Source organism: Acidovorax sp. Root402 (genome assembly GCF_001425125.1).
GTDB classification, from domain to species: Bacteria; Pseudomonadota; Gammaproteobacteria; order Burkholderiales; family Burkholderiaceae_C; genus Acidovorax; species Acidovorax delafieldii.
The window spans coordinates 223,670-450,114 of the sequence record NZ_LMDQ01000001.1 but is presented as its reverse complement, the minus strand read 5'-3'; the positions used below and the strand labels follow the sequence as shown (position 1 = coordinate 450,114).

At 66.6% G+C, this 226,445-nt stretch carries 214 protein-coding genes and 1 riboswitch (1 of these 215 cut by a window edge); of the genes, 101 read left to right on the top strand and 113 right to left on the bottom strand.

What is annotated here, in order from left to right; genetic code table 11:
• Positions 1–61: 61 nt before the first annotated feature.
• The gene (locus tag ASC83_RS02070; protein ID WP_056057218.1) at positions 62–559 is read left to right on the top strand and encodes a MarR family winged helix-turn-helix transcriptional regulator; all 498 of its coding nucleotides are present in this window, start codon (positions 62–64) and stop codon (positions 557–559) included.
• 42 nt (positions 560–601) lie between these two features.
• Here ASC83_RS02070 and ASC83_RS02065 read toward each other — a convergent pair whose 3' ends face one another.
• A complete protein-coding gene (locus ASC83_RS02065; protein WP_056057215.1) occupies positions 602–1,489 on the bottom strand; it encodes an amidohydrolase family protein in 888 nt (295 codons plus the stop codon).
• A 160-nt stretch (positions 1,490–1,649) separates the two neighbouring features.
• Between ASC83_RS02065 and ASC83_RS02060 the strand changes: the two genes are divergently transcribed.
• The 6 genes from ASC83_RS02060 to ASC83_RS02035 all read left to right on the top strand — a co-directional run bounded on the left by ASC83_RS02060 (position 1,650) and on the right by ASC83_RS02035 (position 9,949).
• Positions 1,650–2,432, top strand: a complete 783-nt coding sequence (locus ASC83_RS02060; RefSeq protein ID WP_056057212.1) for a crotonase/enoyl-CoA hydratase family protein — start codon at positions 1,650–1,652, stop codon at positions 2,430–2,432.
• Positions 2,433–2,472: 40 nt separating this feature from the next.
• Positions 2,473–4,350, top strand: a complete 1,878-nt coding sequence (locus ASC83_RS02055) for a feruloyl-CoA synthase (RefSeq protein ID WP_056057211.1) — start codon at positions 2,473–2,475, stop codon at positions 4,348–4,350.
• A 28-nt stretch (positions 4,351–4,378) separates the two neighbouring features.
• Complete coding sequence (locus tag ASC83_RS02050) at positions 4,379–5,143, top strand: SDR family NAD(P)-dependent oxidoreductase (RefSeq protein WP_056057210.1); 765 nt, start codon at positions 4,379–4,381, stop codon at positions 5,141–5,143.
• Positions 5,144–5,241: 98 nt separating this feature from the next.
• Complete coding sequence (locus ASC83_RS02045; protein WP_056057208.1) at positions 5,242–6,231, top strand: Bug family tripartite tricarboxylate transporter substrate binding protein; 990 nt, start codon at positions 5,242–5,244, stop codon at positions 6,229–6,231.
• A gap of 123 nt (positions 6,232–6,354) precedes the next feature.
• Positions 6,355–8,082 carry an acyl-CoA dehydrogenase family protein gene (locus ASC83_RS02040; protein ID WP_056057206.1) on the top strand — a complete coding sequence of 576 codons (1,728 nt, stop codon included), beginning with the start codon at positions 6,355–6,357 and terminating at the stop codon, positions 8,080–8,082.
• A 151-nt stretch (positions 8,083–8,233) separates the two neighbouring features.
• Positions 8,234–9,949: a tannase/feruloyl esterase family alpha/beta hydrolase gene (locus ASC83_RS02035; RefSeq protein WP_082522294.1), complete on the top strand. Its 1,716-nt coding sequence runs from the start codon at positions 8,234–8,236 to the stop codon at positions 9,947–9,949.
• A gap of 58 nt (positions 9,950–10,007) precedes the next feature.
• Here the strand turns inward: ASC83_RS02035 and ASC83_RS02030 are convergent, their stop codons facing one another.
• The 3 genes from ASC83_RS02030 to ASC83_RS02020 all read right to left on the bottom strand — a co-directional run bounded on the left by ASC83_RS02030 (position 10,008) and on the right by ASC83_RS02020 (position 12,863).
• Entirely contained in the window at positions 10,008–10,457 is a 450-nt protein-coding gene (locus ASC83_RS02030; RefSeq protein WP_056057204.1) for a carboxymuconolactone decarboxylase family protein, read from the bottom strand.
• Between the two features lie 208 nt (positions 10,458–10,665).
• Positions 10,666–11,868: a M20 aminoacylase family protein gene (locus ASC83_RS02025; RefSeq protein ID WP_056057202.1), complete on the bottom strand. Its 1,203-nt coding sequence runs from the start codon at positions 11,866–11,868 to the stop codon at positions 10,666–10,668.
• Between the two features lie 17 nt (positions 11,869–11,885).
• The gene (locus tag ASC83_RS02020; RefSeq protein ID WP_056057200.1) at positions 11,886–12,863 is read right to left on the bottom strand and encodes a tripartite tricarboxylate transporter substrate binding protein; all 978 of its coding nucleotides are present in this window, start codon (positions 12,861–12,863) and stop codon (positions 11,886–11,888) included.
• Between the two features lie 113 nt (positions 12,864–12,976).
• On the opposite strand from ASC83_RS02020, the gene ASC83_RS02015 reads away from it, so the two are divergent.
• Positions 12,977–13,909: a LysR family transcriptional regulator gene (locus ASC83_RS02015; RefSeq protein WP_056057197.1), complete on the top strand. Its 933-nt coding sequence runs from the start codon at positions 12,977–12,979 to the stop codon at positions 13,907–13,909.
• 6 nt (positions 13,910–13,915) lie between these two features.
• On the opposite strand, the gene ASC83_RS23760 is transcribed toward ASC83_RS02015, so the two are convergent.
• Both ASC83_RS23760 and pobA read right to left on the bottom strand, forming a co-directional pair.
• On the bottom strand, positions 13,916–14,158 hold the full coding sequence (locus tag ASC83_RS23760) for a hypothetical protein (RefSeq protein ID WP_156379393.1): 243 nt from the start codon (positions 14,156–14,158) through the stop codon (positions 13,916–13,918).
• A gap of 333 nt (positions 14,159–14,491) precedes the next feature.
• Positions 14,492–15,664: a 4-hydroxybenzoate 3-monooxygenase gene (gene pobA / locus ASC83_RS02010; protein ID WP_056057195.1), complete on the bottom strand. Its 1,173-nt coding sequence runs from the start codon at positions 15,662–15,664 to the stop codon at positions 14,492–14,494.
• A gap of 103 nt (positions 15,665–15,767) precedes the next feature.
• Here pobA and ASC83_RS02005 point away from each other — a divergent pair, with 103 nt between their 5' ends.
• The 3 genes from ASC83_RS02005 (at position 15,768) to ASC83_RS01995 (ending at position 17,588) form a co-directional block, all read left to right on the top strand.
• Positions 15,768–16,649 carry a helix-turn-helix domain-containing protein gene (locus tag ASC83_RS02005; protein ID WP_082522293.1) on the top strand — a complete coding sequence of 294 codons (882 nt, stop codon included), beginning with the start codon at positions 15,768–15,770 and terminating at the stop codon, positions 16,647–16,649.
• Positions 16,650–16,743: 94 nt separating this feature from the next.
• Positions 16,744–17,121, top strand: a complete 378-nt coding sequence (locus ASC83_RS02000) for a VOC family protein (protein WP_056057191.1) — start codon at positions 16,744–16,746, stop codon at positions 17,119–17,121.
• A 38-nt stretch (positions 17,122–17,159) separates the two neighbouring features.
• Positions 17,160–17,588 (top strand): VOC family protein, encoded by a 429-nt coding sequence (locus ASC83_RS01995; protein ID WP_056057189.1) that lies wholly within the window; start codon positions 17,160–17,162, stop codon positions 17,586–17,588.
• Positions 17,589–17,597: 9 nt separating this feature from the next.
• Here the strand turns inward: ASC83_RS01995 and ASC83_RS01990 are convergent, their stop codons facing one another.
• Positions 17,598–18,047 carry an Lrp/AsnC family transcriptional regulator gene (locus tag ASC83_RS01990; protein ID WP_056057187.1) on the bottom strand — a complete coding sequence of 150 codons (450 nt, stop codon included), beginning with the start codon at positions 18,045–18,047 and terminating at the stop codon, positions 17,598–17,600.
• A gap of 101 nt (positions 18,048–18,148) precedes the next feature.
• Here ASC83_RS01990 and ASC83_RS01985 point away from each other — a divergent pair, with 101 nt between their 5' ends.
• Together ASC83_RS01985 and ASC83_RS01980 are read left to right on the top strand one after the other, a co-directional pair.
• Positions 18,149–18,769 carry a LysE family translocator gene (locus tag ASC83_RS01985; protein WP_056057185.1) on the top strand — a complete coding sequence of 207 codons (621 nt, stop codon included), beginning with the start codon at positions 18,149–18,151 and terminating at the stop codon, positions 18,767–18,769.
• 101 nt (positions 18,770–18,870) lie between these two features.
• Positions 18,871–19,410 carry an EVE domain-containing protein gene (locus ASC83_RS01980; protein ID WP_235509288.1) on the top strand — a complete coding sequence of 180 codons (540 nt, stop codon included), beginning with the start codon at positions 18,871–18,873 and terminating at the stop codon, positions 19,408–19,410.
• 436 nt (positions 19,411–19,846) lie between these two features.
• Here ASC83_RS01980 and ASC83_RS01975 read toward each other — a convergent pair whose 3' ends face one another.
• The 13 genes from ASC83_RS01975 to ASC83_RS01915 all read right to left on the bottom strand — a co-directional run bounded on the left by ASC83_RS01975 (position 19,847) and on the right by ASC83_RS01915 (position 35,969).
• Positions 19,847–20,557: a hypothetical protein gene (locus tag ASC83_RS01975; RefSeq protein WP_235509287.1), complete on the bottom strand. Its 711-nt coding sequence runs from the start codon at positions 20,555–20,557 to the stop codon at positions 19,847–19,849.
• A 161-nt stretch (positions 20,558–20,718) separates the two neighbouring features.
• A complete protein-coding gene (locus ASC83_RS01970; protein ID WP_056057182.1) occupies positions 20,719–24,462 on the bottom strand; it encodes a molybdopterin cofactor-binding domain-containing protein in 3,744 nt (1,247 codons plus the stop codon).
• Positions 24,459–24,965: a (2Fe-2S)-binding protein gene (locus tag ASC83_RS01965; RefSeq protein ID WP_056057179.1), complete on the bottom strand. Its 507-nt coding sequence runs from the start codon at positions 24,963–24,965 to the stop codon at positions 24,459–24,461. Before ASC83_RS01965 ends, ASC83_RS01970 begins: the two co-directional genes overlap by 4 nt.
• A gap of 21 nt (positions 24,966–24,986) precedes the next feature.
• Entirely contained in the window at positions 24,987–26,159 is a 1,173-nt protein-coding gene (locus ASC83_RS01960) for an ABC transporter substrate-binding protein (protein WP_082522292.1), read from the bottom strand.
• A 120-nt stretch (positions 26,160–26,279) separates the two neighbouring features.
• A complete protein-coding gene (gene pncA, locus ASC83_RS01955; protein ID WP_056057733.1) occupies positions 26,280–27,005 on the bottom strand; it encodes a bifunctional nicotinamidase/pyrazinamidase in 726 nt (241 codons plus the stop codon).
• A gap of 75 nt (positions 27,006–27,080) precedes the next feature.
• On the bottom strand, positions 27,081–27,824 hold the full coding sequence (locus tag ASC83_RS01950) for an ABC transporter ATP-binding protein (protein ID WP_056057728.1): 744 nt from the start codon (positions 27,822–27,824) through the stop codon (positions 27,081–27,083).
• Positions 27,825–27,826: 2 nt separating this feature from the next.
• Positions 27,827–28,609 (bottom strand): ABC transporter ATP-binding protein, encoded by a 783-nt coding sequence (locus ASC83_RS01945; protein WP_056057175.1) that lies wholly within the window; start codon positions 28,607–28,609, stop codon positions 27,827–27,829.
• Positions 28,606–30,513: an ABC transporter permease gene (locus tag ASC83_RS01940; RefSeq protein ID WP_056057173.1), complete on the bottom strand. Its 1,908-nt coding sequence runs from the start codon at positions 30,511–30,513 to the stop codon at positions 28,606–28,608. The genes ASC83_RS01945 and ASC83_RS01940 overlap by 4 nt, the downstream gene beginning before the upstream one ends.
• Before the next feature lie 167 nt (positions 30,514–30,680).
• Positions 30,681–31,892: an ABC transporter substrate-binding protein gene (locus ASC83_RS01935; protein ID WP_056057171.1), complete on the bottom strand. Its 1,212-nt coding sequence runs from the start codon at positions 31,890–31,892 to the stop codon at positions 30,681–30,683.
• Between the two features lie 80 nt (positions 31,893–31,972).
• Positions 31,973–32,557 carry an amino acid synthesis family protein gene (locus ASC83_RS01930; protein ID WP_056057169.1) on the bottom strand — a complete coding sequence of 195 codons (585 nt, stop codon included), beginning with the start codon at positions 32,555–32,557 and terminating at the stop codon, positions 31,973–31,975.
• A 56-nt stretch (positions 32,558–32,613) separates the two neighbouring features.
• The gene (locus ASC83_RS01925; protein ID WP_056057167.1) at positions 32,614–33,255 is read right to left on the bottom strand and encodes an amino acid synthesis family protein; all 642 of its coding nucleotides are present in this window, start codon (positions 33,253–33,255) and stop codon (positions 32,614–32,616) included.
• Between the two features lie 21 nt (positions 33,256–33,276).
• A complete protein-coding gene (locus tag ASC83_RS01920; protein ID WP_056057165.1) occupies positions 33,277–34,197 on the bottom strand; it encodes a UPF0280 family protein in 921 nt (306 codons plus the stop codon).
• A 152-nt stretch (positions 34,198–34,349) separates the two neighbouring features.
• The gene (locus tag ASC83_RS01915; RefSeq protein WP_056057163.1) at positions 34,350–35,969 is read right to left on the bottom strand and encodes a hypothetical protein; all 1,620 of its coding nucleotides are present in this window, start codon (positions 35,967–35,969) and stop codon (positions 34,350–34,352) included.
• Between the two features lie 175 nt (positions 35,970–36,144).
• On the opposite strand from ASC83_RS01915, the gene fdxA reads away from it, so the two are divergent.
• The 4 genes from fdxA to ASC83_RS01895 all read left to right on the top strand — a co-directional run bounded on the left by fdxA (position 36,145) and on the right by ASC83_RS01895 (position 39,340).
• Positions 36,145–36,474, top strand: a complete 330-nt coding sequence (gene fdxA, locus ASC83_RS01910) for a ferredoxin FdxA (protein ID WP_056057161.1) — start codon at positions 36,145–36,147, stop codon at positions 36,472–36,474.
• Positions 36,475–36,540: 66 nt separating this feature from the next.
• Complete coding sequence (locus ASC83_RS01905) at positions 36,541–37,317, top strand: ferredoxin--NADP reductase (RefSeq protein WP_056057159.1); 777 nt, start codon at positions 36,541–36,543, stop codon at positions 37,315–37,317.
• 50 nt (positions 37,318–37,367) lie between these two features.
• Positions 37,368–38,084 carry a TetR/AcrR family transcriptional regulator gene (locus ASC83_RS01900; RefSeq protein WP_056057157.1) on the top strand — a complete coding sequence of 239 codons (717 nt, stop codon included), beginning with the start codon at positions 37,368–37,370 and terminating at the stop codon, positions 38,082–38,084.
• 68 nt (positions 38,085–38,152) lie between these two features.
• Complete coding sequence (locus ASC83_RS01895) at positions 38,153–39,340, top strand: amidohydrolase family protein (RefSeq protein WP_056057155.1); 1,188 nt, start codon at positions 38,153–38,155, stop codon at positions 39,338–39,340.
• A gap of 88 nt (positions 39,341–39,428) precedes the next feature.
• Here ASC83_RS01895 and ASC83_RS01890 read toward each other — a convergent pair whose 3' ends face one another.
• Together ASC83_RS01890 and ASC83_RS01885 are read right to left on the bottom strand one after the other, a co-directional pair.
• On the bottom strand, positions 39,429–40,220 hold the full coding sequence (locus tag ASC83_RS01890; protein WP_056057725.1) for a glycine zipper 2TM domain-containing protein: 792 nt from the start codon (positions 40,218–40,220) through the stop codon (positions 39,429–39,431).
• Between the two features lie 315 nt (positions 40,221–40,535).
• The gene (locus tag ASC83_RS01885; protein ID WP_109790948.1) at positions 40,536–41,510 is read right to left on the bottom strand and encodes a YihY/virulence factor BrkB family protein; all 975 of its coding nucleotides are present in this window, start codon (positions 41,508–41,510) and stop codon (positions 40,536–40,538) included.
• A gap of 328 nt (positions 41,511–41,838) precedes the next feature.
• Between ASC83_RS01885 and ASC83_RS01880 the strand changes: the two genes are divergently transcribed.
• The 4 genes from ASC83_RS01880 to ASC83_RS01865 all read left to right on the top strand — a co-directional run bounded on the left by ASC83_RS01880 (position 41,839) and on the right by ASC83_RS01865 (position 46,504).
• Positions 41,839–42,612 (top strand): SDR family oxidoreductase, encoded by a 774-nt coding sequence (locus ASC83_RS01880; protein ID WP_056057149.1) that lies wholly within the window; start codon positions 41,839–41,841, stop codon positions 42,610–42,612.
• A 145-nt stretch (positions 42,613–42,757) separates the two neighbouring features.
• Positions 42,758–44,449, top strand: coding sequence for a long-chain fatty acid--CoA ligase (locus ASC83_RS01875; RefSeq protein WP_056057147.1), 1,692 nt, complete (start codon positions 42,758–42,760; stop codon positions 44,447–44,449).
• Between the two features lie 107 nt (positions 44,450–44,556).
• Positions 44,557–45,717 carry a serine hydrolase gene (locus tag ASC83_RS01870; RefSeq protein WP_056057145.1) on the top strand — a complete coding sequence of 387 codons (1,161 nt, stop codon included), beginning with the start codon at positions 44,557–44,559 and terminating at the stop codon, positions 45,715–45,717.
• 244 nt (positions 45,718–45,961) lie between these two features.
• Entirely contained in the window at positions 45,962–46,504 is a 543-nt protein-coding gene (locus ASC83_RS01865) for a shikimate kinase (RefSeq protein ID WP_056057143.1), read from the top strand.
• Between the two features lie 624 nt (positions 46,505–47,128).
• Here the strand turns inward: ASC83_RS01865 and ASC83_RS23295 are convergent.
• Both ASC83_RS23295 and ASC83_RS01855 read right to left on the bottom strand, forming a co-directional pair.
• Positions 47,129–47,599, bottom strand: a complete 471-nt coding sequence (locus ASC83_RS23295) for a penicillin-insensitive murein endopeptidase (protein ID WP_082522291.1) — start codon at positions 47,597–47,599, stop codon at positions 47,129–47,131.
• Between the two features lie 157 nt (positions 47,600–47,756).
• Entirely contained in the window at positions 47,757–48,686 is a 930-nt protein-coding gene (locus tag ASC83_RS01855; RefSeq protein ID WP_056057137.1) for a LysR family transcriptional regulator, read from the bottom strand.
• Positions 48,687–48,844: 158 nt separating this feature from the next.
• Between ASC83_RS01855 and ASC83_RS01850 the strand changes: the two genes are divergently transcribed.
• Positions 48,845–49,246, top strand: coding sequence for a RidA family protein (locus ASC83_RS01850; RefSeq protein ID WP_056057135.1), 402 nt, complete (start codon positions 48,845–48,847; stop codon positions 49,244–49,246).
• Between the two features lie 75 nt (positions 49,247–49,321).
• Here ASC83_RS01850 and metH read toward each other — a convergent pair whose 3' ends face one another.
• The 3 genes from metH to ASC83_RS01835 form a co-directional block, all read right to left on the bottom strand.
• On the bottom strand, positions 49,322–52,075 hold the full coding sequence (gene metH / locus ASC83_RS01845; RefSeq protein ID WP_255356896.1) for a methionine synthase: 2,754 nt from the start codon (positions 52,073–52,075) through the stop codon (positions 49,322–49,324).
• A gap of 20 nt (positions 52,076–52,095) precedes the next feature.
• Positions 52,096–52,195, bottom strand: a riboswitch (S-adenosyl-L-homocysteine riboswitch).
• Positions 52,196–52,236: 41 nt separating this feature from the next.
• A complete protein-coding gene (locus tag ASC83_RS01840) occupies positions 52,237–52,992 on the bottom strand; it encodes a hypothetical protein (RefSeq protein WP_056057133.1) in 756 nt (251 codons plus the stop codon).
• 88 nt (positions 52,993–53,080) lie between these two features.
• Positions 53,081–53,536 (bottom strand): PACE efflux transporter, encoded by a 456-nt coding sequence (locus ASC83_RS01835; protein WP_056057131.1) that lies wholly within the window; start codon positions 53,534–53,536, stop codon positions 53,081–53,083.
• A 73-nt stretch (positions 53,537–53,609) separates the two neighbouring features.
• On the opposite strand from ASC83_RS01835, the gene ASC83_RS01830 reads away from it, so the two are divergent.
• Positions 53,610–54,551 carry a LysR family transcriptional regulator gene (locus tag ASC83_RS01830; protein WP_056057129.1) on the top strand — a complete coding sequence of 314 codons (942 nt, stop codon included), beginning with the start codon at positions 53,610–53,612 and terminating at the stop codon, positions 54,549–54,551.
• Positions 54,552–54,607: 56 nt separating this feature from the next.
• On the opposite strand, the gene ASC83_RS01825 is transcribed toward ASC83_RS01830, so the two are convergent.
• Positions 54,608–55,420, bottom strand: a complete 813-nt coding sequence (locus ASC83_RS01825) for an MBL fold metallo-hydrolase (protein ID WP_056057127.1) — start codon at positions 55,418–55,420, stop codon at positions 54,608–54,610.
• Positions 55,421–55,518: 98 nt separating this feature from the next.
• Here ASC83_RS01825 and ASC83_RS01820 point away from each other — a divergent pair, with 98 nt between their 5' ends.
• Positions 55,519–56,508, top strand: coding sequence for a GlxA family transcriptional regulator (locus ASC83_RS01820; protein ID WP_056057125.1), 990 nt, complete (start codon positions 55,519–55,521; stop codon positions 56,506–56,508).
• Between the two features lie 315 nt (positions 56,509–56,823).
• Positions 56,824–57,735, top strand: a complete 912-nt coding sequence (locus tag ASC83_RS01815) for a PPK2 family polyphosphate kinase (protein ID WP_056057123.1) — start codon at positions 56,824–56,826, stop codon at positions 57,733–57,735.
• A 57-nt stretch (positions 57,736–57,792) separates the two neighbouring features.
• Here ASC83_RS01815 and ASC83_RS01810 read toward each other — a convergent pair whose 3' ends face one another.
• The gene (locus ASC83_RS01810; RefSeq protein WP_056057122.1) at positions 57,793–58,557 is read right to left on the bottom strand and encodes a zinc ribbon domain-containing protein; all 765 of its coding nucleotides are present in this window, start codon (positions 58,555–58,557) and stop codon (positions 57,793–57,795) included.
• Between the two features lie 283 nt (positions 58,558–58,840).
• Here ASC83_RS01810 and ASC83_RS01805 point away from each other — a divergent pair, with 283 nt between their 5' ends.
• The 3 genes from ASC83_RS01805 (at position 58,841) to ASC83_RS01795 (ending at position 63,658) form a co-directional block, all read left to right on the top strand.
• Entirely contained in the window at positions 58,841–60,148 is a 1,308-nt protein-coding gene (locus tag ASC83_RS01805) for a Glu/Leu/Phe/Val dehydrogenase (RefSeq protein ID WP_056057120.1), read from the top strand.
• A 295-nt stretch (positions 60,149–60,443) separates the two neighbouring features.
• Entirely contained in the window at positions 60,444–62,132 is a 1,689-nt protein-coding gene (locus tag ASC83_RS01800; protein ID WP_056057118.1) for a class I adenylate-forming enzyme family protein, read from the top strand.
• Complete coding sequence (locus ASC83_RS01795; protein WP_235509286.1) at positions 62,129–63,658, top strand: MFS transporter; 1,530 nt, start codon at positions 62,129–62,131, stop codon at positions 63,656–63,658. Before ASC83_RS01800 ends, ASC83_RS01795 begins: the two co-directional genes overlap by 4 nt.
• 19 nt (positions 63,659–63,677) lie before the next feature.
• Here the strand turns inward: ASC83_RS01795 and ASC83_RS01790 are convergent, their stop codons facing one another.
• Positions 63,678–64,844, bottom strand: coding sequence for a hypothetical protein (locus ASC83_RS01790; RefSeq protein ID WP_056057114.1), 1,167 nt, complete (start codon positions 64,842–64,844; stop codon positions 63,678–63,680).
• Positions 64,845–65,051: 207 nt separating this feature from the next.
• On the opposite strand from ASC83_RS01790, the gene ASC83_RS01785 reads away from it, so the two are divergent.
• Positions 65,052–65,696, top strand: coding sequence for a hypothetical protein (locus ASC83_RS01785; protein ID WP_056057112.1), 645 nt, complete (start codon positions 65,052–65,054; stop codon positions 65,694–65,696).
• A gap of 64 nt (positions 65,697–65,760) precedes the next feature.
• Here the strand turns inward: ASC83_RS01785 and ASC83_RS01780 are convergent, their stop codons facing one another.
• The 5 genes from ASC83_RS01780 to ASC83_RS01760 form a co-directional block, all read right to left on the bottom strand.
• Positions 65,761–66,471, bottom strand: coding sequence for a hypothetical protein (locus tag ASC83_RS01780; RefSeq protein WP_056057110.1), 711 nt, complete (start codon positions 66,469–66,471; stop codon positions 65,761–65,763).
• 67 nt (positions 66,472–66,538) lie between these two features.
• The gene (locus tag ASC83_RS01775; protein WP_235509285.1) at positions 66,539–67,912 is read right to left on the bottom strand and encodes an SH3 domain-containing protein; all 1,374 of its coding nucleotides are present in this window, start codon (positions 67,910–67,912) and stop codon (positions 66,539–66,541) included.
• 21 nt (positions 67,913–67,933) lie between these two features.
• Complete coding sequence (yegQ, locus tag ASC83_RS01770; protein WP_056057108.1) at positions 67,934–69,370, bottom strand: tRNA 5-hydroxyuridine modification protein YegQ; 1,437 nt, start codon at positions 69,368–69,370, stop codon at positions 67,934–67,936.
• 36 nt (positions 69,371–69,406) lie between these two features.
• A complete protein-coding gene (gene ttcA / locus ASC83_RS01765) occupies positions 69,407–70,354 on the bottom strand; it encodes a tRNA 2-thiocytidine(32) synthetase TtcA (protein WP_056057106.1) in 948 nt (315 codons plus the stop codon).
• A 177-nt stretch (positions 70,355–70,531) separates the two neighbouring features.
• Positions 70,532–71,596: a homocysteine S-methyltransferase family protein gene (locus tag ASC83_RS01760; RefSeq protein WP_056057104.1), complete on the bottom strand. Its 1,065-nt coding sequence runs from the start codon at positions 71,594–71,596 to the stop codon at positions 70,532–70,534.
• A 185-nt stretch (positions 71,597–71,781) separates the two neighbouring features.
• Here ASC83_RS01760 and recQ point away from each other — a divergent pair, with 185 nt between their 5' ends.
• On the top strand, positions 71,782–73,641 hold the full coding sequence (gene recQ, locus ASC83_RS01755; protein WP_056057719.1) for a DNA helicase RecQ: 1,860 nt from the start codon (positions 71,782–71,784) through the stop codon (positions 73,639–73,641).
• A gap of 132 nt (positions 73,642–73,773) precedes the next feature.
• Entirely contained in the window at positions 73,774–74,625 is an 852-nt protein-coding gene (locus ASC83_RS01750) for a hypothetical protein (protein WP_056057101.1), read from the top strand.
• Positions 74,626–75,065: 440 nt separating this feature from the next.
• On the opposite strand, the gene ASC83_RS01745 is transcribed toward ASC83_RS01750, so the two are convergent.
• The gene (locus tag ASC83_RS01745; protein ID WP_056057099.1) at positions 75,066–75,494 is read right to left on the bottom strand and encodes a hemerythrin domain-containing protein; all 429 of its coding nucleotides are present in this window, start codon (positions 75,492–75,494) and stop codon (positions 75,066–75,068) included.
• Between the two features lie 77 nt (positions 75,495–75,571).
• The gene (locus tag ASC83_RS01740) at positions 75,572–77,857 is read right to left on the bottom strand and encodes a nitric-oxide reductase large subunit (protein ID WP_056057097.1); all 2,286 of its coding nucleotides are present in this window, start codon (positions 77,855–77,857) and stop codon (positions 75,572–75,574) included.
• A 239-nt stretch (positions 77,858–78,096) separates the two neighbouring features.
• Here ASC83_RS01740 and norR point away from each other — a divergent pair, with 239 nt between their 5' ends.
• The 5 genes from norR (at position 78,097) to ASC83_RS01720 (ending at position 84,193) form a co-directional block, all read left to right on the top strand.
• On the top strand, positions 78,097–79,674 hold the full coding sequence (gene norR, locus ASC83_RS01735) for a nitric oxide reductase transcriptional regulator NorR (protein WP_056057717.1): 1,578 nt from the start codon (positions 78,097–78,099) through the stop codon (positions 79,672–79,674).
• A 121-nt stretch (positions 79,675–79,795) separates the two neighbouring features.
• Positions 79,796–80,995, top strand: a complete 1,200-nt coding sequence (locus ASC83_RS01730) for a threonine ammonia-lyase (RefSeq protein WP_056057095.1) — start codon at positions 79,796–79,798, stop codon at positions 80,993–80,995.
• A gap of 74 nt (positions 80,996–81,069) precedes the next feature.
• Positions 81,070–81,216 (top strand): hypothetical protein, encoded by a 147-nt coding sequence (locus ASC83_RS24120; protein ID WP_199737436.1) that lies wholly within the window; start codon positions 81,070–81,072, stop codon positions 81,214–81,216.
• Positions 81,217–81,308: 92 nt separating this feature from the next.
• A complete protein-coding gene (gene queC, locus ASC83_RS01725) occupies positions 81,309–82,016 on the top strand; it encodes a 7-cyano-7-deazaguanine synthase QueC (protein WP_056057093.1) in 708 nt (235 codons plus the stop codon).
• 305 nt (positions 82,017–82,321) lie between these two features.
• Entirely contained in the window at positions 82,322–84,193 is a 1,872-nt protein-coding gene (locus tag ASC83_RS01720; protein ID WP_056057091.1) for a phosphoenolpyruvate carboxykinase (GTP), read from the top strand.
• A 186-nt stretch (positions 84,194–84,379) separates the two neighbouring features.
• Here ASC83_RS01720 and ASC83_RS01715 read toward each other — a convergent pair whose 3' ends face one another.
• Entirely contained in the window at positions 84,380–84,820 is a 441-nt protein-coding gene (locus tag ASC83_RS01715; protein ID WP_056057089.1) for a hypothetical protein, read from the bottom strand.
• Between the two features lie 137 nt (positions 84,821–84,957).
• On the opposite strand from ASC83_RS01715, the gene ASC83_RS01710 reads away from it, so the two are divergent.
• The 5 genes from ASC83_RS01710 (at position 84,958) to ASC83_RS01690 (ending at position 88,970) form a co-directional block, all read left to right on the top strand.
• Positions 84,958–85,935 (top strand): LysR family transcriptional regulator, encoded by a 978-nt coding sequence (locus tag ASC83_RS01710; RefSeq protein WP_015012001.1) that lies wholly within the window; start codon positions 84,958–84,960, stop codon positions 85,933–85,935.
• Between the two features lie 12 nt (positions 85,936–85,947).
• Complete coding sequence (locus ASC83_RS01705) at positions 85,948–86,793, top strand: metallophosphoesterase (protein ID WP_056057087.1); 846 nt, start codon at positions 85,948–85,950, stop codon at positions 86,791–86,793.
• A 113-nt stretch (positions 86,794–86,906) separates the two neighbouring features.
• Positions 86,907–87,329, top strand: a complete 423-nt coding sequence (locus tag ASC83_RS01700) for a universal stress protein (RefSeq protein ID WP_015011999.1) — start codon at positions 86,907–86,909, stop codon at positions 87,327–87,329.
• 191 nt (positions 87,330–87,520) lie between these two features.
• Positions 87,521–87,976, top strand: coding sequence for a fasciclin domain-containing protein (locus ASC83_RS01695; protein ID WP_056057084.1), 456 nt, complete (start codon positions 87,521–87,523; stop codon positions 87,974–87,976).
• A 55-nt stretch (positions 87,977–88,031) separates the two neighbouring features.
• A complete protein-coding gene (locus tag ASC83_RS01690; protein ID WP_056057081.1) occupies positions 88,032–88,970 on the top strand; it encodes a fasciclin domain-containing protein in 939 nt (312 codons plus the stop codon).
• Between the two features lie 101 nt (positions 88,971–89,071).
• Here the strand turns inward: ASC83_RS01690 and ASC83_RS01685 are convergent, their stop codons facing one another.
• Both ASC83_RS01685 and ASC83_RS01680 read right to left on the bottom strand, forming a co-directional pair.
• Complete coding sequence (locus ASC83_RS01685) at positions 89,072–89,695, bottom strand: TetR/AcrR family transcriptional regulator (protein WP_082522288.1); 624 nt, start codon at positions 89,693–89,695, stop codon at positions 89,072–89,074.
• Positions 89,696–89,811: 116 nt separating this feature from the next.
• Positions 89,812–90,723, bottom strand: coding sequence for a LysR family transcriptional regulator ArgP (locus tag ASC83_RS01680; RefSeq protein ID WP_056057711.1), 912 nt, complete (start codon positions 90,721–90,723; stop codon positions 89,812–89,814).
• A gap of 176 nt (positions 90,724–90,899) precedes the next feature.
• Here ASC83_RS01680 and ASC83_RS01675 point away from each other — a divergent pair, with 176 nt between their 5' ends.
• Together ASC83_RS01675 and ASC83_RS01670 are read left to right on the top strand one after the other, a co-directional pair.
• Positions 90,900–92,237, top strand: a complete 1,338-nt coding sequence (locus ASC83_RS01675; RefSeq protein ID WP_056057079.1) for a D-amino acid dehydrogenase — start codon at positions 90,900–90,902, stop codon at positions 92,235–92,237.
• A gap of 38 nt (positions 92,238–92,275) precedes the next feature.
• Positions 92,276–92,851, top strand: a complete 576-nt coding sequence (locus ASC83_RS01670) for a flavodoxin family protein (RefSeq protein ID WP_056057077.1) — start codon at positions 92,276–92,278, stop codon at positions 92,849–92,851.
• A gap of 45 nt (positions 92,852–92,896) precedes the next feature.
• Here the strand turns inward: ASC83_RS01670 and ASC83_RS01665 are convergent, their stop codons facing one another.
• Positions 92,897–93,655 carry a YdcF family protein gene (locus ASC83_RS01665; protein WP_056057075.1) on the bottom strand — a complete coding sequence of 253 codons (759 nt, stop codon included), beginning with the start codon at positions 93,653–93,655 and terminating at the stop codon, positions 92,897–92,899.
• A 61-nt stretch (positions 93,656–93,716) separates the two neighbouring features.
• Positions 93,717–94,508 carry an alpha/beta fold hydrolase gene (locus ASC83_RS01660; protein ID WP_056057073.1) on the bottom strand — a complete coding sequence of 264 codons (792 nt, stop codon included), beginning with the start codon at positions 94,506–94,508 and terminating at the stop codon, positions 93,717–93,719.
• Between the two features lie 104 nt (positions 94,509–94,612).
• Here ASC83_RS01660 and ASC83_RS01655 point away from each other — a divergent pair, with 104 nt between their 5' ends.
• Positions 94,613–95,134: a flavin reductase family protein gene (locus ASC83_RS01655; protein WP_015011990.1), complete on the top strand. Its 522-nt coding sequence runs from the start codon at positions 94,613–94,615 to the stop codon at positions 95,132–95,134.
• Positions 95,131–95,721, top strand: coding sequence for an MOSC domain-containing protein (locus ASC83_RS01650; RefSeq protein ID WP_056057072.1), 591 nt, complete (start codon positions 95,131–95,133; stop codon positions 95,719–95,721). Before ASC83_RS01655 ends, ASC83_RS01650 begins: the two co-directional genes overlap by 4 nt.
• Before the next feature lie 40 nt (positions 95,722–95,761).
• On the opposite strand, the gene yccS is transcribed toward ASC83_RS01650, so the two are convergent.
• From yccS to minC, 4 genes are all read right to left on the bottom strand, one after another.
• Positions 95,762–97,960 (bottom strand): YccS family putative transporter, encoded by a 2,199-nt coding sequence (gene yccS / locus ASC83_RS01645; protein ID WP_056057070.1) that lies wholly within the window; start codon positions 97,958–97,960, stop codon positions 95,762–95,764.
• Between the two features lie 169 nt (positions 97,961–98,129).
• Complete coding sequence (gene minE / locus ASC83_RS01640; RefSeq protein WP_015011987.1) at positions 98,130–98,396, bottom strand: cell division topological specificity factor MinE; 267 nt, start codon at positions 98,394–98,396, stop codon at positions 98,130–98,132.
• Positions 98,397–98,398: 2 nt separating this feature from the next.
• The gene (gene minD, locus ASC83_RS01635; RefSeq protein WP_056057067.1) at positions 98,399–99,214 is read right to left on the bottom strand and encodes a septum site-determining protein MinD; all 816 of its coding nucleotides are present in this window, start codon (positions 99,212–99,214) and stop codon (positions 98,399–98,401) included.
• Positions 99,215–99,261: 47 nt separating this feature from the next.
• A complete protein-coding gene (gene minC / locus ASC83_RS01630) occupies positions 99,262–100,026 on the bottom strand; it encodes a septum site-determining protein MinC (protein WP_056057065.1) in 765 nt (254 codons plus the stop codon).
• Between the two features lie 172 nt (positions 100,027–100,198).
• On the opposite strand from minC, the gene ASC83_RS01625 reads away from it, so the two are divergent.
• Positions 100,199–101,122, top strand: coding sequence for a DMT family transporter (locus ASC83_RS01625; protein ID WP_056057064.1), 924 nt, complete (start codon positions 100,199–100,201; stop codon positions 101,120–101,122).
• A gap of 101 nt (positions 101,123–101,223) precedes the next feature.
• Here ASC83_RS01625 and ASC83_RS01620 read toward each other — a convergent pair whose 3' ends face one another.
• Together ASC83_RS01620 and ASC83_RS01615 are read right to left on the bottom strand one after the other, a co-directional pair.
• Positions 101,224–101,736, bottom strand: coding sequence for a hypothetical protein (locus ASC83_RS01620; RefSeq protein WP_056057062.1), 513 nt, complete (start codon positions 101,734–101,736; stop codon positions 101,224–101,226).
• A 54-nt stretch (positions 101,737–101,790) separates the two neighbouring features.
• Positions 101,791–102,936: an MFS transporter gene (locus tag ASC83_RS01615; protein ID WP_056057708.1), complete on the bottom strand. Its 1,146-nt coding sequence runs from the start codon at positions 102,934–102,936 to the stop codon at positions 101,791–101,793.
• Positions 102,937–103,002: 66 nt separating this feature from the next.
• Between ASC83_RS01615 and ASC83_RS01610 the strand changes: the two genes are divergently transcribed.
• The gene (locus tag ASC83_RS01610; protein ID WP_056057705.1) at positions 103,003–103,884 is read left to right on the top strand and encodes a LysR substrate-binding domain-containing protein; all 882 of its coding nucleotides are present in this window, start codon (positions 103,003–103,005) and stop codon (positions 103,882–103,884) included.
• Positions 103,885–103,997: 113 nt separating this feature from the next.
• On the opposite strand, the gene ASC83_RS01605 is transcribed toward ASC83_RS01610, so the two are convergent.
• Both ASC83_RS01605 and pssA read right to left on the bottom strand, forming a co-directional pair.
• Positions 103,998–104,840: a PhzF family phenazine biosynthesis protein gene (locus tag ASC83_RS01605; RefSeq protein ID WP_056057702.1), complete on the bottom strand. Its 843-nt coding sequence runs from the start codon at positions 104,838–104,840 to the stop codon at positions 103,998–104,000.
• Positions 104,841–104,882: 42 nt separating this feature from the next.
• Entirely contained in the window at positions 104,883–105,509 is a 627-nt protein-coding gene (gene pssA, locus ASC83_RS01600; RefSeq protein WP_056057700.1) for a CDP-diacylglycerol--serine O-phosphatidyltransferase, read from the bottom strand.
• A gap of 272 nt (positions 105,510–105,781) precedes the next feature.
• Between pssA and ASC83_RS01595 the strand changes: the two genes are divergently transcribed.
• Both ASC83_RS01595 and ASC83_RS01590 read left to right on the top strand, forming a co-directional pair.
• The gene (locus ASC83_RS01595; RefSeq protein WP_056057697.1) at positions 105,782–107,734 is read left to right on the top strand and encodes an AMP-binding protein; all 1,953 of its coding nucleotides are present in this window, start codon (positions 105,782–105,784) and stop codon (positions 107,732–107,734) included.
• Between the two features lie 94 nt (positions 107,735–107,828).
• Positions 107,829–108,827: a tripartite tricarboxylate transporter substrate binding protein gene (locus ASC83_RS01590; protein WP_056057061.1), complete on the top strand. Its 999-nt coding sequence runs from the start codon at positions 107,829–107,831 to the stop codon at positions 108,825–108,827.
• An 88-nt stretch (positions 108,828–108,915) separates the two neighbouring features.
• Here ASC83_RS01590 and ASC83_RS01585 read toward each other — a convergent pair whose 3' ends face one another.
• Positions 108,916–110,988: an acetoacetate--CoA ligase gene (locus ASC83_RS01585; RefSeq protein WP_056057059.1), complete on the bottom strand. Its 2,073-nt coding sequence runs from the start codon at positions 110,986–110,988 to the stop codon at positions 108,916–108,918.
• Positions 110,989–111,094: 106 nt separating this feature from the next.
• On the opposite strand from ASC83_RS01585, the gene ASC83_RS01580 reads away from it, so the two are divergent.
• From ASC83_RS01580 to ubiM, 4 genes are all read left to right on the top strand, one after another.
• Entirely contained in the window at positions 111,095–111,706 is a 612-nt protein-coding gene (locus ASC83_RS01580; RefSeq protein WP_056057057.1) for a TetR/AcrR family transcriptional regulator, read from the top strand.
• A 248-nt stretch (positions 111,707–111,954) separates the two neighbouring features.
• The gene (locus ASC83_RS01575; protein WP_056057056.1) at positions 111,955–112,851 is read left to right on the top strand and encodes an alpha/beta fold hydrolase; all 897 of its coding nucleotides are present in this window, start codon (positions 111,955–111,957) and stop codon (positions 112,849–112,851) included.
• 167 nt (positions 112,852–113,018) lie between these two features.
• Entirely contained in the window at positions 113,019–113,450 is a 432-nt protein-coding gene (locus ASC83_RS01570) for a hypothetical protein (RefSeq protein ID WP_056057054.1), read from the top strand.
• A gap of 179 nt (positions 113,451–113,629) precedes the next feature.
• A complete protein-coding gene (gene ubiM, locus ASC83_RS01565; protein ID WP_056057052.1) occupies positions 113,630–114,916 on the top strand; it encodes a 5-demethoxyubiquinol-8 5-hydroxylase UbiM in 1,287 nt (428 codons plus the stop codon).
• Positions 114,917–115,016: 100 nt separating this feature from the next.
• Here ubiM and ASC83_RS01560 read toward each other — a convergent pair whose 3' ends face one another.
• Both ASC83_RS01560 and ASC83_RS01555 read right to left on the bottom strand, forming a co-directional pair.
• Complete coding sequence (locus ASC83_RS01560; RefSeq protein WP_235509284.1) at positions 115,017–115,931, bottom strand: class I SAM-dependent methyltransferase; 915 nt, start codon at positions 115,929–115,931, stop codon at positions 115,017–115,019.
• A 197-nt stretch (positions 115,932–116,128) separates the two neighbouring features.
• Entirely contained in the window at positions 116,129–116,875 is a 747-nt protein-coding gene (locus tag ASC83_RS01555) for a zf-TFIIB domain-containing protein (RefSeq protein WP_056057049.1), read from the bottom strand.
• 131 nt (positions 116,876–117,006) lie between these two features.
• Here ASC83_RS01555 and ASC83_RS01550 point away from each other — a divergent pair, with 131 nt between their 5' ends.
• The 4 genes from ASC83_RS01550 (at position 117,007) to ASC83_RS01535 (ending at position 121,996) form a co-directional block, all read left to right on the top strand.
• Positions 117,007–118,296, top strand: coding sequence for a solute carrier family 23 protein (locus ASC83_RS01550; RefSeq protein ID WP_056057047.1), 1,290 nt, complete (start codon positions 117,007–117,009; stop codon positions 118,294–118,296).
• Positions 118,297–118,438: 142 nt separating this feature from the next.
• Positions 118,439–119,980 (top strand): acetyl-CoA hydrolase/transferase family protein, encoded by a 1,542-nt coding sequence (locus ASC83_RS01545; protein WP_056057044.1) that lies wholly within the window; start codon positions 118,439–118,441, stop codon positions 119,978–119,980.
• A 190-nt stretch (positions 119,981–120,170) separates the two neighbouring features.
• A complete protein-coding gene (locus tag ASC83_RS01540) occupies positions 120,171–121,322 on the top strand; it encodes an ABC transporter substrate-binding protein (RefSeq protein WP_056057691.1) in 1,152 nt (383 codons plus the stop codon).
• Between the two features lie 251 nt (positions 121,323–121,573).
• Positions 121,574–121,996 (top strand): hotdog fold thioesterase, encoded by a 423-nt coding sequence (locus ASC83_RS01535; protein WP_056057688.1) that lies wholly within the window; start codon positions 121,574–121,576, stop codon positions 121,994–121,996.
• A gap of 198 nt (positions 121,997–122,194) precedes the next feature.
• Here the strand turns inward: ASC83_RS01535 and ASC83_RS01530 are convergent, their stop codons facing one another.
• Positions 122,195–122,764 carry a cob(I)yrinic acid a,c-diamide adenosyltransferase gene (locus ASC83_RS01530; protein WP_056057043.1) on the bottom strand — a complete coding sequence of 190 codons (570 nt, stop codon included), beginning with the start codon at positions 122,762–122,764 and terminating at the stop codon, positions 122,195–122,197.
• 260 nt (positions 122,765–123,024) lie between these two features.
• Positions 123,025–123,465 carry a hypothetical protein gene (locus ASC83_RS01525; protein WP_056057040.1) on the bottom strand — a complete coding sequence of 147 codons (441 nt, stop codon included), beginning with the start codon at positions 123,463–123,465 and terminating at the stop codon, positions 123,025–123,027.
• 316 nt (positions 123,466–123,781) lie between these two features.
• On the opposite strand from ASC83_RS01525, the gene ASC83_RS01520 reads away from it, so the two are divergent.
• Positions 123,782–124,150 carry an EF-hand domain-containing protein gene (locus tag ASC83_RS01520; protein WP_056057038.1) on the top strand — a complete coding sequence of 123 codons (369 nt, stop codon included), beginning with the start codon at positions 123,782–123,784 and terminating at the stop codon, positions 124,148–124,150.
• A 131-nt stretch (positions 124,151–124,281) separates the two neighbouring features.
• Here the strand turns inward: ASC83_RS01520 and ASC83_RS01515 are convergent, their stop codons facing one another.
• The 10 genes from ASC83_RS01515 to ASC83_RS01470 form a co-directional block, all read right to left on the bottom strand.
• On the bottom strand, positions 124,282–125,085 hold the full coding sequence (locus tag ASC83_RS01515) for an amino acid ABC transporter ATP-binding protein (RefSeq protein ID WP_056057037.1): 804 nt from the start codon (positions 125,083–125,085) through the stop codon (positions 124,282–124,284).
• Complete coding sequence (locus ASC83_RS01510; RefSeq protein WP_056057035.1) at positions 125,069–125,722, bottom strand: amino acid ABC transporter permease; 654 nt, start codon at positions 125,720–125,722, stop codon at positions 125,069–125,071. The genes ASC83_RS01515 and ASC83_RS01510 overlap by 17 nt, the downstream gene beginning before the upstream one ends.
• Before the next feature lie 6 nt (positions 125,723–125,728).
• Positions 125,729–126,403: an amino acid ABC transporter permease gene (locus tag ASC83_RS01505; protein ID WP_056057034.1), complete on the bottom strand. Its 675-nt coding sequence runs from the start codon at positions 126,401–126,403 to the stop codon at positions 125,729–125,731.
• Positions 126,404–126,471: 68 nt separating this feature from the next.
• Positions 126,472–127,293, bottom strand: coding sequence for a transporter substrate-binding domain-containing protein (locus tag ASC83_RS01500; RefSeq protein WP_056057032.1), 822 nt, complete (start codon positions 127,291–127,293; stop codon positions 126,472–126,474).
• Positions 127,290–128,084, bottom strand: coding sequence for a GntR family transcriptional regulator (locus ASC83_RS01495; protein WP_056057029.1), 795 nt, complete (start codon positions 128,082–128,084; stop codon positions 127,290–127,292). Before ASC83_RS01495 ends, ASC83_RS01500 begins: the two co-directional genes overlap by 4 nt.
• Positions 128,085–128,348: 264 nt before the next feature.
• Positions 128,349–128,813, bottom strand: a complete 465-nt coding sequence (locus tag ASC83_RS01490) for a DUF2752 domain-containing protein (protein ID WP_056057027.1) — start codon at positions 128,811–128,813, stop codon at positions 128,349–128,351.
• Positions 128,785–129,357, bottom strand: coding sequence for a hypothetical protein (locus ASC83_RS01485; protein ID WP_056057025.1), 573 nt, complete (start codon positions 129,355–129,357; stop codon positions 128,785–128,787). The genes ASC83_RS01490 and ASC83_RS01485 overlap by 29 nt, the downstream gene beginning before the upstream one ends.
• 108 nt (positions 129,358–129,465) lie before the next feature.
• A complete protein-coding gene (locus ASC83_RS01480) occupies positions 129,466–130,974 on the bottom strand; it encodes a carboxylesterase/lipase family protein (protein WP_056057023.1) in 1,509 nt (502 codons plus the stop codon).
• Positions 130,971–131,969, bottom strand: a complete 999-nt coding sequence (locus tag ASC83_RS01475) for a tripartite tricarboxylate transporter substrate binding protein (protein ID WP_056057021.1) — start codon at positions 131,967–131,969, stop codon at positions 130,971–130,973. Before ASC83_RS01475 ends, ASC83_RS01480 begins: the two co-directional genes overlap by 4 nt.
• 95 nt (positions 131,970–132,064) lie before the next feature.
• Positions 132,065–132,757 carry a TetR/AcrR family transcriptional regulator gene (locus tag ASC83_RS01470; protein WP_056057019.1) on the bottom strand — a complete coding sequence of 231 codons (693 nt, stop codon included), beginning with the start codon at positions 132,755–132,757 and terminating at the stop codon, positions 132,065–132,067.
• A 170-nt stretch (positions 132,758–132,927) separates the two neighbouring features.
• On the opposite strand from ASC83_RS01470, the gene ASC83_RS01465 reads away from it, so the two are divergent.
• Entirely contained in the window at positions 132,928–134,352 is a 1,425-nt protein-coding gene (locus ASC83_RS01465) for an FAD-binding oxidoreductase (protein WP_056057017.1), read from the top strand.
• A gap of 131 nt (positions 134,353–134,483) precedes the next feature.
• Positions 134,484–135,104, top strand: coding sequence for an IPTL-CTERM sorting domain-containing protein (locus ASC83_RS23285; protein ID WP_162245474.1), 621 nt, complete (start codon positions 134,484–134,486; stop codon positions 135,102–135,104).
• A 425-nt stretch (positions 135,105–135,529) separates the two neighbouring features.
• Here the strand turns inward: ASC83_RS23285 and ASC83_RS01460 are convergent, their stop codons facing one another.
• A complete protein-coding gene (locus ASC83_RS01460) occupies positions 135,530–135,868 on the bottom strand; it encodes an NIPSNAP family protein (protein ID WP_056057015.1) in 339 nt (112 codons plus the stop codon).
• Between the two features lie 79 nt (positions 135,869–135,947).
• Here ASC83_RS01460 and ASC83_RS01455 point away from each other — a divergent pair, with 79 nt between their 5' ends.
• Together ASC83_RS01455 and ASC83_RS01450 are read left to right on the top strand one after the other, a co-directional pair.
• A complete protein-coding gene (locus tag ASC83_RS01455; RefSeq protein WP_056057012.1) occupies positions 135,948–136,676 on the top strand; it encodes a helix-turn-helix transcriptional regulator in 729 nt (242 codons plus the stop codon).
• On the top strand, positions 136,670–136,996 hold the full coding sequence (locus tag ASC83_RS01450; RefSeq protein ID WP_200938872.1) for a YnfA family protein: 327 nt from the start codon (positions 136,670–136,672) through the stop codon (positions 136,994–136,996). Before ASC83_RS01455 ends, ASC83_RS01450 begins: the two co-directional genes overlap by 7 nt.
• Before the next feature lie 114 nt (positions 136,997–137,110).
• Here ASC83_RS01450 and ASC83_RS01445 read toward each other — a convergent pair whose 3' ends face one another.
• Entirely contained in the window at positions 137,111–138,586 is a 1,476-nt protein-coding gene (locus ASC83_RS01445; protein ID WP_156379406.1) for an ABC transporter substrate-binding protein, read from the bottom strand.
• Between the two features lie 261 nt (positions 138,587–138,847).
• Between ASC83_RS01445 and ASC83_RS01440 the strand changes: the two genes are divergently transcribed.
• Positions 138,848–139,156 carry a hypothetical protein gene (locus ASC83_RS01440; RefSeq protein ID WP_156379390.1) on the top strand — a complete coding sequence of 103 codons (309 nt, stop codon included), beginning with the start codon at positions 138,848–138,850 and terminating at the stop codon, positions 139,154–139,156.
• 242 nt (positions 139,157–139,398) lie between these two features.
• On the opposite strand, the gene ASC83_RS01435 is transcribed toward ASC83_RS01440, so the two are convergent.
• Positions 139,399–139,929 (bottom strand): BON domain-containing protein, encoded by a 531-nt coding sequence (locus ASC83_RS01435; protein WP_056057007.1) that lies wholly within the window; start codon positions 139,927–139,929, stop codon positions 139,399–139,401.
• Positions 139,930–140,246: 317 nt separating this feature from the next.
• On the opposite strand from ASC83_RS01435, the gene ASC83_RS01430 reads away from it, so the two are divergent.
• The 5 genes from ASC83_RS01430 (at position 140,247) to ASC83_RS01410 (ending at position 148,953) form a co-directional block, all read left to right on the top strand.
• Positions 140,247–141,314, top strand: a complete 1,068-nt coding sequence (locus ASC83_RS01430) for a ligase-associated DNA damage response exonuclease (RefSeq protein WP_056057005.1) — start codon at positions 140,247–140,249, stop codon at positions 141,312–141,314.
• A complete protein-coding gene (locus ASC83_RS01425; RefSeq protein WP_056057003.1) occupies positions 141,311–143,008 on the top strand; it encodes an ATP-dependent DNA ligase in 1,698 nt (565 codons plus the stop codon). Before ASC83_RS01430 ends, ASC83_RS01425 begins: the two co-directional genes overlap by 4 nt.
• Positions 143,005–145,734, top strand: a complete 2,730-nt coding sequence (locus ASC83_RS01420; protein WP_082522285.1) for a ligase-associated DNA damage response DEXH box helicase — start codon at positions 143,005–143,007, stop codon at positions 145,732–145,734. Before ASC83_RS01425 ends, ASC83_RS01420 begins: the two co-directional genes overlap by 4 nt.
• 5 nt (positions 145,735–145,739) lie before the next feature.
• Positions 145,740–146,477: a ligase-associated DNA damage response endonuclease PdeM gene (pdeM, locus tag ASC83_RS01415; RefSeq protein ID WP_082522311.1), complete on the top strand. Its 738-nt coding sequence runs from the start codon at positions 145,740–145,742 to the stop codon at positions 146,475–146,477.
• 241 nt (positions 146,478–146,718) lie between these two features.
• Entirely contained in the window at positions 146,719–148,953 is a 2,235-nt protein-coding gene (locus tag ASC83_RS01410) for an NADP-dependent isocitrate dehydrogenase (protein WP_056057001.1), read from the top strand.
• Between the two features lie 191 nt (positions 148,954–149,144).
• Here the strand turns inward: ASC83_RS01410 and ASC83_RS01405 are convergent, their stop codons facing one another.
• From ASC83_RS01405 to ASC83_RS01395, 3 genes are all read right to left on the bottom strand, one after another.
• A complete protein-coding gene (locus tag ASC83_RS01405) occupies positions 149,145–150,536 on the bottom strand; it encodes a hypothetical protein (RefSeq protein ID WP_056057000.1) in 1,392 nt (463 codons plus the stop codon).
• Between the two features lie 177 nt (positions 150,537–150,713).
• Complete coding sequence (locus tag ASC83_RS01400) at positions 150,714–151,226, bottom strand: DUF1993 family protein (protein WP_056056998.1); 513 nt, start codon at positions 151,224–151,226, stop codon at positions 150,714–150,716.
• Positions 151,227–151,370: 144 nt separating this feature from the next.
• Entirely contained in the window at positions 151,371–152,645 is a 1,275-nt protein-coding gene (locus tag ASC83_RS01395; protein ID WP_056057678.1) for an MFS transporter, read from the bottom strand.
• Between the two features lie 65 nt (positions 152,646–152,710).
• On the opposite strand from ASC83_RS01395, the gene ASC83_RS01390 reads away from it, so the two are divergent.
• Both ASC83_RS01390 and ASC83_RS01385 read left to right on the top strand, forming a co-directional pair.
• Positions 152,711–153,658, top strand: coding sequence for a helix-turn-helix domain-containing protein (locus ASC83_RS01390; RefSeq protein WP_200938871.1), 948 nt, complete (start codon positions 152,711–152,713; stop codon positions 153,656–153,658).
• Between the two features lie 253 nt (positions 153,659–153,911).
• A complete protein-coding gene (locus ASC83_RS01385) occupies positions 153,912–154,547 on the top strand; it encodes a flavin reductase family protein (protein ID WP_056056996.1) in 636 nt (211 codons plus the stop codon).
• Between the two features lie 11 nt (positions 154,548–154,558).
• Here ASC83_RS01385 and ASC83_RS01380 read toward each other — a convergent pair whose 3' ends face one another.
• The 15 genes from ASC83_RS01380 to mnmG all read right to left on the bottom strand — a co-directional run bounded on the left by ASC83_RS01380 (position 154,559) and on the right by mnmG (position 168,386).
• Entirely contained in the window at positions 154,559–155,644 is a 1,086-nt protein-coding gene (locus tag ASC83_RS01380; protein WP_056056994.1) for an alpha/beta fold hydrolase, read from the bottom strand.
• A 6-nt stretch (positions 155,645–155,650) separates the two neighbouring features.
• Positions 155,651–156,613 (bottom strand): hypothetical protein, encoded by a 963-nt coding sequence (locus ASC83_RS01375; protein WP_056056992.1) that lies wholly within the window; start codon positions 156,611–156,613, stop codon positions 155,651–155,653.
• A gap of 20 nt (positions 156,614–156,633) precedes the next feature.
• Positions 156,634–157,251 carry a penicillin-binding protein activator LpoB gene (lpoB, locus tag ASC83_RS01370; RefSeq protein WP_056056990.1) on the bottom strand — a complete coding sequence of 206 codons (618 nt, stop codon included), beginning with the start codon at positions 157,249–157,251 and terminating at the stop codon, positions 156,634–156,636.
• Positions 157,252–157,293: 42 nt separating this feature from the next.
• Positions 157,294–157,701 (bottom strand): YcfL family protein, encoded by a 408-nt coding sequence (locus ASC83_RS01365; protein ID WP_056056988.1) that lies wholly within the window; start codon positions 157,699–157,701, stop codon positions 157,294–157,296.
• Between the two features lie 35 nt (positions 157,702–157,736).
• A complete protein-coding gene (locus tag ASC83_RS01360; protein ID WP_056056986.1) occupies positions 157,737–159,275 on the bottom strand; it encodes a COG3014 family protein in 1,539 nt (512 codons plus the stop codon).
• A 333-nt stretch (positions 159,276–159,608) separates the two neighbouring features.
• A complete protein-coding gene (locus tag ASC83_RS01355; RefSeq protein ID WP_056056984.1) occupies positions 159,609–160,352 on the bottom strand; it encodes a class I SAM-dependent methyltransferase in 744 nt (247 codons plus the stop codon).
• A 12-nt stretch (positions 160,353–160,364) separates the two neighbouring features.
• Positions 160,365–161,717: a hypothetical protein gene (locus tag ASC83_RS01350; protein ID WP_056056982.1), complete on the bottom strand. Its 1,353-nt coding sequence runs from the start codon at positions 161,715–161,717 to the stop codon at positions 160,365–160,367.
• A 237-nt stretch (positions 161,718–161,954) separates the two neighbouring features.
• The gene (locus ASC83_RS01345; RefSeq protein WP_056056980.1) at positions 161,955–162,938 is read right to left on the bottom strand and encodes a ParB/RepB/Spo0J family partition protein; all 984 of its coding nucleotides are present in this window, start codon (positions 162,936–162,938) and stop codon (positions 161,955–161,957) included.
• A gap of 42 nt (positions 162,939–162,980) precedes the next feature.
• Positions 162,981–163,277: a cupin domain-containing protein gene (locus ASC83_RS01340; RefSeq protein WP_056056978.1), complete on the bottom strand. Its 297-nt coding sequence runs from the start codon at positions 163,275–163,277 to the stop codon at positions 162,981–162,983.
• 25 nt (positions 163,278–163,302) lie between these two features.
• The gene (locus tag ASC83_RS01335; protein WP_235509282.1) at positions 163,303–163,509 is read right to left on the bottom strand and encodes a hypothetical protein; all 207 of its coding nucleotides are present in this window, start codon (positions 163,507–163,509) and stop codon (positions 163,303–163,305) included.
• A gap of 65 nt (positions 163,510–163,574) precedes the next feature.
• Entirely contained in the window at positions 163,575–164,117 is a 543-nt protein-coding gene (locus tag ASC83_RS01330) for an alpha/beta hydrolase (RefSeq protein ID WP_056056975.1), read from the bottom strand.
• A gap of 34 nt (positions 164,118–164,151) precedes the next feature.
• Positions 164,152–164,964 (bottom strand): ParA family protein, encoded by an 813-nt coding sequence (locus tag ASC83_RS01325; RefSeq protein WP_056056973.1) that lies wholly within the window; start codon positions 164,962–164,964, stop codon positions 164,152–164,154.
• A gap of 24 nt (positions 164,965–164,988) precedes the next feature.
• Positions 164,989–165,603: a LysE family transporter gene (locus tag ASC83_RS01320; RefSeq protein ID WP_056056971.1), complete on the bottom strand. Its 615-nt coding sequence runs from the start codon at positions 165,601–165,603 to the stop codon at positions 164,989–164,991.
• Positions 165,604–165,720: 117 nt separating this feature from the next.
• Positions 165,721–166,398, bottom strand: a complete 678-nt coding sequence (rsmG, locus tag ASC83_RS01315; RefSeq protein ID WP_056056970.1) for a 16S rRNA (guanine(527)-N(7))-methyltransferase RsmG — start codon at positions 166,396–166,398, stop codon at positions 165,721–165,723.
• 2 nt (positions 166,399–166,400) lie between these two features.
• Complete coding sequence (gene mnmG, locus ASC83_RS01310; protein ID WP_056056968.1) at positions 166,401–168,386, bottom strand: tRNA uridine-5-carboxymethylaminomethyl(34) synthesis enzyme MnmG; 1,986 nt, start codon at positions 168,384–168,386, stop codon at positions 166,401–166,403.
• 150 nt (positions 168,387–168,536) lie between these two features.
• On the opposite strand from mnmG, the gene ASC83_RS01305 reads away from it, so the two are divergent.
• The 4 genes from ASC83_RS01305 to ASC83_RS01290 all read left to right on the top strand — a co-directional run bounded on the left by ASC83_RS01305 (position 168,537) and on the right by ASC83_RS01290 (position 170,806).
• The gene (locus ASC83_RS01305; protein ID WP_233250812.1) at positions 168,537–169,130 is read left to right on the top strand and encodes a Crp/Fnr family transcriptional regulator; all 594 of its coding nucleotides are present in this window, start codon (positions 168,537–168,539) and stop codon (positions 169,128–169,130) included.
• Positions 169,131–169,186: 56 nt separating this feature from the next.
• Complete coding sequence (locus tag ASC83_RS01300) at positions 169,187–169,720, top strand: DUF1772 domain-containing protein (RefSeq protein WP_056056964.1); 534 nt, start codon at positions 169,187–169,189, stop codon at positions 169,718–169,720.
• 114 nt (positions 169,721–169,834) lie between these two features.
• A complete protein-coding gene (locus tag ASC83_RS01295) occupies positions 169,835–170,446 on the top strand; it encodes an NADPH-dependent FMN reductase (protein WP_056056962.1) in 612 nt (203 codons plus the stop codon).
• 81 nt (positions 170,447–170,527) lie between these two features.
• A complete protein-coding gene (locus tag ASC83_RS01290) occupies positions 170,528–170,806 on the top strand; it encodes a YkgJ family cysteine cluster protein (RefSeq protein ID WP_056056959.1) in 279 nt (92 codons plus the stop codon).
• A gap of 37 nt (positions 170,807–170,843) precedes the next feature.
• Here ASC83_RS01290 and ASC83_RS01285 read toward each other — a convergent pair whose 3' ends face one another.
• The 4 genes from ASC83_RS01285 to ASC83_RS01275 form a co-directional block, all read right to left on the bottom strand.
• Complete coding sequence (locus tag ASC83_RS01285) at positions 170,844–171,212, bottom strand: VOC family protein (protein ID WP_056056957.1); 369 nt, start codon at positions 171,210–171,212, stop codon at positions 170,844–170,846.
• Positions 171,197–171,655 (bottom strand): hypothetical protein, encoded by a 459-nt coding sequence (locus ASC83_RS23755; RefSeq protein WP_156379389.1) that lies wholly within the window; start codon positions 171,653–171,655, stop codon positions 171,197–171,199. Before ASC83_RS23755 ends, ASC83_RS01285 begins: the two co-directional genes overlap by 16 nt.
• Positions 171,639–172,046: a VOC family protein gene (locus tag ASC83_RS01280; RefSeq protein ID WP_056056955.1), complete on the bottom strand. Its 408-nt coding sequence runs from the start codon at positions 172,044–172,046 to the stop codon at positions 171,639–171,641. The genes ASC83_RS23755 and ASC83_RS01280 overlap by 17 nt, the downstream gene beginning before the upstream one ends.
• A 119-nt stretch (positions 172,047–172,165) precedes the next feature.
• Entirely contained in the window at positions 172,166–172,582 is a 417-nt protein-coding gene (locus ASC83_RS01275) for a DUF4087 domain-containing protein (protein WP_082522284.1), read from the bottom strand.
• 184 nt (positions 172,583–172,766) lie between these two features.
• Here ASC83_RS01275 and ASC83_RS01270 point away from each other — a divergent pair, with 184 nt between their 5' ends.
• From ASC83_RS01270 to gstA, 4 genes are all read left to right on the top strand, one after another.
• Positions 172,767–173,657, top strand: coding sequence for an RNA polymerase sigma-70 factor (locus ASC83_RS01270; protein ID WP_056056954.1), 891 nt, complete (start codon positions 172,767–172,769; stop codon positions 173,655–173,657).
• 230 nt (positions 173,658–173,887) lie between these two features.
• A complete protein-coding gene (locus ASC83_RS01265; protein WP_056057668.1) occupies positions 173,888–174,343 on the top strand; it encodes a carboxymuconolactone decarboxylase family protein in 456 nt (151 codons plus the stop codon).
• Between the two features lie 248 nt (positions 174,344–174,591).
• Complete coding sequence (locus tag ASC83_RS01260) at positions 174,592–175,365, top strand: class II aldolase/adducin family protein (protein ID WP_056056952.1); 774 nt, start codon at positions 174,592–174,594, stop codon at positions 175,363–175,365.
• 116 nt (positions 175,366–175,481) lie between these two features.
• Complete coding sequence (gene gstA / locus ASC83_RS01255; protein WP_056056950.1) at positions 175,482–176,090, top strand: glutathione transferase GstA; 609 nt, start codon at positions 175,482–175,484, stop codon at positions 176,088–176,090.
• 8 nt (positions 176,091–176,098) lie between these two features.
• Here the strand turns inward: gstA and ASC83_RS01250 are convergent, their stop codons facing one another.
• Positions 176,099–177,325, bottom strand: a complete 1,227-nt coding sequence (locus ASC83_RS01250; protein WP_056056948.1) for a YbfB/YjiJ family MFS transporter — start codon at positions 177,323–177,325, stop codon at positions 176,099–176,101.
• 172 nt (positions 177,326–177,497) lie between these two features.
• Between ASC83_RS01250 and ASC83_RS01245 the strand changes: the two genes are divergently transcribed.
• Positions 177,498–178,601, top strand: coding sequence for an alkene reductase (locus tag ASC83_RS01245; protein WP_056056946.1), 1,104 nt, complete (start codon positions 177,498–177,500; stop codon positions 178,599–178,601).
• Positions 178,602–178,705: 104 nt separating this feature from the next.
• Here the strand turns inward: ASC83_RS01245 and ASC83_RS01240 are convergent, their stop codons facing one another.
• The 3 genes from ASC83_RS01240 to ASC83_RS01230 all read right to left on the bottom strand — a co-directional run bounded on the left by ASC83_RS01240 (position 178,706) and on the right by ASC83_RS01230 (position 183,495).
• A complete protein-coding gene (locus ASC83_RS01240; protein WP_056056944.1) occupies positions 178,706–179,293 on the bottom strand; it encodes a hemerythrin domain-containing protein in 588 nt (195 codons plus the stop codon).
• A gap of 154 nt (positions 179,294–179,447) precedes the next feature.
• Positions 179,448–181,115, bottom strand: a complete 1,668-nt coding sequence (locus ASC83_RS01235; protein ID WP_056056943.1) for a methyl-accepting chemotaxis protein — start codon at positions 181,113–181,115, stop codon at positions 179,448–179,450.
• 118 nt (positions 181,116–181,233) lie between these two features.
• Positions 181,234–183,495, bottom strand: coding sequence for a cation-translocating P-type ATPase (locus ASC83_RS01230; RefSeq protein WP_056056941.1), 2,262 nt, complete (start codon positions 183,493–183,495; stop codon positions 181,234–181,236).
• A gap of 167 nt (positions 183,496–183,662) precedes the next feature.
• Here ASC83_RS01230 and ASC83_RS01225 point away from each other — a divergent pair, with 167 nt between their 5' ends.
• A complete protein-coding gene (locus tag ASC83_RS01225) occupies positions 183,663–183,869 on the top strand; it encodes a heavy-metal-associated domain-containing protein (RefSeq protein WP_056056939.1) in 207 nt (68 codons plus the stop codon).
• A gap of 36 nt (positions 183,870–183,905) precedes the next feature.
• The gene (cueR, locus tag ASC83_RS01220; protein WP_056056937.1) at positions 183,906–184,424 is read left to right on the top strand and encodes a Cu(I)-responsive transcriptional regulator; all 519 of its coding nucleotides are present in this window, start codon (positions 183,906–183,908) and stop codon (positions 184,422–184,424) included.
• 65 nt (positions 184,425–184,489) lie between these two features.
• On the opposite strand, the gene ASC83_RS01215 is transcribed toward cueR, so the two are convergent.
• On the bottom strand, positions 184,490–185,347 hold the full coding sequence (locus ASC83_RS01215; RefSeq protein ID WP_056056936.1) for a TetR/AcrR family transcriptional regulator: 858 nt from the start codon (positions 185,345–185,347) through the stop codon (positions 184,490–184,492).
• Between the two features lie 155 nt (positions 185,348–185,502).
• Here ASC83_RS01215 and ASC83_RS01210 point away from each other — a divergent pair, with 155 nt between their 5' ends.
• The 10 genes from ASC83_RS01210 (at position 185,503) to ASC83_RS01165 (ending at position 195,409) form a co-directional block, all read left to right on the top strand.
• Positions 185,503–186,345: an ABC transporter ATP-binding protein gene (locus ASC83_RS01210; protein ID WP_056056934.1), complete on the top strand. Its 843-nt coding sequence runs from the start codon at positions 185,503–185,505 to the stop codon at positions 186,343–186,345.
• Positions 186,342–187,232, top strand: a complete 891-nt coding sequence (locus tag ASC83_RS01205) for a branched-chain amino acid ABC transporter permease (protein ID WP_056056932.1) — start codon at positions 186,342–186,344, stop codon at positions 187,230–187,232. The genes ASC83_RS01210 and ASC83_RS01205 overlap by 4 nt, the downstream gene beginning before the upstream one ends.
• Before the next feature lie 94 nt (positions 187,233–187,326).
• Positions 187,327–188,364, top strand: a complete 1,038-nt coding sequence (locus ASC83_RS01200) for a branched-chain amino acid ABC transporter permease (RefSeq protein WP_056056930.1) — start codon at positions 187,327–187,329, stop codon at positions 188,362–188,364.
• A gap of 17 nt (positions 188,365–188,381) precedes the next feature.
• Positions 188,382–189,563 carry an ABC transporter substrate-binding protein gene (locus tag ASC83_RS01195; protein WP_056056928.1) on the top strand — a complete coding sequence of 394 codons (1,182 nt, stop codon included), beginning with the start codon at positions 188,382–188,384 and terminating at the stop codon, positions 189,561–189,563.
• Positions 189,564–189,576: 13 nt separating this feature from the next.
• The gene (locus tag ASC83_RS01190) at positions 189,577–190,395 is read left to right on the top strand and encodes an ABC transporter ATP-binding protein (protein ID WP_056056926.1); all 819 of its coding nucleotides are present in this window, start codon (positions 189,577–189,579) and stop codon (positions 190,393–190,395) included.
• Positions 190,392–192,191, top strand: coding sequence for a long-chain fatty acid--CoA ligase (locus ASC83_RS01185; RefSeq protein WP_200938869.1), 1,800 nt, complete (start codon positions 190,392–190,394; stop codon positions 192,189–192,191). The genes ASC83_RS01190 and ASC83_RS01185 overlap by 4 nt, the downstream gene beginning before the upstream one ends.
• Before the next feature lie 86 nt (positions 192,192–192,277).
• Positions 192,278–193,111 (top strand): enoyl-CoA hydratase/isomerase family protein, encoded by an 834-nt coding sequence (locus tag ASC83_RS01180; RefSeq protein WP_235509281.1) that lies wholly within the window; start codon positions 192,278–192,280, stop codon positions 193,109–193,111.
• A gap of 86 nt (positions 193,112–193,197) precedes the next feature.
• Positions 193,198–193,605, top strand: a complete 408-nt coding sequence (locus tag ASC83_RS01175) for a hypothetical protein (protein ID WP_056056921.1) — start codon at positions 193,198–193,200, stop codon at positions 193,603–193,605.
• A gap of 232 nt (positions 193,606–193,837) precedes the next feature.
• Positions 193,838–194,611: a pirin family protein gene (locus tag ASC83_RS01170; protein ID WP_056056920.1), complete on the top strand. Its 774-nt coding sequence runs from the start codon at positions 193,838–193,840 to the stop codon at positions 194,609–194,611.
• Positions 194,612–194,650: 39 nt separating this feature from the next.
• Entirely contained in the window at positions 194,651–195,409 is a 759-nt protein-coding gene (locus tag ASC83_RS01165; protein WP_056056919.1) for a gamma-glutamylcyclotransferase, read from the top strand.
• Positions 195,410–195,439: 30 nt separating this feature from the next.
• Here the strand turns inward: ASC83_RS01165 and ASC83_RS01160 are convergent, their stop codons facing one another.
• Complete coding sequence (locus ASC83_RS01160) at positions 195,440–196,510, bottom strand: recombination-associated protein RdgC (protein WP_056057663.1); 1,071 nt, start codon at positions 196,508–196,510, stop codon at positions 195,440–195,442.
• 334 nt (positions 196,511–196,844) lie between these two features.
• Between ASC83_RS01160 and ASC83_RS01155 the strand changes: the two genes are divergently transcribed.
• The gene (locus ASC83_RS01155) at positions 196,845–197,417 is read left to right on the top strand and encodes a Spy/CpxP family protein refolding chaperone (RefSeq protein ID WP_056056917.1); all 573 of its coding nucleotides are present in this window, start codon (positions 196,845–196,847) and stop codon (positions 197,415–197,417) included.
• Between the two features lie 1,237 nt (positions 197,418–198,654).
• On the opposite strand, the gene ASC83_RS01150 is transcribed toward ASC83_RS01155, so the two are convergent.
• A complete protein-coding gene (locus ASC83_RS01150; protein ID WP_056056915.1) occupies positions 198,655–203,547 on the bottom strand; it encodes an EAL domain-containing protein in 4,893 nt (1,630 codons plus the stop codon).
• 309 nt (positions 203,548–203,856) lie between these two features.
• Here ASC83_RS01150 and ASC83_RS01145 point away from each other — a divergent pair, with 309 nt between their 5' ends.
• Both ASC83_RS01145 and ASC83_RS01140 read left to right on the top strand, forming a co-directional pair.
• Entirely contained in the window at positions 203,857–204,312 is a 456-nt protein-coding gene (locus ASC83_RS01145) for a MerR family DNA-binding transcriptional regulator (RefSeq protein WP_056056913.1), read from the top strand.
• 136 nt (positions 204,313–204,448) lie between these two features.
• Positions 204,449–204,850 carry a PaaI family thioesterase gene (locus ASC83_RS01140; protein WP_200938879.1) on the top strand — a complete coding sequence of 134 codons (402 nt, stop codon included), beginning with the start codon at positions 204,449–204,451 and terminating at the stop codon, positions 204,848–204,850.
• A gap of 53 nt (positions 204,851–204,903) precedes the next feature.
• Here the strand turns inward: ASC83_RS01140 and ASC83_RS01135 are convergent, their stop codons facing one another.
• From ASC83_RS01135 to leuA, 4 genes are all read right to left on the bottom strand, one after another.
• Positions 204,904–206,004 carry a 3-deoxy-7-phosphoheptulonate synthase gene (locus ASC83_RS01135; RefSeq protein WP_156379388.1) on the bottom strand — a complete coding sequence of 367 codons (1,101 nt, stop codon included), beginning with the start codon at positions 206,002–206,004 and terminating at the stop codon, positions 204,904–204,906.
• Positions 206,005–206,173: 169 nt separating this feature from the next.
• Complete coding sequence (locus ASC83_RS01130) at positions 206,174–206,680, bottom strand: C40 family peptidase (protein WP_056056907.1); 507 nt, start codon at positions 206,678–206,680, stop codon at positions 206,174–206,176.
• A gap of 122 nt (positions 206,681–206,802) precedes the next feature.
• Positions 206,803–207,321 carry a GNAT family N-acetyltransferase gene (locus ASC83_RS01125; protein ID WP_156379387.1) on the bottom strand — a complete coding sequence of 173 codons (519 nt, stop codon included), beginning with the start codon at positions 207,319–207,321 and terminating at the stop codon, positions 206,803–206,805.
• On the bottom strand, positions 207,318–209,018 hold the full coding sequence (leuA, locus tag ASC83_RS01120; RefSeq protein ID WP_056056903.1) for a 2-isopropylmalate synthase: 1,701 nt from the start codon (positions 209,016–209,018) through the stop codon (positions 207,318–207,320). The genes ASC83_RS01125 and leuA overlap by 4 nt, the downstream gene beginning before the upstream one ends.
• Before the next feature lie 441 nt (positions 209,019–209,459).
• Between leuA and ASC83_RS01115 the strand changes: the two genes are divergently transcribed.
• Entirely contained in the window at positions 209,460–209,825 is a 366-nt protein-coding gene (locus tag ASC83_RS01115) for a YciI family protein (RefSeq protein WP_056056900.1), read from the top strand.
• Between the two features lies 1 nt (position 209,826).
• Here ASC83_RS01115 and ASC83_RS01110 read toward each other — a convergent pair whose 3' ends face one another.
• Genes ASC83_RS01110 through ASC83_RS01100 form a run of 3 tightly spaced genes read right to left on the bottom strand, consistent with a single transcriptional unit; the run spans position 209,827 to position 214,241 of the window.
• Positions 209,827–211,740, bottom strand: coding sequence for a bifunctional diguanylate cyclase/phosphodiesterase (locus ASC83_RS01110; protein WP_056056898.1), 1,914 nt, complete (start codon positions 211,738–211,740; stop codon positions 209,827–209,829).
• The gene (locus ASC83_RS01105) at positions 211,737–212,285 is read right to left on the bottom strand and encodes a YfiR family protein (protein ID WP_056056895.1); all 549 of its coding nucleotides are present in this window, start codon (positions 212,283–212,285) and stop codon (positions 211,737–211,739) included. The genes ASC83_RS01110 and ASC83_RS01105 overlap by 4 nt, the downstream gene beginning before the upstream one ends.
• A 3-nt stretch (positions 212,286–212,288) precedes the next feature.
• On the bottom strand, positions 212,289–214,241 hold the full coding sequence (locus tag ASC83_RS01100; RefSeq protein ID WP_056056893.1) for a TonB-dependent siderophore receptor: 1,953 nt from the start codon (positions 214,239–214,241) through the stop codon (positions 212,289–212,291).
• A 409-nt stretch (positions 214,242–214,650) separates the two neighbouring features.
• On the opposite strand from ASC83_RS01100, the gene ASC83_RS01095 reads away from it, so the two are divergent.
• The 5 genes from ASC83_RS01095 (at position 214,651) to ASC83_RS01075 (ending at position 218,028) form a co-directional block, all read left to right on the top strand.
• The gene (locus ASC83_RS01095) at positions 214,651–215,067 is read left to right on the top strand and encodes a YciI family protein (RefSeq protein ID WP_056056891.1); all 417 of its coding nucleotides are present in this window, start codon (positions 214,651–214,653) and stop codon (positions 215,065–215,067) included.
• A 26-nt stretch (positions 215,068–215,093) separates the two neighbouring features.
• On the top strand, positions 215,094–215,630 hold the full coding sequence (locus ASC83_RS01090) for an SRPBCC family protein (RefSeq protein ID WP_056057659.1): 537 nt from the start codon (positions 215,094–215,096) through the stop codon (positions 215,628–215,630).
• A 75-nt stretch (positions 215,631–215,705) separates the two neighbouring features.
• Entirely contained in the window at positions 215,706–216,113 is a 408-nt protein-coding gene (locus ASC83_RS01085) for a VOC family protein (RefSeq protein ID WP_056056889.1), read from the top strand.
• Positions 216,114–216,159: 46 nt separating this feature from the next.
• A complete protein-coding gene (locus ASC83_RS01080) occupies positions 216,160–217,452 on the top strand; it encodes an RNA polymerase sigma factor (RefSeq protein WP_162245473.1) in 1,293 nt (430 codons plus the stop codon).
• Positions 217,453–217,500: 48 nt separating this feature from the next.
• Positions 217,501–218,028: a GFA family protein gene (locus ASC83_RS01075; RefSeq protein WP_056056887.1), complete on the top strand. Its 528-nt coding sequence runs from the start codon at positions 217,501–217,503 to the stop codon at positions 218,026–218,028.
• Positions 218,029–218,050: 22 nt separating this feature from the next.
• On the opposite strand, the gene ASC83_RS01070 is transcribed toward ASC83_RS01075, so the two are convergent.
• The 4 genes from ASC83_RS01070 to ASC83_RS01055 form a co-directional block, all read right to left on the bottom strand.
• The gene (locus ASC83_RS01070; protein ID WP_082522283.1) at positions 218,051–218,548 is read right to left on the bottom strand and encodes a ribonuclease HI family protein; all 498 of its coding nucleotides are present in this window, start codon (positions 218,546–218,548) and stop codon (positions 218,051–218,053) included.
• Positions 218,545–218,808 carry a DUF3297 family protein gene (locus ASC83_RS01065; protein ID WP_015011863.1) on the bottom strand — a complete coding sequence of 88 codons (264 nt, stop codon included), beginning with the start codon at positions 218,806–218,808 and terminating at the stop codon, positions 218,545–218,547. Before ASC83_RS01065 ends, ASC83_RS01070 begins: the two co-directional genes overlap by 4 nt.
• A gap of 78 nt (positions 218,809–218,886) precedes the next feature.
• Positions 218,887–219,468, bottom strand: a complete 582-nt coding sequence (locus ASC83_RS01060; protein ID WP_056056885.1) for an NnrU family protein — start codon at positions 219,466–219,468, stop codon at positions 218,887–218,889.
• Positions 219,469–219,749: 281 nt separating this feature from the next.
• Complete coding sequence (locus ASC83_RS01055) at positions 219,750–220,361, bottom strand: PolC-type DNA polymerase III (RefSeq protein ID WP_056056883.1); 612 nt, start codon at positions 220,359–220,361, stop codon at positions 219,750–219,752.
• A 146-nt stretch (positions 220,362–220,507) separates the two neighbouring features.
• Here ASC83_RS01055 and ASC83_RS01050 point away from each other — a divergent pair, with 146 nt between their 5' ends.
• Entirely contained in the window at positions 220,508–221,917 is a 1,410-nt protein-coding gene (locus tag ASC83_RS01050; RefSeq protein WP_056056881.1) for a serine hydrolase, read from the top strand.
• A gap of 17 nt (positions 221,918–221,934) precedes the next feature.
• Here the strand turns inward: ASC83_RS01050 and ASC83_RS01045 are convergent, their stop codons facing one another.
• The 5 genes from ASC83_RS01045 to dinG form a co-directional block, all read right to left on the bottom strand.
• Positions 221,935–223,203: a PHB depolymerase family esterase gene (locus tag ASC83_RS01045; RefSeq protein WP_056056880.1), complete on the bottom strand. Its 1,269-nt coding sequence runs from the start codon at positions 223,201–223,203 to the stop codon at positions 221,935–221,937.
• Positions 223,204–223,261: 58 nt separating this feature from the next.
• Positions 223,262–223,687 (bottom strand): hypothetical protein, encoded by a 426-nt coding sequence (locus ASC83_RS01040; protein ID WP_056057652.1) that lies wholly within the window; start codon positions 223,685–223,687, stop codon positions 223,262–223,264.
• Positions 223,688–223,984: 297 nt separating this feature from the next.
• Positions 223,985–224,488, bottom strand: coding sequence for a pyridoxamine 5'-phosphate oxidase family protein (locus ASC83_RS01035; protein ID WP_056056878.1), 504 nt, complete (start codon positions 224,486–224,488; stop codon positions 223,985–223,987).
• 148 nt (positions 224,489–224,636) lie between these two features.
• On the bottom strand, positions 224,637–224,993 hold the full coding sequence (locus ASC83_RS01030) for a zinc ribbon domain-containing protein YjdM (RefSeq protein WP_056057649.1): 357 nt from the start codon (positions 224,991–224,993) through the stop codon (positions 224,637–224,639).
• 62 nt (positions 224,994–225,055) lie between these two features.
• Positions 225,056–226,445, bottom strand: the 3' portion of a protein-coding gene (gene dinG / locus ASC83_RS01025; protein ID WP_056056876.1) for an ATP-dependent DNA helicase DinG. It continues 773 nt past the right edge of the window; only the last 1,390 of its 2,163 coding nucleotides appear in the window; its start codon lies off the right edge, out of view — the gene reads right to left on this strand; it ends in the stop codon at positions 225,056–225,058.

Here is a 226,445-nt window from a genome sequence, read left to right as displayed (position 1 = left end):
GCACCCAGCGGGCGCTGCGCACCGGCCGCAGGGGCCCGGGCGCCCGGCACAATCTCCCCCCATGTCCAGCGTCCGCTCCCCCAAGAAATCCCCGTCGGTCCCCGCCCCCACAGACACCGCAGCCCCCGCCAACGAGCCCGTGGACACCGGCTTTTTGCGCACGCTGGTGGGCTACAACACGCGGCGCGCGGCGCTGTCCATCATTGCCGTGTTCATGGAACGCATGGCCGTGTACGACCTGAAGGTGGTGGATTTCTCGGTGCTGTCACTGGTGGCGCACAACCCGGGCATCACCTCGCGCCAGCTGTGCGCCACGCTCAGCGTGCTGCCGCCCAACATGGTGGGCTTGATTGCGGCGCTGGAACGGCGCGGCCTGATCGAGCGGCGCCCGCACCCGAGCGATGGGCGCGCCATGGGCGTGCACCTGACGCCCGCCGGGGTGGAACTGACGGCGCAGGCCGAGCAGACGGCCGCGCAACTGGAAGAAGACGCCACCAACCGCCTGACGGCGGCCGAGCGCAAGACACTGATCCGGCTGCTGCAAAAAGTCTACGACTGATCCAGCGGCTGCTCAGCAGGCCGCAAGAGGCCTGGATGGGTATCAGGCGGCCGGCGCTGCCGGGGCCTTGTCCAGACCCAGTAAGCGCACCGCGTTGCCCTTCAGGATGCCGGGCATCACCTCGGGCTTGAAGCCCGCTTCCTGGAAGTCCTTCATCCAGCGCTCGGGCGTGATCAGCGGGTAGTCGCTGCCGAACAGCACGCGGTCTTTCAGCAGCGTGTTGGCGTACTGCACCAGCTGCTTCGGAAAATACTTGGGACTCCAGCCCGACAGGTCGATCCAGACATTGGGCTTGTGCGTGGCGACCGACAGCGCCTCGTCCTGCCACGGAAAGCTGGGGTGGGCCATGACAATCTGCATGTCGGGGAAGTCGATGGCCACATCGTCCAGGTGCATGGGGTTGCTGTACTCCAGCCGCAGGCCGCCGCCGCAGCGCATGCCGCTGCCGATGCCGCTGTGACCGGTGTGAAAGATGGCGGGCATGCCGTATTCGGCGATCACCTCATAGATAGGCCAGGCCATCTTGTCGTAGGGGTGGTAGGCCTGCACCGTGGGATGGAACTTGAAGCCCTTGATGCCGAACTCCTCGATCAGGCGGCGGGCTTCGCGCGCGCCCATCTTGCCCTTGTGGGGGTCGATGCTGGCGAAGGCCGTCATCATGTCGCTGTTGGCCTTGGCGGCCTCGGCGATCTCTTCGTTGGGGATGCGACGGCGGCCCATCTTGGACTCGGCGTCCACCGTGAACATCACCAGGCCAATCTTCTGCTCGCGGTAGTAGGCCACCGTCTCGGCAATGGTGGGGCGGCGGCCGTTCTTGAAGTACTTGTCGGCGGCGCGGTCGTACTCCTCGCCGTAGTTGTCAAACGGGTTCCAGCAGCTCACCTCGGCGTGGGTGTGGATGTCGATGGCGATCAGATTGGCGTGGTCCATGCGTGTCTCCTGGGTTGGCGCCCGCCGGTGCAGCGTCAAACCCCCAGCATGCGCCACGGCGCGTGACGCAGATCAAGGGTAAACACCAATAAAAAACGGGCTTGGCTTGCTTGAATTGGTTATGAACTATAACCACAATTCAACCAACACGAAAGCCTCTATGACCCATCCAGACATCCATTTCGAGCTGCGCGGCGACCACCAGGAAGTGGCCGTGATCCGCCTGACCCGCGCGGCCAAGCGCAATGCGCTGAACGACGGCCTGATCCTCGCGCTGCGCGACCTGTTCGAGAAAATGCCCAGCACCGTGCGCGCGGCCGTCATCGATGGCGACGGCCCCCATTTCTGCGCCGGGCTGGACCTGTCGGAGCTCAAAGAGCGCGACGCCGGCCAGGGCCTGCACCACTCGCGCATGTGGCACGCCGCGCTGGAGCGTGTGCAGTACGGCCCCGTGCCGGTCATTGCTGCGCTGCATGGCGCCGTGGTGGGCGGCGGGCTGGAGCTGGCCAGCGCCTGCCATATCCGCGTGGCCGACGAGTCCACCTTCTACGCGCTGCCCGAAGGCTCGCGCGGCATCTTCGTGGGCGGCGGCGGCGCTGTGCGCATCCCCAAGCTCATCGGCGCTGCGCGCATGACGGACATGATGCTCACCGGCCGCGTCTACAACGCGCAGGACGGCGAGAAGGTCGGCTTTGCCCAGTACCTCGTGCCCGAAGGCCAGGCCTTTGACAAGGCCTTCGAACTGGCCGTGCGCGTGGCGCAGAACGCGCCGCTGACCAACTACGCGCTGATGCACGCCCTGCCCCGCATTGCCGAGCAGCCCGCCGACCAGGGCTTCTTCACCGAAGCCATGATGGCCGCCATCGCCCAGAGCGCCCCTGAAGCCAAGTCCCGCCTCGCCGACTTCCTGGAAGGCCGCGCCGCCAAGGTCCGCAAGGACTGAGCCCGCCCCCAGTCACCCCTTGCCCCTGCTGGAACCCCCTATGAGCGACCTCTCCACCCCCCTCGCCCCGGCCCGCTACCGCCCCGTGACCTTCGGCGTGACCCGCGTCAGCCTGCGTGACGGTGCACCGGGCGTGCGTTACCTGCAGGCGGACCTGCCCCTGGGCGCCTTTGCCCGCCGCGTGACGGACTACCTGGTGCACTGGGCGGAGACCACGCCCGACCACAGCTTTCTGGCACGCCGCGAGCAGCTGCCCGGTGGCAAGACGGGTGACTGGCAGCATGTGAGCTACGCCCAGGCGCTGGATGCCGCGCGCAGCATCGGCCAGGCCCTACTGGATCGGGGCCTGAACGCAGAGCGCCCGGTGGTGGTGCTGAGCGAGAACACTGTCGAGCACGCCCTGCTGGCACTGGGCTGCATCTACGCCGGTGTGCCCTACTGCCCCGTGTCGCCCGCCTACGCCACCGTGAGCCAGGACTACGACAAGCTGCGCCACGTCATCGACACCCTCACCCCCGGCTTGGTGTTTGCCGCCGACGGCGCACGCTACGGCAAGGCCATCGCAGCCACCGTGGCGGCCGATGTCGAAGTGATCCTGGCCCAGGGCGCGCTGGAGGGCCGCAAGGCGGGCACCTTCCAGAGCCTGCGCCACACCACCGCCACCCCGGCGGTGGACGCGGCCATGCACGCCACCGGCCCCGGCACCATCGTGAAGTTCCTGTTCACCAGCGGCTCCACCAAGATGCCCAAACCGGTCATCAACACCCAGCGCATGTGGTGCGCCAACCTGCAGCAGATCTCGCTGTCGCTGCCGGTGCTGGCCGAGGCATCGCCCGTGCTGGTGGACTGGCTGCCGTGGAACCACACCTTCGGCAGCAACCACAACTTCGGCCTCACGATGATGCATGGCGGCACGCTGTACATCGACGACGGCAAACCGACGGCCGCACTGATTGGCGAGACCCTGCGCAACCTGCGCGAGATCGCACCCACGGTGTACTTCAACGTGCCCACCGGCTTTGAAATGATTGCCGAGGCCATGAAGACCGACGCCCAGCTGCGCGCCAACCTGCTGTCGCGCGTGCGCCTGTTCTTCTACTCGGGCGCCGGCCTGGCCCAGCCCGTGTGGGACAGCCTGCACGCCACGCAAGAGGCCGCCATTGGCGAGCGCATCGTGATGTGCACGGGCCTGGGGATGACGGAATCCGCCCCCTCGGCCATGTTCTGCAATAGCCCCGACGTGCGCTCCGGCCACATCGGCGCGCCCGTGCCCGGCATGGTGCTCAAGCTGGTGGAGGTGGACGGCAAGACCGAGGTGCGCTACCGCGGCCCCAACGTCACGCCCGGCTACTGGCGCTCCGACGCCGCCACGCGCGACGCGTTTGACGACGAAGGCTACCTGTGCACCGGCGACGCCGTGAAGTGGATCGACGAGAACAACATCCACCGTGGCCTGGCGTTTGACGGCCGCATTGCCGAGGACTTCAAGCTCTCCACCGGCACCTTCGTGAGCGTGGGCCCCATGCGCGCCAAGATCATCGTGGCGGGCGCACCCTACATCCAGGACGTGGTGCTCACCGGCCTGAACATGAAGGAAGTGGGCGCCCTGCTGTTCCCTTCCCCCGCCTGCCGCGAAGTGGCGGGCCTGGGCCCGGACGCTCCCTGGGCCGACGTGGTGGCGCACCCCGCCGTGCGCCAGCGCATCGAGGCGGTGCTGGACGGGCTGGCCCGGGAAGCCACCGGCAGCGCCAGCCGCGTGGCCCGTGCGCTGCTGATGGCAGAGCCGCCCTCTATCGACAAGGGCGAGATCACCGACAAGGGCTCCGTCAACCAGCGTGCCGTGCTCAAGCACCGCGATGCGCTCGTCACGGCCTTGCACGACGACATAGCACCGGGCATCCTCAAGCCCGGCGCCTGAACCCCACCCCGAACAGGACAGACCCACCATGCAGATTCAAGGACAAGCCGCCCTCGTGACCGGCGGCGCATCGGGCCTCGGCGAGGCCACCGCACGCGAACTGGCCCGCCTGGGCGCCAAGGTGGCCGTGCTCGACCGCAATGCCGAGCTGGCCGAAAAAGTTGCTGCTGAAATTGGCGGCGTAGCCTGCCCCTGCGACATCACCGACGCCGCCAGCGTGACCGCCGCGCTGGAGAAGGCCGCTGCCGCCCACGGCCCCGCCCGCATCCTCATGAACGTGGCCGGCATTGGCAGCGCCAAGCGCGTGGTGCAACGCGACGGCAGCGCCGCGCCGCTGGAAGACTTCGTGCGCGTGATCAACATCAACCTCATCGGCAGCTACAACGTGAGCCGCCTGTTTGCCGCCGCCTGCAGCAAGCTGCCCGTGCTGGACAACGGCGAGCGCGGTGTGATGATGTTCACCGCATCCGTCGCCGCCTTTGATGGCCAGGTGGGCCAGCAGGCCTACAGCGCCTCCAAGGCAGGTCTGGCCGGCATGACACTGCCCATGGCGCGCGACCTGGCGCAGCACGCCATCCGCGTGTGCACCGTGGCGCCCGGCCTGTTTGCCACGCCGCTGATGAAAGAGCTGCCCGAGGCAGTGCAACAGTCGCTGGCGGCCAGCATCCCCTTCCCGCCACGCCTGGGCAAACCCGAAGAGTTTGCCGAGCTGGCTTGCCATATCGTGACCAACGGCCACCTGAACGGCGAAGTCATTCGCCTGGATGGCGCCCTGCGCATGGCGCCCCGGTAAACGATCAGCGCCACACATCAGTAAATAACAAGAGGGCGCGAAAGCGCTCCAGCTTGACCCCCGAGATTTCCGTCAGACACACACCAGGAGACATCAGCATGACCACCACCCGCCGTCAATTTGTTCAGGCCCTTGGCGCCAGCGCCGCGCTGGGCGCCTTCCACCCCTTTGCCGCCCATGCCCAGGTGGACCAGGTGAAGGTGTACTTCGGCTTCCCCGCCGGCAGCTCGGGCGACACCGTGGCCCGCCGCGTGGCCGAGAAGTGGGCTGGCAGCGCGTTCAGCAAGAACCCTGGCGTGGTGGAAAACAAGCCCGGCGCGGGCGGCCGCATTGCGCTGGAGACGCTCAAAGCTGCGCCCGCAGACGGCTCGGTGCTGGCCGTGGCGCAGGTATCGGCCCTGGCCAACTACCCGCACATTTACAGCAAGATGAACTACACCGACAAGGACTTCGCGCCCGTGTCGATCGCAGCCATCATGCACCACGGCCTGGCTGTGGGCCCCATGGTGCCCGCCAGCGTGAAGAACGTGAAGGACTTCCTGGCCTGGGCCAAGGCCAACCCCAAGGACGCCAGCTACGGCTCGCCCGGTGCAGGCTCCACGCCCCACTTCCTGGGCGCGCTGCTGGGCATCAACAGCGGTGTGGACCTGCGCCACGTGCCCTACCGTGGCTCCATCCCTGGTGTGACGGACGTGGTGGGCGGCCAGGTGGCTGCCATGGTCACGCCGCACGGTGACTTCATCGCCAACTACAAGGCCGGCAAGCTGCGCATCCTGGCCACCTCGGGCCCCAAGCGCTCCATCTACGTGCCGGATGTGCCCACGTTTGCCGAACAGGGCTTCCCTGAGCTGACCACCGAAGAATGGTTTGGCTTCTACGCCCCGGCCGCCACGCCCAAGCCGGTGATTGCCGCTGCCAACGCCGCCATCAACGCTGCGCTGAAGGAAAAGTCGGTCATCGACAGCCTGGCCATCGTGGGCCTGATGCCCCATGGCTCCACCCCTGAAGAACAGGCCCGCTGGCAAAAGGCCGAGTACGACAGCTGGGGCCCGCTGATCAAGAAGATCGGCTTTACCGCAGAGTCCTGATCCCCCCTGCGCCGCAGGTCCGGACTGACCCCAGTCCGGGCTGCCGCATGGCAAAAAATAGAAGAAAACAGCCGCTAGCGCACATCCAACAAGCGCAGACAGCTACCAATAAGAGATCAAACCATGCAAGCCCGCCAAACCCTTGCCGACATCCAGCACCTGCTGACCACCGTGCTGAAGGCGCCCACGCGCTGGCAAGGCCTGGTGCCGTTTGCGGATACCGACGGCGACCTGGCGGCCCAGGTGCTCGACGAGGCGGCCAAGTTTGTGGACAGCGCCATCGCCCCGCTGCAGCGCAGCGGCGACGAAGAAGGCTGCCGCTTTGACGGTGGACGCGTGCACACCCCCGCAGGTTTTCGCGATGCGTACCAGGCCTTCTGGCAGGCGGGCTGGCCGTCGCTGTCTTGCGCGCCCGACGATGGCGGCCAGGGCCTGCCTGCGGTGCTGGAGTGTGTGCTGTTTGAATGGCTGGCCGGCGCCAACCACGGCTGGACCATGGCGCCCGGCCTGCTGCACGGCGCGTACGAATGCATCAAGCACCATGCCAGCGATGAACTCAAGGCGCAGTACCTGGAGAAGGTCGCCACCGGCGAATGGCTGGCCACCATGTGCCTGACCGAAGCCCACGCAGGCAGCGACCTGGGCATGGTGCGCACACGCGGCGTGCCCCAGCCCGACGGCAGCGCCCGGGTGAACGGCAGCAAGATTTTTATCTCTGGCGGCGAGCACGACTTGACGGACAACATCGTGCACCTGGTGCTGGCGCGCCTGCCCGATGCGCCTGCGGGGCCCAAGGGCCTGTCGCTGTTCCTGGTGTCCAAGATTCTTCAGGATGGAAGCCACAACGCCGTGGTCTGCGAGCGCATCGAAGAAAAAATGGGCCTGCACGGCAGCCCCACCTGCGTGATGCGCTTTGACGACGCCACCGGCTGGCTGGTGGGCGAGCCGAACAAGGGCCTGAACGCCATGTTCGTGATGATGAACGCCGCCCGCCTGCACGTGGGCCTGCAAGGCATCGGCCTGCTGGAGGCCGCCTGGCAAAAGGCCAGCGCCTACGCCGCAGAGCGCCGCCAGATGCGCGCGCCCGGCGCCAAGGACACCAGCCTCATTCAAGACCACCCCGCCATCCGCCGCATCCTGCACACGCAACGCGCCTGGATCGACGGCGGCCGCGTGCTGGCCTACCACACGGCCCTGCAACTCGATGTGGCCAAACACAGCACCGACGCCGGCGAACGCGCCGCCGCGCAGCGCTGGTGCGCGCTGGTCACGCCCGTGCTCAAGGCCGCGCTCACCGACCAGGCCTTTCACGGCGCCAGCGCCTGCCTGCAGGTGTTTGGCGGCCACGGCTATGTACGTGAATGGGGCATCGAGCAGATCGTGCGCGACGCGCGCGTGGCCATGATCTACGAGGGCACCAACGAGATCCAGGCCATCGACCTGCTGGTGCGCAAGGTGCTGGCCGATGGCGGCCAGGGCCTGGCAACGCTGCTGACCACACTGCCCGGCGCAGCCCCCAGCGCCGCTGCCAGCGCACGCCGCCATGCGCTGGTGGAGATCACGCAGACCCTGGCGATTGCCGCCCAGTCCGACCCCGAACTGCCCTACTGGGTGGCCGACGACTACCTGCGCGCCGTGGCGCTGGTGCTGCTGGAATGGGCCTGGGCCCAGATCGGCGCCGCCCGCCCCCACCGCGCGGAACAATCCACGGCCGCCACAGACCGCTGGACCACACCCGCCCAGGCCTTCGCCCAGTGGGTGCTGCCCGAGTTCGATCTGCGCACCACCATCCTGCGCCAGCGCATTGCCCAGGCGTTTGAATTCAGGCCGCAGGAGGCCGCAAGCGCATGATTCATATGCGCCAGCAGCTCCTGATTCAGTAGCGAAACACCTTCCATCGATCTCCCACCCACAGCGTGTTGAGGCCACGTTGCGGGGTTCCTTGCGCCTCAAAAAAACCACTGGAGACAACACCATGCGCTTGAAGATGAGAAGAAACCGGATGCGTGCCCACCACCCCCTGGCACTCTCGGCTGCGGCTGCTGCCTTGCTCATGGGCTGTGGCGGCTCGTCCGATGCCGCCCTGCCCCAGCTCTCCGCCGCCACACCGGCCACCCTGCAGTCGTGCGCCACGCTCGCCAGCAGCCTGGCGTTGCCCGACACGCGCATCACCTCGGCCGAGCAAGTGCCCGCAGGCCCCATCACCGTGCAGGGCGTGACCACCCAGGCGCCTGCGCACTGCCTCGTCAAAGGCAAGATGAAAGAGCGCACCGGCCCCGTGGACGGCGCCAGCTACGCCATCGGTTTTGAAATGCGCCTGCCCGTGGAGTGGAACGGCCGCTTTCTGCACCAGGCCAACGGCGGCCTGGACGGCAGCGTGGTCACCGCGCTGGGCTCGGTGAGCGGCGGCGCCCCCGTGGCGCCCGCCCTGGTGCAGGGCTTTGCGGTGCTCAGCTCTGACGCAGGCCACAGCGCACCCACGCCCTTCTTTGGCGTGGACCCGCAGGCCCGGCTGGACTACGGCTACCAGGCCGTGGGCACCCTCACCCCCATGGCCAAGAACCTCATCAAGAGCGCCTACGGCAAGGCGCCCGACCGCTCGTACCTGGCCGGCTGCTCCAACGGCGGCCGCCACGCCATGGTGGGCGCGTCGCGCTATGCCGAGCAGTACGACGGCATCCTGGCGGGCAACCCCGGCTTTCACCTGCCCAAGGCCGCCACCACGCAGCTGTGGAAGGCCCAGCAATACGCCAAGGTGTCCACCAAAGACGCCACCACCGGCCTGCCCGACCTGACCACCGCCGTGAGCCCGACCGAGTTCAAGCTCATCAGCAGCAAGATCGTCGCCAAGTGCGACGCACTGGACGGCGTGGCCGACGGCCAGGTCAACGACGTAGCCGCCTGCCAGGCCGCCTTCAACCTGCAGACCGACGTGCCCACCTGCACCGGCGCACGCGACGGCAGCTGCATCACCAGCGAGCAAAAGGGCGTGCTGGCCAGCATCTTTGCAGGCCCCAAGAACAGCAAGGGCGAGGCGCTGTACACCGGCACCTGGTTCGACCCCGGCGTTGCGGGCGCCAACTTTGCATCGTGGCACTTTGGCGCGCCCGCCACGCGTGACGCCGGTGCGGTGGCCTTCATCTTCACCTCACCCCCATCCACCGTGGCAGCGTTCACCGCCATCCCCGGCATGCAGTACGCGCTGAACTTCAGCATGGAGACGGACTACCCCAAGATGTTCGCCACCAACGCGCAATACGCCGAGTCACCCTGGTCGTACATGACCCCGCCCAACGAAGCTGACCTGAGCGCCCTGAAGAACCGGGGCGCCAAGATGATCGTCTTCCACGGCGTGGCCGACGGCGTGTTCTCGCCCATGGACACCGCCAACTGGATGGACCGCCTGCAAGCCAACCACAGCGGCAAGGCCGACGCCTTTGCCCGCCTGTTCCTGGTGCCCGGCATGAACCACTGCTCCGGCGGCCCCGCCACCGACCAGTTCGACATGCTGGCCCCGCTGGTCGCCTGGGTGGAACAAGGCAAGGCCCCCGACAGCGTGACCGCCAAGGCACGCGGCGCAGGCGCCAACGTGGTCAACGCCGAGCTGCCCGCCAGCTGGTCCGCCAACCGCACCCGGCCGCTGTGCGTTTACCCCAAGGTGGCGCGTTACAACGGCACGGGGGATGTGGAGAGCGCAAGCAGTTTCAGCTGCAAGTGATCAGCGCTTGAAAAGCGGGAAGTCCGGCGCAAGCCGGGCTTCCCTTTTTCTTTACCTTTTACGCCTTGGCGCGAGGCTTCATGCGAAAGCTGACGCCCATGCGGTTGATGGCGTTCATGGTGGCAATCGTGAGCGTCAGGTCCACCAGGTCCTTCTCGCCAAACACGGCCAGCGCGGCCGCATAGGCTTCATCAGAGGCATGGGTCTCACTCACGCGGGTCACCTCCTCGGCCCAGGCCAGCGCAGCGCGCTCCTGCTCGGAGAACAGATACGCCGCCTCATGCCACACAGGAACCAGCACCACCTTCTCCACCGACATGCCTTCGGCCAGCAGGTCACGCGTGTGGATGTCGATGCAGTGCGCGCACCCGTTGATCTGCGACACGCGCAGAAAAACCAGGTGCGTCAGCAAGCTGGGCAGGCCTGTGCCCTGGGTGACGAAGTGGTGCAGCGTCCCGATGGCCTTGGCCCCCTCGGGCGATACGTTGAACCAAATAGCGCGGTTCATACAGCAGTTCCTTCACATTGAATGTTGGGCGGAGGCCGGTATCGACCTCCTGCTCACCAGACGTTTGACGTGAGGGTGCTGTGACAGATGCGAGAGAAATGGGTGCGAAGCCGACCATGCCCACACCCACGCCGCTACGCGCCGGAACCGGCGACAGCGGGAAGCTTGGAGCCGCTGCGCCTGCGTCCCAAGGTGGCGCGCTTCAGCATCACGGCTGCAGGAAACGCTGGACCAACAAAGACCAGTAGGCGGAACCGACTGCCACGTTCTCGTCGTTGAAGTCATAGCCTGGGTTGTGCACCATGCAGGCGCCGTGACTGCCCTCGCCTTCTCCATTGCCGATGAACAAGTAGCAGCCCGGCACTTCTTCGAGGAAGAATGCGAAGTCTTCGCTGCCAGTCAGCGCCTTTCCCTGTCGGGTCACGCGATGAGCGCCTGCGAGCTCTTCAGCCACCTCCCGCGCAAAGTCGGTTTCGCGCGCGTGGTTGACCAGCACCGGATACCCGCGCTTGTATTCGACCTGTGCCTGCACACCATAGCTCTGGGCCTGGGCCTGGGCGAGTTCGGTGATGCGCTTTTCGAGCAGTTCGCGCACTTGCGGATTCAGTGAGCGCACGCTCAGGCTGAGCGTGGCTTTTTGGGGGATGACGTTGTTGGCCACGCCCGCGTTGAATGCCCCCACCGTGATGACTGCCGTCTCTTGCGGGTCCACATTGCGCGCCACGATAGCTTGCAGACCCAGCACGATGGCCGAGCCGGCCACCACAGGGTCGGCCGCCAGATGCGGCATGGCACCGTGGCCGCCCTTGCCGTCCAGCGTGATGGTGACGTAGTCGGACGACGCCATGGTGGGGCCGTCGCGCAGCACCAGATGGCCCTGCGGGTGGCCCGGCATGTTGTGGATGGCAAACACCGCATCGCACGGAAACCGGGTGAAAAGGCCGTCCTCCATCATCTTCCTGGCACCGCCCAGACTCTCTTCGGCAGGCTGGAAGATCAGGTTGAGCGTGCCCGAAAACTCTACGTTCTGTGCAATGTGCTTCGCTGCGGCCAGCAGCATGGCGGTGTGACCGTCATGCCCGCAGGCGTGCATGATGCCCACGTTGCAGCTGGCGTACGGCAGGCCCGTGTTTTCCTCGATGGGCAACGCGTCCATGTCGGCGCGCAAGCCCAGGGTTTTGCTGCCATTGCCTCGCCGCAGCTGCCCGACCACGCCGGTGCCACCCAGGCCCCGGGTGACCTGGTAGCCCCATTTTTCGAGCTGCTCGCCCACGAGGTCGCTCGTGCGGTACTCCTGGTAGCCCATCTCGGGATGCTTGTGAATATCGCGGCGCACCGCAATGAACTCGGCGGCCTGCGCCTGTAGGGCCTCGATGATGTGGTGCGCAAAAGCTTCGCGTGGGGCGTTCATGAAGGGCCTTTCTGCAATCACTGCGGCTGCAGGTTGATGCTGCGTGCGATGCCGCGATAGAGTTCAATCTCGGCCTGGTAGATTTTTGCCAGCTCTGCGGGGCTGCGCGCACTGATCACGACATTGCCACTGGCTTCGAAAGCCTTGCGGGTTTCCGGAATTTCCGCCGCCGCATAGAAGGCCTTGTTCAGCGTGTTGATCACATTCTCAGGGGTGCTCTTGTGTACCTGCACACCGCTCCAGATGTTGAATTCCATGGATTCCAGCCCTTTCATGGTCGCCATGGCCGGGAACTGTTTGAACAACGGGTGCGGCGCTTTGGCAGTCACGGCCAGGCCCTGGATTTTCCCGTCCATGATGGTTTGCGGAATCGAGCCCGCCATGGGCAGGAAAGCCATGTCGATCTGGCCACCCATCAGGTCCGTGAGCAGGGGCGCAATGCCCTTGTAGGGCACATGCAGCATCTCGACTTTGGTCAGCTGCGAAAACCTCTCGCCGATGAGGTGGTACAGCGAACCCGGGCCCACGCTGCCGTAGCTCAACGGGTTGCCGCTTTTCTTGCGCGCCAGGGCCAGCAGCTCGTCCAGGTTCTTCACGTTGAGTGAATTGCGCACCGCCAGTATGGTGGTCGTGTTGGCGAACTGGGCCACCAGCGTGAAGTCCTCGGCCTTGTATTTCACGCCCTGAATGGCCATGGGCGCCAGGACCAGTTCCATCGGACTGCCCAGGGCCAGCATGTAGCCGTCGGCGGGCGCGTTGACCACCCGGGCCAGGCCAATGGAGCCGCCAGCGCCACCGACGTTTTCGATGACCATGGTCTGCCCCAGCCGGGCGGATGCCTCGGGCTGCAACTTGCGGGCAAAAAAGTCAGAGGGCCCGCCGGCCGGGTAAGGCACGATGAGACTGATGGGTTTGCTGGGCCAGCTCTGCGCCCAGGCTGTGCCCATGGCGCTGGCAGCCATGATCAGTGCGCCCACAAAGGTTTTGAAGTTCATCCGAATCTCCATGAAATTGGTGTTGTGGATTCAAGTGCCAGCTGCATCGTAGAAAACGATTTTTGTTGCGTCCAATGACTTCTTTTCTCCATTTGCATTCGTAAAATGAATAGGTGAACCTCAGGCATCTGGAACACTTTCTGGCGCTGTCCGATATGGGCTCGTTCAGCCGTGCGGCCGAGAAACTGCACATCACCCAATCCGCTCTCAGCCGCAGCATCCAGTCCCTCGAAGAAGAACTGGGCGGGCCGCTGCTGGATCGCATCGGAAAACGCAATGAACTGACCCCGCTGGGCCAGTCAGTGCTGGAGCGGGCGCGGGGCATCGTCAAAGAGGCCGCCGAATTGAAACGGGGCGCCGCCCTGCTTCAACAAGGCGGACTGGGGAGCCTGCGGCTCGGATTGGGGTCCGGCCCGGGTGCCTTGCTGATGACGCCGTGGCTCGTGTACATGGCGACGCATCACCCCGGAGTGAAAGTGTCGGTGACGCGCGGCCCGACAGAGGTGCAATTGCGGCAGCTGCGCGATCGCTCGCTGGATGCCCTCGTCGTGGATATACGCCGCATCGTGCCTGCTGCGGACCTGAGCATTGGGCCGACCTTTGACATGCCTGCTGGCATGGTTTGCCGTGCCGGACATCCCTTGCTGGCGCAGTACCCCAACGGCGTGCCCTTCGAAGCCCTGCTGTCTTACCCCGTGGCCTCGATCCCCTTGTCAGAGGAGATAGCGCGGATCCTTGTAGCCCGCTATGGCCCCAGAGCCGACCCCGCCGAGATGACCACGTTGCAGTGTGAAGAGATTTCCAGCCTGCTGCAAACCGTGCAGCAATCGGACGCGATTTACCTGGGCATTCTGGCAGCGGCGCGCCAGGAGATGTCGAGGGGTGACCTGGTGCAACTGTCGGTAGTCCCCCACCTGGATCAGGGCGCCGTGCTCGGTGTGGTTACGCTGGCCGGACGCACCGAGCAGCCTGTGATGCGGGTGTTCCGCGATTTTGTAGTCCGCATGCTGAACCCCAGTGATGACACCCACCGCGATGTTTCCTGAGGGAAGCTACTCCGCCACGCCCGGCTTGCGTTCATCCGGCGCCTGCGATCGGTTGGCCTCTTCTTTCGCCTTCTTCCCTTGGTCGTGGTGCCACTTGATGGCGTAGAACATGCAGGTGCCAAACACGAGCACCTTGAAGGTGATAAAGACTATGGGGACCCAATCCATTGTTGATGGCTTTCCTGGTTGTTGATGGGCACCCACTAACGTCAAGTGCACTGCCTCAAAACGCTGCGTCAGCAGCTTCATCGTGTTCAAGCCATCGTCGAATCACACATCGACAGCACGGGGCACATGATCTGAAAACTTGGTGTGATGCTATCGGGCCTGGTATGCGGGCGTAAGCATCAGTTCTGCCTAAATTTTGCGTAGCAGATGAATATTGCCGTGCGGGGCGGCTGCATGAAAAGCGGCGTTGGATTGAGGTTCGCATGGAGCCGCAGCGCGCAGGCCATAGAGCGCGCCGCGTGAGCAGACGGAGCGCCGCTTGCACACAACGCCGACCGGGCACATACAAAAAAGGCCTGCATGAGAGAACCCCATGCAGGCCTTTGATTGGGTGTCAGTGCTATTGCTGGGTGACTAGAACGGCAACCCCACATAGTTCTCCGCCAACGACCCCAGCGCCTTCTCGGACGAGAACAGGTACGCCAGGTCCGTGTCCTGCAGCTTCTGGTCGTACGCGATGGAATCCGGGAAGGTGTGCAGCATGGTCGTCATCCACCACGAGAAGCGCTGAGCCTTCCACACGCGGGCCAGGGCCTTTTCGGAGTACTTGTCGAGGCCGGTGCTGTCGCCATCCTTGTAGTGCGCGACCATGGCGTGGTACAGGTAATAGATGTCCGACGCCGCGCTGTTCAGGCCCCGAGCGCCGGTGGGCGGCACGATGTGGGCGGCGTCGCCCGCCAGGAACAGGTTGCCGTAGCGCATGGGCTCAGCCACGAAGGAGCGCAGGGGGGCGATGGACTTTTCGATGGATGCGCCGGTGATGAGCTGCTCGGCCACTTCGGCGGGCAGGCGGCGCTTCAGCTCGGCCCAGAAGGCTTCGTCAGACCAGTCTTCCACGTTGTCGGTCAGCGGCACCTGGATGTAGTAGCGGCTCAGCACCTGGGAGCGCAGCGAGCACAGCGCAAAGCCGCGTTCGTGCTTGGCGTAGATCAGCTCGGGCGAGACGGGCTTGGTGCGCGAGAGCACGCCCAGCCAGCCGAAGGGGTAGACCTTTTCGTATTCCTTGAGCACGTCGCGCGGGATGGACTTGCGGCTCACGCCGTGAAAGCCGTCGGCGCCGATGACGAAGTCGCAGTCGATGCGCACCACTTCGTCGCCACTGCGGTAGGTCACATACGGGTTGGCACTTTTCAGGTCGTGCGGCTGCACGTCTTCGGCGTTGTGGATGACGACACCCTTCATACGGTCGCGCGCTTCGTACAGGTCGCGCGTCAGCTCGGTCTGGCCGTAGACCACCACCGAGCTGCCGCCGCTGTACTTGTGCAAATCGACCCGGTCCATCTTGCCGTCGTGGGCAATGATGAAGCCGTCGTGGATCTCGCCTTCCTTGTCCATGCGCTCGCCGCACTGGGCCTCGCGCATGAGTGCGGCAAAGCCGTGCTCCAGCACGCCGGCGCGAATGCGGCCCAGCACGTACTCGCGGCTTTGGCGCTCCAGCACGATGGTGTCGATGCCCTTGAGGTGCAAGAGCTGCGAGAGCATGAGGCCCGAGGGGCCTCCACCAATGATGCAAACCTGGGTTTTCATAGCGTCTCCAGTAGTGGTTGGTGTGTTCATGACATGGGTCAAACGGACCACCCAAAGATACGTGGCACAGTCGCCGCGTTGAATGGACGGATGGAGCCAGAACATGCACTTTTCGAACATCGATGGCATCCGCTCTTACAGCCTGTTCGGCGAGTCGCAGCACCTGCCCGATGTGCTGCACTGCGAAACGATTGCCGAGCGGTCGGCGCTGCACGACTGGGAGCTGGCGCCGCACCGGCACACGCGGCTGCACCAGGTGCTGCTGATCACCTCGGGCGGGGGCGTGGCGCACCTGGATGGCGAGCGGGTGCCTCTGTTTGCCGGCGCGCTCATCAACGTGCCGCAGGGGCATGTGCACGCATTCCGCTTTACGCAGCACACGCAGGGCTGGGTGGCCACGCTGGCGGACGAATTGATGGACGAGATTTTTGTGCGCGTGGGCGATGTGCGCCGCGACCTGGCGCGGCCCGCCGTGGCGCCTGCGCCGCCTGAACTGCATCAGGCCATGGGCCAGGTCTGGCAGGAGTTCTCAGGCCGGGCCAAGGCGCGTGCGCTGGTGCTGCGGGGCCTGAGCGCCACGCTGCTGGGCTGGGTGGCCCGCGCGATGGAAGACCACGGCCCGGACGACACCCACGCGCCAGAGTCCAGCCTGGTGCAGCGGCTGGAGGCGCTGATCGAGGCGCATTTTCTGGAGCACTGGCAGGTGGCCGACTACGCGCGGGCGCTGGCTGTGTCGCCCACGCACCTGAGCCGCGTGGCGCGGGCCGCCACCGGCGTGTCGGCCCAGCGACTGATTGAGGCGCGGCTGATGCGCGAGGCGCGGCGCAACCTGGCCTACACCCACCTGGGCGTGGCCACGATTGCCTACACGCTGGGCTATACCGACCCGGCGTACTTCACCCGCGCCTTCACGCGCGATGCGGGGCTGTCGCCGCGTGCGTTTCGGGCGCAGGTGGCGGCGTCGGCGCCCGCTCCGGCAATGTGATGCGGGGTGACAGGCTGCTGACACTCCGCTGTCAGCAGCCCCAGCTCACCATCGGGGCTTCTTACTTTCGTTCTTTCACACACAAGGAGCCCCCATGAAAAACGCCATCGCCTGGTTTGAAATCCCCACCACCCAGCTGGACCGCGCACAGGCCTTTTACGAAGCCGTGCTGAGCCAGCCCATGCGCCGCGAGAACATGGGCCCGAGCGAAGGCGCCGTGTTTGCCTACGACCCCGAAGCCGATGGCGCAGGCGGCGCGCTGATGATGGGCCCCACGGCGCCCCAGGTGTCGGGCAGCGGCACGCTGGTGTACCTGGATGCATCGCCCTCGCTTGACGCCGCGCTGGACCGCGCGGTGGCCCAGGGCGGCCGCGTGGCCCTGCCGCGCCAGGCGCTGCCGCCGGGCATGGGCTTCTTTGCGCACATCCACGACCTGGATGGCAACCGCGTGGGTCTGCACGCGCTGAATTGAAGCCAGAACGCACCGACGGCGTACTAAAGGAGCACAGCATGGAAGCGCAAGAAATCCACCGGGGCAGGTTGTTTGACCATGTGCAGCTGGTCGTGCGCGACCTGGCGGCCAGCCAGGCCTTCTACACGGCGGTGCTGGAGGCCCTGCAGGTGCCCATGGGCGGGGCGGACGAAGGCTACTTCTGGGCGGACGAACTGTTTGTGTCGTCAGCCGACAGCCCTGCCGCACAGGGCCATCTCACCGGCCGCCACCACCTGGCGTTTCAGGCCCGGGACCGGGCGATGGTGCATGCCTTCTACCAAGCCGCACTGGCCCACGGCGGCACCGACAACGGCGCGCCGGGCGAGCGGGCTTACCACCCCGGCTACTACGCCGCCTTTGTGCTGGACCCGGATGGCAACAACATCGAGGCGGTGTTCCATGGCGACGCGCAGCGCAGTGCGGCGTCGGTGAAGATCACGTTCTGAGCGTGTGAGTCAGCCCACCTCCGGGCGGGCCAGGCCGCGCAGCGGGATGGGCGTGGAGAACACGATGGACGTGCGCGTTTCGCCATAGCCGTTGATGTCGCCCAGAAAGCGCTCCAGATCGGGCAGATCGCGCGCCACGACCTGCATCACATACGAGTCGTTGCCGCTGACGTGGTGGCATTCAAGCACCTGGGGCGACTGGCGCAGCTTGTCGATCAGCGCCTTTTTGCCGGGCTGCGGCACGTTGATGCCCACCACCGCGCGCACGCCGTAGCCGACCTTGGCGGGGTCGATGTCGGCATGCACGCCGCGCACCACGCCCGCCTCTTGCAGGCGGCGCAGGCGCTCCAGCGTGGCGGGCACCGACAGGCCCACGGCCTCGGCCAGTTCCTTGAGCGAGGCGCGGCCATCGGCCTGCAGCGCGCTGATCAGGCGCCAGGCTTTGTCATCCACTTCCATAAAAGCCTTTATCGATTAGCACAGAAAAAAACGAAACCCAATGCGGGATTCGCCGAATTTTCTGCATTCTCCACCGCCCGCTGCCGCCCTAGCATCGGTGCATGGACTTCACCTCAATCACCGTGTTTCTGCAAGCCGCCGTCATCGGCGTGCTCATTGCAGCCCCCGTGGGCCCCATTGGCCTGCTGACCATGCAACGCACCCTGGAGCGGGGCCTGGCGGCTGGGCTGGCCACGGGCCTCGGCGCCGCTGCGGCCGACGCGGTGTATGGCGCCGTGGGCGCTTTCAGCGTGCGCTGGCTGATTGACGGGCTGACACAGGCCAGGACGCCGCTGGCGCTGGGCGGTGGCGCACTGCTGCTGGTGCTGGCCTGGCGCACCTGGCACGCGCCGGTGGCCCACACCGCCGCACCAGCCCGCGATGCGCGGGGGCTGCTGGGCCTGGCGGCCGGCACGTTTGCGCTGACGCTAGCCAACCCGGCCACCATCGTGTCGTTCATTGCGGTGTTTGGCTCGCTGGGTGGCGGCCGGCCCAGCCTGCCGTCGCCGCTGTGGATGGTGGCGGGCGTGCTGGTGGGCTCTGCCGCCTGGTGGCTGCTGCTGACCGGCGCAATTGCCTACCAGCGGCAGCGCTTTACACCCGCCTGGCGCCAGCGCATCAACCGGGCGTCGGCCCTGCTGCTGGGCGGGTTTGCACTGTGGCAGTGGGGGCAGTTGGTCTAAGGGGTCGCGCGGTGCTGACAGGGATGCTGCAAAGGTACTGACACTGCGGTGTCAGCAGCACGCCCGCACCATCGGTGGCTTCTTTGACCAGGAGCTTTTTCATGACCGACGCCGTGCTGCAACACCCTCTCTGGCCGGATGCCGCGCCTGCGCGCAGCGACATGCCTGTGCCGACAGCTGCCTCTGCGGCCGCCACGCGCCGCAACTGGATCGCCGTGGCCTGCGCCCAGCATGCCCGCCGGGGCTGTGCCACGCCAGGCGAGGGCTACATGCAGGTGTGCCATGGCAAGGTGGCGCCGCTGCAGCGCATACGGCCCGGCGACCGCGTGGCGTACTACGCGCCGACGGTGACCATGGGAGGCAAGGACCGGCTGCAGGCGTTTGTCTCCATCGGCATCGTGTTGCCGGGCGCGCCGTATGCGTTTGACATGGGCGGCGGGTTTGTGCCGTCGCGGCGGGACGTGGCCTATGTGCCTGCGCGTGAGGCGGCGATTGCGCCGCTGCTGGACGCGCTGGAGTTTGTGGACGACCGCCAGCGCTGGGGCAGCAAGTTTCGGTTTGGGCTGTTTGCCGTCAGCGACCACGATATGCACCTGATTGCGCAGGCGATGCAGGCCGAGCTGCAGTTACTACATTTTTGATAGCACCTCAGGCAATCTGCACTAGCGCATCCGGCCCATAAGGCTTCAAACGGATCGCGAACAGCCCCGTGGGGCCTCCGAACAGCCCGCGGGCAGCTGTAGCTGTCAGCACACCGCCATCAGCGTGTCCACCACCCGGCGTTGGGCGGCGGTCAGGGCGGCATAGCCTTCACGCAGCAGTCGCAGCACGATCGCATGGATTTCAATTTCGCTAGCGGGCATGGTCTTCTCCTTGAACGGACAACAGTGGGCGGCCTACCGCTGGGGCTGGCCGATGACATGGGCGCCTGCCACGACAAAAAGAGGCGGGCGCCCGGGCCTGCCCCACCATGGACCAAGCCCCGATGCCACTGTGCCGAGACGGCAGCGCAGGCGGTGGCGCGATAAACGGGGAAGTTCGCGGCCTTTTTCGCGCGCCGCTCTACAAGCAAAAGGCCTAGGGCGAGGTGGCCCCAGGCACGTAGGCGTCGATGACCGGCGGCTCGCTGTCCCCCGCAGCGGTGCGGGCCAGCTTGAACCAGGTCCAGGTCTCCACATCGGGCGCGTCGTAGCTGCCGTAGGACTGCCCACCCCACGAGAAGTACGAGCCCTTGTTGCCCGTGCTGACGGTGCGCTTGCCCACGGCCAGCCCGCCATCCTTGAGCCGCGCCAGCCTGAAACCCTGCAGCACGCCCGAGGCCCCAGGCTCCTTGTCCGGCGACACGGTCTGCGGGACCAGGTCGAGCATGCCGGAGCTGCAGCGGGCCTGCGCGCCGCCGTAGGTGACCAGGCTCCACTGCCGAGTCAACGAGGTGCGCACGTTGCGCGCGCGGTTGACGGTGCGCGTGCGCAGCGTGGTTTCGCCGCGCTGCTGCTGCACCCAGACCTGCATCTCGGCCGAGCCGGTAAAAAACGGCAGGCTGCCCCGCACACCCGCAGGCTCCACGGGCGGCCAGGCGTACACCCCTTGCAGGGACGGGCAGCCGAACCAGCTGCTCTGCACGGGGCCAAACGCCGGAGGCGGCTTGGGCGACCCCTGCACATCCGGCCCGCAGGCCGTGAGGGCCAGGCAACACAGGGCCAGCGTTGCGGCCCCGCCGATGCGCTGCACGCGCCGGTGCGGGGTGCGCAAGGCGCTGTGCGATGGCAAGGGAGCGGCAGGTTTCATGGTGTCTGGGCGGTGGTGCAGCCCGATTGTCGGGCCGAACACCGCACCTGCGGTCGCTCTATTTTTGATAGCAGCTTGCACATATTCCACTAGCGCCTCAGCACCAAAAGGCTCCAAAACCGTGTTGACGATCGCCCAGGGGGGGCTGCGAGATCGTCAGGCTACGGATGTGCAGGCCCCGCCCGCACACGGGCCAGCGCCTCGGGCACATCGCGCCACGCCGGGCGGCCGGGGGCGTAGCGCTGGCGCATGTAGCCCGCCAGCTCGGTGATCTGCGCGTCGCTGAGCGCGTGGCCGAAGCCGGGCATGAAGCCGATGTCCCGCGCGGCGGGCTCGCGGATGCCGTGCACGATGACCTGCAGCAGGTTGTCGGGCCGGTCGCTGTGCAGGTTGCTGTTGAGCGCCAGGGGCACGTTCACGCCCAGCAGGCGCGGCCCATCGCCGTCGTGGTGGCAGGCGGCACAGGCGCCGTCGAACAAACGCTGGGCCTGGCCGGGCTGCGGGGCCAGTGCGGCGGCCTGGGCCACAGCGGCTTGGGCGCGCTGCTGCGGGTCAGACACTGGCAGGGTGGCTGGCTGGGTAGCCGCTTCCGTCGCGGTGAACGAGGCCAGGTAGCCCGCCATGGCGCGGATGTCTTCGTCGGGCAAGTGGGCCAGCTCGCGCACCACAGGCGCCATGGGGCCGGAGGCGCTGCCGTGCTGCGGGCTGTGGCCGTGGCGCAGGTAGCCATACAAAGCATCGGCCGTCCAGGGCACGGGCGCCTTCGACAGGCCGGTGAGCGCAGGCGCCTCCCAGCCATCCACCATGGTGCCCGAGAGGAACGCAGCCCCACCCAGCTCGGCCCCCAGCGCATTGCGCGGCGTGTGGCAGGCGCCGCAGTGGCCCACGCCCTGCACCAGGTAGGCGCCCCGATTCCATTCGGGCGGGCGATTCGGGTCGGGCTTGAACGGGGTCGCGTCGTGGAACAGCGCGTTCCAGCCCGCCATGAGCGGGCGCACGCTGAACGGGAAGGCCAACTCGGTCTTCGGCACCTCGGCCCGCACGGCGGGCTGCGCCATCAGGTAGGCGTACAGCGCGGTCAGGTCGTCGTCGCTCATCTTGGCGAACGACGTGTACGGGAACGCGGGGTACAGGTGTTTGCCATCGCGCGAGATGCCTTCGCGCATGGCGCGCTGGAAGGCGCTGAAGGACCACTGGCCGATGCCGGTCTCGGCGTCGGGCGTGAGGTTGGTGGTGTAGACCTTGCCGAACGGCGTGTCCATGGCGCGGCCGCCCGTGTTGGGCGTGCCGCCCGGTGCGGTGTGGCACACCACGCAGTCGCCCGCAGCGGCCAGCAGGCGGCCCCGCTCGATGGTGGCGGCGTTGTAGACCGAGGCACCCGCCGTCTGCACCACGGGTGCGATGGAAGGGCGCCAGCCCAGCAGCGCGGCGCCCATGGCGATGCCGCCGGCGACCAGGGCCAGGGCGCGCGCCCAGGGGCTGCGCTGGGTGGGCCATGTGGCGCTGGCAGGTACGGCGGGTGCTGGAAGTTCCAGCGTGGGCAGCACCTCGGCTTGCTCGGGAGATGGGGTGCTGCCCGCAGCCGCTTGACCTGCGCCGCCGGGCAGTGGGTTGAGCCCGGCGCGCACCACCTCGGGCGTGAAGGGCGGCGCGCGAAAGCGCACGCCCGTGGCGTCAAAAATCGCATTGGCAATCGCTGCTGTGCCCGGCACGGACGACGACTCGCCCGAGCCCAGTGGCGCCTCGTCCTGCCGGGGCATGTGCATGACCTCAATGACCGGCACCTCGCGGAAGCTCAGGATGGGGTAGCTGCCCCATTCGCGGTTGTCCACGGCCTGCTTGACGGGTTCGAACGTCACCTGCTCCTTGAGCGCGCGGCTGGTGGTCTGCAGCACGTTGCCGTGCACCTGCTGCTCCACGCCTGCGGGGTTCACCATCAGGCCCGCGTCGTGCCCCACGACCACGCGGCGCACGTGCACTTCGCCGGTCTTTTTGTTGACCTCCACATCGGCCACCCAGGCCGCCCAGGCGGCGCCAAAGCCGGGCCATTTGCTGTGGATGTAGCGGGCGTAGGCAAAGCCCTGGCCCTGCACCCAGTCCCCATCCAAGGGGCGCTGCTGGGGGCCGGTGCGGCGAATCCAGCCCGCCTTCTCGGCCGTGGCCTGGACCAGCTCGGCAGCGCGCGGGTCGTTCAGCAACTGCAAGCGAAACTGCACCGGGTCCACCCCCGCCGCCGTGGCCAGCTCGTCCACATAGGACTCGTGCGCAAACGAATTGGGCAGCGCCGACACGCCGCGCAGCCACGACGCGCGCACGATGGGCGGCATGTCGTTGACGGCCACGCGCAGGTTGTCGTACTGGTAGGGCGGGCGCGCGGTGCGGTCGCCCATCTCGTAGGCCTGGGCCACGGGCTCGATGGTGCGGGTGAGCAGCAGGGCCAGCGTGGGTGCGCCGTTGGAGGGGTAGGACGTTTCAAAGTCGTACGCCGCCACGGTGCCATCGGCCTTGAGCCCGCCGCGCACCTGCATGAGCTGCGCCGTGCCCTTGGGCTCCCACAAATGCTCCTGCTCGCGCGTGAGCTGCACGCGCACCGGGGCACCGACGGCGCGCGAGAGCAGCGCGGCATCGGCGGCCACGTCATCGGCACCGTTGCGGCCATAGCAGCCTGCGGCCTCCATGCGGATGAGGTCGATGTCCACATCGGCCAGGCCCATCAGGCGAGCCAGGTCGGCGCGCAGCACATGGGGGTTTTGCGTGCCTGCCCACACGGTCATGCGCGGGCGGCCGGTGCTGTCATCACTGCGCCATTCGGCCACCGCGCACGACGGGCCGATGGAGCCATGCATCTGGTACGGCCACACGTAGGTGCGCGGCATCGGCTGGCCGTTGGCAGACAGCGCGGCCAGGGCACCCTCCACATCGCCCTCGTCCACCAAGCGGCGCTGCGTGGCGGGGTTGGCGCGGATGGCTTGTTCCAGCGCCTCGGCGCTGTCCTGGCGCGGAAAGCCGGGCCAGTCCTTCCAGTGCACTTTCAAATCGCGCAGCGCCTGCTCGGCCTGTTCCTCGCGCTCGGCCACGATGCCCACAAAGTCGCGGATCACCACCACGGCGCGGATGCCGGGGATGTGGGCGATGGACTGCTGGTCCACCGATTCGAGCGTGTTGCCGATGAAGTCGCCATGGTCGGCCCCCGCATACGGCGGGCGCACCACACGGCCGTGCAGCATGCCGGGCACGCGCATGTCGTGCACAAACACCAGCTCGCCGCTGACCTTGGCGGGGATGTCCACGCGCGGCACGGACTGGCCGACCACGGTGTAGTCAGCCGCAGCCTTGGTGGGCGTGGCGTCCACCAGCTCCAGCGTGGTGTGCGCGCCCGCCAGCAGCGCGCCGTAGGCCACGTGGCGCGACGGGTCTGCCATGACCTGCACCACCCCCGCGCGCACCTGCAGTGCCTCCACCGACACGCCCAGCCGCTCTGCGGCCTGGGCCACCAGCCAGTGGCGCGCCTGCGCAGCGGCGGTGCGCAGGGGCTTGGCGTGGATCTGGATGGACGCACTCGCGATGGTGGCGCCCTGGTTGGGCGCGCGTGTGGTGTCGCCCAGCACCATGTTCACCTGGGCCAAGGGCACGTCCAATTCTTCGGCCACGATCTGCGCGAGCGCGGTGCGGATGCCGGTGCCCAGGTCCACATGGCCGTTGAGTGCGGTCACGCTGCCGTCGTCCCACACGGCGATCAGTATCTCCACGCCCTCGGCCGGGTTGCCCGCCACGAGCGCGGGCTGGCCCTTGACGGGCGGTGGCGCGGGCGGTGGGTTGCGCACCACCAGCAGCACGCCCCGGGCGGCATGGAAGTCGGCGCGGGTGAGCGGGCTGTGGGCGCGCAGGGATGGAGGCGTGTTCATGCCTGGGCCTCGCGCATCAGCTGGGCCGCGCGCAGCACGGCGCGGATGATTTCGACATGCGTGCCGCAGCGGCACAGGTTGCCCGACAGCTCGCGGCGTACGGCTGCTTCGTCGGGGTCTGGATTGCGCTCCAGCAGGGCCACGGCCATCATCACCATGCCATTGAGGCAATAGCCGCATTGCGCGGCTTGTTCATCCACAAAGGCTTGCTGCACCGGGTGAAGTCCCTCGGTAACGCTGCAACGCCGGGGCAACCCCTCCAGCGTGGTCACCTCGCGGCCTGCCACGCCCTGCGCCGGGATCACGCAGGCCCGCGCGGCAATACCATCCACCAGAACCGTGCACGCCCCACACTGCCCCAGGCCACAGCCGTATTTGGGGCCGTTGAGGGCCAAATCGTTGCGCAGCACGTGCAGCAGCGTGGCGCTGGCCAAGGTGCTCTGCGGCAGGGCACACGGCTGGCCATTGACGACAACCGGGGATATTGAAGCGGGCGCGTGCATGTCTCGGTGGGTTGTTCTCAGTCAGCGTCGCAGCGATCCGCTGCGCGTGTACATCTCCAGGTCCACAAAGTTGGAGCCATTGTGGTTGCCCGGGCCGTACACCAGCGGAAAGTCGCCGATCTTGGTGGTGCCCATGTCTTCCATGGCCTTGATGAAGCCTTCACGCGTGAGCGCTTTGCCTGCGCGCTTGAGGCCTTCCACAAATACACGCGCGGCGATATAGCCCTCCAGCATGGTGTAGCTGTCGATCTTCTCGCCTGCATCCGCGCGGTCCTTGCGGTAGTCGGCCACGATGGCCAGGCGGCTGGCCTGCGGCGAGGGCACGATGCTGGCCGTGACCAGCCCTTCGATGCCGCCGTTCAGGCGCTGGGCAGACCCCGGTGCGTCAGTGATACCCACCGAGATGGTGTACAGCGGCGACGCCGCGCCCGCCGCCCGGTAGTCGCGCAGGAACACCTCCACCATCTTGCCCGCCATGATCATCACCACCGCGCCCGGCTGGGCCTTGGTGAGCTGCGCCACCTGGGGCTTGGCGTCGGTGGCGGCGATCTCCATGGGCACGGAATCGACCACCTTCACCTTCAGGCCCTGGGCGATCTGCAGGCAGGTGTCGAGGTTGGATTTGCCGAATGCGCTGTTCTGGTAGATGACGGCGATGTTGTTGATGCCCAGCGTGGCCAGATGCCCCACGATCTTGCGCAGCTCGGTCTCGTAGCTGGCGCGTACATGGAACAGGTAGCGGTTGTGCGTGGTGCGGAAGGACGTGGTGCCCACCAGTGGGGCGAACATGGGCACGCCCGCCTTCTCTGCCAGGGGCATGGCGGCGATGAGGTTGCCGGTGGCCACATAGCCGATCAGGGCGAAGACCTTGTCTTCGTCAATGAGCTTGGCCGTGTTCTCGGCGGTCTTCTTGGGCTCGTACGCGTCATCGTGCGACACCAGCTCCAGCGTGCGCCCCTGCACGCCGCCGGTCTTGTTCACCTTGTCGAACGCCAGCGCAATGCCCGCCTTGTAGTCCACCCCGAAATCCTTGGCCGGACCGGTGAACACGGCCGACTGTCCCACCTTGATGCGGGTGTCCGTCACCCCGGTCTCGGCAGCAGCCGGGCCCGCGGCCCCCAGAGCAGCGGCGGCCAGGGCCGTCAGCACCACACGGCGGTCGATGCTGCCCTCCTCCATCCCACGACATTTCATGAAACGCTCCTTACATCAAAGGCGCAAGTTTCCCTGCAAGCGGAGCGGCTGCGCAACCATTTCTGCGGGGTGTTGTGAATCCGTCAAACCCCGGCGCCGAAGCACCGGGGCGGTGCGCCGTCAGGCGACATCGATGTCGCTGGACTGGATGCGTTTGACACCCTTGGCCTTCATGTTTTTCCAGGCCGCGTCGAGCGATCCGTTGAGGTCGATGGCGCGGGTCGCATCTTCGACCACATAGGTTTCGAAGCCCAGGCGTTTGGCGTCCAGCGCCGTCCACGCCACGCAGAAGTCGGTGGCCAGGCCGGTGACAAATACGGTCTTGATGCCACGCTGCTTGAGGTAGCCCGCCAGGCCGGTGGAGGTCTTGCGGTCGGCCTCTTCAAAGGCCGAGTAGCTGTCCACATGCTGGTGAAAGCCCTTGCGCAGGATCACCTGGGCCTTGGGCACCTGGAGGTCTTTGTGCAGGGCGGCATCGTCGGTGCCCTGCACGCAATGGTCGGGCCACAGCACCTGCTGGCCGTAACTCAGCTTGGTGGTTTCAAACGGCTTCTTGCCCGCGTGAGCACTGGCAAAAGAGGCGTGGCCCTGGGTGTGCCAGTCCTGCGTGACCACCACGTTTTCAAACGCTGTGGCAATGCGGTTGATGACGGGCACCACCTCATCCCCCTTGGCCACGGGCAGCGTGCCGCCGGGGACAAAACAGTTCTGCACATCGACCACGATGAGCGCCGCTCGCTCACCGGGTTTGATCTTGCCTGCCGCCCAGCTTGCGGGGAAGCTGGCCCCGGCCACGGTAAGCGCGGCCGATTGAAGAAGAAAGCGACGACGTTGCGCAGTTTGCATGGTGAACACTCCGGTTGGGAACGCACTGACACATCGGCCATGGCCCGGTAGGGCCAGGGCCGGGGAACTTCTTCTTCACACGCTGAGGTAGGCGCGCCGCACCTCTTCGTTGGCGGCCAGCTCTTCCATGCTGGCCTGGTAACGGATCTGGCCCTTTTCGAGCACATAGGCGCGGTCGGAGACCAGCTCGGCAAAGTGCATGTTCTGCTCGGACAACAGGATGCTCACGCCCTGCTCTTTCAGCTCCAGGATCATGTGCGCCATCTGCTCCACGATGACGGGCGCCACACCTTCAGAGGGCTCGTCCAGCAGTACCAGGTAGGGGTTGCCCATGAGCGTGCGGGCCACGGTGAGCATTTGCTGTTCGCCGCCGCTCATGCGCCCACCGGGGCGCTGGGGCATCTCGCCCAGGTTGGGGAAGAGCTTGAACAGGCGCTCGGGCGTCCACACCGGGGCGGCTGTGCCGTCGGGCCAGGTGCGGGCGGGTTGGCGGCCCACTTCCAGGTTCTCCATCACCGTGAGGTCGGTGAACACGCGGCGGTCTTCGGGCACAAAGCCCAGGCCCAAACGGGCAGCGTCGTGCGGGTCGGTTTTGGACAGGTCCTTGCCCATGAACTGGATGCTGCCCTTGCGCTTGGCCAGCATACCCATCAGCGTCTTGAGCGTGGTGGACTTGCCTGCGCCGTTGCGGCCCATCAGCGCAACCACTTCGCCCCGGCGCACGTCCAGGTCCACGTCGTACAGGATTTGCGCGGCACCGTACCAGGCCTGCAGGCCCTTGGCCTGGAGCAGCAGTTCTTTGGGGTTGTGGGTCGTCATGGTCATGCCGCCTCCGCATTGGCTGCGGCTTTCTTCTCAAACGTCTTGCCGGTGCCGAAGTAGACCTCCTGCACCTTGGGGTGGTCGCGCAACTCCAGCGGCTTGCCCTCGGCAATCAGCCGCCCGCGCGCCAGCACGATCATGCGGTCGGCATAGGCAAACACCACGTCCATGCTGTGCTCGGTGAAGAGCACGGCCATATTGCGGTCGATCACCAGCTGCTTGGTCAGCGCCATGAGTTCGTTGCGCTCCTTGGGCGCCATGCCGGCGGTGGGCTCGTCCATGAGCAGCAGCTTGGGACTGTTGGCCATGGCAATCGCCAGCTCCACGCGCTTCACATCGCCATAGGCGAGCACGCTACAGGGCCGGTCGGCCTGCGACTTCATGCCCACCTGGTCGAGCAACGCCAGAGCTTCTTCGCGTTTGTGGTCGGCAGCTCTGCGCCATAAGGAGAACAGCAGGCCGTCGTTGGAGATCAGTGCCATCTGCACGTTCTCCACCACCGTCAGCGATGCAAAGGTTTCGGCAATCTGAAAGGTGCGGCCCACCCCCATGCGCCAGATGTCGCGGGGCTTGCGGCCCACCAGCTCTTGCCCGTTGAGCTGGATGGAGCCTGCATCGGCAGGCAGCTGGCCGTTGACCATGTTGAACGTGGTGGACTTGCCCGCGCCGTTGGGGCCGATGAGTGCCAGCAGCTCGCCAGCCGCCAGTTCGAAGTGGATGCCATCCACCGCCTTGACGCCGCCAAACGATTTGCCCAGACCGGTGACTTTGAGGAGGCTCATGCTGCGCCCTCCTTGGTGTTCTTGGCGTCGCGCATGTTGTCAAAAATCTGTTTGATGGTGCCCGCGATGCCCTGCGGAAACAGCAGCACCAGGATCAGGATGATGGCGCCCAGCATGGCGCGCCAGTAGTCGGTGTTGCGCGCCACGGTGTCGTGCAGCCAGGTGAAGGTGACCGCACCCACCACAGGGCCCGCCAGCGTCTGGATGCCGCCGAGCAGCACCATCACCAGCCCGTCCACCGATTTGCCCACGGCCAGCGACTCCGGCGAAATGCTGCCCTTGGAGAACGCATACAGCGCCCCTGCCAGCCCTGCAGCCGTGCCCGCCACCACAAACGCCGCCCACTGCATGCGCTTGACGTCGATGCCGATGGCGTCGGCGCGCAGCACAGAGTCGCGCCCCGCGCGCAGCGCATAGCCAAACGGCGAGAACAGCACGCGGCGCAGCCACCACACGCCTGCCCCCACCAGTGCCAGCGTGAGCCAGTAATACATGCGCTTGTCTGCCAGCCAGGCCGCAGGCCAGACACCGGTCAGGCCGTTGCTGCCCCCCGTGAAACTGTCCCACTGGTAGGTGATGGCCCAGGTGATCTGGGCGAAGGCGAGCGTCAGCATGGCCAGGTACACACCCGACAGCCGCACCGCAAACCAGCCGTAGACAAACGCCCCGGCGGCGGCCACCAGCGGCGCCACGACCAGTGCGATCTCCATCGGTAGCCCGAGCGAGCGCACCAGCAGGGCCGCGCCATAGGCGCCCAGCCCGAAGTAGGCGGCATGGCCGAAGGAGTGCATGCCCGCAGGCCCCATGATGAAGTGAAGGCTGGCCGCAAACAGCGCTGCGATCAGCAGGTCAATCAGCAACACCGTGGTGTACGGCGACTGCGCGGTCAGCAGCGGGGCTGCCGCCAGCAGCAGGCCCAGCACGGCGGCCGCCACCAGGTAGGCCCTGCCAGGCCGACGCAACGGCTCCTCCTGCATGCCCACGTAGCGGCTGGGCGCCTGCGGCCTACCGAACAGGCCCCACGGGCGCCAGACCAGCACCACCGCCATCACCAGAAAATCCACCACCAGGGTCAGCTTGGAAAACGACACACTCAGGCCAAACACATCGACCACACCCAGCCAGATGCAGATGGCCTTGATCTCGGAGATCAGCAGGGCGGCGGCGTACGCGCCCGGAATGGAGCCCATGCCACCCACCACCACCACCACGAAGGCGGCACCGATGGTGTGCAGGTCCATCTCCAGCGTCGCGGGCTCACGCGGCAGTTGCAGTGCGCCACCCAGCCCGGCCAGCATCGCGCCCAGCGCAAACACGGCCGTGAACAACCAGGCCTGGTTGACGCCCAGGGCGCTCACCATCTCGCGGTCTTGTGTAGCGGCACGCACCAGCGTGCCAAACCGGGTGCGCGTGAGGAGCAGCCAGACCGCACCCAGCACCAGCGGACCGACCACGATGAGGAACAGGTCGTAGCTGGGAAACTGCCGCCCGAGCAGGCTCACGGAGCCTGAAAGGCCCGGCGCGCGCGGGCCCAGCAGTTCGTCAGGGCCCCAGAGCCACAGCACGGCGTCCTTGATGACCAGCACCAGTGCAAACGTGGCCAGCAGCTGGAACAGCTCGGGCGCCTTGTAGATGCGGCGCAGCAGCACCACCTCGATCAGCGCCCCCAGCACGCCGACGATCAGCGCGGCAAGCGGCAAGGCCACCCAGAAGCCCAGGGCACCGCTCAGGCGCTCGACCAGCGAGTACGCGACGTAGATGCCCACCATGAAGAACGAGCCATGGGCAAAGTTCACGATGCGGGTGACGCCAAAGATCAGCGACAGACCCGCCGCCACGAGGAACAGCGACGACGCGCTCGCCAACCCGTTGATGAGCTGGACGATGAAACCCGAAAAACTCATGTTCGAAAAACCCTCAAGTCATCACCACCCGTGTTGCGCATCGCTCGCAGCACATGAAAGAAGCCAGGCGCGCCCCCGCCAGCGCCACCAGAAATCCGGCTGTGCCGGACTGCCGGTAGCGTCTGCTGGGACCGAGGCGCAGCAGGCGCCTCAGACTCCTAAGGGAATCAATCAGCGCTTCGCGACTTCTTCACGTCGGCAGCGGACGGCTGGTACTTGGCATCGGCACCATCGAGGTAGACGTAGTCCACCATCACGCCCTTGCCGCCTTCGTTCTTGGTGCGACCGACAAACGCACCCATGGTGGCCTGGTGGTCTTCAGGCCGGTAGGTGATCTTGCCGAACGGGGTGTCCACCTGCAGTCCCTTGAAGGCAGCGACCAGCTTGTCGGTGTCGGTGCTCTTGGCTTTGGCAATACCGGCCGCAGCCGACTTGATCATGCTGTAGCCCACCACGGAACCCAGGCGCGGGTAGTCCTTGAACTTGGCCTGGTACGCCTGCTCGAACGCCTTGTGTGCGGGGGTGTTGATGCCGTACCAGGGATAGCCGGTTACCAGCCAGCCGTTGGGGGCTTCGTCTTTCAGGGGGTCCAGGTACTCGGGTTCACCCGTCAGCACGCTGACCACCTCGATGCCCTTGAAGAGGCCGCGCGTGTTGCCTTCGCGCACGAACTTCGACAAGTCCGCGCCAAACAGCACGTTGAAGATGGCGTCGGGCTTGGCATCCGACAGTGCTTGCACCACGCTGCCGGCATCCACCCGGCCCAGTGGTGTGGCTTGTTCGGCCACAAACTCCACGTCGGGCTGGGCGGCCTTGAGCAGTTGCTTGAAAGCCGCCACGGCAGACTGCCCGTATTCGTAGTTGGGGTAGACCACGGCCCAACGCTTTTTCTTCATCTTGGCGGCCTCGGGTACCAGCATGGCGGCCTGCATGTAGGTGCCAGGACGCAGGCGGAACGTGTATTGGTTGCCGCCTTGCCAAGTCATCTTGTCGGTCAGCGGCTCGCCTGCGAGAAAGAAGAACTTCTTCTGCTTGGCGAAGTCGGCCACCGCCAGGCCGGTGTTCGACAGGAAGGTGCCAGCCAGCACATCGACCTTCTCGCGCGACACCAGCTCTTCGGCCACACGAACGGCGTCGCCAGGGTTGGCGTTATCGTCGCGCGTGATCAGTTCGATCTTTTTGCCATTGACGCCGCCCGCAGCGTTGATCTCATCGACCGCCAGCTCCATGCCCTTCTTGTAGGGCTCCAGGAAAGCAGGCTGCGCCTTGTAGCTGTTGACCTCGCCAATCTTGATCACGCCCTGGGCAAAAACAGGGGCCAGGGTAAGGGCCAATGCAGCCGCAGCCGTGGCACGCATGAGGTTTCGTCGCATCGTCATGGGGAGACTCCTGAAGGATGGTTGGAGAGAGATCGAACGGGGGTGAGACAGGACAGGTGTGTGTTGTACGCGCGCCGGGCTCAGCGCAGGCCGTCAACGCCTTTTATTTCAGAGGCCGTGAGGCCGCCGACACGTGGCAACGGCCGCCCGCTGTCGGTCACGACAACGGCCACCACGATTTCATTGGCCCGCGGGGCATCGGCTACACGGGCTTCCATGGCGTCGAAATGGCTGCGCACGTAAGCCGCATCCTTGTGGCCCAGGGGCACGTCGATGGCCGTGCCGAGGCCGCCCATCTTCTTGCTGGATGGGACCAACGCGGCACCCTTCTCGACAGCCACACGCAGTGGTGCGCCCAGCTTGGGGTGGAGGATGGCGGCGGCGTGCTCCAGCTCGCCCGCCTCGCCCACGATGGCGGCCTTGCCGTAGCTGTGCGCATCGCCCGGGGCAATGCCCAGGGCCTGAACGCAGCGGGCGCCCAGAAGGCCTCCCAGCTCCTCACCGATGGCGATGAGTTCGTCCAGGTCTTCCACATAACGTCCGGCAAAGGGGTTCTCGATCACGGCCATGGCCAGCGCCTTGCGCACCGGGGGCTGAACGTCACGCCCCATTTCCACGCGGACCTCGTCGGTCTGGACGATGATCTTTCGAATCTTGGCTGGCATTTTTTGGCTCCTTGGGATCTTGTCTTGTTCGATTGGTGTGCGGGTCGGCGGGCGGCTCAGCGCAGGCCGTTCCACTGGCTGATGTCTGCCGCCTTGAGCCCTCCGACGCGGGCGTGGATGCGCGGGCCCGTGGTCATGGCAAGTATGAACACGATCTCATCAGCGGATGGCGCGCCCGGAACACGCACTTCGATCGCGTCGAAATGGCTGCGTACGTAGCTGGCGTTGATGTGGGTCAGCGGCACATCCAGCGCTGCACCGGGGCCGCCCACTTTCTTGGTGGAGGGCACGATGGACAGCGCATTCGCGGGCTGCCCGGTCTTCTCTTCGGCCTGGCCCTTGGCGTAGGCGTTGCGGTCGCCCTTCCAGCCCAGCAGTTCGCGCATGGCGTAGCCGCCGGGCACATGCCACAGCGCGCCGTGTTCCAGCTCACCGGCCGCGCCCACGATGGCGCCTTTACCATAGGTCTCGATGCGCTCGGCAGGCACCGCCATGGCCTTCAGGAGGCGCTGGGCCATGTCCAGCCCCACGTCCTGCAGCTCGTCCATCATGGGGAGGATGTCGGGCTCGTACCGTCCCGCAAAGGGGTTGGTCAGCACCGCGCCAATGGCGCCACGCAGCAGCGGCACGTCGGCCACCGGCCCGAATTCGTGCCGGATTTCCTCAAGATGGGTGAAAACGCGTCGTATCTGGATCATTCTGGAGACCTGTGCATTTCGTTAAGCAAATACTGAACCAACTTCCGATTCCACCGCCGGATCCCGGGGCCATACCGCATCCGCCAGCGCCTGGGGCGCCGAGGTCGCCACGAACTGCCCCTGGCACGCCAGCAGCGCAAACCACAGCAGGCCGCTGGACTGCAATTCTTGCGCTTTTTGCAGCCCCTGGTGCAATGCCCGGGCCACCAGCTCCCTGGGCAAGGCAGGGACATCCACGGTGACAGGAATGGCCCCCAGGTCACTGTCGTCCCGCACCTGCCACGCGGGCCTGCGCACAATCCGCGCATCGGCCACATCCACCGCGTTGGCCACGATGGTTGCGGCCGCATCGGCCTGCGCCGCCGAACGCGCCAGCACCGTCACGCTGTCCGCAATGCCCAGCGACTGGCTGCGCCCCCTCCAGCCGCTGGTGGCCACACCGCGCACCGGCATGGCGCTGTCGATGCGAATCTGCCCATCCAGCACCAAACCGTTGCGCAACTGTGCCGCATTCAGTGCGGCGATGTCAGCGTACACCCCCACCGTGACCGACTGGCCGGGCGCCAGGTGCAGCGCAATGTCGCCGCCGTTGTTGACCCAGGCGCGGTCTATGCCCGGCTGCTCGTAGCAGGCCAGAATCTCCTGCGCCACTGCACCCGCCACCGCCGCCATCGATGTGATGAAGCCTGCGCGGTAGGGACTGCAGGCGGCCCACATGCGGCGCGCCACCACACCCTGCAACGTGCAGTGCGCACCCACCGGCGCCCGCAGGCCGGGGAGTTCATTCACCAGCTCCTGCAGCAGCCCTTCAAAACGTTGCCACGCGCGTTCGTGCGCCTGGGCCACGGCGTCGCGCGCCCCTTCGGCCTGGAGGATGAGGTCCATCGGACCATGCTGGAAATGCCAGCGGCCATCGGACAGGAGCTTGCGAGCGGCTTGCATGTGCGTTTCAGTACTCACCGCAGGGCGCACCGCCGGCAGCCGTAAACACCGGCGCGGCCCCCGCCAGAGACGCCGAGCAAGGGCCGCCCCGCAGCGAGGGTGTCGTCCCCCTGGAGGGGGAAGGCGCAAAGCGACTCAGGGGGTGCTTCATATCAACCCAGCAGAGGTGGGCGACCCAGCGGCCACGGATTGGCGGCGGGCAAGGTCTGCCACACGCGCGCCTGCGGTGCACCATCGTTGTGCCACGCACCGCGCTCCAGCACGTCGCGCAGGCTGCGAATCTGTTCGGTGTGCCCGCCCAGCGCTTCATAGTCCGCACGGCGCATGCTGAACTCGATGGGCGCCACGATGGCGGGGGTGGGCACGGTGCCAAAGCTGTTGTCCGGCATGCGCAGCACGTCAGCCATCACGGTGATACCGCCGCCAGGCCATACATAGGCAGGGGCACCGCCACAGGTCACATTGACCAGCGCGTTCTTGATGGAGCGGGTGAGCAGCACCGGGTTCTCGGTGACCCCTGCGCGCAGGCTGCCGCCAGCACCGCCGAGGAACAGCACGGACGCCAGCGAGGGCTCGCAGTTTTCGCCGATGCGGTCCACGATGCGGCGCACTTCGGCGGGCATCTCGGCCTCGACCGGATGGAGTTGCGCGTCCAGCACGTACCAGGAGGCATGCTCCCCGGTGGTGGAGGTCATCAACAAGCGCAGCCCCGGCCAGGCCACGGATTCGTCCCAGCCCTCGATGATGGACAGCGGGTCGGCAATGTCGGTGCCGCCCCAGCCGGTGCCCGGGTTGGCCACCTGAAAGTAACGGCCCGGTGTGGACTTGCGCCCGCGCATCTGAATGCCCGAAGGCTTCATGTCGAGGCAACGACCCGCCTGGTGCTCTGTGAGCACGCCGGTGATGTGGTCGTCCACCACCACCACCTCGTCCGCATGGCCGAAGAACTGGCGCGCAAAGATGCCAATGGCCGCAGAGCCGCAGCCCACGCGCATGCGCTGCTCAGCCACACCGTTGACGATGGGCGCACGCCCCGCCTGGATCACGAGCTGCGAGCCGCCGTCGATGGTGAACTCCACCGCCTGCTTGTTGCCCAACGCCTGCATCATCTCGGCGGTGATGCGGCCTTCTTTCTTGGTGCCACCCGTGAGGTGGTGCACACCGCCCAGCGACAGCATCTGCGAGCCGTACTCTGCAGTGGTCACATGGCCCACCACCTCGCCCTTGCAGCGCACGTTGGCCTGCTCGGAGCCGAGGAAGCGGTCGGTGTCGATCTTCACCTTGAAGCTGCAGTAGCTGAAGATGCCCTCGGTGACCACGGTGACCATGTCCACGCCATCGGTCTGGGAACCCACGATGAAGGGCGCCGGCTTGTAGTCGGGGTAGGTGGTGGACGAGCCAACGCCCGTCACGAACACCTCTTCAGACAGCAGCAGGTCACCGTTCCATGCGGGTTCTGAAGCCACTGCGGTCTCAGCGTCTTGTGCAGCCGGGGCGCGGCCCGCAAACGGCACCAGCGTGGCCTCGCCCGCCTCCAGGGTCTTGCGCAGCAGCACCACCGGGTCCAGCCGCACGAGCACGCCCGCGTGGTTGGCGTAGCGGTCGCAAGCGCCTGCGCGGCCTTCGGAAATCTGGCACAGCACCGGGCACGCATTGCACTCGACCTTGGCAGCGTTCATGCGCTCGTTGCGCGGCCGGGCGCGCTCGAGCACCTGCGGCAGATCCGGCGCATCCATGCCAGGTAGCCCGTCGGTCTTGGTGTGTTCAGTCATCGTGGCGGCCCATTCATTGCATTGTGGCAAGTGCTTGTACGCGCATTGCATTTTGTGTAGCATTCACTTAACTTAAATGTTGTGAACACTACATTCGATGTCAATGTAGCGGAATCGATCAGACTCTGCAATGGTGTTTTTGCGCCCCCAAAAATGGTGCATAAGGAGCCCCAAAATGACGCACGTTGTGACAGACGCCTGCATTCGGTGCAAGTACACCGACTGCGTCGATGTGTGCCCTGTCGATTGCTTCAAGGAAGGGCCGGAATACCTGGTCATTGACCCGGACGAATGCATCGACTGCGCTGTGTGCATTCCGGAGTGCCCGGCCAACGCCATCTATGCCGAAGACGACCTGCCCGAAGGCATGGAAATCTTTCTGCAGTTCAACAAAAAGCTGGCGCCCACGCTCCCCACAATCACCAAAAGAAAAGCGGCTTTGCCAGATGCGGAACAATGGAGGGTTGTGAGCCACAAGCTTTCAGGCCTGAACATTGCGCTGTAGAGCGCACAGGGCCCTGCTCTTCAGCCAAATTCCTTATTTGCTTCCAACTTTTCCATCTAACGCACCATGAGCGCCTTTCTTGACGAACGCGTCCTGACGGTCCACCACTGGACGGACCGCCTTTTCTCCTTCACCACCACGCGTGACACCGCGCTGCGCTTCTCCAACGGGCATTTCACGATGATTGGCCTGCGTGGCGAAAACGGCAAACCCCTGCTGCGCGCCTACAGCATCGTGAGCCCCAACTACGAAGAGCACCTGGAGTTCCTGTCCATCAAGGTGCCCGACGGCCCGCTGACCTCGCGCCTGCAGCACATCAAGGTGGGTGACACCATCGTGGTCGGCAAGAAGCCCACTGGCACCCTGCTGATCGACTACCTGCTGCCCGCCAAGCGCCTGTACATGCTGTCCACCGGCACGGGCGTGGCCCCGTTCCTGAGCCTGATCCGCGACCCCGAGACTTATGAGAAATTCGAGGAAGTCATCCTGGTGCACGGCGTGCGCGAGGTGAAGGAACTGGCCTACCACGACTACATCACGCAGGAGCTGCCACAACACGAGTTCCTGGGCGAGATGGTCACCAAGCAGCTCAAGTACTACCCCACCGTGACGCGCGAGCCTTTCAAGCACCAGGGCCGTGTGACCACCGTGATCGAAAACGGCCAGATGGCCCGCGACCTGGGCCTGCCCGCACTCAACCCCGCCGAAGATCGCGTGATGATCTGCGGCAGCCCCGAAATGCTGCGCGACCTCAAGCACATGATGGAAGAGCGTGGCTTCAAGGAAGGCAACACCACGAAGCCCGGCGACTTCGTGATCGAGCGCGCGTTCGCAGAGCAGTGATCCCCCGGCGGCCCCCTTACCGGGGCCCGCCTCATCCACCAGGACCCGCCATGTCTGCCACTCCCACCAAGACCCGGACCGCGTCCACCCGCGCTGCCTCTGCCCGAAAGACGGGCGTGCGCGAGCAGGCCGCACAGACCACGCGCGACAACATCCTGAAGGCGGCGACCAAGGTGTTCGCCCGCTACGGCTACGAAGGCGGCAGCGTGGAGAAGATCTCCAAGGCGGCCAAGTCCTTCGACCGGATGATCTATTACTACTTCGGCAGCAAGGAAGGCCTGTTCATCGAGGTGCTGGAGGAAACCTACCGGCGCATGAACGACGCGGAATCCAAACTGGACCTGGACACCGCCAAGCCGGTGGAGGCGCTGCAGGCGGTGATCCGCTTTGTGGTGGGCTACTACCGCAAGAACCCCGAGTTCATCACGCTGCTCAACACCGAGAACCTGCACAAGGGCAAGCACATCTCCAAGTCGATGCGCGCCCGTGAATACTCGTCGCCCGCCATCGAGGTGATCCGCCGCGTGCTGGAGAGCGGCCAGGCGCAAGGGCTGTTCCGCAAGGACGTGTCGGCGCGCGACGTGTACCTGCTGATCGCCGCCACGGGCTACTTCTACATGTCTAACCGGCACACGCTGTCGGCCTTTCTGGGCGAAGACCTGGAGACGCCCGACGCGCTGGCGCACTGGGAATCCTTCGTCATCGACAGCGTGCTGCGCACCGTGGCACCCGGCCCCAGCCTGCCCAAGGGCAGGGCAGCGGCCTGAATCAACAAGAGATTTTTCCCTGCGGGGTGCCGCGTGGTGCCCCGCCCACCACCCCACGAGGAGAATCCATGGCAGAAGCAGCAGCAGGCAGCAAATCGGGCAAGGTCGTCATCCAGAACATTGGTCTTTTGTTGTCGGGCGACCTGGACCACCCCATCCTCGACGCCGACACCATCGTGGTGAATGACGGCCTCATCGTGGCCGTGGGCCGCTACAAGGACTGCGACACCGACCACGCCAACACCGTGATCGACGCACGCCAGACCTGCGTCGCCCCGGGCCTGATCGACAGCCATGTGCACCCCGTGTTTGGCGACTGGACGCCGCGCCAGAACCAGATCGGCTGGATCGACTCGACCATGAACGGCGGCGTGACCACCATGGTCTCGGCCGGTGAAGTGCACCTGCCCGGCCGGCCCAAGGACATCGTGGGCCTGAAGGCGCTGGCCATCACCGCGCAGCGCTCGTTCGACAACTTCCGCCCCGGCGGCGTGAAGGTGATTGCAGGCGCCCCGGTCATCGAGAAAGGCATGACCGAGCAGGACTTCAAGGACCTGGCCGACGCCGGCGTGACGCTGCTGGGCGAAGTGGGCCTGGGCTCCGTCAAGGCGGGCTACGAGGCCCAGCAGATGGTGGCGTGGGCGCGCAAGCACGGCATCCAGAGCACCATCCACACGGGCGGCCCGTCCATCCCGGGCTCGGGCCTGATCGATAAGGACGTGGTGCTGGAGGCCGATGCCGACGTGATCGGCCACATCAACGGCGGCCACACCTCGCTGCCCTGGAAGCATGTGTGCGAGCTGTGCGAGAAGTCGTCGCGCGCCATCGAACTGGTGCACAACGGCAACGAGAAGATTGCCATCCAGGCCGCGCGCGCCGCCATCGAGCTCAAGTGCCCGCACCGCGTGATCCTGGGCACCGACGGTCCGGCCGGCTCGGGCGTGCAGCCGCTGGGCATGCTGCGCATGATTGCGCTGATCTCCAGCTTCGCCGACATCCCCGCCGAGCTGGTGTTCTGCTTTGCCACGGGCAACACGGCGCGCATGCGCAACCTGAACTGCGGCCTGATCGAGGTAGGCCGCGCGGCCGACTTCGTCTTCATGGACCGCGCCCAGCACACCGCCGGCGCCACGCTGCTGGAGAGCGTGCAGCTGGGCGACATCCCGGGCATTGGCATGGTGATGATCGACGGCCTGGTGCGCTGTGGACGCAGCCGCAACACCCCGCCTGCGACCGAGATCCCGGTGGTGCTGTAACCCGCCCGCCAAGCGGCACCCAGCCAACGGCTGAACAAAACAAAAGCCCGCGTTTGCGGGCTTTTTTTGGGGGAAGCGACTGCCGGGCTCAGTAGGTGTCCGACACCCGCACCGCACCCGGCTGGGGCTGCGGTTGTGCATAGGGGTCTGCAGCACGGGCCGAGCCGCCCTGGTCCACGCGGAAGCCCTTGCCCTGCAGCACCACGGGCGTGCCCACAGCAGTGGGTTCAGCGCGCTGGAAGTGGCGCAGCGAGCCGTCTTCCATGCGCACCGCCACCTGGTACACCGTGTGGGTGCGGGTGCGCTCTTCGACCTTGTGGCCCACATAACCACCGCCCACGGCACCTAGCACGGTGGCAGCGGTGCGGCCGCTGCCCTTGCCGATCTGGTTGCCCACCACGGCGCCCAGCACACCGCCGGCCACGGCGCCCACGCCCGTGGCGGGGGCAGCTTGTTGAACCGCCTGCACCGATTCGACACGGCCGCAGCTGCGGCACACAGGGGCTGCAGCACGCACGGGCTGGGCAGCGCCCCCGGGGGCCATACCACCCGCCATGTCACCGGACCGGCCTGCGCTGCCGCCGGTCTGCGGACGGTAGTTTGCTCCGTTATTCATAGCATTCTGGGCAGGTACAACCGGCGCTTGGGCCCGTTTTTCTTCAATGATCTCGGATTCGGGCGTGCGGGGGGCCGCCGCCAGGGCGGCGGGGGCTGTCGCATCGGCTGCCGAGGGCGTGCGGTTTTGCATCACCAGGGTGGCACCCAAGGCCAGCACGCTCACGCCCAGCGCGCCAATGGCCGCCCACATCCATTTCAGAGCCGGTCCGGCGGGGGCTGCAGCGGGTACGGGCGAGGCAGGAGAAGAAACTGTCAGGTTCATGGTCATGTCCTTGTTCATGTCGGAGAAATCCACAGGGGTGGCAGGTAGATGTGCGCTGCATGTCCGCTACGGAATGGAGCCGTGGTGTTTCAACGGCCTGGATGGTGCAAAGGTACACAGCGGGGGGCGCTGCGGTGTGGCCGGTTTGTAAGCGGCAGTAAGCAGCGGTAAACCACCTTGGCCAGCACTTGCGACGCCAGGCCCCGCATATGGGCCCTGCCCGCACGGCCCGGCAGCGCAACGGGCACCATCGCAGCGGCCCGAACGATCCGGGCGCCGCGCTGGCCCCGGCTTGTTGTGCGCTGTTGCCAACATTTACAGCTCCTGCACCCGCGCGCGGGCCGCAGCCGTCCACCGGGCCCAGCCCACCGGTCGGCGTGGCCCGGGGTGCAAGGCCTGCTCCAGCGCCTGCGCACAGCTGGCAGAAAACAGCAGGATGGCCGATGAAAAATAGATCCACATGAGCAGCACCACCAGCGAACCCGCCGCACCATAGGCCGACACCACGGCTGCTGTGGACAGGTACCACGCCAGCAGCTGCTTGCCCACCGTGAACAGTGTGGCCCCCACCACGGCGCCCATCACCAGGTAGCGCAGCGACGGCTTGGGGCCCGCGCCGATGCGCATGAGCCCCACAAACAGGGCCACCGCAAACCCGAAGGCAATGGCTTCGTTGACGACCTGCAGCAACGGTGCCAGGGGCGCCAAGGTGGGCAGGTGTGCCACGGTCAGCCGCTCTCCCGCCCAGCCCGCCAACAGGTGGATCAGCGTGGACAGCGCCAGCGACACCATGAGCAAAAAGCCAAGCGCCAGCACATAAGCCAGCCCCCGCAGCCGCAGCGACGCCATGCGCCACCACGCGGCCCGCTGGGGAGGTGTGTAGCCATCCCGGCGCCACAGCCGCTCCAGCGCCGACTGCAACTCCACAAACACCCCGGTGGCGCCCGAGACCAACACCACAAACCCGATGGCCGATGCCAGTCGCCCCTCGGACGGGGCCTGGGCGCTGGCCATGGCCTGGCGCACCACATCGGCCACCTGCTGGCCCATCACCGACTGCACCTGGGCGACCAGGCTGCTCTCCAGGTAGCTGCGGTCCACCCACCAGCCCAGCACGCCCACCAGCAACAGCAGCAGGGGCGCCAGGCTCAGCATGCCGTAGAACGACATGGCCGCACTCATGCGCAGCCCATCGGCGTCCAGCCACATCTGCGCGGCGCGCCAGAACGGCTGCACCAGGCGCCACAGGGGCAACAGGGGCTGGGCGATGCGGGCAAGCGAAGTCGCCATCAGGGACGGAGGGGGCGCGGTCATCCCCGCGAGCGTAAGGCCTGGAGGCGGCCCCAGCCATCCGCCGCAGCCGCGAGGCGGGGTAGGCGCTGTCCCACAGGCAGCGTGCCGGGTGCAGCGCACAGAGTTTCAAAGGTGACAGCACCGGTTTTACACGGTGCCTGGGCAGGGCTAGCATGGGGCGCTGTCGGTTGACTCGACCGCCATTGACACAGCGGCCACCGCCGCCCCAGCCGCACCTCCTCACCCACTCTGCGGGCCACAAGCCGTCGGGCCGGTCTTGGCATTCATTCACCTTCACCCCTCTCTGCACGAAAGCGTTTTTTCCATGAGCGTCAAGCAACTCTTCGATCTCACCGGCCAGGTCGCCCTGGTCACTGGCGGCTCGCGCGGCCTGGGCCTGCAGATGGCCGAGGCCCTGGGCGAAATGGGCGCCAAACTCGCCATCACCGCGCGCAAGGCCGATGAGCTGGCCGAGGCCAAGAAGCACCTGGAAGGCATGGGCTACGAGGTGCTGACCGTGGTGAACGACCTGCAAAAGACCGAGGACATCCCCGGCCTGGTGGACCAGGTGGTCGAGCGCTTTGGCACCATCGACATCCTCGTCAACAACGCGGGCGCCACCTGGGGCGCCAAGGCCGAGGACTACCCAGACGCCGCCTGGCACAAGGTGATGGACCTGAACGTGAGCGCGCCGTTCTTCCTATCGCGCGAGGTCGGCAAGCGCTGCATGATCCCGCGCGGCAAAGGCTCGATCATCGTCACGGCCTCAGTGGCCGCACTGAAGGGCACGCCCCCGGGCATGAACACCATTGCCTACAACACCTCCAAGGCCGCCGCGCTGCACTTTGCGCGCACGCTGGCGTCCGAATGGGGGCACTACGGCGTTCGCGTCAATGCGATCTGCCCCGGCTTCTTCCCCAGCAAAATGGCCAGCGGCCTGATTGAAAAGCTGGGCCCTGCGATGATCGAGCGCACGCCCCTGCGCCGCATTGGCGGCGAAGAGGACCTCAAAGGCGCGGTGGTGTTCCTGGCGTCCAACGCCTCGCGGCACATCACGGGTGAAAGCATCGTGGTGGACGGTGGCGCCAGTTTGATTTGAGCCCCATGAGGCGCTGGCCGTCGTCCCCCTCAGGGGGACGACGGCCTTTGCTGCGGGGCGGCCCTTGCTGGCCGTCCCTCGCCTGGGTTACGCCCTGTTTTGCCCGGCCTGTACCCTGCACGAACCAACCCAGAGTTCCGTCACCATGTCCGACCGCCACCTCGCCCATTGGCCGCCCGGCCTGTCGCGCCACCTCACGCTACCGCAGACCCATCTGTTCCACAACGCCGAGGTGTCGGCCGCGCGCTACCCGGACAAGCCTTTTCTGGTGTTCTACGACACGCTGGTGACCTTCCGGCAGTTCCAGCAACAGGCGGAGCACATTGCGGGCTTCTTGCAGCAGGTGTGTGGCGTGAAGGCGGGCGACCGGGTGCTGCTGTACATGCAGAACAGCCCGCAGTGGATCCTGGCGTTCTACGGCATCTTGCGCGCCAACGCGGTGGTGGTGCCGGTGAACCCCATGAACCGCACCGACGAGCTGCGCCACTATGTGCACGACAGCGGTGCCACCGTGGCCTTTGTGCCGCAGGACCTGCATGCACAGGCCCAGCCGCTGGTGGATGTGGCCGGCGGTGAGGGCAAGTTCCAGCACCTCATCGTGGCCGCGTACAGCGACTACCTGCAGGTGCCCACCGACCTGCCCGTGCCCGCGTTCGTCAGCGCACCGCGCCAGGCCATTGATGCCCCCGGCGTCACGCTGTGGAGCGACATGCTCGCGCAGCAGCGCGACCCCGGCCCCATCACCACCGGGCCGGACGACCTGTGCGTGATGCCCTACACCTCGGGCACCACGGGCCACCCCAAGGGCTGCATGCACACGCACCGCAGCGCCATGAGCACGCTGGTGGGCGGCGTGCAGTGGTTTGCACGCACGCAGGATTCGACCTACCTCGCGGTGCTGCCGCTGTTCCACGTCACCGGCCTGTCGGGCAGCATGAACGGGCCGCTGTTTGTGGGCGCCACCGTGGTCGTGCTGCCGCGCTGGGACCGTGACGCGGCCGCCCAGCTCATCCAGCGCTACCGGGTCACCATCTGGCAGGCCATCTCGACCATGGTGGTTGACTTTCTGGCCAACCCGCGCATTGCCGACTACGACATCAGCAGCATCCAGGCCATACGCGGCGGCGGCGCGGCCATGCCCAAGGCCGTGGCGCAGCAGCTGAAGGACCTGACCGGGCTGGACTACGTGGAGGGCTACGGCATGTCTGAAACCATGGCCGCTACCCACATCAACCCGCCGCACCGCCCCAAGCCGCAGTGCCTGGGCATCCCGGTGTTTGACGTGGATGCGCGCGTGGTGGACCCGGCCACCTTCGCCGAACTGCCACCGGGCGAGATTGGCGAGATCGTGGTGCATGGCCCGCAGGTCATGCTGGGCTACTGGAACAACCCGCAGGCCACGGCCGACAGCTTTATCACACTGGACGGCAAGCGTTTTCTGCGCACGGGTGACCTGGCGCAGGTGGACGAGGACGGCTACTTCTTCATGGTGGACCGGCTCAAGCGCATGATCAATGCGTCGGGCTTCAAGGTCTGGCCCGCCGAGGTCGAGGCCATGATGTACGCCCACCCTGCGATCCAGGAGGTGTGCGTGATCGCCGCACACGACGAGCGCCGGGGCGAGACGGTGAAGGCCCTGGTCGTGCTGCGCGACGCCTTCAAGGGCCAGGTGAGCGAACAGTCCATCATCGACTGGAGCCACGAACACATGGCCGCCTACAAAAGCCCGCGCATCGTGCAGCTGGTGGACAGCCTGCCCAAGTCCGGCACGGGCAAGGTGCAGTGGCGCGAGCTGCAGGAGCAGGAGCGCAGCCGCGCGGCCGGTGCAACGCACTGAAACCCGCATTCACGGCCTGCCAGATTCGCTCTGTTTTTGATAGCTACCGGCGCAATATGCACTAGCGCTACCGGCCAAAATCGCCTCAAAACCCACTTCCAACCGCCATGAACCCCACCGCCCTCGCCCGCCTGCGCTCCGTGCTGCAAGCCCATGTGGACCAGGGCTTGCTGCCCGGTGCCGTGGCACTCATCCACCACCAGGGCCATACGGTGCTGCACACGGCGGTGGGCCACCAGCGCCCGCCCATCGCCGAGTCGGCGGTGCCCGCGATGGCGCCCGACACGGTGTTCCGCATCTATTCCATGACCAAGCCCATCGCCTCGCTGGTGGCGATGATGCTCATGGAAGAAGGCCGCCTGCTGCTGTCGCACCCCGTGTCGCACTACCTGCCCGCGTTTGCAGGCCAACGTGTGTACGACGAAACCACCGGCACCACCGCCCCCGTGCAGCGCGAGGCCACGGTGCACGACCTGCTGCGCCACACCGCCGGCCTGAGCTACGCGTGGGAGGCGGGCACCGTGCCCGACGCCTACCGCGCGGCGCGCATCGGCTCGCGCCGCCACAGCAATGCTGAGCTGGCCGCCGCGCTGGGCCCCTTGCCCCTGGTCCACCAGCCCGGCACCCGCTGGGAATACAGCCGCGCCACCGACGTGCTGGGCGCGGTGCTGGAGGTGATTGAGGGCGAAAGCCTGGGCGCCCTCCTGCAACGCCGCGTGTTTGGCCCGCTGGGCATGCACGACACGGGCTTTGCGGTGCCCGCCGCGCAGCAGCACCGCCTGGCCGAAGCCTTTGAGCGCGACCCGCAGACCGGGCTCGGCATGCCACTGATCGACGTGACCGCACCGCCCGTGTTCGAATCGGCCGGTGGCGGGCTGGTGTCTACCGCCAGCGACTACGCGCGCTTCCTGCAGCTCATGCTGGGCCGGGGCACGGCCCCCGGGCCCGATGGCCTCGGCGCCCCCGTGCGCCTGCTGGGCCGCGCCACGGTGGACTTCATGACCGCAGACCACCTGGGCAGCCTGCCCGTGGCGGGCGACATCCTGCCCACCGGCTACGGTTTTGGCCTGGGCGTGGCCGTGCGCACCGCCACCGGCCAGGCCACCCGCCCCGGATCGGCCGGGCACTACAGCTGGAGCGGCCTGGGCGGCACCTTCTTTTTTGTGGACCCTGCGGAAGACCTGTTCGCCATCCTGCTCACGCAGGCGCCCGGCCAGCTGCGGTACCTGTGCGAGCTATACCCGGCGCTGGTGTATGCGGCATTGTGATTAGGCCCCCCTGAGCGGCTTTGCCGCTTCCCCCCACTCTCGCGCTGCGCGGGCGGAGGGACGACGCCCTCGCTGCGGGGCGGCCCTTGCTCGGCGTCCCTGGCGGGGGCGGCGCCAGTTGCAAAGGCTACGCTCTACGCCCGGCGCCAGAGGGGCAGGCTTACACTCAACGCCCAGTTACGGCACGCGAAACAGCCCCATCCGCAGTACGCAGGCCCTCCCCCCAGACCTCTTTTTTGAACCTATGCAGATTCGCTGCGCACTGGTCGGCATGCCCGGCTCGGGCAAATCCACCGTCGGCCGGCAACTGGCCCACCGGGCGGGTGTGCCCTTCATCGACCTGGACCACCGGCTGGAACAGACCCTGGGCACCACCATCCGCAGCTTCTTCGAGGCCGAAGGCGAAGCCCGCTTTCGCGACATCGAATCCCAGGTGCTGGCCGACGTGGCCCAGCAGCCCGGCGGCATGGTCCTCTCCACCGGCGGCGGCGCCGTGCTGCGCCCCGAGAACCGCGAGGTGCTGCGCCAGTTCGGCAATGTGCTGTACCTGCGCGCCTCGCCCGAAGAAATCTTCAAGCGCGTCAAACACGACAAAACCCGCCCCCTGCTGCAAGGCGGTAACCCCATGGACAAGCTGCGCGACCTCTACGCCCAGCGCGACCACCTGTACCGCGAGACCGCCCACTACGTGATCGAGACCGGGCGGCCTTCGGTGCACACGCTGGTCAACATGGTGATGATGCAGTTGGAGATGGCGGAGAGTGCGGGTGGGGCGGACCCGGGCTAAAGCGAAAAATGCCTTGGTGCAACCCTGATCAAAGGGCTTAGGCGGTTTTGGAATGGGCCAGGCACGGACAACCCACCGCGGCCATGCATCCGCATGCGTCCTGCCTAGCGGAGAAAACGCCCCCTATTGAGCAGCAGGTCGTCTGGCCTTACTCAACAGATATTGCCGCCGATGCTTTTCCCGTCTTTCAGATCAAAGCCGAAATAGCAGCTGTAGTCGGATGGGGAATAGCGAATGCACTGAAGGCGGTCACGGACTCTTGCACGCGTTTTCGGGTCGGACCCACACTCACTCTTCACGTCGGGCCCCATGCGGTCAAACAAGTCGCGTGCAGCTCTACCCTGCACATGGAATGACACTTTGGCGTCTTGGGCTGTGGGTGCTGCTGGATCGCCCAAACCTCCAGAGTAAATTGCCATTTGCGCATTGACTGGCTTGAATTCAAATGCCCAGTCTGCGGCTATCGCGCCTGCACACATAAGCAATACTCCGATAACCGCAACACCTTTTCTCATTCCTAAGCCTTTACTTGTTTATATAGAAACATGGAGTATTTATCTTGGCCCGTGGCAGCACTTATTAATGAAACGCAACCAGTCGCCCGAAATCAATACTCGGGAATGATCAAATTCGCACTTCCACATGCAAATGGTCATCGTGTCCATTCATATAAGTAGCATTGGCAATTTTGGGATCATTGAATCCAACCTTTTTTACCATGCCAGTCTGCCAAATTAAATTTACTAACCTTTGCGTCGCGGCTTGGTCGTAGTCTTTGCTAGACCAGCGGACGGGCTGCTTCAGCCCATCCTTGCGAATGGGACGAATATCGACCTCCAGACCGCTTCTGTGGCTAGCATGCGGTGGAAATTTTTTTCCTTCGGCCAAACTGATGTTACCAATGCCGATTTTTCGCTCTTCTGTGATGCTCCAGCCATGCTCAAGTTTGAAAATGAAATTCAGCATTTGCACATGGGCATATTGCCCTCTTCCACCGAAAGGAGTTCCATAGGTGTAATAGCCAGATTCCTCCGGCATTTGAGGCAGCATGAAAAATCCGCGTTTATCCTGAGGTACTGGTGAAGAATCTGTCATTTATACAACTCCTTTTTGCGAGCGATTGTATGAATGCGCTCTTTAAATCAGATAACTGTTTCCAACTCTTACAGCGCACACTATGGGTGCTGTAGGCTGGTACCAACAGGCATGCCTCTTTCGCTTCACGAACAATTCCATCGGACCAAGGTGCGTCTTATGGGGCCCTCGAAGAGCGATGAATCGGCGCATGCAGCGCCATCAACCCCGCCACCCATTCGATAAACACCCGCACTTTGGCGCTCACATGCCGCTGGGGTGGGTAAGCCACGTACAGCGGCATCGGCTCCAGCGTCCAGTCCTGCAGCAGGGGCACCAGCTCGCCAGCCGCCACGTGGGGGCGGGCCATGTAGTCGGGCAGCCAGAGCACGCCCAGGCCCGCCAGGCCTGCGGCCAGGTAGGCGTTGCCGTCGTCCACAGCGCAGATGTCATGGCCCTGGGCGCGCACATGTTCGGTGCCGCGGCGCATCTCGAAAGGCAGAGGTTGGCCGGTGCGCGCCCACAGAAAACCCACGGTGCGGTGGTGCGGGCCTTCCAGCGCCTGCGGGTGCTCGGGCGTGCCCGCGCACAGCAGGTAGCTGGGGGCGGCGTACACGCGCAATTGCAGATCGCCCACATGGCGTGCGACGAGCGCCGGGTTGGTGAGGGCGCCGCCGCGCACCACGCAGTCCACGTTGTCGCCCACCATGTCCACGGGGCGGTCGCTCACGCCCATGTGCAGGAGGATGTCGGGGTACTGCGCGTGGAACGCGGGCAGCGCGGGGATGAGGACCAGGCGCGCCAAGGGGCTGGGCACATCCACCCGCAGGCGGCCCCGGGGCGCGGCGGCGGCGGTGGAAACGCTGGCATCGGCATCGTCCAGGTCGGCCAGCAGGCGCACCACGCGCTCGTAGTAGGCAGCACCATCGGGCGTGACCTGCACGCGCCGGGTGGTGCGGTGCAGGAGCTTCACGCGCAGGCGCGCTTCGAGCTGCTGCACCAGCTGCGTGACGGTGGTGCGGCTCAGGTGCAGGGTGAGGGCAGCCTTGGTGAAGCTGCCGGATTCCACAACGCGGGCAAAGGCCTGCAGGGCGTCAAAACGGTCCATGGCGTACAGGTAGTTGAGACATGCCGAAGGGGCGGCACGCCCGCCATTGTTTGGCGATCAGGAACAGTGGTGCGCAGATTAGCCTGTTTATCAGAACAACGCGCGCTTCTACAGTGCCTTCATCGCAATCATCTGCCCTGCAGAACGAAAGGAATCCCATGCCCCACCGTGACGTTGTCTTCCCCGCAGGCCGCCAGGCGCTGTACGAGCGCAACCGCTATTCGCCCGCCGTGCGCGCCAACGGGTTTTTGTTTGTCTCGGGCCAGGTGGGCAGCCGCGAGGACGGCTCGCCCGAGCCCGACCTGGCCGCGCAGGTGCGCCTGGCGTTCAGCAACCTCAACGCCGTGCTGCACGCTGCAGGCTGCACGTTTGATGACGTGGTGGACGTGACGATGTTCGTGGTCAACCCGGAGGCGAACTTCGAGACCGTCTGGGGCGTCGTGCCCGAGTTCTGGGGGGAGGCGCCCTACCCCACGCTCACCGGCATCGGAGTGACCTGGCTGTACGGATTCCAGTTCGAGATCAAGGTGATCGCGAAGCTGCCTGGCTATAAGGGCTGATGGGCCGGGACATTTGAATCAAACAGGCTTCCAGCGCTTATCGAACAAGCTCTGGAAGCTATTCAATTCATAGCATCACAGGTTCGGCGCCAGCAGCCGCTCCAGCACCTTCTCGTCCATGCCCCGGCGCTGGGCCATGTCGTGCAGTTGGTCTTCGCCAATCTTGCCGACGTTGAAGTACACGCTGTCGGGGTGGCCGATGTAGAAGCCGCTCACGCTGGCAGCGGGCATCATGGCCAAGCTTTCGGTGAGCGACATGCCGATCTCGCCAGCCTGCAGCACGCGGAACAGGTCGGTCTTGGCGCTGTGGTCGGGGCAGGCGGGGTAGCCGGGCGCGGGGCGGATGCCCTGGTACTTCTCGGCAATCATGTCGTCGTTACTCAGCGCTTCACCGGCAGCGTAGCCCCACAGGTCGGTACGCACACGGTGGTGCAGGGCTTCGGCAAAGGCTTCGGCCAGGCGGTCGGCCAGGCTCTTGAACATGATGGCGGAGTAGTCGTCCAGCGCGTCGATGAAAGCCTTTTCCTTCTTCTCGATGCCCAGGCCCGCCGTCACGGCAAACATACCGGCGTAGTCGGCAATGCCGCTTTCCTTGGGCGCCACAAAGTCGGCCAGGCAGCGGCTGGGGCGGGTCACGCCGTCGATGGTGTGCTTTTCGGCCTGCTGGCGCAGGCCGTACCAGGTCATGGCCACTTCGGTGCGGGTGTCGTCGGTATAGAACTCGATGTCGTCATCGTTCACGCTGTTGGCGGGCAGCAGGGCCATCACGCCGCTGGCCGTGAGCCACCGGCCTTCGATGATCTTCTTGAGCATGGCCTGCCCATCGGCAAACACACGCGTGGCTTCCACGCCCACGATCTCGTCGGTGAGGATGGCGGGGTACGGGCCGGCCAGGTCCCAGGTCTGGAAGAACGGGCCCCAGTCGATGTACTTGGCCAGCTCGGCCAGGTCGAAGTTCTTGAACACGCGGCGGCCCAGCGCGCGGGGCACGGCGGGCTGGTAGGCCGACCAGTCGATCGGCGTCTTGTTGGCGCGGATCTTGGCCAACGGCCACAGAGGTGTGGCCTTTTTGTTGGCGTGCTGGGTGCGCACCTTGTCGTAGTCGGCGTTCAGCTCATCCACGTAGCTCTGCACGCCGTCGCCCAGCAGGCTTTGCGCCACGCTCACGCTGCGAGACGCATCGGGCACGTAGACCACGGGGCCTTCGTAATGCGGAGCGATCTTGACGGCGGTGTGCACGCGGCTGGTGGTGGCGCCGCCGATGAGCAGCGGTATCTTCTTGATGCGGAAGTGGTCGTCCTTCTGCATCTCGCCGGCCACGTACTGCATCTCTTCGAGGCTGGGGGTGATCAGGCCCGACAGGCCCACGATGTCGGCCCCCTCGACCTTGGCGCGCGCCAAAATCTCGTGGCAGGGCACCATCACGCCCATGTTCACCACCTCAAAGTTGTTGCACTGCAGGACCACGGTGACGATGTTCTTGCCGATGTCGTGCACGTCGCCTTTCACGGTGGCGATGATGATCTTGCCCTTGCTGCGCACATCGCGCCCGGCCAGTTCGTCCTGGCGCTTTTCTTCTTCGATGTAGGGGATCAGGTGGGCCACGGCCTGCTTCATCACGCGCGCGCTTTTCACCACCTGGGGCAGGAACATCTTGCCCGCGCCGAACAGGTCGCCCACCACGTTCATGCCGTCCATGAGCGGGCCTTCGATCACGTGCAGCGGGCGCCCACCCTTGGCCAGGATGGCGCGGTAGGCCTCTTCAGTGTCTTCGGTGATGAAGTCGGTGATGCCATGCACCAGCGCGTGCGACAGGCGTTCGCCCACGGTCTTGGGGTGCTCGGGCGTGCCGCGCCATTCGAGTTTCTTGCTCTCGTCCTTGGCGCCGCTCTTGGCGGTTTCGGCGATCTCCACCAGGCGCTCACCCGCATCCGGGCGGCGGTTGAGCACCACGTCTTCCACACGCTCACGCAGTACGGGCTCCAGGTCGTCGTACACGCCCACCATGCCCGCGTTGACGATGCCCATGTCCATGCCCGCCTGGATGGCGTGGTACAGGAACACGGTGTGGATGGCCTCGCGCACCGGGTCGTTGCCGCGGAAGCTGAACGACACATTCGACACACCGCCCGACACCTTGGCGCCCGGCAGGTTCTGCTTGATCCAGCGCACGGCCTCGATGAAGTCGACCGCGTAGTTGTTGTGCTCCTCGATGCCAGTGGCCACCGCAAAGATGTTGGGGTCGAAGATGATGTCCTCGGGCGGAAAGCCCACCTCATCCACCAGCACGCGGTAGGCACGTTCGCAGATCTCGATCTTGCGCGCGTAGGTGTCGGCCTGGCCCACTTCGTCAAACGCCATCACCACGGCTGCAGCGCCATAGCGCTTGACCAGGCGCGCCTCGTGCTTGAACTTCTCCACGCCCTCTTTCATGCTGATGGAGTTGACGATGCCCTTGCCCTGGATGCAGCGCAGACCGGCTTCGATCACCTCCCACTTGGAGGAGTCCACCATGATGGGCACGCGCGCGATGTCGGGCTCGGACGCGATGAGCTGCAGAAAGCGCACCATGGCCGCCTTGCTGTCGAGCATGGCCTCATCCATGTTGATGTCGATGACCTGGGCGCCGTTCTCTACCTGCTGGCGCGCCACGGCCAGGGCCTCTTCGTACTGGCCGTTCAGGATCATGCGCGCGAACGCCTTGGAGCCGGTGACGTTGGTGCGTTCGCCGATGTTGACGAACAGCGTGCCCTCACCGATGGAGACGGGCTCCAGGCCGGACAGCTTCATGGGGGGGATGGACGGGGCAGACGCGGACATAGGACTCACCTGTGCAGGGGCAGCAGAAAAACAGGTGAGCGTCGTTGCGGTGGGGCTTGAATAGCTTTTGGGTACCCAAGCCTGACGGCCCCGTCGTGGTGAGAGGCCGCTGCAACGCTCCTTGGGCAGATGCGGATTTTACCGGGTGATACGAGCTGGCGTTCGCCGCATCAACGCACCGGCAGGAATTGCAAAAAGGTACCGCCCACAATGCCCTGCACGTAACTGATGGCGGCACGGCGGTACTTTTCGGTGGTGAACGCGGCCAGCAGATCCAGCCGCGCGATGATCTTGCCGAACTCGCGCTCGAAGCTCAGGTTGCGGCCCTGCTGGCCGATCTCGTCGGCCAGCAGCAGGGGCTGGCCCTGGGCGTTGCGGCGCTGCGCCAGCAGCCACACGGCGGTCTCGACGTTGCGCGCGGCGTTGTAGAGGTGCTGGGCATCCATGCCGTCGAGCAAGAAGAACTCGGTCTTGCCGCCGTGGGCCGTGATGATCATATCGGCCGTGGCGTAAATGAAGGCCGCCACGCGGTCGCCTGCGAACTCGGGCGCCAGGGCCAGCGCCATGGCGGCGATGTCGCGGCGGCCCTGCAGTGGGGCCCAGGGCTGGCGCTGCAGCACGGCGGTGCGTAGCTGCTCCAGCGCCTGCTCGCGGTTGGTGGCAGTGCCCTTGCGCCATTCGGCGGGGTTGCGGCGGTAGAGCTTGTCGGCCAGGCGCATCAGGCCGTCCAGGTTCTCCTGCATGGCCAAGGTGGCCATGCGGTTGGCATCGGACTGGGCCAGTTCGGCGGCATGGGTGGGTGCACCCTTCACCTCGCCGCGCGGAGTGGGGGCGTTGCTGGCACAGCCTGCCAGCACGCAGCAGACCGCCACGCCAGCCCACCGACCCCGCAAACCCCGCAGCAGCAATAAAAACGGCCCTCGCATGGGGCCGATTATGGGTTGCCGCTTAGCGCCCCAGCCCGCCGGCGAACGGCGGTTGACATTGTTTGAAGAAGCGCGCCCTGGGCTGTTGCTACGACGCCGCCATGGCCGATGCGGGCAGGCCGAACAGGTGGTCAAACACCCAGTTGAAGACAAAGGTGTAGCAAAGGAAGAACACGATGAGTCCCAGGTCCATCACAAACGCGTGCCACAGGCTCACGCCAAACCACCAGGCAAACAGCGGCACCAGTGTGAACACCAGGCCGCCCTCAAACCCGATGGCGTGCGCCACGCGCCGCGCCACGCTGCGCCCGCGCACGGGCTGGCGTGCCTCCCAGCGCTCGAACGCCCAGTTGAAGACGATGTTCCAGACGATGGCGATCACCGAGGCTGCCACCGCCACCACGCTCGAATGCCCCGCGCCCTGGCCCGTGAGCAGCGCCAGGCCCACCGTGGCGGCGCCGATGGCGATCAGCTCGTACAGGGTCACGTAGATCACGCGGCGCTTGACGCCTTGCAGGCCAAAAAGAGTGGGTGTCTTGTCCATGGGTGGTACTTTATATTCGCCGCACTGACATATAAAGTCAGCTTGTTTCATTTTTATTGATAGATCAACCGCCATGGCCTTCAACTCTGACAGCGTGCAGGTGTTTCTGACCGTGCTCGACCACGGCTCGTTCTCGGCCGCCGCGCGGGCCTTGTCGCGTGTGCCGTCGGCCGTGAGCATGACCATTGCGCACCTGGAGGCCGAGTTGGATGTGCAGCTGTTTGACCGCAGCGGGCGCGAGCCCCGCCCCACCGCCGCCGCCCGCGCGCTGGAGCCCCAGGCCCGGCTGCTGGCGGGCCAGCTGCAGCAGCTCAACGCCCAGGCGCTGGCGCTCACCCAGGGGCTGGAGGAGCGGCTCACGCTGGCCATTGCACCCGAGCTGCTGGCCTCGCGCTGGACGGAGGCGCTGGCGGCATTGGCGCAAGAACACCCGCTGCTCCAGATCGAGGTGCTGGCCGCGCCGCAGGTGGATGCGCTGGCGCTGCTACACAGCGGCCGCGCGCAGCTGGCGCTGGTGTTCGAGCGGCCCAGCATCGATGGGCGCGAGGGCTTTCAGGAAGTGGGCACCGAAACCCTGGTGGCGGTGATGGCGCCGCAGCACCCGGTGCTGGTGGCCGCCCGCGCCGCCGCCCAGGCGCGCGGAGCCCCGCCCGAGGACGCCATGTTGCGCGAAGAGCACCTGACCACCACGCGCCAGATCGTGGTGGCCAGCCGCGACCTGGCGCAGACCGACCCGCGCTTTGTGTTTGCCCGCCACCACTGGCGCACCGACAACCACCTGGCCGCGCTGGGCCTCATCGAAGCCGGCCTGGGCTGGGGCTGGCAGCCGCGCGCGCTGGTGCAGTCGCGCATCGAGGCGGGGCGGCTGGTGGAAATGCCGTTCGAGAACCTGAGCAACGGCGCCGCGCTGTGGGTGGACGTGGTGTGGTCCAAGGAGCGCCCACTGGGCCTGGGCGCTGCGCGGTTTGTGGCGCTGATGCGCGACCAGCGGGCGCTGGAGGCCGAGCTGGCGTGATTTACGGCCCTTTTGGGCGGTAGCGCTAGTCGATCATGCCGTAAAAGCTATCAAATTCATAGCATTTTTTGGACGATGGGTCCGGGGTATTCACGGCACTCGCCGTCCTCGGGCGCCCACAGGCGGTGCGCCCACCCGCCGCGCTGCGCCAGGGCGCGCACCTGGGCACGGGTGGTGGGGCAGTGGTCCAGGGCCTCCAGGTGGTTGACCACCACGGCGCCCGTCGTCAGTGCGGCAGCCTGTGCGACCTCGGCGGCGTCCATCAGGATGTCCGCGCCCAGGTCGAACCGGGCGCCACCGGCGGGCAGCACGGCCACACAGGGGTGCAGACGCTGCAGGCAGTCGCGCACTGGGGGCGTCAGCACCGTGTCGCCCGCCAGGTACACGCTGGGCTCGCCCGGCAGCTCCAGCAGGTAGCCGTGGCCGTGCTCCATGAAGCGCGCCACCCAGCCCCGGCCGTGGGTGCAAGCCACGGGCGTGACCTGCCCGCCCAGCGCAAAGGGCTGGCGGCCCTCACCCGCTAGCGGCAGCACCTGCAGGCCGCGCTGCGCCAGGTAGGCGGCGTCGTGTGGCATGCACAGGACGGGAATCTGGCGCTCGCGCAGAAACTGCTTGCCCGCGCGGTCCAGGTGGTCAAAGTGCCCACGCTGGCAATGGGTGATGAGCGCGTGGGTCACGCGCTGCAGCGCCGCGTCGGCCTCGGCGGGCAAGTCCACCAGAGGGTTGCGCTGGCGCCGGGTGCCCAGGTAGCGCAGCGCGGGCAGGCTGCCCCGGGGCGCGAGCATGGGGTCCACCAGCAGGCCGACAGGGCGGCCCGCGTGCTGAAACTCGAGCAGAACGGTGGCGTTGCGTAGTTGGGTGATGAGCATGGGGGGCTTTCAGTGGGAAGGGGTGTTGACATTGTTGAAAAGCAGGCCTCCCCCGAAAATGGCACAGATTGACAATTTCTTGCCTTTTTGTGCCACCCATGGTTTCGCCACCCTCTCCACACCAGCCGCCTTTGCGCGTGGCGCTGCTGCTCTACCCGGGCTGCATGCCCGCCGGCCTGTTTGCGGCGGCGGAGATGGCACGCGCCGCCAACCTGCGCGCGCAGGCCAGCGTGATGGACATCTGCTGGGTGGGGGTGGACCTGCTGCCGGTGCCCACCTGGCAAGGCCCCGCGCTGGCCCCCACCGTGGCGCTGCAGCATGCCGAGGCCGATGTGGTGCTGGTGCCGGGCCTGTGGCTCTCGTCGCCCAACCAGCTGCAGGGGCCGCTGCAGCAGCTGGCCCCGGTGGTACAGGCCTTGCGCGCGCTGCCCCGGCGCACCCAGCTGTGGAGCTACTGCGCGGGCGTGGTGCTGGCGGCTGCCAGCGGGCGGCTGCGCGGCCAGGGCGCCACAGCCACCTGGTGGTTGCGTGCGGCGCTGGGGCAGCAGTTTGCGCAGGTGGACTGGCGCTTTGACGAGCCGCTGGTGGTCGGCCCCACCGCCACCACGGCCGCCGGGGCCAACGGCTACCTGCCGCTGATGCTGCACGCGCTGGCCGCTCGCCTGTCACCCCAGGCGATGACCGACCTGCAGGAGCTGCTGATGCTGCCCCGCCCCCGCACGGCGCACCCGGCATTTGCCGGGCATGACCTGATGACGCTGGCAGACGCTGACCTGCGCCGCGCCCTGCTGTGGGTGCAGCGCAGCCCCGCCGCCGATCTGCGACTGCCCGCGCTGGCCCAGGCGCTGGGCCTCTCGCCCCGCACACTGGCGCGGCGGGTGCAGGCCCACACGGGCCTGACGGCGGCGCTGTGGATGCGCCGCATCAAGCTGCGCCAGGCCAGCGAGGCGCTGTGCGACACGCCGCTGCCGCTCAAGCGCATTGCCGAAGACCTGGGCTTTGCCAGCGAGGCCGGGCTGCACCGCGCGTTCCGCCAGGCCACGGGGCAGACGCCGCTGGCCTACCGCATGGCACATGGCGTGCGCTAAGGGATCTTCTGCACGAATCGAGCGGCAAGTGGGCGCTGCGGATCGGGATGGGCTGCAAGGCGCAAAACGCAGCAATAGCCGCAGCTATTGCGAGTATTTGCAACGCCGCAGACCGCCCGAGACCGCAGCTGCACACGGCGCGGTGATTTGTGCAGAGGGTCCCTAAACGACTTCTGCGCCAATTTTCAAGCTCAATCTGCTCCAAGCGCCAGTGAATCATGCGCAATTAGCTATCAACTTGATAGCATCATGTTTTCGTAGAAGGGGAGACCGCGCCCCCACTGCTGACGTACGATGGCCCATCGAGGAGCCCGCATGAACCACCCGTTTCACAGCAGCAACAAAGACGTGGCCCAGCGCTGGTCGCAGTGGCAGCCGGACGCGCCGCAGCACGACGACGAGAAGCGGACCGACGGCCAGCCCGAGCGGCGCAAGGCCGGCAAACACCGCCGCACGGTGGCGCTCAAGGACTTTGATCCGTCGGCCAAGCCGTTTTCGCTGGGCGACAAGCTCAAGGACAAGGCCGCCACCGAGTCGATTGCGCAGGAGCTGGACACGCTGCAGAACCTGTTCTATGCCGACAAGCGCTACAAGCTGCTGGTGATCCTGCAGGGCACGGACACGGCCGGCAAGGACGGCACCATCCGGGGCGTGTTTGGCCGCATGAGCGCGCTGGGCGTGCACGCCGTGGGCTGGAGCGCCCCCACCGAGGCCGAACGTGCCCACGACTACCTGTGGCGCATCCACCAGAAGGTGCCCGGCGCGGGCGAGATCACGGTGTTCAACCGCAGCCACTACGAGGATGTGCTGGTGCCCGCCGTGAACGGATGGATCACCCCCGAGCAGCACCACCAGCGCTTTGGCCACATCAACGACTTCGAGCGCATGCTCACGCACACCGGCACCATCGTGCTCAAGTTCATGCTGCACATCAGCGCTGACGAGCAGCGCGAACGCCTGCAGGAGCGCCTGGACGACCCGGCCAAGCACTGGAAGTTCTCGATGAGCGACATCGAGGCCCGCAAGCAGTGGAGCCAGTACCAGAAGGCCTACGAAATGCTGCTGGCCGCCACGCACACGCCCTGGGCGCCGTGGACCATCGTGCCTGCCAACTCCAAGACCCACCGCAACCTGATGATCGCCACGCTGGTGCGCGAGGTGCTCACCGGCCTGGACCTGCGCTACCCGCCGGGCGACCCGGCGCTGCAGAAGATCCGCATCGAATAGGGCCCGCACCGCTGCGGGCACGGCAGCGGGCGGCGCAAAGACAGGCTGCGCATGCCATCACTGGCCCGGCGGGCATTCGGGGATGCGGCCCCAGGCGTCGCCGCAGAAGTTCTGCCGCGTGCGGGTGAGGCAGCTCGCGCGCGACAGCTCGTTGCTCATGGCCGCACACTGGGCCAGCGCACCGCGCAAGCGGGCTAGGCTGTCGCCGGGCGACGGCGCGGGCGCTGCGGGCGGCGGCCACGGTGCGTTGTCGGCCGGTGCCACTGCGCGTGGCTTGCCGGTGGCGGGCAGCGATGCCGCATCGGCCACGCGGGGCGCGGTGACAGGCGTGAAAGGCGGCGCAGAGGCCGCAGATGCAGACGACGGTGCAGCAGCAGCGGTACTGCCTGGTGCGGACGCAGCGGCTGCCGGGCGTGCGCGTTCGGATTCAATGATTTCCTCCACCGGCTCGGGGCGGGCAGGTGCAGACTCCGCAGTGCCCGCAGTGCCCGCAGTGCCGGGCACTGCGGCGGGGGCTGCGACGGCCGGGGCCTGCTGCGGGGGCGGCACGGCATCGGGCCGACCCAGCAGGTACCAGGCCGCGGCGCCCGCCACCACCAGCAGGGCCACTGCGGCGCCTGCGTAGGCCATGACCGGTCGCTGGCGCGCCGGGCCCGCAGCAGGGTGCTCGTCGTCATCGAACACAAACTCCATCGGCGCCGGGGCAGCGGGGGTGGCGAGGTTGGCCTCTGCCTCCAGGGGGTGGGCGCACTTCACGCACCAACGCGCCGTAGGGTGGTTGGGCGCCTGGCACTGCGGGCAGGCGGTGTGGGTCACGCTCATAGGATTTCCCTCTCTTTTTTCTTGGCCCCGGCGGTGCGGTAGAGGCCTGGTGCAGCGCCCGGTGCTGTGCCGGGCAAGCTTGAGTCTAGGGGCAACGGGGTGCCGGGCAATGGCCGGAGCCAAGGGTCGCCAGCACGCCTGCGCATTGCCGCACTGCAACATGGAAGGCGGCCTCGTCAAACTATGCATCGAATGCATAACCCACAAACACACCGGCCTTGGACAGTGCCCGGGCCGAGGCATAAGCTTCGCAGCCTGAACTGATCCCACAAGGAAATTCACCATGTCAAACCCCGTCGGCGCCCCCGCCGCACAATCCCACCCCCTGCCCTCGTACCTGCAGGCCGACCACCTCGGCCCCTGGGGCAACTACCTGCAGCAGGTAGACCGCGTCACCCCTTACCTGGGCAGCCTGGCGCGTTGGGTGGAAACGCTCAAGCGCCCCAAGCGCATCCTGATCGTGGACGTGCCGATCGAGCTGGACAACGGCACCATCGCCCACTACGAAGGCTACCGCGTGCAGCACAACCTGAGCCGCGGCCCCGGCAAGGGTGGCGTGCGTTTTCACCAGGACGTGACGCTGTCGGAAGTGATGGCCTTGTCGGCCTGGATGTCGGTGAAGAACGCCGCGGTGAACGTGCCCTACGGCGGTGCGAAGGGCGGCATCCGCGTGGACCCCAAGAAGCTGTCGATGGGTGAGCTGGAGCGCCTGACGCGCCGCTACACCAGCGAAATCGGCCTGCTGATCGGCCCGTCCAAAGACATCCCCGCACCCGACGTGAACACCAACGGCCAGATCATGGCCTGGATGATGGACACCTACTCCATGAACGTGGGCGCCACCGCCACCGGCGTGGTCACCGGCAAGCCCGTGGACCTGGGCGGCTCGCTGGGCCGTGTGGAAGCCACCGGCCGTGGCGTGTTCACCGTGGGCGTGGAAGCCGCCAAGCTGACCGGCCTGGCGCTCGACGGTGCCCGCGTGGCCGTGCAGGGCTTTGGCAATGTGGGTGGCATTGCCGCCAAGCTGTTTGCCGAGGCGGGTGCCAAGGTGGTGGCAGTGCAAGACCACACCGGCACCATCTTCAACAGCAAGGGCGTGGATGTGCCCGCCCTGCTGGCGCATGTGAAGACCCGTGGTGGCGTGGGCGGCTTTGCCGGCGCCGATGTGATGAAGGCCGAAGAGTTCTGGGGCGTGGATTGCGAGATCCTGATCCCTGCCGCGCTGGAAGGCCAGATCACCAAGGACAACGCGGGCCAGATCAAGGCCAAGCTCGTGATCGAAGGCGCCAACGGCCCCACGACCACCGAGGCCGACGACATCCTGCACGACAAGGGCGTGCTGGTGCTGCCCGATGTGATCGCCAACGCCGGCGGCGTGACAGTGAGCTACTTTGAGTGGGTGCAGGATTTTTCCAGCTTCTTCTGGAGCGAGGACGAGATCAACGCCCGCCTGGTGCGCATCATGCAAGAGGCCTTTGCGGGCATCTGGCAAGTGGCGCAAGAGCACAAGGTGAGCCTGCGCACTGCCACTTTCATCGTGGCCTGCCAGCGCATCCTGCACGCCCGCGAAATGCGCGGCCTGTATCCATAAGCCCTCGCCCGCCCCACCGGCCCGCCCCTTACCCGGGACGGGCCGTCACACCACCGCCAGCCGCTGCGATCCAGCCCTGGCGGTTTTTCTTTGCCCAGGCCTTGCGCAGCCACCGTGGCTGTTGCGCCGTGGCGACGCAGCAAGCGCGCACAACGGCCGTTCAAGGCCCCAGAACGACCGCGCAGCCGCCGCAGAAACCAAAAGATACGCACACATACAAATGGTGATCTTTCCCCCGGACCTTGCGTGAAAAACTGCCTGGACTTTGCACTCACGCCGTCTTCGGGAGATTCTGGTGGCCCTTCCATCCCTGCGCAGCCTGCTGGCGCGCTTTCTGCTCAGCCGCCTGCGCACCGCGCGCTCCGTGGCCCGTCTGGCGTACCGCCTGCACCCTCACAAACCCGCGCTCATCGACCGGCGCGGCACCCTCACCTACGCGCAGTTGCAGGATCGCGTGTACCGCCTGCAGGCCTGGATGCAGGCCCAGGGCGTAAAAAAAGGGGACGTGGTCTTTACCTGGCTGCCCGAGACCGGTGAGCAGTACGAAACCCGCCTGGCCACGTTCGAGAACGGCACCATCTTTGCCAGCTTTCACAAGCACCTGCCGGCCGAGGCAGCGCTCACGACCATGGGCCGCGTCAAGCCCACTGTCTTCATCCATGACCCGCTGCTGAGCGCGCCCATCCTGCAGGCCGTGCGCGAGCAGCTGCCCGGCTTGCGCGTGCTGGCGCTGGGGGATGAATACGAGCGCGCCCTGGCGCAGCAGACCCCTTCTGCGGGAACGGCCGATGTGCACGAAGACGATGTGTTTGCGCTGCACATGACCTCGGGCACCACGGGCCTGCCCAAGTCCATCGGCTACAGCAACCGCAAGTACCTGGACAGCGTGCGCCTGATCTCGCGCGCCATCGACTTCAAGCCGCCCGCCAACGGGCCGGACGTGAACATGCTGGGCCTGCCGCTCACCGGCCCGGGCTCGGGCCTGGTGCTGCCCACGCTGCTGGCGGGCGCGGCGCTGGTGATGCCCGAGGACTTCCGCGCCACCACGCTGGCCGGGCTGATCCAGAAGCACCGCGTGTCGCGCGCTTTCCTGTCGCCCTCGGCCATCATCGACCTGCTGGACGAGCCCACGCTGGGCCAGTACGACCTGTCGTCGCTGACCCATGTGCCCTACGGCTCGGAGATGATGCCCGCGCCCAAGATCGCCGAGGCCATCCGCCGCTTCGGGCCCATCTTCCAGCAGGGCTACGGCTGCCTGGAGGCCCTGCCCCCCATCACCTGGCTGCTGCCCCACGAGCATGTGGACGCGCAAGGCAACCCGCTGGGCAACGACATCCTCTCCACCGTGGGCCGCGTGATGCCGGGCGTGGACGTGGTCATCCGCGACGAGCAGTTTGCGCCGCTGCCGCTGGGCCAGATGGGCCTGATCACCGTGCAGACGCCGGTGCGGTTTGATGGCTACTGGCTGGACCCGGAAAAGACCAGCGAGACCCTGCACGACGGCTGGGTGGTGATGGGGGACCTGGGCTATTTCGATGCTGCGGGCTATCTGCACGTGCTGGGCCGCAGCGCCGACCGCGTGGTGCGCCACGGCCAGGCACTCAACCCGCGCGAGATCGAGGAAGTGGCGCACTGCCACCCGGCCGTCAAGGAGGCCTGCCTGGTGCAGCATGGCACCGCCGCCGTGCTGGTGGCCAGCCTGCGGCAGAGCTGGCGCAACGACCGAGGCACCCAGGCCCTGGAGCACGACCTGGCGGAGTTCCTGGTGCAACACCTGCCGCCCGAGATGCAGCCCGACGATGTGCGCCTGGTCACCGAGATTCCGCGCAGCTTCCTCAACAAGATGCTGCGGCGCGAGGTGCGCCTGATGCTGGAGGCCATGCCGCCGCGCAGCAGCGCGGCGCACATGGCGCACGCAGAGCCTGTGGCGGGCTCGATGGCGACGGCTGCCCGGGCTGAAGCAATGGCATCCGCGCACCCATGACAGCCCCCATGAACATGCAGCACACCCCACACATCCGGCTGAGCCTGGGCACCAAGCTCGGCTACGCCGTGGGCAACGTCGGCCTGCAGATGCTGATTGCGGCCATGAGCTTCCTGCTCATGATCTTCTACACCGATGTGGCCCTGGTGCCTCCGGCCGTGGCCGGTGCGGCGCTGCTGGTGGGCAAGGTGTGGGACACCATCAACGACCCGCTGTTTGGCTGGCTGACCGACCGCACGCGCTCGCGCCACGGCCGCCACCGCGTGTACCTGATCTACGGCGCCCTGCCGCTGGCCGTGGTGGCCGCCGCTGTGTGGATGGTGCCGCCAGGCCTGAGCCCCTGGGCAGCGTTTGTGTGGATCGCCGTCACCTACACCTTGTTCGACACCGTGATGACGCTGGTGCAGCTGCCCTACCAGGCCATGGCCGCCAACATGACGCAGGACTACGACGAGCGCACCAGCCTCACGGCTTTTGCATCCATGGGTGCCCTGCTGGGTTTTTTTGCGGGCAGCGTGTTCATGCCCCTGCTGGTGCGGGCCGCGCTCGATGCACGCACGGGCTACGCACTGGCCGGCGCCTGTTTCGGGCTGGTCGCCGGGGTCGCTGTGGCCGTGGTGGCTTGGCGCGTGCGCGAGCCCGCCACCACCGGCGACTTATCGCCTGCGGCCCCAAACCCACCAGCAGCCACACCCGGCTGGGCGTCGGTACGCAGCACCCTGCTGGCCACGCTGCGCAACCGCCCGTTTGTGATGCTGGTGAGTGCAGCCGGGCTGGTGCGGCTGGGCCTCACGCTGGTGCAGGCCTCGCTCGCTTATTTCGTCATCTACCAGCTGCAGGGCGACAAGGGCGATCTGCCACGCTTCATGGGCATCCTGCTCGCGGTGGTGGGCGTCTCGCTGTTCGTCTGGAAGCGCGTGGTGGACCGCTGGGAGAAAAACCGGGCCTACATCCTCGGGCTGGTGTTTTGCTGTGCGGGGCTGGTGGCGCTGTACTGGGTGGGCCCAGGCCAGCAGGCCCTGGTGACTGGCATCCTGGTGGTGGTGGGCATTGGCATGGGCGCGCACTGGATCGTGCCGTTTGCCATGGTGCCCGACACCATCGACCACGGCCACATGCAAGCGGGCGAACGCCAGACCGGCATGTACTACGGCCTGTATGGACTTGTCGACAAGCTGGCTCGCACCCTGGCCACGGTGCTGGTGGCCGGCATGCTGGAGCTGACCGGTTATGTGCCCAACGTGGCCCAGTCTGCCCAGGCGCTGCAAGGCATCACGGCCATGACGGGCCTGCTGCCGGCGCTGTGCCTGGTGCTGGCCATTCCGCTGCTGATGGCCTACCCCATCACCCGCGCCCGCCATGCAGACCTGGTGCGCAGCGTGGACGCTGCCGCCCCGGCGGAGACGGCCAGTGCGGCAGCAGTGGCCGCAACCCCTGTGCGCCAAAGCGAACACACCACCCGCCCTGCGTGGGAGCCCTCACGCAACCTGCCCGGCGGTGTGCACGACTTCGCACACAGTCGTTAGAGAACATCCGGGAGCGCCCTCAGGCAGACGGCGCTGGCCCGACCGGTTCGGGCGGCAACACGCCGCGCAGCGCCAGACAGAAGGGCTGCGCACACTCAGCGCGCGCTGCATACGGGCAGCCCACGGTCTCGCACAGGCCCGATTCCCCGTTGCGCGCCCGCGCGTCCTCGCGGGGCACCTGGCCGCTGGCCTGCAGCACGGCCATCTGAGTCCAGGGGTCCAGGCGCCCTGTGGCCTGCTGCAGCATGTCGCGGCCATACACGGTGGCAGCCAGTTGCGGTTGCAGGTCCAGCACCAGCAGCGCGCTGGTGCGCGGCGCGGCAGCATCCATGCCCTGCAACACCAAGGCCATGACCCCCGATTGCAACGCCTGGCCGCCGCCCGCAAAAGGCACCTGCAGCGCGCCGCCCGCAGCGCTGGCGCCCGCGCCCAGGCTTGCGCCGACTTGCGCCGCCGCCGCGCCCGCAGCGGCAGATGACGCCTGGGCCGCGAGCCACGGCACCGGGGCACGCAAGGTGAGCGCCAGCCCGCGCGGCCCCTCAGGCGTCGACACCACGCCCTGGCGCACCAGCCAGGTTTGCAGCGGCGGCTGGTCGGCATCCAGCGCGCCGCTCTCCAGCGCCTGCGCCATGCCGATGGGCCAGGGCTGCGCGGCCACCACGCGTTGCGGCACTCCGGCCTGGGCGGTGACGTGTGCGACCAGGGCACTCACCATCCGCAGCAACGGTGCGCTGAGGCCCGACGCGGGCCAGGCCGTGCCACTTGTGGCGGAGGCAGCGGAGGTTGCCGCATTGGCCTGCGCGGCCATGGTTGCGCCACGGGGCAGCGCCGATGCCCCCGTTGGCGAGGCCCGCGCAGCCCCCTCACCCCTTGCGCCCTGCAATCGGCCATCGGCCCCGCCCGCCCGGCGCGGGTCGAAGCCCGCCGCCAACTGCTCGCGCGCCTGGGGCGAGATGTTGGCCTGGTCCGCCGGTGCAGGCAACGGCCCGCCGGGCGGGCTGGGTGAGGTGACCGAGGGCGGCGGCGCGCTGGGGTCTGCCGTGGGCAACGGCGAGGGTGCGGCGGGTACAGCGGGTTTGGGCTTGTCCAGCCCCAGCAACGCCGTCTGCCGCTGCAGCGCCGCCTCGGCCAGGAACTGGGCCACGGGCGGCAGTGCCGTGCGGGACGGATCGATCGGGAGGGTCATGCCGGGTTGCCTGGGGAATGGATGCCCGATTCTGTAGTGATTCGTCCAGCGTGAACAGGCCATGGTGCGGGCAAACCTGTCGCCCGCATCAGCTATCAACTACATAGCAAAAGGTGCAATAAAGTCCAGCGCTACCGGCACTTTTTGCCCACAATCCGGTTCCACCGCCCGCCGCGCTGCCTCTCAGCGTGCGGCCACCTCCCCGCCATGCACCCGCACACCACCGCCCGCTCGCGCCTTGTTGATCGCCACACCACACCCCACACCGGGGTTGCGCCTGCACTGCTGATGGCCGTGCTGGGCTTCCTGCTGTTCAGTGGGTGGATGTATGCGCCGCAGTGGGAGCGCGCCTTCCGCTCAGACGGCTCGCCGGTGTCGTGGCTGTCGAGTGCGCTGCTGCTGGCGCTCAGCATCACGGCCCTGCGGATGGTGGGGGACCGCGCCCTGCCCCGGCTGCTGGGTGCTTGGCTGGCGCTTGCGTTTTTTGTGCTGGCGCTGGACGAGCAGTTCATGCTGCACGAGCTGTGGAAGTTCCGCTGCCATGAATGGACGGACGCCTGCCGCTGGGCCCCCGTGCGCGAAGCCCCCATGCTCGCCGTGGCGGTGGTGGGCCTGCTCACCATGGCCTGGCTGCACCGCGCCTTGTGGCACCCCGGCACCCGCGCGCTGCTGTGGGCGGGCCTGGCTGTGGGCTGGCTGGCGATCGGTGTGGACCAATGGCCCGAAGTGCAAGCACGCTGGCCCAGTCTGCCCGAGCTGCCCGCCCTGCTGGCCACGCTGGAAGAAGGGCTGGAAGTGGTGGCCGAGGCGCTGGTACTGGGGGCGTTGTTGCGTCAGCCGGGGCAGCGATAAGAGGGAGACGCCGTGCAGATCCGCTGGCAGACGGATGAGAGCCATGCCCGACGTTCAGCAGTACTCAGCTGAACTGCTCATAAAACACATCAATCGGGCTCGTGGCGACCTTGGCCTGGAGCGGAAAAATCTCCCAGGGATTTTCAACGCTCATGTCATCAAGGCGAGCCAACAATTGATCCCGCACAGCCGCTTTCACTTCCTGTCGCCAGTTCAAGACCTGGCCCCAGGTTGAACTCCCATTCAAATGCAATGGAAACCGCACGGCTTGCACTGATGCGCTATAGGCCAGAGGAAAGAGCCGCCTGTAGGCGTGAAGGTTGTAGAGCCACGAAACGCCACGCACTGTTGTAGCCATTGGCGCACTTCGCTGAACATGTGCAAACAAGTCGCGCAGGTCTGACATCCTCGCGCCGACGTTCTCAACAGCCAATGGACTGGAATTGAGTCCACTTGGCGGTAGAAAGTGGATGCGCAAGGTACCGGTGGCATCGGGCGGGTCGTACGAGAAGCAGCCAAACGACCGTTCGAGTTCGGGGTAGGAGTGGGGCCGCTGGTACTCGGCGCACAAGGCGAGGTGGGCAGCATGGTCACTGCCTGTGCTTTGAACTCTGGCCAAGAAGCGATTCCATTGAGTCTCGCCGGCGTTGCCCCAAAGGTTCAGCCTGCGTCGCAGGTTAGTACAACGGTCAATGGCCACGTCAATTGGAACCGCCGCTTTCACCGCATAGTGCGCGGCAAACTTCAATTGAAGAGAAAAATAACATTCAAGCATTGAATTGGACGGTGACACTGGCTCGCCGACTGCTGCTCCCAGCCGAACGTTGTCCAGCAGCCTCCCCTTACGTGCACTCCTGATCCACCCAATACCCCGCCGGAAACCACTGGCCGTTGATATTGAGGTACCAGCGCCATTCAAAGATGGGCTCAAAGCTCATGCCGCCCGGCGATGGCGTGTCGATGCGCAGGATGTCCGCCACGCCGTCGCGGTCCAAGTCAATCTCATGCACCATCACGGCGGTGTTCTTGCGCTGGGGCTTGTCCCGGATGGGCGGGTCCGCGGGCTGCATCCAGCTCGTGGCGTAGCGCCGGGTCTTCACCTTCACCGCGTCCGGCGGAAGCTTTGCGGGCAGCACCAGGCGGGTCAGTACCTGGGCACTGTCGGACAGCTTGGCATAGCCGCGCACGGGCTGGGCTTCTTCACCAGGGTCGTTGAACCCACGGCCGGGGTAGTGGCCGCCGCAGTAGTGGTCTTCGTTGCTGATGTCCCAATAGCGCTGGCGCACAGTATGGGCGCCCACCAGGCCTTGGTGGGTGATGGCATAGATGGTCAGCGCAGGTGCGAAGGCCTGATCGGCAGTGCCCACGTCCCAGAAGCCGGTGATGTACTCGATTTCTGGACCACTGTGGCGATTGAACCGCCCCACGGGCACACCGGTAGGGATGACGCTGATGCGGGTGCCCGCCACGGCGGCCAGGCCGTCGGCATCGGTCTCGTGCAGCAGGGCCACGCTGGTGTGGGAGCGAAAGTACGAAGGGGCGATGGCTGGCAACGTGGGCGGGGCGGCCAGGGGTGCCACGGCAGGGATGTGGTCCACGGCACGGGTGGCCAGCTTCAGGTCATCCAGCGGGTTGACGGGGCGGCCCCGGTCGATTTCCTGCTCGGGCCGCAGCACCACGCCAGCGCGCATGAGCTTCTTGGCGGCTTCCCACTCAGCTCGGGTGGGGTACTGCACCGGCATTTCATGCGCGTGGCTTTTGGCCAGCGCGGGCAGCTGCAGGGATGGCGGGCGTGGCAGGGCATTGCCGTAAGCGCGCAGGCGGTTGGGTGACGGAGCCACCCAGAAGGCGCGGGCGGCGTCCTTGCCCGCCTGGGCCAGGGTCAGGGGCTGGTCGGCCAGCAGGTTGCAGGCCACGTGGGCTTGCAGGGGCTCAGACAAAGGCGGGCCGAGGCGCGCATCGCCCGAATAGAGCACAGCGCACCAGCCGTCGCGCTCGGAGAGCTGCTGCAGCGCGGTGTTGGCGGGCACCTGGGCCACGATGCGGGCCTGCGACTGGGCCGACTCGCGCAGGTTGACCCACGAGCCCTGCACATAACGCTGCTTGGCTGGCGCTACAGCCGGCGTCTGGGCATTGACCGGGCTTACGAGAACTGCGCCCAGCAAAGCAGCCATGGTCCAGTGGCGAGGCCGTGTGGCGTGCACCAAGGTCTTCATGCTCCAGCCCCTGCGAGAGAGTTACACCGCCAATGCAGGCTCTGCCGCTGCAGCAGGCGGTTGCGATTCAATCACCCGCGCCAGCAGCGCGCCGCTGTAGCGCGCGGGCAGCGGGATCCACACGCGCACCGGGCTGCCCTGGGCGACCTGCACGGGCTGGCCTTCCACATTGCGCATCTCTTGCAGGCGCACCGTAGTGTTGCCGCTGGGGTGCACCACTTCAATCAGGTCACCCACGGCAAAGTGGTTCTTGGTTTCGACCTGTACCCAGTCTCCAGACAGCCCCACATCGGCCCGTCCTTCGGCACCCAGCACCTCGCCCACATACTGGCTGCGCTGCGTGGCCGAGTGGCCGTTGATGTAGTTCTGGTAGTCGTTGCTGGGGCGGCGCTCCAGCAGGCCGCCGGTGTAGCCTCGGTTGGACAGGCCTTCCAGCTCGATCAGCAGCTCGGGGTTGAAGGGGCGGCCCGCCACGGCATCGTCGATGGCACGGCGGTACACCTGGGCGGTGCGGGCCACGTAGTACAGGCTCTTGGTGCGGCCTTCGATCTTGAGCGAATCGACGCCGATCTGCGCCAGGCGCGCCACATGCTCCACCGCACGCAGGTCCTTGCTGTTCATGATGTACGTGCCGTGCTCGTCTTCCATGATGGGCATCATCTGCCCTGGGCGGCCCGCTTCTTCGATCAGGTAGACCTTGTCGGCCTTGGGATGACGCTCGCCGTTGCCGGTGGTGGAGAACGACTGCTCGGCCTTTTGCTGCGCGGCCTCGAAGTTGAAGTCGCCTTCCATCTTCTGCGCAATGGCTTCGCCCGTGGTAGGGTCGATGTCGGCGTCGTGCGTGGCGTAGTTCCAGCGGCAGGCGTTGGTGCAGGTGCCCTGGTTGGGGTCGCGGTGGTTGAAGTAGCCGCTGAGCAGGCAGCGGCCCGAGTACGCAATGCACAGCGCGCCGTGCACGAACACTTCCAGCTCCATGTCAGGGCATTCCTGGCGGATCTTTTCGATCTCGTCCAGGCTCAGTTCGCGCGAGAGGATGACGCGCTCCACGCCCATCTTCTGCCAGAACTTCACCGCCGCCCAGTTGGTGGTGTTGGCCTGCACCGAGAGGTGCACCACCTGCTCGGGCCACTTTTCCTTGACCATCATGATCAGGCCCGCGTCGGCCATGATCAACGCGTCGGGTTGGCAGTCGATCACGGGCTCGATGTCGCGCAGGTAGGTGCGGATCTTGTCGTTGTGCGCAATCAGGTTGCTCGTCACAAAGAACTTCTTGCCGCGTGCGTGGGCTTCGTCAATGCCTTGCTTGATCTGCTCCAGGCGGAACTCGTTGTTGCGCGCTCGCAGGCTGTAGCGCGGCTGGCCGGCGTACACCGCGTCGGCGCCAAAGTCGTAGGCGGCGCGCATCTTGTCGAGCGAGCCAGCAGGCAGGAGGAGTTCGGGGGCTTTGAGCGTGGTCATGGGGTGGCCCAATCTAAAAATCGTCGGGGGTCGGGTTCAGCGGGGCATCAGGGGCAGACCGCCCAGCATGCCCACGGCCTGTGCAGGCAGTTCTTCGGCATCAAAGGCCTTGTCACCATCGGCGTCGGCCACGCCGTTGGGTACCAACCCCTTGAAGTCAAACTGGTGCGGGTCCATGAAGTGCGAAGGCACCAGGTTGCGCAGCGCCACGGCCATGTTTTCGATGCGGCCGGGGTAGAGCTGCTGCCAGTCGCGCAGCATCTGGCCGATCTGCTTGCGCTGCAGGTTCTCCTGGCTGCCGCACAGGGTGCAAGGAATGATGGGAAAGTTGCGAACCTCGGCCCAGCGGGTGAGGTCATCCTCGGCCACATAGGCCAGCGGGCGGATGATGAGATGGTCGCCCCGGTCGCTCTGCACCTTGGGCGGCATGCCCTTGAGCTTGCCGCCGAAGAACATGTTGAGAAAGAAGGTCTGCAGCATGTCGTCGCGGTGGTGGCCCAACGCGATCTTGGTGCACCCCAGCTCGTCGGCCACGCGGTACAGGATGCCCCGGCGCAGGCGGCTGCACAGGCTGCACATGGTCTTACCTTCGGGGATGTGCTCCTTGACGACGCTGTAGGTGTCCTGCGTTTCGATGTGGAAGGGCACACCCACCTTCGTCAAATACTCGGGCAGCACATGGGCCGGAAAGCCGGGCTGCTTCTGGTCCAGGTTGACGGCGATCAGCTCGAACTTGTGGCCATTGCGCTGCTGCAGCATGCGCAGCACGTCGAGCATGGCGTAGCTGTCCTTGCCACCCGAGACGCAGACCATGACCTTGTCGCCGTCTTCGATCAGACCAAAGTCGCCGATGGCCTGGGCCACCTGGCGCACCAGGCGCTTTTCGAGCTTGAGCGCGGCGTGGGCGGCGGCTTTGGCAGCCGCTGCGGCAGCGTCGTCGCCCTCCACAAAGGAAGAGGCGGGCGGGGTGGCGGTATCAAGCATGGAATGGACGGACCAGACGGCGAAACGGGAAGGCGCAATGAAGGGGGGATTGCAAGGTTGCCGCACCCAGCGGCGCCTTGCAATGGGCTGCCGCACTGCGCTGGTACGGCATTGACTACTATTTTTATAGCTACCAGCGCATATGGAACAGGCGCTAGCAGCCAATTCGACTCAAATTCAGGCTTCTGCGGGGTAGAACATCTTGCGAGTGGGCACATCGGCCACCGCCTTGGCAATGGCGCCAATATGGTCTGGCGTGGTGCCGCAGCAGCCGCCCAGGATGTTGACCAGCCCCTCGGCCGCAAACTCGTGCACCAGGCGGCTGGTGATCTCGGGCGTTTCGTCAAAGCCGGTGTCGCTCATGGGGTTGGGCAGGCCGGCGTTGGGGTAGCAGCTGATGAAGGTGTCCTCGGCCACCCGGTTCAGCTCCTGGATGTAGGGGCGCATCAGCGTGGCGCCCAGGGCGCAGTTCAGACCAATGGCCAGCGGGCGCGAGTGGCGCACGCTGTGCCAGAAGGCGGTGACGGTCTGGCCCGACAGGATGCGGCCCGAGGCGTCGGTCACGGTGCCGCTGATGATGAGCGGCAGGCGCTCGCCGCTCTTCTCAAAGAACTCGTCAATCGCGAACAGCGCCGCCTTGGCGTTCAGGGTGTCGAAGATGGTCTCGACCAGCAGCACGTCGGCGCCGCCTTCGACCAGCGCCTCGGTCTGCTCGTAGTAGGCAGCGCGCAGGGTTTCAAAGTCGATGTTGCGCGCACCGGGGTCGTTCACATCGGGGCTGATGCTGGCCGTCTTGGGCGTGGGGCCAAGGGCGCCGGCCACGAAGCGGGGCTTGTCGGGCGTGCTGTATTTGTCGCAAGCGGCGCGCGCCAGCTGGGCCGAGCGCAGGTTCATCTCGCGCGCCAGCTCGGCCATGTGGTAGTCCTCCTGCGCCACGGTGGTTGCGCCGAAGGTGTTGGTCTCGATGAGGTCGGCGCCAGCGGCCAGGTAGCGCTCGTGGATGTCGCGGATCACGTCGGGCCGGGTGATGCTGAGCAGCTCGTTGTTGCCCTTCACGTCGTACGCAAAGTCCTTGAACCGGTCCCCCGCGCCATCCGGCCCGGTGTAGCCCTCGCCCCGGTACTGCGCCTCGCCCAGCTTGAAGCGCTGGATCATGGTGCCCATGGCGCCGTCGAGGATGACGATGCGTTGGGCAAGGATATCGGGGAGTTGCGCGGCGCGCGTGTAGTGGAGGGCTTGCATAGGCCCCTATTGTAGAAAGTGCGGCCCCTGCGCCCTTGCAGCGCACAATATGCGCCTGCCGCGCTCAGGGCCAAGCCCTGGCGCGCCAGAAAATACTGGCCGTATCGGCACCAAGCGCTTGATTTATATGCGCTTGTAGCTATCTATTTCAGAGTATCCGCTTGTCCTCTCGCCCGTCTCCCGCGCTGTCCCCTGCCCATGCCGTTTTGCAGGACGTTTTTGGCTACGAGCAGTTTCGCGGCCCGCAGCAGGCCATTGTTGAGCATGTGATCGCCGGTGGCGATGCGCTGGTGCTCATGCCCACCGGCGGCGGTAAGAGCCTGTGTTACCAGGTGCCGGCCATCGTGCGCCAGCGGCAGGGGCGCGGGGTGACCATCGTGGTCTCTCCGCTGATCGCGCTGATGCACGACCAGGTAGGGGCACTGCACGAGGCGGGGGTGGATGCGGCCTTTTTGAACTCTACGCTGAGTTTTGACGAGGCGCAGGATGTGGAGCTGCGCCTGCAGACTGGCGACATCACCCTGCTGTACGCCGCGCCCGAGCGGCTGAATACGCCGCGTTTTCTGGGCCTGCTCGATAGCCTGTACGAAGGCGGTCACCTCTCGCTGTTTGCCATCGACGAGGCACACTGCGTGAGCCAGTGGGGCCACGACTTTCGCCCCGAATACCGCGCGCTCACGGTGCTGCACGAGCGCTATGCGGGCGTGCCACGCATTGCGCTCACGGCCACGGCCGACGACCTCACACGCGCCGACATCATCGAGCGGCTTCAGCTGGAAGACGCGCGGCTGTTCATCAGCAGCTTCGACCGGCCCAACATCCGCTACACCATCGTCGAGAAGAAGGACGCCACCACCCAGCTGCTGCGGTTCATCGAGCGCGAGCACGCGGGCGAGGCGGGCGTGGTGTATTGCCAGTCGCGCAAGCGCGTGGAGGAGCTGGCGTCCACCCTGAGCGACGCGGGCATCACCGCCCTGCCCTACCACGCGGGGCTGGACACCAAGGTGCGACAGAAGAACCAGGACCGCTTTCTGCGCGAGGAGGGCATCGTGATGGTGGCCACCATCGCTTTTGGCATGGGCATCGACAAGCCCGACGTGCGCTTTGTGGCCCACGTGGACATGCCCAAGAACATCGAGGGCTACTACCAGGAGACCGGCCGCGCGGGCCGCGACGGCCTGAACGCCGATGCCTGGATGGCCTATGGCCTGAACGACGTGGTCAACCAGCGCCGCATGATCGACGAGAGCCCCGCGGGCGAGGAGTTCAAGCAGGCGCTGCGCGGCAAGCTCGACGCGCTGCTGGCGCTGGCCGAGGCCACCGACTGCCGCCGCGTGCGGCTGCTGGCCTACTTTGGCGAGCAGTCCACGCCGTGCGGTAACTGCGACAACTGCATCAGCCCGCCCGCCGTGTGGGATGCGACCGATGCCGCCCGCAAGCTGCTGTCCACCATCTACCGTGTGAACCAGGCCAGCGGCATCAGTTTTGGCACGGGGCACATCATGGACATCCTGCGCGGCAAGAAGACCGAGAAGGTCGCGCAGTTCGGGCACGAAAAAATCTCCACCTTCGGCATTGGCGCAGACCTGACCGAGCCCCAGCTGCGCGGCGTGCTGCGCCAGCTGATCGCCACGGGCGCGCTGGGCCTGCAGAAGGTGATGCTGGACAGCGGCCACAGCTTTGACACCCTGTGCCTCACCGAGGGCTCGCGCGCCGTGCTCAAGGGCGAGGTGCCGGTGCAGCTGCGCGAATCGGTGTCGTCCGCCCCCGCCAAGCGCACCCGCAAGGGCAGCTCACCGCCAGCCGCTGCCGCCAATCTGGGACCCGACGCACAGGTGCGCTTCATCAACCTCAAGGCCTGGCGCGCCGAAGTGGCACGCGAGCACAACCTGCCCGCGTATGTGATCTTTCACGACGCCACACTGGCTGCGATTGCCGAGCGCAACCCCGCGTCCCTGGACGACCTGCAGGGCATCAGCGGCATGGGGGCGAAGAAGCTGGAGGCGTATGGGGCGGAGGTGCTGAGGGTGGTGGAAGGTCGCTGATTTCTGTCACATCTGCGACGCGTGTCCCCCTGAATCTGCTGGCAATTTAGTTTGCTGTGCGGCCGCTGAAAAGGGATACATTCAGTTGGATTGTCTAACCACCACTGCTGTATTCAAGAGAGGGAGAGAGGGATGCATTCCAAGAAATTGATAGCTGTCGTATTGCTATCGGGAGCGGGCCTGGCGCAAGCATTTGCACCACAGGCAGGGACCTGGGTCGTGAGCTCTGAACTGGATGGCAAGCCAGGGCGGGGGCTGGCGATTGACGTGCAGAACGACACGTTCGTGATGCAGATGTACGCCTACGAAAGCAGCGGACAACCCACCTTCTATTTGGCAACAGGCAAGATAGCGAATGATCAGGTCGCAGCGCCCTTGATTCGTTACACCGGGGGGCGCTACCTGGGCAGCGGCCCGCTGTCAGGGAAAGAGGCGGGAACCGTTGGCACGGTACGGTTCCGTTTCACCAGCGGAGCCACGGGCTACATCACTCTCCCGGGTGAATCCGAGAAAGCCATCTCCCGGTTCAATTTCGGATATGCCTTTGCAGCATCCAGCCTTGTGGGAATCTGGGCCTTGACCTCTTTGGGCTCGGAGGGGCTTATCGCGGATGCCGTGCAGCTGACCAGCAACTTGGGCCCTACCTCCACCGGAAATGGCCTAGTCGCAACCTCGGACGGACTTTTCGGGTGCGAACACCAAACCTCTGGTGGATTGGCTGGAAACGTGCTGTGTATCAAGATCAATGCGCAAGGCCAATTGCAAAGATCCTATGTGTTCGCCTACAGCGTGAATGAAGGCGAAGGCTATTCCCAGCGCTCAGGTACCGGAACTCAACAGCTCCTGTCTATCCGAAGACTGACAACTCCGCAGGGCGTAGGCACGGGCCTCGTCTACAAATCGGACGAGCAACAGCCTGCGATTGAACATCCTGCGCTTCGGCTTCACATGGAGAACATTGCGACTGGCGGTTCTCTCAACTAAGCCCGATTAGCGCACGGCAATATAGCCCGGCCACGACTCTATTGCCTGCAAAGTGAAAAGGGGACCAATTATTAGTTCCATCTGTCCGCCTTTGATGGAGTGACTGCACAGGGTGCTCTGGGGTGGTCCCAGCATGCCTGTAGCGCCTGGGGTCGCGTCAGCAGATTGCGCATTGGTCAAATCGCACCGCGCGGCTGCGCGCCACCTGCTGTCGGAATACCCGCAACCGCAATTCACACCACACCCCCAGGATGGCGTCTTAGTGGGGTTGTGGGGCCAGATGTGGAGCGGTGCCGAACCTATCGGCTGCAACCTACCTAACCAGCCCTGTGGGCAGTTCGACCGAACGTGGCTTGGGCGGCAAGCAAGGGAGATCCGTGCAGGACCTACCGATGGTTCACGTGCATGCTTTGGCTGCGGTGGGGTAGAAGAGCTGCAGCTCAATGGCAGGCGGCGGCTTCTTCCTCCTCGATGCGGGGATAGAAGTCATGGTCTTCGCGCTGCATGCGCTCGAACACCCGGCGCAGCACCACGTTGGCCTCATTGCGGAAATCCTGCGCATCGCGGCGCACGTTCTCGGCCGTGTTCCAGCGGCGCGCGAAGGCGTCGTAGGCGCTGGCAATCGAGGCCATCTCGCTCTGGTAGTGGCGGCCCAGGCGCGCCAGTTCCACATTGCCGCCACGCTGCAGCGCGGGATACAGCACCTGGTCTTCCACGGCCAGGTGCAGCTTGATGGTGCCGCTCATCGCCACAATGCCCTGGGCGATGGCCGTGGCGTTGGCCTCCACGCCTGCGTGGGCCAGGGCGCGCAAGGTGGCGATGCTGCGCAGGATGTCGGTGTGCTGGTGCTTGAATTTTTCGAGGTTCATGCTCACTCCTTGTGGGATGAATGAAGGGCCTGCGCTGCCGCCGAGGGGGGTGGCGCGCGGCGCAGGTCGGTGGCGTATCAGCGGCGGGTCTCCGCGAGGTAGGCGCCAGCGTTGGCAACAGGGGCCCGCGAGCCAAACACGCCGCTCACCACCTGCCAGGCCATGGCCAGCGCGCCGACAATGAAGACCACGTCGCCGAAGGTGCGCACCCAGCGCAGCGTCTGGATGAAAGGCTGCTGCATGAAGGCCTCACCCCGGGCGTACCACAGGCCTTCGCTCACGCTGGCGTGGAACTGGAACAAGCCGATGGGCAGCAGGCTGGTGGCGATCATCAGCACCAAGCCGGCATTGAGCCACCAGAAGCCCGTCGTCATGAGCCGCTCACTGAACACCAGCTGCGGCCGGATGTAGCGCAGCACCAGCAGCGTGAAGCCCAGCGCCAGGAAGCCATACACCCCGAACAGCGCGGCGTGGGCATGCACCGGCGTGGTGTTCAGGCCCTGCACGTAGTACAGCGAGATGGGCGGGTTGATCATGAAGCCGAAGACACCCGCGCCCAGCATGTTCCAGAAGGCCACGGCCACGAAACACATCAGCGGCCAGCGCAGGCGGGCCATCCAGGGCGTGCGGTGCTGCAGCCGCCAGTGTTCCCAGGCCTCGTGGCCCAGCACGACCAGCGGCACCACTTCGAGCGCGCTGAAGGCTGCGCCCACCGCCATCACCGGGGTGGTGGTGCCTGCAAAGTACAGGTGGTGGAAGGTGCCGGGCACACCACCCAGCATGAACAGCGAGGCCGAGGCCAGGCTGGCCGTGGTGGCCATGCGCACCGACACGAGCCCCAGCGTCGAGAAGATGAAGGCCAGCGCCGTGGTGGCGAAGACCTCGAAGAAGCCCTCCACCCACAGGTGCACCACCCACCAGCGCCAGTACTCCATCACCGACAGGTGGGTGCGTTCGCCGTAGAAGAAACCCGCGCCATAGAACAGGCCGATGGCCACCACCGAAGCCGTCAGCAGCGCCAGCAGGTTCTTGTCGCCGCCGGGGGTGCGCAGCGCCGGCACGATGCCACGCAGCATGAGCACCAGCCAGAAGGCGATGCCGGTGAACTTTCCGATCTGCCACAGGCGGCCCAGGTCCACGTATTCATAGCCCTGGTGGCCCAGCCAGAAGTTCCACTCGGGCGGCATGATCTGCGCGATGGCCAGGTAGTTGCCCGTGAACGAGCCCACGACCACCACGACCAGCGCCCAGAACAGGATGTCCGCACCGAGCTTCTGGTAAGCCGGGTCCTTGCCTCCATTGATGAGCGGCGCGAGGAACAGGCCGGCGGCCAGGAAGCCCGTGGCGATCCAGAACAGCGCGCTCTGGATGTGCCAGGTGCGCACCAGCGAATACGGGAACCACTGCGATACGTTGATGCCGTAGAACTGCTGGCCTTCCACCGTGTAGTGGGCCGTGAAGCCGCCCAGCAGCACCTGGAAGCTGAACAGCGCCACGATGAGGAACAAATACTTGCCCAGCCCGCGCTGCGACGGCGTGAGCGGCACGCGCGAGAGTGGGTCGTGTTGGGGTGGCGTGGGTTCCACCTCGTCGTGCTTGCGCAGGAAGGACCAGCCCCACACGAGGAAGCCCACGCCCGCCATCATCACAACCACGCTCATCACCGACCAGACCATGTTCTCGGCCGTGGGCTTGTTGCCTATGAGTGGCTCGTGCGGCCAGTTGTTGGTGTACGTGGCCGTGGTGCCGGGGCGCTCGGTGGCGGCGGCCCAGGCCGTCCAGAAGAAGAAACCCGTCATCTGCGCGCGCCGCTCGGCGCTGGGCAGGGTGTTCTCCTTCATGGCGAAGTGCTCGCGGGTCTTGTGCAGCGCGGGCACGTCGCTGAAAAGCTGGTCGTAGTACAGCGCGGTCATCGCGATCGCGTCGGCCCGCACCGAGGACACCGTGGCCACACCCGTCTCGGGGCTGTAGGTGTTGGTGCGGTACTCGGTCTTCATGCGGTCGCGCAGCACGGCCTGCGCGGCCGTGTCGATGTCCGCAAAAGGCTTGCCGTGGGTGCGCTCGGACGCCACTTCCAGCCAGTTGAGCAGCTCGCGGTGCAGCCAGTCGGCCGTCCAGTCGGGCGCCTGGTAGGCGCCGTGGCCCCAGATGGAACCCAGCTGCATGCCCCCCACCGACTGCCACGCGGTCTGTCCGTCGAGGATGCTGTCGTGGGTGAAAAGCACTTCGCCCCCTGCCGTGGCGATCTTCGCGGGGATGGCGGGCGCGGTGCGGTAGACCTCGGCGCCGTAGTAGCCCAGCAGGCTGAAGGTGACGATGAGCACGCCGATCAGCGTGAACCAGAGCTTGCGGTAGTTACCCATGGCGGGCCTCCTGCTTCAACAGAACAACAATGAAGGGGCGGCGCCAGCGTGCGCTGGCGGCATGGGGTCGGGGTCTTGTGGTCATGGCTTTTTTGGAACGGGTGAATCGGTGTCACTGCCCACATCGCAAGCGCCGGGCCAGGGCTGCCGGCCTATCAAATCAACCACTTACACCGGTCATGGTTTTTTTGACCCTTCTCAAATGGGGTCTAATTCACCCATTTAAGGTGAATATCACCATGGACCATAGCCCCCTGCTGGCCGACCTGGCCACCGACCTGCCCCAGGCCGTGCGCCTGCAGCGGCTGGTGGACCACCTGCGCACCCGCTTTCACTGCGGCGCCGTGGCCCTGCTGCAGCTGGAAGAAGACCACCTGCGCCCCGTGGCCGTGGAGGGTCTGGTGCGCGAGGCGCTGGGCCGGCGCTTTGTGGTCAGCCAGCACCCCCGGCTCGCGGCCATCCTGGCGCGGCGCGAGGTGACCTGCTTCGACCACGACAGCACCCTGCCCGACCCCTACGACGGCCTGCTCGACACCCTGGTGGGCGAGCCCCTGCCCGTGCACGATTGCATGGGCGTGAGCCTGTGGGTGGACGGCAAGGCCTGGGGCGTGCTGACGCTGGACGCACTGCAGACCGGCACCTTCGGCGAGGCCGCACGCGCCGCGCTGGCCGACTGCAAGGTGCTGGTGGAGGCGGCCGTGCGCATCTCGCGGCTGGAGCGCGAGGTGCAGGCGCTGCGCAGCGCCCCCCACACCCGCAGCGCCGACGACGAGCGCACCACCCGCGCGGGCGATGGCGACATGGAGATCGTCGGCCAGAGCGAGCCCCTGCTGCGCCTGCTGCACGAGCTGGAGGTGGTGGCGGGCTCGGACCTGCCCGTGTTGTTGCTGGGCGAAACTGGTGTGGGCAAGGAGCTGTTCGCGCGCCTGCTGCACCGCCAGTCCACGCGCCGCACCAAGCCCCTGGTGCACGTGAACTGTGCGGCGCTGCCCGAGTCCCTGGCCGAGAGCGAACTCTTTGGCCACGTGCGCGGTGCGTTCTCCGGCGCAGTGGCCGACCGGCCGGGGCGCTTCGAGGCGGCCGAGGGCGGCACGCTGTTCCTTGATGAGGTGGGCGAGCTGCCGCTGGCCGTGCAGGCGAAGCTGCTGCGCACGCTGCAGAACGGCGAGATCCAGCGCCTGGGCGCCGACCGCCCGCGCCGTGTGGACGTGCGCGTGATCGCCGCCACCAACCGCAACCTGCGCGACCAGGTGCGCGACGGTGCGTTTCGCGCCGACCTGTACCACCGGCTGTCGGTGTACCCGGTGCCCATCCCGCCGCTGCGCGAACGGGGCAACGACGTGCTGCTGATCGCGGGCCGTTTTCTGGAACTCAACCGCGCGCGCCTGGGCCTGCGCAGCCTGCGGCTGTCTGCCAGCGCGCAGGACGCACTGCGCCGCTACCCCTGGCCCGGCAACGTCCGCGAGCTGGAGCATGTAGTCAGCCGCGCGGCGCTCAAGGCCCTGAGCCGGGGCGTGAGCCGCGCCGACATCGTGACGCTGGAGCCCGCGCTGCTCGACCTGGACGCCGACGCGGCCAGCGCGGCCCATGCCCCGCTGAACACCAGCGCCCCCACCCCGGCGGCAGAGCTGCCCGCGACCGCCACCACCACAAACACCGCCGACAGCCCGCTGCGCGATGCCGTGGATGCCTGCCAACGGCACGCCATCGCGCAGGCCCTGGCGCGCCACCAGAGCAACTGGGCCCAGGCCGCGCGTGCGCTGGAGGTGGACGCGAGCAACCTGCACAAACTGGCGCGCAGGCTGGGAATCAAATAGACAATCAAAATTGATAGCAAACAGTGCATGAATTTCTAGCGCTTGCGGCACTTTTCATTCAATTTCTTGCCCGGCACCCGCCACAGTGCTCCACCGGCCCGCGTTGCGCCACAATCGGCCCATGCTGACCCTCCAAGACATCCGCGACGCCGCCACCCGCCTGCAAGGCCACGTGCTGGACACCCCCTGTGTGGAATCCAAGACGCTCTCGCAGATCGTGGGTGCGCAGGTCTTCCTCAAGTTCGAGAACCTGCAGTTCACCGCGTCCTTCAAGGAGCGCGGCGCCTGCAACCGGCTCACGCTGCTGACGGACGAGGAGCGTGCGCGGGGTGTGGTGGCCATGAGCGCCGGCAACCATGCCCAGGGCGTGGCCTACCACGCGCAGCGCCTGGGCCTGCGCGCAGTCATCGTGATGCCGCGCTTCACGCCCGGCGTGAAGGTGGAGCGCACGCGCGGGTTTGGTGCCGAGGTGGTGTTGCATGGCGACACGCTGGAAGAAGCCCGCGCACACGCATACGCGCTGGCCGATGCGCAAGGCCTGACCTTTGTCCACCCCTACGACGACGAGGGAGTGGCTGCGGGCCAGGGCACGCTGGGCCTGGAGATGCTGCAGGCCGTGCCCGACCTGGACACCCTGGTGATTGCCGTGGGCGGCGGCGGGCTGATCTCGGGTGTGGCGACGGCGGCCAAGGCGATCAAGCCCGGCATCGAGGTCATTGGCGTGCAGACCATGCGCTTCCCGGCCATGGTCAACGCGGTGAAGGGTACGCACCACCCGCAGGGCACATCAACAATAGCCGAGGGCATTGCCGTGGGCACGCCGGGCAAGATCACGCAGGAGATCGTCAAGCGCCTGGTGGACGACCTGGTGCTGGTGGACGAGGGCGACATCGAGCAGGCGGTGCTGATGCTGCTGGAGATCGAAAAGACCCTGGTCGAAGGCGCAGGCGCCGCCGGCCTGGCGGCGCTGGTGCGCTACCCCGAACGCTTCCAGGGCAAGCGCGTGGGCCTGGTGCTGTGTGGCGGCAACATCGACCCGCTGCTGCTGGCGGCCATCATCGAGCGCGGCATGGTGCGCTCGGGGCGCCTGGCGCGCATCAAGGTCAGCGCACGCGATGTGCCCGGCGTGCTGGCGCGCATCACCGCCACCGTGGCCGACGCGGGCGCCAATATCGAGGAAGTGCACCACCAGCGCGCCTTCACCATGCTGGCCGCGCAGAACGTGGAGATCGAACTGGTGCTGCAAACCCGGGGCAAGCCCCATGTGGATGAGGTGCTGGGACAGCTGCGGGCGGCGGGCATGCAGGCCGACCTGATCTGAGACCACAGGGTTTTGCGCCCCACGCAGGTTCTCGCGGCTAGAATTGCGCAAGTTTTAAGCATCTGGAGCCCACCATGTCTGACCACAACAACTCGCACGCCCCCGCAACACCATCGAACGACCCTGTGGAAAACGTCGTTCACGTGGTCCCCGTCGTGCTGCCGGTGGTGGGCGGCATCATGATGTTCCTGCTGGCGTTCATCGCCGTGATGATGGCCTGACCGCTCCGGCAGGCCTCCACCACAGCCCCGCAGTGCGGGGTTTTTTTTCGTCCAGCCCCCACTCCCATCCTCGTTTGACCTGGAGAACCCCCATGAGACCCGGACACGCACTCGTCCTCTTTTCCGGAGGCCAAGACTCCACCACCTGCCTGGCCTGGGCCCTGGAGAACTTTGCCCATGTCGAAACCATCGGCTTTGACTATGGCCAACGCCACCATATCGAACTGCAGGCGCGGCAGACGGTGCTGTCATCGCTGCGCGCGCAGTTTCCGCAGTGGAACGCCCGGCTGGGCGAGGACCACATGCTGGACCTGGCGGTCCTGGGCCACATCAGCGACACCGCCCTGACCAGCGACACCGAGATCCAGATGACCGCCGCCGGCCTGCCCAACACTTTTGTGCCAGGGCGCAACCTGCTGTTCTTCCAGCTGGCGGCCGCCGTGGGCTACCGGCGTGGCCTGCACACCCTGGTGGGCGGCATGTGCGAGACCGACTTTTCGGGCTACCCCGACTGCCGTGACGACACGCTCAAGGCGCTGCAGGTCGCGGTGTCGCTGGGCATGGGACAGCGTTTCACCTTCGATACCCCACTCATGTGGCTGGACAAGGCCGAGACCTGGGAGCTGGCCCGGTCGCTGGGCGGGCAGGCGCTGGTCGATCTGATCGTGAACGATTCGCACACCTGCTACCACGGCGTGCGCGACACGCTGCATGCCTGGGGTTATGGCTGCGGCACCTGCCCGGCCTGCGCGCTGCGCAAAAGCGGCTATGAGCGCTGGAGCGGTGCCACGACCGCCTAGCCCCAAAGCCCACAGAGAGGGGGGCAAGAACCATGCATAAACCTATGTTATTTTTGCATGGTTTTGACCCCTGTCTGACAGACAAACCGGCGGCAGATTCATAAAATTGACATCCCAGCCGACCCGCGGAATCCGTGGAACTAGCCTCCACCCGTGGGGCTGACACACGCTCCCGCCCGCCGACTGAGCACGAAAGCCGTTTTTTCAAAGGCAGCGCTCAGCACCGCAACTGCGCCAGGCCTCGCCGTGACCCGCCCGGTCCGCTTCCTTTGAAAAAACGTTTTTTCAACTTAGGAAGCTCCCCGATGAACGCACCCACGATGCAGGGCCTGAATCTCAACGCCCCCGCTTACGTCAAAAACGCCCGGCTGCTCGCCTGGGTCGCCGACATGGCCGCCCTGTGCAAACCCGACAGCATCTACTGGTGCGATGGCTCCAAGGAAGAGTACGACCGCCTGTGCCAGCAGCTGGTCGATGCCGGCACCTTCAAGAAGCTGAACCCCGCCAAGCGCCCCGGCAGCTTCCTGGCCTGGTCCGATCCATCGGACGTGGCCCGTGTGGAAGACCGCACCTACATTTGCTCGGCCGCCAAGGAAGACGCCGGCCCCACCAACAACTGGATGGCTCCCGCTGAAATGCGCGCCACGCTGCAGCCACTGTTTGACGGCTGCATGAAGGGCCGCACCATGTACGTGGTGCCGTTCAGCATGGGCCCACTGGGCAGCCACATCGCCCACATCGGCGTGGAGCTGACCGACAGCGCCTACGTGGCCGTGAACCAGCGCCTGATGACCCGCATGGGCAAGGCCGTGTACGACGTGCTGGGTGTGGAAGGCGAGTTCGTGCCTTGCATGCACACCGTGGGCGCGCCCCTGGCCGAAGGCGAGAAGGACACGACCAGCTGGCCTTGCAACCCCAAGGTCAAGTACATCGTGCACTACCCCGAAACGCGCGAGATCTGGTCCTACGGCTCGGGCTACGGCGGCAACGCGCTGCTGGGCAAGAAGTGCCTGGCCCTGCGCATCGCATCGACCATGGGCCGCGACCAGGGCTGGCTGGCCGAGCACATGCTCATCCTGGGTGTGACCAACCCCGCCGGCAAGAAGTACCACGTGGCAGCGGCCTTCCCCAGCGCCTGCGGCAAGACCAACTTCTCGATGCTGGTGCCTCCCGAGGCGGGCTTTGCCGGCTGGAAGGTCACCACCATCGGTGATGACATCGCCTGGATCAAGCCCCATGCCGATGGCAAGATGTACGCCATCAACCCCGAGGCTGGCTACTTCGGCGTGGCTCCCGGCACCAACATGCACACCAACCCCAACTGCATGCGCAGCCTGGACAAGGACGTGATCTTCACCAACGTGGCCCTGACGGACGACGGCGACGTGTGGTGGGAAGGCATGGAAAAGGACACGGGCAAGCTGCCCGACCACCTGATCGACTGGCAAGGCAAGGACTGGACGCCCCAGATCGCCAAGGAAACTGGCGCCAAGGCCGCCCACCCCAACTCGCGCTTCACGGTGGCTGCCACCAACAACCCCGCACTGGACGCCCAGTGGGATGACGCCAATGGCGTGGCCATCGATGCCTTCATCTTCGGCGGCCGTCGCTCGACCACGGTGCCCCTGGTGACCGAAGCCCGTAGCTGGACCGAAGGTGTGTACATGGCTGCCACCATGGGCTCCGAGACCACTGCCGCTGCGTTTGGCGCCCAGGGCGTGGTGCGCCGCGACCCGTTCGCCATGCTGCCGTTCTGCGGCTACAACATGAGCGACTACTTCCAGCACTGGCTGAACATGGAAGGCAAGATTGCCGCCACCGGCAAGGCGCTGCCCAAGGTGTTCTGCGTGAACTGGTTCCGCAAGGACGAGGCTGGCAAGTTCGTCTGGCCCGGTTATGGCGACAACATGCGCGTACTCAAGTGGATGATTGACCGCATCGAAGGCCAGGCCCAAGGCCAGGAAACCATGTTCGGCGTGGCCCCGCAGTACGCAGAGATCAACTGGACGGGCCTGGACTTCAGCGCCCACAAGTTTGACGCCGTGACCAGCATCGACAAGGCGGCCTGGGCCGAAGAGTTCAAGCTGCACGATGCACACTTCGAACAGCTGGCCTACCACCTGCCAAAGGCGCTGCTCGATACCAAGGCGCAACTGCAAAAGCGTTTGGCAGCCTGACGCTGCGACATTCAGTCAAGGAAGCTGACCATTCAAAGCCGTCCCGCCCTTGCGGGGCGGCTTTTTTTCGTGCGGACACTGCAAGAACAGACTGCACGCGGGGCGCAACGGGGCATAAAAAAAGCCGTGGCGTTGGCCACGGCTTTGAATGGGAGTCTCTGCGCAGCGTGCGCCGCGCAAAATGCTTCAGTAGTACTTGCGGATGCTGTTCACAGTGGGAATGCCCATGGCATGGTTCAGTTCAGCCATGATCCGTGGGTCCTTCAGGGCGACTTGCCAGGTGCGCTGATCTTCAGCAGCGCGGCGACGGCTTTCAGCCCATGCCAGCGCAGTGCCGCGCAGCGCAACACCGGCGCGGCGGGCGGGGCTGGTCAGGAGCGCCAGGGCCGCAAAGGCCACGAGCCACAGCACCATCCAGGCAGCCAGCAGGTGGCCTTCGGTCCAGGTGTCGATGACTTGGTTGGCCACCACCAGCAGCGCGGAGACCACGGCGGCCAACAGCAGGGAGGCTGCGCCACGCGCGCCGTCAAAATGGGCGGCAGCGCTCTTCAGAGCGGCGGCTGCGTTTTCGGCCCGGACAACGCCGGGGTGTTCGGTGGGGTACTCAACGTGTGCAAAGGCGGTCATTTCGGTTTCCCTTTTCTAACGCTTGTGGCGAGATTGCCGGGCGATGGGGTGATATTAGGGTTTACCCTTTGCATGTTCAAGTTTATATTTTGAATCATTGATATTCATATCAGTGATGAATATGCTCTCGGGTGACCATGACTCCCCTGAACTTCCGCTCCCTGGACCTGAACCTGCTGCGCGTCTTTGACGAGGTGATGGCAGAGCGCAGCCTCACCCGGGCTGCGCACAAGCTGTCTATCACCCAGCCGGCCGTCAGCAATGCCATGCGGCGCCTGCGCGATGTGGTGGGCGATGAACTGGTGGTGCGCAGCGGCCAGGGGGTGGAGCCCACGCCACGTGCGCTGGCCCTGTGGCCGCCCGTGCGCGAGGCCCTGGCCCATTTGCAGGAGTCCCTGGCGCCGGGGCACTTTGACCCGGCAACGGCGGAGTCCACCTTTGTGCTGGCGATGGCCGATGCCACGGCGGCGACGCTGGTGCCGGCCCTGGTGGAGATCATCGAGCGCGAAGCCCCCGGCATCTCCATCCGCGTGCTGCCGCTGACCACGCGCGACCCCCGGCGTCTGCTCGAAGAAGAGGCGGCCGACATGGCTGTGGGTTACTTTCCAGCGGCACTGGCCGACCTCACGGCGCGGGCACAGTCCGGTGGCGTGGTCGCCTTTGAAAGCCGCCGGCTGTACGACGGCGAATACGTGTGCGTGATGCGCCAGGGCCACCCTCTGGCCGACGCGCCGCTGACGCTGGATACCTACTGCGCAGCGCGGCACATGCTGGTGAGTTTTTCGGGCCGGCCCTTTGGTTTCATCGACGAAGCCCTGGCGTCGCTGGGCCGCGAGCGCAAGGTGGTGATCACGGTCAACCAATTCTTCACGGCCGGTCGGGTGGTGTCGGGCTCGGACCTGCTGACCGTGCTGCCGCGCCACTTTGTGCCAGTGACCGGCATCGCCGACGCCTTGGTGCAACGGGCTTTGCCCCTGGACGTGCCCGCCGTGCACGTGGATGCCCTGTGGCGCCGGCGCGGCCCCCAGCAGGCTGCGATGACCTGGCTGCTGCAGGCGCTTGCACGGTCAGCACGGCGCACCTTTCCGGGGCAGGACCTGCACGGCACGCCTTAGACTGTACGGCTGATGAATATCCAGCTTTTGTCCGACCTCCATCTGGAGGCACACCCCCACTTTGTGCCCGAGCCCGCCCTTGGCGCGGATGTGCTGGTGCTGGCGGGGGACGTGGGCTCCTACCAGCAGGGCTCTCAACTGGACGACGACGACTTCGGCCTGGCCCGGTTTTCGCCGTTGTCCCAATATGCAGGCTGGCCGACCCCCGTGCTGTTTGTGCCCGGCAACCATGAGTACGACGCCCAGGACTTCGATGCCGCGCACCTGCGGCTGCGCCGGACCTGTGACCGCTTGGGCATTGCGTGGCTCGAACGTGAAACCCTGGTGCTGCAAGGCGTGCGCTTTGTCGGCACGACACTCTGGAGCGATTTCGACGCGCTGGCCGACCATGAAGGCACCACCGACCTCACGCGCCGGCTCAAGCTGCGCGACAAGGCTTTTCGCGCGGCCAACTTCTACCTGCGCAAGACCGGTGGCACGCGCCACGCGGAGCCGTTTCTGGCCGAACCCATGCGCGATCAGGCGCTGGTCTGCCAGCAGTGGCTGCGCGATGCGCTGCAGCAGCCATTTGACGGTGCCACCGTGGTTGTCACCCACTTTGCGCCCAGCCTGCGCAGCGCCGACCCCCGCTACGGCCTGGTGCCTGGCACGGCGGGGTTTTGCAACGCGCTGGACGACCTGCTGATGTACACCCCGCTGTGGCTGCACGGCCACCTGCATGCGCCCAGCGACTACACCGCCCAGGGCACGCACTGCGATGGCTCCGCCTGGCAGTGCCGGGTGGTGGCTAACCCGCTGGGTTATGCGCGCAAGGGCGAGCAGATAGCGTTTCAGCCGCGCTGCATGGTCACCGTATGATCGGTGCGCGGTTCGTACGAATCCGCCACGCGCCGAACAGAACAACATGACCCAGGTCAAGACAACAGGCACCCGCGCAGAGTAGTCTGCTTCATCCTTTTTCGGAGAACACCATGAACATCCTGCTTGCTGTCGATGGCAGCGCCTACACCAAGAAAATGCTGGCCTACCTGGCCACCCACGAAGAACTGCTGGGCGGCACCCACACCTACACCGTGCTGACGGTGCAGGCCCCGCTGCCTCCCCGTGCACGCGCCGCGCTGGGCAAGGAAGTGGTCGACAACTACCACGCTGAAGAAGCCGAAAAAATCCTCGCCCCGGTGTGCAAGTTCCTGGGCCGCCACGGGGTGGATGCCAAGCGCAGCGTCAAGGTCGGCGCGGTGGGCGAGACCATTGCCAAGGTGGCAGACACCGGCAAGTTCGACCTGCTGGTCATGGGCTCGCACGGCCATGGCGCCATCGCCACGCTGGTGATGGGCTCGGTGACCACCCAGGTGCTGGCCCACAGCAAGGTGCCGCTGCTGATCGTTCGCTGAACGCGCAGGTCCACTGCGCACAACGGCGCAACGCCCACCCCAAAGCCCTGCCTTGCAGGGCTTTTTTTCATCTCGTTACGACTAAATGGTTATTGAATAACCAATCAGTTTACTTTCGTACCAAATGGTTATACATTCGCGCCACGCCCATCTTGGCGTGTCATTTCCATCGAAACCGAGAGGAACGATCCATGAAGAAGACCCTGATTGCACTCGCTTTGACCGCTGGCGCCACCTTCAGCGCCATGGCGCAGGACATCGTCGATACCGCCGTGAAGGCGGGCAACTTCAAGACCCTGGTAGCCGCCGTGCAGGCCGCCGGTCTGGTGGACACCCTCAAGGGCCCCGGCCCGTTCACAGTGTTTGCCCCCACCGACGAAGCGTTCGCCAAGATCCCCAAGGCCACGCTGGACGGCCTGCTGGCTGACAAGGCCGCACTGACCAAGGTGCTGACCTACCACGTGGTGCCCGGCAAGGTCATGGCCAAGGATGTGAAGGCGGGCAAGGTCAAGACCGTGCAAGGCCAGGAACTCACCGTCACCACCAACATGGGCGTGATGGTGGACCAGTCCAAGGTCATCGCCGCCGACGTGGCCGCCAGCAACGGCGTGATCCATGCGATCGACACGGTGCTGATGCCCAAGTAAGCCACTGGCACCACAGCTCTTTTCACCCACCATCCAATCACGAGGAGAAGCCGCCATGAACACCGTATTCAATCGCCGCACCGTCCTGATGGCCGCCGCCCTGGGCGCCAGCACCACCCTGTTGCAGGCCTGCGGGGGCAGCGACGACGAACCCCAGCGCAACATCGTCGAACTGGCGCAAAACACCCCCGAGCTGAGCATCCTGGTCGAAGCCGTGGTCGCAGCTGGCCTGGCACCCACGCTGAGCACAGGCACGCTCACCGTGTTCGCGCCCACCAACGCGGCGTTTGCGGCGTTGCTGACCGAACTGGGCGTGACCAAGGAAGCGCTGCTGGCCAACAAGCCCCTGCTGACCGCCGTGCTGACCTACCACGTGCTGGGCAGCAAGGTGATGCGGGCTGATGTGCCTCTGGGCAAGGCGATCACGCCGGTGTCGGGCGGCTTCTTCAAGATCGAGTCGAACAACGGCCTGAAGATCACCGACGGCCGCAACCGCGTGAGCACCATCAGCAGCACCGACATCCAGGCCAGCAACGGCGTGGTGCACTTGGTGGACAAGGTGCTGCTACCCGCCGACAAGGACATTGTGGCCACGGCCTCGGCCCTGCCGGACTTCAGCATCCTCGTCGAGGCCGTAGTGGCCGCGGGCCTGGTGAGCACACTGCAAGGCGCTGGCCCTTTCACTGTGTTTGCCCCCACCAACGCCGCGTTCGCGGCGCTGCTGACCGAGCTGGGCGTGACCAAGGACGCGCTGCTGGCCAACAAGACCCTGCTGACCAAGGTGCTGACCTACCACGTGGTGCCCGCGCGCGTGCTCAAGGCCGAAGTGCCCGTCAATACCGCCATCACCACCGTGCAGGGCCAGACCTTCACCATCAACGCCAGCTTGGCGATCACCGACCAGAACATGCGCACCAGCAGCATTGTGGCCACCGACGTATTCACCAGCAACGGCGTGATCCACGTGGTGGACAAGGTGATCCTGCCGAAGTGACAGGGCCCCAGGTGCTGCGCGGCCCCACCGGCGCAGCACCCACACAGCAAAAAGCCCGGCATGCCGGGCTTTTTGCTGTGTGGCCTATGAAGCCGCCCGGCTCAACGCGCCGCCAGGCCGTCAAAACAGGTGCGCACCACCAAGTCCACGATTTCGGCGTCCGAATACTGGCCGCCTTCCTTGAGGAAGCTCACCACCGGGTCGCACGCACGCGCGTACAGGGTGTACAGCACGACCAGCGGCGGCAGCGTGGGGCTGATCACCCCTTGGGCCTGGGCCTGGGTGATCCATTCGCCGATCTGGTCGCTCACGGCCACCAGTCCGTTCAGGTAGTCCTTGTTGGCCATGAGCACCGCACGCAGCGTGGAGTTGCGGCTGGGCAGCAGGGGCATCTCGTTGGTCAGCAGGCGCTCCAGCGACCAGCGCACCAGCGCATGCAGCTTTTCCAGCGGGGGCATGTCGGCCGGCAACCCTGCCAGATAAGCCTGTACGCGCCCCAGGATCTGCACCATGGCGGCGCTGCACAGCTCTTCCTTGCTGCAGAAATGCTTGTACAGGCTGGCCTTGGCGATACCGACGGCGTTGGCCACGTCGTCCATGGTCATGGCGTCGAAGGCTTTTTCACCCAGCAGGCGGCAGGCGGACTGGAGGATGGCATCCTCGCGGGCCTGATGCATCTGCTCCTTGAAAGAGACTTTGGGTTGCGGCGTTTGCATGGCGTCCATTTTATACATTGCAGTAAAAAAATAAATGACTAAGTTGCAATGCAACTACGTCGTTCACGTTTTTGACAGCACAAACCGTGCCTTGCGCCCCGCATGTGGCGAACAGCAAGGCCGTGTCAGGACACCAGCGCCTGGGCCGCAGCGCCCGTCAGCGCTGCCGACAACGCATCCAGCAGCTCGGACTCCAGGTTCCAGCAATGCCAATAGAGCTGGATTGGCAGTGAGCGGCCTGGGGCCAGGTCCACCATGCTGCCGTCGGCCAGCGCCTGCCGCGCCATCAGCTCGGGCATCACCCCCACGGCCCAGCCAGCGGCCACCGCACGCATCTGCGCCTCAGAGCCCGGCACAAACAGGTGGTTGAGCGCCACGCGCTTGAGCCCGAACGCACGGGCCACAAACTCGGCCGCCATGTCGTCCTTGCGGTTGAACGACAGAAACGACACGTCGCGGAAGTTGTGGGGCGTCAGCCCCTGCGGCAGGTACTGCTGCGCGTAACTGGCCGACGCCACCGCCACATAGGGCATGGCCCCGAGCGGCACCATCTTGCAACCGCGCAGCGCCTGCTTGAGCGTGGTCACACAGCCCAGCACCTGGCCCGAGCGCAGCCATTCCTGCGTGAAATCCTGGTCGTCCACGATGATTTCGAGCGGCAGGCGCTGGCGCACCAGATCGTGCAGAGCACCCATGGCCCAGGTGGCGATGCTGTCGGCGTTGATGGCGATCGAGATGCGCTCGTCTTCGCGCGAGCCCCCCGGCGCGCTGGGCGCCAGCTCCTGCAGGTCGCGCTCCAGGTCGGCGCGCAACAGGCGCATCTGCTTGGTGTGCTTGAGCAGCAGCTGCCCGGCCGACGTGGGCCGCAGCGGGCGGCTGCGCACGATGAGCACCGAGCCCACCTGCGCCTCCAGCGCGCGCAGGCGCTGCGAGACGGCCGACTGCGTGACGTTCAGGCGCTGCGCGGCGCGCTCGAAGCCGCCCTCTTCAACGATGGCGGCAAGGCATTCCAGGGCGGCGGGATCGTAGGTGCTCATGGTCTCGGGCTCGAACAAAAGAGGGTTGTCTCCGCAGCGCTATTCATTAGGTGCGCTGATGTTTTTGGAGTAAGTTTAATTTTGCTTTTAGTTGAATGCAATGTCGCGCACACTGCGCCCCATCGTGTCCCGCACTGGGGCGTGTGGCACGCAAAGGCTCACAAGGCATTCCGCATATGAAAACCATTGTTCTCGGCGCCGGCATCATCGGCATCAGCACGGCGTGGCACCTGCTGGAACGCGGTCACGAAGTCATCGTGATCGACCGCCAGCCCGATGCAGCACTCGAAACCAGCTTTGCCAATGCGGCACAGATCTCGGTGAGCTACTGCGAGCCCTGGGCCAACCGCGAGGCGCCGCTCAAGGCGCTCAAGTGGATGTTCGACAAGGAAGCGCCGCTGCTGTTTCGCCCGCAGATGGACTGGCAGCAATGGCGCTGGGGCCTGCAGTTCCTCGCGCAGTGCAACGACGCGGCGTTCGAGCGGAACGTGGCGCAAATTGTGGCGCTGGGCGCCTACAGCCATGCGGCACTGAAGGACCTGGTGAAAACCACGGGCATCGAATACAACCGGCTCGAACGCGGCATTGCCCACTTCTACACCGACCAGAAATCCTTCGACGCCGCAGGCCACGCGGTCGAACTGATGCGCAAGCACGGCGTACAGCGCCGCCTGGTGAGCCGCGACGAGCTGCTGCAGATCGAACCGGCCTTCAAGGCCTATGGCGACAAGATCACTGGCGGCACCTACACCAGCACCGACGAGAGCGGCGATGCACGGGTCTTCACCCAGGAACTGGCCCGCCGCTGCGCAGCGCGCGGCGCGCAGTTCCTGTACGGCCACGATGTGCTGCGCCTGAACAAAATCGGCAATGCTATTGATTCAGTAGCAGTCATGCCAAATTCCACTAGCGCAAGCGGCAAAAAAGACTTCATATTGAAGGCGGACGCCATCGTGGTGGCCTGCGGCTCGTACAGCGCACCGCTGCTGCGCAGCGTGGGCGTGGACCTGCCGATCTACCCTGGCAAGGGCTACAGCGCGACCTTCCCGCTGCTCAAGCCCGAGGGCGCTCCCATGGTCTCCACCATCGACGACGGCAAGAAGATTGCCATGAGCCGGCTGGGCAACCACCTGCGCGTGGCGGGCACCATCGAGCTCAACGGCTGGGACCTGACACTCGACAGCTCCCTGGCCCGCGCGCGCTGCCACATGCTCTCGCGCCGCATCGAGGCCATCCTGCCCGGCGTGTGCGACACCCGCACGCCCGAGGAAGGCGGCAACCCGCAGTACTGGACCGGCCTGCGCCCCGCCACGCCCACCAACATCCCGTTCATCGGCCGCACCCGCGTGGGCAAGCTCTGGGTCAACGCGGGCCACGGCACGCTGGGTTGGACGCACGGTGCAGGCTCGGGCAAGGCCCTGGCCGAGCTGATCAGCGGCGAGCAGCCTGCGATGAACTTTGGTTTTCTGGGTGCCGAAGCCGTGCGCGCGCCGCGCGCCGTGGTCGCGGCCTGACGTAGCGGCTCCTGCAGACACGGGCCGGTGCCGCTACGATGCCGGCCATGTCTGCACCCCATTACCTCTTCCTCACCACCTCCACCCGCGAACCCGGCCACCTCGGCAACACCGAATGGCTGGCGCGGCAGGCCGCCGCCGCCCTGCCTGCGGGCACGGAGCAAACCTGGCACCACCTCGCACGCATGCAGTTGCCGCCCTTTGTGGACCAGCGCCACACCACCGGCACCTACGCACCGCCTGAGGGCGACATGAAAACCCTTCTGGACGCCACGCTGGCCGCCAGCCACATTGTTTGGGTGGCGCCGGTGTACTGGTACAGCATCCCCTCGCCGCTCAAAACCTACCTCGACCAGTGGAGCGCCTGGATGCGCGTGCCCGGCCTGGACTTCAAGGACGCCATGGGCCGCAAGACGCTGTTGCTCATCACCACCAGCGGCGATCGCACCAAGGCCCAGCCCATGATCGATTCGGTGGCGCTGTGTGCTCAGTTCCTGTCCATGACCTGGGGCGGCGCCCTGTGGGGCAAGGGCGGCCCCCCGGGCGCCGTGCAGGCCGATGCGCAGGCGGTGGAGGCGGCCAGCCGCTTCCTGGTCACACCCGCGGCAGGCTGATCTCAGAGCCTGTGGACAATCTAGCAGGGGATCGTCAACGAGCTCTCACCGGTCCAGCGAAGCACGCTGGGCCACTATGCCCAGCCATTCATGCAGCGCCAGGCTGCTGTCGGACAGGGCCGATGCGCGGGGCAGCACGCGATAGAGCTTGCGTGACTGCCCCCCTTTGAAGCCCATGGGCGCAGGCAGCACCTGCAGCCCGGCGTGTTCAAAGTCCTTCGCCGCCCGAACCATGTGCCAGCCGTGGGTGACAAGCGCAATGCGCTCGATGCCCGAGGCCTTGAGCAGCACAGCCGATTTTTCGGCGTTGTTGCGGGTGTCGAGGGACTCCACTTCGGTCCAGCGCACGCGGCCCTTGAACTCCCGCTCCACCACATCCTTCATCACCAGGGCCTCGGCCCGTGTGCCGCCCGTGGAGCCCCCCGTGGCCAGAATGGGCAGGCCGGTCTGCTGCTGCAGGTAGGCGGCATAGCGAACCCGCTCGCGTGCGCCCCGGCTGAGCACGTCCACCCCGTATTCGGGCGCCACGGTGTCGGCGCCGCCACCCAGCACCACGATGGCCTGCACCTTCGCCTCGGGCAACTGGCGCGGCGTGACGGCGGGGTAGCGCTCGAGGCTGCGCACCAGCGCGTCCGACACCGGCGGCCAGGACAACACCAGCACCGACAACAGCGACAGCACCACCAGCGTGTTGCCAGTGCGACGGTGGTAGCGCGCCAGCCACAGGCCAAACAGCGCCAGCACGATGCTGGACACCGGCGGCAACAGCAGCGCAGACAGAATTTTCTTGAGGGCAAACAACATGGAGAAAGAAGGCAGCGTTCATGCCCGGGCGCGGCGGCCGGGCGAGCCAAGATCAAATGGGTCAGTGCAGCGTGCGCCGGTGGGCCAGAAAATCGAGCAGCGCAGCGTCAAACCCCTCGGGGTCTTCCAGCTGGGGCCAATGCCCCACATGCGGCAGCAGCACCGTCTGCGCATCGGGCAACACCTGGGCCAGCGCCTGCAAGGCTGCGGGGGGAGTGCACCGGTCCTGATCACCGCCCACCAGCAGCACCGGCATGGCCAGGTGCGCCAGCGCGGCAGCGCCCCGGTCAAACGTGGGCAGGGCCTCCAGGGCGCGGCGGTAAGCGCCCGGGAACACCTGGCCCAGTGCATGGCCCGCCAGCCGCACGCCTTCGGGCAGGGCGCCGGTGCCGATGCACTGCGGCACCAGGGTCTGTGCCAGTTGTTCCATGCTGCCGCCCGCATCCAGGGCCTTGAGGGCCTGCTCGCGCGGTGCCACCCAGTCTTGCACGGCCTGGGCATCCAGCGCCGGGCCGCCCGCGCACAGCACCATGCGGCGCACCTTGGACGCATCGCGCACCGCAGCCTCCAGCGCCACCATGGCGCCCATGCCGTGGCCGACCAGCGTGACGGGACCACAACGCAGCGCGTCGATCAGCGCCAGACAGCTTTGTGCCAGTGCCTTGAAGGTGTAGGGCTCCACGGGCGCACTGCGGCCATAACCTGGCATGTCCCAGGCCACAGCCCGGTATCCAGCGGTGGCCAGGGTCTCCACCTGGGGCGCAAAGGTGAGGTGGTCGCCGTCGGCATCGTGCAGCATGAGCACGGTGGGGCCGGAGCCGAGGGTGGTGAAGGTAGGGAGCAGTGCAGCCATGCGGTGAAAAGCAGAAGTAAACCCCGCAACAGCGCAGCGGAGGGTGGCGCCTGATAATAGGTCCTGTTGCTTGCCCCCACGCCGCCACCGCTGGCGCCGCTTTTGTGAACCCATCGCTCCCCCGCCCCGCCCTCGCCCTGCCGCCGAGCTTTTCGACCCGCGAATTCCGCAATGCGCTGGGCATGTTCGCCACGGGTGTGACCATCGTGACCGCCCGCAATGCCGCGGGTGAACTGGTGGGGCTCACGGCCAGCTCGTTCAATTCGGTGTCGCTGGAGCCCCCGCTGGTGCTGTGGAGCCTGTCGCATGGCGCCAGCACCATGCCGGCGTTTGCCAACGGCTCACACTACGCCATCCATGTGCTGGCAGCGGACCAGAAAGACCTGGCCGAACGGTTCGCCACCCGCGGCATCGACCGCTGGGCCGGCCTGGAGCACCGCCCCGGTATCAGCGGCGCGCCGCTGCTGGCCGGTGCCGCCGCCACGTTCGAGTGCTTCAACCGCAGCCAGTACAAGGAGGGTGACCACACCATCTTCGTGGGCGAGGTGGAGCGCTGCGAGCACCGCGAGGGCGCGTCGCCCCTGCTGTACCACGGCGGCAAGTTCTACACCGAGCACCCGCTGTGACGGCGCCCTTCATCGTCGTACGCCACGTGAACGTCGGCTCCGCCCGCCGCCTGAAGGTGGGCGAGCGGTCGGTGCTCACCGCCATCGGCAAAACATCCGTCACTGGCCCCGTGGCCCTGGGCCCACTGGGGCTGGCGGGTGACGAGCAGGCCGACCTGAGCGTGCACGGCGGTCTGGCCAAGGCGGTGTATGCCTACCCCGCTGCGCACTATGCGTTCTGGCAGGCCCAACGCCGCGAACGGGGCGTGAGCCTGTTCGACGAGGCGCTGCCACCAGGCTTCATGGGCGAAAACCTCACCATTGACGGGCCACTGGAACATGAGGTGTTTGTGGGCGACGAGTGGCATTTCCCGGACTGCGTGCTGCGCGTGACGGCGCCTCGCGAGCCCTGCTTCAAGTTCAATGCCGTGATGGGTTTTGCCCAGGCCGGCCGCGCCATGGCGGTGGCGGGCTGCTGCGGCTACTACCTGGCGGTGGACCGGCCTGGCACCATCGCCGCTGGGCAGACCGCCACGCTGGTCGCGGGGCAACGCGGGCTGAGCATTGCCCAGGCATTTGCGGGCAAGTTCGCCAAGCACGCACGCTGACCCGGCTGCGGCAGCATTCGCGCGCCGCACTCCACCCAGGTTATTCCGTGATCACCAGCTGGCGCGCCTGCGCCTGCAGCTGTGGGAACACCTTGCCCACCAGCTGCAGCTGCGCCGCCATGAGGCTGTGCGCACTGGGCGCTGCCGGTACCGTGCCCCACTCGCGCAGCACCCGGGCCACTGCCGGGGCGCTGTGGGACTTGCGCACCCGGCCTGACTGCTGCGCGCGCTCCAGCTCCAGCGCCAGTTGCTGCAGGGACGCCAGCAGGCTTTGCGCAAGTTCACGCGTGGCCTCGTCCATGGGCTGGGCCGCCGCACCACCGCGCTGGGCCCCCAGGGCCGACAGGTAGTTGAGCTGGGTGTGCGACAGGCAAAGGAAATGCCCCACCACCTCGGCGTTGCCACGTACATGCAAGGGCTCCTTGAGCATGGCGCTGTACGAGTTGGACAGTGCGGCATCCGCATTGTGGGCATTGCGCCGGGCCAGGCGGTAGGCCAGGTGGTCGCACTTGCCACCTTGGTACTGCGCCAGGATCTCCCGCAGGTACAACGCCTGGGTCTGCAGCACCTGGGCGGCCAGCCGGGGCCAGTGGCGCGACTGCCACGACGGCAGCACCAGCCATGAGGCGACGGCGGCGATCACGCAGCCGACCACGGTATCGAGCAGGCGCGCGGAGATCACGCCGCTGGCCGCGCCCATCTGGTGAAAGCTGAGCAGCAACAAGGTGGTGACAGCCGCCGTAGCCAAGGTATAGCGGGTGTGCCGCGCCCCAAAAAACACCGCGCCCCCCAGCACCAGCAAGGCGGCCTGCACCAGCTCGCCCGGAAACAGCTGGATCACCGCCCACCCCAGCGCAAGCCCCATGGCAGTGCCCTTGGCGCGCTCCATCAGCCGCGTCTGCGTGGCCGCGTACTGCGGCTGGCTCACGAACACGATGGTCAGCAAGATCCAGTACCCGTGCGGATCGGCCGTGGCCTGCATGAGGGCAAAGCCCACCATGAGGGACAGGCTCAGCCGCAGGCTGTGGCGCAGCCAGGGAGACTGCAGCTGCCAATGCGATCGCAGGCGTGCCCCGGCATCGCGCAGGCTGCGGGGCTCGCGGTCAAACAGTGCGTGGTCCACCGCCACTTCGGCGTTGCCAGCTGGCAGCGCCAGCGCACCGGCAAACACCCCGGCCAGCGCGGTCAGGTTGTCGGCCAACGCATGCAGTGACCGCAACGCCCGGGACTGGGCGGGAAGGGACGCGGCACCGGCGGGCTGCGCCTGGGACTGCAGGTGCGCCACGGCGGCCTGCATGTCCTCAATGGCACGGGCCGTCACGCCCCAGTGCTGGGGCACCGACTGCGCCTCGATGGCCACCGACAGCTTGAGCGCCTGTTCGCCCAGCAGCGTGAGCACGCGCTGGCAGCGGTACAGCACGTCGCTGTGAAAGAACGACTGGGCAAGCAGGTCGTAATGCTCGTGGGACGAACTCACGCGCTCATGCACGTCCTGCGCCGCCAGGTACTGGTGCATGGCCGTTTGCAGCCACAGCGGGGGGGCGCTCGCACCCATGCGGCTGATCAGGCTCTCCTTGGTGGCGTTGAGGGCGTCCACCACGCGGCCGTTGTGCAGCGCCAGCGCCATGCGGCGGCGCTCCAGGTCTACATCCCGCACCGGCTCCAGCAACAGCGCCTTCAGGCGCAGGTATTCGCCCAGCATGGCGTAGAGCTTGGCCAGGCGGTAGCGCACCGGTGCACGCAGCAGCACGGCATGCCACAGCACCGACACCACGCCGTACCAGGCCGCACCCGCCAGCATGCGGGGGATGGCGTCACCCGCACCCGCACGGCTGCTGTGGGCGGCCAGCCCCGCATAGATGAACAGGATGAGCGACCCAAAGGCAATGGCACGGTAGCGCTCGCTCAGCGCCCCCAGCATGGTGATGCCGAAGGCCAGCAGCGCCATCACCCCCATCAGCACCCAGGGCCAGGACACTGCGGCCCAGACGGCCCCGGCCATGAGGCCAAAACACGCCAGCGCCAGGCACTGCGCCCGTAGGCGTCCGCGCCAGCTGTCATCGGTTTCGGTGAGCGCGCTGGCGATCACGCCCAGCAGCACGGGCATCAGCTCAGCCTGCCAGTCGGCCCACCAGCCATAGGCCAGCACGGCAGCCAGGGCTACCAAGGCACGCGCGCCGCGCGTGACGCCCTCATGGTTGCGTGCACGCTGCCAGCTGAGTTTCCAGGTTGTGTCCACAGGAGCCTTGTTGCCGAGAGATTAGGGATTACCCTAGTACATCTAGCAATTGTCAGGCCAAATCAGATGCCGCCAGCCCAAAAAGAAACCCTGCCGCGCAGGTTGCGGGGCAGGGTCTGGGGCGACGCAGGGGCACGATGGGAGTGCGTGGCCCTGTGGCAGTGGCTGCCTATCGCACGGTATCGGGCAGCTCGATCTTGACTTCCAGCACTTCCAGGTTGTCCTGGCGTTCCAGGTGCACCTTGAGGTCGTCGGGATTGATCTTGACGTACTTGGAGATCACCGCCACCAGCTCGCGCTGCAGCGCGGGCAGGTAGTCGGGCTCGGACGCATTGCGGCCGTTGCGCTCGTGCGCCAGGATGATCTGCAGCCGCTCCTTGGCAACGCTGGCGGTTTTTTTCTTCTCGCCGAGCAGGAAGGACAGAAAAGAAGCCATGGCTATTTGCTCCCGAACAGGCGTTTGAAGAAGCCGGGCTTTTCGGCGTCAATGAAACGCAGCGGCTTGTCCTGCCCCAGGAAGCGGTCGATCACGTCCTTGTATGCCTCGCTCACATCGCTGCCCTGCGCATGGATGGCGGGCGTGCCCTGGTTGGACGACTGCAACACCACTTCCGACTCGGGAATCACGCCGATCAGCTTGATGCGCAGGATGTCCTGGATGTCTTCCAGGCTCAGCATCTGGCCGTCCTGCACACGGCTGGGGTTGTAGCGCGTGATGAGCAGGTGTTCCTTGATGGGCTCGCCGCCGTCAATCGCACGCTTGGTCTTGCTGCCCAGCATGCCCAGGATACGGTCGGAGTCGCGCACCGAAGAGACCTCGGGGTTGGTCACCAGCAGCGCCTCGTCGGCGAAGTGCATGGCCATCAGGGCGCCACTTTCAATGCCGGCAGGCGAGTCGCAGACGATGTATTCAAAGTCCATCGCGGCCAGGTCCTTGAGGACCTTCTCGACGCCATCTTGCGTGAGCGCATCCTTGTCGCGTGTCTGGCTGGCGGCCAGCACAAACAGGTTGTCGCACTGCTTGTCCTTGATGAGCGCCTGGTTCAGGTTGGCCTCGCCATGGATGACGTTGATGAGGTCGTACACCACGCGGCGTTCGCAGCCCATGATGAGGTCCAGGTTGCGCAGGCCGACGTCAAAGTCGATCACGGCGGTCTTGTGGCCGCGCAGGGCGAGGCCGGTGGCAAAGCTGGCGCTGGTGGTGGTCTTGCCCACGCCACCTTTGCCGGAGGTCACGACGACGATTTTGGCCATGTGTTGCTGATTCTCTGTGGGGTTGGTACGAATGGGGAATGAAGGGGTCAGGCCAGCGGCTCGATGAGGAGCTTCTCGCCTTCCAGCCGCACCTGGGCCGGCTTGCCGCGCACATCGGCAGGCAGCTCGGTCTCGGTGGTGCGGTAGATGCCTGCAATGGAGACCAGTTGCGGCTCCAGGCAGGTCGAAAAGATGCGGGCTTCAGTGTTGCCCCGCGCACCGGCAATTGCGCGGCCACGCAGCGGGGCATAAACGTGGATGTTGCCGTCTGCAATCACCTCGGCGCCAAAGCTCACCACGGCCATCACCACCAGATCGGCGCCGCGCGCATAGACCTGCTGGCCAGAACGCAAGGGCTTGTCCACCACCACGGTGCCGGGGCCGGGCATGGGCACTTCGCGTACTACTTCCACCTCAACCTCGCGGATCACTTCACGCACCACCTCCTGCACCGGCGCTGGCGCCTCTGCACGCGCGGGAGGCGCGTCGGGTGCGGCGGCCAGCCCCGCGGCGCGCGCGGCCTCCATCTGGGCAGTGCTGCCGCCGCGCACGGCCACGGGCAGGGTGTTGTGCTGGCGCAGCGCGGCTGCGATGGCAGCAAAGTCGATGGGTGCTTCGGCCTCACGCACGGGCGCCAGGTCGATCAATACGGGGTCGTTGTCAAAAAATCCCGGGGCGTCGGCCACGCGCTCGGCCAGGTCGGCTACGAACTGGGCGGCGTCGGTGGTCTTGAGCAACACCGCCACCACTGGCAGCGAGGCGCTCTTGAGGTCAAAGCTGGAGCGGGACTGCGCCGCCGTCGTAAGGGCCATGAGGGGGATGGGAAAAAGGAGCGCGGTAACCTGTTTCAGAAGGCGCAAAGTGTACCGTGGGCCTGTGTAAGCGTCCGTATGCGCTTTTTCGGCATTCACAGCGGACTGCAAGAAGGCCAGCGGATGCACCCAGGCGACCGGCAGACCCACCGCGCCCTTTGATAATGCGCCGATGCCTTCCACCCGCAAAACACACATCGACGCCCTGGCTATCTCCCTGCTGCTCGCCTGCTGCATGTTCTGGGGCTTCCAGCAGGTGCTGGTCAAGGCCACAGTGGCTGAGGTGGCGCCCGTGTTCCAGGCCTTTGTGCGCTTTGCGCTGGCCACGGTAGCGGTAGCGGCCTGGTGCTTGTGGCGTGGTGTAGGCCTTTCCGGCGCGGGCGAGCCCGCCGGGGCCACCCGTGCCGGACTGCTGGCGGGGGCGTTGTTTGCCGGCGAGTTTGCGTGCATCTACCTGGGGCTGCAGTACACCACCGCCTCGCGGCTCACGGTGTTTTTGTATGCATCGCCCTTCTGGGTGGCACTGCTGCTGCCGCGTTTCATCCCCGGTGAGCGCCTGCAGGGCTGGCAGTGGCTGGGGTTGGCGGCGGCGTTTGTGGGCGTGGGGCTGGCACTGGGCGACGGGCTGCTGGGCCATGCCAGCACGGCGCTGCCCAAAGGCTGGCTGGGAGATCTTCTGGGACTGGCTGCGGGCCTGATGTGGGCGCTGACCACGGTAGTCATCCGCACCACGCCGCTGGCGCGTGTGGCGCCTGCCAAGCAGCTTTTCTATCAAGTGGCGGTGAGCACGGCGGTATTGCCAGTGCTGTCGCTGGGCCTGGGCGAGGCGTGGGTCTGGCAGTTCAGCGGCTTTGCCTGGGGTTCGCTGCTGGTGCAGGGGCTGGTGGGGGCGTTTGTGAGCTACCTCGCCTGGATGTGGATGCTGGCGCACTACCCGGCCACCAAGATCTCGGTGTTCGTGTTTCTCACGCCGGTGTTTGCGCTGCTATTTGGCGCGCTGTGGCTGGGTGAGCCCGTGACGCCCGGGCTGGTGGCAGCGCTGGTGCTGGTGGCGGCAGGTATCGTACTGGTGAACCGGCGGCCTGTGGTCGCGTAGTAACCGCAACAAAAGAGATTCATAAAAACACCGCTTAGCGTCTGACCAACAAGCGCTTACTGCTTCAATTTTTATAGCAATTCGTGTGCTGGTGGATGTCGTCAGCCAACCCGACTCAGTGCATACCGTGTATCCAGCAACGCCTGAATGCGCACACCCAGCGCGGCGCCCTCATCGTCCTCCAGTCGTGTGAACTGCTGGGTCCAAGCCTCAGACTGCGCAAAATTCGGAAACCGGGGCGGTTCGCCCCACAGCCAGTCCGGGTGGGTGGCCCGGGGGCTTCTTCCAAACACGTGCAGGTGCATCTTGCGGTGCAGCGCGGGGGTTTTGGGCCCCTGCGGGTGGGCCAGCGGGTTCAGCGCGTTGTTGCCCGCCTCCCAGTAGTTCAGGCAGCCTCCGGCGAGCTGCGGCAAGGTGTCGAGCATGGCCCGGCCCGTTGCGGCCACCAGGCACGACCAATGCGCCAGCTCTTCGGGCGTCAGCTCGCTGCGTTCCCAGACGGGGCGCGGCGGGTGGACCAGCACATGCCCGCCATCGCTGCGGTGGTTCATGGGCCGCGCGGGCAGGTCAACGGTGCCACCGGCGCAGCGGATCAATGTGGTGTGGATGTTCACGGGGACTTCTCCAAAACGGCAGGTTGTAAAAAGGGGCGATGGCCGATCCGCGCCTCATCCGCCGCTGCGCGGCGCCCAGCAGGCGATGGCCGTGGCCGACAGCAGCAAGGCTGCGACGCCATACACCCAGGCGGACGGCGCAATGGGCAGCAGCACACCCGCCAGCACCGGGCCTGCACCAGCGCCCAGGTCCCGCCAGACCGACCGCGTTGCCAGGGCCTGGATGCGCCCCGGCCCCGGTGTGCGGCGCGCGACCAGCGGCGGCAACAGCGGCAGCAGCAGGGCCCGCAAAATCACGATGGCCAGTGCGCTGGTCCACAGCCACCCCAGGCCAAAACCCACCAGGGCCAGCGACGTGAGCGCCGCGAAACCCACGAGCAGCACTTCGGCGCCATAGCGCTCGGCCAGGTCGCCACCCACCACACTCAGCGCGATCTCGGCCAGATAGCGGACCGACAGCAACAGCCCCGCCACGACAACCGGATGGCCCGGCAGCACATCGCGGCCCAGGTACGACAGGCCGATGATGAACAGGCCGTCCAGTACCAGCCCCTCAACGAACGAAAAGCGGTCCAGGCGACCCGGCAACCTGTCCCAGCGCTTGGGCGGTGGCGGCAGAGCATGCGGCTGGGCGGGCAAATGCCGCGTGGCCAGCAAGGCGCACAACGCAACAGCCGCAAACACAAAGAAGATGGCCCGGGGCTCCCACCAGAGCGCGCAGACACCGCCAGCGGGCAGGGCCAGCATAGGCCCCAGTGCTGCAAAGGCGCGCGACTGCCCGGCGCGTCGCGCTGCGCCCAGAGGCTCGGCCGTGGCCAGCGCCTGCGTGGCGAGGTTCAGCGCCGCAAAGGCCAGGCCCCACAGCAGCCGCAGGCCCAACAAGGCGATGAAGCCGCTGAGGATGGCGTACCCCAGCGCACACGCGGCGGCGGCCAGCACGGCCAGCGAGCAGGTGAGGCGCTCGCCATGGCGGGCATAGAACCGCGCCACCGCCCCGTAGCCCGCAATGCGCACGAGGCGATTTGCGGCCAGCAGAATGCCCGCTTCAAACAGGGTGACGCCAAACGCCGGGGCAAACATCGGCAGCAGCAGGTAGAGCACCGTGTCCCCGGGGAGTGACAGGCCCAGCGCCAAGGCGGCGCGGCGCGAGTGGAGGTCTGGGGCCAAGGTGTCGTCCGAAGGCTGTGGCATGGCCCGCATGGTGCGCGGCAGTGCCGGGCGCGACAAACGATATTGCTGCGCGCCATGCGTGACAAAATTGCACGCATGCCACCCCGCCTGCCCCCGCTGAACGCCGTCCGCGCCTTTGTGGCGGCGGCGCGGCACCAGAGCTTTACCCACGCCGCGCTGGAGCTGCACGTCACCCACAGCGCCATCAGTCGCCAGATCAAGGCGCTGGAGGCCCACCTGGGCGTGGACCTGTTCGAGCGCAAGACCCGGCAGGTGCTCCTCACCGCGGCGGGCCACCAGTTCCACGCACAGGTCGGACCTGCACTCGCGCAGATCGGCGCTGCAGCCCAGTCGCTGCGGGGCGATGCCGGGCTGCGCAGCGTGAAGATCAATGTGCGGCCCAGCTTTGCGGTGCGCTGGCTGATCCCCAGGCTGCCGGGTTTTGTGGCCCAGCACCCGGACATCGAGCCCCAGGTCATCACCAGCACGCTGGCACCCGACCACGCGGCCGAGGCTTTCGACCTGGCCCTGCGGCGCGGCCCGCGCGGGTGGCCGCCAGGCATGCAGGTCCACCCGTTTCTGGAAGACGAGGCGCTGGTGGTGGGGTCGCCGACGCTGTTCGCCCAGCCCCCGGTGACGCGGCCCGAGGCGTTGTCGTCCCACGTGCTGCTGCTGTCCAAGTCGCGCAGCAAGGACTGGGAAAGCTGGAAGAAGCAGGTAAACCTGCCAACGCTCCAGCCCTCCAGCTGCCTGCAGTTTGACCACCTGCACTTTGTGCTGCAGGCGGCCGTGGATGGGCTGGGCTTTGCGGTGGCCCCGGTGTCGTTGATCACCCACGACCTGGCCTCGGGGCGGCTGGTGTCACCGCTGCCCAGCTTGCGCCTGCCGCTGACGCGGCACTACCTGGGCATGGCGCCGGACCCATCGGCGGAGACGCTGCGTTTTGTGCAGTGGCTCCAGGACGAGATCAGCGCCTGAGCGGGAGGCCGGGCGCACAGAGCCCCACGTGCTCGGCTTGCCCGCTTTCTGCACAAATCGGGCGGTAGCGCTAGTGAATCATGCGCTAGCAGCTATATTTTCAATAGCAAAAATCATTCGCCATCGCCCATCCACCGCGCCGTTCCCGACACGCGGATGGAGCTGCCAGCCACCGGCCCGATCTCGGCCCGCAGGCGCGAGCGCATGCCCATGTCTTCGCCCTGCACCACGTCAATGGCACCGCCGTGCGGCCAGCCCAGGTCGCGCAGGTAGCCCGCCAACGCGGCCGTGGCGGCACCCGTGGCCGGGTCTTCCAGCACGCCGCCCGACGCAAAGGCATTGCGGGTGTGCAGCAGGCGGTCTGACTCCACAAACGCCAGCACGATGGTGACCAGCCCGGCGCTCACCATCAGCGTGCGGCCGGCATCTAGCGCGTAGTGCATGGCCGCCAGCGCCGCGCGGCTGCGCAGGGCCAGCACCAGGTGGTCCGCACCGCCGTGGATGAGCGCGGGCGGAATGCGCGGGTTCAGATCGACCGCGCTGAGGCCAAACAGGGCCAGCGCATCGGCCAGCAGCGCCGCTGGCACAGGCCCGCTGCGCGTGGGGGGCGACTGCAGCGCCGCCTGCACCAGATCGCCCGCGCGGCGGCCTTCGACCGTGATCTCGGCCTGGCTCAGCGACAGCGCAAACACGCCGTCGCCCTCGCGCTTCGCGAGCGCGGCGCCCAGGGCAATCGTGGCGTGGCCACAGAAGGGCACCTCGCTCTCGGGCGCAAAGTAGCGCACCCGCCACCGGCCATCGCCCAGCGGGGCGGCAAACGCAGTTTCAGAAAAACCGACTTCAGCGGCAATGCGCTGCATATCTGCGGGGCTGGGCAGCGCGTCACCGATCCACACACCGGCGGGGTTGCCGCCCTGGGGGCCGTCGGAGAACGCTGCGATTTTTTGGAGTGCCATGGTGTTCAACATCCACAAAGAAAGGACGCGCTAGCCAGCGGCTCAGAGCTTCGGAATGCGAATCCGGCTGATCATCAGCGACCCCGACACCGCAAACAGCAGCACCAGCGGGTGCAGCGTGAAGCCGCCGATGAGCAGCTTGCCAAACCACAGGTTCTCGCGCACTGCTCCCAGCCAGGCGGCCAGGGCCAGCAGGCCCACCAGCACGATGGAGGTGGGGATGGGGGTGCCCTCGAAGTATTTGACCTTGCCATCGTCGCCCGACAGGGTTTCGGCCGTGACGTTGTAGCGCGCCAGGCGCGACACGCCGCAGGCCACAAAGTAGGCCAGCACGATGCGGTCGTACAGGCCCTGCATGCCGCACCCATAGGCAATGATCGCCGGGGCCACGCCGAACGAGATCACGTCGGCCAGCGAGTCCAGCTCGCGGCCCATGGCCGAGCTTTTCTGGCGCCAGCGCGCGATGCGGCCGTCCAGCACATCAAAGATCAGCGCGGCCAGCACCAGGGCACATGCAAAGTACACATGCACCACATTGCTGGTCTCCAGGTACGACATGACCGAGAACAGCGCGCCCACGCCGCAGACCGCGTTGCCCAGCGTGAACCAGTCGGCCAGGTGGAACTCACGGATCATCGAAAAACGTTTGGGCGGCTGCGGTGTGTTCATGAAGTAAAGGCGCGCAGCGGGGCGCGCAGTGGCAATCAACAAGGTCCATTATGGGTGTGCTGCAGCGCCACCGGCGCGTCAAGAGCCTGTTGTCCATCGCGCAGCGGATCGCCTGTATGCCCTGAAGACCTGCCCTGACATCTGCGTGACTGCTTTTGCGCTGGCACACGGACAGACTGTGGGCAAGCGGCGGTCGCCGCCAGGTAGGACGACGCCGCATATGTGCACCATCGGTGACCGACCTGATTCCCCACAAGACCCGAGACAACCCCATGCGCCACCCCTCGTTGCCCCCCCTGCACAGTCCTTTTGCCCCGGGTGCCCCGGTGCGCAGCCTGCAGGATGTGGAACGGCTCGAAGCCCGCCCCCTGGCCGAGGCGCTGCCGGTGCAGAGCACCTACGAAATTTTTGTGAATTCGGCGGCGGCGTTTGGCGACAAGACGGCGCTGGCCTTTTTGCCCGCCGCCGACCCGGCTGCCGAACCCATCCGCTGGTCGTATGCGCAGCTGCTCACCGGCATCCACCAGACAGCCAACCTGCTGCACCACCTGGGCGTGGGCCCGCAAGACGCGGTGGCCGTGCTGCTGCCCGGCTGCCTCGAATACCACCTGGCCCTGTGGGGTGGCGAGGCGGCGGGCATCGTGCAGCCGCTCAATCCCATGCTCACCGACGATAAGATCGCGGCCATGATGACCTTGGCCCGGGCCAAGGTGCTGATTGCCTACGGCGGCGAGGGCGACCTGGGCTACTGGAGCAAGGCCCTGCGCCTGCGCGCCCTGGTACCCACCCTGACCACAGTGCTGCGCGTAGCCCCGCACGACGAGGCAGCGGGCGCAACAACCGCCCTGCCCCCAGGCATGCTCGACCTGGCCGCGCGCCACCAGCACCCGGGCGACCACCTAGTAAGCGGCCGCCGCATTGTGGCCAGCGACATCGCCGCGTACTTCCACACTGGCGGCACCACCGGCGCGCCCAAGCTGGCCCGCCACAGCCACGGCGCGCAGGTGTTCACCGCCTGGGGCAGCGTGCAGATGCAGGGCATACGGCCCGAGGACGTGGGCATCAACGGCTACCCGCTGTTCCATGTGGCGGGAGTGCTGCCCGGCTCGCTGGCGGCGCTGTCGGCAGGGGTGGAGACCATCATCCCCACCACCGGCCTGTTCCGCAACCGCGAGGTGATTGCGAACTACTGGCGGCTGGTAGAGCGCTACCGCTGCACCTACCTCTCGGCCGTGCCCACAGTGCTGGCGGCGCTGGCCAACGTGCCGCTGGACGGGGCCGACATTGCCACGCTGCGCTACTGCCGCACCGGCGCGGCCATCCTGGCGCCCGAGCTGGCGGCGCGGTTTGAGCGCCTGTTTGGCCTGCACATCCACGAAAGCCTGGGCATGACGGAGATGGCGGGCATCTCCACCATCACCCCACCGGGCGTCAACGCGCCCGCAGGCTGCGTGGGCTGGCGGCTGCCGTACACCCAGCTGCGCATCGTGGCGCTGGATGCGCAGGGCAATGCGTCCGACCAGGACCTGCCGCCCGGCCAGCCGGGCATGGTGCTGTTCCAGTCGCCCAACCTGTTCTCGGGCTTTCTCGATGCAGCCGACACGGCCAAGGCGTTCACGCCCGATGGCTGGCTGGCCACGGGCGACCTGGGCTTTGTGGACGACCAGGGCCGCCTGCACCTGAGCGGCCGCTCCAAGGACCTCATCATCCGCAGCGGCCACAACATCGACCCCAAGGTGATCGAAGACGCGCTGGGCGCCCACCCCGCCGTGCAGCTGTGCGCCGCCGTGGGCGCGCCCGATGCTTATGCGGGCGAGCTGCCCGTGGTCTACGCCACGCTGGTGCCCGGTGCACCGGCTGTGACCGAGGCCGAACTGCTGGCCTTCACCGCCGAACGCGTGGACGAGGCCGTGGCCCGCCCGCGCTGGGTGCAGGTGCTGCAGACCATGCCCGTGACCAACGTGGGCAAGATCTACAAGCCCGAGCTGCGCCAACGCGCCGCCTGCCACACGGTGCAAGCGCTGGTCGATGGCGTGTGTGGACAAGCCACGGACGGCCTCCGTCCCCAGGTACAGCCCGAGGGCGACAACGCCGTGCGCGTGACCGTGGCCCCGGGCCCCGACGCCGACGCGCTGCAGGCCCGCCTGCGCGAAATGCTCGCGCCCCTGCCCCTCACCGTGCGCGTCACCACCGGCCCCGCCCCAGGGAGCCCCCAGACCGCATAAGCCCATGGCGTGACAGCCAAGCCCCGGCCCGCCACCATGTCTGGTGGAGCCCGTTCGATTTCTCATTGCTAATAACCACGACAGGAGACAACGCATGCCCTTCCCCCTGACCCGCCGTTCCTGGCTCGGCGCTGCCGCGCTGGCCGCTGCCACCGCCTGCACCGGCACCGCTGCCTGGGCACAGGCCGCCTACCCCAACAAGCCCATCAAGGTGGTGGTGCCCTTCGCCCCCGGCGGCGCCACCGACGTGCTGGCGCGCGTGCTGGCCGAGAAGATGGCCGTGGGCCTGGGCCAGCCCATGGTCATCGACAACAAGCCCGGCGCGGCCGGCATCATCGGCACCGACGCGGTAGCCAAGTCCGCACCGGACGGCTACACCCTGCTGCTGGCGCTGAGCAACTCCATGCTCACCAACCAGTTCCTGTACACCAAGCTGCCCTACAGCCCCGAGAAGGACATCGCGCCCATCTACCAGATCGCCATCGCGCCCCTGGTGCTGGTGGCCCACCCCAGCGTGCCGGTGGCCACGGGGCCTGAGCTGCTGAAATACATCGCCGCCAACAAGGGCAAGGTGGCCTACGGTTCGTACGGCACGGGTGCCTACCCGCATCTGGCCGGCGCGTACATGAGCCAGTCGCAGAACGCCGACATGAGCCACGTGGCCTACCGGGGTGAGGCGCCCATGGTGCAGGACCTGCTGGGTGGGCAGATCCAGATTGCTTTTGCGAGTGCACTGCAAGTCAAGGCGCACATCGACGCCGGCAAGCTCAAGGCCATTGGCGTGAGCGGCGAGCGCCGCATGGGCACGCTGCCCAACGTGCCCACGCTGGGCGAACAGGGCCTGAACGACGAGGCCTACCGCGTGGCGGGCTGGCTGGCGTTTGGAGCCCCCGCAGGCACACCGCCCGCCATCCTGGAGCGCGTTGCGGCCGAGGTGCGCAAAGCCACCGAGCATCCCGATGTGGCGCAGCGCATCACGGCCATGGGCTTTGACGTGCAAAAGAGCTCACCGGCTTTGTTCACCGCGGCCATGAACAAGGAGCGCCCGGTGTGGGAGCGGCTGATCAAGGCATCGGGCGCGAAGCTGGACTGACCCCCTGGGGCGCAGCGCGCCTCGGTGCCGCACGAACCCTTGCATCCAAACAAGGCGCTAGCGCTCATTCAATAAGCGCTAGCAGCTATTATTTTTGGAGCGTACTCGCCCGCTGCGCCGCAAACGCCACATACCAGTCCAGGCACCCCGGGTTGGCCATCGCGTCCTTGTTGACCACCTTTTCGATGGGCTGGCCCAGCAGCAGTTTCTTGATGGGCAGCTCCTGCTTCTTGCCGCTCAGCGTGCGCGGCACCTCGGCCACGGCAAAAATGTCGTCGGGCACAAAACGCGGGCTCAGCGCCGTGCGCACCGCGCCATTGATGCGCGCGCGCAGGGCATCGTCCAGCGCGTAGCCGGGGCGCAGCACCACAAACAGCGGCATGTAGCTCTCGCGGCCCAGGTATTCCAGGTCCACCACCAGGCTGTCAAGCACTTCGGGCAAGGCCTCCACCGCGCTGTAGATCTCGCTCGTGCCCATGCGCAGGCCGTGGCGGTTGATGGTCGCGTCGCTGCGGCCATAAATCACGCAGCCGCCGTTGGCGCCGATCTTGAGCCAGTCGCCATGCCGCCACACCGCGCCCATGCTGGCGGGGCCGTCGCCACCGCCAGGCTGGCGGCCATGGCCTGCGGGGTACATGTCGAAGTAGCTCGATAGATAACGCGAACCGTCCTTGTCACCCCACAGGTAGAGCGGCATGGATGGAATTGGCTGCGCGCAAACCAGCTCCCCCACCGCGTCCTGCACGGGGCGGCCCTCGGCGTCCCAGGACTCCACGGCCGCGCCCAGCATGCGGCATTGCATCTCGCCGGGCACCTGGGGCATCTCGCGGTTGCCACCGATGAAGGCGCCGCAAAAGTCGGTGCCCCCGGATATGTTGTTCCACCAGATGTCGCGCGTGCCAATGGCCTCGAACTGCGCCGTGCCCCATTGCTGCACCTCGGGCGACAGCGGCGAACCGGTCGTGCCCAAAGCGCGGATGCGCGTCAAGTCGCCATAGTCCGCGAGCGTAATGCCCGCCTTCATGCAGTTGGCAAAAAACGCCGCGCCCGCGCCGAAGAAGGTCACGCCCGTCTCGGCCGCAAAGCGCCACAGCACGCCCCAGTCGGGGTGGTCCTTGCTGCCACCGGGGTTGCCGTCAAAGATGACGCAGGTGGTGCCCGACAGCAGGCCGCTGAGCTGCGCATTCCACATCACCCAGCCCGTGGAGCTGTACCAGTGGTAGCGCTCGCCAAAGCTGTTGGCCTCGTAGCTGCAGCCGATGTCGTTGTGCAGCACCTTGAGCTGCAGCGCCACCAGCACCGTGCCGCCATGGCCGTGCACGATGGGCTTGGGCAGGCCGGTGGTGCCGCTGGAGTAGACGATCCACAGGGGGTGGTCAAACGGCAGCCACATCGGCTCGAAGGCAGCCGTTTCTGCATCATTTCGGGCGGTAGCGTTCGTCCAGCTTGCCCAGCCAGCTATCGAAACAGAAGCATTTAGATTGCCCAGCAGCACCGCGTGCTGCACGCTGGGCAGGGCCTCGCGCAGCTCGGCCAACACGGGGCAGCGGTCGTGGTCGCGGCCGCCGTAGCTCACGCCGTCCACACCAATCAGCACCTTGGGCTCGATCTGGCGGAAGCGGTCGAGCACCGCATGCGTGCCCATGTCGGGCGCGCAGATGCTCCACACGCCGCCGATGCTCACCGTGGCCAGGAAGGCGATCATGGCCTCGGGCACGTTGGGCAGGTAGGCCGCAACGCGGTCGCCGGGCAACACGCCCTGGGCCTTGAGGTGCAGCGCCAGCGACGCGACCTGGCGGCGCAACTCGGGCCAGCTCAGTTCGCGGTGCTGGCCCTTTTCGTTGCGGCTGATGATGGCGGGCAGGCCCGCCGCGTGGGCGGCATCCACATGCCGCAGCGCCTGGCGTGCGTAGTTGACCTGCGCACCGGGGAACCACAAAGCGCCGGGCATGGTGTTCTTCGCCAGCACGGCCGTGTGGGGCGTGGGCGACTGCAGCTGGAAGTAGTCCCAGATGCTCTGCCAGAAGGCGTCGAGATCAGTGGTGGACCAGCGCCACAGCGCGTCGTAGCTGTCGAACTGCAGACCGCGCTGGTCGCGCAGCCAGTTCTGGTACAGGCGGATCTGGGGAATGTAGGGCGGGGTGTTGTGTGTTGTCTCCATGGCGACGCAGCGTACCAGCGGCGCCCGGCAGAGGCCAGCCACACCCGTCGCCCGGTTGACAGCGCGGGGATTGCCTTGTTTCGCACAATCGTGCTAAATTGCGCCCATGGACGCCAAAACCCAGAAAGCCGAACTCACCCGCGCCGCCATCGTCGGCGCGGCGCTGGACCTGGCTGCGGCCGAGGGGCTGGAGTCGATCACGCTGCAGGCCGTGGCAGACCGCGTGGGCCTGTCCAAGAGCGGCGTGTTCTCGCGGGCCGGCTCGCGCGAGGCGCTGCAAAAAGCGGTGATCGAGGAGTTTGGCCGCCGCTTTCTGGCCGATGTGTTCGTACCCGCCATGCAGCAGCCCAAGGGCCTGCCGCGCCTGCAGGAGATCCTGCGCCGCTGGATTGCCCGCACGCGCGACGTGGAGGCCTTCACGGGCTGCATCTACACCGCAGGCGCGTTCGAGCTGGACGACCGCGAGGGCGAGCTGCGCGACCTGCTGCACGCTGAAATCACCCGCTGGCGCGCCGCATTGCGCCGCACCGTGATCCAGTCGATCGAGGCCGGGCACCTGGCGGCCGACACATCCCCCGACCAGCTGGTGGGCGAGATCTATGGCCTGATCATGGGCTTGTTGCACGACGTTCGCTTCCTGCGCGATCCGCAGGCAGTGGCACGCACCGAGGCGTCCTGGGCGCGCCTCGTCAAGAGTTATCTCCCCTCCCCCGCTTGATACGCGGTGGTGTGCCAGGGAGTGCTCTTGTTTTTTTATGCCTCAATTTCGCACAACCGTGCGAAGAAAGGAACCACCATGTTGATCATCCTGGGCATCGCCGCCATCGCGGCCGCAGTGGGCGCCATCCGGTCGCTGCGCAGCACCCTCACCAGCCTCCCGCGCAGCAACCGGGACTGGATCTTTTACTGACCGTCCGCCCAGTCCACCTCCCCCATCTACCCCCATCTCCCTCCTGGAGTCCCACCATGAACACCTCCCCATCCGCCGCGCTGCAGGCCACGTCCAGCTTCTACGGCGAGCACCCCGGCATGCGCCTGCTGCGTGTGGCGCTGGGCACGGCCGAGCGCCTGTGGCCCACCTTGGCCGTGCGCGCGGCCTACCGCCTGTTTGGCACGCCCCTGCCCCTGCGCAAACCGGGCCGCAGCGCCGTGCCACCGGGCCACTGGCGCACGGAGCGCCTGGCGTTTGAGGACGCCGAGATCACGCTGTACCTGCCCCAGGCCCAGCCGCACGGCCCCACGGTGCTGCTGCTGCACGGTTGGGGCGGGCATGCGCGCCAGATGCTGCCGCTGGCCGACACGCTGGCCGGCCGCGGCCTGCGCCCGGTGCTGGTGGACCTGCCCGCACACGGCGGCAGCCGGGGCCGCGTGAGCAACCTGCCGCAGTTCGCCCGTGCCATCGAATACGCCACCGCCCGCCTGCACGCGCAGGACTCGGCGCCCCACGCCGTGGTGGCCCATTCGCTGGCGGCCAACGCAGCGGCCCATGCGGCCAGCCGGGGCCTGGCCACCGGGCGGCTGGTGCTGCTGGCGCCGCCCGCCTCGCCGCACGAATACACGCGCCTGTTCGCGCAGGTGTTTGGCCTGTCCGAGCGCACCCGCGCCGCCATGCAACGGCGCATCGAGGCGCGCGAGGGCATCCTGATGCGACAGTTCGAGCCCCCCGCCGTGGGCCCGCGCATTGCACTGCCCACGCTGGTGGTGCACGACCGGGGCGACCGCATCAACCGCTTTGCTGACGGCGAGGCCTACCGCGACCACATTCCGGGTGCCGCGCTGCTGGCCACCGAGGGGCTGGGGCACCGCAAGATCCTGCAGCAGGCGGAGGTGCTGCAGGCCGTGGCCGACTTTGTGGCGGCGTAAGCGCCGGCCGGTGGTGGCAGACGGGTCGCGCGACCTGCCGGAATCAGCCGGAGACAGGCAGCCTCTATCATCCGCACTCGGCCGCCTTCCTGGAGGCGCCCTGCCGATGAATCGCTGGTGCCCGCACCAGCGGCCCCTGCTGCCTGTTGCTACCTGCCGTGTCTCCCATGTCCACTCTCCTGTCCGCCTGGCCCGCCCTGGTCCTGTTGTTGCCCGCGCTGTGGCTGGTGTCGGCGATCGTGTTCCTGGCCAAGGGCAACCGGCGGGCGTTTGCACAGCTGATGGCCCTGCTGGCCTGTTTTCTGATCGGCGCGCTGCTGATGGAGTTCTTCACCTTCATGGGCGCCCTCATGGCCCGCTCGGGCAGCCAGCACGCCACGCCCACGCTGGGCACCGGCACGCGCCAGTTGCTGGAGACCATTGCCAACCCGCGCTCCATCACCGCACCACCACTGTCGCTGGCGGCTTTTGCGGCGTACAGCATCCCGGCGGGCTACCTGTGGCTGCTGGTCACCTGGGTGCTGCACCTGCGCGGCAAGAAGGCAGGCCCGGCCAAAAAGAAGTCCAGCAAAACCCCGCGCAAGGCAGCCAGAGACTGAGTTTCGATTGTTTTAGCCCCCAGGCGCTAGAAACATATGTCTGAGCAGCTATCAATTGGATAGCGCCACCACGCCATGGCTTGACGCAGGGCAAAGCGTGCCCAGACCCGCCCGCCCACAATGGCGCGCGGCCTCCCCGACCCGGGGCGGGCACCTTGTCACCCTGTATTCATCCCGCCATGACCACCCACCACAGCGACGTGCTCATCGTCGGCGCAGGCCCGGCGGGCCTGTCGCTGGCCATCTCCCTGGCGCAGGCCGGGTTCACCGCCACCGTGGTGGAGCAGCAGGGCGACCGCGCGCTGGCCCAGCCCGCACCTGACGGCCGCGAAATCGCCCTCACCCACCCCAGCCGGGCAACGTTGCAGCGGCTGGGCAGCTGGGCGCACCTGGCCGACCACGAGGTGGGCCAGATTTCCGAGGCCCAGGTGCACGACGGCCCGCTGGGCCGCCATAGCGCGCTGCAACTGAACGCGGCCAGCGGCACCCACGGCGATGTGTCAGCTCCCGGCGCCCTGGGCTTCATCGTGCCCAACCACGCGCTGCGGCGCACAGCCCACGCGGTGGCTGCGAGCACCCCGGGCGTGCGCCTGCTCACCGGCACCCAGGTCACCCGCGTGGCCGCGCTGCCCGGCCATGCCGAGCTGGACTGCGTGCCCTCCCACACGGGCCCTGGCGACCACGCCACGCCCCAGCGCCTCACGGCCCCGTTGCTGGTGGCCGCCGACAGCCGCTTCTCGGCCACGCGCCGCCAACTGGGCCTTGGCGCAGACATGACCGACTTTGGCCGCACCGTCATCGTCTGCCGCATGCGCCACGCCCTGCCCCACGGCAACGTGGCGCACGAATGTTTTGGCTACGACCGCACACTGGCCGTGCTGCCCCTGCCCGATGACCCACAGACGGGACAGGCGCTGTGCTCGGTGGTGGTCACGGCGGGCGCGGCCGACGCCGCCGCGCTGATGGCCCAAAGCCCCGAGGCTTTTGCCACCCAGGTGCAGGCCCAGTTCAACGACCGGCTGGGACCCATGGCGCTGGTGGGCGAACGCCACGCCTACCCGCTGGTGGCCGTGTATGCCCAGCGCTTTGCGGGCCACCGCTGCGCGCTGCTGGGCGACGCCGCCGTGGGCATGCACCCGGTCACGGCGCATGGCTACAACCTGGGGCTGGCGGGGGTGGAGCGGCTCACGGCCGCGCTGGTCAGCGCCCGCCAGCGCGGGCAGGACATTGGCAGCGACGACGCCCTGGCCCCCTACGCCCAGGGCCACCACCGCCACGCCTGGTCCATCTACCAGGGCACCAACGCCATCGTGCGCCTGTACACCGACGCCCGCCCGGTGCCCCGCCTGCTGCGGCAACTGGTGCTGCAGGGCGCGCGGCGCCTGCCACCGCTGCAGGCGGCCATCGTGGGGCAGCTGACGGGCAAGGCACCCCAATGGATGCGCGCACTGACGCTCAGGCCGTAGCCAACCTCTGCAACGGGCGCGCCCCACGCCAGCGCCACCGTGGAACTGGCTTTGCCAGGCCACCGGTGGCGTCCCCCTCAGGGGGACGACGCGAAGCGGCTCAGGAGGAGCCGTCCCTTACCCCCAGCGTGGCCAGACCATACAGCGGCGCACCGAGCCAGGGGCGCCACCACATGTCCATGGCAATACCGGCCCAGCCGTAGCCCTCCGCCACGCTTTGCTCGCGCAGCAGGTGCAGGCGCGGGTGCACGGCCGCCAGCTCTGCCATGCGGCCGACCCCCCACCGAAACTCCGCGCCCGTAGGCCCCACGCTGGCGTGGCGGGCCGCGCAACCCACGGCCTGGCGCGTCATCACATCCAGCACCATGTGCGAGCCCGGCGGCGCGTGCTGCGCAAACTCGGCCAGCACGGCGTGCACCTGCGCAGGCGGCAGGTACATCAACACGCCCTCACACACCAGCAGCACCGGGGGGGCGGTGCGCTGCGCGGGCAGCCCGAGCCGCTGCCACCAGCCGGGTTGCGAGAGGTCCAGATCGGCATGGCGCATGCGCGGGCACTGCGGCGGCAACAGGGGCTTGCGCAGCGCCATCACCGCAGGCAGGTCCGCATCAAGCCACTGGTTGGCCCCCGTGTCCAGCCACTGAAAGTGGTGCGTGAGGCCACACCCCAGGTTGACGCCCAGGGCCTGCGGGTGCTCGGCAAAAAAGGCGCGCCCCGCCTCCTTGATGGCGCGGGTGCGCCACAGCACATGCAGCACCGTGGGCAGGTCGTCCAGGGTGCTGTTCACATCGGCACCCAACTGCGTCAGCAAGGCCTGGGCCACGGCATCGTGGCAGTCGAGCCAGGGGAAATAGCGCCCGCCGTGGGCGCGCGCGACCAAAGGGATGAGCAAGGTGCTGGGCACGGGGGGCAGCTGCGCGCGCTGCAGCAGGCTGCTGGTGCGGTGGAGCGCACGCGCCGGTGGCGCAGGGCTGCGCGGCGATCGGGCAGGGCGTCTGGTGGGGGACTGCGGCACGGGGCGCTCCTCCAGTGGCTGCGGGCGCCACGGTTGCGTGGGATGCGGTGTGGCCCAGGGCAAGGGCCTTAGAGCCTGTTCAACAGGTTCTTGGGCCATTCTGAACGGTCTGCCCCAGTCTGTCGTGAATGACCGCAGCGCGTGCTGCGGTATGTCAATGCACTGGCGGGGCTTGCGGCCAGCGCGACGCTGAATACCTAGTCCTTCACCAGCGCCCACACCAGCGCCACCCCGGCGGCCAACAGATCTCCGGTGAACGTGTTGTCGCTGGCGTCGCTGCTGGCCGTGGTGAACGCCCGCTTCTGGCGCTCCCGCTCGGCCCGGGTGCGGTCGCGCTCCAGGGCCACCAGGGCGTCGCCAATGTCCACGGGCGATGCCGGCGCCGCCGGTGCCTTGGCGCTCGCGGTGGCATAGCCCTCCATGGCGCGCACCACGGCCTGGGGGTCGATGAGGGAGAACGCGGCGCGGCAATAGGGGCAGGCGTGGTCTTTGCGGATGTCCACGGGCGCGCCGCAGCTGGTGCAGTAGATGGCGCCCACGCGCTTGGCGAGGTCGTCGATCTCGGGGCGCGTCATGTGGCGCACAAAGCCTTTTTCGACCATGAAGGACGAGAAGGTGCTGAAGCGCCCATGCTGTCGCCCGCAGCGGTACACCATGTAGCGGCCGCTGCGCACCACGTCGTAACCCTTGGCCAGGCTGGTGTTGCAGCGCGGGCAGGCCATGCTCTCGGCCAGGGCCTGGTGCTGGTCCACACGGTGCTCGTGCAGCAGCCGAAACAGCTCGACCACGGACTGGGGCGTGAGCTTCAGGTTCTCGTGCCGGTCAAACCACAGGCCCTGGCAGGCAAAGCAGATGTCCAGCTCCAGCGAATCGCCCAGGTTGCTGGCAAAGCGGTGTGCCTGCATGGGTTGGCGGCACGAGGGGCAAGTGGGTGCAGGAAACATGGCAGTGAGGGTCTGGGCAGCGGTGCGGGGTGCCTCGCGGGGGCGGGGGCATCGTAACCCGCCCGGGATGCTCGTCCCCCACCCTGGCCGCATCCACTAGCATTCGCGCCTCAACCACAAGGAACAACCACATGGGATTCATGAACTGGCGTGTGAAAAGCGCTGATGTGTTGCAACAAGGCGGCGTGATCGCGCCGGACGAGCGGCTGCCCTGGCCGCAGACGGCGGTGATGGGCGTGCAGCACGTGATTGCGATGTTTGGCGCCACGGTGCTGGCGCCCATCCTGATGGGCTTTGACCCGAACGTGGCCATCCTGATGAGCGGCATCGGCACGCTGATCTTCTTCCTCGTCACCGGCGGCAAGGTGCCCAGCTACCTGGGCTCCAGCTTTGCGTTCATTGGCGTGGTGATTGCGGCCACGGGCTATGCGGGCCAAGGGGCCAATGCCAACATCGGCGTGGCGCTGGGCGGCATCATTGCGTGTGGCCTGGTCTACACCCTCATCGGCGCGCTGGTGCAGGCGATTGGCACGGGCTGGATCGAGCGCTTCATGCCGCCCGTGGTCACCGGCTCGGTGGTGGCGGTGATCGGGCTGAACCTCGCGGGCATTCCCATCAAGAACATGGCGGCCAGCAACTTTGACAGCTGGATGCAGGTGGTGACCTTTGTGAGCGTGGGCCTGGTGGCCGTGCTCACGCGCGGCATGGTGCAGCGCCTGTTGATCCTGGTGGGGCTGATCGTGGCCAGCATCATCTATGCGGTACTGACCAACGGCCTGGGCCTGGGCAAGCCCATGGACCTGACCGCACTGGCCAACGCTGCGTGGTTTGGTTTGCCGAACTTTGCAGCCCCGCAGTTCAGCGGCAATACCATGCTGCTGATTGCGCCCGTGGCCATCATCCTGGTGGCCGAGAACCTGGGCCACGTGAAGGCCGTGACGGCCATGACCGGCCAGAACCTGGACCGCTACATGGGCCGCGCGTTCATCGGTGACGGCATTGCCACCATGGTCAGTGGCAGCGCAGGCGGCACGGGCGTGACCACCTATGCCGAGAACATCGGCGTGATGGCGGCGACCAAGATCTATTCCACCGCCGTGTTCCTGCTGGCGGGTGTGTTTGCGCTGGTCCTGGGCTTTTCCCCCAAGTTCGGCGCACTGATCCAGACCATTCCGCTGCCGGTGATGGGCGGCGTGTCCATCGTGGTGTTTGGCCTGATCGCGGTGGCGGGTGCCAAGATCTGGGTGGATAACAAGGTGGACTTTTCGCAGAACAAGAACCTCATCGTGGCGGCCATCACCCTCATCCTGGGCACGGGCGACTTCACGCTCAAGTTCGGCCAGTTCGCGCTGGGTGGCATCGGCACCGCCACGTTCGGGGCGATCCTGCTGTACGCGCTGCTCAACCGCAAAGCGGCGTAATCTGTGGATGTGGCCAGGCTGAACCGCATTTGTAAGGGTTAACCCTTAATTTGTAAGGAACGAAGGCTAGCATCCTGGGTTTTGTCCACAGGGCCATCCGCTCACCGGGCGGGTGGCCTTTTTCTTTTTGCGGAGTTTGTTCATGTCCCTGGCCGATCGGGTGCTGTACCCCGACTTTCTCTCCCGCACCATGACCGCCGATGAGGCGGCCGCCCTGATCCCTGCCGGTGCCCATGTGGGCATGAGCGGATTCACCGGCGCGGGCTACCCCAAGGCCGTGCCCGGCGCGCTGGCGCGCCGCATCGAAAGCCTGAACGCGCAGGGCCTTGGCTTCAAGATCGGGCTGTGGACAGGCGCCAGCACCGCACCCGAATTGGACGGCGCGCTGGCCCAGGTAGACGGCATCGAGATGCGCCTGCCCTACCAGTCCGACCCCACGGTGCGCCGCCAGATCAATGCGGGGCAGATGCAGTATGTGGACATCCACCTGTCGCACGTGGCGCAGTTCGTGTGGTTCGGCTTTCTGGGCAAGCTGGATGTGGCGGTGGTCGAGGTGGCGGGCGTGTTGCCCGACGGGCGCCTGATCCCCTCGTCCTCGGTGGGCAACAACAAGACCTGGCTGGACCAGGCCGACAAGGTCATCCTGGAAGTGAATGCCTGGCACAACCCGCAGCTGGAGGGCATGCACGACATCTACTACGGCACCGATGTACCGCCGCACCGCAAGCCGATCCCCATGACACGGCCTGATGAGCGCATTGGCGAGCCCTACCTGCGCTGCGACCCGAGCAAGGTCATCGCCGTGGTGATGACCAACCAGCCCGACCGCAACAGCGTGTACGCCGCGCCCGATGACACCTCCAACCGCATCGCGGGCCACATCATCGACTTCCTGCAGCACGAGGTGAAAAAGGGCCGCCTGCCCAAAGACCTGCTGCCGCTGCAGTCGGGCGTGGGCAACATCGCCAACGCGGTGCTGGCAGGGCTGAACAACGGCCCGTTCGACAACCTCACGGCCTACACCGAAGTGCTGCAGGACGGCATGCTGGACATGCTGCGCTCGGGCACGCTGGCCAGCGCCTCGGCCACGGCGCTGTCGCTGAGCCCGGCGGCCATGCAGGACTTCAACGACCGCATCGACTACTACAAGCAGCGCATCGTGCTGCGCCCGCAGGAGATCAGCAACCACCCCGAGCTGATCCGCCGCATGGGCCTGATCGCAATGAACGGCATGATCGAGGCCGACATCTATGGCAACGTGAACTCCACGCATGTGATGGGCTCGGCCATCATGAACGGCATCGGCGGCTCGGGCGACTTTGCGCGCAATGCCTACCTGTCAATCTTCATGACGCCGTCGCTGGCCAAGAACGGCAGCATCTCGTGCATCGTGCCCATGGCCTCGCATGTGGACCACACCGAGCACGATGTGCAGATCCTTGTCACCGAACAAGGCCTGGCCGACCTGCGCGGCCATTCGCCCACACAGCGCGCCGAAATCATCATCGACCGCTGCGCGCATCCGGATTTCCGCCCCGCCCTGCACGACTATGTGGCCCGCGCCAAACGGGGCGCCGTGGGCCAGCACACGCCGCACCTGCTGAACGAGGCCTTGTCGTGGCACCAGCGGTATGTGGAGACGGGCAGCATGCGCGCGCCAGCGGGCCCTGCCAGCGCGGGGTAAAGAGCGAAGGGCGTGAGGGGCGTGAGAGGACGCGGCTCTCACCCCAGAGCCCGCAGGCCTTTGACAGCCAATTGCCAGCCTGCGCAGATAAAATCAGGGTTAACCCTAGGTCTTTCGACCTCCCCCTGTCCACCCCCACCAGCCCCCATGCGGGGCTGGTGGCATTTTGTCTGCGAGTTTTTTGATGACCATGCAACGCCGTCAGTTCACCCAATCCCTCGTGGCCGCCAGCGCCGGCCTGCTGCTTGCCCCCTCGTCGCGCGCCGTTGGCGTGCAAGACCCCATGGACGCCAAGAGCGTGACCATTGGCTGCTCGCTGGGTACGACCGGCGCCCTGGCCAGCCTGGGCAAGGAACTCAAGCAGGGGCTGGACGCAGGCTTGGCCCAGGCCAACGCCAAGGGCATCCACGGCCGCGAGATCAAGCTGCTGGCCATGGACGACGGCTATGACGCCGCGCGCTCCGAAGACAACGTGCGCAAGCTGATTGCCGATGCCAACGTGGTGTCGCTGATCTCCTGCATGGGCACGGCCAACAACCAGCGCATCCTGCCGCTGGTGGACGAGGCGCAGATCCCCTACGTGGCCCCGCAAAGCGGCGCCACCTCGCTGCGCAAGGCCGAGTACCGCTCGGTGTTCCACGTGCGCGCCAGCTACACCGACGAGGCCCAGCGCCTGGCGCAAAAGCTGGTGTCCATGGGCATCACCGAGCTGGCTGTCGTGTACCAGGACACCGCCTTTGGCCGCGAGTTTCTGGCCGATGTGACCAAGGCCATGGCCGCCGCCAAGCAGCCCGCACCCAAAGCCTTCAAGCTCGACGCCCAAGGCGCCCAGGTGGCCGACGTGGTGGGCAAGGCCGTGGCCGCCAAACCCAATGCGGTGCTGCTGGGCACGGCGGGCGACATCACCGCCACGCTGGTCAACGAGTTCAAGAAAGTGTCGCCCAGCACGCCGCTGGCCGCCACCAGCGTAGCGCTGTCGGGCGACAACCTGCGCCAGCTCGGTGGCAAGGCCTCGGGCATTGCGCTGTCGATGGTGCTGCCCGACGCGGCCCGCACCAGCTTTGCCGTGGTGCGCGACTACCAGAAGGCCATGCGCGCACTGGGCTACCAGGAGTTCTCGGCCCGCAGCTTTGAAGGCTATGTGAACGCCCGCGTGCTGGCCGAGGGCCTGGAGCGCGCCGGCCGCGACCTGACCCGCGCCAAGCTGCGCAACGCCCTCGCAGGCATCCGCAGCAACGACCTGGGCGGCCTGTCCATCGACTACGCCAGCGGCGCGCCGTATGTGGGCTCGCGTTTTCTGGACCTGGGGGTGATGGGCGCCAACGGGAAGTTTGTGGGCTGAGGCTAGGAGCCTGTCGGACTTGGAGCGTCGATAGCGAGAATCGGCCCCAGCGAGGACAGTTTTTGCCGGACTTGCAGACCCATAGCCCAGCTATGGGGCAAAAAGACGGTAAAAAATGGACCGGTGCGGCCGATTCGCAGCCGACGACTTCCAAGTCGGACAGGCTCCTAGGCGCCTGCGGCACAGGGCGGGGCCACAGGCATTGGCACAATCAGCGGCTTGCACTGACTTGGCCCTGCCCCGTGACCACCATGCCCATCTGGAAAAAACCCATCGACCTGGCCCTGCTGAAGGCCGCCAACCGCAACACCGCCGTAGAGCACCTGGGCATTGAGTTTGTCGAGGTGGGTGACGACTTTCTGCGCGCCCGCGTGCCGGTAGACCACCGCACCATCCAGCCTTTTGGTCTGCTGCACGGCGGTGTCAGCGTGGTGCTGGCCGAGTCCATGGGCTCCACCGGCGCCTACTACACCCTGCCAGAGGGCTACCGCGCCGTGGGCCTGGACATCAACGCCAACCACCTGCGCTCTGCCACCAGCGGCTGGGTGACCGGCACGGCAAAGCCGGTGCACATCGGCCGCACCACACACGTGTGGCACATCGATCTGCACAACGAAGCGGGTGAGCTGACCTGTGTGTCGCGGCTGACGATGGCGATCCTCACACCGAGATAAAGTGCATCCCCCTGAGGCGCTTCGCGCCTACTCCCTTCTCTCGCATCGCTAGCGCGATCCGGGATGGGGGACACCGCCAGCGCGGCGGGGCGGCCCTTGCGCGGCGGTTTTGGCCTGGGGACGCACCCGTGGCAAAGGCTGGGGGTGTTTTTGATGAAATCGGCCCCAAGCGCTAGAAGAATATGCGCTGGTAGCTATCTATTTTGTAGCGTTTTGCTGGGCCAGGCGCTCGCTTTTCCAGTACACGTCATCACCGCCATCCATGCGGTTGAGCACGCGGGCCAGCACGAACATCAGGTCGGAGAGGCGGTTGAGGTACTGGCGCGGCGCGTCGTTCAGCGCCTCTTCGTTGCCCAGGGCGACCACGGCGCGTTCGGCGCGGCGGGCCACGGTACGGCACACGTGGGCCTGTGACGCGGCGCGGGTGCCCGCGGGCAGGATGAACTCCTGCAGGCGCGGCAGCGCGGCGTTGTGGTGGGCCAGGGCTTCGTCCAATGCCAAGACGGCGTCGGCCTTGAGCAGCTCGAAGCCCGGGATCGACAGCTCGCCTCCCAGGTTGAACAACTGGTGCTGCACCTCGACCAGCAGGGTGCGGACTTCGTCGGGCAGCGGCTCGCACAGCAACAGGCCGATGTGCGAGTTGAGTTCATCCACATCTCCCATGGCGTGAATGCGCAAGCTGTTCTTGGAGACACGCTGGTTGTTGCCCAGGCCGGTGGTGCCGGCGTCGCCGGTGCGGGTTGCGATTTCTGTGAGTCGGTTGCCCATGGGGTGCCTTGATGAGGAAACGGGAGGATGGATGCCAGCTTCTGCGCGGCACAAGCCACCGCAGTGAATCTGCCCGGATTCTCCGCCACCGCCACGCGGGTGCAAGCGTTTCGCCTCCAATCCCCTACGCACTGCGCCCTGAGCACTGACTGCCCACCACGCGCAGCATGCCCGCTACGCGAACCCACGCCCTGTGGCACACAACATGGTGCGCCACAGGGCGACGGCGCAGCGCTATGAAGGCGCTGCGTACGGCGAGATCAATGCGCAGCGGGGGCGCGGTTGAGCTTGTCGATGTCTGCTGTGGATACGCCAGCGTTGGTGGGCTTCATGGTGTCCCATGCATGTGCGTGGTAGGTGTCCCACTCCTGGCGCGACACCATGCCGTCGCCGTTGGTGTCCATCAGGCGCGCATTGACGCGTGCATCGGCCTTGGCTGCGGCCTTTCCGCCTGAAGCGCTGGGGTTGATCTCGGCCACCGGAGCCGCACGTCCGTCGCCAGCTGCGGGGTTGGCAGGCATGGCGCTGCTGTTGGCGCTGCGCGTGTCCACCTTGTTTTGTGCCTTGGACGCCGCCGCACCTCCGGATGCAGAAGGGTTCACCTCGGACGGAGGGCGCGCATTGCTGTTGGCGGGGGCCTGGGCCAGCGCAGCGGTGCATGCCAGTGCGGCCAGAGCGGCGAAGACGGTTTGCTTTTGCATGGAGAACTCCTTCGGAAAAACGTGCGATCAAGCGAAATGCTTGGATGCATTGTTTTGCCGCGCCCCGACCCCGCTTGTAGGACGTTCACGGGCTTGCAGGTCAGGCCAAGCGCTTGAGCAGGTGGGGTGTGAATGCGCACCAGGGGACGCTTGCGTCTGGCTACAAACTGTGCGGACATCTACACACAACCGGCGTGCCGCGTTACACCGCGCTGGCAAATGTAGAGTGAGGCAACAGCAGGCAAGAGTGCTGGCGCGGCACGCTTTGCTGCGGTGCAATGCAACCCTGTTCAACTTCCAAGGAGCCAGGCTCACCATGAAAGCACTGCAACGACGCCACTACTCGTTCGACACACGCAGCGTGATGCTCTTCGCCGCCCTCTCTCTGGGTGGTGTGGGTGCCTTGCAGGCACAGACGTCCTCCTCTTCCTCTCCTCCCCAATTTGGCCCCGCAAGCAAGAGCACCGCACAGTCAGGCTCGCCTTTTTCTGTGGGGCCCAGCAGTGGCGGCGTCTCCACCGCAGCGGCCGCCGCATTTGACAAGGCCGACACCAACAAGGACGGTCAGCTGAGCGCGCAAGAGGCCGCCACGCTGCCAGCCATCAGCCAACGTTTCAAGGAACTCGATACCGACAAGAACGGATCTCTGTCCCGCGCCGAGTTCGACAAGGGGGTGCAGTCCTGACCCTGCCCAACGCTTAACTGCCCTGAGCCAGAGGCCGGGGTAGGCGCAACTACCAAACCGCAAAGCCTGCCCGCGCTGGAACTCCAGGGCGTGGGCAGGCCTTTGTGCGTACAAGCAGCAGCAAATGAATTTCAGTCGTGCAACGATGACAAAAACTGCTGCAGCTCAGGCGTCTGCGGACTTCCAAACAGCTGGGCAGGCGTGCCCTGCTCATGCACCCGCCCCTGGTGCATGAAGATCACACGGTCGCTCACCTTGCGGGCGAACGCCATCTCGTGCGTGACCATCATCAGCGTCATGCCTTCTTGCGCCAGCGATTCGACCACGCGCAGCACCTCACCCACCAGTTCAGGGTCCAGCGCCGAGGTGATCTCGTCGCACAGGAGCACCTGCGGCTCCATGGCCAGTGCGCGCGCAATGGCCACGCGCTGTTGCTGCCCGCCCGAGAGCTGGTCGGGCATGGCGTCAAACTTTTCGGCCAACCCCACGCGCGCCAAAAGCTGACGCGCCTGCGCCTCGGCCGCCTTGGCATCGCGCGCCTTCACCAGCGTGGGCGCCAGCATGATGTTGCGGCCCACAGAGAGGTGCGGAAACAGATTGAAGCTCTGGAAGATCATGCCCACCTGCTGGCGCAGCGCGCGCATGGCGGCGGGGCTGTCGTGCAGCAGCTTCTGGCCGTTGACGCTGAGGGCGCCTTCCTGGAACTCCTCCAGCCCATTCACGCAGCGCAGCAACGTGCTCTTGCCCGAGCCACTCTTGCCGATGATGGCGATGACCTCGCCGCGCTGCACTTTCAGGTCAATGCCCTTGAGCACTTCGTTGCTGCCATAGGACTTGCGCAGCGCAGTGATGTCCACAATGGGCGGCTCACCCACCACGATGCCGTCGTGCGCAGGGGTGGGTTTGGTTGCGGAGGCTTCAGCGGCGATGGCCATGGAGTTTCCTTTCAAGGGACTGCGCCACCAGGCTCACCGGGAAGCACAAAACAAAATACAGCAGCGCTACGCAGGCGTAGACGAGGAAGGGCTTGTAGGTGGCGTTGGAGATCATGCTGCCCGCCTTGGTCAGCTCCACAAAGCCGATGACCGAAGCCAGCGCCGTGCCCTTGATCACCTGCACCAGAAAGCCCACCGTGGGCGGCACCGCGATGCGCAGCGCCTGCGGCAGCACCACGTGGCGCAGCTGCTCGCCAAAGTTGAGCGCCAGGCTCTGCGCCGCCTCCCACTGCCCCTTGGGGATGGAGGCCACACAGCCGCGCCAGATCTCTGTGAGGTAGGCACTGGTGTAGAGCGTGAGCGCCACCGCAGCAGCCGTCCACGGCGAGGTCTTGATACCGAACAGCGCAATGCCGAAGTAGGCCAGGAACAGCTGCATCAGCAGCGGCGTGCCCTGGAACACCTGCACATAAGCGCCCACGGCGCGGTCCACGCCACGCACTTTGGACAGGCGCAGCACCAGCAGCACCAGGCCCACCAGGCCACCACCGATGAAGGCGATGAGGGACAGGGACACCGTCCAGCGCGCTGCCAGCAGCAGGTTGCGCAGGATGTCCCACAGGGAAAATTCAACCATCTCGATTTACCTCCCCACCAAGAATCGGGCGCCCACCCACATCAGCAGGCGGCGGGTGAGCATGGACAGCACCAGGTACACGGCAGTGGCCAGGATGAAGGCCTCGAAAGCGCGGAAGGTGTTGCTGGAGATCAGGTTGGCGGCGTAGCTCAGCTCGGGCGTGGAGATCTGCCCGCACACGGCCGAGCCCAGCATCACGATGATGATCTGGCTGACCATGGCGGGCCACACCTTTTGCAGCGCGGGCGGCAGCACCACGCGCCGGAAGGTCTGGCCCGGCGTGAGCGCCAGACTGTGCGCGGCTTCGATCTGGCCGCGTGGCGTGGCCTCGATGCCTGCGCGGATGATCTCGGCGGAATACGCGCCCAGATTGATCACCATGGCCAGCACCGATGCAAACTCGGGCGAGAGCTTGAGCCCCAGCGCGGGCAGCCCGAAGAACAGGAAGAACAGCTGCACGATGAAAGGCGTGTTGCGCACCAGCTCCACATAGCTGGCCACGGCCCAGCGCAGCGCAGTGGGCCGGTGGCCCAGGTTGCGCGCACGCGCCCAGGCGCAGACCGTGCCCAGCAGCAGGCCCAGCACGGTGCCCACAATGGTGAGGGCTATGGTCCAGACCACGCCGCGCACCAGCAACGGCCACGACGTGAGGACGGCGGAAAAATCGAGCGCAATCAGCATGCTTGTGCCCTGCGCCGCTTGTCGCGCCGCAGGCCCCTGGGTTTCAGCAGTTCATCCTGTGCGCCGCATCACAGGGGCAGGTCACCCGCAGGACGACCCAGCCACTTGTTCGACAGCTTGTCGATGTCGCCCGACTTGCGGGCCTCGGCAATGATTTCGTTCACGCGCAGGCGCAGCTTGTCTTCGCCTTTGGCCACACCGATGAAGTTCGGGCTGTCCTTGAGGAGCAGCTTGTATTCGGTGGCCAGGTTGGGGTTCTTGACCATGATGGTGCCCGCCGTCGATGCGCTGGTCGCAATGGCCTGCGTCTGGCCCGACACAAAGGCCGCAATGCTGGCGGCGTGGTCTTCAAAGCGCTTCACGTCCACGCCGGGAGGCGCGACTTTGGCCAGCTCCTGGTCTTCCATGGCGCCGCGCGTCACGGCCACCGTCTTGCCCGCCAGGTCGGCAAAGCTCTTGATGTTCAGGCTCTTGCTCGCAAACACGGCCTGGAAGAACGGTGCGTAGGCCGCAGTGAAGTCGATCACTTTCTCGCGCTCGGGGTTCTTGCCCAGCGTGGAGATCACGAGGTCAGCCTTCTGCGTTTGCAGGTACGGGATGCGGTTGGCGCTGGTCACGGGGATCAGCTCGACCTTCACGCCCAGCTTGGTGCCGATGTAGTTGGCCATCTCCACGTCCAGCCCCTGGGGCTTGAGGTCGGTGCCGACAAAGCCGTAGGGCGGGTAGTCGGTGGGAATGGCGATCTTGATTTCCTTGGCCTTGAGGATGTTGTCCAGCGCGTTCTGCGCGTGGGCTGCAGGTGCCATCAGGGCCGCTGCGAGGCCGGTGGCGGCAAGCACGCCCAGGGTCAGGCGGCGGGTGGACGAAGTGACGGTGCGGACGGTGGTCATAGCAGGGCTCCTAGGTAGGTGGATGCGTCGGCAGGTGCGTCTGGGTCAGACGCTGGGGGGATGGAACTGGGGGCGGCGCGGGGCTTGCGCGCGCGGGCTGTTGGGGTGGCCTGAGCGGGGCTTTTGCGCACCGGCGCCAGCGCATCGCGTAGCCCGGCCAGCGGGTCACTGCTGGCCTGCAGGCGCAGGGCCGACTGCACGGTGCCGATGTGCTCGGACATGAGTGCCTCGGCGCCGGCAATGTCTCCCGCTTCCAGCGCCTCGACGATGCGCACATGGTCGGCACAGCTCTGCGCCGCATCGTGCGATGACTGGTAGAGCATGGCAATCAGCGTGGTGCGCGCCGTGAAGTCGCGCAGCGTGTCGGCCAGCAGGCTGTTGCCCAGGCATTCGGCCAGGCACACATGGAAGTCCCCCAGCAAGAAGCTGCGCATGCCCACATCGGTGCCCGCCAGCGCGGCTTTTTCGCGTTGCAGGTGGCTCTTGAGCTGGCGCAGCGCCGTCTTGTCCACCACCTTGAGCTGGTGCAGCAGGCCCAGCTCGATCACGCGGCGCGCCTCAAAGGCCTCGCGCGCTTCGTCCTGCGACGGCTCGATCACATACCAGCCGCGCCGGGCACTGACGGTGACGATGCCCCGTGTGGCCAGCCGCGTGAGCGCCTCGCGCACGATGGTGCGGCTGCAGTCGAACAGCATGGCCAGCTGCTGCTCGCCCAGGCGGGAGCCGGGCGCGAGCTTTTGCGCCATCACGGCTTCGATGATGCGGTTGCTGATCTCGGTGGCGGTGGTCATTGCCTGCGGTATCGCAGGTTCCGTGCCAACTGGTATACAAGCTGAATGCACCAGCCTGGCGCACGGAGGCTGTGCACCATGGGGCAGCCTGCCCCGCAACGATGCGTGGGGCTGCGCTAGCCTGAACCAAAGGGATGCTGGTGCATGGATGTGGTGCAGGCGCTGGCGTTGGCGGGCCACCGGCTGCGCAGGGCACTCAGACGGCCATAGAAGGCGGTCACCTCACGAAGAGGAAGTACCAAGACCCAAGGACCCAGCGAGCGGCTACACCAGCCCGGCCAGGCGCGAGAGCCAGGACAGCACCAACCCGCTGCCCAACACGACAAACACTGCCGGGTGCCACCAGGGCCAGCGCGCCACGCGGCGGCGGCCCTGAGCGCCTTCGACCACCGCCTGGCCCGCCAGCAGCGACAGCCACAGCAGCAACACCAGCGCACCCGGGTTGGCTGCCCAGGCGGCCGCCCAATCGCCCTGGACCAGGGCCGCACACGCGTGCGTGCCGCCGCACAGCGGGCAGGGTATGCCCGTCAGCGCAAGAAACCCGCAACCCAGACCCAGCCCGCCCTGCCCCAGCCACCAGGGCGTGGCCGCCATGGCCAGCGGCCAGCCCAGGCCCAACGCCAGTCGCTGCCGCCGATCGCCTCCGCCCAAAGGCTGCCAGGCGGGTGGGCTGCCCACCGGCACCACTGCGGGGCCGGGGTCAGAGGGGAGGAAGGGCCACCGGCTCATCGCCCACCAGCTGGCGTGCCATGTAGTAGGAGCCGATGGTGGACAGCGGCAGTGTCAGCAGCGCACCCACCCAGCACAGCAGGAAACCCAGCGAGCCCACGATGCCCAGCACCAGCGAGCAGAAGAACGCCGAGCCCAGGTTCTTGGTCACGATGGCCCAGGCCTGGCTGAAAGCCGCGACGCCATCGCGCTCGCCGCGCGCCACGAGGAACAGTGCCACCGGGGGCAGCGCCATGACCAGCAAGCCGGGGATGAAACACAGCATGAAGCCCAGCGACACCACCAGCGAACTGATGAGCCCCGCCACAAAGGCGGGCACAAAGTCGTCAAAGCCCCGAAAGACGTCGCCGATCTGCACCGCTTCGCCGCGCGTCTCGCGCTCGATCATGCGCATGTAGCCCACCATCATGGGCCCGGCCAGCAGGCCCGCGCTGATGCCGGCGACCACCATCACCAGCAAGGTGCACACCACATGGGTGAGGACGTTTTTCTTGAAGGTGCCCCAGGCACCCGACAGGCAATCTCCCACACTGGCTGAAGCCATGGCAATCCCTCTCTCTGTAGTTGGTCAGTCGCGCGCAAGCGCTGGCTCAGTGTAGCGAGCCAACGGCCGCTGTGGTACCCCTGACGGGTGAGCCCTGAGAGAGGGTCGCTACAGAACTCCCTCCCACAGCGCAAACCGCTCCGGCTGCGTGTGGGGCGCACAAAACAGCGTTTCGCCCACATGCTGGACCGGTGGCTGTGCACCGGCATACGGCGCCCATCCAGGGTTGCCATCCCGCGCAAACGCCACCCAGCGCTGCTGAAGTGCCTCGGCCAGCGCAGCGGGCGGCGTCGGCCCCGTGAGTTCCTGCCCTGTGGGCGTGTGGAGATTGCCGAACACAAACGGCAGCTCCACCCCATGCGCTGCGCCCAAGCGCCCACGCCACTGCGGCGAGGGCCAGGTGAACTCATAACCATGGGCGCTGCGGGCCCAGCGGTGGGCCAGCGCGGCAATGCGCTGCGCAGGCACACGGTAGTAGTAGTCGGATTGCAGCGCACACAGCCACTCCCCAGGCGTTTGCTGCGCGGGTGGCAGCATGCTTCGCAGGGCCTGTGCGGCGGAGGCATTCAAGCCCACGTCCTGCGCAAAGGCATGGACCTGCGCCTCTGTCACCCGGTCAATGGCACCGCCGGGCACGTGGTACAGGCGCATCTCCTGCGCGTTGCTGCCCACCAGCACCTGCAGGGCCGGCGGCTGGTCAGCCCACTGCTGCGCCAGCGCCTCCAACGGCGGTGCGGTGAGCACCCGTCCATCGACCACGGGCCGCAAGGGAAAGAAGTTGCGTCCGCCGAGCCCGTGCTGTTGCCGCAGGGCAGGCTCGGAGGCCAGCCGGTGTACGGCGTGCAGCACAGCAGCCTGCTGCGCCGCGCCCAGTGCAGCCAGGGTGGGCTCCACACCCGCCAGCACGGCCACGGCATGGCGCGCCGCAGCGGCCTCCTGCAAGGTCTGGCAGGCGACGCTGGGGCTTTGCAGAATGGCGCGCTGGAACAACCCACGCGACGCGGGCATGCCCATCAGACAGGCCAAGGCCCCGGCACCGGCCGACTGGCCGAACACCGTGGTGCGCCCCGCATCTCCGCCCCAGGCGTGGATATGGTCGCGCACCCACTGCAGTGCCATCAGCAGATCCAGCAGGCCGCGATTGGCGGGCGCAGCGTGCTCCTCGCCCTCGAAGTGTAAAAACCCGTCAATGCCCAGCCGGTACTGCACCGACACCAGCACCACGCCGCGCCGCGCCAGCGCTGCCCCGTCATACAGCGGCTCGCTGGCCGCGCCGCGAAAGAAGCCTCCGCCATGCACCCAGACCATGACGGGCAGGTGGGCGCCGGGCTCGGCGGTTGGCGCCCACACATTGACCGCCAGGCAGTCATCGCCCCCCAGCATGGGCGCATCGGCACGGGCGCTGCGGGCCAGCTGCGGTGCCATGGGCGCAAACGCGGTGGCATCGCGCACACCAGACCACGGCAATGTGGGCAACGGCGCCGCAAACCGCAGCGCGCCGCGTGGCGCTTGCGCGTACGGCATGCCACGGAACACACGCACGCCCTCCTCCCACAGGCCGCGCAGCTGCCCACCGTGGGCCAGCGTGACCTGAGGCTCTGCAGTGCCCGCCGTCATTCCGTGGCCAGGCCCCGCTTGTCGATCAGCGGGCGCCACACGGCCGCATCACGCGCCGCCCAGGTGCGCGCATCGGCAGGTGCGGTGGCAGTGAGCGTGACGTTCATGGCTTCAAGGCGGGTCTTGTACTGCGAATCGCCACCCCGACACTTCTCAGTGACCGCATTGAGCCGGTTCAGCAACTCGGGGGGCGTGCCGGCCTTGGCCACCACGGCAATCCACGCGGGCCGCGCCAGGTCGCTGGCAGCGGGCAAGGCTTCGGCGATGGTCGGCACATCGGGCAGCAACGGCGAGCGCTGCGCACCAAACAGCGCCAGCGGCACCAGCTTGCCCGCCTTGACCTGTGCTGCTGCCGTGCCAATCACCAGCGTCATCGCATGGATCTGCTGGCCCATGAGCGCGGTGAGGCCCGCGCCCTCACCCACAAAAGGCACATGGGTGCCGGGCACACCCAGCTTTTCTATCAACGCCGAGGTCAGCAGGTGCGCTGGGCTGCCCTTGCCCGGCGACCCGAAGTTGACCCCGCCCGGCGTGGACCGCGCCAGCTTTTGCAGATCGGCCAGGTTGGCAATGCCCTGCCCTGCGGGCACTGCCAGCACCAGCGGCGACGTGCCCAGCACGGCCACGCCGTCAAAGTCGCGCAGCGGATCGTAGGGCTGCTGCTTGTAGACGTAGGGCGTGATGGTCATCTGCGACATGCCGATGCTCAGCAGGTTATAGCCATCTGCAGGCTGGGCCTTGAGGTAGTTGACGGCCAGGATGCCGTTGGCCCCGGGCTTGTTCTGCACCACGACGGGCTGACCCAACTCGCGCGCGGCGCAGTCGGCCCACACCCGCGTCATGGCGTCCGAGCCACTGCCGGGCGGCTGCTGGGCGATGAGCTGGATGGGTTTGGCCGGGTAGGCAGCAGGCAGCTGCGCCTGGGCGCCACCGGCCAGGCAGGCGAGCGCGGCCAGCGCGACCATGCTTGGAACGCGCGTAAAAGCTGAGGTCATGGTGTGTCTCCTGGTAATGTTTTCTTCGATGGATGTCCGCGATGCGTGGCGTGCAGGCGGGAGATGCCGCACGACAAGCAGGCAGACAAAAGGGGTCAGCGACGGCGTGTACGTGCCTTGGTGGACACAGCGGCGGCCGTTGATGGCGCAGCCGCTTCGCACCGGGTGGCAATCCAGTCGGCCAGGCAAGCCAGTTGTGCCTGCTGGACGGTATCGGACACGGTGGGCGGTGCAGGCGCAAACAGCTGCAGCAGCCCCAGCCCGCGCAGCGACGACAGCACGAGGCCCAGCAGTCCATCGCGGTCGGGTTCTGCTGCCAGCTCGGGGAAGGCGCTGAAAAAGCCTTCGTGCATGCGCGCCTGCACGCTCTGGCGCAGCTCGGCAATGTGGCCCAGCACCTCGGTCTGGTTGCGGCAGCCCAGGTAGATGTTCCAGGCCACGATGAAACGCGGCTGCGCGTAGACCAGGCGCCACACCGCCTGCACAAACTTCGCCGCCCGCTCGCGCGCGGGCAGTGCCGCGCTGGGCCAGAGTTCGCCCGAGCGCACGGTGGACTCGATCAGCTCGCTCAGCACGTTCATCATCAGCACCGCCTTCGACTCGAAGTGGTGCTGCACCGCGCCCGAGGTCATGCCCGCCGACTTGGCCAGCTCGTGGATGGACATCTCCTCCAGGCTGCGGTGCTGGATCACGTCGATGGCCGTGGCGATCAGGTGCTGGCGGGTGGCGGCGCTGCGCTCGGCATGGGTGCGGCGCGTCCCGGCCTTGGGGGAAACACGGTGGTTCATGGCGCTTTCACAATATACATTTCGAACGTAATGTATTTATACCCCCGCTGACCAGCAAGCCCGTGAATACCCGCATCCCCACCCGGGCCCAAGGTGGATCACCCAGGGCCCGGCCACGGGGCCGAACCTAGAATGCTTCTCACTGACCGCACCCACCGGAGACACACACCATGAACGCCCCCACCGCTGCCGCCCACCTGCTGCCCGAAATCCAACTGCGCGACGTTCCGCAAGCCCTCATTGATGCGCTGCAGGCCCGCTTTGGCGCGCAGTGCTCGCTGGCCCAGGCTGTGCGCGAGCAGCATGGGCGCGACGAAGGTTCGCTGCAGGCCCCACCGCCCAGCGCCGTGGTGTTTGCCGAAAGCACGCAGGACGTGGCCGATGCGGTGAAGCTGGCCAGCCAGTACGAAGTGCCCGTGATCCCCTACGGCGCGGGCTCGTCGCTCGAAGGCCACCTGCTGGCCGTGCAGGGCGGCATCAGCATCGACGTGAGCCGCATGAACCAGGTGCTCAGCATCAACGCCGAAGACCTCACGGTGACCGTGCAACCCGGCATCACACGCAAGGCACTGAACGAAGCCATCAAGGACACCGGCCTGTTCTTCCCCATCGACCCCGGCGCCGACGCCAGCATCGGCGGCATGAGCGCCACGCGCGCCAGCGGCACCAACGCCGTGCGCTACGGCACCATGCGCGAGAACGTGCTGGCGCTGGAGGTGGTCACTGCCAGCGGCGAAGTCATCCACACTGGCACCCGCGCCAAGAAGAGCAGCGCGGGCTACGACCTCACGCGCCTGATGGTGGGCAGCGAGGGCACGCTGGGCATCATGACCGAGATCACCGTGCGCCTGTACCCGCTGCCCGAGGCGGTGAGCGCCGCCATCTGCTCCTTCCCCAGCATCGAAGCGGCCGTGCGCACCACCATCCAGATCATCCAGATCGGCGTGCCGATTGCACGTGTGGAGCTCATAGACCACCACACCGTGCGCATGGTGAACGCGCACAGCAAGCTGACCCTGCGCGAAGAACCCATGCTGCTGATGGAGTTCCACGGCTCACCCGCCAGCGTGAAGGAACAGGCCGAGATGGTGCAAGACATTGCCAGCGAATTCGGCGGCCAGGCCTTTGAATGGGCCAGCACGCCCGAAGAGCGCACGCGCCTGTGGACCGCGCGGCACAACGCCTACTTCGCGGCCGTACAAAGCCGCCCCGGCTGCCGCGCCATCAGCACCGACACCTGTGTGCCCATCAGCCGCCTGGCCGATTGCCTGCTCGAATCGGTGGACGAGGTCGAAGCCAGCGGCATCCCCTACTTCCTCGTCGGCCACGTGGGCGACGGCAACTTCCACTTTGGCTACCTCATCGACCCCAACAGCGCCGAAGAACGCACCAAGGCCGAAGCCATGAACCACACCCTGGTTGCCCGCGCCCTCAGCATGGGCGGCACCTGCACCGGTGAGCACGGCGTGGGCATCCACAAGATGGGTTTTTTGCTGGACGAGACCGGCACCGGCGCGGTGGACATGATGCGCGCCATCAAGCGGGCGTTGGACCCCAAAAATATTCTCAATCCTGGAAAGATTTTTGCGCTTTGAGACAGTGCCGAAGAGAGTCTGGCTACAGGTCGCCTGCGCCACATTCGTTCTCGGATAAGACAGTCCGGTTGGTTACCCTGCACCTGATGAGACCGTACACTGTTACATCTCACAGCCCAGTAGTAGTAATCATGAAAAGCCCAATTAAAACCATGCTAGCCGCCTTGCTGATCAGCGGGACAGTTGCGCAAGCTGCGGTGACGGTGACGATTCAGCAAGTTGGTTCTAGTTTGGTAGTCAATTCAACAGGCACGCTGAATACCGCTGTTTGCACGGGGATAGGTGGCCCAACCGTCTCGAGCGCCAATGGCATGGATACGGGTGTCAACGCTGGCCTCGCATTCGGTGCAGTGGGATCATCGCAGCAGCAATGCCTTGGTACGACCATTACGCCCAATACTGACTTTGGCACGGGAGCGAGCCTTACAGGACCAACAAACGCCGGGGTCTCATACTTCTTTCAGCCCAACTTGGCATCAGGATTCTGGGGACCCACCGGTTGGACATCGGCCACCAACTTGGTAGCAACGATGACGTTCGCAGGTGCTACCCTTGCCAGTGCCGGGCTCACACCCGGTAGTTACGCTTACACGCTCAGCAATGGCGGGAGTTCGGACACCATCACATTGAACATTCTTGCCGCGAGCCCTGCGTCGATTCCTACACTATCAGAATGGGGTTTGATTGCGCTCGTTTCGGTATTGGGCTTGAGCGGCGTTGTCGGCATTCGACGTCATAACAGATCGCGATAGGTATCTACCACTTCGGGGCGACCAAGAAAAAGGCGATTGCACGAAGAACGTCATTGAGCGAGAGGCTTAGCTCAGCGAGTTGCAAAAGCTTGAGGGGGCACGGACATATGACGATCGAGCGGAACTGGGCCTAGATGAACAGGACCCGGTGGTTGCGGAAGCCCCGACACAGACCGATCAACACTACGTGCATTGCACACGTTGCTTTCTCTGCTCCGCTCGTGAATAAACTCTGGACAGGACCTAGAGTGAGGCTCTCGTCGGTCATTGGGTCCGAAGCGGTAAGTGCAGCAGACGCCTCCGCAGCAAGCTCGTGCTCAAAGCACGCAGACATCAAACAGACCGGACACTCTCCGCTATGAACTAAATCGGTCAAGTCATACGCGGCTGCCACGAGCGTTAGGACACGCGGGAGTGCAAAAACGTTAGGGCGCCCCACAGTGGGTCGGCAGGTCCAGCGTGCCTTCCACCCCCTGTGTGAACGTGCGCTCCTCGCGAAGAATGAAGCGCTTATCCTGCGCCAGTGCAAAGTTCGCACGGCCTTCCGGGTCTGCGCGCAGCCGCGCACGGTAGGCCTCGTAGGCAGCCAGGGACTCAAAGCCGATCAGGCCCCAGGCCTCGTAGTTGCTGCCTTCGTGCGGCAGGAAGTAGCCCAGCAGATGACCACCGCAGCGGGGAATGATCTGGCCCCAGCGGCGTGCGTATTCGGCGAACAGCTCGCGCTGAAAGGGATCAATTTCGTAGCGAATGAAGCATGTGATCATGGCGTTCAGGAGAGGTTGGTGGACAAGGGCTTCACGATAGGCGGTTGACGGCCATCAATGGTTCGCCCAAGATCGAACCATGAAAGACGGCCCCCACATCGCGCGCATTGCCGCGCTCATCGGCGACAGCGCACGCGCCGAAGTCCTCACCGCCCTGATGGCGGACCGCGCGCTCACGGCCACCGAGCTGGCTGACATTGCAGGCGTGACCAAGCAGACCATCAGCGCCCACCTCGCCAAGCTGCTGGATGCAGGCCTGATCGCCGTGGAGAGCCAGGGTCGGCACCGCTACTTCCGGCTGGCGGACCGCGATGTGGCGCACTTGCTGGAATCACTGATGAACGTGGCGTTTCGCGCCGGTGCCGTGCGGCTGCGCGCCAGCCCCCGGGAGCCAGCACTGCGCCGCGCGCGCATGTGCTACGACCACCTGGCGGGCGAGGTGGGCGTGCAGTTTTATGAAGCGCTGGTGCGCCAGGGCATGCTGCAGGCCACGCCCCAGGGGACGACCATCACGCCCGCTGGCGCGCGGTGGTTTGCGCACGTGGGTATCGACACATCCACGCTGGCGCAGCAGCGGCGCATGGTGTGCCGCCCCTGCCTGGACTGGAGCGAGCGCCGCCACCACCTGGGCGGCGCCCTGGGCGCGGCGCTGCTGCAGCGCCTCTTCGACGGGGGATGGGCACAACGCGCTCAGGACTCGCGCGTTGTGCACTTCACCCCCAAGGGCGAGCTGGCGCTGCGCCAGTGGCTGGCCACCCACCCGGATGCCCCGAACTCCCGTGCCGCACAAGGCCCCGCACCATGCTGAATACCCTGCTGCTTTTCATCGCTACGGCCCTCACCGAAATCGTGGGCTGCTACCTGCCCTGGCTGTGGCTCAAGCACGGCAAGCCCGCGTGGCTCCTGTTGCCTGCTGCAGCGAGCCTGGCCCTGTTTGCATGGCTCTTGACGCTGCACGATACCGCAGGCGCAGGCCGCGTGTATGCAGCCTACGGCGGGGTCTACATCGGGGTGGCACTGGTATGGCTGTGGGCGGTGGATGGCATCCGCCCCACGCCTTGGGATGTGGCGGGCGTTCTGGTCGCGCTGGCGGGCATGGCGATCATCATGCTGCAGCCCGAGCACTGAGTGCCGCCCTGAGTCGCCTTCGGCGCTTTCGCCCATGGGGGGCCCGGCAAAGCCGGTTCCACGGGTGCACTGGCATGGGCAGCGCCAGCCTCAAAGGCTGTGGCGCCAGAGGGCTCAATTCACCTTGATCAACCGCCAGTCGATACGGTTGTCCGGCCGCTGCACCAGCTCCACGTTTTTCTTCATGGCCCAGGCCAGCATCTGGTTGTGCAGGGGGATGTGGGCCACGGTGTCGTTCTGCAGCTGCAGGCCTTCGGTGAGCAGGCGGTTGCGCACGGGCAGGTCTGTCTCAGTCTTCACGCGGTCCACGATGTAGTCCATGCGCTCGTTGCTGTAGCGGCCCAGGTTGTAGTTGCCGTCGCCGCCCGTGGTCTTGCTGCGGGTGAGCGACTGCAGCGTGTACAGCGCATCGAACGTGGGCACGCCCCAGCTCAGCAGCGCGATGCTGGCCTCGTGCCGCTGGGCCATGGGGTAGTAGCTCACGGCGGGCATGGTGCGCAGCTTGGCCTTGACGCCGATGCGCGACCACATGGCGGTGATCGCCTGGCACAGTTGCTCGTCCTGCACGATGGCGTTGTTGCTGCAGGCAAAGTCCACCTCAAAGCCATCGCTGTAGCCGGCCTGCGTCAGCAGTTCTTTGGCGGCATTGGGGTCATAGGGCAGACGCTTGTCCACCGCCTCGGTCCACCCGTTGACCAGGGGCGACACCATCGCGCCCGTGGGTTTGGACATGCCGCGCATGGTCACGCGCTGCAGTGTTGCGCCATCGATGGCCTGGTACAGCGCCTTGCGCACGCGCAGGTCTTTCAGCGGATTCTTGCCTTTGATGTTGCTGCCCGCCAGTTCGTCGCGGAACTGGTCCATGGCCAGGTACACGGTGCGGTTTTCCACCATCTCCATGACCTTGAGGTTCGGGTTGGCCTTGATACGGCTCAGGTCCTGGATGCTGGTGTCGCGCACCATGTCCACCTCGCCGGACAGCAACGCGGCAATGCGCGTCGCCTCGGACTTGATGGGCAGATAGGTGATCTCGGTCACGTTGCCTTCCGCCTTGCCTGCGTTCCACCAGCCCGGATTGGCAGCGAACACAATCTTCTGGTCGGGCACCCATTCCTTGAGCACGTACGGGCCTGTCCCCATGGCGTTGCGGTGCGAATAGGTCTCGTCCTTGGCCTTGATGTCCTTCGGCTCCACCGCGTTGTTCTTCTCAGCCCAGGCCTTGCTCATCACGCGCAGCTCGGTCAGCTGGTTGAGCAGCACCGGGTTGGGGTTCTTCAGAAAGATGTCGATGGTCTCGCCATCCACCTTGGCAATGCGGTCCATGCCCTGGGTGTAGATGGCGTAGGTGGAGGTCTTGCTCATCGCACGCTGCAGCGAATACACGACGTCGTCCGCTGTCATGGCAGAGCCGTCACTGAACTTCACGCCGTGGCGCAGCTTGAAGCGCATCTGCGTGGGGCTGACCTGCTGCCACGACGTGGCCAGCAGCGGCTCCACCCTGAGCGTGCGGCTGTTGAACATGACCAGCGACTCGTACACCGCCGCATGGATGCCGTTGCCCAGAGCGCTGTTCTGCGAATGGATGTCCATGGTCTGGATGTCGCTGGAGCCGGACCACTTGAAGGGTTTGGCCCAGGCATAGTTGGGCAGCAGGCAGGGGAGCAGTGCCACAGCGGCGATGGACACGGCTGGCAGGTATCTAGACAAAAGCGGGGAAGACAGCAGCTGCACAGATAACTCCTCGTGAATGAAAGGCAACACTTTGCAGCACATGAATGGGTCTGGAGACCATGGAAATCCCGGTAGGACACGTTGCTCAGCACCACAATCCGGTGCCCAACGATCTGCCCTATGAGCCGCACCTCCATCCGAACCGTGATCCTTTCTTCCCTGGCGGGTGTAGCCTTCGCCGCCCTGTGTGGCCTGCTCATCACCATTGGCTACATGTTTTCTATGGAGGATTTCGTGGCGCAGCCCGGATCTCCTGTTTACTACGCGGGCATATCGCGATTGATTCGAAGCCTGGGAGTACCGGAGGGTGCAGAGGATCAGGAATACTTCGGATCGGTGGGCGATGGCAACAAGCCGCCGCAATCGCAGCTTGGCTTCACCACGGCAGCTGGCGCAGGCGAGCGGGTCTGGAATGCCTTGGATGCTTAACTCTTGGGCCAGGGGCTGCAGCACTCCACAGCATCCCGTGACGGCACGGACCCCACACCCGCATACAGCACCAACCTGAGTACGGTGGTGCCTACCCTCCGTGAAGTGCAATACCGGTCGGCACGAGGAGACTTGGTTGTATTGGGCATGCATGCACTGCCTAAGAACAACGGCCAGGCGAGTGTGCGTTTCTCAATCACCCATTTCGACTGAAGCGCAGCCTGCCCTTGTTCAGGGCGCCGTCAAGGTCTGAGCAACGGGTACCGCGCCGCCGCTGCATCCGTCCCCACCTGCAGCAGGTTGATCACCCCCATTACATCGTCTACCAGCCACACAGCCTTCTCCAGCGCATCAGACTGCGCTTGCGACTGCACGCAGCCCTTGAGCGTCACCAGCCGCCGCTCGCCCAGCACCCACACGCTGGTGTCGTCAAAGCGGCCGTCCTGCTGGATGTAGCGCTGCACGCGCGGGATGATCTCGGCGTCGTAGAGGTAGGAGTTGGGCAGGCGACAGCGCCCCACGCGGTGGCAGCTGCCGCCATGCTGAGAGCGCACATGCGCCAGTTCGCGCACCTCGGCCTCGGTGTACAGAGGCCCTTCGGGCACGGGGCATTGCGGGATGGCTTGGGTGACTTGGACGAAGGGGTCGTTGAAGGCGTTGGTGCGCGGCGCGGCGCCCGAAGGGGCCTGGGCGCCGGCTGATGCGGCCACGAGGCCCAAAACCGGGCCGTAGAGCACGACAAAAAGCGACCGATACGACGGATACATGCGCATGGATGAGTCCCTGGCTGCGGGTCTGGGCCGCAGGCGACCGCCATCGTACGGGCGTGGTTTTCTGCCGTAAAGACAGGCGACCACGCGCAGAACGCGGCGCAGTCCTGCAGACGGCGCAACCGATGGCGGGATGATGGGCAGGGACGCGCCTTGAGCGGCACGGCCCAACAGGTCAATATGCTTCATTATTGATAGCAAATGAGACATGCAATACCGGCGCTTGTGGCAGATTGGACGTCAAAAGTGCCTGCAACACCCCACCGGGCAAACCCGGGCAGCCCCACCGACTTTGCCTTGCCGCCTACGATGCCACACGCATGTCCTGCAACGAATTGATCGTCCACCGCCCCGAAGGCCTGTACTGCCCGCCTGGCGACTTCTACATCGACCCCTGGCGGCCGGTGGAGCGGGCCGTGATCACGCATGCCCACTCAGACCACGCACGCATGGGCTCGGCCCACTACCTGGCGCACCACGACAGCGCGGGCACGCTGCGCAACCGGCTGGGGGCGGACATCGCGCTGCAGACGCTGGCCTACGGCGAGGTCATCAACCACCATGGCGTGCGCGTTTCGCTGCACCCGGCCGGGCATGTGCTGGGGTCGGCCCAGGTGCGCGTCGAACAACAAGGCGGCCAGGTGTGGGTGGCCTCGGGCGACTACAAACTGGAAGCCGATGGCACTTGCCCGCCGTTCGAGCCGGTGCGCTGCCACACCTTCATCACCGAATCCACCTTCGGCCTGCCCATCTACCGCTGGCCGTCGCAGCCCGCGCTGTTTGCCGACATCAATGCCTGGTGGGCTGCCAATGCAGCGGCAGGAAAGGCCAGCGTGCTGTACGCCTACGCATTCGGCAAGGCGCAGCGGCTGCTGCACGGGGTGGATGCCAGCATCGGGCCCATCGTGGTGCATGGGGCAGTGGAGCCGCTCAACGCCGTGTACCGCGCGGCGGGCGTGGACCTGCCGCCCACGCTGCGCGTGACGGATCCCGGCCTGACCAAGGCGGACTTGAAACGCGCGCTCGTGCTGGCGCCGCCCTCGGCAGCGGGCACCCCCTGGCTCAAGCGGTTTGGAGAACACTCCGACGCGTTTGCCAGCGGCTGGATGCTGGTGCGCGGCGCACGCCGACGCCGGGGGGTGGACCGGGGCTTTGTGATGAGCGACCACGCCGACTGGCCCAGCTTGCAAAAAGCCATTGGCGCCACGGGCGCGGAGCGCGTCATCGTGACGCACGGCAGCACGGCCGTGATGGTGCGCTGGCTGTGCGAGCAAGGGCTGGACGCCCAGGTGTTCGCCACCGAATACGGCGCCGATGACAACGAGGACGATGCAGGGGCGGCGCTTGAGGTGCCAGGCAGCACACCCACACCTGAGGCAGCCGCATGAAGGCCTTTGCCCAGCTGTTCCAGGCGCTCGACGCCACCACCGCGCAGTCGGCCAAACTCGCGGCCCTGGTGGCTTACCTGCGCGTGGCACCGCCCGCCGATGCAGCCTGGGCCACGTACTTTCTCGCAGGCGGCAAACCCCGCCAGATGGTGCCCACCAAGCGCCTGAAAGCGCTGGCGCAAGAGGCCGCTGGCCTGCCCGAGTGGCTGTTTGAAGAAAGCTACCAGGCCGTGGGCGACCTGGCCGAAACGTTGGCCCTGCTGCTACCCCCGCCCGCCCAGCCCACCGAACTGACACTGGCCGAATGGATGGCCCAGCTGCTACCCCTGCGCACCCAGCCGCCCGATGAGGCCGACGCCCGCCTGCGCACGCAATGGGACAGGCTGGCACCTGAGCAGCGCTTTGTGTACTTCAAGCTCATTACCGGCAACTTCCGCGTGGGGGTGTCGCGCCTGCAGGTCACGCAGGCGCTGGCCACCGTGAGCGCGCTGGACCCCAAGCGCATCGCACACCGGCTGATGGGCTACACGCAGATCGGCCGGCAGCCGCAGGCCAGCGACTACCAGGCGCTGATCGCGCCGGTGGATGACGATGCCTGTGCGCAGGATGCTGCCGATGCAGGCCAGCCCTACCCCTTCTTCCTCGCCCACCCGTTCAGCCAGCCCGTGGCCGAGATGCCCACCCTGCTGGGCACGCCAGGTGACTGGCTGGTGGAATGGAAGTGGGACGGCATCCGTGCGCAGATCGTGCGACGTGCGGGCGAGGTGTGGGTGTGGTCGCGTGGCGAGGAGCTGGTGACCGACCGCTTTCCCGAGCTGGCCGAGGCCGCGATGGCGCAGCTTCCCGATGGCACGGTGGTCGATGGCGAGATCCTCGTGTGGCTGCCCGATGAGCCCCAGCCCCGCCCCTTTGCCGACCTGCAAAAACGCCTGGGCCGCAAGACGCTGACCCCCAAGCTGCTGCGCGAGCTGCCCGTGGTGCTGGTGGCCTACGACCTGCTCGAACATGCGGGGCAGGACCTGCGCCAGCAGCCCCAAGAGGCCCGCCGCGCACTGCTGGAGGCCACGCTGCAGCCGCCCAATGACACCGCCATCGCCCCCCCGCCCCACAAGGCCCTGCGCTTGAGCGCGCTGCTGCACGGCTCCGACTGGGCCGACCTCGCGCGCCAGCGCGAGGCCGCGCGCAGCATGGGCACGGAGGGCTTCATGCTCAAGCACCGCAGCGCCCACTATGGCGTGGGCCGAACCAAGGAGGTGGGCGTGTGGTGGAAGTGGAAGATCGACCCCATGAGCGTGGATGCGGTGCTCATCTACGCCCAGCGTGGGCATGGCCGCCGCGCAAGCCTCTACACCGACTACACCTTTGCCGTGTGGACCGGGCCGCAGGACGACCCAGACCGGCAGCTGGTGCCTTTTGCCAAGGCCTATTCGGGCCTGACCGATGCCGAGATCGCGCAGGTGGACGCCATCATCCGCAAGACCACGCGCGAAAGCTTTGGCCCGGTGCGCAGCGTGGATGCGACCCAGGTCTTCGAGCTGGGCTTCGAGGGCATCGCTAAAAGCCCGCGCCACAAGAGCGGCATCGCCGTGCGCTTTCCACGCATGTTGCGCTGGCGCCAGGACAAGCCCGTGGCCGAAGCCGACACCTTGCAGACGCTGATGGCCCTGCTGCCGGGGCAGGACACGCCCGCATGAGCACAGCCCGCCGCCCGCGCAAGCCAGTGCCCGGGGAGGCCGCCGTTGCCACGGTGGCCTCTGCGGCAACGAAGCCTGCGGGTGCGGCTTCAGGCTGGATGGCCGCACGTGGCTGGCAGCCCTTCGGCTTCCAGCAGGAGGTGTGGCGCGCCATGGGCGAGGGGCGCTCGGGCCTGCTGCATGCCACCACCGGCGCGGGCAAGACCTATGCCGTGTGGCTGGGCGCGCTGCAGCACCTGGCGCTGACCGGCGAGCCTGCAGCATCGACTGCACAGGCCAGCGCGCGCACGGCCTTGCGCACGCGCCGCGCGGCAGCGCCGCCGCTCACGGTGTTGTGGATCACCCCCATGCGCGCCCTGGCCGCCGACACGCTACGCGCGCTGGCAGCGCCGCTGCCGGATCTGGCGCCGGACTGGACCAGCGGCCTGCGCACCGGCGACACCGCCAGCGGCGAACGCGCCGCGCAAGACCGCCGCCTGCCCACGCTGCTGGTGACCACGCCCGAAAGCGTCTCGCTGCTGCTGGCCCGCGCCGATGCGCGCGAGCGCTTGGCCAGCGTGCGCCTGGTGGTGGTGGACGAGTGGCATGAACTGGTGGGCAACAAGCGCGGCGTGCAGGTGCAGCTGGCGCTGGCGCGCCTGTCGGGCTGGAACCCGGCGCTGCAGGTGTGGGGCATGTCGGCCACGCTGGGCAACCTGGAGGAGGCGCTGCACACCTTGCTGCCGCAGCCAGTGCCGGAGGGGTCACAGCCACCGCCCGCCGTACTGGTGCAGGGCCGTATCGACAAGCGGCTGGAGGTGCAGGTGATGCTGCCTGCGCGTGCCGACCGCTTTGCGTGGGCGGGCCACATGGGGCTGAGCCTGCTGTCGCAGGTGGTGCAGTCGATCGAAGCGGCAGCGTCCACCTTGGTGTTCACCAACACCCGGTCGCAAGCAGAGCGCTGGTACCAGGCGCTGCTGGAGGCACGGCCCGACTGGGCCGGCACCATCGCACTGCACCACGGGTCGCTCGGGCATGAGGTGCGCGACTGGGTGGAGCACGGCCTCAAAGCCGGGCAGCTCAAGGCTGTGGTCTGCACATCGAGCCTGGACCTGGGCGTGGACTTTTTGCCGGTGGAGCAGGTGCTGCAGATCGGTTCGGCCAAGGGCGTGGCGCGGCTGGTGCAGCGTGCGGGCCGCTCGGGCCATGCGCCGGGTCGCAGCTCCAGCATCACGTTGGTGCCCACGCACAGTCTGGAGCTGGTGGAAGCCGCCGCCGCACGCCACGCGCTGGCGCAGGGCCGCATTGAAGACCGGCACACGCCGCGTGCGCCGCTCGATGTGCTGGTGCAGCACCTGGTCACCGTGGCGCTGGGCGGCGGCTTTGTGCCCGATGCGCTGCTGGCCGAGGTGCGCCGCACACCCGCCTACGCTGCCTTGGCTGACAACGACTGGCAGTGGGCGCTGCAGTTCGTGCGCCAGGGCGGCGCATCGCTGGCCACCTACCCGGACTTTCACCGCGTGGTGCCCGACGACGAAGGTATCTGGCGCGTGCCCGATGCCCGCCTGGCGCGCCGCCACCGCAGCAACATCGGCACCATCGTGAGCGATGCCAGCATGCAGGTGCAGTTTGTGAGCGGCGGGCGCCTGGGGTCGGTGGAAGAGAGTTTTATCGCCCGGCTGCGCAAGGGCGATGTGTTCATGTTTGCAGGCCGGCTGCTGGAGCTGGTGCGCACCATCATCTCTCTGGCCCTGCGCGCCGCCCAGGGCTCGGCCACCGTGGCCATCATCACCACCTGCGGCCTGCTGGCCGATGCGATGCTGGAGCAGCTGGCGCAGGCCGAGCACGGCGAGTTCTCCACGCCCGAGATGCGCTGCGCCCAGCCGCTGCTGGAGCTGCAGCAGGCCTGGTCGGCCCTGCCCACACCCAGCCGCCTGGTGGCCGAGACCCTGCACACGCGTGAGGGCTGGCACCTGTACCTGTACCCGCTGGCGGGGCGCCTGGTGCACCTGGGCCTGGCCGGGCTGCTGGGCTGGCGCGCGTCGCAGCAGGTGCCCAACACCTTCTCCATCGCGGTCAACGACTACGGACTGGAGTTACTGTCGGCCAAGCCCGTGGACTGGGCCACGCTGCTGCCGCGCCTGATTGGCGAAGGCACGCACACCACCATGGGCAGCGGGCTCGAAGACGAAGTGCTGGCCAGCCTGAATGCCACCGAGATGGCGCGCCGGCGCTTTCGCGAGATCGCGCGCATCGCGGGCCTGATCTTTCAGAGCCACCCGGGCGAGCAGCGCAGCAGCCGCCAGCTGCAGGCCTCGTCGTCGCTGTACTACGACGTGTTTGCGCAGTACGACCCCGACAACCTGTTGCTGGCCCAGGCACGCGCCGAGCTGCTGACGAACGAGCTGGACATGGACCGGCTGGCCCGCACGCTGCGCGGCATGCAGGCGCAGACCCTGTCCATCCACGCCCTGGAGCGCCCCACCCCGTTTGCCCTGCCGCTGATGGTGGAACGCTTTCGCGAGCGCCTGAGCACCGAGACCCTGGCCGACCGTCTGGCGCGCATGGTGCAGACGCTGGAGCAGGCGGCCGACGCGACCACGGGCACCCACCTGGCGCAGCACGCGGTGCAGTCCACAGATATGGCGTGGGACCTGCCCGATAGCTCCGGCGCCCGCACACAACGCGCGCGCCGTGCAGCGGGCGGGGACACCCCCCGCCGCACCCGCAGACGCCACGGATTGTGAGCACCATGACCTCGCTCCCCCTTCACACCGCAGCCCTCGGCACGCCGGCAGTCCCTACGCTCCCCATCGGTGCGCACGCCATTGCCCTGCCCTGCGGCACCGCACTGCAACTGCTGCCCCAGCGCGCCCTGTGGTGGCCCGCCGCGCGCGTGGCGCTGGTGGCGGATGTGCATTTCGGCAAGGCCGCCACCTTCCGCCGCGCGGGCCAGCCGGTGCCCCATGGCACGACGGCGGACAACCTAGCGCGGCTGGATGCGGTGCTCGCTGCCACCGGTGCCGACCACTTGGTGTTCTTGGGGGACTTTCTGCACGCGCGCAGCGGCGCGGCCGATGCGCTGTGGCAGCAGCTGCTGCCCTGGCGCCAGCGCCATGCCCGTGTGGCGATGACCCTGGTGCGCGGCAACCATGACCTGCATGCGGGCGACCCGCCGGCCGCGCTGGCAGTGGCGCTGGTCAACGAGCCCTGGTGGCCCTGTGCCGATGCGCCGGTGCTGGCCTGCCACCACCCTCAGGCTGTGGCAGGCCACACGGTGCTCGCAGGGCATCTGCACCCCACGCTGCGGCTGCGCGGCCCTGCACGCGATGCGCTGCGGGCGCCCTGCTTCGGGTGGGGCGACGGGCAGTTGATCCTGCCCGCCTTCGGGGCTTTCACCGGCACGGCGCCCGACACCCTGCCCGCGCACTGGACGCAGTTTGCCGTCCTGCCTGGCCGCGTGGTGGCTGTTCCTGGGGGGGGTTCCTAGGGTCTGCGGGGGGTGGCGCGCGAGCGCCAACGGGATCAAACTGCAGAAGGCCGCAGGGTGATTACCACCTATTTGGTGAAAAAAAGTGCCCTGGGCTTATGATAATTTTGCATTGTGAGATTCGATTGCAAAAACAGCGGGCAGTGACAGCCCCGAGCAAGGAGAATCAGAGAGCATCCGCGTTTGGCCCCGCTGCGACGCAGCCGGGGGCACCTACCTACTCTGTTTCGTGAGACAAGCCATGACGACCCAGCAACCGACCATCATCTACACCCTGACCGACGAAGCACCCCGTCTGGCCACGGCCTCCTTCCTGCCCATCGTCCGCACGTTCGCGGCGCCCGCAGGCATCAATGTGACGGAGAGCGACATCTCCGTGGCCGCCCGCGTGCTGGGCGAGTTTCCCGAGTTTTTGAAGGAAGACCAGCGCGCTCCCAACACCCTGGCCGAGCTGGGCAAGAAAACGCTGCAGCCCGACGCCAACATCATCAAGCTGCCCAATATCAGTGCGTCCGTCTCGCAGCTCAAGGCCGCCATCGCCGAGCTGCAGGCCAAGGGCTACGCCCTGCCCGACTACCCGGACCAGCCCAAGGACGACAAGGAAAAAGAGATCAAGGCCCGCTACGGCAAGTGCATCGGCTCGGCCGTGAACCCCGTGCTGCGCGAAGGCAACTCTGACCGCCGCGCGCCCAAGGCCGTGAAGGAATACGCACGCAAGAACCCGCACAGCATGGCCGAGTGGAGCCAGGCCTCGCGTTCGCACGTCTCGCACATGCACGCTGGCGACTTCTACCACGGCGAAAAGTCCATGACGCTGGACCGCGCCCGTGACGTAAAGATGGAGCTGATCACCAAGAGCGGCAAGGCCATCATCCTCAAGCCCAAGGTCAGCCTGCTCGACCGCGAAGTGATCGACAGCATGTTCATGAGCAAGAAGGCGCTGCTGGAGTTCTACGAAAAGGAAATCGAAGACGCGCGCAAGACCGGCGTGATGTTCTCGCTGCACGTGAAGGCCACGATGATGAAGGTGTCGCACCCCATCGTGTTCGGCCACTGCGTGAAGATCTTCTACAAGGATGCGTTCGAGAAACACGCCAAGACCTTTGAAGAACTCGGCGTGAACGTGAACAACGGCATGGTGGACCTGTACGCCAAGATCGAGACGCTGCCACAAAGCCAGCGCGACGAGATCAAGCGCGACCTGCACGCCTGCCACGAGCACCGCCCCGAGCTGGCCATGGTGGATTCGGCCAAGGGCATCACCAACTTCCACTCGCCCAACGACATCATCGTGGACGCCTCCATGCCCGCGATGATCCGCAACGGCGGCAAAATGTGGGACGCCAACGGCCGCCTGAAGGATGTGAAGGCCGTGATGCCTGAATCGACCTTCGCCCGCATCTACCAGGAGATCATCAACTTCTGCAAGTGGCACGGCGCATTCGACCCCAAGACCATGGGCACCGTGCCCAACGTGGGCCTGATGGCCCAGCAGGCCGAGGAATACGGCAGCCACGACAAGACCTTCGAGATCGCTGAAGACGGCGTGGCCAACATCACCGACCTGGCCACGGGCGAAGTGCTGCTGAGCCAGAACGTGGAAGCTGGCGACATCTGGCGCATGTGCCAGGTCAAGGACGCTGCGATCCGCGACTGGGTGAAGCTGGCCGTCAACCGCGCCCGCAACTCCGGCATGCCCGTGGTGTTCTGGCTCGACTCGTACCGCCCGCACGAAAAGGAACTCATCACCAAGGTGAAGATGTACCTGCACGAGCACAACACCGTCGGCCTCGATATCCAGATCATGAGCCAGGTGCGTGCGATGCGCTACACGCTGGAACGCGTGATCCGTGGCCTGGACACTATCAGCGCCACCGGCAACATCCTGCGCGACTACCTCACCGACCTGTTCCCGATCATGGAACTGGGCACCTCGGCCAAGATGCTGTCCATCGTTCCGCTGATGGCCGGTGGCGGCATGTACGAAACCGGTGCGGGCGGCTCTGCCCCCAAGCACGTGCAGCAGCTGGTGGAAGAAAACCACCTGCGCTGGGATTCGCTGGGTGAGTTCCTGGCGCTGGCCGTGTCGCTGGAAGACCTGGGCCTGAAGACCGGCAACGGCAAGGCCAAGGTGCTGGCCCAGACGCTGGACGCTGCCACGGGCAAGCTGCTGGACAACAACAAGAACCCAAGCCCCAAGACCGGCCAGCTGGACAACCGTGGCAGCCAGTTCTACCTGGCGCTGTACTGGGCGCAGGAACTGGCCGCACAGACCGAAGACGCCGAGCTGGCCGCCAAGTTTGCGCCCCTGGCCAAGCAGTTGACCGACAACGAGCAGACCATCGTGGCCGAGCTGGCGGCCGTGCAGGGCACACCTGCCGACATCGGCGGCTACTACCTGCCCGACGTGGCCAAGCTGGACGCCGTGATGCGCCCGAGCGCCACGCTGAACAAGGCGCTTGCCTCCGTCAAGTAAGCAGAGGCGGCGGGGCGGCCCCGGCCGGGGCTGCACCCGGTGTGAGAAGACAGGTGCTCTGACTGTGATTTTTGGAGATATTGGCACCTGGCGCTTATCTAGAAAGCGCAATCAGCTATGAGTTTTGTAGCGCCTTGACACAAGGCCCCGCTGTTCCAGCGGGGCCTTTGTTTTTTGCGCTAGCGGCTGGTTTACGGCCGCTCGCGCTCAGCCACCCGGCTTGCCAGCGGCGCAGGCACATAGCCAGGCAGGAAGGCGCAGCCCTTGCCAAAGGGGGTCTCCATGCCTGCGCACTGCCGCGCAATGCCCTCGGGCGTGGGCTTGTCGCCCGTGTCCACCCAGCGCAGCAGCGCCGCCAAAAGCGTGGGGTAGGTCGGGTCGCTCAGGTAGCTGTGGGTGTTGTGCTGGGTGAAGGTCTGCACCAGGCGCGCCGCGCTGCCGCCCTGCGCCATGGTGGCCTTGAAGGCTGCATCCAGCTCGACGAAGGCGGTGGGGTCGTCCACGCCTTTCACGGTGAGCACAGGCACGGGAATGCGGCCGGTCAGGTCGGTATCCTGCGCAAAGCGGGCCACGGCGGCAGGGTCTGCACGGTAGCGCAGCACGGCGGCGTTCAGAGCGGCGTCGTCGGGCGAACCCCGGTACGACACCCCCCGGTTGCCAAACGGACTGGCGCCGCCCGTGCGGTGCTGCACCACATCGCGGAAGTGGAAGGTGGCCCAGTTCATGTGGCCCTGGATGGAGCTGGCCGGGATGCGGACCACATCCACGATGGTTTTGACTTTTCGCTGCTGCTCGGGCGTGCGCTCGGCCACCGGCTTGTTCAGCGCCAGGCATTCGTTCACGCGTGCGGCCAGGTCCGCCTGGGTCATCGCCGCATCGGCAGGCAGGCCGATGTTCAGCGGATACTGCACCTCGGTGGGCCGCGGGTGGTTGTTGCACAGGTACTGGTAGACCACGCGCAGGTCGGTGCGAAAGTCGTAAGAGCGCGTTCCGCCCGCCAGCACGCCGCTGGTGAGCAGCACGGCGTCGTAGGGGCGCTTGCCATCGGCCGTGGTCTGGAACATCTCAGCCCCCTTGGCCGCCACGCTGGCGCCCCAGGACTGGCCGTGCAGGATGGTGCGCTGCGGCTGGGCGACGTGGCGCACGAAGATCTGGCGCAGCCGCTCGGTGTCCTCGGCCGCGGCACGCACCTCCACACCGCCCTGGCGGAAGGTGCTGCCCGCCCAGGCGTACCCCGCGCGGACCATGATGGCCCAGCGCTCCAGGTCCTCCACCGACCGCTCCATCTTCGGCGCGCCGAGTGCCGGGCCACCGTGGGCGTGCAGCACCAGGTGGCCGTTCCACTGCTGCGGCACCGCCACCAGGTAATACGCACCGGCCGAGTCCTTGCCCGACAGGCAGCGGGCGATGGGCGCCAGGTCCTTGGGGCACGGGGTGGCCGTGGGCGCGGCCTCGGCCGTTGCACTCACCGGCGCCGAAGCTGGTGGTTGTGTGGGCACCGGCGCGCAGGCAGAAAGCAGGCAGGTCACGCCGGCCAGCGCCAGGGCTGGCAGGTTGCGTGGTGTGGCACGGGGGGTGGGCATGGGTCGGGTCTCCGTTGTCTTTTTTGTCCGCGCTGGGCGTCGTGTTAGATACTACAAATTTGATAGCGCCTCAGGCATGATTCACTAGCGCTACGGGCCATTTTTACCCATGTCTGCATGCTTGACCCCACACGGCAGCACCCAGGGCACCTTGGCGCCCCGGGACAGGGCTCAGGGTCAGAACTTGCCCATGTAGTCGCGCTTGCCCAGTTCCACGCCGTTGTGGCGCGCGATGGCGTAGGTCGCGTTCACGTGGAAGAAGAACTGAGGCAGGCCGTAGTGCAGCAGGTAGTGCTCGCCCACAAACTGCTTTTCGCGCGGCGTGCCAGGCTGGATGGTGATCTGGCGCGTGGAGGCCTCGGCAAAGGCTGCCTGCGGTAAGCCTTCGATGAACGCCAGCACCGTGCGGATGCGCTCGGCCAGGTCGGCAAAACCGGGGCGCTCAGCGTCGGGCAGCGAAGGCACCTCCACACCGGCCAAGCGCGCGGCCACGCCCTTGGCAAAGTCGCAGGCGATCAGCACCTGGCGGGCCATGGGGAACATGTCGGGGAACAGGCGGGCCTGCAGCAATGCGTCCGGCTCGATCTTGCGGGCCGTGGCATGGGCCTCGGTCTTGGCCAGGATGTCCTGGAGCGAGCCCAGCATCTGGCGAAAGACAGGGATGCTGGCGTTGTACATGGGGTTCGTCATGGGCGGTGTCCTGGAAGTGCGTTGAAAAGGAAGGGCGCCGTTGCGAACCCTGCCAAACAGGGCCCCGGCGCCACCGACCGCGATTGCAACACAGGCCCGCGCGGCGTGCTGGGCGCCGTACAGAGCCCCCGCCCCATGGACCCTTCAGGCCGCTGCAGGCACGGGCCGTGCCGCCCGCGCTGCCACGCCCACCCCTACGAGCGCCGCCGACACCACGCTCAGGCCCAGCGTCACGGCCGAGCCGTAGAAGATGCCCGCCGTCATGCCGTGGTCCAGCATGGCGCCAAACACCGGTGCCGCCAGGCAAAAGCCCAGGTCCAGCCCCGAGTACACCGTGCCATACACGCGGCCCGTGGCACCGGGGGGCGCGGCGCGCTTGATCAGCATGTCGCGCGAGGGGCCCGCCAGGCCTGTGCCCAGCCCCGCCACCGAGGCCACCACCAGTGCCGCCATGCCGGGCAGTAGCCCAGAGGCCACCACCACCAGCAGCGCGGCCGAGCCCAGCAGGCACACGGAGATGATCTTCTCCAGCCGCTGCACACGCCCCACCAGAAAGCCGCCCACCAGCATGCCCGCCGCGCCACACAGCATGTAGCCCGTGACCACCATGGCCGTCACGCTCAGCGGCAGGCCGTACATGGACTGCAGCGCCGGGCTGGCAAAGCTCTGGATGGCGCTGAGTGCGCAGGTGCTCCAGAAGAAGAACGAGAAACACAGCCACACCGAAGGCAGCCTGAGGAAGGCCATGGGGTGCTCGGGCTTCGCCGCCGCGCCGCCCTTGGCCTGGTGCGCCCAGGCGCCCTGGCGGTCGTCAATGGCATCGCGGTTCCACACCATGATGGCCAGCACCGTGAGGGCCAGCAGCGCGCCGCACAGGCAGGCCGTGCGCCACGAGCCCGTGGCGGTAGCAATGCCCGCCATGAACACGGGCGCCGTGGCCCAGCCCAGATTGCCGCTGATGCCGTGCACCGAAAAGCCATGCCCGAGGCGCTGGGGCGACACGCGCTTGTTCAAAATGGTGAAGTCCACCGGGTGGAACGGCGCATTGCCCAGCCCGGCCAAAGCCGCCGCGAGCAGCAGGCCCGTGTAGCCCTGCGCCGTGCCCGCCGCCAGCCCCGCCGCGGCAAAGCTCGACAGCGCAAAAAACATCACCGGCCGCGCGCCCACACGGTCCACCAGGAAACCCGACAGCGCCTGGCCCACGCCCGAGATCACGAAGAACACCGACACCAGCAGGCCCAGCTCGGAATAACTGAAGCCGAACTCCCCGATCAGCCACGGAAACAGCGGCGGCAGCAGCATGTGAAAGAAGTGCGAGCTGCCGTGGGCCAGACCGATCAGGCCGATGGTGCGGGCGTCCTGCCGCAGGGGGACGGGGTTGGCAGTGGTGGCGGTGGCGCCGGAGGTAGAAGCAGTCATGGGTTGGATCTTAGGCAGCATGCCCTCGGCAGGTTTACGATAGACGGCCAATTTCTATCGCAAACATGCCAAACCCACCCACCAGGTACCCCACCCCTAACGAACCGGTGGTGGAACACTTCGCCGCCGAGGTCGTGCCTCGCGCCCAGGCCGGCAAACCGCGCGGGATGTCGTACGTGGACTCGCTCACGCCCGAGCTGTTTGTGCCCACCGCCGCCCGCCCGGTGCGCGCCAAGCTGCGCTGGCTGGCCGCCGACACGCAGGTGATGCCCCACAGCCACCCCTGGGCGCAGGTGGCGATCTCCACCACGGGCGTGATCCGGCTCACAGTGAACCACGGCACCTACATCGTGCCGCCCTCGCGCGCGCTGTGGATTCCGCCCGGTGTGGAACATGCCGTGACCATGGTGGAAGACGCCGACCTGCGCACGCTGTACTTTCACCAGCCCCGGGGGCGCTGCGGCCCCGGCGTGCCACGCGACCAGGAAGACGCATGGCGCCAGTGCCGCGTGCTGGAGGTGTCCGACCTGCTGCGCGCCCTGGTGCGCGAGATGCCCACCACGCCCGACGGCGGCCCCGCGATCAGCCCCACCGACCTGCGGCGCGAAGAGCATTTGAGCGCCCTGGTGCGCGACGAACTGGCCCGCGCCGCTGCCGTGAAGCTGGGCGTGGACCTGCCCCAGGACAAGCGCCTGCGCCACCTGTGCGAGGCCGTGTTGGCCGACCCCACGCGCCACGACACCCTGGCCGACTGGGCGCAGGACACGGGCGCCAGCCCCCGCACCGTGGCACGCCTGTTCCGCTCCGAGCTGGGCAGCACCTTCACCCAATGGCGCCAGCAGGTGATCCTGGCCAAGGCCGTGTCGCTGGCCGCCGGCCGCATGCCCATGGGCCAGATCGCCGCCGAGCTGGGCTACAGCGCCAGCGCCTTCAGCGCCATGGTGCGCAAGTCAGTGGGGCAGCCGCCGGGGCGGTTTTTGGGGCAGCAGCAGCCAGCGGCCGTGGTCCCGTAGTCCCGTGCGGTGCGAGCAGCCCGGGCGCTGCGCGTTGCCTGACCGCACCGCACCCTTGCACCAAGCATGCGCCAGCGTATTTGGAGGCTTTGCAGGCCCATATTTGCCTCATATTGCCTCATATTGCCTCTGTGCGCTAGAGCCATATGCCCAGACCGCTACGAAAAAGTGAGCATACAGATACCCGGATGACTGCAGCGCGCCGCGTCCGCCGCTAAGGTGTCAGCTTGTTCGCCCTACCCTGCCGAGCCCCATGACCACTCCACCGCCCCCACGCACCTTCCACAGCTACGAACCCCGCCTGGGCCACGGCCTGCCACACGACCCGTTCAACGCCATCGTGGGGCCCCGCCCCATCGGCTGGATCTCCACGCAAAGCGCCACGGGAGCGACCAACCTCGCGCCCTACAGCTTCTTCAACGCCTTCAACTACGTGCCGCCCATCGTGGGCTTTGCCAGCATTGGGTACAAAGACACGGTGCGCAACGTGCACGCCACGGGCGAGTTCGTGTGGAACCTGGCCACCCGCGATCTGGCCGAGGTGATGAACCAGAGCTGCGCCGCCGTGCCGCCCGAGGTCAGCGAGTTCGACCTGACCGGCCTCACTCCCCTTCCCTCCACCCGCGTGCGCCCCCCGCGCGTGGCCGAAAGCCCGGTCACCTTTGAATGCCGTAGCACGCAGGTCCTGCAGCTGCAGGGGGTAGATGGCGCACAGGTGGACACCTGGCTGGTGCTGGGCGAGGTGGTGGCTGTGCACATCGATCAGGCGCTGCTGAAGGGCGGCGTGTACGACACCGCGAACGCGGGGCACATCCTGCGCGGCGGCGGGCCGGCGGACTATTTCACTGTGGGGCCGGAGCAGCTGTTCAGGATGTATCGGCCCCGTTGAGTTCCAGGCGCTCAGCGCTGCAGCGGCGCGCACAGCCCGCCCTGGGGGGCGCGTGCCCATTGTTCCAGCCAGGCCCAGACGCGCTGCACGCCATCTGCCGGGTGCTCGCCGTCTGCCACCCGCTGTTGCAGACCATGGTCTGCCCCCGGGAGTCGGCGTACGCACCAACCGGCAGGTGAACGCGGCGCCGCCCGTTTCTCAAACCGTTCGTAGGCCTGCGCAGGCACCAGTGCATCTTCAGCCCCCCACACCTGTAACACCGGCCAGGGGCTGTCGATGAGCGGCTGCGCCACTGGCCAGTGCCACAGGTCGCGCCAATAACCCAGGCTGCGCCCTTGCACCACCACGCTGTCGTGGGGGGCCCCTGCCACGAGCTGCCCCAGCGCGGTCCAGTCGCCCTCTGCACCCATGCGGCGGGCTTGCAGTGCCCCTGCCTCCTGGGGGTCCAGGCCGCTGGCCCCAATGAGCACCAGACCGGCCAGATGGGGCACCTCAGGGGCCAGCGCGGGCAGTAGCTCGGCCCCTTCAGAGATACCCACGAGCAGCTGCGGCACGGCGGGCTGGCCCTGGCGCTGCAGTGCATCTGCAAGCAGCGCCGCGCGCGCCTGGGCGAACCAGGTGGAGTGGCGGTCTTGCAGCACAAATGGGTGGGGGCAGTCGGCGGGCTTTGTCTGTGACTGGGGATCGACCCCGGGCTTGTGCAGCACCAGCACCTGCGCGTGCAGCAGGCCGGCAAAGTAACGGTCCGCGATGGGACCCATGCCCGCGCAGCCCGAGCCAGGGATGACGATCACGCGGTAACGCAGCGGCGCGGTGCGCTCCGCGCGCTGCAGGGTCTGGAGCACAGCACCGCCCACGCCCGGCATGGCCCGCAGAATGAACCCCGCGTCCTGCGCTGGGCCCTGCTCGACGGCGATCCCTTGAAGGTCTGCCTGTGCCGCAGCAGCGCCTTCAGGTGCGCGCGGGGCCGTACAACCCACCAGCGCCATGGCCAGGGCGGCAGACGCAAAAAAGGCCAGCGCAGGGCTGGCCTTGGGGAGGACGGGCACCGCACTGGCCGGTGCCCGCAAGGGCTGCGGGTGCACGGTGGGACGCACTGCGGCTTACTTGAGGATCAGCACCTGCTCGGGCTGCTGCGGTTGCGGCACGGGCATGGGCTGGCCGCCTTGTTGGTAAACCACCGGTGGGCGCACGCCGCGCGCCAAGTTGGCGTCGGTGTAGCCCAGTTGCACCGCGAGCTGCTGGTACACGTCCTGCGCCAGCGACAGCGAGGTTTCGCGCATCACCTTGGCCCGGTTGGGGGGCGCAATGTCGCCACGGATCGACAGGATCTTGGTGTCGTTGCCTTCGCCCTGGGCGGAGAACGCGGCCTTGATCTCGTAGGTCTTGGTGTTGATGAGCGAGAAGTCGGCCAGGAGCTGCAGGCCGTACTGGCGCGTGGCGCTGGTGGTGCCCTGCAGGGGCGAGAGCGCGTCGGTGAACTCGATGCTGGACACCACGCCAAACAGCACGTAGTCGGCGCCGTTGAACTCGCCCTTCTTGATGCGGGTGATCACGTCGTTGACCTGGGGCTGTGCCTGGGGCGTGGCCATCTTGCCGCCCTGCACCTGGTTGAGCACCTGCTCGGCCTTGCTGGGCTGGGGCTTGCCAGCGTCAAAGCCCTTGCCCTGCACCAGACGGAAGTACGTGCCCTGCAGGATGGCGCCCTTGATGTCGTTGGTGTAGCCGCCCAGCTCGCGCTGCTCGATGTAGCTGTAGCGCCCGGCCACATAAGTGCCGCTGGCCTGCTCGGACGCCTGCATGGACTGCTGGCCGGAGTACGAGCCCCCGCCGCCGTACATGCCATGGCTGTGGCTGCCGCCCTGGCTGCCCTGGGCGCTCATCTGGCTGCTGCGCTGGTATGTGCCGGCCATGAAGTATTCGGACACGCGCTGGGCATAGGCCAGGTCGGTCACGGCGATCTTGGGCGCGGCGCCGGGCTGCTGCGCCTGGGCGCCGGTGCCCCAGGCCAGCGTGGTGGCCGCGATCACGGCCAGGGCCGTGTGGAGGGTGATTCTGCGTTGCATGGTGTGCTCCTTGGGAAAGATCAGCGCTTGCTGGTCTTCCGGATTTCCTTTTCGTCCTGCCACTCGATCGTGCCTTCTTGCACATCAAACAGCTTCAGCGTGAACTTGTAATACACGTCCTTGGTCGTGTTGTTCTGCTTGACGATGCTGGTCAGCTCGCCTTCCATGCTGTACTTGGCGGCGGTCATCTGGCCGACCTTGGCGGTGGTGCCCTGCTTGTACAGGCCGCTCTGGTTCTGGCGCTGCAGCTCGTCCACACCGGCCTGCATCTCGTTGATGGAGCGCACAAAGCGCACCTTGCCCGACTTGACCAGCGCGGTCTGGATGGAGTTCATCACGTTGGTGGTGTCGATGTACTCGCTGGTCTTGTTCTTGACGGTGGAAATGGTCACCGTGGGGCGGCCCTGGAAGATGCCGGTTTCGAGCAAACCGCCGGTCATCTTCTCGGCAATCATCTGCAGGTCGGTGGAACCGAACTCGTTGGTCACCAGCTCGACGGCCTTGGCGTCGCCGTAGTTGACCTGGCGGTCAAAACGCACGGTGGGGGACGACAGGTTCTGGCAGGCCGACAAGGCCAGGGTGCTGGCCGCAAAGGCCAGGATCAGCGCGCTGCGCTGGATGCGGTTCTTGGTGTTCATGTTGGTTTACTCCTCACTCAAACAGGGATTGGCGCGGCGCGATCAGCGCGGCTCCACATTCATTTCCAGGCGCAGGTCCACGGCAGCGCTGGTGGGCGCCACGCTCTTGACGGTCTGCTGGCCCAGGCCCAGCACGCTCATCTGCTTCCAGGACTCGCCATCGCCCACCTGGTTGCCCACGTTGTCCAGCCACTTGAAGCGGTAGAACACGGTGCGGTCGGTGCGGCCCATGTTGGCCATGTCGGCCTGCACCACCAGGATGTCGTTCTTGCGCACGATGCGCATCTCGCGCACGGCGATGCTGTTGGCCTCGCCTCGCAGCGCCACCTTGGCCGCCACGGCCAGCGGCGTGGCGGGGTCATGCAACTGGGCGCTGGCGTTGCCAGCCAGGGTCATCAGGGCCGCGCACAGCACTGCAGGGATCGCGGCGGGGACAAAACGGGTTCTCATGCCAGAGGCTCCTTGAATGGGGTCAGAAACAGGGGTCAGTTCTTGGCAGCCGCTGCAGGCTGGGCGGCCGTGGGCTTGACGGTGGACGAGGGCACGGTGCGGGCGCGGTTGTTGTTGGTGGTGCGCACCGGGGCCGCGGGGGCCGCTGCTGCGGCAGGAGCCGGCTGGGGTGCGGCCGCCACCGTGGGCAGCTGGCCCAGCATGGCCACGTCGCCGATCAGCACGCTGTTGTCGTACATGCGCAGGGGCACCAGAGCGTACTGGCCGTCGATCTTGATCGGCTGGGGCAACTGGCGGCCATTGATGGTGACGGTGTGCTCGCCAGGGGGCAGGTAGCCACGGGCCACATACACGCGGCCGGGTAGCATGCGCCACAGGCGGTCGTCAGCCTGCTCGGTGGCCACCGAGGCAGCGGCACCGATGATGCCGCCGATCAGACCGCCACGCTTTTGCAGCTCGTTCTGCAGCACGCCCTTGGCCACGGCGCGGGTGAAGCCACGCAGCACCATGCCAGGCATTTCATCCTTGAGGGCACGGCGGGCCATCACGTTCACGTCCACCACTTTTTCGAGCTTGAGGTCGGTGCCAGCGGCCGACACCACCGTCAGGGGTGCGTCCTTGGAAGGCTCGATCACAGGGTACGAAATGCTGGCGGTGACCAGGCCCCGGCCGGTGGGCACGGGGATGGTGAAGGCCTTGGGCTTGCGCGCGGGGGCGTCGCCGGCTTCGACGATGAAGAGCACGTCGGTCATGCGCTGGCGGCGCTTCCAGGTGAAGCCGGTGCGGTTGTCCAGGCCGCGCAGGCCTTCCTCCAGTACGGGGGCGTCGGGCTTGAGCTCGATGGCCTTGCGGTAGCCGGGCGCGGCCAGGCCGGGCTCGTTGAGCATTTCGTACAGGAAGCCGGCCAGGTAGTGGCTCAGCGCGTTGGAGTAGCCGTTCTTGAGCGCCAGCACCTCGGGGTCGTTGAGGGTCTCGACGGGGTAGCCATTCAGCTCCTTGCCACCCGATGTGGCGCCCTTGGACTTGGCTTCTTCTTCAGCGGCCAGGGTTTCCTTGGCACGGAACTCGGCAATGATGGCTTCGCGCTCGTGGGTGCGCTTGATGTCCACGCGGGCGTTTTCAAAATCACCCACGGCCATGCGGTTGAGCGCCAGGCGCGTGGTCAGCCATACCTTTTCGTAATCCTGGCCTTCATAGACCTTCAGGCGCTCGCTCACCAGGGCGGCGCCCACGGTGCCCATCAGCTTGGAGGGGTTGGTCTTGGCGGTTTCTTCCCATTCCTTGACCTTGTTGTCGGCCAGCAGGAAGGCGTTGGTGCTGTCGGGATAGCGGCGGTCCATGCGCAGCAGTTCGCCGCGCTCCATGTTGAAGAGCAGCGCCGTTTTTTCTTCTTCGGTCTTGGCCGTGCTTTCCAGGCTGGCCAGCGCGGCGGGGATGCCGCCACTGCGCCCGGCGGTCTGCATGTCGGTGGCCAGCTTGTCATGGCTCTGCATGGTGGCGCAGCCGGTGAGGGCCGCGCTCAGTGCCAGGGCCCATAGCAGGCGCGGACGGAAACGGGGTGAGTGGGCGGTCATGGATGCTCCTTGCAGATCGGTCGGTTGCTCACCAGAAACACCCCGCGCTTACCACGCGCAGCCGTGCAACAGCCCCGCCAGAGGGAGGGTGCTGTGAATACGGCGTGCGTGGTGGAAGTCCGGTCAAGGCGGGCGCTGGCAGCCCGTGCGCCCCCTCCCGGCGCGGATACGTGCTGTGTGCGGCCCCCTCTGGCTGTGAGTTTCTTGGTTGTTGTGTATGGGGTTGTAGCCAGCCGCGGAATGTAGCAAAAGCTTGTATCTTTTCTGTAACCGTGTGGGGCCGGTGACACAGACGGACACAGGGGCCAGCACAGTGGGAGCATGGTGTGCATGTCATCCCTCCTGCTGCTGGCGCGGCATGCGGTACAGCCACACCACCCGCCCGCCGGGCGCACGCAGCTGGACGCTGGGTAGCCAGCCGGGCACCGCAAACTCCAGGCTGACCAGCCACGCGCCAGGCGCCAGCTCGGCCTGGGCCTTGGCGGCCGCGCGGGCCATGCTCTCGGGCCGCTGGAACAGGTACACCATCTGGTAGGCGCTCCAGTCGGCCTTCCACATGTCGGCACGCTGCACCCGCGCCCAGGGGCAGCGCAGGGCGCACAGCAGGCGCAGCGGCCAGCTCCACTCCAGCCCGTCGAGCTGGGCGGCAGGGTAGGCATGGCGCAAGGCCTTGAGGCCATCGCCCAGGCCACAGCCTGCGTCGAGCACCCGCGCACCCAAAGGCAGCGGGGCCTGCACGGCCAGAGACTGCAGCGCATGGCGCGGCGTGGGGAACAGGGGCGCATCGCGCCACGCATTGAGCGGATAGACCAGCAGCAACAGCGACAGCGGCACCAACCACGCCCAGGTGGGCAGGCTGGCCGCCCCCAGCAGCGCCAGCGACAACGGGAACCCTGCGGCAATCAGCCCGCGCCGCCACCAGCTGTCGCCCAGCACACTGGCAGCCGTGCCCAGCAGGCAGGCCACCAGCAAGGCGGCCACCGGGGGAACCGCGCGCTGCAGCGCCACAAAGATTAGCCACGCGCACGCCCACGCCGCCAGTGCGGGCAGGGGCCAGGGCATGCGCAGCGCGAGCATGGTTCTCCGTTCTCAGCGGCCAAAAATGCCGCGCAGCAGATTGACGGGGTTGACCACATTGCCCGCGTCCGTGCCGCCGTCGCCTGCTGGCGGCTGGCCTGCGGGCGCGCCGCCCATGCCGCTGGAATAAGCGCCTGTGCCGCCCGACGGTGCAGCGGGTGCTGCGCCCATGCCACCACGGCGCCCCTGCATCTCCTCGCCCAGCATGGCCATGGTGTGTGACTTCACCCGCACGCGCACCGACCATTCAGGCTCCCACGCAGCCTTGGGGTCGGCCGGGCGGGGTGGGTACACGATGTGGCTCTCGCCACCGTAGGCCATCATGCGCAACATGGGCGTGGCGTCACGCCCGCCGCCCGCAAAGATGCCTTGAGGAATGGCGCACTGCGTGGTCTCGGGCTGCAGCAGCACGCGCTCCTTGAGCCAGCGGTCGATGGTGGCGGGCGAGAGGTAGTCGAACAGGCCCATGCCCGTGTCTGGCGTTTCGGCGCTGGACCACATGATGAGGTCGTCCCCGCTTTGCGACATGGCATGCAGGTAGTAGGCGCGTGCATTGCGCACGGGCTGCCAGCTGGTGCCCATGCTGTCCTGCGGCTTGCCGGTGGTGCGCAGGTCGATGGCGGGCATCAGGTCTTGTGCTGCGCCCAGCGTGAATTTCATCGATGCAGGCACGCCGTCGCCGCGCACCTGGTGTTCGCCCACCAGCGAGCTGCCCGCCGACAGGCTCACCTGGTTGCGTTCGTTGGGGTACAGCGCATAGGCCGGGCCCACACGCGGCCCCCGGTCGGGAACGGTGCGGCCCGCAAAGGCCTGGGCGTAGTCGGTTGGCTTGGCGCGCGCCAGGTCGATCACACGCGGCTGGCCCGCGCGCACCGCGCTGCCGCAGCCCCAGTAGAGCAGGATGCGGCCCTTGGGCTGCTGTTGCTGGTATTCACGGGGCACTTCGCCCGGCTCGGTCTGCGTGGGCTGCGCGCGCGGCGGGATCAGCGGCAGGGATTCGCCCATGCGCATGCCGGGCGGGATGGCCTGGCTGGCTTCGACGCCGGGACGAAGCGTGTTGTGCAAGGCAATGTCGATGACACGCGGCGGCATGATGGACATGGCGCGGGCGTTGCCATAGGCCGTGTTGCCACCACCCGCCCTGCCCTGCGCGCCCCCGCCCATCCCCCCCATCAGGCCGCCGAGCATGCCGCCGCCACCGGGCAGGCTGTCCATCTCGGGCATGCCCGCCATGGTGCCGGTGGACAGGTCCATCCACAGCTGCACCTTGGGAGCCTTGGTGTTTTGGGCCTGGGCGCCCAGGCTGGCAATGCACAGGCCAGCGGCCAGGCAGGCGGGGGTCAGGTAGCGCAAAGGGGTTGTCATCAGGTCTGCTCCAGGAGATACATGGATCACCCGGCAAACCATCATGGGCCGCAAAGCAGCGTCGTCGCCGCCCTGTGAAGAGGCCTTGCGGTCAACCCGGGTGTGTTGAACGCAGCGCAGTGTAGGCCCCGCAAGGACGCATTTTGCCCCTGCAAGTTACTTGTGGAAACCGTTTGTGTGCGCTATTTCACGCCATCTTGCGCGGCAACAACGCCGCGCCCCGGAGCGATGAGAGGGTCAGCCGCGCAGGCGGTCGATCAGGCCGTTCAAAGCCTCCAGCGACCCGAACTGGATCGCCAGCTCGCCCATGTCCTCCACCCGGCCGTTGCGCTTGACGCGTTTCTTGACGCGCACTTCGACCTCGGCCATGAGCAGGTCCGACAGTTCTTCTTCCACACGCTTGAGGTCGCGCGACTTTTCCTTCTGGGGCTTTTGCGGCACCAGGCTGAACTCGGCGCCGATCTTTTTGACCAGGGCCTCGGCCTCGCGCACCGACAGCTTCTTGGCCGCGATCTGGTTACCCGCCGTGATCTGCGCGGCGCGGTCCAGCGACAGCAGTGCACGCGCATGGCCCATGTCAATGTCGCCCGCCATCAGCATGGTCTGCACAGGCTCGGCCAGATTCAACAGGCGCAGCAGGTTGCTGGCGGCGCTGCGCGAGCGGCCCACGGCCTGGGCAGCCAGCTCGTGCGTCAGGCCAAACTCCTTGACCAGGCGCTGCAGGCCCTGGGCTTCTTCCAGCGGGTTGAGGTCTTCGCGCTGGATGTTTTCGATGAGCGCCATGGCGGCGGCCGACTCGTCCGGTACATCGCGCACCAGCACCGGCACCTCAGCCAGGCCCGCCAGGCGGGAGGCCCGAAAGCGCCGCTCACCCGCAATGATTTCGTACAACGCACCCTCTGTGCTGAGGGCGCCCATCGCAGGGGAGGGCCCCTGCGATGCTCGTTCCTGCCGGCGCAGCCGAGCTTGTTCGTCGCTCAGGCGACGAACAAGAATCGGCTGCATGACGCCCTGGACCTTGATGGACTCGGCCAGCTCGTACAGCGCGCCCTCGTCCATGCGCGTGCGCGGCTGGTACACACCCGGCACCAGCTCGGAGAGCGGCAGGCTGCTGGGCAGGCCCGCTTCGGCGGCCTGGGCCTGCTCCACTTTGTCTTCGACCTTGGGGCCCAGCAGGGCTTCCAGGCCTCGGCCGAGGCCCTTGGGTTTTTTGGTGACCATGAAATGCGTCTCGCGAAAGGAAAAAGGGAAAGGGGGGAAGAATCAGCGGTCGATGATGACCAGCGTGCCGTGGCTGCCGGGCGCCACGGCGTGGGGCACGCCAGCGGGCACGATGAACACCTCGCCCGCGTTCACCTCGGTGACCTGCCCTTGCAGGGCGAGGCGCATGCAGCCGTCCAGCACCAACAGCGCTTCGTCAAAGTCGTGCGATTCGTCGGGATAGGCCGCGTCGTCCATGCGCAGCACCTTGACGTTGGCGCCCGCAGCCTGGCCCACCACCGTGGAGTTCCAGGCGCGGGGCAGTTGGTCGGCAATGGCGGGCAGGCTGATCTTGGTCATGGGTCGGCAACAAGGGTTCAAAACATCAACGCGCAGAGCGGCTCGCCACGCGACGCCGCTTGCGACTGCGCCACAGGCGCAGCCACACACCGAACCCGATGGCCAGCAGCACCAGGGCCAGCATGAACTGCCCCAGCGCGCCCACCACCACCGCCCCGCTGGGCAGCAGCCAGGCGAGCACCACTTGCAGCGCATCGAGCGGCCAGTAGAGCGCCACAGGACGCCGCGCCATCGTGGGTGATTGGCTCTGTGCAGCACCCGCCGTATCCGGGCGCTTGCGCCAAAAGGCCCAGCGGCTCATGCCGGGGTGGCGAGCTGCATCAGCCAGCCGCGCCCCTCGTCCCAGTCACCCAGCCCGGATTCGGCATTGATATGCCCGCGCTCGCCATAGTCCACAAACCGCGCACCCCAGGCCTGGGCCAGACCTTCGGCGCGCTCGAAGCTGCAGTACGGGTCGTTGCGGCTGCCCACCAGCACGGCCGGAAACGGCAGCGGCTGGCGCGCAATAGGCGCCCAGCCGTGGATCTGCGCAGCCAGGTCGGGCCGCTCCACATCGCCCGGCGCCACCAGCAGCGCGCCGCGCACCTTGGCCGCGTGGCGGGTGTGCGCCGCCCACCAGGCGGTGAGGATGCAACCGAGGCTGTGCGCCGCCAGCAGCACGGGGCCCTCGGCATCGGCCACAGTTTCTTCCAGGCGCGCAGACCAGTCGCCGCGCAGCGGGCGCATCCAGTCGTGCTGCTCCACGCGCTGGTAGCCGTGCGCGGCCTCCCAGCGGCTTTGCCAGTGGTCGGGGCCAGAGTTCTGCCAGCCAGGCAGCAGCAGGATGTTGGAGGCCTTCATTACTATCAAATTAATAGCTGCCACCGCATACTCTTCAAGCGCCTGCGGCCATTTTGGCCATGGAAGAGGCTGCAGCAGGCATGGTTTGCACGCGCTCGACCATCTCCTGCGCAAACTCCACAAAGGCCTGGCTGCCCTTGGCGGCCGGGTCAAACACCACGCCGGGCAGGCCATAGCTGGGCGCCTCGGCCAGGCGTACGTTGCGCGGAATCACGCTGTTGAACACCTTGTCGCCAAAGTGGCCCTTGAGCTGGTCGCTCACCTGCTGCTGCAGCGTGATGCGCGGGTCGAACATCACCCGCAGCAGGCCGATGATCTGCAGGTCGGCATTGAGGTTGGCGTGCACCTGCTTGATGGTGTTGACCAGGTCGGTCAGGCCTTCCAGCGCGAAGTATTCGCACTGCATGGGCACGATCACGCCGTGGGCACTGCACAGGCCGTTGAGGGTGAGCATCGACAACGACGGAGGGCAGTCGATCAGCACGAAGTCATAGTCACCATCGGCCTCGGCCAGCGCAGATTTGAGGCGCTTTTCGCGGTGCTCCAGCGCCACCAGCTCCACCTCGGCCCCGGCCAGTTCGCGGTTGGCGCCCAGCACCCAGTAGCCACATTTGTCCGACAGCACGGCCGCCTCTTTGACCGAGGCGGACTCAAGCAGCACGTCGTACACCGTGAGGTCGAGGCTGCGCTTGTCCACGCCCGAGCCCATGGTGGCGTTGCCCTGCGGGTCCAGGTCCACCATCAGCACGCGCTGGCCGATCTTGGCCAGGCCAGCGGCGAGGTTGACGGTGGTGGTGGTCTTGCCCACCCCACCCTTTTGATTGGCAACGCAAAAGATCTTGGCCATGTGGATGCTGCAGTTCGTGTGGTGTTATTTGGAGATGGCCAGCTTGATGCCAAAGCCGATCAGGAAGACGCCTGCCACTTTCTCCAGCACGCGGCCGATGCGCGGGTTGGCGCGCATGCGCTCAACCAGGTGGTGCGTGAGCAGCACGGCCGTCAGGCCATAGAGAAACGTCAACGCGGCCACCGTGGCCGCCATCACGCCAAAGGTCAGCATGCCCTGGTGCCGGGCCGGGTCCACGAACAGCGGAAAGAACGCCATGTAGAACACGATGGCCTTGGGGTTGAGCAAGGTGATCAGCCCGGCCTGCTTGAAATAGTGGCGCGGCTCGATGTTCAGGATGGGCTGGGAGCCCGGCTTGGCCGTGACCATCTTGAAACCCAGCCACGCCAGATAGGCGGCCCCCAGCCACTGCACCGCGCGGAAGGCGGTGGGGTAGGTGGCGAGCAACGCAGCCACCCCGGCCACTGCCGCCCACATCAGCACCTGGTCGCCCGCAATCACGCCCATGGTGGCCGCCATGCCGCCGCGAATACCGCCCTTGCTGGTGGAGGTGATGAGCGCCAGATTGCCAGGGCCCGGAATGAGCAGGAACAACACGATGGCGGCGACAAAGGCGCCGTAGTCTGCGATGCCGAACATGGTTTCTCCTGGTGCGCGGGGAGGGTGCGACCGAAAGATGCACCCGGGTGAGGAGCCGAGTTTACGCGAGCCCCCTGCTCCACCCGTCGAAAAGTCGGCGCACTGAGGACAGAGCCATCAGGCGGGCTTCATCCAAATGATGCAGCGCTCCGCGTCCAGACCCGGCACCGTGAGCTGTTCCACGTGAAACACCGCCACATCCGCAGGCAGGGCGGCGATTTCCTCATGGGGGTGTTTGCCCTTCATGGCCAGCCACGTGCCATGGGGCGCGGCCAGTGCGCTGCGCGACCAGGTCACAAAGTCTGGCAACGAGGCAAACGCGCGGCAGCTGATGATGTCGAACGGCGTGGTCAGCGTCTCGACCCGCGCGTGCACGCCATGCAGGTTGCGCAGCTTGAGCGCCACCGCCGCCTGCTGGATGAACGCCGCCTTCTTGCCCACGGTGTCCACGCAACTCACATCCACATCCGGGCAGCAGATGGCAAACACCACGCCAGGCAAGCCGCCACCCGACCCGACATCCAGCAGCTTCACCGCTGCCACCCCACCCTGCTGCAGGCCCGCCACATGCCGCCGCAGCGGCGCCACGGCGGCCAGGCTGTCCAGCAGGTGGTGCGTCATCATCTCCTGCGGGTCACGCACGGCGGTCAGGTTGTAGACCTTGTTCCACTTTTGCAGCAGCGCCAGGAAATCCATCAACAGGGAAACCTGCGCATCGCTCAGGCCCAGCGCCAGAGTGTCGACCCCGGCTTGTAATTGTTGGCGCAGGCTGTCGTGGTTGTTGTTCACCGCCATCGTCATGCCGCCACTTCGCCTTCTGCCTTGGATGGCATGGCGGGTGCCACGGCGAACTCCTTGAACCCACCCTTCTTCAGATGCACCATCAGCAGCGAGATCGACGCAGGCGTAATGCCCGTGATGCGCGAGGCATGGCCCAGGGTCTCGGGCCGGTGACGGGTGAGCACTTGGCGCGCCTCGATGCTCAGCGCGGTGACCTGCATGTAGTCCAGGTCGGGCGGCAGGCGCAGCTTCTCAAAGTGCGCAGCGCGCTCCACCTCGCCCTTCTGGCGGTCGATGTAGCCTGCGTACTTGGCGGCAATCTCCACCTGCTCCAGCACAGGGTCGCTCAAGTCGCCCAGGGTTTCACGTGAAACATCGGCGGATGCGTACTTGCCGCCATCCATGGACATCAGGTTGGCGTAGCCCACATCGGGGCGGCGCAGCAGCTCGAACAGGTTGTACTCGTGCTCGATGCTCTTGCCCAGCACCCGCTCAGATTCGGCGGCAGGCAGATTGCGTGGGTTCACCCAGGTGGCCTTCAAGCGCTCTGTTTCACGTGAAACCGCATCGCGCTTGCGGCTGAAGGCATCCCAGCGCGCATCGTCCACCAGGCCCATCTGGCGCCCCACTTCCGTCAGGCGCATGTCCGCATTGTCCTCGCGCAGCTGCAGGCGAAACTCGGCCCGGCTGGTGAACATGCGGTAGGGCTCGGTCACGCCCTTGGTAATCAGGTCGTCCACCAGCACGCCCAGGTAGGCCTCGTCGCGGCCGGGCAGCCAGGGCGCATCGCCCCGGCACTGCAACGCGGCGTTGATGCCGGCAAACAGGCCCTGGGCCGCCGCCTCTTCGTACCCGGTGGTGCCATTGATCTGCCCGGCGAAGAACAGGCCCTGGATCTGGCGGGTTTCAAAGCTGCTCTTGAGCGAGCGGGGGTCGAAGTAGTCGTATTCGATGGCGTAGCCGGGGCGCAGGATGTGCGCGTTCTCCAGCCCCGGCATGCTGCGCACCAGGTCGTACTGGATGTCGAACGGCAGGCTGGTGCTGATGCCGTTGGGGTAGAACTCGTGCGTGGTCAGGCCCTCGGGCTCCAGGAAGATCTGGTGGCTGTCCTTGTCCGCAAAGCGGTTGATCTTGTCTTCCACGCTCGGGCAGTATCGCGGGCCCACGCCCTCAATCTTGCCGGTGAACATGGGGCTGCGGTCGAAGCCGCTGCGGATGATCTCGTGCGTGCGCTCGTTGGTGTGGGTGATCCAGCAGGGCACCTGCTGGGGGTGCATTTGTGCATTGCCCATGAAGCTGAACACAGGCACCGTGCCCTCGTTCACGCCGCCGGGCATGCCGTCTCCGGGCTGTTCGGTGCACTTCGAGAAGTCGATGCTGCGCCCATCGATACGGGGCGGCGTGCCGGTCTTGAGGCGCCCTTGCGGCAGCTTCAGCTCCTTGAGGCGCGCCGACAGCGATACCGCCGGTGGGTCCCCTGCCCGGCCGGCTGCGTAGTTGTTCAGCCCCACATGGATCTTGCCGTCCAGGAAGGTGCCCGCCGTGAGCACCACGGTGCGGCTGCGGAAGCGGATGCCCACCTGCGTCACGGCGCCCACCACGCGGTCGCCTTCCACCATCAGGTCGTCCACCGCCTGCTGGAACAGCCACAGGTTGGGCTGGTTCTCCAGCATGCGGCGGATGGCGGCCTTGTACAGAATGCGGTCGGCCTGGGCGCGCGTGGCCCGCACGGCCGGGCCCTTGGAGCTGTTGAGGATGCGGAACTGGATGCCGCCCTCGTCCGTCGCCAGCGCCATGGCCCCGCCCAGCGCATCCACCTCTTTCACCAGGTGGCCCTTGCCGATGCCCCCAATGCTCGGGTTGCAGCTCATCTGCCCCAGGGTCTCGATGTTGTGGGTCAGCAGCAGCGTTTTGCTGCCCATACGGGCAGCGGCCAGCGCGGCCTCGGTGCCTGCATGGCCACCGCCGACAACGATCACATCAAATTCCTGGGGATACAACATGGGGACACTCCGGGGCCCGGCGGGCCCGATAATCAAAACACCCGGTGCACGCGGGCACCCTACAGAGGGCGCCGCACACCGGCCCTGCTGGTGGCGGGCGCACCCGGTGCCCCAGCAGGCAACCCGCGATTTTCCCACTTTGCGCAGGCCGTGTCTGTTTCCAGCCCCCTCACCCTCTTCCTGACCGAGTTGCTGGGCGCTCCGCCTCCGGCCGTGGAGACCTGGTGGGTACGCGCCGAACGGCGCTTGCTGGAGCGCGGCCAGCCCCTGCTGCGAGCCGGCGAACACTGGCGACACCTGTGGTGGGTGGAGCGCGGCGCGCTGCGGCTGTACTACCTGGACCGCGACGGGGCCGAGTCCAACAAGAACTTCTTTCTGGACGGCGCCCTGTGTTGGCCCATCACCCCCACATTGCGCCAGCAGCCGGTGATGTTTCACGTGGAACCATTGGAAGACAGCGTGGTGTGGGCGCTGCCCCTCCATCCCAGCGACCCACTGCCCGGCGCAGGCTGGGCACCGTGGACCGCCCTGGAGCACCGGGTACTCTGCGCGCTGCTCGACGGCAAGATGCAGCGCGAGCAGGAATTTCTGCAACTCAGCGCCCGCCAGCGCTACACCCGCTTGCTGGAGCAACACCCGCAATGGGCCGAGCGGATCGCCCTCAAGCACCTGGCGTCGTACCTCGGCGTGACCGACGTCTCGCTGTCGCGCCTGCGCAGCGAGATGGGGCTTATCAAAGGATAAGGCGGGGGGCGCGGGCCTTCGGCAGAGTGCGGGAATCGCTCCCACCAGTCCCGGCCATGACCCTCCACCCACACGCCCACAACACACCGCCCCTGCACCTCTCCCTCTTGCCCCACACCCTTGCCGTGTTGTGGCTGGGCCTCATGGCCGGGTTCTTCGGCACCTACAGCGCCAACGTCAACCTGGCCCTGCTGCAGATGGACGGCGCGACCTATGCCACGGTGCAGTCCGCCTTCAACCGCAACGTGCGGCACGCCCTGTTCTTTGTGCTGTTCTTTGGCCCACCCTTGTGGTGTGCGCTGACGATAGCCATGGCCTGGCGTGAACACCGCACGCTGTGGTGGCGCCTGCTGGCCCTGGTCGGCGCGGCCTACCTGCTGGGCATCGTGTTCTTCACCCAGCAGGTCAACCTGCCGCTCAACCACACCACCGAAGCCTGGAACCCCCAGGCCCTGCCCGCCGACTGGGCCAAAGTGCGCGACCAGTGGAATGCCGCCAACCTGTGGCGGGCCTGGCTCAGCCTGGGGTGTTTTGCAGCGGCGCTGGGGACGCTGGTGGGGCGCCAGGCCGGTCGCCGCATGCCGGGCTGACATGGGCAACGCTGGCCACCGTCATCCCCCGCACAGCACCAAGCCAAAAAAACCGCAACGCGCTCCCCGCTTGCAGGATTCCTGCCGCCCGCCTGTGATTCAATCGCAGGCACCATGCCCAACACCACCCCCTCCCTCCTCATCTTTGCCGGCAGCACACGCCAGCAATCCTTCAACCGCAAACTGGCCCATGCCACCGCCGCCATCGCGCGCGATGCGGGTGCCACAGTCACGCTGCTGGAGCTGTCCGAGTTCGACATCCCGCTGTACAACGCCGACCTCGAAGCCCAGGGCACGCCCGCCGATGTGATCCGTCTGAAGGAAATCCTGTGGCAGCACCCGGCCTGGGTGATCTGCTCGCCCGAATACAACGGCAGCTACACCGCCCTGCTCAAGAACACCATCGACTGGGCCTCCAGCCCCGTCAAAGGCAACCCCGACTGGCAGGACGGCGGCAAGAGCTTTCGCGGCAAGGTGGTGGGCATGCTCAGCGCGTCGCCCGGCGCCCTGGGCGGCCTGCGCTCGCAAAGCCACTTGGCGCCCCTGCTCATCAATGCCGAATGCTGGCTCGCGCCCAAGGCGTTTGCGCTGGGCTCGGCGGGCAGCGCATTTGACGACAGCGGCGCCCTCATCCAGCAAACCCACCGCGACCGCGTGCGCGCCGTGGTGGACCAGGTGCTGTGGGCATCCGCCCGGCTGAATGCTGCGGCCGCCACGGGCCAGTGAGCGCAAAAAACAAAGGCCAAAACAAGCCCTTGCGCGCGCCCCGTATGCCCTGACAGCTATACAAAAAAGAGCAACACACCCATGGACTGCCGCCCCGGCTGCGGCGCCTGCTGCACCGCCCCCTCCATCAGCTCGCCCATCCCGGGCATGCCCCAGGGCAAACCGGCGGGGGTGCGCTGCATCCAGCTGGGGGACGATGCGCGCTGCCGCATTTTTGGGCAGCACGAGCGCCCGGCGGTGTGCGGCGGGTTGATGCCATCCACTGAAATGTGCGGCGCCACCAACGAGCAAGCGCTGGTGTATCTGATGCGGCTGGAGCAGCTGACGCAGCCAGGAAGTGTAGGCGAACCGGTGGCATAGCCGGTCTTCTTCCTCTTCCCGCCTGACCAGGTGACTGCTACTTCATCGAGTGCAGACCTACCTTGTTGCCCTCGGTGTCCACAAAGTGGGCAAAGAAGCCAAAGTCATTACCAATCTCCGTCTTGGGCACCACCACCTGGCCACCGGCCTGCGCCACGCGCGCCAGCAGGGGGGCCAGGTCGTCTCCGCCGTTGAGGTACACCATCGTCCCGTTTTGCGAAGGCACACCACCCTCACCCTGCACAATGGCGCCGCCCACGGCCTCGGGGTCGGTGGATAACATGCCCATCATGGTCGGGCCCATGGCCATGGGCGCGATGGTGATGCCCAACACCGTTTCGTAGAAAGTCTTGGCGCGGGTGAAGTCGGTCACGGGGATCTCGAACCAGTTCAAGGCATGGGGCATAGGGCTCTCCTTGGGGTTGGGAAACCGAAAACCAGCACTGTGAACTTGTACGCTGACCAGCGCAATGGTGGCGCGTCACCCGGCGCCGTGGCATTTTGTAGTTTGTGCTTTTTGTATGCGACACCGGCCACCACCAGATTCGCAATCCCCAAGCCCAGAAAACCAAGCACTCCAGCACGCCAAAGGTTTGTGTGTGCAGCATTCAAAGCTTGAGTGTCGAAGCGAAGAACCCACAAATGAGCGTCAGGACGCTCAGCTTCCGGCTGGCTCAGCTGGGAACGGTCCGCCAGAAGTTGATCCTCCAGATTTGAAATCACCGCTGCAATGGGGTCTTTGATGAGCGGGATCTGCACAAAACAATAGGCGGCCAGGGAGAGCGCCAATAGTGCAAGGCTCAGAGATACGAGGAATAGGCGCATGGTGAAGCTACTGGTGACGGACAAGCGGAGGGTTCCACGCAGCGCGCTGAATCACCCTCCGGTAACCGTCCCCATCCTCAAACGTGCAGCCCTGCTGGCTCCAGTACGGATTGAACGATTCGACCTCCTTGAAGCCAGCGCCACGCATCGCCTGGCAACGTTCCGTCCACGCCTGATGATCTGGAGCATAGAAGACAAACAGATCTTCGGGCGTTGGCTGCGGCGTCACTGGGTGCCTGCGGCAGACGGTGAACTCGAAGTGGAAATCCGCCCAGCGAAACCCAAGCATGGCACCATCAAAGCCATCGTGGTCCGCAAAGCTTGCAAGCTCTTCCAGGCCAAGGCCCTGCTGGTACTGCGCGACAGCGTGATGCAGGTCGCGCACAGGGCGTGCGATTCTCAGGTGAATGCTCATAGCGCTTGGGGAAGGGTGTAGTGGGTCGCCGCCTCACTATAGCCACCGCCGCACGCAGGCCCGACCGAAATCGGCTGGACGGTCATGCCTATCCGTCGATCCGTTGCGCCTGTTGCTTTTCACGGCCTGGGCAACGCCCGATCCTCCCGGCACGCCTTCAGCGGCTTGGCCGTGGCCGAGGCGATGCGCAGCACCCGCTGCTCGCGGCGGTCCACCACCACCTTCATGCAGGCGCAGCCGTGGCCGTAGTGGCCGTTGGTCTTTGTCCATTGCGCGTCGGTGAACACGGGCCAGTCGCCCTCGGCGCTGGCGCCGCCCTGGGTGGCGATCACCCACTCGCCATCGCGGTCGGTCAGGGTGGCGTTGCCGGGGGTGGGGTTGTGGAACCAGCCGCAGCGGTTTTCCAGCGGGGCAGCGCGGCTGGTCGATGGCACAGCAGTGTTTTGGGCGCTGGCGGCCACGGCGCAGGCCAGCGACGCGGCGCCCAGCGCCAGGTGGCGGGCGTGGCGCCGCAGTGGGGTGGGGGCGGGTGGCATGGGTGGTCCTCTCTGGATTTGAAGAAAAATGGGCCCTTCGGCTCGTCCATCATGCCTTGATAGCTATCAAAACAGAAGCGCTTGATACTCTGGTGTCACACAGCGGCGGCCCCGCGCGTCTAAGCCCAGGCCCCGCCCGATCCGGTGCATTGGGCGCACACTCTACCTCCCCCGCTCCGCTGCCATGACGCTTTCTGCCCCCACCCCCGCCGACCCCTTCACCACCCTGCGCCCGCGCCTGTTCGGCATTGCCTACCGCATGCTGGGCGTGCGCGCCGATGCCGAGGATGTGCTGCAAGACGCCTGGCTGCGCTGGAGCCGCCAGGACCCCACCGCGCTGCAGTCGGCCGAGGCCTGGCTGGTGACGGTGGTCACGCGCCTGTCCATCGACCGGCTGCGCGCGCTCAAGGCCGAGCGTGAGGCCTATGTGGGCTGGTGGCTGCCCGAGCCGCTGGTGGAGCTGGACGCGCACACCCCCGAGTCGGCGGCGGAACTGGCGGGCGAGCTGTCGGTGGCGTTCATGTATGTGCTGGAGCGGCTGGGGCCGGAGGAGCGCGCGGCCTTTTTGCTGCGCCAGGTGTTCGACTACGACTACCCCGAGATCGCCGCCCAGCTGGGCAAGACCGAGGCCAGCTGCCGCCAGATGGTGCACCGCGCCAGCGAGCGCGTGCAGCAGGCGCGCACCCGCTTTGAGGTGCCGCAGGCGGTGCACCACCAGTTGCTGCAGCGCTTCATGAAAGCCGCCCAGAGTGGCGACCGCCATGCCATCCAGGCACTGTTGAGCGAAGACGCCCAGCTCATCGGCGATGGCGGTGGCATCGTGCCCTCGTTTCCCAAGCCGCTGGTGGGGCCGTTTCGCATCACCAACCTGTACTGGGCGGTGTTCCGGCGCCTGGGCGCGCAGGTGGTGTACCGCATGGCGCTCATCAACGGCGAGCCGGGCCTGCTGCGCTATGTGGACGCGCGCATAGAGTCGGCCCAGGCGTTTGTGACCGATGGCGAGCGCATCTTGGCCATCTACGCCGTGCGCAACCCGGACAAGCTGGCAGGCATCCCGGCCATGCTGCCGCTGTAAAGACACGGGCATGGCGCTGCTCGCGCGAACCGCTGCGCAGGCGGCCCCCGGCAAGCGCGCCTGGGGAGAAAAAACACACGCCTCCTGTCACAACCCGGCACGGCGCAGCGTCTTGATGGGTATGGAAGACGGCAATGCAGCCACATGGCGACATCGCCACAAGGCCCCGCACCAGCGCCGTCTTTCACCACCGTCATCAACAACCCTTTGCCATCACCCAGGAGATTTCCATGTCGCAACACAGCGCCCGCCTGCCCTACCACCAACTGTCGTCCAAGGCCTTCATGGGCCTGGTCAACGTCTCTGAAACCATCAAGAAAGGCCCGCTGGGCACCCGGCTGGCCGAGCTGGTGTTCCTGCGTGTTTCGCAGATCAACGGCTGCGCCTACTGCATGGACATGCACTGGAGCGCGCTCGTCAAGGACGGCGCCGATCCGCGCCACCTCAACGCTGTGGCTGGCTGGCGCGAGGCACCGTTCTTCAGCGAACGCGAACGCGCCGCCTTCCGCTGGGCAGAGATCATCACCGCCACACCCCACAGCGACGCGAGCGATGACGAATACGCCAAGCTGAAGGCCCTGTTCTCCGACGCCGAGATTTCCGACCTGGGCTTTGCCATCGCCATCATCAACGCCTGGAACCTGCTGAACGCGGGCATGCGCGCACCGATTCCACAGGCCGGCTGAGCGCTGGCCGATGAGGGGTACGGGCCGGTGAAGGGGACATCGGCCCGTAGGGCCCGCTGCGGGCGCCGTGCACCAGAAATTCGCGTCGAAATGGCCGATAGCGCTAGTGAGTCATGCCTCTTTTGCTATCAATAGTGAAGCACAAGGCACCCGACACATGGCTACGGGTGTAGCCTGCCTGACAGACCCAGCCACCGCCCCGCCCTACAGTGGTGTCTTCCCACCCACAACACCGGAGACACCCACCCATGCTCAACATCCCCTCGCTGCAAGGCAGCGTCAGCCCTGAAGAATGGCAGCTGCGCTGCGACCTGGCCGCGTGCTACCGGCTCGTCGCGCTGTACGGCTGGAGCGACCTGGTCTTCACCCACATCAGCGCCAAGCTGCCCGAGTCGGTGTCAGGCCCGGGCGAGCACCATTTCCTCATCAACCCCTACGGCCTCATGTTCGACGAGATCACGGCGTCGAGCCTGATCAAGGTGGACATGCTGTGCAACAAGCTGCACGACTCGCCCTTCCCCGTTAACCCTGCCGGCTTCGTGATCCACAGCGCCGTGCACGAGGCCCGGCCCGAGGCGGGCTGCGTGCTGCACACCCACACGCGCGCCGGCGTGGCCGTCAGCGCGCAAAAGGGCGGCGTGCTGCCCATCAGCCAGCAAAGCACGTTTGTGCTGGGCTCGCTGGCGTACCACGAGTACGAAGGCGTGGCCTTCCGCGACGAAGAAAAGCCGCGCCTGCAGGCCGACCTGGGCGAAGCCAACTTCCTCATGCTGCGCAACCACGGGCTGCTGACGGTGGGCAAGACCATTGCCGACGCCTTCCTGTCCATGTACACCTTCGAGAACACCTGCCGCATCCAGATCGACGCGCAGGCCGGGGGCGAACTGACGCAGGTAAACCCGCAGATCGTGACCGGCGTGGCCCAGGCCATGCGCGTGCAGACCGGCGGCCTGGGCGGCGCCTTTGCCTGGCCCGCGCTGCTGCGCAAGGTACAGCGCGACCTGCCCGGATACGACAGCTGACACGACCCATCCCCGCTGCACCACGCGGCGGGCGCCGGGGTTGCGCCCCGGCGCCTGCAAGAATCCGGCGCAGCGCATAGGATCGGCGGTTTCCGACCGTTTTCAAGGACCGATCCATGAAGCTTTACTACTCCCCCGGCGCCTGCTCCCTGTCCCCCCACATCGCCTTGCAAGAGGCCGGCCTGGCCTACACCCCCGTGCTGGCCAGCACCAAGAGCCACAAGCTGCAGGACGGCACCGACTACTACACCATCAATGCGCTGGGCTACGTGCCCGTGCTGGAGCTGGACAATGGCGAGCGCCTGCGCGAAGGCCCGGCCATCGTGCAATACATTGCCGATCAGGTGCCCGACAAGCAGCTCGCCCCCGCCAACGGCACCCTGGCGCGCTACCGCCTGCAAGAGTGGCTGACCTTCATCGGCACCGAGCTGCACAAGGGCTTCAGCCCCCTGTTCAACCCCGCCACCCCCGAGGAATACAAGCCCATGGTGCGCGAGCGCCTGCTGCAACGCCTGCAGTGGGTGGATGGCCAGCTCGCCGGCAAGCAGTACCTGATGGGCGACCAGTTCACCGTGGCCGACGGCTACCTGTTCACCGTGACCAACTGGACCCAGCCCACCAAGCTCGATATCTCCGGCCTGGCCAACCTGGCGGCCTACCGTGAACGCGTGGGTGCCCGCCCCGCAGTGCAAGCCGCGATGAAGGCCGAAGGCCTGCTGAAGTAGGGCCAGGGCTACAAGGGGCGCTGCCGCCACGCCACCAGCGCCCCCACCCACAACGCGCAGGCCGAGAACACCAGCCCGCGCGCCAGGCCTCCAGGCCCGTCGGCGATCCAGCCCACCACCGTGGGCCCCACGATCTGCCCGGCCGCAAACACGATGGTGAACGCGCTGATGCCACTGGCCCAGAGCGCCTGCGGCAGGTTGTGCCGCACCAGCGCCGTGGTCGATGCCACCACGGACAAAAACACCCCGCCAAACAGCAGCCCCGAGCCCAGCACCACCGGCCACGAGCCCGTGACGGCAGGCAGGATGGTGGCCACGCCCAGCAGCGCATTCAGGCGCGCCAGCGCCTCGCCACCCCGGCTGCGGTCCAGCAGCCCGGCCCAGATGCGCGACGACAGCACCACGGCCAGCCCCAGCAGGGCGTAGAACAGCGTCACCTCGCCCGCACCCCGGCCCTGCTCGCGCAGCAGCGCCACCACAAAGGTCATGTAGCCGATGTAGCCCACGCCAAACAGGCCGTAGCCGAGCAGCGCAGGGGCCAGCGCCCGCCAGCGCACGCGGTCGGGCACTGCAGCCGCCGGTGTGGTCCCGGATGCAGCCGCCACAGGTGCAGCCAGCCCGCTCAACACCCGCGCCGGCCACAGCAGCGCCAGCGTGGCTGCCAGGCAGGCCAACGCCAGCGCCCACCAGGCCCAGGTCCAGCCATGCGGCGCAGGCGCCACGCCCAGCACCGCAGGCACCAGCAGCGCCGACAGACTAATGCCCCAGCCCGTGCCGCCGTAGTACAGGCCCAGCAGCAAACCGCTGCGCCCCGGCACCTGCGCACCCAGCCGCGCCGCGAGCAAGCCCCCGGCGATGAACACCAGCGCACTGGCCCCACCGGCCAGCAGGCGCTGCGCCAACAAGGGCGTTGCCTGCGTGAAAAACCCGCTCAGGCCCATGAACACCGTGGCCATCACGGCGCCCACCAGCAGCACCGCCCCAGGGGCTGCGCGCCGCAACAGAAAGGGTGTGGCCAGAGCGCCCAGCAAGTAGCCCAGCGCGTTCGCCGTGTTCATGCCCCCTGCCAGCGTGTACGACCAGCCCAGGTCTTCGCGCATGGGCGGCAGCAACAGGGCATAGGCAAACCGCGTGATGCCCAGCGAGATGGCGGCGCCCATCGACAGGGCCACGGCAAGCCACAGGCTGCGCAACGGGGAGACAGGGAACGGTGCGGGGGGCGGTGGCAAGGGCATGGCCTTTCATTCTCATGCAACGGCCACGGTGCTGCAGACGTGACGGGCTTGAGCGACTCGGTTAACACAAAACCGGAGCCCTTGTAGACGCCAGTGTGCTGCACGTTTTGCGCTGCAGCATTAAGCTGCAAGGCTGCTTTGTTTGCACGTACCTCTACAGGACACCTTCAACATGACCTCTTTGTTTGAACCCACCCGCGCGGGCGACCTCCAGCTGGCCAACCGCATTGCCATGGCGCCGCTCACGCGCAACCGCTCGCCCGAGGCCATCCCCACCGACCTGGTCGCCACCTACTACGCGCAGCGCGCCAGTGCCGGTCTCATCATTTCCGAGGCCACAGCCATCAGCCCGCAAGCCCAGGGCTATGCCGATGTGCCCGGCCTGTACGGCACCGAGCAGCTGGACGGCTGGAAGAAGGTGACCCGCGCCGTGCACGATGCCGGCGGCAAGATCGTGGTGCAGCTGTGGCATGTGGGCCGTGTCTCGCACACCGACCTGCAGCCGGGCAACGCCGCACCCGTCGCACCCTCGGCCGTGCAGGCCAACACCAAGACCGTGCTCATCAAGGACGGCGTGCCCACCTTCACCCCCACCTCCATGCCCCGCGCACTCGACGCCGAAGAGATCCCCGGCATCGTGCAGGACTACCGCCACGCCGCGCGCAACGCCATTGCGTCGGGTTTTGACGGTGTGGAAATCCACGCGGCCAACGGCTACCTGATCGACCAGTTCCTCAAGACCGGTGCCAACCAGCGCACCGACGACTACGGCGGCAGCATTGCCAACCGCGCCCGCCTGCTGCTCGAAGTGACCCGCGCCATCGTCGAGGAAATCGGCGGCGGCCGCACCGGCATCCGCCTGTCGCCCGTCACCCCTGCCAACGACATCGTGGACGCCGACCCACAGCCCCTGTTCGACCACGTGGTGCGCCATCTGGGCCCGCTGGGCCTGGCCTACATCCACATCATCGAAGGCGCCACCGGTGGCCCGCGCGAGGTGGAAGGTCGCCCGTTTGACTACGCCGCCCTCAAGGCCGCCTACCGTGCGGCGGGTGGCAAGGGTGCATGGATGGTCAACAACGCCTACACCCGCGAGCTGGCCGATGCCGCCCTGGCCAACGGTGCCGACATCGTGGCCTTTGGCCGCCCCTTCATCGCCAACCCCGACCTGGTGGCGCGCCTGAAAGCCAACGCACCGCTCAACGAGGTGAACCGCGCCACGCTGTACGGCGGCGGGGCCGAGGGGTACACGGACTACCCGGCGCTCAGCGCCTGAGTCTGCACCGCGCCGGAACGGCCCCATGGGGCCGCACCGGTTGCAGCTGCCGCTGCGCGAGCCAGCGGTCGCCTGCCGCAGTCAGCACCAAACGGCGCAGTCGCTCAGGAGGGTGAGCCGAGCCCGATCGGACTGGGCGCCCGCATGACGATGCGGGTGAAGAGCCGGTCATAGGCCGCGTCGCGCGGCTTGCCCGGGGCCAGCGGGTTGGTGTTGCTGGCAAAGGCCGCGTCGATGGCGGTCCAGTCGCCCGGCTGCAGGGTCTCCTGCGCGGCGGGCAGCACCACGGTTTCTTCCAGGCGCATGTGCTCCAGATAAAAGCGGATGTAGCGCTCCAGCGCCAGCGCAAACGCCTCGCGGCGCGCGTCGCCCATCAGCTCCCAGCCCAGCAGCAGGTGCTGCAGTTCGCGCACGGCGGCCTCACCGCCCTCATGGTCACGCTCCAGCTGGGCGATGGCCTCGGCCGCCTGGGGCGAGCGCTCGGCCACCCTGGGGAACAGCCACTGCGACTCCTTGGGGTGGTGCTGGCGCTCGGGAAACTCGTCGATGTAGAACAGCATGGCCCGCATCACGTCAAAGAACGCGGCGGGCTCGTCGCCCGGGCCCTGGTCCAGCATCAGGCGCAGCGAGTGCAGCACCGCCGCGAGCGACGCATGCTCCTCGCGAATGGTTCGCAGACTGATCGACGGCATGGCGCACTCCCCAGGTTCAACAAGGCCCCAAGGGTGCCACGCGTGCACGGGTGCGCCCATGACGCAGGTCAATAAACCGCCGGGCAGCTCTGCCCACAAAAAAGCCCCGCAGACCAAGCCTGCGGGGCTCATCGGAAGAAAAGGCCTGGTGCGGTCAGTGCGTCAGGCGCGCCTGCGCGGCGCCTGTTGCCAGCGCCTGGGTTTGATGCCCTGCATACGGTGCGGCCACCGCACCGCCGTGGCCGTAGCCGGCTGCAGATTCGGCCAGGCGGAACTGCTGCACCACATGCGACAGGCGCGCGGCCTGCTCGCGCAACGACTCGGCGGCTGCGGCGGATTCCTCCACCAGCGCCGCGTTCTGCTGCGTCATGCGGTCGATCTCGCCCACCGAACTGTTCACCTGGCCGATGCCAGCCGACTGCTCGGACGCAGCCGCCGTGATCTCGCCAATGATGTCGCCCACGCGCTGCACGCTGCTCACGATGTCCTTCATGGCCGTGCCGGCTTCTTCCACATGGCGCACGCCGCCGTCCACGGCCGTCACGCTGCTCTGGATCAGGCCCTTGATGTCGCTGGCCGCCGCTGCGCTGCGCTGCGCCAGGCTGCGCACCTCGCTGGCCACCACGGCAAAGCCCCGGCCCTGCTCGCCTGCACGGGCAGCTTCCACCGCAGCGTTCAGCGCCAGGATGTTGGTCTGGAAGGCAATGGAGTCGATCAGGCCGATGATGTCGCCGATCTTGCGGCTCGATGTCGAAATCTCATGCATGCTGGCCACGGCCTGCTGCACCACGCCGCCACCGTGTGTGGCCATCTGCGAGGCCGACGCGGCCAGCTGGTTTGCCATCTGCGACGACGATGCCGTCTGCTGCACCGTGGACGTGAGCTGCGACAGCGAGGACACGGCCTCCTGCGCGTTGCTGGCCGTCTGCTCGGTGCGCTGCGACAGGTCCTGGTTGCCCGTGGCGATCTCCTGGCTGGCCGTGGCGATGTTGCCGCTGGCATCCCGCACCTGCGCCACCAGCGCACTCAGGCCCTGCTGCATGTCGCGCAGCGCGCGCTGCAAATCGGCCACTTCGTCCTTGCCCTCGGCAGCAATGTGCTGCGACAGGTCGCCGCCCGCAATCGCCTGGGCCATCTTGCGTGCGTCTTCCAGCGGCTTGCAAATGGAGTTCATGTTCATCAGCGTGGTGGGCACCACCACCACCACGGTGATCAGCACCGCCAGCACAAACAGCCACTTGGTCTGGTTGGACACTTCGCTTTGCTGCGCCACCGACTTGGCCACCTCCGCGCGCAGCACCGAGTCCAGCTCGGCCATCAGCTTGTCGGCCTCGGCAAACTCCGCCACGGCCTTGCCGCTCATGCGGTTGGCAATGGTGGCGGTGTCATAGCCACCCGCCTCCAGCTGGCGCGCCACGTGCGCAAACAACTCGCGGTAGCTGTCCAGGCGCTTGACGATGTTGCGCACCACCGGGTTGTCAGAGTCCTCCTCGCCTTCCAGGAACTTGTTGGCAATCTTTTTGGCCTTGTCCTGGCTCTCCACCCACTTGGCATACGCGGCCTTCACGGCTTCGGGCTTCTCGTAGCCAATGATCATGTCCTTCTCGAACTGGCGGATGGCACCCATCTCGCCCCGCAGTTCGGCCATGTAACCCACCTCGGCGAACGAGTGGTCCATGAAGTCCTGACTCATGTTGTGGATGCGGAACATGCCCAGCATGCCCGCGCCCCCCAGCAGCCCCAGCAGGCCCAGCACCACGCCAATGGCACCCAACATGCGCAAACGTATGGTGAACTGCCGCATGAGCGAGAAGAGATTCATGATCTGTCGTCCTTGATATAGCTATGCCAATGCGGTCGCCGCACCTCCCCCGAGGCGACGGATTCGCAACAAATCGTTGCAGTTTGCCAGACATCGATGACCGTGCTGTACGTATTTATCACATGCGCCACCGCTTGAGTAAGAGGGCATTCGCCATCACGCTGACCGAACTCAGCGCCATGGCCGCGCCCGCCACCACCGGGTTCAGGTAACCCAGCGCCGCCAGCGGAATGCCCGCCACGTTGTATGCAAACGCCCAAAACAGGTTCTGGCGGATCTTCATCACCGTGCGGTGCGAAATGTCCAGCGCCGCCGCCACCAGCATCGGGTCGCCGCGCATCAGCGTGATGCCCGCTGCATGCATGGCCACGTCCGTTCCGTTGCCCATGGCCATGCCCACATCAGCAGCAGCGAGCGCCGGGGCATCGTTAACGCCGTCGCCCACCATCGCAACATGGTGGTGCTTGCCGTCAGCGCCCTGTTGCAGCGCAGCCACCTTGGCCGCCTTGTCCCCCGGCAACACCTCGGCCATCACCTCGCCCGCGTCGGGGTCCAGCCCCAGGCGCCGGGCCATGGCCTCAGCCGCGCCGCGGTTGTCACCCGAAATCATCACGGTGCGGATGCCACGCGCCTTGAGCGCCGCCAAAGCTTCGCGCGCGCCCGGCTTGGGCTCGTCGCCAAAGGCCATCAATGCCCGCAGCGCCAACCCTTCCGTGACCCGCTGGGCCACGGCGGACACCGTGGCGCCTTCGCGCTGCAACGCCTCCGCGCGGTCTGACAACGGGCCCAGTGCCACCCCCAGCTCCTGCATCCAGCGCAGGCTGCCCACCAGGTAGCTCTGGCCGTCCACCTCGCCCTCGGTGCCGCGCCCGGGCACGGCGCGCACGTCCTGCGCGGTGACCACGTGGATCTGCCGCTCGCCCGCAGCCGCCACCACTGCGCGCGCCAGTGGGTGTTCGCTGCCACTTTGCACAGCGGCCACCGCCGCCATCACCGCGCTGTCATCCAGGCCGGGCACCACCTCAAACGCCGTGAGCCGGGGCTGGCCCACGGTCAGCGTGCCGGTCTTGTCAAAGGCCACCGTGTCCACCTTGTGGGCCAGCTCCAGCGCCTGCACGTCCTTGATCAGGATGCCGTGTTTGGCCGCCACGCCTGTGCCCGCCATGATGGCCGCGGGCGTCGCCAGCCCCAGCGCACAGGGGCAGGCAATCACCATCACGGCCACGGCGTGGATCAGCGCCGCCTCCAGCCCCGCGCCCATGGCCAGCCAGCCCGCCAGGGTCACCAGCGCCACCACCAGCACCACCGGCACAAAAATGGCCGACACCTGGTCCACCAGCCGCTGGATGGGCGCCTTGGCCGCCTGCGCGTCTTCCACCAGCCGGATGATCTGGGCCAACACCGTCTCGGCGCCCACGGCCGTCACCGCCATCACGATGCGGCCATCGCCATTGATCGATCCACCCGTCAGCGCCGCGCCCACATCGCGCGCCACCGGCAAGGGCTCACCGGTCAGCATGGATTCGTCCACCTGCGTGTGGCCCTCGTGCACCGTGCCATCGACGGGGATGCGCTCGCCAGGCCGCACCACCAATTGATCGCCCACCAGCACCTCAGACACCGGCACATCCACCTCGCCCTGCTTGGTCAGCAAATGCACCACATCGGGCCGCAGCGCATGCAGCGCACGGATGGCCGCCGTGGTCTGGCGCTTGGCGCGCGCCTCCAGCCACTTGCCCAGCAGCACCAGCGTGACCACCACGGCCGAAGCCTCGAAGTACAGGTGCGGCACATGCCCCGGGTGGTCTGAGGGCGCCGTGAGCCACAGCCACATCGACAGGCCCCAGCCCGCACTGGTGCCCAGCGCCACCAGCAAATCCATGTTGCCGCTGAGCGCCTTGGCCGCATGCCAGCCCGCCTTGTAAAACCGTGCCCCCAGGATGAACTGCACCGGCGTAGCCAGCACAAACTGCACCCAGGCCGGCAGCATCCAGTGCTGGCCGAACAGGTCACCGATCATGGGCAGCACCAGCGGCGCCGACAGCAGCAGGCCAATGCCCACAGGTAAAAAGCCGGCCCAGGGCGACAAGTCCTCCGGAGCATCCTCCTGCCCCGCCGCACGCGGCTCGTAGCCCGCATTGCGCACCGCGCGGCGCAGCACCGCCTCCATGGCCGCAGCATCAGCGCCCACCTGCGTGACAAAGGCAATGCGCGCAGACTCGGTCGCCAGATTGACCGAGGCCTCCTGCACGCCCGGCACCTTGCGCAGCGCGCGCTCCACACGGCCCACGCAGCTTGCGCAGGTCATGCCAGAAATGCCCAGGTCCAGCGAGTGCACAGACCCGGGCGCGGTGTTGAGGGGGGTGGTGATGGTGTTCATGGCCGGGATGCTGATCCTTGACGTGATGGCAAGGTCAAGCATTGATATTGATCAACCCTCACATCATGAGTGTCTTGAGCGGTGTTTGACTCTGCCACGATGTCAAGCTTCAACATTCGCTTCGGTCGCATCCACGGCCACATTTCCAAACCCAACAAGGACACCCCATGGCAACCACCACCACGACTTTCCAAGTGCAGGGCATGACCTGCGGCCACTGCGAACGCGCCGTCACCCAGGCCGTGCAGCAGATAGATCCCGACGCCCAGGTGCGCATCGACCGCGCCAGCGGCAAGGTGGACGTGGACAGCACCGCCCCCCGCGAGGCCCTGGCCGCCGCCATTGCCGAAGAAGGCTACACCGTCGCGGCCTGAGCGCCACGCCACCACGCACCCAGCGAGGGCCACACCATGACCACGCCCCATTCCCCAGATGCCGCGCCGACCACGCGCGCCAAGGCCGCAGCACCCCGCCCCATCGCCTGGCCTGTGCCCATCGGCGTCGCTGCCAAGCGCGCAGGCATCTCGGCGCGCATGGTGCGGCACTACGAATCGCTGGGCCTCATCAACGGCGTGACGCGCACCGACAGCGGCTACCGCCAGTACACCGAGGCCGACGTGCACGCCCTGCACTTCATCCGCCGCAGCCGCGACCTGGGCTTTTCGATGGAAGAAATCGCCGAACTGCTGGGCCTGTGGCACGACCGCAGCCGCGCCAGCAGCCAGGTCAAGCGCATCGCGCAGCAGCATATTGACGACCTGAGCGAACGCATCGCCCAGATGCAGGCCATGCAGCGCAGCCTGCAAACGCTGGTGTCCTGCTGCCAGGGCAACGACCGGCCGGACTGCCCCATCCTGGACGATCTGGCCTCCGGGCAGGCAGAACAACACGCCCCCCGGGCCTTGCGCAAAACACTACCAAATCAATAGCTGTTTGCGCATATTCCACTAGGGCTTGGAGCAGTTTTTGCTTGAAACCTGCGCTGCCAAGCCCTTCAGGCGCCCGCCGACCGCGCAGGGGGTTTGGCTTTGCCAACGGCGGCCTTTCGGCGTGCTGGCAGCGCCGGTGCAGTCCCCGCCTCGGCGGTTGACACCGGAGTCTGCCCAGGCCGCCGCAGCACCCCATCACACAGCGTCGCAATGCACTGCTGCGCCACCTGCTCGGGCGTGTATTCGCCATCTGGCTGGTACCAGCGGCCGATCCAGCTGAGCGCTCCGGCAATCACAAAGGCCGTCATCTTCGGATCGCAGGGCTGCAGCGATCCTTCGGCCACGCCCTCGGCCACGAGGCGGCGGAACTCCTGGTCGATGGCGGACTTGAGGCGGCGCAGCTCCTTGCGGCTTTCGGGGGGCAGCTGCTCGTCGCCCACGCGGATCAGGCACATGCCGAAGTCCATGGTGACGATGCGCGCGTACACCTGCATGCAGGTCATGAGCTGGTCAATGGCCTTGCCGCCCGCAGCGCGCGAGGCGTCAATCCCCTCCAGCATCATCGTGAGCCCCTTGCTCACGCACTGCAGCAGGATCTCGTCCTTGTTCTTCACGTAGTAGTACAGCGTGGGCTTGGTCACGTTCAGGCGCGCGGCGATGTCGTCGAGCGAGGTGGCGTGAAAGCCGCGTTCGTTGAACAGCTGGGCCGCTGCCTGCAGCACGGCATTGCGTTTGGCCTCGCGCTGGCGCTCGCGGTGCGACACCGGGGGCCAGGGAGAAGCGGCTGCGGTCTGGGCGGCCGTGGCCTTGGCCTGCTTGGCCGCTTTGACCGGCGTGGCTCGCTTGGCTGTGGGTGGCGAAGACGGGGCTGCGGCGGTGGCGGTGGCGCTGCGGCGGCGGGGTGCCACTTTGGCGTGGGGCATGGATGGCAGTTCCTCGGGAAAGTACGGATGCTGATGAGGGTCGCGGCTTCCAGAATCTACTTGCGAGTAAACAGTTTACGCACAAGTAGGAAATTTGCGCTGGGTTCCATCGAAATTTCTGTCAAAAGCTGCAGTCAACCCGTATTAGAAAGCCAATGGAGACAACCCCTTCCGGCCCCGCTGCTGCCACGCCCCTGCTGCAGGTGCAGGGCGTGACCCTGGCGTTCGGTGGCGTGAAGGCGCTGACCGGCGTAGGCTTTGACGTGCAGCCCGGCTCCATCACCGCCGTCATCGGCCCCAACGGTGCGGGCAAGACCTCGCTGTTCAACACCATTTCGGGCTTTTACCGGCCCAGCCAGGGCTCGATCCGCTTTCAGGGGCAGGACATCACCCGCGTGCCCGCGCCGCAGCGCGCCAAGCTGGGCCTGGGCCGCAGCTTTCAGAACATCGCGCTGTTTCGCGGCATGACGGTGCTCGACAACATCAAGCTGGGCCGCCACGCGCACCTCAAAACCAACGTGCTCGACGCGCTGCTGTACTTCGGCCGCGCCCGACGCGAAGAGGCCGAACTGCGCCGCGAAGTCGAGGAGCGCATCATCGACTTCCTCGAAATCGACCACATCCGCCACGCCCCCGTCTCGGCCCTGCCCTACGGCCTGCAAAAGCGCGTGGAGATGGCCCGGGCCCTCGCCATGCAGCCGCAGATCCTGATGCTGGACGAGCCCGTGGCCGGCATGAACCGTGAAGAGACCGAAGACATGGCGCGCTTCATCCTCGACGTGCGCGAGGAGTGGGGCGTGACGGTGCTGATGGTGGAGCACGACATGGGCATGGTGATGGACCTGTCGGACCACGTGGTGGTGCTCAACTTCGGCCAGGTCATCGCGCAGGGCACGCCCGCGCAGGTGCAGGCGGACCCCGAGGTCATCCGCGCCTACCTGGGCGCGGGCGACGTGGGCGACCTGCGTGCCAAGCTGCAGGGAGTGACCACCGCATGACCGGCAACTTCGACTGGGCCTACCTGTTTGAGATCAGCCTCACCGGCATCGCCGGTGGCGGTCTCTACGCACTGGCCGCACTGGCTTTCGTCATGGTCTACAAGGCCACCCGCGTGGTCAACATTGCCATTGGCGAGCTGCTGATGGTGGGTGCGTACCTGTTCTTCACCTTTGCATCGATGTTTGCGCTGCCGCTGTGGCTGGCCATCCCCGCCGCCGTGCTGGGCACGGGCCTGCTGGGCGCGGTGATCGAGCGCACCATGATCCGCCCGCTGCTGGGCGAGCCGCCGATCTCCGTCTTCATGGTCACCGTGGGCCTGGCCTCGGTGCTGGTGGGCCTGGTCGAGATGATCTGGACGGCAGACCAGCGCCGCCTGCCCGACTTCATGCCCACGCAGCCCATCATGGTGGGGGACGCATTCCTGGCACCCAAGGTGTTCTGGGGCGCCGTGATCGCCATCGTGTTCATCGCGGCAGTGCTGGTGGTGTTCCGCTTCTGGCGCGGCGGGGTGGCCCTGCGTGCCACGGCCAGCGACCAGGCGGCTGCGTATTCGGTGGGCATCAACGTGCCGCGCGTGTTTTCGCTGGCCTGGGTGGCCTCGGCCATGCTGGCTGCCATCTCCGGGATCATCGTTGGCTCGATTGGCGGCATCTCGTCCAGCATGGGCGTGTTCGGGCTGTCGGTGCTGGTGGTCGTCATCGTGGGCGGGCTCGACAGCGTGCTGGGCGCGCTCGTCGGCGGCATCCTCATCGGCCTGATCGAGGCGCTGGCCGGGGCCTACCTGGGCGGCGAATACAAGCTGCTGGCCACGTTCATCGTGCTGGTGGCCGTGCTGCTGGTGCGGCCTTACGGCCTGTTCGGCACCCACGAAATCGAGAGACTGTAAAAACATGAACCCCCACGTTCATCACCTCGTGTATTCACTGCCCCCCAAGGGGGCGCAGGCCTCCCTTGGGGCGGCCCGGCGGCAGGCCTGACCCATGCGCATCGGAACCCTCAAGGAAACCTACATCGCCGACGCGGCGCTGTTCGACTCGCGCACGCAAAAAGTGTGGCTGGCCGTGGGCGCTGCGCTGCTGGTGTTGTTCCCCTTCATGGCCAGCGACTACTGGCTCTACCTGGCCTGCCTGGTCAGCATCAATGTGGCCAGTGCCACGGGGCTCAACATCCTCACAGGCTACACGGGGCTGGTCAGCCTGGGGCAGGCGGCCTTCATGGGCCTGGGGGCTTACACGGTGGCCGTGCTGGAAACCAAGGTGGGCACGCCCTTTGTGCTCAACCTGCTGGCAGGTGGCTTTGTCGCCATGCTGGGCGGCATCGTGGTGGGCATTCCTTCGCTGCGCGTGAAAGGGCTGTACCTGGCCATTGCCACCATTGCCGCATCGTTCATCGCGCACTTCATCTTTGCCAACTGGAAGTTCACCGGCGGCACCGGTGGCCTGAGCGTGCCGCCCGCCAAGCTGTTCGGCATGGCGCTCGACACCTCGTTCAGGCTGTACTGGCTCATCGTGCCGGTCACCATCCTCATGCTCCTGGGCGCGGCCAACCTGTTTCGCACGCGCGTGGGCCGTGCCTTCATCGCGATTCGCGACCGCGACATCTCGGCCGAGGTGCTGGGCATACCGCTGCTGCGCTACAAGCTGCTGTCGTTTGGCCTGTCATCGTTCTATGCGGGTGTGGCAGGCGGGCTGTGGGCGTACTTCTTTCGCGTGGTCACGCCCGAGAGCTTTCCGCTGCTGATGTCCATCTTTTTCCTCGCGGCCATCATCGTCGGCGGCATGGGCTCCATCCTGGGCGGCATCCTGGGCGCGGTGTTCATGACCATGGTGCCCGAGCTGCTCAAGCTCGTGGTGGACCTGATGCCCGGCGGCAGCGAACTCACCGTGTTCCTCTCGCCCGTGCGCACGGTCATCTTTGGCCTGCTCATCATCGGTTTTCTCGTCTTCGAGCCCCATGGCCTGGCCGAAGTGTGGCGGCGCGTCCGTCGTTTCTTCCATCTCTGGCCTTTCCGCAACTAAATCCACAGGAGACAACCATGGACACACAACGCACTTACTTCCAGCGCCGCCAACTCTTGCTCGGAGCCGCTGGTGCCGCCGCCCTCACCAGCCCGCTGTCGGTGCTGGCCCAAGGCGCCGAAGAGATCGTGATCGGCGGCTCCATCCCGCTCACCGGCGTGTTCGCGTTTGCGGGCGTGGGCATCAACGCGGGCATGGGCGACTACGTGAAGATGCTCAACGACGCGGGTGGCATCAAGGGCCGCAAGGTCAAGTACGTGCCTGAAGACACGGGCTACAAGGTCGATGTGTCGGTGGCTGCGTTCAAGAAGATCACCAGCCAGAACAAGGTCAACCTGTACTACGGCGACTCCACGGGCTTCTCCAAAACCATCAACCCCGAGCTGGACCGCAACGGCAACATCCTGATGGCCGGCGCGTCGTTTGCCACCGAACTCAACGACCCCAAGAAGTACCCCAACCAGTTCCTTGTGGGCCCCGACTACACCGAGATGTTCGGCATCCTGCTCAAGCACATCGCCAAGGAAAAGCCTGGTGCCAAGGTGGCCTTCGTGTACTCCGATTCGGAATTCGGTCGCGACCCCATCGAGTCCAGCGAAGCCATGGCCAAGCAGCTGGGCCTGTCGGTGCCCATCAAGATCATGACGCCCGCCGGCAGCGTGGACGTGTCCACCGAGGTCATCAAGCTGCGCCGCGCGGCGCCCGACTACACCATCTTTCACGGCTACATCCTCGCGCCCATCCCTGAGTTCATCACCCAGGGCAAGCAGCAGGGCATGACCAGCAAGTGGATGGGCACCTTCTGGACCATGGACAGCTCCACCGTGATGAAGATGGGCGAAGCCGCCGACGGCTTCATGGGTGTGATGCCGTATCGCTACTACTACGACACTGAAAAGGCGCCGATGCTGGAGAAGATCCGCGCCCTGCGGCCCGAGTACCAGAGCACGGCCTACATCCAGGGCTTCCTGGCCGCGATGCTGTTCACCGAGGCAGCCAAGCGCACGCTGGACGCTGGCAAGCCCCTCACCGGCCCCAACCTGAAGGCCGCACTCAATTCCATCAAGGACTTCGACACGGGCGGGCTGATCGGCGTGCCGATCACCATCAGCGGGAATTCGATCCCCGTGGGCCGCGTGTACCGCGCCGACATGAAGGCGCAAAAAATGGTCGCGGCATCGGACTGGATCAAACTCTGACACTGCCTGCGCCATGACCCAGCCAACCCCGGCCCACGTCCTCGAAGTCAATAACATAGAGGTCATCTACAACAAGGTGGTGCAGGCCCTGCGTGGCCTGTCGCTGGCTGTGCCGCGCGGGCAGATCGTGGCGCTGCTGGGCAGCAATGGGGCGGGCAAAAGCACCACCCTCAAAGCGGTGTCGGGCCTGCTGGCGCTGGAGGATGGTGTGGTCGAAAGCGGCAGCATCCACTTCAATGGCCAGCCCACGGCCGCCGCGGCCCCGCAGCAGCTGGTGCGCAACGGTCTGAGCCATGTGATGGAAGGCCGCCGCGTGTTTGAAGACCTCACGGTCGAAGAGAACCTGGTGGCGGCCACCTATGCGCTCACGGGGCGCAGGGATGCGACGCCGGATTTCGACCTGGTCTACAGCTACTTTCCGCGCCTGCATGAGCGGCGCAAGGGCCTGGCCGGGTACCTGTCGGGCGGCGAGCAGCAGATGCTGGCGATTGGCCGCGCGCTGATTGCGCAGCCCCAGCTCATCCTGCTCGACGAGCCCTCACTGGGCCTCAGCCCCAAGCTCGTCGAAGACATCTTCACCATCATTGCGCGCATCAACGCCGAGCGGGGCACCAGCATGCTGCTGGTGGAGCAGAACGCCACCGTGGCCCTGGCCGTGGCGCACCGGGGCTACATCATGGAGAACGGCAGAATCGTGATCGACGGCACGGCAGAACGCCTGGCCAACGACCCCGATGTGCGCGAGTTCTACCTCGGCATGGGCGGTGGTGGCGAGGCCAAGAGCTTCAAAGAGATCAAGCACTACAAGCGCCGCAAAAGATGGCTGTCATGACGCTCCCCGACCTCACCCTGCCCCAGATGCTGCGCGAGCGCGCGCGCACCGACGCGCAGCGCATCGCCATCCGGCAAAAGGACTTCGGCATCTGGAAGCCCTTCACCTGGGCGCAGTACCACCAGCGCGCCAGCCACTTCGGCCTGGGCCTCAAGGCACTGGGCCTGCCTCCGGGCGGGCATGTGGGCGTGATCTCCGAGAACCGCATCGAATGGGTGCTGGCCCAGATGGGCGCGGGCCTGGTGGGCGCCGTGACCGTGGGTGTGTACCCCACCAGCCCCACCAACGAAGTGGCCTATGTGGTCGGCCATGCCGACATCGAGATCATGGTCTGCGAAGACCAGGAGCAGACCGACAAGCTGCTGGCCGCACTGCCCGAGCTGCCGCGCCTGAAAAAAATCGTGGTCATGGAGACCAAGGGCCTGCGCAGCTTTGCGCCCGAGGTGCGCCAGTTCATCACCACGTTTGACGAGGTCGAGCAGCTGGGCGCGGCATCGGGCCAACAAGCCATCATCGACGACGCACTCGCACGCCAGCGGCTGGATGACGTGGGTCTGATGATCTACACCTCAGGCTCCACCGGCAAGCCCAAGGGCGCGATGATTTCGTACCGCAACATCCGGGGCGTGGTGCCGGGCATCGTGGACCGGCTGGAGCTGTCGCGCGAGACCACCCACCTGTCGTACCTGCCGCTGTGCCATGTGGCCGAACAGATGCTCACCAGCTTTGTGCCGGTGTACATCGGCTCGCAGGTGAACTTTGGCGAATCCATCCGCACCGTGCAGGAGGACCTGCGCGAGGTCGCACCCACCATGTTCCTGGGCGTGCCGCGCATCTGGGAAAAGCTGCACGCGGCCATCCACATCAAGCTGCAGGAAACGGGCGGCCTGCGCCGTGCGCTGTTCCACAAAGCCTACAACGCCTGCAAGCCGTTGGCCGAAAAGCCACGCAGTGCCTGGAGCGCTGCCGACAAGCTGACCTTTGCCACGAGCTACTGGCTCGTCTTCCGCGCGCTGCAAAACTTCATCGGCCTGCGCAACGCCCATGTGGCGCTCACCGGCGCCGCGCCCATTCCGCCCGACGTGGTGCGCTTCTTCCGCGTGCTGGGCGTGCCGCTCATCGAGGTGTATGGCCTGACCGAATCCACCGGCATGGTCACAGGCCACCGGCTCGGTCATGTGGTGGTGGGGACCGTCGGCGTGCCCACGCTGGGTGTGGAGCACCGCATTGCCGACAACGGTGAACTGCAACTCAAAGGCGACATGGTGTTTGCGGGCTACTACAAGAACCCCGAAGCAACGGCCAGCAGCATCCAGGGCGGCTGGCTGCACACGGGCGACGTGGTGCGCGAAGAGCAGGGCGAGATCAAGATCGTGGACCGCCTGAAAGACATCATGATCACCGCGGGCGGCAAGAACCTCACGCCGTCCGAGATCGAGAACACGATGAAGGGCAGCCCCTTCATCAAGGAATGCATCATCGTGGCCGAGGCGCGCAAGTTCGTCGGCGCGCTGGTGATGATCGACTACGAGACCGTGGGCAAATGGGCCGAGGCGCGGCGCATTCCGTTCACGCACTTTCGCTCGCTGGTGGAGCACCCCGAGGTGCGTGGCCTCATCGATGCCGAAATCAACCAGGGCAACCAGCGGCTGGCGCAGGTCTCGCAGATCCGCAAGTTCCACCTGCTGACCAAGGAGCTGGACCACGACGACGGCGAGGTGACCGCGACGATGAAGGTGCGCCGCGCAAGCATCTACAAAACCTATGCGGCCGAGATCGAGGCGCTGTACCAATAGCCCAGGGCTCGGCGCATTGGAATCCACTTACTATCAAAACAGGAGCTGATAGCGCAATATCCACTAGCGCTTGAAGCGGATTTGACATGAAAAATACCGCCACAGACCCTGCAGCAGCCGCTACCGCACCGTCCGCGCCCGTCCCACAGCCGCCCCTGCTGCTGGAGCGCCACGGCGCCGTCGCCACGCTGCGCTTCAACCGGCCCGAGGCACTCAACGCCATCGACGTGCCCATGGCCAATGCCTTCCTCGCCGCCGTGCAGTCCATCGCTGCCGACCCCGGTGTGCGGGCCGTGGTGCTGCGTGGCAACGGCCGGGGCTTCATGGCCGGGGGCGACCTGGCCACGCTGCGCGCGGACCCGGTGCAGGGCGCCATCGACATCCTCACGCCGCTCAATGCCGCCCTTCAGTTGCTGGCGCAGATGAACGCGCCGGTCATCGCGCAGGTGCACGGCGCGGCCGCCGGTGCGGGCTTGAGCCTGGTGCTGATGGCCGACTACGTGATCGCCGCAGAAGGCACACGTTTCAACCTGGCCTACATCAACCTCGGCACCAGCTGCGACGTGGGTGCATCGTGGGCGCTGCCGCGCATCGTGGGCGTGCGCCAAGCGCTGGAGATTGCGTTACTGGGCGAGGCCTTCACAGCCGACGATGCGCTGCGCCTGGGCCTCGTCAACCGCGTGGTGCGCGGCGCCGAGCTGGACAGTGCCACCACCGCCCTCGCCCAGCGCCTAGCCAGCGGCCCCACGCTGGCCTACGGCGCCATGAAGCGCCTGATGCGCGCGTCGATGGACCACACGCTGCCCGAGCAACTGGCCGCTGAAAAGGACGCCTTTGTGCACTGCGCGGGCACCGAGGACTTCCGCGCGGGGGTGGAGGCGTTTCACCAGCGCCAGAGCCCGCAGTTTGTGGGGCGGTAACGCAAGCGCAACTGCATCGCCGGCAGCCTCTTCCTTGTCTTCAAGCAGAGCCCTTACACTCCCGCCAAAACGGAGGGAGAGAGGGTATGAAGCCATCACGCCAACAAGGCAAGCTGCTGTTCAAAATCGCGGGCGTTCTCGCCGGGGTCGTGTTCGTTGCTTTTGGAATGCAGGAGCGGTCCGAGCTTTCCAGAACGCTCAAGCTCGGCAAACACGCCGTGGTCGAGCCCATCACGCAGTACACGGAGTTCAAGAAAAGCGGTTCTTCCACCTACACCGCCGAGTTCCACTACAAGACCGACAGCGGCCAGCAGATGGTGGTGAAGCACAGTTTCCCGGAAGAGATCCTGGCCGAATTCAAGGCCCATCGCCCGGTCGAAATCGCCTACATGCCCAACGACCCCAGCAGCTTTGTGTTTGTGAAGCAGCAATCCTCATGGACGCTGGTGGCGGTCGGCACCGCTTTGATGCTGGCAGCCCTGCTGCTGGCCTGATCGACGGTTCGACCTTCCGCACCGTGCGCCCTTGTGCCAGGCGCGGGGCTGGGTGAACGCCTGAACCCACAGCATTGGACTGAATCGCGGAACAGTGAGTTGAGCCGCCAGCCATTGATGGCGAACCCATCGGCCCTTAGAGTGAGGCCATGGCGACGACAACCTACGCGGCTCCACGCACTCTCTTGCCCCTGTGGTGCAACATCGGGCCGGATACCCCCGCAACAAAGCCATGATCACCGTCCGCCCCTCCTCCGAACGGGGCCGGTCCTCCACCGGCTGGCTACACAGCGCCCACAGCTTTTCGTTTGGCGACTACTTCGACCTGCGCCACCAGGGCCATGGCAATCTGCTGGTGCTCAACGACGACACTGTGGCGCCCGGCAAAGGCTTTGGCACGCATGGGCACCGCGACATGGAGATCGTGAGCTATGTCCTCGACGGCGCCCTGGCCCACCAGGACAACCTGCACGAACGCACCGGCCAACAACCTGGGGCCCCAGCGGCCTCGGGGGCGCCAGGGGCTGATTCGGTGGCGGCTCCCACCGGCATCCTGCACCCGGGCGACGTGCAGCGCATCAGCGCAGGCTGGGGCGTGCGCCACAGCGAGTTCAATGCGCTGGCCGACCAACCCACCCATTTCCTGCAGATCTGGATCAAGCCCCTATTCACCGGCATCCGCCCCAGCTACGCACAAAAACACTTCCCGCCCGCAGACCGCCGGGGCCGCCTGGTGCGCATTGCCTCGCGCCGGGGAGAAGACGGCTCGGTGACCATGAACGCCGACGCCTCCATCTGGGCAGGCTTGCTGGATGGCAGCGAAACCGCCACCCAAGTGCTGAACCCCGAACGCCTGGCCTACGTGCACGTGGCGCGAGGGGCGGTGCAGGTCAACGGCATCGCGCTGTCTGGTGGCGATGGCGCCTTGCTGGACGGCGAAAACACACTGACCCTGCACGAGGGCCACCACGCCGAGGTGCTGGTGTTTGACCTGGCGCGGCGTTAAGACACCTGACGCCCAACACCAGCGCGCGGAACTGCCCCCATGACCCCCGACAACGCCTTCCTTCACCTGCCCGAGCTACAAGGCCGGCTGACCCCTGCCCATGCCTCGGGCCTGCGCCTCACCGATGAGGTGCTGGCCGAGTGGGACGCCCAGGCGCGCTGCCAGGGCCTGCCCGCCCACTGGCGCCTGCCAGATATCGAGGTTGAGCAATCCCGCCGCGAGGTGCTTTCCACGATCACCGCCGAGCAGCAGGATCTGTGGGTGTTTGCCTATGGCTCGCTGATGTGGAACCCAGGCTTTCACTTTGGCGAAGTGCGCCGCGCCTGCCTGCCCGGCTTTGCACGCCGCTTTGCCCTGAGCACCACCATCGGCCGGGGCACCCCCGATTGCCCGGGCCTGGTGCTGACCTTACAGCGCACGGGCGACGAAGACCCACAGGGCTGCGAAGGCCTGGCATTCCGCATCCCGGCGCCGCTGGTGGAGGACGAGTCCCGCCTGCTGTGGCGGCGCGAGATGATCACCGGCGCCTACTGCCCGCAACTGCTGCCCCTGCCAACGCCCCAGGGCGAGGTGCAGGCGCTGGTGCTGGTCGCCAACACGGCCCATACCCATTACCGGGCCAATCTGTCGCTGCAGGCCACGGCCGCGACCATTGCCACCGCCTGCGGACGCATCGGCAGCAACCGGGACTATCTGGAGCAGCTGGTGCGGCAGTGTGGGGTGCTGGGAATTGAAGACGCCTATGTGCGTGAGCTGGCGGCGTTGGTGAACGCCGCCGCCTATAGCAGCGACCGCTGAAGCCGCCATGGCCCCGCTCGGGCCACGATCTCAAAACGGGGCCGACTCCGGGTCGGTATCGACGGGCACTTCCCGAGGACCGGTCACCACCCCACCCCCAGCCACCTTGCGCGCCGGGGCAGAGGGTGCTGCTGCTGGCATGGGTGACCGTGATGCTGCCGGAGCAGTTTCAGCCCTGTCACTCGCCACTGCCTGCGCCGCACCTGCCACTCCACTCTCGGTCTCTCCCCCCAGCGCCTCGATCAGGTCCGGAATCAGCTTGACCAGCTCGCCCGTGGCAATCGCCACGTCAGTGTCAAAGCCGCCATCGTCTGCCTTGGTGCCTTCAAACACCGTGTCCAGAAACGACACTTTCTTGATCTGCAGGCCTTCGGTGAGCATGAAGCTCACGCGGTCGTCCCAGGTGAGGGCGAGCTTGGTCGGCAGCTTGCCGGCGTCGATGTGGGCCTGCACCTCCTCGATGTCCAGTGGGTGGCGGGCGTAGCGCACTACGGCTTTTTCCTCGTTGGCGCTTTTGAGTTCGCACTCGCGGTCCACCGTGAAGCCCACGGGTGGCTCCTGCTCCTTGAGCCAGTGGGCCATGGCGGCCTGGGGGCTGGTCTGGGTGTCGAGCAGCGACACCGACAGGCCCGGCAGCGATTCGACCAGCAAGGTCACCACTTCATCGGCACGGCCCTGGCTGGATGTGTCCAGCACCAGCAGGCGCGAGGCTGTATCGATCCAGATCCACATCGAGCCCTGCTTGGTGAAGGCCATGGGCAGCAGGTCCAGCTTGGCCTCGTCTTTCAGCTCCTTGCTTTCCTTCTTGCCGGGCTTGCGGCCGGTTTCCTTTTCGATGCGTTCGGCCTTTTCCTTGACCTTGCGCGCCAGCACGCTGCCGGGCAACACCTTGGTCTCGACCATGAAACGCAGGATCCACTGCCCGCCCACCGATTCGACCAGGGGGCCATGTAGTTCACCCCGGGGGGGCACCCAGCCCAGCGACTTCTCTTGCGTGGCACCACATTCCTGGAACGGGGCCTTGGCCAGGGCGTCTTCTACTTGCGTCAGCTCGACCTGCCATTGCGGAGCAATGCGGTACACGATCATGTTCTTGAACACGGAAAACCTTTGGTTGGGGTCGCTGCGGACAACGACACAGACACGGAACCCGCCATTGTCGGCGGTCGCCACCCAGGCGCCGGGCCGCTGGGGCACAGGCAGCCCTTGAGGGACTGAAAACGCTACACAATCAATAGCAAACAAGGCATATGCCACTAGCGCATCGCCGACTATTAGCCCAAAATTATCTCGGAGGCCACTCTGCAAGCGTTCGCTGCAACTTTACACAGCCTCACCCAACGCGCACGGTGGCGATACGTGGGCGGCAGACACTGGACTCCAATCGCTGAAACGGTCGTTGCAGCGAGCTCACCACCGCGAAAGGACTTCCACCATGGCATCCCGTTTCTCCCGCCCCATCTCTCACCGCATTGCTGCCACCGCCCTGCTCGCCGCCATGGCGTTGCCTGTGCTGGCCCAGCAGCCCCCAGCTGCGCATGCGGCATCCCCCACAGCCCCTGCCAAGGCCGCCGAGGGCCGCCATGAACGCCACCATGGCGACATGGCCCAGCGCCATGCCAAGCGGCTGGCAGACCTCAAGGCCCAGCTCAAGCTGACGCCTGCACAGGAATCCGCCTGGACCACCTTCACCACTGCCATGCAGCCCGGCGAACGCCCCGCCCGCCTGGACCGCCAGGACATGGACAAGCTGACCACGCCGGAACGCATCGACCGCATGCGGGCCCTGCGCGCTCAGCACGCTGCCGAAGCCGACCGCCGTGGCGAGGCCACCAAGGCCTTCTATGCCACGCTGACGCCCGAGCAGCAAAAGACCTTTGACGCCCAGGCCCACCGGGGCCACCCCATGGGTGGCATGCGGGGTGGCGAGGGCCGCCACGGGCACGGCGACCACCACGGCGGCATGCGCGGGGGCGAAGGCCATCCGGCCCCCGCTCCGGCCAAATAAGGCCCCCCGGCCAGGCTGACAGGCGCTAAGGCGCATACCCGCCAACCCGGCGTTCTTCACAGAACGCCGGGTTTTTTTGTTGTGGCGGCCAGCCCATGGGGAGCAGCGAACGGCAGCATGCGACGCAACTGTGGATAACTCTGGGCACAGTTCTGGCACAACCGGGGAGTTATCCACACAAAAATCCGCCACCCGAAAGTTGTTGTCGGTGAGCCCCGCACTTTGTGCGAGCCGCCCCACACACTTTGCAGCGACGCAAGTACGCGCCAGCATTGAAGAAAAGACGCTTGTCCACACAAACAGGCGTTCTCTACTACTACTGCTATTTATATATAAAGCTATTAAAGAATAACCAGAACCCCAACTCCGGGGTACCCATCACACGCCTGCGACGTGCGGTTCTGCTTGTGGGGGCCTGTCTGCACGGACATCACCACCAGGCCGTGGTGACGACAGCTCAGCCTGCCCTGCGGATCACTCAGGTTCTCTTGGGAACCCACAGGCGGTCGTTGACTGCACGAAACGGCTTTGCGGCCTGGTACGAGGGATGTGCTGTGCCAAGGCCCGGTGCGCTGCATCGACCATCGTCTGGGCAGGTTCTGACCGCCTCACTGGCGCCCCCCAAGCCCCTGCAGTACCGGAAGCGGAGCGTCACATCTGCCTCAATGCTATCAATTGAAGAGCAAAAAAGGCATACAGCCGTAGCGCTAGGGGTCGTTTTGATTGAAATTCTTGCTGCCCACGCGCTCGGTGCGTAAAACTGGGGATAGTTTTGGCACAACCGGGGGCTTATCCACAGAAAAGTGCGATGCGCCGCTTTTGTCCCCGCTCGGGCGACAACGGGAGCAGGGCTGGGTGCACAGGGTTGGCAGCGGGCTAAGTGCTTGCCAGCGCTGGCAAAAATGCAGTTGTCCACACGCCAGGCCGCCCTCTACTACTACGACTATGTATTTATAAAAGAAATAAGAAGAAGACGGAGAACAACTGGGGCCACGCGCACGGCGGGGGTGAATGGAGGGGCGCCCACATACCGTGGTGTACCCGCCCCAACCGGGATGAATGAGGGGATCTGGAGACGCCCAGAAGGCCGTGGAGGGCCTTGGGCGCAAAAGCAGGCCCAGGGGGCCGAAACGGACCCACAGGTTCCTCACGGAGCTTCTGGGGCCCTCAGGAGGGAGTTAGGGGTTAAGGGCGCCTTGGATGTGGACAAGAGCCAGGAACACCTGGCGGGCGCCGCTTATGCCTGCGAGGTGCGCAGGAAGCTGTCCAGAACGTCCACCGACAGCGCCTTGCTGAACAGGTAGCCCTGGTAGAGCTGGCAGCCCGCGCGGGCCAGCAGAGCGCATTGCTCGGGGGTCTCCACGCCTTCGGCGATCACTTCCAGCCCCAGGCTGCGCGACAGGCCGATGATGGTGTCCACGATCGCAGCGTCGTTGGGGTCGGTCAGCAGGTCGCGTACAAAGCTCTGGTCGATCTTGAGCTGATCGAGTGGCATGCGCTTCAGGTAGCTCAGGCTGGAATAGCCCGTGCCAAAGTCGTCCAGCGAGAAGCCCACCCCGTACGACCGCAGCGCGGTCATGGTGGCGATGGTGGTCTCCATGTCTTCCACCAGCAGGCTTTCGGTCAGCTCCAGCTTGAGCTGGGCCGAGGGCGCGCCGGTGATGGCGAGCACGCGGGCCACGTCGTCCACAAAACTGGCATGGCGGAACTGGCGCGAACTCACGTTGACGGCCATGGTCAGGTGCGACAGGGCCGGGTCGCTCTGCCAGCTGGCCAGCAGCTTGCACGCGGTGTGTAACACCCAGCGGCCCAGCGGCAGGATGAGGCCCGTCTCTTCAGCGAGCGGGATGAACTGCGCGGGCGACACCATGCCGCGCTGCGGGTGGGCCCAGCGCACCAGCGCCTCCACCCCCACACAGCGGCCCGACTGGTGGATTTGCGGCTGAAAGTGCAGCAGGAACTCTTCCTGCATCAGCGCCGAGCGCAGGTCGGTTTCCAGCCCCGCGCGCGCCGTGACCACGGCCTGCATGTCGGGGTCAAAAAAGCGCAGCGTGTTGCGGCCAGCCGTCTTGGCCTGGTACATGGCCAGGTCGGCCTGCTTGAGCAGCTCGCCCACCGTGGTGTGTTCGCCGGTGAAGGGCGCAATGCCGATGCTGGGGGTGCTGCGGTATTGGTAGCCCTGCAGCGCATAGGGCACGGCCAGCATGGCCAGGATCTTTTCACCCACGCCCCGGGCGTGCAGCGCGAGCTCGTGCGGCTTGGGGCTGAGTTCTTCCAGCATGACCACAAACTCGTCACCCCCCAGCCGGGCCACCGTGTCCACGCTGCGCACGCAGGTGTTCAGGCGCTGCGCCACCTGTTGCAGCAGCAGGTCGCCCTGGTCGTGGCCAAGGGTGTCGTTCAGGGTCTTGAAGTTGTCGAGGTCAATGAACAGCAACGCCCCGCCCTGCTGGCGCCGCTGCGCGGTGGCCAGGGCCTGGTGCATGCGGTCCATGAGCAGCATGCGGTTGGGCAGGCCGGTGAGCGCATCGTAGAACGCCAGGCGCTGGATCTCGCGCTCGCTGGCCTTGCGCTGGCGGATATCGGTGTTGATGGCCAGGATGGACTGTGGCTGGCCGTCGTCGCCACGCACCAGCGTCCAGCGGCCTTCCACCTCGATGGTGCTGCCATCGCGGTGGCGCTGCACGATCTCGCCGGTCCACTCCCCCTGCTCCAGCACCGTCTGCGTGGCGTGCCGGAAGTGCGTGGGGTCTTCGTAGAGCAGCGTCTCGATGGACTGCCCCAGCGCCTGCAGCTGCGACCAACCGTACAGGCGCTCCGCGCTCTTGTTCCAGAAGATGATGCGGTGGTCCAGGTCCCGCACCAGGATGGCGTCCTGGGCCTTGTCCAGCAGCGAGGCCTGGTGGCGGATGCGGATATCGGCCAGCTGCCGCTCGATCTCGGCCGACGCACGCGAGGCAAAGATCTGCAGCGTGGAGGTGATGAAGTCCGTGTCGGCAATCGCATGGCGGAACAGCACAAAGACGATGCCCACCACCTCGCCGTCGGCATTGCACAGCTGCTGGCCCACATAGGCCTGGGCACCCACCGCGCGCAGCACGGGGGCTTCGGGGTACAGCTGCTGCACCTTGTCGGTCACCACATGGGTACGCTGGGACATCAGCAACAGGCTGGGCGTGCCGGTCAGGCTGTATTCGTCGTTGGGCAGCATCTGGCCGTCGAGCACGGCGGCCAGCGTGACCACCCGGGGCGCCTGGTCTTGCGAATGCGGCAGCAACCGCACCACGCAGCCGCCCTGGGCATCCAGCGCATCGGCCATGTTGCGCACCAGCTGCACAAAAAATTCGGTGCCGGTGCTGGCCGACACGGCCGCCGCCACCTTGAGCACCGAAGCCTGCAGCCGCTGCTGCGCCTTGTGCGCGCGCAGGCTGGTGATGCCGATGGCCAGGTCGTTGGACAGCTCCTGCAGCAGTGCGGCTTCTTCGGGGCTGATCTGCAACACGTCGGGTGCATACAGATACAACAGGCCAAAACTGCGGTCCTGCGCGTGGTCGCGCGCATGCTCGCGCAACGGCAGGCAGATCACCCCGTGAAAGCCATGCTCCAGCATGCGCTCGGTCCAGTCGGCAAAGTCGCCTTCGGTGCGGATGTCCTGCACGATCACCGGCTGGCCGGTGCGCACCGCAATGCCCGCCGGGCCCCGGCCATAGGGGTCGTCGGCCGACCAGCTCAGTTGCAGGTTTTCCAGGTAGTTCTGGTTGTAGCCCGCATGGGCCACGGTGCGGATGGATTTGCGCTCGTCGTCCAGCGCAAACCCCACCCAGCCCATGCGGTAGCCACCGATGTCCACCGCAATCTGGCAGATGGCCTGCAGCAGTGCGGCCTCGGACGTGGCGCGCACCAGGGTTTCGTTGCACGCGCTCAGCAGGCGCTGGGCACGGCCCATGCGCGCCAGCTCGCGCTCGGTGCGCAGGCGTTCGGTCACGTCGGTGGCCAGCACCTGGCGGGCTGGGCGCCCGTTGAAGCTGATGCTGCCCGCCGTGATCTCCACATCCATGAAGCTGCCGTCTTTCTTGATGTGGCGGCTGATGACCGGCGCGTTGCGCTGTTCCATCGGAACGGCGCGGATGTTGGCCTCGACATTGGGGCGCCGGTCGGCGGGCCACAGGTCCAGCATCGACATGGACAGCAGCTCGGACTCGGTGTAGCCATAGTGGCGTTCCATCGACCGGTTCACGGCCTGCAGCTGCAGGGTTTCGCGGTCGTACACCCACATGGGGTGCGGGTGCTCGTCAAACAGCATGCGGTATTGCTGCTCGGACGCATGCAGCTGCCCCGCCACATGCCGCAACTGCACCATGGCACCCAGGGACTCGGTCAGTATCTCCAGGTGCGCCACATCGCGGCGCGAAAATGCATTGACCTTGTCCGACGTGACCTTGAGCGACCCGACGATGGCGTCGCCACTGCGCAGCGGAACCGCCATGACCGACCGTACGCCGTGGCGGTGGGGCATCGAAGCCATGTCCCAACCCTCTGCCTCGGTGTCGTTGCACACCACGGTCTGGCCCTTGCTGAGCGCAGGCCAGAGCAGGCTCTGGTCCACTGGCAGCAGGTTGCCCACCGGGCGCACGTGGTCACCGGCCGAGGCTTGCGCCACCAGCTGGCGGCCTTGCAGCAGCTCCACCATGGCGCCGCGCGCTTCGGTCTGGCGCAGCACAGTGCTGGCCACCAGCTGCAGCACCTCGGGTAGCGGCATGTCCAGCGACGAAATGCGCTGCTGCACCTGCAGCAGCTCGGCATGGTTCTGTGCGTCGCGCTGGGCGTCCAGGTCGGCCAGCTTTTGCGCGCTGATGTCCGTCATGCCGCCCACCATGCGCACGGCCTTGCCCTGCAGGTCGCGGATCAGGAAGCCCCGGTCCAGCACCCAGGCATAGCTGCCGTCCTGGCGGCGAAAGCGGTATTCGTCCGACCAGTGGTTGGCCGTGCCGTCGATGGCTGCATGGATGCCGTCCAGCACCGCCTGGCTGTCGTCCGGGTGCAGCCGCAAGGTCCACGAGGTGCTGTCGGGCGGCAACTGGTCGAGCGGCACGCCGAACAGGGTCTGCATGCCTTCGTTCCACCACATGGCATCGGTGTGCAGGTTCCAGTCCCACACCGCGTCGGCGGTGGCGCGAGAGACCAGGTGAAAGCGCTCCTCGCTTTCACGGCGGGCCTGCCGGGCCTGGTGCTGGGCAGAGATGTCCTGAAACGCCCCCTGTATCCGCACGATGCGGCCCTCGGCGTCGCGCACCGCCTGCCCGGTGGTGCGCACCCAGAAGTGCCGACCCGCCAGTGTGACAAGTTCGGCCTCCAGGTCAAACGGTGTGCCGTGGCGGATGCAACTCTCAAACGCTGCCAACATGGCCTGCCGGTGCGGGGGCAGGTACAGCTCCATGATCTGTTCCACCGAGCCCATGCGTCCCGCAATGCCGAAGGCGGCGGCGATCTCCTGCGACCAGTTCAGCTGCAGGCTGGGCAGCTCCACGATCCAGCCGCCAATGCGGGCCATCTGCCCGGCCACGCGCAGGGTCTCGCTCTGGGCCAGCAGTTCGGCATGCATCTTGTCGCGCTGCTGCACCAGGTCGGCCAGCACCTGCTTTTGGCGGCGCAGCTCCAGCTGCACCATGGCCTGCTCGGCCAGTATGCGCAGGCCCTCCAGCTGCTCGGCCTCGATGTGCCGGGGGATGGAGTCCAGCACCGCCAGCGTGCCCAGCGCCTGCCCCTCGGGGGTGACCAGCGGCACACAGGCGTAAAAGCGCACATGGGGGTCCTGCGTGACCAGCGGGTTGTGGGCAAAAACCGGGTGCTTGTGGGTGTCGTTGACCACCATGGGCTCGCGGCTGCCGCTCAGTGCATGCGCGCAGAACGCAATCGCGCGCTCGGTCTCCTTGAACGGTACACCCACTGCGGCCTTGAACCACTGCCGGTCGCTGTCCACGAAGTTGACCACCGCCATGGGGCACTGGCATACACGCGCAGCCAGCGTGGCCAGCTGGTCAAAGCTGTCTTCCGCCGGGGTGTCGAGGATCGCGTAAGACTGCAGTGCCTGGAGCCGGGCGGCCTCTGCGGTGGCTTGCGCTGGTGGCATGGTCAGTCCACCGTGGCGCCGCTGCGCACGCAGCTGCCCAGCCTGGTCGGTGCGACCAAGCCATGGGTGGCGGGGCGGAGTAGCGTCGGCAAGGCAATCGGGCAGTAGAGGGAGCGTGCAATGCGGCCGCACCGCGCGCTCAGGTTCACAGCGCCACAAGCACTGTGGCAAAGAGTGTGAATGCTACACCGCACAGTCCTCGCTGGCGACGTGCGCCCATGGGGGTTTGTCCCAAAAAACACAGTGTTTTGACCTCGGGCAGTCACCCAGGCAACCTTCGCGCAGCACGAGGCTTGCTAACGTGGCCCCATGCAGATTTCCGAACTCGCGCAACAGGCCTCGGTGTCCGTCCACGCGCTGCGCCACTACGAGCGGCTGGGGCTCATCCACCCCGACCGCCGGGCCAACGGCTACCGCGACTATCCGGCCCGCATGCGGCGCGAGGTGGTGTTTATCGCCATGTCCCGCCAGCTGGGCTTCAGCCTGCCGCAGATTGCCCTTCGCCTGGATGAATACCGCGCCGGCACCCTCGGCATTGACGACATGGTGCAGGCCTTGCAGGCGCGTGTGGACGCGATCGACCAGCAGATCGCTGCGCTGCAGTCCCAAAAATCCACCGTGCAGGCGCACCAGGCCTGGTTGCGTGGCCAGTTGCTCACAAAGCAGCGATCAAAAACCCAGGGTCGGCAAACACCCTCGGGCGCAGCCACTGCATCTACCAAGCCCTGGCCGCGTGTGCGTGCCCCGTCGGCCCGCAAGCCCTAGACCCCTCGCAGCACCCAAACACCCCCACCTCCTGGAGACCCCCACCATGACAGCCCCACTCACACCCGCGCCCTGCGATGCTTTGTCCAGCGGACCCCGTAGCACCATCGAAACTCTGCAGGCCGTGGTGCTGGCCATGCCGATGGCCCGCACGCTGGGGCTGCGCTTTGTCCATGCCGAGCCCGGCCGGGTGGAGGTGGAGATACCGGTGAGCGAGGCCTTCAGCTTTCGCCCCGGCCAGTTGCAGGCCACGGCCGTGTTTGCGGTGGCCGACTTTGCGGCGGTGGCGGCAGCAGGCAGCGTGTTACCACCTGGCTGGACCAATGCCACGGTGGACACCACCTTGAAAATTGTGGCCCCTGCCCAGGGCGAGTGCCTGCGGGCGCGTGGCCGCGTGGTGGATGCGGGGCGCCTGCTCACCGTCTGTGCCGCCGACGTGTGGGCAGTGGATGCCGCCGGCCAGCAGCGGCTGTGCGCTACGCTGCTGGCCACGGCGCGCAACATCGACATGGGGGCCGCGAGGCCGCCCCAGGGCTGATAGCGCAGCCTGACGCCAGGCGTGCCAGCCGAGCACAAGGTGCGTCGGATGCGTCAGGCCTTCTGGCGCCGCGCCCGCACTGCTGCTGCCAGTCCTTCAAGGACCGGCACGGTTTGCGCCATGCTGATGCAGGCATCCGTCACCGACACGCCATGCGCCAGCGGCTGGCCGGGAACGATGTCCTGACGGCCTTCCTGCAGGTGGCTCTCGATCATCAGGCCGGTGATGCGTGTGTCGCCAGCGGCAATCTGCTGCGCCACTTCTGCCGCCACCGTGATCTGGCGCTGGTGCTGCTTGCTGCTGTTGGCGTGGCTCACGTCAATCATCACCTGCTCGCGCAGGCCGGCGGCCTTGAGCACGGCGCAGGTCGCATCCACATCGGCGGCGCTGTAGTTGGGCTGCTTGCCACCGCGCAGGATCACGTGGCAGTCCTGGTTGCCGCGCGTTTCAAAGATCGCGGCCTGGCCCATCTTGGTCATGCCCATGAAGGCGTGCGCGGCACTGGCCGCCAGGATGGCGTCGCTCGCCACCTTCACGCCACCATCGGTGCCGTTCTTGAAACCCACGGGGCACGACAGGCCGCTGGCCAGCTGCCGGTGACTCTGGCTCTCGGTCGTGCGCGCGCCGATGGCGCCCCAGCTCACCAGGTCGCTGATGAACTGCGGCGAGAGCAGGTCCAGGAATTCGGTGCCCACGGGCAGGCCCAGTGCCAGCACGTCCAGCAGCAGCTGGCGGGCCAGCTCCAGCCCCTCGTTGATGGCAAAGCTGCCATCGAGATGCGGATCGTTGATGTAGCCCTTCCAGCCCACGGTGGTGCGCGGCTTTTCAAAGTACACCCGCATCACGATGAACAGGTCGTCCTGCAGCGCATCGGCCTGTGCTTTCAGCTGGTGCGCATAGTCCATGGCCTGGCCATGGTCGTGGATAGAGCAAGGCCCCACCACCACGATCAGCCGGTCGTCCTGCCCATGCAGGATGCGCGAAATGGCAGCGCGGCTGGATTCGACCAGGGTCAGCGCCGCATCGGGCGTGGGTAGCCATTCCTGCAGCAGCGCCGGTGTGATCAGTGGGCGCACGGCCTTGATGCGCGTGTCATCAATGCGGGTGGTGTCGTGGGTGGAGATGGGGGTGGCGGAGCGGTGTGCGTGGGTCATGGTGGCCCCGATTGTCGCGGAGCTGGATTCCAGCCCCTTTTGGCGACCGAACCAGTGCATGGCCGTCGGCACTGGCGCGGCCCAGCGCGAGAGACGCAGAGCAAGGGCCGCCCCTCAGCGAATGCGTCGTCCCCTTGGGGGAAGGCGCGCAGCGCCTCAGGGGGAGCCTCTACGGCCTGCGGAACGCCGCATTCTGCCGCGCCCAGTGGCGCGACTGCAGGTGGTCCAGCCGTACCGTGCCGCCGGTGGACGGCGCATGCACAAACCGCCCTTCGCCCACATAGATTCCCGCATGGTTGGGCTGGCGGCCGGTGCCGAACACCACCAGGTCGCCGGCGCGCAGCTCGCTGCCGTCGATGGGATAGCCCCAGGTGTTGAGCTGGGCCACCGTGCGCGGCGGTGGTGTACCCACCTGGTTGCGGTACACATAGCCGATCAGGCCGCTGCAATCAAAGCCCGAGTCCGGGGTGTTGCCGCCGTAGCGATACGGCGTGCCCACCAGGCCCAGCGCGTGGATGGCAATGTCGTGTGCCTGCTCCGGCGTGAGCGGCGGCGCCGTGCGTGTGGAAGCCTGCGGTGGCGACGAGGGGGACGGAGGCCGCGATGTACTGCAACCGGCCAGCACCAGCAGGGCGGCGGTGCAGGCGGCAAGGCTCAGGCTGTGAAAGGCGCGCATGGGCCCGAGGTTACTGGACTTACGCGGCTCCCTGCACTTTACCCAGGCTCCCCAAGGTCTTTGCGCGCCAAGCCTTGCGCAGGCCGTTGGCAGTGCCTGAGAAAACCCCCTGTCGATCCCCGTCAGAACGGGGTATTCCCTGCGGCCTGTTTGTACGCCATGCTGGATGCATCGCTGGCGCGCTGCATCGGAATGAATGCAACCCCGCGGGTCTCCACCCTGGGACCCGTTGCCAAAAACCCCATGCGCTCATAGAAGCCCCGGGCATGGGGTGTCGCGTTGACTGTGATTCCCGGTGCAGGGCCGGTAGCGATATGGGACAGGGCGTGTTGCCACAGTTGCTGCCCGTAGCCAAGTCCCTGGAAAGCCTCGGCCACAAACAGTTGGAACAGGTGGCTGTCCTCCCGCACCACCACGACGCCCGCCAAGGTGTTGTTGCGTGTCCACCCCACCCAGGTCTTGAACGATGGACTCTGCAGCCGTAGCGCCACCGCCTCCGGCTGCAGGGTCTGTAAAAACACCTCCGCACCTCGCCCGTCTTTGTCCAGCGTGAAGAAGTGCGCCACCGACAACGCAAGCGCGCTGATGGCGGGCGCATCCCGGGTCGATGCGGTAAGAATTTCCATGCGGGTTTCGGTCACACGGCCAGGGACGTTGCTTCCGGATGCAACGCAGGCCGCCGCGCCATCAACCGGTTGGCCACGCTCACAATCGCTTGCACCGAGGCAGTCACGATGTTGTGGCTGACGCCTGCCCCAAAGGTGGAACCTGCCACGCCGTCCATGGCTGCTTCCACAATCGCCATCGCCTGCGCGTTGGCGCCCGTGCCGGTGGCGCGTTCCTCGTAGTGGTCCACCCGCAGTGGCAGGCCGAGCGCGTCCACCGTAGCGGCAATCGGCCCGTTGCCCTGGCCGCGCAGGGTCTGGCGCGTGCCGTCGATGGTCACGTCCAGCTCGATGCCCTGGCCGTCTTCGTCAATGCGGTGGCTGTGGCAGGTGATGGCGGCCTGTACTGTGGCGTGTACGGGTGCCTGCAGGTAAGTGGTCTGGAACAGGCTCCACAACGCATCGCCCGTCATCTCGCTTTCGCTCGCGTCCGTCTGGCGCTGCACCACGGCGCTGAACTCCACCTGCATGCGGCGCGGCATCACCACGCCATGTTCACGTTCGAGCAAGAACGCGATGCCGCCCTTGCCCGACTGGCTGTTCACCCGGATCACGCTGTCATACGTGCGGCCGAGGTCGGCCGGGTCGATGGGCAGGTAGGGCACTTCCCACAAGGCGTTCGGGTCTTGCGCAGCAAAACCCTTCTTGATCGCGTCCTGGTGCGAGCCCGAGAACGCGGTGAACACCAAGTCGCCCGCATACGGGTGGCGTGGATGCACGGGCAGCGAGGTGCATTCTTCGGCAATGCGCGCGACCGAGGTGATGTCCGAGAAGTCAAGGTTCGGGTGCACGCCCTGCGTGTACATGTTGAGCGCCAAGGTCACGATGTCCACGTTGCCGCAGCGCTCACCGTTGCCAAAGAGGCAGCCTTCCACACGGTCGGCACCGGCCATCATTGCAAGTTCTGCTGCCGCCGCGCCCGTGCCCCGGTCGTTGTGCGGGTGCACCGACAGCACGATGTGCTCGCGCGGGCTGAGCTGGCGGTCCATCCACTCGATCTGGTCTGCAAATACGTTGGGGGTGGCGTTTTCCACCGTGGTGGGCAGGTTGATGATGATGGGGCGGCCGGGGCCTGCGCCCCAGGTGGCGATGGCGGTCTGACAAGCCTTGAGCGACACGCTGAGCTCGGTGGCGCTGAAGGTTTCGGGCGAGTACTGCAGGGTCCACTGCGTTTCGGGCTGTGCGTCGGTGAGCTGCTTGAGGTAGCCCACATGGTGCGCGATGAGCTGCATCACCTGCGTCACGTTCATGCCAAAAACGATGCGGCGCCACGCGGGTGCGGTGGCGTTGTACAAGTGGACGATGGCGCGGGGTGCGCCTTTCACGGCCTCCACGGTGCGTGCGATCAGGTCCTCGCGCGACTGGGTCATGACCATGATGGTCACGTCATCGGGGATGAGGTTTTCGTCGATGAGGCGGCGCACAAAGTCGAAATCGATTTGCGACGCGGCCGGAAAGCCGACTTCGATCTCCTTGAAGCCGATGCGCACCAGCTCGTGAAAGAGCTTCATCTTGCGCTCGCCGTTCATCGGCTCGAACAAGGCCTGGTTGCCATCGCGCAGGTCGGTGGAGAGCCACACGGGCGCCTGGGTGATGCTGCGGTTGGGCCATTGGCGGTCGGCGAGCGCAATGGGGGCGATGGGTTGGTATTTGGTGGCGGGCTTGGCAATCATGAGGGGCTCCACGAACGGTGTGTGCGGTGTGCCAATCAGGCACGGTGCACGGGTCAATCGGAATCGAAAGAAATCAAAATGAATGACATCCCCTGCAGCCCTTTGCGTGTGCAAAGGCTGGTTCGCGGGCCGGGGTCAGGGGGAGATCAGGTGTTGCGCAAAACGGCAACGGTGGCGAACGCAGGCAGACCCCGGCCAGGCACTAGGCCTAGCGATAGGGTGGATAGGAGCATGCTGCGTTGCATAGGGAACCAAAGATAGCACAGCGATGCTGCGGTGCGCAACCATTTGCATGAAATCTGCCTATGGCGCTGGTTGTATATGCCTAATTAGCTACCAAATATGTAGCAAATGAGGCTGGTAGCATGACGCCCTTGAACGTCCCCATCTCCGCCACTGCCCATGGCGGCTGGCACGATTGGCCCCGATTCAGGAGACCCCATGCCTTATCTGTTGCTCATCATGGAACCCCACGGCCAGCGTGCCGAGCGGGGCCTGGCCGGTGGCCAGGAAGCCTATGCCCGCATGCAGCGTTTTGGTGCCGGTCTGCAGGCCCGGGGCCTGTTGCGCGCCAGCGAGTCGCTGGCCTCGACCGAGCAGGCGGTGCGGCTGCAGGTGCGCGAAGGGCAGACCCGCCTGACCGATGGGCCGTTTGCCGAGACCAAGGAAATGGTGGGCGGCTTCTTTCTCATCGACTGCGCCACGCGCGACGAGGCCGTTGCCATTGCCCGCGAATGCCCGGCCGCCGAGTGGGCCACCGTGGAGGTGCGCGAACTGGCGCCCTGCTACCACGGCGCGGTGGATTGAATCAAGCCGAAGCGCCTGCCTGCAGCGCCAGGAACTGCGGCGCAGGCATGGGGCGTGCAAACACATAGCCCTGCAGCACATCACAGCCTTGCCGCACCAGGTAGTCGGCCTGCTCCTGGGTTTCCACGCCCTCAGCGGTCACCTGCAGCCCCAGGCCATGCGCCAGCGCCACAATGGCGGTGACGATGGCACGGCTGTGCTCCTGCCCCGGCAGGTCTTTGACAAAGCTGCGATCGATCTTCAGGCGCCGCATGGGCAACTGGCGCAGGTACGCCAGTGATGAGTAGCCGGTGCCAAAGTCATCGATGGCCAGGTGAATGCCCAGCTGGCTCAACCGGTGCAGCGTGTGGGCGCCGGCCTCCATGTTTTCCATCAGCACGGTTTCGGTCAGCTCGATTTCGAGCAGGTGCGCTGGCAGGCCCTCTTCGCGCAGGATGTCCATCACGCGTTCCAGAAACTGTGGGTCACCCAGCTGCCGTGCCGAGATGTTCACGGCCACGCGCAGGGGCGGGCCCCCTTTCCACTGCGCGGCGTCGCGGCAGGCGGTGCGCATCACCCAGTAGCCCAGCGGGGCAATGAGTCCGCAGTCCTCGGCCACCGACACGGCCTCGAGCGGCGACACGGAGCCCAGCTCCGCATGCGTCCACCGCAGCAAGGCCTCGGCGCCGACCAGGGCCCGGTCGCTGGCGGCAAACAGGGGCTGGTAGTGCAGCGCCAAACCGGTGCCCTGCTCCAGCTCGGCACGCAGCGCCTGTTCAATGGCCTGGCGCCGCACCACGGCCAGGTTCATCGACGCATCAAACCGCACGCAGCGGTTCTTGCCCATCTCCTTGGCGCGGTACATGGCGGTGTCGGCGTTGCTCACCAGCGCGTCCATGTCCATCGCATCGTCGGGAAACGTGGCAATGCCTGCGCTGCAGGTCACGTTGACCTGCTGGCCGACCTCGGTGTAAGCGGCCTGGAAGACGCTGACGATGCGCTGCGCGTATTTCTCCAGCGCCGCGTCATCCATGTCCAGCCGCAGGATCAACGCAAACTCGTCGCCCCCCAGGCGCGAGATGGTGTCGGTGCTGCGCACCACGGATTGCAGGCGCCGGGCCACCTGGCGCAACAGGCCGTCCCCCGCCGCATGGCCGAAGGTGTCGTTGAGTGTCTTGAAGTTGTCCAGGTCGATGTACACCAGCGCCACCCGGTAGCCCGCACCGCGTGCGCCCTGCAGCTCGGCGGCCAGCCGCTCGTTGAACGCGTGCCGGTTGCCCGTGCCGGTGACGGCGTCGGTGTGGGCCAGCGCGTGCAAGCGGTTCTCGGCCTCGCGCACAGCAGCGCGGCTGCGCAGCACCATGGCGGTGGCCATGGCCATCACGCAAATGGCGATCAACAAGGCGGTGCCAAACCGGATGCCCAGCCGCATGTACACCGCTGCCATCGACTTGCGGATGTACAGCGTGCCCCAGCTGGTGCCAGACGCCTCGATGGGCCGGGCGATCTCAAGCATGCGCCAGCCAGCGCGCTCTGCGGCGCCGTCCAGTCCCGTGGCACGCAGCGTGGTGGGAAAGTCAGGGTCGCGGTCGCGCGCGTAATGCGCAAACAGCACGCCATCCTTGTCGTACACCGTGGCGCTGATCACCATGGACGATGACCGCAGCGCGCCCAGCATTTCGTTGGCGGTGCTGGTGTCGCGGAACACCACGGCCGCAGAGATGTTGTCGGCCACGATGGCGGCTTCCACCCGGCTGTCTTGCAGCATGGACGCACGGGTGCTCCAGTAGTCCACGCCGGTGAGCGCCAGCACCACGGTCAGCAGCGCCAGGCCTGCGGCCAGGATGCCGGTGACCACCAGGCGCGATGACAGTAGGGCATGTGTCGCCGGGCTTGCTGGCGCTGCAGTGTCGGCTTCAGCGGGGCGTGTTTTCATCGGCCTCCCCTGGCCAGCCGCAGCAGCCGTGAGCTGATGATGAGGCCGGCCTTGCTGGCGGCGTCGGGGCTGATGCCGAACACCACGCGCCCTTCCTGCTGGGCCAGGGCGATGACGATTTCTGGATTCACAAAGGTGATTTCATCCGACACGGTGAGGATGCCGTGGGACGGTGGCAGGGTACGCAGCAGTCGCAGAACAGGTTCCACTTCGGCGTTGTGGATGATCAGCACGCGGCAGCCACGAATCGCCGGCAGATCCAGCAACCGCACGCGCACGGTGCGGCCCTTGGTGGCCTGTTTGCCATCGAGCGCAGTCAGGGCGCGCTTGAGCGGGCTGAAGGCAGACACGCACACCGTGACGTCATTGCCGGGCGCGCCATCGCTGTCGGGCCAGTCGATGAACTGGATGAAGTTGAAGATGTAGGCGGCCTTGAGGTCCAGGTCAGCCACGGGCTCGTTGGCACGGGCTGCACTGGTGCCCACGCCACACACCGTCCACAGGCAGATCGCCAGCAGCGTGCGCAATCGCAGGAAATAGGCCATGGCTCAGAACGCGTACGTCAGCTTGATGCGGTAGGTACGCCCGTTCTGCCGGATCGCATCTTCCCGCACCTCGAACGAAGCGGGGTCTGCGTAGCGGTGGTTGAACAGGTTGTACACCCCCAGCGATACATCCACATCCGCAATGCGCGTGGAATAGGTCAGATGGGTCAGCACATGCCCGGGCAGGCGGGCGTTGAGCACGGTGTTGCGCGGGCCGATGCCGATGGCCTCGATGGCGTAGCGGCCCGGGTTCCAGCCCCAGTTCGCAGGCGTGTGCAATACGTCGGACCACTGGAGCTTGAGCAGGTGCCGGGGCGAGTTGGTCAGCGCTCCATCCGTTGACGGGTCCCGCGCCTTTTGCCACCCGTAGGCCACGCGCAGGCGCCGCCCGCCCGCCCAGCGTTGTTCGGCCTCGGCCTCCAGGCCATGCACCTTGACGGTGCGGGTGTTGTTGAAGGTGAGCCGGTCCGAGTGGCCCAGGCTGTCCAGCGAGATCAGGTCGCTCACCCCCGACCGGAACGCCGTCAGCAGCAGGCGCGTGGCCCCGGTCGGGGCATGCTCCACGGCCAGTTCGGTGGTGCGCACACGCTCGGACCGGATGCTGGTGGTGTCCACCACGCCGCCAGGCAGGTTCACGCGGTAGTCGCGTTCATAGGCATTGGCCGGACGGTAGGCCGTGCCGTGCAGCAGCTTGACAGCAGTGGCCGCGTCCCACCAGTACACCAGCCCCAGGCGGGGGTGCAAGGCACCCGCGCTGCCCGACTGCTGCCCCCAGCGCAGGCCGGTGTGCAGCGTGAGGTCGGGGCGCAGTGCAAACTCATCCTGCACATAGACGCCCAGCACATTGCCGTTGCGGCGTGTGTCAAGGTACTGCGCGGGCGGGTCCAGGTCGTCATTGCGCTGAGCGATGCGGGTGTCGCGCCGGTAGTCCAGCCCCCACGACAGCTTGTGCCGCGCCAAGGCCGTGCTCACCCATTGCCATTCGGTGCCCCACCACTGGCCGGTGCCGACGTCGCGGTTCACCGTCACGGGCGGGTAGTCGTACACGTAGTCGCCCACGTACTGGTAGCGCCCTGCGTGGAGGCGCGCAGTGAAGGCCAGCGTCGGCTGCCATTGCGCGGTGTATTCGGCGGCCACGCGCGTGCTGGTGTCGATGTACCGCGAGCGCGGGTCGTTGAAAACCTGCGAGAACGCTGCGGTCGGGATGCCCTTGGTGCGCTCGCCGTGGGCCAGGGTCAGCGTCAGCCCATCGCGTCGCATGCGGGCGAACAGCTGGGTGCTGCGGTCATAGTCCAGGCCGTGCGCCACGCCCTGGTGGCTGGCGGGCGCATCGAACGCGGGGTAGTACTGGTCGGCCCCGCGTGCGGTGGAGCGCGTTGCCGCGATCAGCCAGTCGCTTCCCTGCGCATCGACGGCGCCTACGGAAAACCGCAGCTTGGCGTAGCCATGGCTGCCGGCCTCGGTGCTCACCTGGGGTCCGCCCAGCTGGCGACCATCGCGGGTGATGACATTGACCACGCCAAAAAACGCATTGGCCCCATACACCGCCGACCCGGGGCCAGGCACAAATTCCACCCGTTCCACCAGGTCCAGGTCGATGGGAAAGTCCGTGCCGATGCTCGCCTGGTCGTAGAGGTTGTCGTTGAAGCGCACGCCATTGACCAGCAGCAGCACCCGCGTGTTGTAGTCGCCCGGCGTGGCAAAACCCCGCGTGCCCAGATAGTGGTAGCTGCGGTCGTAGGACACGTACAGCCCGCGCATGCTGGCCAGCACATCGGCCAGCGTGCGGTAGCCAAACAGCTGGATGTCATCGGCGGTCACCACGCTCACGGCCGCCGGGGCCTCCAGGGCCGTCTGTGCATACCGGCTGGCCGTGGTGACCTGCATCTGCATGAGCTGCTCCAGCGGCAGGTCGGCCATGGCGGCGATGTCGGACTGCGCGTGGGCTGCCGCCATGCCAGCGCACAGCCCCAATACCACCCATGGGCGGTGTGGCCGCTGTCGATAGGTCGATCCTCGTTTCATGGCAAAGGCACGGCGTGTGGCTGGCGGTTGTCCCCCCGTGGGGACTTCGCTGGCGGGCGGGCGGGAGGATGCGGGGCGAAGTCTCAGGATCGATGAATCAGTCTTTACAAATTGTATCGACCAGGGGTTGCAAAACCCAGTGCGGGCGCTCAGTAGTCTCCCTATGGCGGCCCCTCACCCGCCCCGCGCGCCAACCGGCCAGGATAGGTGTTAACCCTGGTTCCGCCCGGGCTTGCACATCCAGATGTCGATTTCGGGCGCTCCCATTCGTCGTCACTGTGAAGCACCTAGCAAGGACCGTCGGCGCTTCCGCATTTTTTATTGCCTTGAGGAGAACCCCATGCGCTTCATGATCATCATCCAGGCCACCGCCGAATCCGAACAGGGCTGCCAGCCGACCGCAGCCCTGATGACCGCGATGGCCCGCTACCACGAAGAACTCGCGCGGGCCGGCGTGCTGCTGGACGCCAGTGGCCTGCAGCCCTCCGCCAAGGGCTGGCGCGTGGGCTACGCCGCCAGTGGCACCCGCACCGTCACCGACGGCCCGTTCACCGAGACCAAAGAGCTGATCGCTGGCTACACACTCATCCAGGTACGCAGCCGCGACGAGGCGCTGGAATGGACCCGCCGCTTTCCCAATCCACGCGGCGAGGGCCTGGATGCCGAGATCGAAGTGCGCCAGCTCTATGAGATGGAGGACTTTGCCGGGGTGGATGGCGTTGAGCAGTTCCGCGACCTCGAAGCCCTGCGCGGCTGATGCCCAGCGTGAAGGACAACATCCCCATGATCAAGACCATCGCCCTCGTGCTGCTGGCGGCCCTGGCGCTGCTGCTGGCGTTTGCCGCCACCCGCCCCGACACCTTCCGCGTGGAGCGCAGCCGCGTGATTGCGGCACCGCCCGAGCGGGTGTACGGGCTCATCCACGACCTGCGCCAGTTCAACACCTGGAACCCGTATGAACGCAAAGACCCGGCCATCCAGGGCCAGTACAGCGCCGCCACCAGCGGCCCCGGCGCCCGCTACGCCTGGCAGAGCGAGAAGGTGGGCGTGGGCAGCATGGAGATCGTCGAGGCCACCGCGCCCCGCCGCGTGGGCATGAAGCTCGACTTTGTGAAGCCCTTTGAAGCGCACAACCAGGTGGAATTCACCCTGCAGCCCGAAGGCACCGGCGCCACCCGCGTCACCTGGGCCATGCAGGGCCCCGTGCCCTACCTGGCCAAGATCGCCCACCTGCTGTTCAACATGGACCGCATGGTGGGGCAGGACTTCGAGGACGGCCTGGCCAACCTGCAGGCCGTGGCGCAAAAGACCGCAACGTGAACGCCGCCCACCGCCCCTCCACCTTTGCCAAACCCTTCGTTTCCCATTACCGTCCTCACCCTTCAGGAGTCCGTCATGCACCAACAGATTTTTGTGAACCTGCCCATCGAGAACATGGCCCGCTCGCAGGCGTTCTTCCGCGCCCTGGGCTACGAGTTCAACCCCCAGTTCACCAACGACCAGGGCGCCTGCCTGGTGGTGGGCGAGAACCTCTTCGTGATGCTGCTGGTCAAGAGCTTCTATCAAACCTTCACCGACAAAACGATTGCCGACGCACGTACCACGTCGGAGGTGCTGGTGTGCTTCTCGTGCAGCAGTCGCGAAGAGGTCGACGCGCTGGTGGACAAGGCCGTGGCCGCAGGCGGCACCACACCCCGCCCGGCGCAGGACCTGGGCTTCATGTACTCGCGCAGCTTTGACGACCTGGACGGCCACACCTGGGAGTTTGTGCACATGGTGGATGCCAGCAAGGCGCTGGGCTGAGAACGTGTGAATGAATGCGCCGGATTCATTCACACCTCTTGATCGCGTGAAACCTTCTGCACTGCCCGACCGCGATGCCCTGCACCGCAGCATCGACTCGGTGTGGCGCATCGAGGCTGCGCGCATCATTGCCAGCGTGGCGCGCATGACGCGCGACGTGGGCCGGGCCGAGGAACTGGCGCAAGACGCCCTGGTGGCCGCGCTGGAGCATTGGCCCAAAGACGGCCTGCCCGCCAACCCGGCCGCGTGGCTCATGACCACCGCCAAGCGCCGCGCCATCGACCACCTGCGCCAGCAGGTGCTGCACCAGCGCGAGCACGAGGCCCTGGGCCACGACCTCGAAGCGCTCGAAGCCCAGTACGCGCCCGATGTGGTGGACACCCTGATGCACGCCGAGCAGGACGACATTGGCGACGACCTGCTGCGCCTCATCTTCACCGCCTGCCACCCTGTGCTGCCCACCGAGGCGCGCGTGGCCCTCACGCTGCGGCTGCTGGGCGGCCTCACCACGGCCGAGATCGCGCGCGCCTTCCTGGTGCCCGAGCCCACCGTGGCCCAGCGCATCGTGCGTGCCAAGCGCAGCCTCACGGCCGCGCAGGTGCCGTTTGAAGTGCCCGGCGCGGCCGAGCGCGCGTCGCGCCTGGCCTCGGTGCTGGAGGTGATCTACCTCATCTTCAACGAAGGTTATGCCGCCACAGCGGGCGACGACTGGATGCGCCCCGCGCTGTGTGGCGAGGCCCAACGCCTGGTGCGGGTGCTGGCCAGCCTGGCGCCCGACGAGCCCGAGGTGCAAGGGCTGGTAGCCCTGCTCGAAATCCAGGCCTCGCGCCTGCCCGCACGCACTGATGCACAAGGCCAGCCCGTGCTGCTCATGGACCAGGACCGCGCGCGCTGGGACCACCTCCTGGTGCGCCGGGGTCTGGCCGCCCTGGACAAAGCCGAGCAGCTCGCGCGCGCCGGCAAGCCCTGGGGGCCGTACGCATTGCAGGGCGCCATCGCGGCCTGCCACGCACGCGCCCGGCAGGCGCAAGACACGGACTGGCCCCACATCGTGGCGCTGTACGACGCACTGCTGCAGGTGGCGCCCTCGCCCGTGGTGGCACTGAACCGCGCCGTGGCCGTGGGCATGGCCGAGGGGCCGGAGGCCGCGCTGGCGCTGGTCGATGCCCTGTCGGTCGACCCTCTGCTGCGCCATTACCACTGGCTGCCCAGCGTGCGCGGCGATCTGCTTGCCAAGCTGGGCCGGGGGGCTGAAGCGCGGGCGGAGTTCGAGCGCGCAGCCAGCCTCACCCGCAACGCGCAGGAAAAGGCGCTGCTGCTGGCCCGCGCCTGCGGCTGAAGGCCGGTGTTGTGCCCACCCTCACCCCGCTGCAAGGACACCACCCTCATGCCCCACCCTGCCCCTGAATACCCGCTGGAAGGCGGCTGCACTTGCCGCCATGTGCGCTACCGCCTGTTGGCGCCCCCACTGTTTGTGCACTGCTGCCACTGCCGCTGGTGCCAGCGCGAAAGCGGCGCGGCCTTTGCGTTGAACGCGATGATCGAGGCCGACCGCGTGGAGTTGCTCGCAGGCACCCCGGCGATGGTGCACACCCCGTCAGAAAGCGGCCTGGGCCAGCAGATTGCGCGCTGCCCGCACTGCCAGGTGGCAGTGTGGAGCCACTACGCAGGTGCGGGCCCCGTGATGGCGTTTGTGCGCGTGGGCACGCTGGATGCGCCCGACCACCTGCCGCCCGACATCCATATCTTCACGGCCTCGAAACAGCCCTGGGTGGTGTTGCCGCCGGGGATACCCGCCGTGGCGGAATATTACGAACGCGAGGGGTTGTGGCCTGCGCAAAGCATCGCCCGTCGCCAGGCGGTGCTGCCGCGCATCCAGGCCTACCGTGCGGCTGCAGGGCTCGACCCGGCCTGATGGCCTGTGCCGGGCGGGGGGCTCAGCGCCGGCGGCGCTTTTTGATGGTCTGGCCTTGCGGCGTGGCGGCCTTGGGTGCCAGACCCAGGGCGGCGCGGGCCAGCGTATCGGCCGCGCCATTGCGGTGGCGGGGAATCCACTGGACCTGGGCTTGTGGGAACTGCCGCAGTGCCTGGCGTGCTTCTTCAAACAGCGTTGCCAGCCGCGCGATCGGCGCCGTGGGATGGCCGCCCAGCTGCTCCACCAGCACGCTGTTATCGCTGAACACGTGCACTTGGGTTGATGTGGCAATGCCCTGCTGTGCGAGCCACTGCAGCGCCAACATCAGCGCGCGCAACTCGGCCTCGTTGTTGCAGCCGGTGAAGGTGGTGGCTTCGGAGATCTGGTGCCGCACGGTCCCGTCGGGGCCCGTCAGCACGGCCCCCAGGCCCATGCGCCCCGGGTTGGGCCAGGCACTGCCGTCGCAGTGGATCACCCAGGCACCAGGGGCGAGCGGCGCGGCCGCCCGTGCAGCGGTCACTTGTAAAAAGCTTCGACCGTGCCCTTGATCTTGATGAGCAGCGGCTGGCCCTTGCGGTCCACCGTCTTGCCGGCGGGAACCTTCACCCAGCCTTCGCTGATGCAGTATTCCTCCACATCAAAACGCTCCTTGCCGTTCAGGCGGATGCCGATGTCGTGCTCGAACACGGCGGCCACATGGTGCGGGCTGCGGGGGTTGACCGACAGGTGGTCGGGCAGGGGCGGCAGGGCGGGGGTGTTGGGGGTGGTGGCTTCGGTCATAGAGGTCTCAGCGAGAAAGGAGAAAACGCAAAGCGCGGATTCTCCGGCATTTGGGGTGCTGGCCTTCCCAGCGTTCGATCATCGCCCCAGCGGCGCCACGCCGATCAGCCACGCATGGCCCCAGAACGCAAAGCCCGCCCAGGCCACTGCACCCACCACCACAGCCGCCGCCGTGCCTGCAGCGCTGCCTGCCGCGTACACGGTGCCCTGCGCCCGGTCGCGCTGGCGCGCGGCGCGAAAGCTCAGCGCCGCCCACAGCAAGAAGCTGCCAAACAGCAGCACGTCGGCCAGGTTGCCGTTGGACAGCAAATGCGCCAGCGCCCACACCTTCACGCCCAGCACCATGGGGTGGTGCAGCCGGGCCTGGAGGGCATTGCGCGGCACATAGGTGGCGGCGAGCAGCACAAAGGCGATCAGCGTCAGCAGCGCTGCGGCGTGCCGCATGCCGATGGGCGGCACCCACAGCACCACCGGCTGCTGCCGCGCCAGGCCGTAGCCCCAGACGATGAATGCCAGGCCCACGGCCGACACCAGCGAATACAGCCCTTTCCACGGCATCTCGCCCAGGCGCGCCCGCGTCTGCGTGCGCCAGCCATCGGCCACGATGCGCACCGAGTGCACGCCCAGAAACAACACCAGTCCCAGTACCAGATACCCCATGGCCAAGCCTTTCATGTCGTCGTGAACAGGTTGTGAGGACGAAGGCGGGGCCGCGCCATCAGTGGCACAGCCCCATCTCGCAGGTCCTGGTCGATTATCGGCAGAGCAGGCCCTGCACTTGCCGCGCCAGTGCTTGAGCGGCCCCCACGGCCGCACGCCCTGAAGAGCGGTCGCCAGCCCTGGTTTCAAGTCAAAAGTGCCGCAAGCGCTAGTGAATAATGCCCTGATAGCTATCAATTTGATAGTAAACATACTGCTGTATCGCCAGCAGGAAGGTGGGGTCAGATCCCCGCATGCTGCGCCAGCAGCGCCCCCACCTTGGGCTTGGCGCAGCGCTGCAGCGTTTGCAGCAAGGCGTAGCTGGGCTCGGCCACCCGCCAGCGGGTGCGCAGGTCGTGCTGCATGCGGGCCAGCAGCGCAGCGGCCATCTCGGCATCGGCCAGCGCCCGGTGGGCCTGGCCTGTGCGCGGCAGGCCGTGGTAGTCCACCAGCGTGCCCAGCTTGTGGCTGGGCGCCTGCGGGTACAGGCGCCGCGACAGCAGCACCGTGCACGCAAACGGCTGCGGCGCGGGCAGTCCGGCCAGTGCCAGTTCGGCCTGCCAGAACTTGCTGTCGAACGATGCGTTGTGCGCCACCATGGGCGCATCGCCCACAAAACGCGCGGCATCCTGCATCACCTGCGCCGCGTCGGGCGCGGCGTTCACCATCGCGTTGGTGATGCCGGTGAGCTGGGTGATGAAGGACGGAATCCACACTCCCGTCTTCATCAGGCTCTGGAACCGGTCCACCACCTGGCCCCGCTCCAGCAGCACGATGGCCACCTCGGTCGCGCGCGCGCCCTGGCCGGGCGAGACGCCGGTGGTTTCAAAGTCGATGACGGCGATGGGGGGCATGGGCTTGCGTGCGAAAAGGAAGGATTGTGCCGCCGCACCTGCGCGCCATCCTGTGCGCCCTGCGGGCCTGTGTGTCCAACCGCCTATCCAGGAGTGTGGCCTACACTGCCCCACCCCGTTTCTGGATGCATGGAGCCGAGCAACCCATGAAGAACCACACCACCCAACCCGCCTGGCTCCACGCCGCCCTGGACTACCTGCCGCAGTGGCTGGACCTGCAACTGGAGCGCTACCGCCAGCCCGGGTGTTCCGTGGCCATTGCACGCGGCGGCGAGACCGTGGCCGAGCTGGCCCTGGGCGTGGCCGACATGCGCACCCACCAACCCCTCACGCCCCGGCACCGCCTGCGCATCGCGTCGCACTCCAAGAGCTTTACGGCAGCGGGCGTCATGCTGCTGCGCGAGCAGGGAAAGGTCGGGCTGGACGACCCCATCGGCCGCTATGTCGATGGCCTGCACAAGGACCTGGCCCGGGCGCGCATTGGCGAGCTGCTCTCGCATAGCGCGGGCGTGACGCGCGACGGGCCCGATGCCGGCCAGTTCCTGGACCGGCGGCCGTATCTCTCCCGCGCCGAGCTGCTGGCGGATCTGCGCCACAAGCCGCCGCTGGAGACGGGGGTGCAGCTCAAGTACTCGAACCACGGCTACGGCCTGCTGGGGCTGATGATGGAGCAGGTCACCGGCACGGAGTACGCCAGCTGGATGGTGCGCCACGTGATCGATGCTGCGGGCCTGCAGGAAACCGTGCCCGACATGCCGCGCCTGGCGCGCAGCGCCCCGATGGCCGTGGGCCACAGCAGCGAGTTTCCGTTCGGCCAGCGCCTCATCGTGCCGGGCGACAACCGGTGCGACGCCATGGCCCCGGCGGCCGGGTTTGTGTCCACCGCGTCGGATGTGGCCCGCTTCTTTTCGCAGCTGGCGCCAGACAGCCAGCGCAGCATCCTGTCGCCCGCCAGCCGCCGTGAGATGGCGCAGCGCCGCTGGCGCGACCCCTGCAACCTGTTCGAGTCCCACTACGGCCTGGGCACCATGCTCAGCGCGCCGGGCTCGCGCGAATGGATGGGCCACACCGGCAGCCTGCAAGGGTTCCTGTCACGCACCGCGCGCTACCCCGCGCTGGATCTGACGGTGACGGTGCTCACCAACGCGCAGGACGGCCTGTCCACCGAGTGGGTGGAAGGCATTGCCAGCATCCTGTTCGCGTTCCAGCAGCATGGTGCGCCGGGCAAAAAGGAAGCCGCCTGGGCGGGGCGCTGGTGGAGCCTGTGGGGCGCCAGCGACCTGGTGCCCATGGGCAAGGTGGTGTGCCAGGTGGTGCCCGCCATGTTCGTGCCCTTCAACGCCGCCACCACGGAGCTGGCCATCACCGGGCGCGACACCGGCGTGGTCCAGAAAGCCTCGGCCTACGCCAGCCCCGGCCAGCCGGTGCGCCGCGTGCGCGATGCCAGCGGCACTGCCACCGAGCTGTGGGTGGGCGGCACCCAGCTGTTGCCCAAGGACGCCATGGTGGCCGAGGCCACCCGTCGCTATCGCAAGGCGCGCCGCACTCCGCGCTGATCCCGGCGGCCCGGGCCTCAGCCCTTGGGGTGCGCTAAAAAGAACCGCAGTATCTCCGCCGTGGCATCGACCCCGGCAGGGTCGGTGTGGCTGCCGCGCGCGTGCCCACCGGCCCACGCATGCCCTGCGCCGTGCAGTACCCAGTGTTCTGCCACCACCGTGCCAGTCAGTGCGCTGGCCGACGGGGCGCCACCCGCCACGGTGTAGACCTTGCGGGTGTAGCTCTGGCCACCACGGGACTGGCCCTGGTGCACGGTCTCCACCGTCGTCTGGCCGTCACCTGGGGCCGTGGCCAGTGCTGACAGCGTTGCCTCGATGAGCTGCTCACCGTTGTGTGCATGTACGGTGGTGTCGGCGTCGCCGTGGAACACGATCACCGGTGGGAGTGGCAGGGCTGGGGCGTCAGCGGCATGGTGGGTCGCCGCACCGGGTTTGGCCCCGTTCTTCATCGCCGACAGTGCGCCCATCACGTTGTGCGCGGCACCCGCCTGCAGGCCGGAGTGCACGCCCACGGCCGCAAACAGGTCGGGGTATTCGCGGCCCAGCAGTGCGGCCATGGCGCCGCCGGCCGACAGGCCCGCCACGTAGACGCGTTGCGCATCCACCGGGTGGCGCGCCATCACATCCCGCAGCATGGCCACGATCAGCGCGGGCTCGCCGCCGCCCCGGTGCTGGTCGCCAGGGCGAAACCAGTTCCAGCAGCCGTTGGGGTTGGCGCTGTGGGGTTGCTCGGGGTACAGCACCAGGGCGTTGGCGGGCGCGGCTGCGTCGTTCATGCCCGTGCCGGTCGCAAAGTCCACCGGGTTCTGCGTGCAGCCGTGCAGCATCAGCACCAGGGGCATGGGGGTGCCTGCCGTGGCGCCCGGGGGCACGTACAGGTGGTAGTGGTGCGGGTTGTGCCGAGCGCCCGGGTGGGTGAAGGCCACGCGGGTGAAGCTGCCGGCGGGCTCCGCCAGCGGGTGGTGGCTGGCGGCGGGGCGTGGTGTGGTCGTGGGCTGTGCCTCTGCGGGCGGAGCGTGGGTGCTGCGGTCGATGACCACGGCGTCTTCCACCTCTTGCGCGGTGTGGGCACTGCGCCAGCGGGGGGCGTTCCCTGCCGTGGGTTCGGGCTCGGGTGCGTGCAGCGGGGGGGCGCTTGTGCTGGCGGGTGCGGGAGGGGGGCCATGGCGCGCCACGGCCTCGCCCAGGGTTTGCTGGATGGCCCGCGTGGCGTCGGCCAGTTGGCCGCTGCGCACCAGCTGGGTGGCTTCGCCCATCAGGCGCTTGAGGTTCAGGTTCCAGTCCATGGGGACTCCTTGGTGGTGGGTGCGGGCACGGGCGACGCGCTGCGGTCTGTGTACGGATTCAATGCATGCGCCCGGCCAGCGCGGCCTTGACGGCTGCACTGGCGTGGAACGCGCCCAAGACCGTCACCGAGGCGATCGTGGCCTGCGCCAGTGCGGGCGGCACGTCGTCGTCGATGCTGGCCAGGCCCAGCACACGGATCTCCAGCGCCTGGCCTGCCGCCAACACGGCCTCCAGCTCGGCCCGGCCAAAACGCTGCAGTCCCAGCACAAGCATCTTGCGGGCCACCACCTGGCGCACCGCGTCGTTCTGGGCGGTCAGCTGGTTGCGGATGGCGGTGCGGATGAAGTCGGTGCGGTTGGCGTAAAAGCCTTCGGACACCAGCAGGTCAATGTGGCCCAGGTCCACAAAACCGAGGTTGATGGTGACCTTCTCGGACTCGGGCACCTTGCTGCGTGCGGGGGCGGTGGGAACCAGGTTGCTCATCAAGCGCACTCCAAAAAACATCCAAACAGATGGTGTGTGGATGGAATATGGATGGTGGTTGGCTGCTTTGCAAGAGCTGCCCGAAAAGAATGGGGCCTACGGGCCCCAGGAGGTACTGCATGCGTTTACTACCAAAATAGTAGCAAACAAGCCATGTTTCCGTAGCGCTAGCGCCCGGTTTTGCCTGAAATTTGCCCCGGGGACCTGCAGGATGGCGGTGCAGATGCTGCACCGCCCTGGGGAACGGCGCTGCACTCACACCCTGCAGGCCGATCCCGAGGGATCGTCCACAGGCGCTCAGAACAGCGTGAGTTCCTTGTGTTCACCCAGGCTGCGCGGCGGCTCGCCAGTGAAGGCCGCCTTGGCCATCTGGAACAGCTGCACCATCTTGCTCTCGTCCACGTTCCAGTATTCGGCGTGGCGAACGCGCACCACCAGCAGTGCCAGGTCCGGGTCGGTCGCTCCGTCAGGGAACCACGCCTTGGCCAGGGGCGACCACAGGGCTTCCTTGAGCGCGCGGTCGTCCACAAAACGCGCCTGGCCTGACACGGACACATAGCGGTCCTCGCCCGGGTCGGCGTACGACACATTCACCTCCCCATCGGTCAAAAGGCGTTCGTACAGCTCGCCCGACTGGGAGATGAAGAAGTACAGCTCGGCCTGTTCATCGAGCTGCCGGTTTTGTGTGGTGAGCGGGTGCGCGTGCAGCATGCCTGTGGACGTGCGGTGCGTGAGCATGCCAAAACGGATGTCCTTGATGAGCTTCCACAAGGTGTCGTGGGCGGGGGAATTGGGGTGCATGGGGCCTCCAGCAGGTGGTAGGGAATCAATCGAAGAGTGCGGGCACTGCAATCGATTGACTCTAGGCACCACGGGGCGGCCAGGGCGTCGGCGGGGAACGCCGATGCCTGTGGGCGGTTGTCTGACACAGGGGCGCCGCCCTCCTCCATCAGGCCTTCTTCAAGAACTCCGACTTCAGCAGCATGCTGCCCAGGTCCGTCTTGCAGTCCACGTTGTGGCCATCGGCACCATCGACCAGGCGGATGCTCTTGATCTTGGTGCCCTTCTTGAGTGTGGACGACGAACCCTTGACCTTGAGGTCTTTCACCAGGATCACCGCGTCGCCGTCGGCGAGTGGATTGCCATTGGCATCCCGGACGATGCCGTCGCCTGCATCGGCGTCGGCGTCCGCTGCATCGGCCACCTGCGGCCATTCAAAGGCGCAGTCGGGGCACACATAGTTGCCGCCATCCGGGTAGGTGTTCTCCTGGCCGCACTGGGGGCAGGCGGGAACGGTGTGGGGCATGGTGGGGTCCTCTCTGTCGTTGTTGTAGTGGTTGTGAAATGGGTGCGCAAAGTGTCGCCGCTTCACAGCGGCGCGCGTTGCTCCAGCGCAAACGGTGGCAGCCCTTTGAGCAGCCGCTGGCCGTAGCTGGTGCGCGTCAGGCGCTTGTCGTAGCAGTACACATGCGCCATGTCTTCTTCGGTCCGGATCGCGCGGCCCACCCACTGCGCCAAGCGGATGGCGGTGGCGGGCACCACGAGCTCGCTGAAGGGGTCGCGCCCCACGGCGCGCAGCCATTCGGCGCGGGCCTCGCCCACCGGGTCATCGGGCGGGGCGAAGGGCAGCTTGGTGATGAAGACCGATTCGCACAGCCGTCCCGGCAAATCCAGCCCCTCGCCAAACGACTGCATGCCGAAGATGACCGAGGGCTCGCCGTTTTCCACCCGCTCGCGGTGGCGGCGCAGCAGCTGCGTGCGCGGCAGCGCGTTCTGCACCAGCACCACGCTGCGCATGGCGGTGGGCAATGCATCCACGGCCTGGCGCATCTGCTCGCGCGAGGTGAACAGCACCAGCGCGCCGTATTCCACGCGGGCAATGTCGTGCAGCAGCGCGTCCACCATCTCGGTGGTGAATTGGGCGGCGTTCTTGGGGTCGGCACGGGTCTCGGCGGCAATCAGCGTGCCCTGCGCGGCGTAGTTGAAGGGGCTGGGCACCTCCAGCGTGGTGGTGGCCTCGTCGCCATGCAGGCCCGCCTCGCGCAGGAAGAAATCAAAGTGCCCGCAGCTGGTGAGCGTGGCCGAGGTCAGCACCGCACCGCGCACGGCGCTCCACAGGTGGTTGCGCAGCGTGGTGCCGGGCAGGATGGGGCTGGCATGCGCCTTGACCACGATGAAGTCGCCATCCACCTCCAGCGTGAACCACTTGGCGGCGGGCACCGCGCCTTCGGGCGCATCCTGCAGCAGCAACTGGGCCGTGGCGTGTAGCGCCTCCAGGCGCGGGGCCAGCATGCCGATCTGTGCATACAGCGTGGACAGCCGCTTGGCCTCGTCGGGCTTGTCGCGCATCTCGGCGCGCAGGGCTTTGCTGATGGCGCGCAGGGCGTCGAGGAAGCCCTCGGCGCTGGCGGCCAGCAGGCCCAGCGGGGCAATCAATTGCTCTGGCAATTCGCCGCGTGGCACGCGCACGCGCGCCGGACCCCAGGCGCTGGGCTGGCTCTTGAGCTGGGCGCCGTACACATCCATCACGATGCGCGCCAGGTCCTGCAGCGTCTGCCGCAGCTGGGCCGAATGTTTGGGGATGTCGGCAATTTCTTCGACCTCCAGCAATGCCCCAATGCGCAGGCCCCGGCTGGCAAGCCGCTCGATCCAGGTGATGCGCGACAGGTCCATGCTGCACGAGAATTGATCCAGTGCGGTCGAGGGCAGGTGGTGGGCTTCGTCCAGCACCAGGAGGCAGTTGTCCAGTTCGGGCAGC

Coding starts and splice junctions, on each gene's coding strand:
- ASC83_RS01135 (WP_156379388.1), bottom strand. CDS start 206,004: ATGACCCACGCACACCGCTCCGCCACCCCCATCTCCACCCACGACACC.
- ASC83_RS01545 (WP_056057044.1), top strand. CDS start 118,439: ATGTCCCTGGCCGATCGGGTGCTGTACCCCGACTTTCTCTCCCGCACC.
- ASC83_RS01510 (WP_056057035.1), bottom strand. CDS start 125,722: ATGGTTGAATTTTCCCTGTGGGACATCCTGCGCAACCTGCTGCTGGCA.
- ASC83_RS01425 (WP_056057003.1), top strand. CDS start 141,311: ATGAAGGCCTTTGCCCAGCTGTTCCAGGCGCTCGACGCCACCACCGCG.
- ASC83_RS01500 (WP_056057032.1), bottom strand. CDS start 127,293: ATGACCACCGTCCGCACCGTCACTTCGTCCACCCGCCGCCTGACCCTG.
- ASC83_RS01960 (WP_082522292.1), bottom strand. CDS start 26,159: ATGAAATGTCGTGGGATGGAGGAGGGCAGCATCGACCGCCGTGTGGTG.
- ubiM (WP_056057052.1), top strand. CDS start 113,630: ATGACCACCCACCACAGCGACGTGCTCATCGTCGGCGCAGGCCCGGCG.
- ASC83_RS01690 (WP_056057081.1), top strand. CDS start 88,032: ATGAACACCGTATTCAATCGCCGCACCGTCCTGATGGCCGCCGCCCTG.
- ASC83_RS01400 (WP_056056998.1), bottom strand. CDS start 151,226: ATGACGAACCCCATGTACAACGCCAGCATCCCTGTCTTTCGCCAGATG.
- ASC83_RS01185 (WP_200938869.1), top strand. CDS start 190,392: ATGACGCTCCCCGACCTCACCCTGCCCCAGATGCTGCGCGAGCGCGCG.
- ASC83_RS01335 (WP_235509282.1), bottom strand. CDS start 163,509: ATGGCGCGGCGTCCTGTGGCGCTCTACTGGCCGCTCGATGCGCTGCAA.
- rsmG (WP_056056970.1), bottom strand. CDS start 166,398: ATGGCGGTGAACAACAACCACGACAGCCTGCGCCAACAATTACAAGCC.
- ASC83_RS02045 (WP_056057208.1), top strand. CDS start 5,242: ATGACCACCACCCGCCGTCAATTTGTTCAGGCCCTTGGCGCCAGCGCC.
- ASC83_RS01465 (WP_056057017.1), top strand. CDS start 132,928: ATGAACGCCCCCACCGCTGCCGCCCACCTGCTGCCCGAAATCCAACTG.
- ASC83_RS01665 (WP_056057075.1), bottom strand. CDS start 93,655: ATGTTGTTTGCCCTCAAGAAAATTCTGTCTGCGCTGCTGTTGCCGCCG.
- ASC83_RS01680 (WP_056057711.1), bottom strand. CDS start 90,723: ATGAGCACCTACGATCCCGCCGCCCTGGAATGCCTTGCCGCCATCGTT.
- ASC83_RS01330 (WP_056056975.1), bottom strand. CDS start 164,117: ATGAAGGCCTCCAACATCCTGCTGCTGCCTGGCTGGCAGAACTCTGGC.
- ASC83_RS01695 (WP_056057084.1), top strand. CDS start 87,521: ATGAAGAAGACCCTGATTGCACTCGCTTTGACCGCTGGCGCCACCTTC.
- ASC83_RS01110 (WP_056056898.1), bottom strand. CDS start 211,740: ATGAAAACACGCCCCGCTGAAGCCGACACTGCAGCGCCAGCAAGCCCG.
- minC (WP_056057065.1), bottom strand. CDS start 100,026: ATGGCCCTTACGACGGCGGCGCAGTCCCGCTCCAGCTTTGACCTCAAG.
- gstA (WP_056056950.1), top strand. CDS start 175,482: ATGAAGCTTTACTACTCCCCCGGCGCCTGCTCCCTGTCCCCCCACATC.
- ASC83_RS01975 (WP_235509287.1), bottom strand. CDS start 20,557: ATGAAACCTGCCGCTCCCTTGCCATCGCACAGCGCCTTGCGCACCCCG.
- ASC83_RS01165 (WP_056056919.1), top strand. CDS start 194,651: ATGACCCCCGACAACGCCTTCCTTCACCTGCCCGAGCTACAAGGCCGG.
- ASC83_RS01205 (WP_056056932.1), top strand. CDS start 186,342: ATGACCGGCAACTTCGACTGGGCCTACCTGTTTGAGATCAGCCTCACC.
- ASC83_RS01740 (WP_056057097.1), bottom strand. CDS start 77,857: ATGGGTAACTACCGCAAGCTCTGGTTCACGCTGATCGGCGTGCTCATC.
- ASC83_RS01850 (WP_056057135.1), top strand. CDS start 48,845: ATGCCCCACCGTGACGTTGTCTTCCCCGCAGGCCGCCAGGCGCTGTAC.
- ASC83_RS01980 (WP_235509288.1), top strand. CDS start 18,871: ATGACCGACGCCGTGCTGCAACACCCTCTCTGGCCGGATGCCGCGCCT.
- cueR (WP_056056937.1), top strand. CDS start 183,906: ATGACCACGCCCCATTCCCCAGATGCCGCGCCGACCACGCGCGCCAAG.
- minE (WP_015011987.1), bottom strand. CDS start 98,396: ATGGCTTCTTTTCTGTCCTTCCTGCTCGGCGAGAAGAAAAAAACCGCC.
- ASC83_RS01890 (WP_056057725.1), bottom strand. CDS start 40,220: ATGAACCTGACAGTTTCTTCTCCTGCCTCGCCCGTACCCGCTGCAGCC.
- ASC83_RS01815 (WP_056057123.1), top strand. CDS start 56,824: ATGAACCACCCGTTTCACAGCAGCAACAAAGACGTGGCCCAGCGCTGG.
- ASC83_RS01880 (WP_056057149.1), top strand. CDS start 41,839: ATGAGCGTCAAGCAACTCTTCGATCTCACCGGCCAGGTCGCCCTGGTC.
- ASC83_RS01385 (WP_056056996.1), top strand. CDS start 153,912: ATGACCACTCCACCGCCCCCACGCACCTTCCACAGCTACGAACCCCGC.
- ASC83_RS01475 (WP_056057021.1), bottom strand. CDS start 131,969: ATGACCTCAGCTTTTACGCGCGTTCCAAGCATGGTCGCGCTGGCCGCG.
- ASC83_RS01265 (WP_056057668.1), top strand. CDS start 173,888: ATGTCGCAACACAGCGCCCGCCTGCCCTACCACCAACTGTCGTCCAAG.
- ASC83_RS01155 (WP_056056917.1), top strand. CDS start 196,845: ATGGCATCCCGTTTCTCCCGCCCCATCTCTCACCGCATTGCTGCCACC.
- ASC83_RS02070 (WP_056057218.1), top strand. CDS start 62: ATGTCCAGCGTCCGCTCCCCCAAGAAATCCCCGTCGGTCCCCGCCCCC.
- ASC83_RS01090 (WP_056057659.1), top strand. CDS start 215,094: ATGATCAAGACCATCGCCCTCGTGCTGCTGGCGGCCCTGGCGCTGCTG.
- ASC83_RS01710 (WP_015012001.1), top strand. CDS start 84,958: ATGACTCCCCTGAACTTCCGCTCCCTGGACCTGAACCTGCTGCGCGTC.
- pobA (WP_056057195.1), bottom strand. CDS start 15,664: ATGAAAACCCAGGTTTGCATCATTGGTGGAGGCCCCTCGGGCCTCATG.
- ASC83_RS02030 (WP_056057204.1), bottom strand. CDS start 10,457: ATGAACCGCGCTATTTGGTTCAACGTATCGCCCGAGGGGGCCAAGGCC.
- ASC83_RS01100 (WP_056056893.1), bottom strand. CDS start 214,241: ATGGCGGCAGCCCACGCGCAGTCCGACATCGCCGCCATGGCCGACCTG.
- ttcA (WP_056057106.1), bottom strand. CDS start 70,354: ATGCTTGATACCGCCACCCCGCCCGCCTCTTCCTTTGTGGAGGGCGAC.
- ASC83_RS01270 (WP_056056954.1), top strand. CDS start 172,767: ATGACGCTTTCTGCCCCCACCCCCGCCGACCCCTTCACCACCCTGCGC.
- ASC83_RS01190 (WP_056056926.1), top strand. CDS start 189,577: ATGACCCAGCCAACCCCGGCCCACGTCCTCGAAGTCAATAACATAGAG.
- ASC83_RS01240 (WP_056056944.1), bottom strand. CDS start 179,293: ATGCCGTCGATCAGTCTGCGAACCATTCGCGAGGAGCATGCGTCGCTC.
- ASC83_RS01535 (WP_056057688.1), top strand. CDS start 121,574: ATGCCCATCTGGAAAAAACCCATCGACCTGGCCCTGCTGAAGGCCGCC.
- ASC83_RS01095 (WP_056056891.1), top strand. CDS start 214,651: ATGCGCTTCATGATCATCATCCAGGCCACCGCCGAATCCGAACAGGGC.
- ASC83_RS01150 (WP_056056915.1), bottom strand. CDS start 203,547: ATGCCACCAGCGCAAGCCACCGCAGAGGCCGCCCGGCTCCAGGCACTG.
- ASC83_RS01625 (WP_056057064.1), top strand. CDS start 100,199: ATGCCTTCCACCCGCAAAACACACATCGACGCCCTGGCTATCTCCCTG.
- ASC83_RS01260 (WP_056056952.1), top strand. CDS start 174,592: ATGCTCAACATCCCCTCGCTGCAAGGCAGCGTCAGCCCTGAAGAATGG.
- ASC83_RS01790 (WP_056057114.1), bottom strand. CDS start 64,844: ATGACCCTCCCGATCGATCCGTCCCGCACGGCACTGCCGCCCGTGGCC.
- ASC83_RS01410 (WP_056057001.1), top strand. CDS start 146,719: ATGACGACCCAGCAACCGACCATCATCTACACCCTGACCGACGAAGCA.
- ASC83_RS01685 (WP_082522288.1), bottom strand. CDS start 89,695: ATGGACGCCATGCAAACGCCGCAACCCAAAGTCTCTTTCAAGGAGCAG.
- ASC83_RS01970 (WP_056057182.1), bottom strand. CDS start 24,462: ATGAACACGCCTCCATCCCTGCGCGCCCACAGCCCGCTCACCCGCGCC.
- ASC83_RS01210 (WP_056056934.1), top strand. CDS start 185,503: ATGGAGACAACCCCTTCCGGCCCCGCTGCTGCCACGCCCCTGCTGCAG.
- ASC83_RS01280 (WP_056056955.1), bottom strand. CDS start 172,046: ATGAGCATTCACCTGAGAATCGCACGCCCTGTGCGCGACCTGCATCAC.
- ASC83_RS01245 (WP_056056946.1), top strand. CDS start 177,498: ATGACCTCTTTGTTTGAACCCACCCGCGCGGGCGACCTCCAGCTGGCC.
- ASC83_RS01180 (WP_235509281.1), top strand. CDS start 192,278: ATGAAAAATACCGCCACAGACCCTGCAGCAGCCGCTACCGCACCGTCC.
- ASC83_RS02050 (WP_056057210.1), top strand. CDS start 4,379: ATGCAGATTCAAGGACAAGCCGCCCTCGTGACCGGCGGCGCATCGGGC.
- ASC83_RS01360 (WP_056056986.1), bottom strand. CDS start 159,275: ATGACCGCCCACTCACCCCGTTTCCGTCCGCGCCTGCTATGGGCCCTG.
- ASC83_RS01950 (WP_056057728.1), bottom strand. CDS start 27,824: ATGACGACCCACAACCCCAAAGAACTGCTGCTCCAGGCCAAGGGCCTG.
- ASC83_RS01825 (WP_056057127.1), bottom strand. CDS start 55,420: ATGCTCATCACCCAACTACGCAACGCCACCGTTCTGCTCGAGTTTCAG.
- ASC83_RS01480 (WP_056057023.1), bottom strand. CDS start 130,974: ATGACGGCGGGCACTGCAGAGCCTCAGGTCACGCTGGCCCACGGTGGG.
- leuA (WP_056056903.1), bottom strand. CDS start 209,018: ATGATTGCCAAGCCCGCCACCAAATACCAACCCATCGCCCCCATTGCG.
- ASC83_RS01445 (WP_156379406.1), bottom strand. CDS start 138,586: ATGGACATCCATTCGCAGAACAGCGCTCTGGGCAACGGCATCCATGCG.
- ASC83_RS01350 (WP_056056982.1), bottom strand. CDS start 161,717: ATGACAACCCCTTTGCGCTACCTGACCCCCGCCTGCCTGGCCGCTGGC.
- ASC83_RS01995 (WP_056057189.1), top strand. CDS start 17,160: ATGGAAGCGCAAGAAATCCACCGGGGCAGGTTGTTTGACCATGTGCAG.
- ASC83_RS01065 (WP_015011863.1), bottom strand. CDS start 218,808: ATGACCGAAGCCACCACCCCCAACACCCCCGCCCTGCCGCCCCTGCCC.
- pncA (WP_056057733.1), bottom strand. CDS start 27,005: ATGCAAACTGCGCAACGTCGTCGCTTTCTTCTTCAATCGGCCGCGCTT.
- ASC83_RS01440 (WP_156379390.1), top strand. CDS start 138,848: ATGAGCCGCACCTCCATCCGAACCGTGATCCTTTCTTCCCTGGCGGGT.
- ASC83_RS01230 (WP_056056941.1), bottom strand. CDS start 183,495: ATGAACACCATCACCACCCCCCTCAACACCGCGCCCGGGTCTGTGCAC.
- ASC83_RS01525 (WP_056057040.1), bottom strand. CDS start 123,465: ATGCAAAAGCAAACCGTCTTCGCCGCTCTGGCCGCACTGGCATGCACC.
- lpoB (WP_056056990.1), bottom strand. CDS start 157,251: ATGAACACCAAGAACCGCATCCAGCGCAGCGCGCTGATCCTGGCCTTT.
- ASC83_RS02025 (WP_056057202.1), bottom strand. CDS start 11,868: ATGAACGCCCCACGCGAAGCTTTTGCGCACCACATCATCGAGGCCCTA.
- ASC83_RS01605 (WP_056057702.1), bottom strand. CDS start 104,840: ATGGCACTCCAAAAAATCGCAGCGTTCTCCGACGGCCCCCAGGGCGGC.
- ASC83_RS01195 (WP_056056928.1), top strand. CDS start 188,382: ATGGACACACAACGCACTTACTTCCAGCGCCGCCAACTCTTGCTCGGA.
- ASC83_RS01485 (WP_056057025.1), bottom strand. CDS start 129,357: ATGGCTTCAGCCAGTGTGGGAGATTGCCTGTCGGGTGCCTGGGGCACC.
- ASC83_RS01520 (WP_056057038.1), top strand. CDS start 123,782: ATGAAAGCACTGCAACGACGCCACTACTCGTTCGACACACGCAGCGTG.
- ASC83_RS01595 (WP_056057697.1), top strand. CDS start 105,782: ATGCGCCACCCCTCGTTGCCCCCCCTGCACAGTCCTTTTGCCCCGGGT.
- ASC83_RS23760 (WP_156379393.1), bottom strand. CDS start 14,158: ATGAAGCTGCTGACGCAGCGTTTTGAGGCAGTGCACTTGACGTTAGTG.
- ASC83_RS01795 (WP_235509286.1), top strand. CDS start 62,129: ATGACAGCCCCCATGAACATGCAGCACACCCCACACATCCGGCTGAGC.
- ASC83_RS01515 (WP_056057037.1), bottom strand. CDS start 125,085: ATGGCCATCGCCGCTGAAGCCTCCGCAACCAAACCCACCCCTGCGCAC.
- fdxA (WP_056057161.1), top strand. CDS start 36,145: ATGACGCACGTTGTGACAGACGCCTGCATTCGGTGCAAGTACACCGAC.
- ASC83_RS01675 (WP_056057079.1), top strand. CDS start 90,900: ATGAAAACCATTGTTCTCGGCGCCGGCATCATCGGCATCAGCACGGCG.
- ASC83_RS01935 (WP_056057171.1), bottom strand. CDS start 31,892: ATGACGATGCGACGAAACCTCATGCGTGCCACGGCTGCGGCTGCATTG.
- ASC83_RS01085 (WP_056056889.1), top strand. CDS start 215,706: ATGCACCAACAGATTTTTGTGAACCTGCCCATCGAGAACATGGCCCGC.
- ASC83_RS01200 (WP_056056930.1), top strand. CDS start 187,327: ATGCGCATCGGAACCCTCAAGGAAACCTACATCGCCGACGCGGCGCTG.
- norR (WP_056057717.1), top strand. CDS start 78,097: ATGGACCATAGCCCCCTGCTGGCCGACCTGGCCACCGACCTGCCCCAG.
- ASC83_RS01455 (WP_056057012.1), top strand. CDS start 135,948: ATGAAAGACGGCCCCCACATCGCGCGCATTGCCGCGCTCATCGGCGAC.
- ASC83_RS01235 (WP_056056943.1), bottom strand. CDS start 181,115: ATGAATCTCTTCTCGCTCATGCGGCAGTTCACCATACGTTTGCGCATG.
- ASC83_RS02005 (WP_082522293.1), top strand. CDS start 15,768: ATGCACTTTTCGAACATCGATGGCATCCGCTCTTACAGCCTGTTCGGC.
- pssA (WP_056057700.1), bottom strand. CDS start 105,509: ATGAACACACCGCAGCCGCCCAAACGTTTTTCGATGATCCGTGAGTTC.
- ASC83_RS01785 (WP_056057112.1), top strand. CDS start 65,052: ATGCACCCGCACACCACCGCCCGCTCGCGCCTTGTTGATCGCCACACC.
- ASC83_RS01035 (WP_056056878.1), bottom strand. CDS start 224,488: ATGCACCCCAATTCCCCCGCCCACGACACCTTGTGGAAGCTCATCAAG.
- ASC83_RS01780 (WP_056057110.1), bottom strand. CDS start 66,471: ATGCTTGAATGTTATTTTTCTCTTCAATTGAAGTTTGCCGCGCACTAT.
- ASC83_RS01590 (WP_056057061.1), top strand. CDS start 107,829: ATGCCCTTCCCCCTGACCCGCCGTTCCTGGCTCGGCGCTGCCGCGCTG.
- ASC83_RS01030 (WP_056057649.1), bottom strand. CDS start 224,993: ATGCCCCACACCGTTCCCGCCTGCCCCCAGTGCGGCCAGGAGAACACC.
- ASC83_RS01940 (WP_056057173.1), bottom strand. CDS start 30,513: ATGAGTTTTTCGGGTTTCATCGTCCAGCTCATCAACGGGTTGGCGAGC.
- ASC83_RS02065 (WP_056057215.1), bottom strand. CDS start 1,489: ATGGACCACGCCAATCTGATCGCCATCGACATCCACACCCACGCCGAG.
- ASC83_RS01805 (WP_056057120.1), top strand. CDS start 58,841: ATGTCAAACCCCGTCGGCGCCCCCGCCGCACAATCCCACCCCCTGCCC.
- ASC83_RS01835 (WP_056057131.1), bottom strand. CDS start 53,536: ATGGACAAGACACCCACTCTTTTTGGCCTGCAAGGCGTCAAGCGCCGC.
- ASC83_RS02060 (WP_056057212.1), top strand. CDS start 1,650: ATGACCCATCCAGACATCCATTTCGAGCTGCGCGGCGACCACCAGGAA.
- ASC83_RS01730 (WP_056057095.1), top strand. CDS start 79,796: ATGCTGACCCTCCAAGACATCCGCGACGCCGCCACCCGCCTGCAAGGC.
- ASC83_RS01060 (WP_056056885.1), bottom strand. CDS start 219,468: ATGGGGTATCTGGTACTGGGACTGGTGTTGTTTCTGGGCGTGCACTCG.
- ASC83_RS01540 (WP_056057691.1), top strand. CDS start 120,171: ATGCAACGCCGTCAGTTCACCCAATCCCTCGTGGCCGCCAGCGCCGGC.
- ASC83_RS01355 (WP_056056984.1), bottom strand. CDS start 160,352: ATGCTCGCGCTGCGCATGCCCTGGCCCCTGCCCGCACTGGCGGCGTGG.
- ASC83_RS01055 (WP_056056883.1), bottom strand. CDS start 220,361: ATGCCCCCCATCGCCGTCATCGACTTTGAAACCACCGGCGTCTCGCCC.
- minD (WP_056057067.1), bottom strand. CDS start 99,214: ATGGCCAAAATCGTCGTCGTGACCTCCGGCAAAGGTGGCGTGGGCAAG.
- ASC83_RS01170 (WP_056056920.1), top strand. CDS start 193,838: ATGATCACCGTCCGCCCCTCCTCCGAACGGGGCCGGTCCTCCACCGGC.
- ASC83_RS01575 (WP_056057056.1), top strand. CDS start 111,955: ATGAACACCTCCCCATCCGCCGCGCTGCAGGCCACGTCCAGCTTCTAC.
- ASC83_RS01830 (WP_056057129.1), top strand. CDS start 53,610: ATGGCCTTCAACTCTGACAGCGTGCAGGTGTTTCTGACCGTGCTCGAC.
- ASC83_RS01745 (WP_056057099.1), bottom strand. CDS start 75,494: ATGAACCTCGAAAAATTCAAGCACCAGCACACCGACATCCTGCGCAGC.
- ASC83_RS01585 (WP_056057059.1), bottom strand. CDS start 110,988: ATGGAGACAACACACAACACCCCGCCCTACATTCCCCAGATCCGCCTG.
- ASC83_RS01225 (WP_056056939.1), top strand. CDS start 183,663: ATGGCAACCACCACCACGACTTTCCAAGTGCAGGGCATGACCTGCGGC.
- ASC83_RS01930 (WP_056057169.1), bottom strand. CDS start 32,557: ATGCCAGCCAAGATTCGAAAGATCATCGTCCAGACCGACGAGGTCCGC.
- queC (WP_056057093.1), top strand. CDS start 81,309: ATGAGACCCGGACACGCACTCGTCCTCTTTTCCGGAGGCCAAGACTCC.
- ASC83_RS01570 (WP_056057054.1), top strand. CDS start 113,019: ATGTCCACTCTCCTGTCCGCCTGGCCCGCCCTGGTCCTGTTGTTGCCC.
- ASC83_RS02055 (WP_056057211.1), top strand. CDS start 2,473: ATGAGCGACCTCTCCACCCCCCTCGCCCCGGCCCGCTACCGCCCCGTG.
- ASC83_RS01530 (WP_056057043.1), bottom strand. CDS start 122,764: ATGGGCAACCGACTCACAGAAATCGCAACCCGCACCGGCGACGCCGGC.
- ASC83_RS01885 (WP_109790948.1), bottom strand. CDS start 41,510: ATGGCGACTTCGCTTGCCCGCATCGCCCAGCCCCTGTTGCCCCTGTGG.
- ASC83_RS01105 (WP_056056895.1), bottom strand. CDS start 212,285: ATGGCCTATTTCCTGCGATTGCGCACGCTGCTGGCGATCTGCCTGTGG.
- ASC83_RS01820 (WP_056057125.1), top strand. CDS start 55,519: ATGGTTTCGCCACCCTCTCCACACCAGCCGCCTTTGCGCGTGGCGCTG.
- ASC83_RS01905 (WP_056057159.1), top strand. CDS start 36,541: ATGAGCGCCTTTCTTGACGAACGCGTCCTGACGGTCCACCACTGGACG.
- ASC83_RS01875 (WP_056057147.1), top strand. CDS start 42,758: ATGTCCGACCGCCACCTCGCCCATTGGCCGCCCGGCCTGTCGCGCCAC.
- ASC83_RS01925 (WP_056057167.1), bottom strand. CDS start 33,255: ATGATCCAGATACGACGCGTTTTCACCCATCTTGAGGAAATCCGGCAC.
- ASC83_RS01050 (WP_056056881.1), top strand. CDS start 220,508: ATGAAGAACCACACCACCCAACCCGCCTGGCTCCACGCCGCCCTGGAC.
- ASC83_RS01495 (WP_056057029.1), bottom strand. CDS start 128,084: ATGACCACCGCCACCGAGATCAGCAACCGCATCATCGAAGCCGTGATG.
- ASC83_RS01395 (WP_056057678.1), bottom strand. CDS start 152,645: ATGACTGCTTCTACCTCCGGCGCCACCGCCACCACTGCCAACCCCGTC.
- ASC83_RS23295 (WP_082522291.1), bottom strand. CDS start 47,599: ATGACAGATTCTTCACCAGTACCTCAGGATAAACGCGGATTTTTCATG.
- ASC83_RS01810 (WP_056057122.1), bottom strand. CDS start 58,557: ATGAGCGTGACCCACACCGCCTGCCCGCAGTGCCAGGCGCCCAACCAC.
- ASC83_RS01920 (WP_056057165.1), bottom strand. CDS start 34,197: ATGCAAGCCGCTCGCAAGCTCCTGTCCGATGGCCGCTGGCATTTCCAG.
- ASC83_RS01715 (WP_056057089.1), bottom strand. CDS start 84,820: ATGACCGCCTTTGCACACGTTGAGTACCCCACCGAACACCCCGGCGTT.
- ASC83_RS02020 (WP_056057200.1), bottom strand. CDS start 12,863: ATGAACTTCAAAACCTTTGTGGGCGCACTGATCATGGCTGCCAGCGCC.
- ASC83_RS01460 (WP_056057015.1), bottom strand. CDS start 135,868: ATGATCACATGCTTCATTCGCTACGAAATTGATCCCTTTCAGCGCGAG.
- ASC83_RS01405 (WP_056057000.1), bottom strand. CDS start 150,536: ATGCCCACCCCCCGTGCCACACCACGCAACCTGCCAGCCCTGGCGCTG.
- ASC83_RS01610 (WP_056057705.1), top strand. CDS start 103,003: ATGCCACCCCGCCTGCCCCCGCTGAACGCCGTCCGCGCCTTTGTGGCG.
- ASC83_RS01700 (WP_015011999.1), top strand. CDS start 86,907: ATGAACATCCTGCTTGCTGTCGATGGCAGCGCCTACACCAAGAAAATG.
- ASC83_RS01250 (WP_056056948.1), bottom strand. CDS start 177,325: ATGCCCTTGCCACCGCCCCCCGCACCGTTCCCTGTCTCCCCGTTGCGC.
- ASC83_RS01295 (WP_056056962.1), top strand. CDS start 169,835: ATGCCCAACACCACCCCCTCCCTCCTCATCTTTGCCGGCAGCACACGC.
- ASC83_RS01895 (WP_056057155.1), top strand. CDS start 38,153: ATGGCAGAAGCAGCAGCAGGCAGCAAATCGGGCAAGGTCGTCATCCAG.
- ASC83_RS01275 (WP_082522284.1), bottom strand. CDS start 172,582: ATGCCACCCGCCCCCACCCCACTGCGGCGCCACGCCCGCCACCTGGCG.
- ASC83_RS01720 (WP_056057091.1), top strand. CDS start 82,322: ATGAACGCACCCACGATGCAGGGCCTGAATCTCAACGCCCCCGCTTAC.
- ASC83_RS01945 (WP_056057175.1), bottom strand. CDS start 28,609: ATGAGCCTCCTCAAAGTCACCGGTCTGGGCAAATCGTTTGGCGGCGTC.
- mnmG (WP_056056968.1), bottom strand. CDS start 168,386: ATGTTGTATCCCCAGGAATTTGATGTGATCGTTGTCGGCGGTGGCCAT.
- yegQ (WP_056057108.1), bottom strand. CDS start 69,370: ATGACCACGCTCAAAGCCCCCGAACTCCTCCTGCCTGCTGGCTCGCTC.
- ASC83_RS23285 (WP_162245474.1), top strand. CDS start 134,484: ATGAAAAGCCCAATTAAAACCATGCTAGCCGCCTTGCTGATCAGCGGG.
- ASC83_RS01115 (WP_056056900.1), top strand. CDS start 209,460: ATGCCTTATCTGTTGCTCATCATGGAACCCCACGGCCAGCGTGCCGAG.
- ASC83_RS02035 (WP_082522294.1), top strand. CDS start 8,234: ATGCGTGCCCACCACCCCCTGGCACTCTCGGCTGCGGCTGCTGCCTTG.
- ASC83_RS01450 (WP_200938872.1), top strand. CDS start 136,670: ATGCTGAATACCCTGCTGCTTTTCATCGCTACGGCCCTCACCGAAATC.
- ASC83_RS01855 (WP_056057137.1), bottom strand. CDS start 48,686: ATGGACCGTTTTGACGCCCTGCAGGCCTTTGCCCGCGTTGTGGAATCC.
- ASC83_RS01660 (WP_056057073.1), bottom strand. CDS start 94,508: ATGGCTGCACTGCTCCCTACCTTCACCACCCTCGGCTCCGGCCCCACC.
- ASC83_RS01870 (WP_056057145.1), top strand. CDS start 44,557: ATGAACCCCACCGCCCTCGCCCGCCTGCGCTCCGTGCTGCAAGCCCAT.
- ASC83_RS01615 (WP_056057708.1), bottom strand. CDS start 102,936: ATGCGGGCCATGCCACAGCCTTCGGACGACACCTTGGCCCCAGACCTC.
- ASC83_RS01750 (WP_056057101.1), top strand. CDS start 73,774: ATGCATTCCAAGAAATTGATAGCTGTCGTATTGCTATCGGGAGCGGGC.
- ASC83_RS01045 (WP_056056880.1), bottom strand. CDS start 223,203: ATGGACTGGAACCTGAACCTCAAGCGCCTGATGGGCGAAGCCACCCAG.
- ASC83_RS01340 (WP_056056978.1), bottom strand. CDS start 163,277: ATGACCAAGATCAGCCTGCCCGCCATTGCCGACCAACTGCCCCGCGCC.
- ASC83_RS01345 (WP_056056980.1), bottom strand. CDS start 162,938: ATGGTCACCAAAAAACCCAAGGGCCTCGGCCGAGGCCTGGAAGCCCTG.
- ASC83_RS01550 (WP_056057047.1), top strand. CDS start 117,007: ATGGGATTCATGAACTGGCGTGTGAAAAGCGCTGATGTGTTGCAACAA.
- ASC83_RS01470 (WP_056057019.1), bottom strand. CDS start 132,757: ATGAACCACCGTGTTTCCCCCAAGGCCGGGACGCGCCGCACCCATGCC.
- ASC83_RS01145 (WP_056056913.1), top strand. CDS start 203,857: ATGCAGATTTCCGAACTCGCGCAACAGGCCTCGGTGTCCGTCCACGCG.
- ASC83_RS01865 (WP_056057143.1), top strand. CDS start 45,962: ATGCAGATTCGCTGCGCACTGGTCGGCATGCCCGGCTCGGGCAAATCC.
- ASC83_RS01430 (WP_056057005.1), top strand. CDS start 140,247: ATGTCCTGCAACGAATTGATCGTCCACCGCCCCGAAGGCCTGTACTGC.
- ASC83_RS01490 (WP_056057027.1), bottom strand. CDS start 128,813: ATGAGCCGGTGGCCCTTCCTCCCCTCTGACCCCGGCCCCGCAGTGGTG.
- ASC83_RS01215 (WP_056056936.1), bottom strand. CDS start 185,347: ATGCCCCACGCCAAAGTGGCACCCCGCCGCCGCAGCGCCACCGCCACC.
- pdeM (WP_082522311.1), top strand. CDS start 145,740: ATGACCTCGCTCCCCCTTCACACCGCAGCCCTCGGCACGCCGGCAGTC.
- ASC83_RS01705 (WP_056057087.1), top strand. CDS start 85,948: ATGAATATCCAGCTTTTGTCCGACCTCCATCTGGAGGCACACCCCCAC.
- ASC83_RS01390 (WP_200938871.1), top strand. CDS start 152,711: ATGCCAAACCCACCCACCAGGTACCCCACCCCTAACGAACCGGTGGTG.
- ASC83_RS01555 (WP_056057049.1), bottom strand. CDS start 116,875: ATGTTTCCTGCACCCACTTGCCCCTCGTGCCGCCAACCCATGCAGGCA.
- ASC83_RS01175 (WP_056056921.1), top strand. CDS start 193,198: ATGAAGCCATCACGCCAACAAGGCAAGCTGCTGTTCAAAATCGCGGGC.
- ASC83_RS01965 (WP_056057179.1), bottom strand. CDS start 24,965: ATGCACGCGCCCGCTTCAATATCCCCGGTTGTCGTCAATGGCCAGCCG.
- ASC83_RS01285 (WP_056056957.1), bottom strand. CDS start 171,212: ATGCCCCATGCCTTGAACTGGTTCGAGATCCCCGTGACCGACTTCACC.
- ASC83_RS01775 (WP_235509285.1), bottom strand. CDS start 67,912: ATGAAGACCTTGGTGCACGCCACACGGCCTCGCCACTGGACCATGGCT.
- ASC83_RS01375 (WP_056056992.1), bottom strand. CDS start 156,613: ATGCAACGCAGAATCACCCTCCACACGGCCCTGGCCGTGATCGCGGCC.
- ASC83_RS01580 (WP_056057057.1), top strand. CDS start 111,095: ATGGACGCCAAAACCCAGAAAGCCGAACTCACCCGCGCCGCCATCGTC.
- ASC83_RS01435 (WP_056057007.1), bottom strand. CDS start 139,929: ATGCGCATGTATCCGTCGTATCGGTCGCTTTTTGTCGTGCTCTACGGC.
- ASC83_RS01505 (WP_056057034.1), bottom strand. CDS start 126,403: ATGCTGATTGCGCTCGATTTTTCCGCCGTCCTCACGTCGTGGCCGTTG.
- ASC83_RS01075 (WP_056056887.1), top strand. CDS start 217,501: ATGCCCCACCCTGCCCCTGAATACCCGCTGGAAGGCGGCTGCACTTGC.
- ASC83_RS02040 (WP_056057206.1), top strand. CDS start 6,355: ATGCAAGCCCGCCAAACCCTTGCCGACATCCAGCACCTGCTGACCACC.
- ASC83_RS01985 (WP_056057185.1), top strand. CDS start 18,149: ATGGACTTCACCTCAATCACCGTGTTTCTGCAAGCCGCCGTCATCGGC.
- ASC83_RS01320 (WP_056056971.1), bottom strand. CDS start 165,603: ATGTTCGGCATCGCAGACTACGGCGCCTTTGTCGCCGCCATCGTGTTG.
- ASC83_RS01915 (WP_056057163.1), bottom strand. CDS start 35,969: ATGACTGAACACACCAAGACCGACGGGCTACCTGGCATGGATGCGCCG.
- ASC83_RS01290 (WP_056056959.1), top strand. CDS start 170,528: ATGGACTGCCGCCCCGGCTGCGGCGCCTGCTGCACCGCCCCCTCCATC.
- ASC83_RS01300 (WP_056056964.1), top strand. CDS start 169,187: ATGACCCTCCACCCACACGCCCACAACACACCGCCCCTGCACCTCTCC.
- ASC83_RS01325 (WP_056056973.1), bottom strand. CDS start 164,964: ATGGCCAAGATCTTTTGCGTTGCCAATCAAAAGGGTGGGGTGGGCAAG.
- ASC83_RS01670 (WP_056057077.1), top strand. CDS start 92,276: ATGCCGGCCATGTCTGCACCCCATTACCTCTTCCTCACCACCTCCACC.
- ASC83_RS01840 (WP_056057133.1), bottom strand. CDS start 52,992: ATGCGAGGGCCGTTTTTATTGCTGCTGCGGGGTTTGCGGGGTCGGTGG.
- ASC83_RS24120 (WP_199737436.1), top strand. CDS start 81,070: ATGTCTGACCACAACAACTCGCACGCCCCCGCAACACCATCGAACGAC.
- ASC83_RS01140 (WP_200938879.1), top strand. CDS start 204,449: ATGCCGATGGCCCGCACGCTGGGGCTGCGCTTTGTCCATGCCGAGCCC.
- ASC83_RS01130 (WP_056056907.1), bottom strand. CDS start 206,680: ATGCGCGCCTTTCACAGCCTGAGCCTTGCCGCCTGCACCGCCGCCCTG.
- ASC83_RS01040 (WP_056057652.1), bottom strand. CDS start 223,687: ATGAGCAACCTGGTTCCCACCGCCCCCGCACGCAGCAAGGTGCCCGAG.
- ASC83_RS01365 (WP_056056988.1), bottom strand. CDS start 157,701: ATGAGAACCCGTTTTGTCCCCGCCGCGATCCCTGCAGTGCTGTGCGCG.
- ASC83_RS02000 (WP_056057191.1), top strand. CDS start 16,744: ATGAAAAACGCCATCGCCTGGTTTGAAATCCCCACCACCCAGCTGGAC.
- ASC83_RS01990 (WP_056057187.1), bottom strand. CDS start 18,047: ATGGAAGTGGATGACAAAGCCTGGCGCCTGATCAGCGCGCTGCAGGCC.
- ASC83_RS01900 (WP_056057157.1), top strand. CDS start 37,368: ATGTCTGCCACTCCCACCAAGACCCGGACCGCGTCCACCCGCGCTGCC.
- ASC83_RS01760 (WP_056057104.1), bottom strand. CDS start 71,596: ATGCAAGCCCTCCACTACACGCGCGCCGCGCAACTCCCCGATATCCTT.
- ASC83_RS01420 (WP_082522285.1), top strand. CDS start 143,005: ATGAGCACAGCCCGCCGCCCGCGCAAGCCAGTGCCCGGGGAGGCCGCC.